Origin of the sequence: Clostridium sp. Ade.TY (assembly GCF_000498355.1) — a bacterium.
In the GTDB taxonomy this organism is placed as follows: domain Bacteria; phylum Bacillota; class Clostridia; order Clostridiales; family Clostridiaceae; genus Clostridium.
In genome coordinates this window covers 1-230,686 of record NZ_AVSV01000003.1, presented here as the reverse complement: position 1 = coordinate 230,686, position 230,686 = coordinate 1, and the positions used below count along the sequence as shown (strand labels likewise).

Below are 230,686 nucleotides of genomic sequence, written 5' to 3'. Positions count from 1 at the left end.
AATTTTTTATATATGTATAATATTTTTTATAACTATATTTATTTAGAATATTGAAAGGAGAAATTTAATTGAAGAATTTAAATAGTAAATTTAAGCAATCCATTTTAATTTCCACATATATAATATTTTTGGCTTATACACTTTTAAATTTATCTTCTATTGGTAAATTTTTTAGTTGGGGTTTAAATATTTCTGGTCCATTTTTAATAGCTATAGGAATTGCTTTTGTTTTAAATATCCCAATGAGAATAATTGAAAACAAGATTTTAACTCCTATTTCAAAATCTAAAAACTTTAAATTTAAAAGACCTTTAGCTATCATTATTACTTTATTGTTAGTTATAGGATTATTAAGCACTTTAGTTATATTTATAATTCCACAGCTTGTAGATAGCGTATCCAAATTAATTGATAATGTTCCCCAATATGTTCAATCATTTGAACAACTTGTTCTTAAAAATTTAGGTACAATTGATGGATTTGATTCTATTTGGAAAAATCTTATGAATGCGTGGAAAGATATTTTAGGAGTTGCAAGCCAAGTATTAGGATTTACCCTAAACCACCTTCTAAATTTAACTATTAGCATAACATCTGGAATAATTAGTTTCTTTTTAGCTTTAGTTTTTTCAATATATATGCTTGCAAACAAAGAAAAACTTATATTCCAATGCAAAAAATTTATGTATGCTCATTTAAAGGACAACCATGCTGATAAAATACTTGAAGTTGGAAGAGTTTCTAATGAAACTTTCCAAAGATTTATTGGAGGACAATGTACAGAAGCCGTTATAATTGGAACTTTATGCTTTATAGGTATGCTTATTTTAAGACTTCCTTATGCATTATTAATTGGTTTTGTAGTTGGTGTAACAAGTTTAATTCCAATATTCGGAGCATTCATTGGAACTATTCCTTCAGCTTTAATAATACTTATAATCAGTCCTATTAAAGCTGTAATTTTTATTATATTCATAATAGTATTACAACAATTTGAAGGACATCTTATATATCCAAAGGTTGTTGGCAATTCTATAGGACTTTCTGCTATATGGGTAATGTTTGCTATGTTAATTGGTGGAAGTTTATTTGGATTTTTAGGATTACTTCTTGGTATACCTCTATTTGGAGTAATTTATAAGATTACTAGAAAAAATACAAATAAAAAATTAGAGCAAAAAGGATTATCCTCATCTGACATAAATAATAAATAATAAAGCTAGGCTACATTTTAGCCTAGCTTTTTTTATAATTCAGCTTCTTCAAATTTTTCTTCCATAAATACTCTTACTTTATTTAAACTCTTTTTAAATACACCTAATACTAAGAATATAAGTCCAAATATACATAACATCTTTATATCTTTCATTGTACTACTCCATATAGGTCCAGCAATAGCTTCCCTAAATCCATCTATAGCGTAAGTAAATGGCCATAAAGGCTCTAACATTCTAAATATTTCTGGATTTGTTTGTATAGGATATATACCTCCTGCACCAGCTATTTGGAATACCATTATTACAACAGCAATTGCTTTACCTATATTTCCAAATAAAGATACTAGTGTAAATATAATTATAGTAAATACTATACATGAAAGTAACGCCATACCATATAACAATAAAGTATTTTCTGGATTTATTCCAAGTATATGTATGTCTCCTAAAATTACTATTAAAGTTTGAACTATTCCAATAAATAAGAATAATAACATCTTTCCAAAATGTTTTTGAATAAATGTTAACTTTTCACCATCTTCAAATTCATCACATTCTGTTGTAAGTAATGCTGACATAAGAAGTATTCCAACCCATATTCCTAAAACTGTATAAAATGGGGCAAGAGCAACTCCAAATATTCCTGTATTATATACTTCAACAGTCTTTACGTTTATTGGTGATGACATAAATGAAGCAATAGTTTCTGGATTTTTGCTTAATAGCTCTATAGCACTATCTATATTTTTACTTGTTATATTTTTTGTTTCTTCTTGAAGTTTATTGATTTTTTTACTAAAATCCTCTACTTTTACATTAACATCTTTTATTTGTGATGATGCAACATCTCCACTTACTATTCCAAGATTAGCTAATGCATTTAGTTGTGGTACAATTATTTTACTAGCCTCTAATACATTATTTGCACTATCTCCGCCTTGTGCAAATGTATCTGCAAATGAATTTAATGAAGGAATTACATTATTATATAAGTTATTTGATGCATCTGTTATTTTATTTGAAAAACTATTATTTAATTCAGTTAACTTATTTATTGCATCTTGTCCCTTTTCTGAAAATTTATTATTATCAACTAAATATTTTAAAGTAGATAATCCATCTTTTTCTTGTTTTATTACAGCTTGTACTCCATTTAACTTATCTATTTGACTTTGTATTGATTGACTATGTATTTTTTCATTAATCTTTATTAAAGCTGATTTTGTAGTATCTATATTACTATTTATAGAATCTAATATTGAATTCATATCTTTTATAGTATTACTAATTTTTTCTTTATCTAAATTATCCTTTGTTGTTGTAGCTATATTATTTAATAGTTCATTATACTTATTTTGTACCATTTGAACTTGAACTAAATCATTTTTAATTCCATTTCCTAAGTTTTGAATACTGTACTTAGTATTTAGGGCTAAATCTTTACTTCCTATAACCATACTTTGAAGATTATTTATTGAATTTGTAATAGAAGGTAAATCTTTCTTTACCCCTCCAAGGCTACCTTGTATATTACTTATTTGTTTAACAGAATTATTTAATTGATTACTTATTCTATCAATACTATTTTCTGCCTGATTTATTGTATTTTTAAGTTCTAATATTTGTGGTTTATTAGTTTTTATATTATCTCCAAATTGATTTAAATATTTAAAAGCTTCTTCATTTACAGTATTTATAAAATTACTTTTTATTTCTTCTGTTAATTTATTTTCTGCTACTTGAGTTATTTTTGTTGCTATAGCATTTGCTTTTTCATTTGCTTTATATATTATATCTGGTTTTATTGGACTTGAACTTAAAAGGCTTGTTAAATCACTTGAAAAATTTTGTGGAATTTCTATAAGTGCATAATAATTTCCTTCATTTAATCCATAATTACCTTCCCAATTACCAACAAACTTCCAGCCTATATCTTTATTTTTCTTTAATTCCTCTACTATTTCATTACCGACATTAATATTTTTACCATTAAATGTGGTTCCTGTATCTTCATTTACAACTGCTACTGGAAGAGATCCTGTATTTACATAAGGATTCCAGCAAGCTTTTATATTAACCCAGGCATAAAGTGAAGGAATAAAGAATAAGCCAGTTACAATTATTATTGCTGCTGGATTTTTAATAATATTTTTCAAATCCCTTTTGAAAATTTTAAATATTTTCTTCATAACATCCTCCTATAATAATCTCACGAAGCCAAAATTTTATTCAGCTATTCTTGATTCCTCAAACTTATCCTCAAATTTCTTTACATATTTCCATATCTTTTCTTTAAAGAACGTTCCTATTACAAAGAATACTCCTGCAAATAGAAGCAACATTACTATATCCAACACAACGCTACTTATAAGAGGTCCTGCTATTGCTTCTCTATATCCACCAAGTGCATATGTAAATGGAAAAAGTGGTTGTAATACTCTAAAGAATTTAGGGTCTACCTGAATTGGATAACTTCCTCCTGAACCTGCTATTTGTATTACCATATATATTATAGCTAATGCTTTACCAACATTTCTAAATAATGAAACTAAGGTATAAACTATTATACAGAAGCTAAATGATGATAATACTCCAAATAAAATAAATAACGGTGTATTAACTGTTTGAACTCCTAATATAAATTTATCTCCTAAAGCTATAATAAAACCTTGTATAACAGCAAGAAAAACAAATGTTACAAGCTTACCTAAATATTTATCTCTTATTGTAAGATTTTCACTTCCTTCAAATGGTTTTATTTCAGTAGAAAGTAATGATGTTAAAACAAGGCATCCAACCCAACTTGCAAGTACGGAATATATTGGTGCCATACCAGAGCCATAGTTTGCTATCTTATAAATTGACTCATCTTTAACATTAAATGGACTTGAAATATATGAGCCCATAATTTCTGGCTTACTTTGAAGGATTGTTACTATTTCACTTAAATTATTATCCTTTATAGCCTGAAGATTTTTGCTTAATTCACTTATATTGCCTTTAAAATAATTAAATTTTTTAATTAAATCATTTGATATATCAGATGTTAAATTTGTAGCATCTATTCCTGAATTAAGTATCCCTTCAATACTACCAGCTAATTTCTTTGAACCATCTAAAAGCTTATTTGCTTCATTTGTAGCATCTATATAGCTATTACATATTTTATTTATTGATTCTTTAGATGAAGAATTATATTCACTTAATGTATTTTTTAATTTATTACTCATACTTGAATTTATTGAAGTTATATCTTTAACAATTCCTGAGCTTAATTCACCTTGTGAATTAAAAGAGCTTTCTAGACTATTTAACTTATCTTTTTCATTATTTAATGATGTTTTTAAACTATCTAATGAAGTAATTATACTTTCTAAATTAGGGTTATTAGATTTTTTATTTAATTCCTTTAAAAATTTAATAACATTATCAATATTATTACTTGTATAGTCTATTTCTTGTTTTAATGCTGATATAGTTGTACCTACCCCATCTTTACTTCCAGATAATATTGAATCATTTAAGCTATTTATAAGAGAGTTTATTTTTTTATTTGATGCACTTATTTGATCAATATTTATATCTAAACTATCAAATGAATTGTTTATAACATTTTTTGTGTATGTAGTTAATTTTTTTGATTGAGTAGCACCATCTTGTATTGCATCTATACCTTTTGTTAATTCTGGTATAGTTGATTTTATACTATTTAAATATGTATTAAGATTTTTCGCATTACCATTTGTTGAATTTAATGTACTAATTATAAGATCCATATTTTTATCTATTTTTATTATTGCATCTTTTAATCCTATTATTTGATCCTTATTTGCTTCAAGACTTTTTCCAACATTATTTAGTGATGAAAAAATTGTTTGGTTTACTGTAGCAACAAAATTAGATTTTATTTGATCAACTAATTGTTCTTCAGCCACCTCTGTTATCTTTCCTGCAACTGGATTTGATTTTGTATCAACTTTATATATAATTTCAGGTTTAACTGGCTTATCTGTTGCAAGACTTGTTAAGTCCTTAGAAAAATCTTCTGGAATTTCAATTACTGCATAATAATCCCCATTTAAAATCCCAAGCTCTGCCTTCTTTGAATCTACAAAAGTCCATCCTATAGCTTTATTATTTTTAAGTTCTGAAACAACATCTTTTCCAATATCTATATTTTTATTATCAAATGTTGCTCCTTTATCATTATTTACTACAGCAATAGGTACTGTACTAGTGTTTTCATATGGATTCCAGCAAGCTTTTATATTTACCCATGCATAAAGTGAAGGAATAATACAAAGACCACCAATTATTAAAATAGCAACTGGATTCTTTATTATTGCCTTCATATCTCTCTTAAATATAGAAAGAATTTTTTTCATAACTGACCTCCAAAAATTATTGATAATACTTTTAATATTATCAGCATTAAATGTATTAATTTTTAAATTTTATTGAACATTCTATGTACTTATCTTTATTATTACATTTAAATTTATTTTTCTAATCATATATTATTAAATACTATTAACATAATATTAATATATGCTTCATTATTTCATAACTTTAATGTGTTAAAGTAAATTATTAACATTACTTCTTAGGAGGAACTTTATGAGTAAACATAATAATAAAAAACTTACATTAATAGCACTAATATTAATGACATTTACATCAGTTTTTGGATTTACAAATATAGCTAGAGCATTCCTACTTATGGGATATTCAGCTATACCTTGGTATATACTTTCAGCAATTACATTCTTCATTCCATATTCATTTATGCTTGCAGAATACGGTGCTGCTTTTAAAGATGAAAAAGGTGGAATTTATTCATGGATGAATAAATCTGTTGGACCTAAATATGCATTTATAGTTACTTTTATGTGGTATACTTCATATATAATTTGGATGGTTTCTACATCATCATCAATTTGGGTACCACTTTCTAATGTTATATTTGGAGAAGATAAAACTTCAACTTGGAGTCTTTTTGGAATGAGTGCTTCTCATACAATGGCATTACTTGGTATAGCTCTTTTTGTTATAATCACATTTGCTGCTTCAAAAGGATTAAAGAGTATAACAAAAGTTACTTCAATCGGTGGTACTTTTATAGCTTTAGCAAATATAGTTTTATTAGTTGGCGCAGTAGTAGTTCTTGTTGTAAACAAATTCGAACTTGCTCAACCAATTAGTACATACTCATTTATTTCATCACCAAATCCAACCTATCAATCACCAATTGGTGTATTAGGATTTATGGTATTTGCAATTTTTGCTTATGGTGGACTTGAAGCAATTGGTGGATTAGTTGACCAAACTGAAAACCCAGAAAAAACATTTCCAAGAGGAATTAAAATAGCAGCTGTAGTTATTGCTATTGGTTATTCTTTAGGAATATTATGTGTTGGTTTCTTTACTAACTGGTCAACAACATTAAATTCTTCAACAGTAAATATGGCAAACGCTGGTTATGTTGTTATGAGTAATTTAGGCTATACTTTAGGACTAGCATTTAATCTTGGAACTGCTGGAGCTCAAGTGCTTGGTGCTTGGTTTGCAAGATTTATAGGGCTTTCAATGTTCTTAGCTTTAATGGGTTCATTCTTCACTTTAACTTATTCACCTATTAAACAACTTATTGAAGGAACTCCAAAAGAAATATGGCCAAAATCATGGAGTAAACTTGATGAAAATAATATGCCAAAAAATGCAATGTGGGTTCAATGTATAATAGTTGTTGCTATAATATTAATTTCTTCACTTGGTGGTAAGACTGCATCAGCTTTCTTAAACTACTTAATACTTATGAGTAACGTTGCGATGACTATACCTTATGCATTTATAGCATTTGCATTTATCTCATTTAAGAAAAAGGAAGAAATACATAAACCATTCGTTATGTATAAGAGTCATACTGCAACAAAAATTTGGACTGCTATTGTAATAATTACTATTGCTTTTGCAAATATATTTACAATAATTAAACCTGCTTTAGACTCTGGAGATTATGTTGCAACATTATTCCAAATTGCAGGACCTATAATATTTGGTACAATTGCATTGATTCTTTATGATAGATACGAAAAGAAAATGAAATTAAAATAAATTTATAAAAAAATGACTATCAAATTGATAGTCATTTTTTTTATTATATTAATTCTACTTCATCGTTAACTTTAATAGTTCCACCTTTTAATACTTTACTAAATACACCATGTATAGGCATTATACATTTTCCAACTCTATGGAATATTTCACATTCGCTATGACATTTCTTACCTATTTGAGTTATTTCTAAAATAACGTCACCAATTTTAACTTTTTGTCCGATATCTAATTTATCAACTTCTATTCCATCTATTACAATATTTTCTCCAAAGTCTCCAAACTTGACATTTCCACCTTGCTTATTAAAATCATCTATCTTTTTAAGCTCTAAAAGACTTACTTGTCTGTGCCATTTTCCTGCATGAGCATCATCTTTTATTCCAAAATCTTCTATAAAAATAGCTTCTTCTACTTGTTTTTTTGCAGTTCCCTTTTTAGGACTTGTACAAATTGCTTCTACTTTTGCCATGAATTATCCTCCTATTTCATTCATAAATTTTATTTCTTTATTCTTATCCATACTTTTAAAAAGATATTTTTCTGGCTTATTATATATAGCTTTTTCAATTATATCTTTTATCTCATCATCAGTTGCACCTGATTTTATTATAGACTTTAAATTTATTTCACTTTTCCAATTTAAACATTGCTTTAAAAATCCATCAGTTGTAATTCTTATTCTATTACATTCTTTACAAAAACAATTACTCATTGCACTTATAAAACCAACTCTTCCTAAAGAATCTTTAAGCTTTATATATTCTGCTGGTCCATCATGAGAATTTCTATTAATATATTCAAATTCGATATTATTTTTCTTTATAAATTCAAATAAACTCTCATTAGATAAACCTTTAAATTTTTTACCTTCTCCAATTGGCATAAGCTCTATAAATCTAACATCAACAGGAATTTTTTTTGTTAAATCTATTAAATCTAATATTTCATCATCATTAATACCTTCAACTATAACTACATTAAGCTTAATTTTAATACCAAGTTTTATACCTTTATTTATTGCAGATAATACTTTATTTAAATCTCCACCTCTTGTAATTTTAAAATATTTATCTTCTTTTAATGTATCTAAACTTATATTTACTTTTTTAAGCCCACACCTTGCTAATGTCTCAATCTTATCATCTAATAATATAGCATTTGTAGTTATTGCTATTTCTTCTATTCCTTCAATTGAATTTATATTATTTATTAAATCTACTACCCCATCCATTACAAGAGGTTCCCCTCCTGTAAGTCTTACTTTTCTAATACCAAGCTTAGAAGATAAGTTAACTATTCTTTGTATTTCATTATTAGTAAGTTTTTTATCATTACTACAAAAAGTATTTTCCTTCTCCGGCATACAATATATACATCTTAAATTGCACTTATCAGTAATAGAAATTCTAAGGTAGTCTATATTTCTCCCAAATTTATCTAACATACTACCACCTCAAAGTTTTAAAAATTAAACTCTCCACTTTTTCCACCAGTTTTCTTAACTAAATGTATTCCGCCGATTTTCATTCTCTTATCTACAGCCTTACACATATCATATATAGTAAGTGCAGCAACTGAAACACCAGTTAATGCTTCCATTTCAACTCCTGTTTTATCAACAATTTTAACTTTGGAATTTATTATTATTTCTGAGTTTTCTTCATCTATTTCAAAATCTATACTACATCCATCTATCATTATTGGATGACACATTGGAATTAAGTCTGATGTTCTTTTTATTGCCATAATTCCAGCAACTCTAGCAACAGCTAAAACATCGCCTTTTCCTATTGTACCTTCTTTTATTCTACTTATTATTTCTTTATTTGTTTTAACTTTTCCTGTAGCTATAGCAACTCTTTCTGTCTTATTTTTTAGAGTTACATCAACCATAACTGCATTTCCTTTATTATCAAAATGTGTTAACTTGTCATCCATTTTATTCTCCTTTTCCAAATGAGCAATGAGGGAATGTACAAACTTCACAGCTTAAGCATAATCCTCCATGTCCATATAAAGCAATATCTCTAAGACTTAATTTTTCATTACTTAGTATTCTTGGAAGTACTAAATCAAAAATTGTTCTCTTACAGTACATAACGCATCCTGGAAGCCCTACAATTGGAACATTTCCACTATATGCTAATAAAAACATTGCACCTGGAAGTACTGGTGCACCATATGTAATAAGATTAGCACCACATTCTTTTATTGCAGTTGGAGTAACATCATCTGGATCTACTGACATTCCACCTGTACATACAATCATTTCTGCACCATTTTCTAATGCTTTCTTTATCTCTGAAACTATCATTTCTTTATTATCTGGTAATATAACCTGATTTTCTAAAGAACATCCATAATACTCTAATTTTTTTCTAACTGCTGGTCCAAATGCGTCTTTAATTCTTCCATGATAAACTTCACTTCCTGTAGTTATCATGTGCACTTTTTTAGGTTTTATATCAATAACTTTTATAATTTTTTTATTTATTAAATTTTCAGCTTCTATTATTTTCTTTTCATCTATAACTAGAGGAATTACTCTTGTAGCTCCAACTAACTCACCCTTCTTTACAGGGGTATTATTTTGTATAGTTGCAACTATTATTTCTCCTAACATATTAAGTTCTAGAAGTTTTTCTTTATCTATTTTTAAAAGTCCATCTTTTGAAGCCATAAAGCTTATTTTTCCTTCTTTTATTTCTCCAAATTCTAAACCTTCTCCACATACTAAATTTTTAAGTCTTAATGCTGCATCATTTTCATGAAGCATTCCATCTTGATTTTCCCAAACATATATATGTTCTTTACCTATTGATAATAATTCCTTTATATCTTCTTCCTTTATTATATGACCTTTTTTAAAAGCTCTTCCCTTAAATTCTCCTGGAACTATTTTTGTTATATCATGGCATAAAACCATTCCTACTGCCTCTTCTACTCTTACACTTTTCATTTCTACTTACCCCCTTATGCTATTCTCTTAAGTATTTTATTATATAAAAAAGTTAATGTTACTGAAATAATTACAATTGCAATAAGTATAATCTTTGAAGTTCTATCATCATTATTTTCAATAGCATAATACATGGCCATTGGAACTGTTTGAGTCTTACCTGGTATATTACCAGCTACCAATATTGTTGCGCCAAACTCACCAAAAACTCTAGCTATACTTAATATTATCCCTGTAAAAATTCCTTTTTTACATAACGGTAAACTTATTTTTCTAAATACTATTTTATCTTTTGCCCCCATCTCTTTTGCGGCATTTTTTATATCTTCATCTATTCCTATTAATTGAGCTTTTATGCTTTGATACATAATAGGCATTGATACAACAACACCTGCTATTACAGCAGCAACCCAAGTAAATATTATTGTTATATCAAAATTATTTGAGAGAAATTCTCCTATGAATCCTCTTTTACCTAATGATATAAGTATTAAATAACCTATAGCAGATGGTGGCAAAAACATAGGAAATAATATTATTGTTTCTATAATATGCTTAAGCTTTATTTTTTTTTCAATTAAAAAGTATGCTCCAACTATTGATAAAATTAAACTTATAATAACTGCAATTACAACTACTCTAAATGATATAATAAAAGCATTTAATAACATATTATTCTACTCCAAATCCATATCCTTTAAATATTTCCTTAGATTCATTTCCTTTTAAAAATTCAATAAATTCTTTGCTTGAATCAACATTTTTACTATCCTTTAGTAAACATAAAGAATATTGTATCTTTTTATGATCTTTGTTTGGTATTTCATAAGATATTTTAATGCCTTTAACATTTTTAGCATCTGTTTTATATACAAATCCATAATCTACATCACCATTTTCAACATAGCTTACAACATTTGATACACTCTTTGCATATACAAATCTATCTTGTAATGAATTCCATAGTTTTAAATTATCTAAAGTTTGCTTAGCATATTGTCCTGCTGGAACTGTTTTTATATCTCCAATAGCAATTTTACCTTTAGTATCTTTTAAATCATTTAATGATTTTATATCTTTTTTTACATCATTATTACTTATTAAAACTAATGAGTTTGTTAAAAAATTATATGTATTATCTTTATTTACTAATTTCTCATTTATTAATTCATCTACATATTTAGTGTTTGCTGAAAAGAATAAATCAACATTAGCTCCTTCTGATATTTGTTTCTTTAAAGTGCCTGAACCACCAGTATTATAGTTTATCTTAATTCCTTTTTCTTCTTGGAATTTTTTTGCTATATCCTCCATTGGTTTTTGAAGACTTGCAGCTATACTTACTGTTAATTCTTTTCCTTCTGCCTTTTTACTACTATTTTCTTTATTTCCGCATCCAACAAGTAATGTAGTAACAGCTAAACATGATATTAATATTCCACTAATTATTTTCTTGCGCATTCTGATGCACTTCCTTTCATTATATCTAATCCATGTTTTAAATCATCTAATATGTAATCCAATATTTCTTCACAGGCCTTTGGACTTCCTGGCATATTTACTATTAATGTTTTTTTCCTAATTCCTGCCGTTCCTCTTGAAAGCATTGCTCTTTTTGTTATTGTAAAACTATAATTTCTTATAGCTTCTGCTATACCTAATGCTTCTTTTTCTATTATATCTTTAGTAGCTTCTGGCGTTATATCTCTTTCACTAAAGCCTGTACCTCCAGTTGTAAGTATTAGATCTAAATTAAGCTCATCCGACATATATTTCATTTCTTCTGATAGCTTAATTCTTTCATCTGGAAGTATAATATATCTTTCTACTCTAAAGCCTTTAGATTCAGATATACTTTTTATTACTTCTCCACTTTTGTCTTCTCTTTCCCCCTTGAAACCTTTGTCGCTACTGGTTATTATTCCCAAAGTATACATATCTATCATCTCCCCTCTATTTGATTATATTTTAAATTTTCCAATAAGTCTATTAACATTTTGTAATCGTTATACCAAATTTCATTTATTCCATTTAACCCAAGTTTAATATCAGTAGCTACACATATTAATTTTTCCTTTGGCGTTATAATCTTTGTACTTACTCCATCTCTAAATACTTCAATTTTCTTTAAACTACTATTTTTATAACCTTCTACAATAATAAAATCTTTATCCTCTAATAATTTTATTAAATCTTCTAATCTTTCTTCTTCATCTAGTTCTTTTATCATTGCCATTCTATTTTTTGATGATATTATTACAGTTGAAGCTCCAGCTACTCTATGCTTATATGTATCTTTTCCTTTTTTATCTATATCAAATCCGTGTATATCATGTTTTATAGTTCCAACATTATATCCTCTTTTTACCATCTCTTTTATAAGACCTTCAATTAATGTAGTTTTTCCAACATTTGACCTTTCTCCTATAATATTTATAACAAAAGGACTATTATTTTTCTTTGCATAATTCATTGTATTCAACCTCTGTATTTACATTTATAAAATTATTTTTTTCATCACAATCTATATATTTTGTATTTATATTTTCTAATAAATTTTTAAGTTTATAATCTTTTTTATGAATCATTAATTCTATAGTTTTTAAAACACTTTTTTTATATATTCCACAAAGAGGATTTATTTTTCCATTTACTACTGGTATTAATGCATCTTCTGAAAACTCATAACTTGAAATATAATTTATAAAATCTTTACTTAAAAATGGCATATCACTTGCAACGACTAATGCCGATTCAAAATTACTCTTTTTAAGACATGAATATATTCCGCCAATAGGTCCAATGTTTTTATACTCATCTTTAACTAATAAAGCTTTCTCTTTAAATTCTTCGTAAAGTTTTATATCATTGCAAGATAAAATTTTTTCTTTTAAATCCGATACACTAAAAAAAATTTTATCTATAAATCTTACTCCATCTACTTCTAAAAAAGCTTTTATCCTATAATTCATTCTACTATTTTTACCACCTGATAGTATTATTACAGATTTATTTATCATAGCTATATTAAAACCTCAACCTCTTCTCCTTTTTTCAATTCCTTATTCTTTGGAATTTCAAGTATTGCATTACTATTTATCATAGTGTGAACTTGACCTGGTGTTTGATATACATTATTTATGAAAACTCTATTTTCATTATTTATATAAACTCTTAAAAACCTTCTTTTTTTTGATACTTTATTATAATCATCCATTAATACCCCTAGTCTTTTTTTAATACATAAACTTTTAGTATTATACATTTTTGATAGTGCATCTCTACATGTTAATTCAAAAGTTGTTGCAGCAGCTACTGGTGTTCCTGAAAGTCCTATATATAATTTATCCTCTTTAAATGCTGCAAACATTGGAGAACCTGGCTTTATATCAACTTTCCAAAATAATATATTATACCCAGCCTTCTTTGCACTTATAATAACTCTATCCTTTTCACCAACTGATACCCCACCAGTTGAAATTATAATATTACACTTATCTTCTAAATAATCTATAGCCTTTACTATTTCATCATCTTCATCACAAATTAAATTGTATAAAACACTTTCAAATCCAAGCTCTAAAAGTCGTGCTTTTAAGAAGTATCCATTACTATTATATATCTTTCCATTATTTAATTTTGTTCCAGGATTTTGTATCTCATCACCAGTATTTATTATCCCAACGATAGCCTTTTTATAAACTTTAACCTTATTAAAACCTATTGATGCAAGAGCTATTATTTCTGATGAAGTTATTAATGTACCTTTTTCTATTAATTTTGTTCCTTTTTTAAAATCTTCACCTTCAAAGCAATAATTATCATATGGATTAAGTTCAGAATACACTTTAACAGTTTTTATACCTTCATCAGTATCTTCTTGTCTTATTATTGAATTAGCACCTGTTGGAATTGGAGCTCCTGTCATTATTCTTATAGCTTCATTTTCTTTTACTATTTTTTTAGATATATATCCTGCATAAATTTTATCTATAACAGTTAAAGTAACAGGATTTTCTTTTGTTGCCCCTTTTGTATCTTCACCTCTAATTGCATAACCATCCAAAGGTGATCTTGGAAACGGCGGGTTATTTATAGGTGAATATATATCTTCATATAAAATTCTTCCTACAGAATCCTCAATATTAACTTCTTCTAAACCTAAACTTTTTATTTTATCTAAAATTAATTTTTTAGCTTCTTCTAAACTTACCAAAAATAACCCTCCTTAAAACATTAATGCCCACTCTTTAAAAGAATGAGCATTATTTAATTAATCTATTTTATTTAAATTACATGTTACATACTTATATGATGGCTCTCTTGAATATGAATCATATTTTCCTTTTGTTAATGTATTAATTTCTATATAATGCATAGGTCCATACATTTGATCTTTTATAAGTCCATCATTTACTTTAGCAAGTACTTTAACAGTTTCTCCATTTGATGATGTAACTTCTATTATATCTCCATCTTTTATATCATTATTTTTTGCTATTTCTTCACTAATTTCAATATATGCTTTTTCTGAAGTCATCTTTGTAACTATAGGAATTTCTCTAGTTCTAGTTTGAGTATGCCATTGTCCTACAGTTCCTCTTCCTGTATTTAATATATATGGAAATTCTTTTGTCTGTTTTTCACTATTTTCCATTACATCTTCATACATAAACTTCATTTTTCCATTTGGTCTATAATAAACTCCATCTTCAAAAAGCCTTCTTTGATCTTTTTCTAATTTATCTCCCTTTTTGAATGGCCATTGTACTCCATTACCTTCCCTAACCATATCATAATCTACTCCAGTAATATCACATGGCATTCCTTCTGTAGATTTCTTTAAAAGTTCAAACACATCTTTTGGAGTTTCCCAAAGTTTTAATTCTTCTTCCTTACCTAGAGCTTTTCCTATTCCTCTTATTATTTCAAAATCTGTAAGTTCATTTTCACCTCTTGAAAGGATAGGAACTAATGCTGACATTCTACGTTCAGTATTTATATATGTACCATTTTTCTTAATTCCAGGTATTGCTGGTAAGAAAAGATCACACATTTTAGCCGTATCTGTATCTGAATATAAATCTTGAACAACTAAAAAGTCAATTTTTTCTGCAGCTTCCTTAAACTTTTTATTATCTATCCATGAATCAGCTGGATTTGTTGAAATTATCCAAAGAGCTTTTATATTTCCATCTAATGCTCCTTGAATTATTTCTGGATATGCTATAGTAGGTTTTTTAGGAATATACTCATCTTTTATTCCCATAGTTTTTGTTATAAACTTTCTATCTTCTTCATTAGCATAATCTCTTCCACCATAAATACAAGTTGTATTACTAAATAATCTTGAACCCATAGCATTACATTGTCCTGTAATTGAATTTGGACCAGTTCCTTCTCTTCCTATATTACCTGTCATTACACAAATATTTATTATAGCTTGAGCAGTTCTTACAGCTTCATAACCTTGGTTTACACCCATAGTCCACCAAATTGAAACTTTTTTACCATTATTTATTGTTTCTGCAAGTTCTAATACTCTCTCCTTTGAAATTCCTGTAGTTTCATAAACGTTATCTAATGTATATTTTTTCACGTGTTCTTTAAAACCTTCAAAGTCTTCTGTATGTTTTTCTATATACTCATTATCTATATATCCTTTTTCTATTAAAACATTAGCTAAAGTATATAAAAATCTTAAATCAGCTTTTGGTTTTATTGCATACCAATCATCACAGCCTTTTGCTGTTTCTGATTTTCTAGGATCTATGACAATCTTTTTAGCATTCTTATTTTTTCTTATTCTTCCCCATAATACTGGATGAGCAACTGCTGGATTAGCCCCTACAAATATAAGTGTATCTGAAAGTTCTAAATCCTCTAATGTATATGGTGGTGCATCAAATCCAAAACTTTGTTTATATGCAACAACTGATGTCGCCATACAAAGTCTTGTATTTCCGTCTCCATACATTCCCATAATCCCTCTTCCTACATAGCCTAGTATAGCCATCTCTTCCATAGGAAGTTGTCCTGTACTTATAAAAGCTGCACTTTCTTTTCCATATTTGTTTTGGATCTCTGTCATTTTTTTAGCAAAAACTTCAAATGCTTCTTCCCATGATATTTCATGCATTTTCCCATCCTCACCTCTAAGAAGTGGAAGTCTTTGCTTTCCATATATAGTAAGTTGTTTATCTAAGTTAAGCCCTTTTATACAAGCCGTTCCATCATTAACTGGATATCCCTTTTTACCCATTATTTTAACTATTTTATCATCTTCTATATTAAAATTAAGATTGCATCCAGTGGAGCAATAATTACATACTGATTGTTTAACGTCCATAAAAAAACATCTCCTTTTAAAGTATTAAATACTATTAGTTGTTATAATTTTAACATTCTTCTTTCTTTCATAACGTGATAAATATCACATTTATTAAAATTTGAATAAATTCTAATTATTATTTTCCATGAAATTCAATAATTTCTTGTTAATTTATTAATATCACTATATCATATTAATATGTTATTTTTATCGACAAATATTAATATTAAAATTATTTTTTTGTTAATATTTATTATACAAAGTTGAGGTGGTTTTTTGAAAAATAACTGTATATGTAAAATAAAATTAAATGAATATCCTATAGCATTTGTTGCCACATGCTTAGGTGCTGTAACTTTAACTAATTTTTATGAAAAGCTTGAGTTTACAGCAATAAAAACAATTTTTACATTAATAGGTCTTATTGCTTTAATATTTACAGTTTATAAAGCTTTTAAACATCCAAAAGTAATGTTAAATGAAATGAATAACCCTATATTAATGGCACTATACCCTACAGCTACTATGCTTTTAATGTTTATTGGTGTTTTCATAGGTAGATTTAATTTTCTAATAGGAAAAGGTATTTGGTTATTTGCAATAATAATAAATATTTTATTTATTATATTTTTTATAATAAAACATATTATTATAAAATTTAATATGAAATATGTTCTTCCTTGTTGGTTTGCCTTATTAGTTGGTATTTCTTTAGCATGCACTACAAGTACAGAAATGAAAGCAGTTAATTTAACTATTCCTATATTCTATTTTGTAGTAATTGCATTTTTATTATTTTTACCAATTGTTATTTATAGACTTTGTACTGTTGAAGTCCCTGATTGCCATTACCCTTTAATTGCAATTATTTCAGCTCCATCAAGTTTATGTGTAATGAGTTATTTAACATTATTTAAACATCCAAATTTTTATGTTGTAATGTTTTTCTTTATACTTACAATTATTACAACACTATTTGTTTATATTAACTTTCCAAAATTCTTTTCAATAAAATTTAATCCAACATATGCCGCTTTAACCTTTCCACTTGCAGCTTCATTTGTAGCTACTTTTAAGGTAAAAGTATATTTGGCAAGTATAGGTTACATGACTGCATCAAGAATAGTTACTGAAATTTCAGGAATTGAATTTTTCATTGCAACTTCTGTAATTGGATTTGTATTTTATAAATTTGTTTTTGAATTTTTATTTGATATTCCTGCAAAAAAATTTACTAAATAACTTTAATAACAAAAAAGGTGAGTTGTAAATAACAACTCACCTTTTTTTATTTTATATATTAATCATTATTTGAAAAAATCTTTGCTAAAAGCTGTAATATTTCCATGTATAACCATATAAGTGTTACCATTAATCCAAAAGCTGCATACCATTCCATATATTTAGGTGCTCCAGATTGAGCTCCTCTTAATATAAAATCATAATCTTGCATTAAACTTATTGTAGCTACTACAACAACAGCTAAACTGAATACTATCCCAATTATACCATTATTATATATAGGTAATATTATTCCAAACCAACTTAATACAATACCTATTAGTGATGTTACAACTATTGTTGTAAGAGCAATCATTACACCTTTTCTTGTTCTATCTGCAATACTTGGTCTTTTACCATATATAAATACTGTTACAAGTACAGCAACAATTGTAAGTAAAATTGCTGGTAATACTATTCCTGGGTAAAAATTATTAAAAAACTTTGATATACTTCCCAAAAATAATCCTTCAAATGCTGCATAAATTACAGCTGAAAATTGAGCATTCTTTGGTGAAAAAGTTGTAAACATTGCTACTACAAATGTTAATAATGATACTACCATCATAATTCCAGCGCTATATGGTATATAAAACCAACTATACACAAATGCACATGCTACTATTGCAAGTAATATTAATATTTTTACTATTGTTCCGCTAATTGACATTGTAGTACTGTCATGAGTAGCTTCTTTAAAACCTTTTGCTAATGCTGGATTAGTTTCTCCTATATTCATAACAAAAACCCCTTTCCTATAAATTTATTAATTATATTATACATTGTAATTGTGTCAATTTGTTGTATATTCTATTCCTAATATAATTTTTTACAAAAATTTTTCCTTTATAAAAGATAAGTACCAAATCCCAGCACAGATTTGATACTTACATAATGGCAAAATATACTGTATTAATATACGAGGTTTTAAAGGCTTTATTTTAATTAATATTATTTAGAGTAAAACTCTACTATTAATTGTTCATTAATTTCTATTGGCAACTCATTTCTCTCTGGTTCTCTAACATAAGTACCAACAAAATTTTCAATATCCTTTCCTATATAAGGAAAAGTATTTAATTCATTTTCTTTGAATGTATTAACAAATAATTCTACTTTACGAGACTTCTCCCTAAGAGTTACATTATCTCCCGGTTTTAATTTGTATGATGGAATATTTACCTTTTCTCCATTGACTAAAAAATGACCATGATTAACCATTTGTCTGCTTGCTCTTATTGAGTTTGCAAAACCCATTCTGTAAACCATATTATCAAGTCTTGATTCAAGTGTTAATAATAAAGCATCACCAGGTTGAATTTTTGATTTAAAAGCATCTTTTACATATCTTTCAAACTGCTTTTCTAAAACTCCATAATAAGCTCTAAGTCTTTGTTTTTCTAATAATCTTACACCATAGTCAGATAATTTTTTATCTGCTCTACTAGTTCCTTTGCCTGCACGTTTCATTGCTTTAGGATGACCTATAACATTAAGGCCAAGTCTTCTGCACATTTTAAAACGTGGACCCATCATTTTCGCCATTTATTTACCTCCTATAAAAATACTTTATGGATATATAATATCATCTTATTTTAATTATTGAAAATGATTATCAATATTAAATTGTTTAATTATTTTAATTTATCTTTTTTATATTAATTTTTTCTCTATTTTTTATATAAAATACTTCTTTTTTCAAATTTATTTTTAATCAAATTGAATAAAGTTTTACTTTCTTTAAAATAATTATTTAATTTATACTTGCCCTTAATAATATTCACCTAAATTTAACCTATTTTATAAATTAAATACTATTTTTATAAATAAATAGTTGTATAATTATCATATAAATAACAAAAGATTACTAGGAGGTTTTTCATATGAAAAAGTATATATGTGATATTTGTGGATATATTTATGATCCAGCAGTAGGAGATCCAGATAACGGTGTAAACCCAGGAACTAGCTTTGAAGATATTCCTGAAGATTGGACTTGCCCTCTATGTGGAGTAGGTAAAGATCAATTTTCAGTAACAGAATAATTATATAAATAAAACTTTACTTAAATAAAAAGAAGGAAAATATACAATATTTCCTTTCTTTTTATTTTTTTAAATTTAATCTCTAAACACAAATTTTAATAATATAGGAGTAATTACTGTTGTTAATACAACTACTATAACTATTGGGCCGAGTATAGTTTGACTTACCAAATTTGCTCCAATACCTTTACTTGCAACTATAAGTGCAACCTCACCTCTTGAAATCATTCCTACTCCCACTTGAATTGACTCTCTATTACTATACTTAAATAATCTTGCACCAATCATACAACCTATAATTTTACTTATTACAGCTATAATAAATAGTATTACGGTAAATAATATTAGCTTATTAGACATATCTGCAAGCTCAACCTTTATTCCTATACTTGCAAAAAATATAGGTGATAATAATATATAAGATAATGTATCAAACCTTGAATTTATATATTTTGTTTTTTCAGTATTTGATATTATAAGCCCTGCAATAAAAGCTCCTGTAATATCTGCAACTCCAAAAAATTCTTCTGCTACATATGCCAAAAGTAAACAAAATACAAATGATATTATTACAAATCTTCTCATATCTTTATGATATCTTTTTATAAGCTTTTGAAATATTAAATAAAATATATATCCAATACAAGCAGAAAAAATAAAAAATAATATAATTTTCAAAAATACTTTCCACATAACAACTGATTGGTCTGCCATGCTCATAATTATTGTAAGGCCTATTATACCTAATACATCATCTATAAGAGCAGCTCCAAGTATTGTATTTCCTGCTTTAGTATTTATCTTACCAAGTTCTTTTAATGTTTCAACTGTTATACTTACCGATGTTGCCGTAAATATTACTGCTATAAATATATTTTGTAATAATTCATTGCCATTTTGATTAAAAAGTCCATTACCATAAAATATACTAGAAACTATAAAAACAAGTCCAAGAGGAACTAATACTCCAAGTAATGCAACTACAAACGCCACTTTACCTGTTTTCTTAAGCTCTGTAATATCCGTTTCAAGACCTGCCGTAAACATTAAAACTATTACTCCAAGTTCTGCCATCTGTTGAATAAATTCTGTTTCTCTAAGTACATTAAACATTGCAGGTCCAAGTATAATACCTGCAAGTAACGCTCCAACTACTTGTGGCATTTTAAACCTTTTAGTTACTATTCCTAAAAACTTTGTACTTAATAAAATAATTGCTATATCCAATAAAAAACCATAATGTAACATAAACTAATCCCCCATATTATCATTTAGGAAAACTTATATTTTAATTCTTATAAAAAGATTTCCATATATAATATGCAATTAGTTTCTTTCTTATTTGTTAATTATTTTTTAATATAGAAATTTATTAAGTAAACTAAAACCTAATATATTTTTATTATTGACTATTTCTTCTCCATATTTTAAATTTCAATTATTTTGTAAGTATATTATTAATACATAATATAAAGTCAACTAATCAAAGACATATATTTTTAAGTTTAATTTTTATTTACAAAAATAAATTCAGCTAAAATATAATTTATATTTAGCTGAATAAAGTAAACTTAATATATTACTTGTTCTGAATTAAGTAATGCACTATCTATTCCATAATCTGATATATCTATTTTACATTTATTACTCATAAGTTTATTGATAATATCATCAGCTTCATCAACAAATACACTACTTTTTCTTATTTGTTCTATTACACTTTCTAATTCATATATTTTTGCTTCACCTTCTTCAGCTCCTATAACTCTAGCAATATCTTCTCTAGATTTTTCTTCATACATATCATAATTTGCATATATATTTTCTATTCCATTTAATTTTATTTTCTCTTCATAATATCTGTTTATATATGCATGACATCCCTCAATATCTTTAAATGTTATAGCCATCCCATTTGGCAAAACAACTAAATAATTATCCTCTGGAGTTAAGTAGTCCATTTAAATCCCTCCTAATTTTACATTTAAAAAATGGGCAGGAAAAGATATTATCTTTCACCCACCCACCTTATATTTATTTTATGTCATTTAGGGGTTTATATACTTTTAATTAATAGGTTTAATTGTTAAATTATCGCCTTCACCGTCAATTTTTACAATTGAGCCATATCCAATTGTTCCTTTAATTATCATTCTAGCTAATTTATTTTCTAAAGTATTTTGAATATATCTCTTAAGTGGTCTTGCACCATATACAGGATCATATCCTTCTTTAGCTAATATATGCTTAGCTCCATCTGTAACTTCAAGTTTTATATTCTTTTCTGATAATCTCTTTTCAACATCTTTTAAGAATATATCAATAATTTTCTTAATACCATTTTCTGATAATGGTCTAAACATTATAATATCATCAACTCTATTTAAGAATTCTGGTTTAAATCTTGATTTCATTTCATTCATTACAAATTCTCTTGCTTGTTCTGAAATGTCACCATCTTTTGTTCCTTCTAATAGGAAGTGTGAACCTATATTTGATGTCATAATTATTATAGTATTTTTAAAATCTACAGTCTTACCTTTATTATCAGTAAGTCTACCGTCATCTAGTATTTGTAAAAATACATTAAATACATCTGGATGTGCTTTTTCTATTTCATCAAATAATACTACTGAATAAGGATGTCTTCTAACAGCTTCTGTTAATTGTCCTCCTTCTTCATATCCAACATATCCTGGAGGTGGTCCAACTAATCTTGAAACTGATTGTTTTTCCATGTATTCAGACATATCAATTCTTATCATACTTTCTTCACTATCAAATAGTGTTCTTGCTAAAGTTTTTGCAAGTTCTGTTTTACCAACACCAGTTGGTCCTAAGAATATAAATGATCCAATTGGTTTATTTTCATCTTTAAGTCCAGCTCTTGCTCTAAGTATAGCATTTGCTACTGAATCTACAGCTTCATCTTGATCTATTACTCTAGATTGTAACTCTTCATCTAATCTTAAAAGTTTTTCTCTTTCACCTTCCATAAGCTTTGTAACTGGAATTCCTGTCCATTTTGAAAGAACTTCTCCAACTTCTTCTTCTGTTACTTCTTCTTTTAATAAAGCACCTTCTGAGTTTTCTTTTACTTCCTCTTCTTTTGCTTTAATTTTTTCTTCTAATTCTGGAATTACACTATATCTAATTTCAGCTACTTTATTATAATCATAGTTTCTTTCATATCTTTCAAGATCGCCTTTAGATTCATCTAATTTTTCTTTTAATTCTCTAAGGTCTACGATATTTTCTTTTTCTTTTTCATATTTAGCACTCATTCCATCATTTTGCTCTCTAAGGTCTGCTAATTCTTTTTCTATTACTTCTAATCTCTTCTTAGAATTATCATCCTTTTCTCTTGATAGAGCTTCTTTTTCTGTTTCTAATTGGAATATCTTTCTTCTAACCGCATCAAGTTCTGTTGGAAGTGAATCAACTTCAGATCTTATCATAGCTCCAGCTTCATCAATTAAATCAATTGCTTTATCTGGTAAGTATCTATCTTGAATATATCTATCAGATAGTTTAACTGCTGCAACTATTGCTGAGTCATGTATTCTAACACCATGGTGTATTTCAAATCTTTCTTTTAAACCTCTTAAAATTGATATTGCATCATCTACTGATGGCTCATTTACAATTACAGGTTGGAATCTTCTCTCTAAAGCTTTATCTTTTTCAATATATTGTCTGTATTCATCAAAAGTTGTTGCACCAATACAGTGTAATTCTCCTCTTGCAAGTAATGGCTTAATAAGGTTACCTGCATCCATTGCACCATCTGTTTTACCTGCTCCAACAATTGTGTGTATTTCATCAATAAATAATATTAATCTACCTTCACTGCTTTGAACTTCTTTAAGTACTGCTTTTAATCTTTCTTCGAATTCACCTCTATATTTAGCTCCTGCTATAAGTGAACCCATATCTAATGAGAATATTACTTTATCCTTTAATCCTTCTGGTACATCACCATTAACTATTCTTTGTGCTAAACCTTCAACTATTGCTGTTTTACCAACACCAGGTTCACCAATTAATACTGGATTATTTTTAGTTCTTCTTGAAAGTATTCTAACAGTTCTTCTTATCTCTTCATCTCTACCTATAACTGGGTCTAATTTATGACTTTTAACTAATTCATTTAAATTTGTACCATATTTAGCTAAGGCATCATAAGTTCCTTCTGGGTCTTGAGTATCAACTCTTTGACTTCCACGAACTTCTTTTAATACTTCCATAAATTTATCTTCTGATATGTCATACATATCTAATAAATGTCCAACTTCTCCATTTTTATCAATTTCCATAATTGCAAGCATTAAATGCTCAACACTTATATATGAATCTTCAAATTTCTTTGATATTTCATCTGCTCTTATTAATACTTCTTGTATCTTCTTTGTTATATAAACATTTGATTCTGCACCAGATGATGCTGTTACTTTAGGAAGACGTGAAATAGCTTGATTAATTGCATTCTCTAAGCTCTTTACTTGAATTCCCATTTTATTTAATATATTTGGTATTAATCCATCTTGTTGTTCTACTAAACTAGCAAAAAGATGAATTACATCCATTTGTTGATTATTATTTTTAACGGCTATTAAATTAGCCTCGTTTAAAGCATTTTGAACTCTTAATGTCATTCTATCTACATTCATCTTTAATTCACCTCTTACGTTTTTATCTTGATATCATAATATTATATTAGTCAAAGAAAGTCAAAGTTTGATTTTCGAATGATTTTTTTGAATTTTTTTATATTTTATATATATTTCTCTATTTTTCTATATATTACTCTATTTTTCTTAGTTTTTTATTTTGTTAACAAGCAATACTAAAAATACTTAATTAAGTTAGTCTTAATCCCTTTAAAATAGCCATTTCTTAAAGTATATAAATTCCAATAAAATATTTCATTTACTATAAATTTATTTTTCTCTATATTTCTTTAAAAATTCTTCATTATCCCTTAACTTTATGTATAAAATTTACAATGACATAACTTTATTTAAATAAATATCATATTATTTTACTTAAACTAAATAAAAAATACCTATAGATTAAACTATTTCTTAACCTATAGGTAAATTTTAATAATTATATTTTTTTCTTTATATTCATAGCTAATGTAAAATATTTTATTGAATCTTGAATTTCTTGAGTTTTATGATACATATTAGCTATATCTATATATCTTTTATATAAATCATTTTTAGTTCCAAACTTAACTAATGAATCTAGAGATAAATTCATATAAAGTTCAGCTTCTCTAAATCTATTTTGTTTTTGAAGAAGTATTCCTTTTAAGTAATATGATTTTTCTATAAGTATTATATGATTTATTTCAATTGCAATATTTAAAGCTTTATCAGCTAACTCTTCTGCAAATTCTATCTTTCCATTATTTTTAAGTATATTAGCACATTGTATATATACTTCACCTATTTCATAGGTAAAATCTTGAGATAACATTTCAATTGCTTCATCAATTTCTCTAAGGGCCTCTTCTTCTTTATCAATTATAAAATAAGCTTCTGCATAATCCAATTTAAATGATGCAATTCTTGTTGTATCCTTTAAAAAATCACATGATTTTTTAATATCCAATGCATCTACATTATTATTAAGAATTCCAATAATATTATTTGCATAATGTATTTTGCTTACTATTTCATTATCTTTTATATTACTTAATAACTCTTTAGCTATTTTTAAATATTTTTCAGCCTCGTCATATTCATTGCATTTTAAAAGGCACATACCTTCTCTATATACTATATAACAATAAAGTTCGCTTTCTTTATTGTTATTATCTTTTTCTAATATTTCTATAACTCTACTATAATAAGTTCTAGCCTCACTATACTCTTTTATTTTATAAAAATAATTAGCCATATCCTTAAAATATATTATAGTATTTTCTTCCGAATTATTTCTTCTATATAAGTCATAATATTTTGGAATTATATCAAGTATTTCATCCTTTTTATTATTATCTAAATAACAGTTAAAAAGTTTATGAATTAATTTAAATGCCAACTCATAATATTCATAACCAACTGCATAATCTAAATTTAACTTTATATCTTTTTCTAAAGACGCATTTAATACTTCTTCTTTTTCAAAAACATCTATATTTTCTATTATCTGGTCATAAACATCTTTTGAGATATACTCATAATCTAATCCAATTATATTTGAAACATATCTTAATATTTCTTCATCAGCCTTGACCTTACCATTTTCTATACAACTCATTTTAGAAATTGATATTTTATCATTACACAACTCTTTAAGTGTAATCCCTCTATATATTCTAGCTCTTTTTATTTTTTCACCTGTTGAAAGTATCTCCATAATTCCCACCTTCTTTAGTTTGCTAGTATTCCAACTTCTTTGAAAATACTAACACCTTCATTTAAATATAATTTTGCTTCGTCTTCTTTTTTATTGTCTATATAAAATTTTCCAATCATTATTGCAAGTTCACCTAATATTTTTAACAAATGATTTTCCATTGCTATATTATAATTTTCTAATAAAACTTTTTCAGCTTCTATATTTTTTTCATTTATAATTAACATTCTGTATTTTATTAAATTACATTCTATTAACTCTTCTATATTATCCTCTGTTAATCTTTCATATATGCTATTTAAAACTTCTTCGCACTTTTTAAGATCTTTTACTTTTAAATAATTTTTACATATATTTATAAGAGTTTCAGTAATTTTTTTATCATTATTTTGTATTCTAATATTTTTTGAAACTTCATATCTTTTAAATGATTCATCTATGTTTTCAAAATTATAAAAAAGCTTTCCAAGTTCATTTTCTACATTTGATATATTGGCTACATCTTCTATTTCTTTATAAAGTTTTAAAGTTTCACTTGAATACTTTATAGCATTTTCCAAGTCACCGTTATTGTTGCACTCTTCTGATAACGCTAATAAAGTTTCTGCATGTTTTTCTTTGTTATTTATGATATCTAGTTTTTCTTTAGCTAAAAATGAATAATCCATAGCTCGTCCTATATTATCCATAGCAAAATATGTTTTTGCTAAATAAAAATATATTTCTCCTAAAAGATAATCTTCTGAAATATTATTATCTAAAAATACTTTTTCAGCTTGTTTTAAATAACTATTTGCTGAATAATATGCTTTAAGTTGTAATGTTATTTTTGCAAGGTTTAAAAATGTTTCTATTATTTCTCTGTAATTATTATTTTTCGTAAAAATAACATTAGCAGATAAAAAGCTCTTTTGAGCTAAAGAAAACTCTTCTTTTCTTAAATATATTTTAGCTTTAAGTCTTATAAGTGTGCCTTTTTTGTATTCTAAGTTATACTTTTCTGCATACTCTAAAGCCTTTAATATGTAATTTTCGCTAACATCATAATTTTTATTAAGCATGTAAGCTTCTGCTATTTGCTCATAATACGTACATACTTTATGAGCTTGGCTTTCTTCTGATTCCATAAGGTATTCTACTGTTGTTTTTAAATTAGCAGCTAAATATTCTAATAAATCCATTGATGGATTTGATCTACCTGATTCAACTAAACTTATTTGTCCTGGAGTTATTCTGTCTTTAGCTAAATCTTTTAATGTCATATTAAGTTCTTTTCTTTTTCTTTTTATTTTTTCTCCTAAAGATAAAATTTCCATATAGTATCTTCCTTTGCTTTATATTTATTCAATATTTATTAATCTTATTTACATTTTGTTTAAATTTTAATTCATTATATCACGTTTATCTGAGAATATACAATATTTTTGTTAAACTTTGTTAATTTTTTTAACACCAAAATTTAATTTTAATTAAAACTATGTGAATTTATTTACATTATCATTCACAAAATTGGAATATAAAAAAAATATCATCTACAAATATTTAAGTATTTGTAGATGATATTTTTAATTTCGGTTATGTTTTTATAGAAATATCTATATTATTATTTTGATGTTCCACTTTCAAGTATTGAAACTATTGAAAATAAAGTAAAACATACAGCTCCTAATCCAACCATAACATGGGCTGGTACAAAATAAGCTGGATTAAATAAACTAGCTTCAAACAAATATATTGATAAAAATAAACATATTAAAGCTGTTATAACTGGAATTATTGGTATCCTATTTGATAAATCACAACTTCTACGCCATACTGAAGCTAATAATATTACTTTACTTGATATGCTATAGCAAATAAGACCTAAACCAATTAGTACAAATCCAGGTGCTATCCATGCCTCATTATTGCATATTATTAGTACTATTATTCCCCATATTATATTTATAGTTCCCATAAGTAATACAAATAAACTCCATATCCATCTTTCCCTATTTGTGAAAGTATTTTGTATTTGTCTAACTATACTTGCAACTAATGATATTAAACTTGCACATACAAAAGCAACTCCAATAACTACATGAGCTGCAACAAAATAAGGTGTTGCACTTTCTTTAAATAATAAATAAAAGCCTCTTAATAACCCTATTATTGTACAAATAACCGGAATTGATATTAATACTCTAGCTTGTCTTTCTGAAAATGCTCCATTTGGTTTTTCGCCAGGTTTTAAATTTGATTCATTTTTTGTTATCATTATAAATTTTGTTGATGCTGTTGCAACTGTAGCAACACAACAAGCTATTAATCCTATTGCAAAAGCAATATTACCTGATACAAAATATGCTGAATTATTCTCTGCTGTTTCCCAAATATAAATTCCAACACATACGGTAAAAATCCCAGAAACATATCCTATTATTGGTAAAACCCACTTATAAAATTTATTATATTTGTTTGTTAATTGTCTAATAATTGTTGCTGCTGTTGCAAATAATGCTATACAAATTGCTGTTAATGCTATAAGTACATGACTTGCAACAATGTATCCTGTACCTGTTGTTTGTTCCAAAACTTTAACATAGAATCCATATGATATACATATAGCTCCCATTATTAAAGGAATTAAACGAAAAAATACACTCATTAATCCATTCATATTTATCACTCCATTCTGTCATAGAGATAAATAAAAATCAAAATTATTTAGGAACAAAAATCTCTTTGATTTTCATTTATTTCTCTTTAAGTCATGTAAATTATATGATTACCCAAAGTCCAAGTCAAAGAACAAATAGTTAAGTATTTTAACTAATTACTACCCCCAATTTGATAAGTTGTAAACTTAAATTTAAAACATATTAAATATTAAAATTTAACTATTTTTATTTTAAATAATAAAAAGACTTATTAAATAGATATAAAACTATCTATCTAATAAGCCTTTAAATTTATGAATGCAATTTATTTCATCATTGACATCATATTTTCTACAGTATCACCTGCTGCATTCATTAATTTTCTTCCTGCTCTTTTAACTGTTCTTTGTGTCTTTCTATCAAGTTGTGGTAATACTGCCATACTTATTGCTGTTCCTATAGCTGCACCTGCAACCATTCCTTTAATTAATTTACTCATAAATAACACCTCTTTATAATAATTATTTTTGATGCTATATTTATGATATGTAAATTATTACTTTTTAAACTAGGAATTATATTTATTTTTTATCATTAAATTCCAAGTGCAGATTTCGCTAAAATATCTGCTCTATCATTAAACTTATCTCCTGAATGACCTTTTACCTTTTTAAAATTTATTTTTATTTCTTTCATTTTCTTTTGCATAAAATCATGATAATTTGAAGTTATTTCATTATTTCTTTTCCAAGTTCCTAAAGCCCAACTTTCTATACCTTGATAATCATATACTATATAAACTTCTTTATATCCATTATTTATAGCATAGTCTACAGCTTTCATTGAACCTAAAACTTCGCCTGAAACATTTCTAAGAGGAACAGCCTTTTCATCATTTCCTGCACCATTTTCTTCATATATAACTTCACCATTTTTTGTTGCTACAAGTCCATACGAAAAATTACCTTTTTCTAATGAAAAACTTCCATCAACATATATAACTAAAGAATCATTTAAGTCTAAATCTTTTTCTTCTCTATTAACCCTTGATATTTCACTAATTACTTTTGGTTTTGAACTATTAAAATTTCTACCCTTTCCTTCTGCATTAAGGAGTATAAATTCCTTTGCTTCATCCATAGTTTTAAAGCTTTTATATATAGCACCCTTACATCCTATTACTTCTTTTTTACATTCATCCCATGAAGTGAATATTTTAGGTGCACCTGATTTTCCTTTATATACTGAATAAAACTTTGCCATTTATTTAATCTCCTTTATTAAAGTGTAGATAATTCCTCAACAACACTATAAATTTTTTCTATATTTCTAGCTCCTGTAAAGTTTGTTACATATTCAAGGCCACTTCTTAAAACTAAAATCAACTCTACCTTTCCTGACCAATTTTCTAATAATACTTTTAATGGTACATCTTTTGAAATTCTATTTAATGCAAAAAATAAAACTGCTAAATCATCAATTTTACCTATAAAAGGTATATTGCTTGGTATCATATCAGTTGGACATACTATATATGCAATAGAAGCAGAAACTGAAAGCTTAGTTTTTATAGGAACCCTGTTATCTTTAAGAAGTCTTAATATAAGTGCCAATAAATCTGGTATTAAAAATAAATATTCTGAATAATCCTTTGCCTTCTCAGGAAGTTTATTATCTAATTTTTCTTTAACTTCTTCTCTTCCTTTTGAATAATAATCTTCTGTTTTATTTTCTATAATTTCATCTTCTTCTATAAATTCATTTTCTATTTTTTCATTTAATCCTTTATTTTCTACTAATAAAAGTTCCTCTTCACTTATAGTATTGTCTATATTTTTTTCATCAATAACACTATCTTCAATTTCTTCTTCATTTTCTTTATTTAAATTAATCTTACTAACATTTATATCTACATTTTTTACATTTGCATTTATCATTTTATCTTTTAAATATATTTCTTCTACATTTATTTTTAGAAATGGAACTCCCTTTAATAAATCATCTACATTCACAACAAGCTCATCTCTATTTTCTTCTATTCCTATATCTCCAAAAATATTTAATAATGATTTAAGCAATAAACTTCTAATCATTCTAATCATTCCAAGTTTATATACTTTTAATTTAGAAAATCTTCCATTAACTTTTCCATCTACAACTTTTAAATTATCTAAAGTAACTTCAAATTTTATTTTTATTATTTTAGTAAAGCTTCCTCTTATTAAAATATTCTCATCTATTACAACTTCATCTAATAATAAGCCATCAACTTTTACAAAATCATTTATTATACTTAAAATATCACTTCCAGTAAGACTTACCAACACATTTGATATATTCATAAAGTTTTCCTCCCCCAAGCATCCTGTTAAATTTTCATATATGTTCTACTTATAATGAAATTATAACAAAAAATAAGCTAAATAAGGAATAAATATTTATCCTTATTTAGCTTCATTTAATATATATTGTATTAATTTTTTTATTTAAGTTACACTTAAGTTTAAAATATAACGTTAAATATTATATTAATATCAATTAATTTTAAAATAAGACTTTATCAAATACCTATATTAAATTAAATATTTACTTAAAACACAGGTATTACAGCTCCATCATATTTATTATTTATAAACTCTCTACATTCATCTGATGTTAAAGCTTTATTTAACGCTTTAATTTTTTCACTATCTTTATTATCTTCTCTTACAGCTATTACATTTGAATATGGCTCAGCTGCCTTTGAATTTTTATCTTCAGCTATTAAAGCATCATTTTTAACTGAGAATCCAGCATCAATTGCATAGTTACCATTTATAATAGCAGCATCTACATCTTCTAATAATCTTGGAATTGCAGCAGCTTCTAACTCCTTAAACTGTAAGTTCTTTTTATTTTCTGTTATATCTTTTTGTGTTACAAGTTCTCCAGCTTTAACTTTTATAAGCCCTTTACTTTCTAAAAGTTTCAATGCCCTCGCTTCGTTTGATGGGTCATTTGGTATTGCGATTGAAGCGCCATCTTTAAGCTCATTTATATTTTTAATTGTCTTTGAATATAATCCTAATGGCTCTAAATGTATTTTTTCTGTATAAGTAAGACCTAAATTTTCTGCTTTATTTTGTTCATTTAAGTATGGAATATGTTGAAAATAATTTGCATCTAGGCTTCCTTCTGCAAGTGCCTTATTTGGAGTTACATAATCAGTAAATTCTTTTATTACAACTTTATATCCTAAATTTTCAAGCTGTGGTTTTATATGCTCTACTATTTCTTTGTGAGGTACAGGTGTTACTCCTATAGTTATTGTTTTATAATCACTTGCTGATTTCTTTCCTACACATGCTACTAATGATAATGATAACGCCCCAATTAATATACTTGTTAATAATCCTTTTCTTTTCATAATTAAAATCCCCCTGTTTATTTATTGCTTATTTTTTTATTTTGAAAGTTTTCTATAAAAATAGCTTCCAAGACATTGTAATCCTTGTACTATTATTATTAAAATTACTATAGTTACTACCATATACTCAGTTTGATACCTGTGATATCCATATCTTATTGCAACATCTCCAAGTCCACCCCCAGCCACTGCCCCCGCCATAGCTGAATATCCAATTACGCTTATTATAGTTAAAGTAAGACCTGAAACTATACTTGGAAGCGCTTCCCTGAACATAACTTTAAATATTATTTGTTTATCTGTTGCCCCAAATGACTTTGCAGCTTCTATTACACCTTTATCAACTTCTCTTAAAGAATTTTCAATTATTCTTGCTATAAAAGGTGCTGTTGCAATAGCAAGTGGTACTATCATAGCTTCTTTTCCAATGGTTGTCCCAATTATAAGTTTACTTAATGGGAAAAGTGCTACCATAAGTATTACAAAAGGAAAACTTCTAAGTGTATTTACTATAAAATCTAAAGTTCTATAAATTCCTCTATTTGGTTTTAACCCATCGTCTGCAGTTAATGTAAGTATAATTGCTACTACAAAACCTACTGTAAGCGCAAATAATGTTGATAATATAACCATATAAAAAGTTTCTAATATAGCTACTAATATTTCATTAAACATTTAAAGCACCTCCCACTCAACATTTTTATTTATAAGATAATTTATTACATTTTCTTTATCATCATCTGAAATATTTATTACTAAACTACCTAAAATATCATCTCCAAACTTTTCAAGTTTTCCACAAACAATTGAAAAATCCAAATTCATCTCCCTTGCCATCTTTGTTATAATTGCATTTTCCGAAAAACTTTTTGGAAAAAATATTTTTATATTAACTCCATCATCAGGTAAAACATCATCATCCTCACCTAAAAATTTTCTAAGTGAAACTCCTGGTTTTAGAAATAATTCTGAAGATTTTCCCTGTGCCTTAATTGCTCCGCCCTCTAAAAGAGTTATATTCTCACAAATATCTTTAACAACTTCCATCTGATGAGTTACAACAACTATAGTTATTTTAAGTTCTTTATTTATTTTTGATAAAAGTGATAGTATATCTTTTGTCGTTTTTGGATCTAATGCAGATGTTGCTTCATCACAAAGTAATATTTCTGGTTTTAATGCTAAAGCTCTTGCTATTGCTACTCTTTGTTTTTGTCCTCCACTTAGTTCTTTTGGTTTACTATCTTTTTTATCTTCTAGTGAAACTAATTTTAAAAGTTCTAACACTCTTGAATTTACATAATCTTTTTTGTATCCCCAAACTTCAAGTGGTAATGCTATATTTTCATATACTGTTTTTCTATCTAAAAGATTAAAACTTTGAAAAATCATCCCTAAATTTTTTCTAAGATTTCTTATTTCATCTTTACTTAAACTTTTTATCTCTTTCCCTGTAACTTTTAGACTACCTTCATCATATTCTTCAAGCCCATTTAAGCATCTAAGTAATGTTGATTTACCTGCCCCACTATGCCCAATTATTCCATATATATCTCCTTTTTTGATATTAAGTGATATATTATTTAAAACTTTAAAAGTCCCAAAACTTTTACTTAATCCATTTATTTCTATCAAACTTATATGCCCCCTTTTTATTTAAAAGTTATCTTTCAATATATTAGTCTTATAATTAAATGTGTTTTAGCTAAAAAAAATGCGCTAGAGAATAATATCTCTAGCGCATAACCGTACAACTTGCCCTATAAAATTATCCTCTTATCTATCAAGTACATAAATACTTGCAGGATTTGGCACCACATATAAAGTAATGAATTTAAATCATTACTAAACTATATAGGTTGCCGGGCTTCATAGGGCCAGTCCCTCCACCACTCTTGATAAGAACCTAATATTTTGTTTTCAAACTTCTTGTATAATAATATAATATCTTATACATTTATTGTCAATAACTTTTTTCAAAATTATATATGACTAATCTATGTTTATTACTTAAACTATGTTCCTATTTTTTATTTTATATATATTCCAATCTTTTTATTAATATCAATAAATTTATTATATATATATAAATAATTTAAATTATTAAAATATTTCTGTTTCCTCATCAATATCTATAATTTCACCATCACAATTTTCCTCTATAAAATCTATAATCTTTTCCTTCATAGAATGTGCTATTTTCACATCTGAACAAACTGCTGATATACCAATTACTATCATTTTATGTTCGTCTTGTCTATCAACTTCACTAACAGATATATTAAATTTATTTTTTAATTTTTGAATTATACTTTTTACAATCATTCTCTTTTCTTTTAAAGAATTTACCCAAGAAGCTCTAATTGTTATTTTCATAAGTAAAATATCCATAAATACTCTTCCTTTCCATAAAGTATCTTTCCCGATATATGTAATTTATATTCTTATAATAATACATATTATAACTAATATAAATTACATTACTTATAATTTCACAAAAAATAATCAACTTATTCATTAATTAAATAATTTATGAATAAGTTGATTACTTTGTTTAAAAAAGTCTTAAATCATTAAATTTTAATACTTTTAAGCTAATGCAATTACTTCTATTTCAACTTTTGCATCTAATGGTAATTTAGCTACTTCAACACAACTTCTTGCTGGTGGTTCTCCTTCAAAAAATGTAGCATAAACTTCATTAACAGCTGAAAAATCATTTAAATCTTTTACAAAAACTGTAGTTTTTATAACTTTATCCATGCTTGTTCCAGCTTCTTCAAGTATTGCTTTTACATTATTTAAACTTTGCTTAGTTGCTGCTTTTATTTCTGTAACTAATTCTTTAGTTTCTGGGTTTATTGGAATTTGTCCTGATGTATAAACTAAATTTCCAATCTTAACTCCTTGAGAATATGGTCCAATTGCAGCTGGTGCTTTATCAGTTTTTATTATTTTCTTATCCATAAAAATCCCTCCAATTTATGTTATTTGACTTTATTATAGGTTAAATTTTTTAAAAAGTCTAAATATTTTAATTATTTTTAAAAAATACTTGACTCAGAAATTTACAAAAATGTTATAATGTTTGTGAGAATAATACATGAGAGAGGTGTTATGTATGCATTTAGATAATATTAAAGCTGCTAGAGAAAAAATTCAAGATGTTGTTGTAAAAACACCATTACTTTATAGTAAATTCTTCTCTGAGAAAAGCAATAATAATGTTTATATGAAATGTGAAAATTTACAATTAACTGGTGCTTATAAATTAAGAGGCGCCTTAAATAAAGTAATGAGCCTAACTGATGAGGAAAAATCAAAGGGTGTTGTATGTTCATCAGCTGGTAATCATGCTCAGGGAGTAGCTTATGCTGCGAATCTTATGGGAATAAAATCAACTATAGTTATGCCAACAACTACTCCATACTTAAAAATTCAATCAACTAAAGATTTAGGCGGAAACGTAATATTAAATGGTAAAGTATACGATGATGCTTATAATTTTGCAAAGCAAATAGAAGAACAAGAAGGAGCTGTATTTTTACATCCTTTTAACGACATTAATGTAATATATGGACAAGGTACCATAGGTCTTGAAATAATTGAAGAACTTAAAGATGTAGACGTTGTTATATGTCCAATTGGTGGCGGTGGATTACTAAGTGGCATATCATTAGCATTAAAAGAAATTAATCCTAATATAAAAATAGTTGGAGTTCAAGCATCTGGGGCTAATGCTATGGAACAAAGCTTCTTAAAGGGAGAATTAACACCACTTTCTTCTGTAAGTACAATTGCAGATGGTATTGCTGTCAAATCACCTGGTGATCTTACTTTCTCAATTATAAAAAAATATGTTGATGAAGTTATAACAGTTACGGATGATGAAATTGTTGATGCCTTTTTAGCATTAATTGAAAAACAAAAGTTAGTTGCTGAAGCATCTGGTGCAGTTTCACTTGCAGCCTTATCAAAACTTAATATAGAAAATAAAAATGTTGTTTGTATAATAAGTGGAGGTAATATAGACATGCTTACTATTACTTCACTTATTAATAGTGCATTAGTTTCTAGAAAGAGACTTTTCTGCTTTACAATAGAACTTCCAAACTCACCTGGAGAGCTTAATAACATTACCGATATACTTGGAAATCTTCGTGCAAATGTTGTTAAACTTGAACATAATCAATTTAAAGCTGTTAATAAATTAAAAAATACATTACTTGAAGTAACAGTTGAAACTAATGGAGAAGATCATATATCAATAATTAAAGATAGATTAAAAAACCAAGGTTATATAATAGAACAACTTTATTAAAAAATTATAAATAATACTATGTTTTAAGTAAATATTCTTTTTAAAACATAGATATAAATAAACAAAAAGACTTTTTCAAAATTTTGAAAAAGTCTTTTTGTTTATAAATCATTTAACTAATTATTTTAAGTTTCTATCCTTACACTTAAACCCACACGTTTCAAGTTTCTCTTCAATACTTCTAGTATCAAACGGATTATGAAGCATAGCCTTTAAAAATAATTGTGGATAATCTCCCTTTAAATGTTTCATATATCTAACCCATATTCTGCTTAATTGTGCATAGGCTATAGTTATATCTTTTTCTATATGTGACTCATCGCAACAATCACATATAAGATTATAGTACCTATCATCAAATTCTTCTAAAAGATGAAATAATGACATAAGTAATTCTGAAAATATTTCATGTTCCATTAAAGCTTCATTACCTATAAATGATATTAAAAGCTCTTTTTTAAGCTTTAAAATAGTTATAACTTTTTCCACATCTATTTTTTTAATATCTACTGAAAAGTTATGATTATCTATAATCTTTTCAAGCTCTTTAAAATCTTTTTTGCTCCAATCTTTATTAACTATAGCTACATTTGCAAGATTTTTAATATCTTTATCACCCTTTGCAAATTCTTCTAAAAGGTCTGCTCCAAACTCTGAGAAGAAAACCCCTTTTATCATACTTAACTTTTCTCTTCTATGTTCTTTTTCACGATTTTCTAATAATCTTTCAATTATAAAAGCAGTAAAAAATACATCCATTGGTATAAATGCTATATCAGCAAATAAAAATATTAAAGTATGATGTAAATCTCTAAAAGTTAAATAATGAAGATAGTGCAAAAATAATGATAACACTATAAGCCCTACTCCAATCATTATAGTTTCTCTTTTATGTTTATTCATATAATGTTTTATTCCTCCTCAGTTTATACAATATATACTTACCTTTAATCTTTTCCATATAATTATAAGTGTTTTTATATTTGTAATACAAACAATTATTTACAAATATTTATATTTTAAAAAATATTTTTAATTTTTCATAATATAAACTATTCTATTAAAAAAAGGATATTTTAAAAATACCCTAAATTTTATCTTTTTATTTTATTTCTAGTAACTATTAAATCTTCTTTTAACTTGGTTAATTCATCTTCTGTGAAATTTTTAAATATATTTTCAAAACTTTCATTGATAGTTTTTCTAAATTCTTTTGCAAATTCCAATCCTTTTTCTGAAAATTCAATATAAGTATTTCTTTTATCATTAGGTTCCTTAATCTTATTTATATACCCTAATGATTCCAATCTTGTAACTATTCCTGAAACCGTCCCTTTAGCAAGTGACATTTCATCACATACTGCTGAAATATTAACTCGTCCATTGTGCGCTATTAATTTTATAACCATAATTTGTTGATAAGTAAGTCCACTTTCCTTTAAATTATCACTTATTATATTAACTGTATTTGAATATACTTCTTTTATTAACATGGCAACTTCAAATGGATCACATTTCATTTTATAAACTCCTTAAACCTATAATTTAAATTTTAATTTAGTATTTGAAAATCTAAATGAACTTATAAGGAAAAGTACACCTGCCATAAATAATGCGAATCCTAATCCTATATAAAATGTTCCAACATAAACTGGATTAAATATTCCAAGGCTTCTTACAAGTATTCCAAAAAATATCATAAAGCCCATTATTAAATAACTTCTAACATCAAAAAATGAAAATGCACAATGTTTTTGTAATTCACTATTTACTATTCTTTTAGTATGTTTTTTAAACATTTTACTAAATATAAATTTAAAGAATACAAAAAATATTATTGCTGCAAATATTATGCTATATATAAAATTTCCATGATTGGCTTCTACATCACCTATACCAATAGTAAATACTCTAAATCCTGCGAATCCCCATACTAAACCTGCTATTAATAATAAAGTTCTTTTATTAACCTTTATAAAATTTTTCATATTATCATCTCCTAAACCTAAAATAGTTCTTATGCGAACTATCATATAAATAATATATTACTAACTTTGAATTTTGTCAATAATAATTATCTTTTAATATTAAATGTTTAATTAACTTTAACAAAAGAGAAAACACCACTTATTTAATAAGCAGTGTTCTATAATCAATTATCCAAAACCTCATATTTACAAGTATTTATTTTATCTGCATCTTTCTCCAAAAATATTTTTTAAATTAATATAACTTTCCTCTATTAAATCACTTATATCAATATGCTCTATAAAATTTAATCCTTTAGGTCCATAACCATTTTCATCATCTCTAAGTCTTGGTATTTCTCCCATTAAAAGATCAATAAATCTCTCTTCCCTCCAAATACCATCAATATTTTTATTTATAAGTTTTATATTCTCATTAACTTTTGGTATAAAAGGAGCATAATTTATAACCTTTATTTCTCCTTTATCTTTTAAATATTTTAAAAATGCTAAATAAGTTCTAAGTTGCATAGTTGGATCTTGCATTAATAATAATGAGTTATATTTTATCCCCATATTATCTAACATTTCTATAGCTTTTTTAGCATTATCTCCACAATTAGTAGATTTATTTTCTATAATTATTTTTTCTAAAGGAACTTTATAATATTTATTTATAATTTGAAATATTATATCTGCTTCTGAGTTATTGTTTAATTCTATGTTTTTATATACATTATGAGATCTTAAAACATCTCTTAAAATTTCTGTTGAGTGTCCAATTCCTCCACATATCATTATTTTATTACATATACCATTTTCATAAGCTTCAACTGCACACTTTATTGAATATGTTATAGAGCTTCCAAGTAATACTAATACATCAACCTTTTCTATATTAAATTTTTCCTTTAAACTTCTCTTATTTAAACTTTCTATATCTCTTATCGCTAAAAACTCACTAATTTTATTTATACTCTCTTTCATCCTCATACCCCTTTAATTTTTAAGATATTTTTTAACATACTTTACTTCATTATGTATTAAAAAATTTTTATTAAACATATTTTAACATAAAAAAATCTACTTATTTACCTATAAATTTTAATACTCTTAATAAATATATATTTCTCTTCGCATTATAATTTATTAAAAAGCAAAAAATAAGTAGCAAATACATTGCTACTTAAGTATAAATTAATTTTATTTATCTAAATCTTTATCTACTTTTTCTAAATAATTAGTTTGCTCTACTATATTTCCTTCAAAATTTTCTACTGCATTTTTTGTATAATTTCCTATTTTATATGCACTTACATTTCCTTTTAACTCTTGTTTTTTCATAATATTTATCACCTCATAAATATCTTTTCATTACTTGTCATTTTATATTCATTTGAAAACTAACTATAATTAAATTTTATTTATAAAATGAAAAGACACCACTTATCCAATAAGCAGTGTCCTGTAACCAATTGTCTAAACTTTCGTTCCTTGATTACATTATTATATTATCCATAAAACTAAAAAATTATTCATTATACTAAAAAATTTTTTAATTATAAACTCAAAATATATTTACAATATTTATTTTATTAAAATAATCTTATACTATCAGTAAATATTCCATTTTCCATCTCAACTTTATATAATGCTATACCTTCTAAACTAGCATCAAAAGGTTCATATATATCTATAATAAAATTCATTACTTCTTTTAACTTTTCTTTATTTAATCCAATTGCTAAACTACAATGCGGATTCCACTTTCCTGGTAAATAATACGTCCTTGCTGTATCATCAAACTCTTTAAAAAATTCATAATACTCTTTATGCATCTTAATTATTTCTTCTGTAACTACAGGCTTTGCAAAGCAAGTCCCTGTCGTAGGAAATGCCCCTATAGCATCAAATCTTGTATCTATACTTTTAAGCTTTCCCTTAAATTCCTTTAACTTAGCTATAAATTTATTTTCATCTACATCTTCATAAATTGCTAAAGTTATATGTGGAAATAAACCTTCCGTATTAATCAAACTTGAATCTATCCCTTTATCACTAAGTGACTGCCAAATAGATGTCACATATCTTGATGCTCTATTATCTAAAAATACATCTACTATATACATTAATTCTTCCTCCCTAGTCAGTCTACCCATATAGCATTATTAACCATAATCTTTTAATATTTATATTTTATCATATTTATTTATAATATGTTTAAATTCTATTATAGTTAAATATTTTTTTACTATATTACACTCAAAATTGCTCTAAATTTTTATTAAAACAGCATTTTTTTATAAACAATAAATGAATTTTTTCTTTTCTTACAAAAATGAAATATAAATGTAAGCAAAATACATATAAAAAAATTACTTTAATATGTTAAAATATTAATTGTAAAGTTTTGCTTTATTATCTTTATAAATCCAAATCTTTATATAATACTTTTTAAAAGTAGGTGTATATATGAAAATAAATAGAAGTATAGCATTAACTTTAATATGTATTTTATTTTCTTTTAATATAATTAGCTGTTCTAATAATTTAAATTATTCAAAGGGAAATAGTTTAAGTATACAAAATACTGTTTCTAATAAAAATATTAATGATTATTTTAAATTATCACTAAATAACCTTATTTATGATAGTAATTGTTTGATTTCTAATATTAGAAAAAAAGGAGATAGTAAAAAAGATTACTTAAATTATTTAAATATTTACAAAGAACAAATTTTAAATATAAAATTAAATTTTACTAATAATACAAAAGATATAAATACTGCTAAATCAAAGGAATTAATCTCTTTTGCTACAAATGTTTTTGATTCTTTAGAAAAGGCTGTTTCTTATATGTTAACAGGAATAGAAAATAATAGTCCTAAAACTATTGCAAAAGGATTTTTATCTTTTTTAAGTGCATTACATAATTTAAAATGTTATTACGTAACTCATTACGAGAGTAAAAAGTAATAAAGATTCAATTTTAAAACATAAATTTCGTTTCTTAAAATTTAATTTATAACTCAATTATTAAACAATTTATTTAAAAATTCTTCCCATCTTTAAAGAGAATTTTTATAATTTTAGTGATATAATAGCCTTAAAATAAAAAGTAAAATACATATGGAGGGATGATTTTTTGAATAAAGAACTTAAAGTTAAAAAGATAGATGAACTTATTAAAGAATTATCTGAATACAAATCTGCTCTTCTTGAAGATATTCCTTATGAAAATTCTAAAACTTTAGACAAGCTTATACTTGATAAAGACAAAAATATTTCAGAATTATTTAACTGGAATTCTGAAAAAATCAAAATAGAATATGCTGAGTTTTCAGAAGAAAAAAAAGAAGTTATTTTAATGTCTTTAAATAATAGTTTTTTAGCTAAAGAAATTATAAATGGTTATGTTATTTCAGACATAGATGGAAATGTAGTCGTTCCATCAACAAAAATATTCAGTAACTTTATTGCAGAAATAAGAAAAAAATTTTTTATTGAAGAAAAATATATAATAGAACTTTGTAAATTAAATGAAAATAGACAACTTATAGTTAATTTTATGAAAGACTATAATTATAATTCCATGTCAGAATATCCAGGAGATTTAAGATTTGACTTTGACTTTAATTATGTATCATTTAAATATGATAATGATGAAATAGAAGTAATTGATCCTACTTCAGAAATCTATACTAAATTTAGTAAACTTTATCCAAAAGCAATTTTAAGTAGCATAAGGCCACTTGGATTCTAATCTATATAATATTTTAATAAAATACTCCTTTTAAATTTCATGTTATATTATATTAATATTGAATTTTTTAGGAGGTTTTTTATAGGTGAATTTATTTATTATAGATAATAACATATTAACTATAAAACACACTCATTATACTGAATCTATTTTTGTACGCAACGAAATAATAAAAAAACTCTAAAGAATATAAAAAACTATTCTATCAAATCTTCAAAATTTTCAGATTTAATTATTTTAGATAAAAATTCTCTTGAAGTTAATCCTATAGAAATAAAAGCTATAAAAATACTTGAAACTCTAAAATAAGGTAAAGTATTATACAAAACTTTAAATTAATTTGATTAATATTATTATAAGGACTAAAATAAATAATAGAAACTAAAATAAGGAGATGATCTAATATGTTTAATAGAAAAGTCTTGCTAGACCTTGATACAGTATATTACAACATGAAAGACTTATTAGATGCCCTTTTAAAATATTATACAGATAGAGGTACTATATGTAGCGTAATAGGAAAAGATTCACAAGGAAATCCTATTCTTCTTATAAATTTTAAAACTTATGAATTAAGAGTTAAAAATGTTACTCCAGGAATGAATTTTTACTATTTATTACCTGATGAAAAATGGCCACCTTTAATGTCAATGCAACAAGTAATATTAAAAGAACTTTAAACTTTTAAAAAAGACTTATGTTTTTATAAAAAAACTAGGTCTTTTTTCATATAAAAAAATCTATATTTTTATTTAAGGACCTATAAAAATATTTTTTCATATATTAAAATATCTCATTATTTTAGCAGGTGATTATTTTATGAATAATAAATATTTTGAAGATTATTCTTCCACCGAAATTCCTGAAGAAATAGAAGAATTTATTAAAAGTTTAGAACTTAGTCTTGCTGAACGTGAAAAACTTGGTGCTACTTTATTGATTATTGGATATGCATATTTTATATATGCTTCAAACACAGATATAACAAAAATTTTAAGTGATGAAGATGAAGAAACAATAAGTCCTTACTTGATATTATTTATAGGAGAAACCATTGTAGTAATGGGACTTATAGTATTATGGACTGTTGCAATTGGTAGATTTAATGAAAAGAATTTTGAAAATAATTTTACTATATCAGATACTAAAACTTCTCCTTATAAACGTCTAGCTAATGCCTATGCTTTAAGTATAATTGCAAACATAGAAAGAGTCATAGTTTTAAATGAACTTTATTTAACAGACATAAACGCTCTTGGATTTGTCTAAACGTATATTTATTTTTATCTTTTCATATATTGTTATAAAAATACTTTTATTAAGGTAATTTAAATGTCAAAAAAAAAGTTTTCTAAAAAATTTAGTAAAAAAACTTCAAGTAAAACTACTAACAGTACTACTAATGGTCTAAACCAAAATAATAACAGTACTAATCAAAGTTCCAATACAAGCCCAGCAACAAGTCAAAATGACCCTTTTTTTCTTGAAACAGACTTGCATATACTTGATATAGAAATAGTAGCAACATTAATTTCAATCACCTCAGGTTTATATTTTTTTAATGCAAATATAATTGGTAGAAGTATAATTGTAGATCAATTAAATAATATTAACGTTGAAAATATACCCGATGTAGATTCTATTATTGAAGTAGGTCAAAATCTACTTATATTGAGTTTAATACTATTTGCAAAGGCAGCTTTTTTAAGATATGAAGAAAGACAATTAGATGAAAAATTATATCCAGATACAGCATTAAACTCAGATTTTTTTAGACAAATTGCTATTAGTTATATCCCAACTATTCTTTCTACTGAGATTAGAATTAAATTACGTGATGAAATATTAGAAAATGCAGCAAATATTGATGAAGTAATCGAAGCATTACTAGGTGGTGGAGGTGCTGAAGGATTTTAAAAAGGTTTGTACAGTTTAAACTATACAAACCTTTTTTATTTGACTATATAATTTTTTTTATCCAATTATAAAACTTATATAATTTAGGATACTTTTCACGTTCTTCTCTTTCTCTCTTTAAATTTGCCATAAAAATTATTGGCTCTAAAAGTTCAATTGTATCTTTATATCCTTCCTTTATTCGCATTCTCTTTGCTTCCATATCAAGATTCAAAGTTCCTTTTAATGTACTTTCACTTAAGTTCCTTGGCACAAGTTCTAATATTTTAGCATTTGGATAAATAGATTTATCAACTCTTGCTTCCTTTGATAATAAAACGACAATTATAATATCACAATTTTCTCCATAAACAGGTTGTATAGGAGTATTATCAGCTACTCCTCCATCAATAAATTTTCCACCTAAAACTTCTGTGCAATCATATATCATTGGAAGTGATGCTGATGCTATAATCATATCTTTTGCTGTCTCATTATCATAGTCATTTAGCTTAAAATATTTTGGAGTAAAATCTGGAAGCTCTGTACATGCAGCATAACATATTTTACCTCTTTCTTTTACTTTTCCAATATCCAAATATTCATTTATAATTTCACGTGCTCCATCTTTTGGAACACCGCCTTCTTCTATCTTTTGAAGCATGTATTTCTTTGCCAAATTTAAATGCTTACTACCTATTGTAAGCTCTATTCCTCTTTTTAACAAATCAAATTTACTTATAGGAACAAGCTTTTCCATAGTAACTTCTTCCCATAGTGCGTCTGCTGCATTCACATCATCTTGTGCAAATAAAACTGCATTAAAAGCGCCTATTGATGTGCCTGAAAAAACATCTATATATTTATCTAATTCTAAATCTTTTAATGCTTTCCACACACCAAGTTCATAGGCTCCTTTTCCTCCTCCACCTGAAAGAACTAATCCTATCTTCATGATAATCCCCTTTTTCATTGTATAATTTATTATAAATTATACATATATTTATTAAAACCTTCTATATATATGAACTATATTTAATAATATATAATAGAATTATAAAATTTGTACCATTTATATACTTGACAGTATTAATTATACTTTATTCAAATATTTTTACTATTTTATATAATTTAATATTTATTACTTTTATACTTTTAATTTTTGTCTCTTCTATTAACATAAATAATATTTCAATATTAGAATATAATATAAAATAAATTTAATTTCTCATATAATTTAATTCTACAAAATATATTTCCTATTAATCTGTTTTTAAATAATTTCTTTATTTAAATTTTATAAATCATATTTAATAATTTTATAACTTTTAATTAAATGTGTGATATTCATCACAGTTTTATTGTTAAATTTATGATAAACTCGTTAAAGAATTAACAAGTTTAATTAAACACGGAGGACTTATATATGAAAAAATATTCAGTTAAAGGAAATTCAAACCTTGGTTTAGCTGCTGCTACGCTTGGTTTCTTTATAGGGTTTGCTGCCGTTTCTCTATATGGACCAACAGCTGCTATATTTAAAAAGGTATTTACAGATTTAAATCCAGTGTTACTAGCACTACTTGTATCTGCACCATCCCTTTCAGGTTCATTACTTAGAATTCCATTTGCGGCTTGGGTTGATACAACAGGTGGAAGAAAACCATTTATTGTTTTACTTATTTTATCAATTGTTGGTATGACAGGACTTTACATAGTAATGGCATTTTTCCAAGAAAATTTAAGTAATTATTATTGGTTACTATTTGCACTTGGTACGCTTTCAGGTTGTGGTATTGCAACATTCTCTGTAGGAATAAGTCAAGCATCTTATTGGTTCCCACAAAATAAACAGGGTGTTGCTTTAGGACTTTATGGCGGTGTTGGTAACTTAGCACCTGGAATATTTGCTCTTTTATTACCAAACGTTGCTATGCCTCTTTTAGGATTATCAGGATCATACTTAGCATGGCTTATTTTCTTAGTTGTTGGTACATTAATTTACATAAAAATTGGTCAAAACGCTTGGTACTTCCAATTATTAGACCAAGGTGCAACTAAAGAAGAGGCAAAAGAAATTGCTTCAAAAGAACATGGACAAGAATTATTCCCTAAAGCTAAAGTAAGTGAAAGCTTAATTATATCAGCTAAATCATGGAAAACATGGGCTTTAGTTCTTATATACTTTACTACATTTGGTGGATTCCTAGCATTAACTAGCTGGCTTCCAAACTACTGGATGACTTATTTCTCATTAAATGTTAAAGTAGCTGGATTTTTAACTGCTTTCTATTCAATATTAACTTCATTAGTTAGAATATATGGTGGTAAAATAGCTGATAAAAAAGGTGGAGAAATTATTGCAATCATAGCTTTAATAATAGGCCTTTTAGGTTCAGTAGTTATGACATTTGCAGGATCTTTACCACTTGCAGTAATTGGTGTTGTACTTCTTGGAATAGGTATGGGAGTAACAAATGCTGCTGTATTTAAAATAGTTCCAAATGCTGTACCAGAAGCTATGGGTGGTGCATCAGGATGGATAGGTGGAATCGGAGCCTTCGGTGGATTCTTATTACCTCCTGTTATGGCAACATTTATAGATAAAACTGGTGTTGATTTAAGTGGATTCTCAAGAGGATACGTTGTATTTATAGGACTATTTATAATTTCAATTTTAATAATTGCTATGTTTAAAGCTTTTTCAAAAAAGAAAGTTACTGCATAGTTAAATATATAACCCCTAAACAAATTAACTTAAAAGATTAATAACCATTAAACAAAAAGTAGGAGCTAAATTAATTTAGCTCCTACTTTTTATATTATTTAAAATTATTTTTCCAAACGTTAAATGCTTTTCTTGCCTTTCCTATTGTGCTTTCTATATTATTAAAATTAAATCCGTCTTTTTCTTTTAATATTTCCATAAGATGTGCAACACGTGGAAGTCTTAAATGTATTTTTCTTATTTTTTCTTTTTCTCTAAATACTTCATCTGGAGTTCCTTCTAGTATTACTTTTCCTTTATCCATAACAAATACTTTATCACAATAAAGTGGTACTATATCTATATCATGAGTGGATATTATTATAGTTAAATCTAGCTTTTTTTTCATATCCATTAAAAGGCTCATTATATCACTTACTCCCATTGGGTCTAACCCTGCTGTTGGCTCATCTAATATTAAAACCTTTGGTTCCATAACAAGTATTCCAGCTATAGAAACACGCTTTTTTTGACCGAAACTTAATGCATGAGTTGGTTTATCCTTTAAATGCTCAATCTTTGTTTCCTTGATTGCAAAATCTACTCTTTTTCTTATTTCTTCTTCTTTTAGCTTCATGTTCATAGGTCCAAATGATATATCTTGATATACACTTGCTGAAAATAATTGACTATCTGGGTCTTGAAAAACTATTCCTACATCTTGTCTTAATTTTTTTAATCCCTTTCTTGAATAGTCAAATTCTTTTCCGTTAAAATATATTTTACCTGAAGAAGGTTTATTTATTCCGTTTAAATGGTGAAATAATGTTGATTTTCCTGCTCCATTTCCACCTAATATTGCAGTTACTTCACCTCTTTTTATATACATATTTATTCCGTTTAATGCACAGGTTCCATCTGGATATTTGTAGTGAAGTTCTTCTATTTTTAATATATTTTCACTCATTTAGTTTCTTCCCTTCTTCTCTGTATTTACATTAATACTTTAATAGTTAATAATAATAAATTTAATAAAATTGTTATTATGTAAATTGTTTTATCATTTGTATACTCATCTAAAATAACATTTAATTCTCCATCATATCCTCTTGATTCTAAAGAAGTATACATATCATTAGCCCTTTTAAATGACCTTATAAATAAACTTGATATAAGAGCTCCAAGAGATTTATATGATGATTTTATATTACTATATCCAAGCCTTGAATTTTGCGCTATAAACATAGTATCTACTGTTTCTAAAAGTATAAATATAAACCTATAAATAAGACTCATCATTTCAATCATTATACTTGGAACTTTTAATTTTTCAAGCACTGCTAATATATCAACCATTGGAGTGCTAAGCGATAAAAAGTATAAGCAACAAACTGATGCTAAAACTTTTAAAAATAAAACTAATGCTTTATAAATACCTAACTTTGATACTCCAATAAATCCTCCAAATATATTAATTGATATTATAAAATTATCTGGATTAATAGAATAATTTATTGTTATAGTTAAAATTCCGATAATTAAAAATGTAAGAGGAATAGTTAATAACTTTAAGAATAACCTTAAAGGAGTCTTTCCTACAAAAACCGTTATAATTCCCATAACACCAATTACTATAATTGAATCAACTATATTATTAACTGAAAGACATACAATTAAAGTTACAATGGAAAATATAAATTTTTCCATTGGATTTATCATTTTAAGTTTTGATGAATACGCATATTTATCTATATTTATCATTTGTTATCAGAACTTTCTTTTGTTTTACGTCCTTTAAAATATCCTAATCCAAACCCTATAACTCCTGCTCCAATTGCTGCTTGAAGTGCAAATAAAAGGCTTTCAACTTCTCCACTTTTAGGTTCAAATATTGGAGAAAACCATGGCTCATAATCCTTATCTATTTGAGTTATTGCTTGTTCTGCTGCATCATCTGATCCACCAAATTCTCCATCTTTAGCTATGAAAAATGGTATTATAGCCAAGGCTATAACAATTAATATAAGTATTATATTTATTCTTAATTTACTTTTTTGTTTGTTTGCCATTAGATTCCCTCCTTTGATAATATATTAAGGCTTATTAAATCTTCCTTATCATAAGCTGCAATTGCATTAAATATTACAACTGTTAATATACCTTCACTTATTGCTAAAGGAATTTGTGTTACTGCGAATATTCCCATAAATTTAGTTATTGAAGCCATTATTCCTCCAACATCTGATGGGAAGGCTAGTCCTAATTGAATTGATGTTGTCACATATGTTGCTAAATCACCAATAGCTGCTGCTAAAAATATTGCAAGCCATCTTGGTCCATTTAGTTTCTTTACTAATTTATAAATTCCATATGATACAAATGGTCCAACTACTGCCATTGAAAATGTATTAGCTCCAAGAGTTGTAAGTCCACCATGTGCTAAAAGTATAGCTTGAAATACTAATACGATAAGTCCTAAAACCGCCATTGCTGTTGGTCCAAAAAGTATAGCACCAAGACCTACTCCTGTTGGATGTGAACAACTACCTGTAACTGATGGAATTTTAAGTGCTGAAAGAACAAATGCGAAAGCTCCAGCCATTGCAAGTAATAACTTAAGACGTGGATTTTCTTTTATTGTATTTTTAATTGAAAATATTCCAAAAACAACAAATGGAATTGTAAAAGCCCCCCAAGCTATACACCATTTTGGTTCAAGAAATCCTTCCATAATGTGCATAGCCGATGCTTTTGTTGGTATGCATAACATCATTAATAAAACTCCTATAAAAAGTTGCATTCTTTTTGACATAATTATCTACTCCTCATAATAAATTATAATTTTTATAACACTCTACTATTTAGTTATAAATTTAACTATTTTAGACGTAAAAAAGCCTCTTAACTTGACATTAAGAGGCTAAATAAATCACTAATATATAATTTATTCATAATTAAAACACCCCCTCTATATCCACGTAGAGTTATATGTTATTAAAGTAGGCAGGTCTTCTGGCTCAAGTATCAACATTTTTATAAAACCTTCCCAGGAAACTTATTTCCAAGTGGTATAAACCTTATAAAAACTCCTCTATTACAGCGGCGGGACCGCGTGGGATTTTAACCCAACTTCCCTTTTAATCTAAAATACTACTATTTTAGAACCTTACTTTATTTTATCAATTTATTTTTATTATACATTATTAATATATATTAAACAATCATTATAAAAAATTTACAATTTTATTCTTTTATATGCCTTTTTATTTTATCTTTTAATTTTTTAAGTTCTTTAGATGATGGATAAGAACACTTCTGTTTTAAAGCTTTAGTAATTGTTTCAAATGCTTCTTTATAACTTAAACTTTTATATTGTGCTAAAGTTAAATAATACATATAAATTTCATAATCTTTATCTTTATTATCTTCTTTATTGAATAATTTTCTTAAATCTTCTTCTTTATTTTCCCTAACCTTATTTTCTTTATTTATTTCTTCGCCAAATATAAGTATACAAATTTTTATAATTTTAATGTTATTATTTTCAAAATCAACATAACTTTGAACTACTCCTAATGTATCAGCATTATATATACCAATAATTCTTTGATTTAGAATTAAACTATATGCATTTTTATAAATAGATTTAATTGGATAAGCAGAACTTATTGCATCAATTACAATATTATTTGTTCCATCTACTTTTCCAACTTTATTATATATTTTGTCTAAATAATTTTTTTCTTTTAATGATATATCAATTATAAATTCTTCATTTGTTCCTATTGATTTTACATACACTTTATAATTATCTAAATACTTTGCTTCAAACTTATACTTTTCTCCAAAAATATCTTGATTAAAAATATTTTTAAATTTTCCATCAAAATAACTATATATACTAATTATTTCAAATCCTCCAGAACCACCAAATCCACCTCGGATTACTATTTCATTTTTTCCATCACCATTAAAGTCAAATGCTGATAAATTTAAGTTATACCCACTAAATGGAATCTTTTCACTAAATATTTTATCTCCATCTTTTTTATAAACTTCTAACATTAAATTATAAACATAATTACTATCTTTAGTTTCACGTTTTCCTGTAAGAACTACTCTTTCTTTTGAATTTATATTTGTTATATTACTTTCTATTACATCTATAATATTATAATTTGTATCAACTCTCATATACTACTCCTAAAATTTATTAATAATATTATTAATATGATTTTAGTTTAATTTTGCTAAAAATAAAAAAGTAGCTTTACAAAGCTACTTGATTTTTTCTTTTTTAATTTTATACTTTTTATTTTATACAAAATATGGAATTTATCCACAATCTTTATTTTAATTTATTAACATACTAACACTTTTAAAATTAATTAACATTATTTTTTATAACATTTTGCTTATAAAAATTTTCAATAGTTTCTAAACCCATAGATATTTCTTCTCTTGAAAAGTTAGCTAATAAAAGTGTTTCATCATCTAACTTATTTATTTCATTTTTAAAATATAATACTATTTCATAACTTCTTTTTGATTTCCTTAAGTTTATTTGATCAAATATTATATTTTCAGCTTCATTAAAATTTTTATTACTTATATGCTTTTTCACCATAATTTCTAATAAATCATCTTTTGAAAGTTTTATGCTATAATTATCATCTTCTATATTACTTTATATTGAATCTATGCCAGCTGCTATTACAGCCATTATTTTACCAATTGATTCATAAACTCTTTTCATATAATCTTGTTCATAATTCAATTAATTCTCCCCCAATATCCATTGTATAATATATTTTCTCTATTCTATTAATTTATCTATAAATTCTTTTGCCTCTTTAAGTTCTTCACCTGTTAAAATCCTATATCTTTTTATAGCTTCAACTTTTTCCCCTTTTATTGCTAATTCTTTTATAATGCTCATCTCTTTTTTAAATTCTAAATCTTCTACTCCCAAATGTTCTGCTATAAGATTTAACTTTTTATTAGTTCTTCTAATTTCATTTTTCAACTCTCCAATACTAAAAATGATTAGATAAGTTGGTATAATAATAAATAAGAATAATATTAGCCACGTCATTTAACAATTCCCCCTTTTAAATAAAGCTTGTACAATTCATTTATGCCTCATACAGCTCTAATGGAAGCTTGTCTGGATCTTCAAAAAATGTATACTTTCGTCCAGTAAATTCATCAATTCTAATTTCTTCAACCTTTATTCCATTTCTTTTAAGTTCTTCTACAGTCTCTTCTATATTTGAAACTTCTAAAGCTAAATGTCTAAGTCCGCATGCTTCTGGATAACTTAATCTTTCTGGTGAATTTTTAAAAGAAAATAATTCTATTTGACTATTTCCAATTTTTAAATCAAGCTTATAAGAATTCCTTTCTTTTCTATAAACTTCTCTTATTACTTCAAGTCCTAATGTATTAACATAAAAATTTTTAGATTTTTCATAATCTGAGCATATTATAGCCACATGATGTATACTTTTAAAATTCATAAAATTCCTCCTACTCTTCTTCTTTCAATCCCATAGCTTTTAATCTATTATCTAATAATGATTCATATATTGGCTTACACTTAAATATTTCAGCTATTAAATAAGCTATTCCACATACTAAACTAACAGCTCCTAAACCTAATGATGGTCCACTCATTTCACAAACTAATATAAGTCCTGTAATTGGAGCTCTTACAATTGATGAAAACATTCCTGCCATACCAAGTAATATAAAGTTTGTTGCATAAATATTACTTTCTCCAGCAATCAATGTTATAATCCCACTAAATGTGATTCCAACTAAAGCTCCTAAAGTTAATAAAGGAAATAATATTCCTCCTGGCGTATCTGATGCAAAGCTAGCTATTGAAAGAATAAACTTACTTATAAGTAATATAATCGCAAATTTAAAAGCAACCCCATTTAATAAAATATCATTTATAAGTATATCTCCTCCACCCAAAACTTGTGGAAGCACAATTCCAAAAAATAAGGCAAACATAAATGGAATTATCATTCTATATCTTAATTTAATTTTTATACATTTATACAGCTTTATTGTTTTAAGTAATGTTTTATTATATATTACTCCACAAATTCCTACTACTATACCAAGAATAATTACAAAAATATAATATTTTGCAGGTAGTGCTTTTATAATATTAACTTCTAATATAGGCTTACTACCAAAGAATATCCAAGTCACTAAATCAGCTGTTACACACGCTGCTATTGAACATAAGAAAAGCATCTTTGAAAAACATTTATACATTTCTTCAAGTACAAAGAAAACTCCTGCAAGTGGTGCATTAAAGGCAGCTGCAAGTCCAGCCCCCGCTGCTGAAGCAATTAAAAATCTTTTATCATTAATGCATTTTTTAGTTACATTACTATAAACATGAGCCGCTTCTGCTCCTAACTGAATTGAAGGACCTTCAATACCAAGGGATAACCCAGCTCCTATTGCAATTGTTCCTCCAATAAACTTTTCCACCAAAATTTGTATCGGATTTTTTATATCAAATTCTCCTTTAAGCATCCCTTCTATTTGTGGTATACCACTCCCACTTATCATTGAATTTTTCTCAACCATAAATCCAACAATGTACGCTAATATAATTAAAACTACTATTCCTAAAATAATCCATAAATTATTTTCCTTCATAAATGAATATGCTTTATATTCATAAGGCGCTATATATTTTAAAGCTAATCTATATAAAGAAACAATAAGTCCTGCAATAGCACCAACTATAATACTTTCTAATACAATTCTAACTTTTAAATTATTTTTAGATAATATATCTTTTTCTGTTTTCTTCTGCATAATTTATAGTTTTCCTTTCTTAAAATCAGTATTTAATGTAAATTAATTTAAACAATTAAGTACTTCCTTATTTAATTATATATCCATGAAGTGGATATACTCAAAGACTAGACTATTAATATTTAATTAAACATATTTTAAATACTCTGATTTAGTATAATGTTCATTTTAATATAGAGCTATATTTTTACATTAAAATTTATTAAAATTTCATTGTATATTAAATATTTAATCTTATAAAAAATAATAGAGTTTTATCATTAATTTGATAAAACTCTATTATTTTAAGAAGTATAATTTTATTATGTTTATTCATTTATTTTTAGGTGTACTTAAATAAATGTATACAAAAATACTTAAAATCTTAAATCATTTAATTCCTTAAACACAAGTTTTGCATTTTTTTCACCATTGCAAATAATAAATACGCTATAATTATTTGCAACCGTTCCAATAATTCTTTTATCATTTAATCTATCAATAAATTCACCAACAACATCTGCCATGCCTTTCATAGTTTTTATTGATATAAAATATTCTTGTACACATATACTTTCAACTGAATTTTTAAATATGTTATTACATCTTTTTCCTACACTTTCTTCAGTTACCAGTACATACTTGTACTCTTTATTTTTCATAAGCTTTCTAATTATATGCATTTCTCTTAAATCGCGTGATAATGTTGCTTGAGTCGCATTTATACCTAAAAGTTTTAACTTTAAAACAAGCTGTTCTTGCTTTCCTATATCTTCATTTTTTATTATATTAATGATTGCTTCTCTTCTTCTCTTTTTTAAATCATTTTCCATAATAACCTACCTCTTCTGTAAAATACTATTTTATAAACAACTTAAAATTCGCCCTTTTATAAATGCTAATAATTAGCTTAGAGAGAAAGAACTATCTTCCTCTCTAAAAAATATTTTATTTTACAATTTTTGTTCCTGATTCTCCTGTCAAAGATTCTTTTGCTCTAGAAAGTGATGCTATTATAGCTTGTTTATTATTAGCTGATTGAACAAACTTCTTACAAGCTTCAACTTTTGGAAGCATACTTCCTGGTGCAAATTGACCTTCTTCTATATATTTATTTACTTCTTCTATACCTATTTCCTTTAATTCTTTTTGATTTGGTTTATTGTAATTTACACATACTCTATCAACTGCTGTAAGTATTAATAAAATATCAGCATCTAATATTTCAGCAAGCTTTTCTGCTGCAAAGTCTTTATCAATAACTGCAGGAACCCCAACTAAGTCATCTCCTTCTTTAACTACTGGAATTCCACCACCGCCGCAAGCGATTACAACAAATCCATCATCAACCATTGCCTTTATTGCATCCTTTTCAACTATATCAACAGGCTTTGGTGATGCTACAACTCTTCTATATCCTCTACCAGCATCTTCTTTCATAACATAACCTTTATCTTTTTCAAGTTTTTTAGCTTCTTCTTCTGAATAGAATGATCCTATTGGTTTTGTTGGATTTTCAAATGCCTTATCATTTTTATCTACTACAACTTGAGTAATTATTGTTTCAGCAGACTTATTTATATTTCTCTTATGAAGTTCTTCTGAAATTGCATTTTGTAAATGATATCCTATATAACCTTGTGAAAAAGAACCTACAACATCAAATGGGAAAAGTGTATTGTTATGATTTGCTTGGTAAGCTTCTTCAATGCTAGCTAATATTTGTCCAACTTGAGGTCCGTTTCCATGAACAACTGACACTCTGTGTCCAGCTTCTATTAAATCAACTACTGATTTTGCAGTTTCTTTACAAGTCTTTAATTGACCTTCTGCACTTTTATCTTTTGGATCTGCTTGTAATGCATTTCCACCTAATGCTAAAACTATTTTCATCTTTTGTTCCTCCTTATAATTAATATTTATTAATTTATAATTTTATCTTCTGTTTATTTAATTTATCTATAAATTTTTATCTTTTGTTTATTAAATCATCATAATTTTATCTTTAGTAAAAGTGTATTTTAAAAGGTATTCTAAATAATTAATATTTAGCTAAATTGATATTTTTCCAGTTGCTAATAATACTATAGCAATTACAGCTATAACTAAAATAATTATTGCAATTACAGCTTCTGATCCAACAAATACTTTTTTATCTTTGTTATTTTGTTTCTTAGCAATATAGTAGAAAATTATACCAACTGCATAAAGAATGAAACATAATAGTAAATATTTTAATCCAGCTGCGTAACATAACCATACAGCATATACTGTTGCTATAGTTGCAAAGATTTTATCCTTTGTTCTTCCTTCTGGATTTTTATCATAAGTCTCACCTGTTATAGTAAGCTTAAGTCCATACATTGCACTTAAAAGATAAGGAACAAGTATTGCTGTACTAGCTACTGAATATAATGCTTGATAAGTACTACTTGCAACAAGTGTTAAGATTAAGAATAATTCAACTAACACATTTGTTATGATTAATGATGCTGCTGGAGCTCCACTCTTATTTGTTTTTGCAAATATTTTTGGAAGAACACCATCTTTTGCAGCTACAAATGGAATTTCAGCAGCTAAAAGTGACCATCCAAGTAATGATCCAAATAATGATATTATTAATCCTAAATTTATAAGCACAGCACCCCATTTACCAACAGCGAATTCTAAAACATATGCCATTGATGGGTTTTCTAAGCCTGCTAAATGTACTCTATTCATAACTCCTAAAGACATTAAAGAAATTAAAAGATATATACATAAAGTTCCTACTAATCCCATTACTGTTGCTTTACCAACATCACTTTGCTTTTTAGCTCTACCAGATACAACTACTGCACCTTCAATACCTATAAAGCACCATAATGTTACTAGCATAGTATTTTTTGCTTGATCTAATATACTACCTAGATCTGTTGAACCCCAAAACTCAAAAGTAAAGTTGTGGAAGTTAAATGCAAATATTGCTACTACTATAAATACACATATAGGAACTAATTTTGCTATTGTTGTTATTAAGTTAACAAAAGCAGCTCCACTTACTCCTTTTAATATTAAGAAAGTAAATGCCCAAACAATAACTGAAGCTCCAATTATTGATGCTAAATTATTACCTTCTCCGAATATAGGAGCAAAATATCCTATAGCTCCGAATAAAAGAACTGAATAAGATACGTTTCCTATCCATGCACTAAGCCAATAACCCCATGCTGAGTTAAATCCTATGTATTCACCAAATCCCGCCTTAGCATAACTATATACACCACCGCTAAGTTCTGGCTTTCTGTTTGCTAATGCTTGATATACAAAAGCAAGTGCTATCATGCCGATACCGGTTATAATCCAACCAATAATAATTGCACCAGTTCCTGCACCTCTTGCCATATCTGACGGTAAGTTAAATGCTCCTCCACCAATCATAGATCCAACAATTAATGCTGCAAGTGATGCAAACCCAAGATTTTTTTGTTCACCAGTAGATTGTTGCTCTGACATATTTATCACCTCTATTTAGTTTTTTTATAGAAAAGTTTAATAGGTTTTTAATAGGTTATAGAAAAGTTTAGCCGGCTATTCAAAACCAAATAGCCGACTAATGACAAATTATTTTCCTGCTGTAGCTACCATTACGGCTTTTATAGTATGCATTCTATTTTCAGCTTCATCAAATACTACTGAATTTTTGCTTCTAAATACTTCGTCTTCAACTTCTCTAATGTCAAGACCTAATCTTTCCATCATGTCTTTGCAAACTTCTGTATCCTCATCATGGAATGATGGTAAGCAATGCATGAATAATGTATTTTTATTTCCTGTTTTAGCCATCATTTCTCTTGTTACTTTATATGGAGTTAATAATTTAACTCTTTCTGGATATAAGCTTTCATCTTCTCCCATTGATACCCATATATCTGTGTAAATAACGTCAGCTCCTTTAACTGCTTCGTCAACGTTATCTGAGAATTCTATTACTGCTCCAGTTTGTTTTGAGTATTCTTGCATTTCCTTAACTATTTCTTCATCTGGTTCTAAGCTCTTAGGTCCAAGTGCTACAAAGTGCATTCCCATTTTAGCTGCACCATACATTAATGCATAACTCATATTGTTTCTTGTATCTCCAGCAAATACTAATTTAATTTCACTAAGAGGTTTATGTGCATGTTCTTCTATTGTAAGAAAATCTGCTAATATTTGAGTTGGGTGGTCAGCGTCAGTTAATCCATTCCATACTGGAACTCCTGCATATTTTGCAAGTTCTTCAACTGTTGATTGTTTGAATCCTCTAAATTCTATACCATCATACATTCTTCCAAGAACTTTTGCTGTATCTTCGATTGATTCTTTTTTACCCATTTGTGAGTTTGTTAAGAATGTTACATGAGCTCCTTCTTCTGCTGCTCCACATTCGAATGCACATCTTGTTCTAGTTGATGTTTTTTCAAATAATAAAACAACATTTTTACCTTTTAAAGTATCGCCTAATATTCCAGCTCTTTTTTTAGCTTTTAAATCATGTGATAAATCTAAAAGATATCTTATTTCTTCTGGTGTAAAATCCTTTAATGTTAAAAAACTTCTTCCTTTTAAATTAACTGCCATTTTCATTTCCTCCTTAGTTTTACCTAAGTGTTTACTATCTTTACCATACTTAATTTAAAAATAGTAAACACTTAATTTTAGTTTTATATTAAATATTTTAGTTTGTCTTAAATTATAAATCTTCTCTGATTAGTGGCATTGACATACATCTTGGGCCACCTCTACCTCTTGAAAGTTCTGATGATGGAATTACGTGTAATTTTATTCCATAGTCTTCTAATATCTTATTAGTTACATAGTTTCTTGAGTAAACAACAACTTCTCCTGGTGCAATAGCTAATGTATTTGAACCATCATTCCATTGTTCTCTTGCAGCAATTATTTCATCGCCGCCACCACATTTAATTAATGTAACTTCTCTATTTAAATATTTGCTTAATATATGTTCTAAAGTATCTACTTCTTTAGTAGTCTTAAGCATATTTGGATTTTCTGGATCTTTTGTTATTGCATAAACATTTAAAGGTCCAACTATTTCTGGATGAACTGTGAATTTATCATAATCAACTTGAGTAAATACTGTATCTAAGTGCATAAATGCTCTGCTTACAGGTATTTGGAAAGCTAATACTGTTTTGAATGTTGAATCTTCATTAAATAAAATTCTCTTAGCAAGCTTTTCTACTGAAGCTGAATCAGTTCTTTGTGAAATACCAACTGCTAATGTATCTTTTGAAAGTATTAATTCATCTCCACCTTCAATTGAAGTATTTTCATCTCTATTGAACCAGAATGGTACATCTTTATCTTTAAATCTTGGATGATGTTTGAAGATATATTTTGCAAATAATGTTTCTCTATTTCTTGTTTCTGTTCTCATATGGTTTAATGTTATACCATGTCCAATTGTTGCAAATGGATCTCTAGTAAAATAAAGATTTGGCATTGGGTCACAAACAAATGGATATGTACTATTTACTAAATCATATAATGAATCTCTATGATATTCTTTTAATTCTTCTTTCCTAACACCAGCCATCATCTTATCAACCATATCCTTGTTATCAAAGTTTAAGAAGAACTTCATTAATGCTTCTCTTAGAGTATCACTTTCAACTCCTGCTTCAGTTATAAATTCATTTATGAATTCTTTCTTTACGTCTTCGCTAGTTGCGATAGCTTCTGCTGCAAGTTCTTCTAAATAAAGAACTTCTACACCTGCATCTCTTAATGTTTGTGCAAATACATCATGTTCTTCTCTTGCAATTTTTAAGTATGGGATATCATCGAATAATAATCTGTCTAATAGATTTGGAGTTAAATTTTCAATTTCTTCTCCTGGTCTATGTAATAAAACTGTTTTTAATTTTCCTATTTCTGAGGTAACATTTAAAGCTCTATTATTCTTCATATTATCACTCTCTTTCTTCTTTAGTTTGTTTGGCAAACAACGCTTTAGGGGTCAACCACTCTTTACTAACGCTGTTTACAGTTTTAATTATAGCTCTTTAAAAAACGATTACAAACCATTTTTTTACATAAAATGTATATGTTTTTTTGATTTTATTCATCCTAAAAAATATTATTTATTACATATTTTGTATCATCCTTGCCAAATGTACAGTCTCATCAATCTTTTTAAGAAAGATTTCCTGCAATTTTTTGAATATTATATGCATAAAGTAGGAATATTCTTTTTATATATTTTTTTAAAATATTCATTTTATTTACTATATTTATTATTTTTTCAATTAAAATTTCCATAAAAATTATATTTTAGCTTATTTAAAATAAATTATTTTCCATTTTTTATAGTATAAGTAAATTATTTTTGTAAATTATACATAATTTTATAATGTATATGCATAAAAAAGTCTAGCAACTTAGATTTTTCTAAATTACTAGACTTTTAAATTTATAATAGTTATTATCTTATATAAATATTTAAAATCCTTTTATACTTTGCTCAAAATTAAACATATTTTTAGGATCATATTTTTCTTTTATTTCTTTTAATTTATTTATATTTTGACCATAATACTCTTTTTCATAATCATTTATTACATCTATTGGGAAGTTTACAAAAGAACCTTCTGTAATTGATTTTATAAATTCAAAGTTTTCTTTAACCCAATTTACATTTTTTTCTGCATACTTTAAATCTTCCCACACAGATTGAAATCCCATAATAAATTTAGCACATCTATAATAAAATGCAGTATCACATTTTTCTATATCAGAAACGGCACCACCTAATCCATAAAATGAAACAGCTGTATATGTTGCACCTTCTGCTCTATTTGCTACTAATTCAATAATCTCTCTAATTTCTTCTCTATTATAATCTCTAAATACAAACCTTCCACCTGATTTATATTTTTCATAATCTGGATGACTATCTTGTATCCATCTATTAGCCTCTAAAACAGTCATATATTCTAAATTGTAATATAAATTGCTCCCTTTATTTTTAAGTCTTTCTAAAATTTTATTAGCCTCTTCCTTTGTTCCATAAAAAAGGCCTGTCATCTTTATTCCACTACCTTTTTCCGCTGAATTATATATAGCTGTTTTTAAATTCATTCTTCTATCTAAAGCTTTATATGTATTTTGAAGTTCTTCTATTATATCTATTTTCTCTTCAATATCTATATTGTTAAAATCAATATTTATTAATGTTGCCATATTAATTTTATTTGGAAGTTTAAATGTCATTGAAGTAACTATTCCAAAGTTACCTCCACCAGAACCTTTAAGTGCCCAAAATAAATCTCTATTTTCTTTATTATTTAAAACAAGTAAGTCTCCATCATAATCAACTAATTCTGCTTCTATTAAGCAATCACATCCAAGTCCAAATAATCTACTTGAATATCCCCATCCTCCGCCTAATGTAAAGCCTATAACACCAACTGTTGGACATCCTCCACCTGGGAATGGATAACCTAATGAATTTACCGCTTCATAAAGTTCTCTATTTCTTACTCCACCATCTATTTTTACTGTTTGATTAATTTCATCAACATAAATATTATTCATCTTACTTACATCTATAATAAATATATCATTACCTGTTGAATATCCTTCATAATGATGGCGTCCTGATCTGATTCTAAATTGAACACTATTATTCTTTACCCATTTTAAAGTCTCTATAACTTCTTCTGTTGTTTTTGGATAACATATTGCATCTGGATACTTTTGTATTGCTCTATTCCATGCTTCTCTATCATTTTCATATAAAAAACTATCCTTTGTTACAACTTCACTACTTAAACTTTTATAATCCAAATCCCTCATCTTTTTCACCTTCTATTTCTAAAAACATATAAACATATTATAATACTTTCTAATAATAAATCATATTAAAAATATAAAATTAGCAATGATACTTAATCACTGCTAATTTTTATAATTAATGATTATATTCCATTATATAAAAATCTCCAGCCCCAACAAATGTATCATGTTCAGAAATCCCAATAATTTTAAATCCTTGAGACTCATAACACTTTATTGCTCTTTTATTAAATGAACGAACTTCTAAAATTATTGGTTTTAATCCAAACTTATTTTTACTTTCTTCTATAGACATATTAACTACTTCTTTTCCTATACCTTTTCCACAAATATTAGGCTTTAATCCAATTCCAAAAAACACATATTTTCCTTCATCAACTAAATTAACGAATCCTATTAAGTTATCAGCTTCATCTGTATATGCTATAAAACTTTTTCTCTTTATAGAATCACATAAAGCAAACTTTTCCTTAATCATAATTTTCCAAGGGGGAAAATTATATATTGAATATTTTCCTTCATATACCCATGTAGATATTTCTTTTGCGTGAGCTTCTGTAAATATTCCTTTATTTAATCTCATAGAGTTCCTCCAATTAAATATCTATATAACTATTATATTTTTTATATCATTATATATTAAAATAAGTTTTTAATATTTATTATTCATTGTACTTCTTTGATTAAAAATTAAAATAATTATTACTTAAATTAAATTATCATTTAATAAATTGTTACATTTTTAAAATTTTTATAATATTTTTAGATATATATCTATTGTTTATCTTATTTTAGGATAAAATATCTTATAACAAAGAAAGGAGGAATCGCTTTTGTGGAATGAATTTAAGAAATTTGCTATGAGAGGTAATGTTGTCGATTTAGCAATTGGTGTTGTAATTGGAGGCGCATTTTCAAAAATAGTTACTTCTCTAGTAAATGATATTATAATGCCTGCAGTTGGTGCTCTTGTTGGTAAAGTAGATTTTTCTAACCTTTATATAAATTTAAGCGGTAAAGAATATAGTTCACTAAAAACAGCTCAAGCAGCTGGTGCAGCTACTATTAACTATGGAGTATTCTTAAATAACGTAATTAATTTTTTAATAATATCTTTCTCTATATTTTTAGTAATAAGACAATTAAATAGAATTAAAGACATAGCATTTAGAAAAGAACAAGTTTGTGAAGAAGCAACTACAAAAAATTGTCCTTACTGCTTCTCTGAAATACATATTGAAGCTACTAGATGTCCTAATTGTACATCAGAGCTATAAAAAGGAGTTGTTTTTATGAGCGTAAAAAACTTTAAAAATTTTAATAATTGGGTTGTCATTGGAGATGTTTCTAATGAATCAAAATATGCACATAAAATATTAAAAAAACTTAAAAGTAATGGACTTAATGTTAAAGGTGTTAATCCAAGGGGTGGAGATAATATTTTTAAATCTTTAAAGGAAATTCCTTATGAAATAGAAGCAATTGACTTATGTATAAACAGTATTCAAGGTTTAGACTATGTAAAAGAAGCCAAAGATTTAGGTATTAAAAACATATTAATCCAACCTGGTGCTGAAAGTACTGCTATACTAGATTATTGTAAACAAAATGGAATAAATGCTGTACAAGGATGTGCTTTAGTAGATTTATAAAAAAATTTTTTTATTTTGAATATTTTATTCATTATAAGTCAATTATTATAATACCCAATAAAATAATTTAAAATTTAAATTATTTACCCAAAATCCCCCCATTGTTAAGATTACACCTTAACAATTTAAATTAAACCCTTTCTAAATTAACCTTCGCTTTTGGCGGAGGTTTTTTTATTATGTCTGTATATTTTTTTATATATTAGGAAATCATTATAAATGAAAGTAAACCTTTTTTCTTTTTTAATTTTATAACACTCCATTTATTAATATTATTAATAAATGGCACCATCCTCTCTATTAATATCTCTTTTATATTAATAGTTAAACCCTCTAATTTATTTTAGAGGGTTTTTTATTTTAATTATATCCTTATTATACGTATAAAAATTTCCTTTTATCGCACAATATTATATAAAGATAGAAAATTTTGATTTAAATAGTATATATACATAATTTAAGGAGGTAAATATAATGAAATTAAACTTCAAAAAATCTTTTTCTCTTTTACTACTTGTAACTATATTTCTAGCTCCACTTAAAGTTAATGCAACTCCAATAAAATCTCAAGAAGATTTATTTAATACAAGTGACTTTTCACTTCAAGCAAATACAATTAACTTAATTGTTAATAATTTATATAAAGTATCTGATAATTTAGTTCTTGATGGTTATATTTACAATGGAACAAAATTAACATTAATAGAAATTAAAGATTTTGAACTAGAATTATATGATGAGAAAAATATACCATTTGCAAGAGTTATAATTGATAAAATAGATATACCAGAATTCTTTTATCCACTACATGCTAAAAGGGTTAAATTTGTTTTTAATAATAAATCATTTAATTTAAAAAATATAAATTTAGATAATATAAGTTGGAAATTTAATTATAAATACAAACAAGCACCTTAAAAATTAACTTTAAACATATAAAAGGATTTTTATTTGTAAAAAATCCTTTTATATAAATATTATAATTAAATTTTTAATCTATTAAATCTTTCTTTATAATATCTTCTATATGTATATACCCATTACGTCCAGATTTTTTTATTGTATATAAAGATTTATCTGCAAGTTTTATAATATTTTCAACATGACTTAATGAATATATAGTTGCGATTCCAATACTTAAAGTTACAACCTTTTCAACTTTCGAAAACTCATGCAATATATTTGCTTTAATCATATTATCTTTTATTCTTTTTGCAAGTTCTATTGATGCATATTTATCAGTATGCCTGAGTATTATACAAAATTCCTCTCCACCATATCTAGCAACTATATCATCTTTTCTACAACTTTTTTTCAAAACATTAGCTACATTCTTAAGTACCATGTCACCTTGCTGATGCCCATAATTATCATTGTATAATTTAAAGTAATCAACATCTATCATTACTACAGATATTGGCATATCTCTTTTTGATATATCTTCCATATATTTATCTAAAAATCTTCTGTTATAAATATCGCATAAAGGATCTTTCATAGATTCTTTTTTTGATTTTTTAATTTTTTTAATTAATAATATAATTAATATAGAAAGAATTATAAAAACCATAAACATAGTTACAATAAATTCCTTACTAATTGAATTATTAACTTCTTTAATAAACTCATTATTTAAATGATATCTATATTGTGAATCATTTAATTTTTCTATTTCTTCTTCTCTGTAATAATATCTTTTTAAAAGATTTACATATTCTGCTTCATTATAATTTTTGAAAAAATTTATTCTTCTACTTAATGCAAATAATTCAATATAAGTTGAACCTTCTTTATTAGCTTCTACTTCTAACTTTTCAAAACATTCTTCAGACTTTTTATATTCACCTTTCTTTTCATAAAAACATCCATATGCTCTAAGTTTTAAAATATCTAATTCAGTAAAATCAATCTCTTTATTTTTCTTTTCTAAATTTTCAATTTCATTTAAACAGTTTTGTGCATTTTTTAAATCATTATCATATATACTATCTAAAGCTCTATATGTATAATACATAATTTCAATATCTTCTTTATACTCTTCTGGAATATATTCTAATAACTTTTTTACTTTATTAAGTATAATTCTAAATTCAGAAATATTTCCAATTCTTATATACACCTCTGCTAAGTTAATTAATGCATAAGCTTTAATATAAGCATATTCTGAATTATAATGTATTTTTTCTTTCGAAACTTTAATTAACATCTCTGAACTTTTTATATACTCACCAATATCTCTATAAGCTATTGATATATTTATAAGAGATTTTAACTTATTATTTTTATTTGCATATTTATTTGACTTTTCATAGTCAATTATTGCATTTAAAAACTTACCTTGCTGTAAATTTACAACACCTAAATAATTATATATAGTAAACTTTTCATCTTTATTTAATGCAGACATTATATTTTTATTGTTTAATATATAATTTAATTTTCTTTCTGCTTGTATGTAATTTTTATTTTCAATAAATTTTTTAGCTTCATTTAAAGTTCTATCCTTTATCTCAATAAAAGGTTTATCTTTTTTGTTTTTATATATTGTTGCAATTGGTATATAAGCAAAACCTACTATTATAGAAAAAACTAAAAAAAAGCTTAAAATATTTTTTTTCTTTTTCATAAATACTCTAATTACCTTTTGCCTTTTATTTTTTTAATTAAATATACTATGATTATAAATATAATCGTACTTATAAATCTCCGTAAATTTTTCCAATATTTATATTATACATTATAAATTTATTGTTTTCTTTTTATTTACAGAATTATATAAAGGATTTTTGATTATACTATAGAATGTATAAAAGTATATTATAAGGTAAATTTAACCTTAGTAAAACTTAGGAGGAATTTCATATGTTTTCAATTATGTTAATTAAAATATCACCAAGAAATGAGATAGCACCAAAGGTTCAAGAACTTTTAACTAAACATGGATGTATAATTAAAACAAGACTTGGTCTTCATGAAGCCAGTGTAAATTCATGTTCTCAATCTGGGCTTATAATTTTAGATTTACTTAACGAAAATCAAGATGAAATCAATGATTTAAAAAATAATCTAAATAATCTTGATGGCGTAAATGCTAAAATAGTAATGATATAATTTAATTAAATAGTAAATCCCTAAAAGTTAAACAAGACTTTTAGGGATTTAAATCTATAATAATGACTTATCTACAAACTTTCCTACAACTTCAACAGTTGGCTGTACATTTACAAAAGCATCTGGATCTATATCTAAAACTATCTTTTTTATAAAAAATAATTCTTGTTTTGATATAACAGTAACAATTGAACTTAATTCTTCATTTGTATATCCACCACGTAAATTAGTATGTACTGTAACACCACGTAAGTTATTTTCAAGTAAGCCTTGTACAACTTCCTTTTCTTTTTTAGTAAATATATTAACAGTTAATTTATATTGCTGAATATAGAATAAATCAATAACTTTTGTTGTAGCAAATATTGAAATTAAACTATATAGTGCCATTTCCCAGCCATACATTATTCCTGCCATTGATAATATTATTCCATTTAATATAAGTCCAAGCTGTCCAACTGACTTACCAGTCATCTTTTGAATTACAAGTACTATAATATCCGTTCCTCCAGTTGAAAAACCCAATCTAAAGCAAACACCAACACCAGCTCCTGTAAGTATTCCACCAAAAATTGATGCTAAAAGTATATTATCTGTAATTTGATATGATGGTATTACTCTAATAAAGAATGATGATGAAAGAACTGCTAAAAGACTATAAAAAGTAAATTTCTTTCCAAGTTTTTTCCATGATAAAAATATAAGCGGTAAATTAATTAATAATACCCAAGTTGAAATTTTTATGTTAATCCCCAAAAAATCTGTTCCTGCTGATGATAATAACTGTGATAAACCTGTAACCCCTCCTGAATATACTTTGGCAGGTGTTAAAAATGAGTTTACACCAATACCAGCTAATAACCCATAACCAACAGTAGCTATTATTCTATAAAATATTTTCATTTTAAATTTATTACCTCCTCTATCATATTTTGATTATTTATTCCATATTATACACTATTTTTTACATTTGTAAGATAATTTTTCCCAAAAAAGTTTTGTGTAATAAAAATGAGCTAAATAATAGTACATATTTATTATTACTTAGCTCATTATATTTTATATATATTTTTATGAAATTTATATTTTAATTATTATTTTCTATAAGCTGTTTTTAATGCCATTTTTAAAACTTTTGGATTCTTTTTGTATTCAGTTACTGGACATATTTTTTTGTCTTTTACATTAAATAACTTATATATTGCAGTTCTTGCTGCACGTATTGAATATTCTTCTGTAAATACCATATCCTCTGGTATTTCAACAAATTGACTAATCATAGCAAAGTTAGTTGAACCTTCTGGTATAACTTGTGGTCTATCACTCATTTTACGTGGTTGAAATTGTGAATCAATATATGGCATCATACATGGTATTACATTTACCACACTATCCATTATTTCATCTAAATGATCTTCCATGTGTAATTGATAAATAAGTTCTGTTAATAATTCCTTACCTGTACAATCACGCATTGGTTTCTTTACATAATCACCAATCTTGTCTGTATACAATCCATATCCCCAGAATATTGTTTCATCTAATGGTTGATTTATAAAGTGTGGTTGTGCTGCAACAACTATACTCATAAGCCAGCTTGAATCTTTAAATGTCATTAAAGCTCCACTTCCTGGAATATTTCCTGAAAATTCTTCAATAAGTTTAAGCATTTTATTTCCTTTACATGTAACTGTGAAGCTTTCCCAATTAGTTTGATCTGGATGTCCAAAGAATGGTTCTGGATTACCAAGACCTCCTTTTTTAACTGCAATCTTTCTCCAAAGGTCTCCTGATATTGGATTTCTTGAATCAAATTCTGGTGCTGTATTTAAGTCACCTAAAGTTGCACTATCTGTCATACACCCATTTGTCATAATACAAATATCATTATCGCTTAAATCAATTTCTTTTTCATTTCCTTCTTCATTTATATATATTTTATTAACTGTTATTCCATCTCCATCTTTAAAATCTATATCAGTAACAACTGAGTTTTTATGGAAGTTTACTCCAAATCTATCCAAATAAGCTTTTAATGGACGAATAAGTGAATCATATTGGTTATAAGGAGTACGTGTAACTCCTTCTAATGTTTCAATACGTGAAAATTCTAAAATCATACGACCCATGTAACGTTTGAATTCAAAAAGGCTAGACCATTTTTGGAATGCAAATGTTGTTTGCCACATATGCCAGAAGTTTGTTTCAAAAAAGTGTGGCATATCTTTAAACCAATCTTCAATTGTAAGATCATCTAACTTCTTCTCATCTGTCATCATAAGTTTTAAAAGCGCTATACGTTCAGCATTTGTAAATCCCATAGATTTAACATCTAAAATAACACCATCTTTATCAACTAAACGAGCTTGAGCATGAGTTGGGTGTAAATGGTCAAAGTTTAATATTTCTTCTGTTACGCTCATTCCTGGCATATCTAATGAAGGTATACTAGAGAATAGTTCCCATAAGTTTTCATAAGTTTCTTCATTTAACATTCTACCTCCACGACATACAAATCCACCTTCTGGAGTTCCTATACCATCATTGCTTCCTCCTAAAATATTCATTCCTTCAAAAATATGAATATTTTCTCCATTAAAATTACAATCTCTTATAAGATAAACTGCACCTGCAAGAGACGCAATTCCTCCACCTACAAAATAAACTTTTTTATCTTCATAATTTACATATGTTGCTTTATATTCTTCTTTAATTCTTGATTTTTCTTTAAGCTTTTTAGCTCCTATAGCTGCCACAGTTGCAGCTCCTGCTATAGCACCTATTTTAATTAAAGTACTCTTATCTATATTCTTTTTATTTACTTTCTTATTTTTAAGTAAACTTAAATTTCTACAATTTCTTTTTCTTGAATTTTTCATATAACATCCCTTACCTTTCCAGAATATATTTTCCCTTTGAAACCTTTTGTATCTTTTGATTTAATTATAGTTCCCGATTTTGAAAAAACTATTAACTCCTGTAAATATTTTCATTTTATTAAGATTTGACATTATATTTACACAATTATATTAATATTAAAGACATATAATTAAAAATTACTATACAATAAAAAATAGGAACTCTTCTAAAACAAATGAAAAGTTCCTATTTTTTTAATTTTATGCATTTTGAATTTCTTTAATTACTTCTATATTTTTATTTTTTCTATTTTCTGTCTCATCAACTACAACTGCTGCAACGGCTGAACCTGTTACATTTGTTGTAGTTCTAATCATATCAATTACTGAATCTACTGCAATAACCATTGCCATCCCTTCAATTGGAAGTCCTAAGGTTGCAAGAACAACTGTTGTTGACATAGTTGCAGCTCCTGGTACTCCAGCAATTCCTATTGATGATACTATTGTTGTTATTATTATTAAAGCATATGAATAAGGAGTAAGTTCTATATTAAATACATTAGCTACAAAAACTGCAACTATTGCTGGATAAATACCTCCACACCCATTCATTCCTATTGTAGAACCAAGAGGTGCTACAAAGCTTGCAATTTCTTCTTTAACCTTTAAATTTTCTGTTAAAGACTTAATTGTAACAGGTAATGTTCCATAGCTGCTTTGACTTGTAAAAGCCATAACTTGTGCTGGAAAAATACCTTTAAAAAATTTAAGTGGATTTTTCTTTGCAATAAGTGCAATTAATCCTGTATGAACTACACCCATTTGAATTAACGCTGCTATATATACAGCTAATATTACTCCTATTAATGATTTAAGAGTATCTATTCCATTTTTTGCAGCTGCTACTGCAATAAGAGCAAATACACCATAAGGTATTAATCTTAAAACCATTTTAGTAATTCTAAGTACTATATCATAAGCAGATAAAACAAAATCTTTAAATGGTTTTGCTTTTTCTGGATTTAAATTATCTTCTATAACTAATGCTACTGCAATAAATAATGAAAATATTACAACTGGTATTATTCTATTATCTACAATAGCTGCAACCGGATTTGATGGAAGCATATCAAGTAAAACCTTTGAAAATCCTGGTATTTCTCTTGCTGTAAAATCAGTATTTCCTACAAATTTTAATCCTTCTCCAACATGTAATAAATTAGCTATTATAATTCCTATAAATGCTGCTATTCCTGTTGTTCCAAGTAATATAGCAAATGTTTTGGCACCAATTGACTTTAAAGTATCTAAGTTCTTAAGTCTTACTATACTTGTTATTAATGAAACCATAACTAATGGTACAACTATCATTTTAATTAATGACATATATCCTTTTCCCACTATATCTAAGAATAAAATATTCTCTTTAAATATAATCCCAAGTACAACCCCTAAAGTAAGTGCTGTTAATGTTGCAAATGAAAACTTATTTGTCTTTTTTCTAACTACATAAATAGTATAAATTGATAGTATTACTAATACTACTGATAAAATTAAATTGAAATTAATCATATTTTTTCTCCCCTTCAAATTTTATAAATTTAGTTTTCTCTTTGCTGGCCAGCAAAATTATTTATAATTAAAATCGGAAAGTACACGCTTTTAAAATTTAATTAACCAAAATTTTATACACAAAAAACCTTCTACCTCTGTAAAAATACAGAGGCAGAAGGTTAACTTCCGCGGTTCCACTCTGGTTAGATAATAAAATATCTATCTCAAATTCAAGTACTAATATACTCTAACTCTATAATGGGAGTTCCCATAAAGATCTACTTAAATAATTCGACCTTTAAGCTCCAAGGGGCACTTCAATAATACTCCTTACAGGCTATCTCAGCAAACTAGCCTCTCTCTGTAGTAACTTATATTACCTACTTTCCCTTTTCAACGCATTTAAATTCCGTTTTTAATTGTTTTTATAATATATTATTTTTTTTACCATGTCAATAATTAATTCAGACTAATTTGATAAAAATACTTTAGGATACTCTACAACTCCTGATACGCCTTTAAGTCCACCAGCTATTAATTCAATTGCCATAAAGCAATCTTCTGGCACATCAAAAGGTGCTTTTATATTAAAATCAATAGCATTTTTATATCCAAATTTTTTATAATAAGTTGGATGTCCAAGTACTATAACACTTTTAAACCCTAAAGATTTTGCTATTTCATGCCCTTTTAAAATAAGTTCTTTTCCAACACCTTTATTTTGATATTCTTCTAATACCGAAAGTGGTGCTAATGCAAGTGATTCATTATCACCAATTTTTATTTTAGTAAATAATATATGACCAACTATCTTTGAATCTTTTTCTGCAATAATAGATAATTCTTTTATAAAAGTATTACTTTCCCTTAGTTTATTTACTAAATTTTGTTCATTATGATCTGTAAATTCAGCATTTAAAAATGCATTTTTTACTACTTCATAAGTTTCTTTATAATCCTCTTTTATTTCTTGTCTTAAACTTAATCTCATATTTATTCCCTTTCTAAATTCATTTTTATAATTTAATTTATAGGTTCTTTAGTAACTTCATCTGCTGATGTTACTTTATTATATATATAAAGCGTAACCCATTGATTAGGCTTTATTTTACTTCCTGCACTAGGTGATGTCTTTGCAACCTTACCAGTTAAATTTTTAGGCCCTTTAACTACTTCAGTTATCATACCAAAACCCATTTTATTCAACTTATACATAGCCTTCCCCTCACTCATACCAACTACATCAGGTAATATATCATTATAATATGGATTTTTTTCATTCAACTTACATTCTCTACTACATACAAATGTAAGTTTTGTTCCATATTGTACCCTTGCTCCTGGTGCTGGATCTTGACTTATTACTGTATTAGGTGGTAATTTACTATCCACAAATTTCGGATTTTCATCTGGAATAATTCCTGGTGTATGCCAAAGCTTAACATAAACAGAATTACAACTTTGATTTAATATATTTGGAACAGTAACATATTTAACATTATTTTGAGAATTATTTGTTTTATTTTCAACTTTATTAGAATTACTTTTAGCATATTTATCAGATTTTTTCTCTAAGTCAGCATTATTTTTCTTTTCCTTTAATTCACCTTTTGATTTTTCTTTTGGCTCTGAAATGTTTTCTTTAGACTTTAAGTTATCTTTTGATTCTTCTTTATTAATTTTCTCCTCTTTATTAGAGTTGCTCTCTTCCTTTTTTTTATCCGAATTATTTTTGTTAGTAGCATTTTCACTTATAACTTCATTTTTATTAGCCATAATTTTCTTTTGATTAAAAACCTTAATACTAAAAGTCCCTAATAAAATAACCACAACAACGGAAACTATTATTATTTTCTTTTTCATTTTTATCCCCCTATAAATTTGTTTCATTAAAGCTATTTCTAATCCTTGTAATTATTTATATTTTACTATAATTTTCTATTTAATTTGTAATAAATTTTCCGCCTATTCATTATCAAAAATTCAATTAAATGATTATTTAATAAAAAATAAGATTCACTAAAAACCTTAATACTCTAATTTTTAATTGAAAAATTACTTAAACCTTCTTTTTTATTGATATTAGAGAAAAAGGTTAGCTTAAATTTTAAGCTAACCTTATATATATTAAATTCTTCCCATGAATCCATTTATAAAACCATTTGTGAAATCTACCAATGTTGGAACCAAAATACCTACTTCTACCAAAACAATACCTATCTTTTGGCTTTTTGATAAAGTTTTAAATTTATTTCTAAATCCAACTAACAACAAAACAGCACCAATAGTCGCAAAAAACGGTAAAAAATACATTATCATTTCCATTTATACGTCCCCCTTATTATATAATTAACCTTACACAAAAATTTATGTAAATAATTACTATATATTTATATAATAATTCCATTTTATATATTTTTCAACATTTTTGTATTTATCAACAAAACACTTGTAAAATATCCAAAATAAAAAGTTGTTTCATTTAAATATTTTATTAATAAATAAACAAAACAACTTTTTTATTTTATCTTTGTATATTATTTGATTTTCTTTTTAGCCAGTTATAATATTTTTCTTTGCATTCTGGTGAATAAAAATTATTATTATTTTCCCAATAATCCATATAATAAGTGTCTCTATTACACACACTACACTTATTATTTTCCATACCGTAGATTGAATTATATCTACCTAAATCCCCTGAACTAAATTTCATAAAAATCCCCTCCGTATAATATGATTATTTATTTTATATATATAATAAATTTGTATTATTATTCATATTATACCTTATTTTATTAATTTTTATACAATTATTTTTGTAGAAATCTTATGATTTCAAGTTCACTTTTTATTTCTCCTTTAGCTGGATATGTATTTTTAACTACATCTATTTCTTTTAATATTTCATCTGCTTTATTTAAATCCCTTTCTATCAAAAGACTATATGCATACATAAGTCTTTTTCTTGATATATAACAATCAGTTGCCTTTATATATCTTTTTAATTCTTTTGTATAAAGCTTATTTATTACATCATCTCTTTTTTCTCCTATTATCTCATAAAAAAGAAGCTCACATTGAATTTCATATTTATATATTTCTAATATGTTTTTTGCATCATTAAGTAAACTTTCATAGCATTCTTTTGCTTTTTCAAATTCTAATTTATCATGATAATAATTTGCCTCTAAAATTTTTATAGATGTTATTATAGAATTATTTAAATCTGCATTTTCTTCTATTTTAAACCATTCAAAAGGCATGTCCTTAACTCTAATTCCTTTGTATATTAATCCATTAACTTTAAGTTGAATATAAAAACATCTTTTTATAAAATCATCCCTACTAATTGATAATATGTTATATCCATCATTTGAAAGTCCACTTACCTTCATTGGAATTCCATTAGTAATAAATATAATTATTCCACTTGCAATAATAGAAATTAAAAATATTTTTAAAAATTTAGGTAAAGGAATAGACATCAAAATAATTATACCCAATGATGATATTATTAAATTCATAAGAACTCCGCCCAAATTATAAAGTACATAAGGGCATCTCTTTATATCATCTTCTTTAGGCATCATAAGACATTGTCCACCTGTTCCTTGAATATTAAATTTTTTTCTAACCAACCTTCCATTTTCTTTTACAATAGTAAAACTAAATATTCTAAAAGAAATAAACTCATAACCTGATAAAAGTCCAAATATTAAATGCCCACCCTCATGTATAATAATTTGAATAATAAAGGAGGCTATAAATATACCTATTATTATAACTACATCAATAAAAGTTGTTTTTCCAAATATATTACTTTTTCCAATTATAATTCCACCAATTACTCCAACTATAGCTCCAATTATTATAAATAATATACTACCTATAATCTTTATAATAGACTTTTTTGTTTTCATCTCACTATCCCCCATAATTTAATTACAATAAATAATATTTTTAGGAAGATAATACCATGCAGTTATATATCATACAAGCTATTTATATAAATATTTACTCTTTAATTCAATACCTAATTGAAAAGTCTCTTTCTAACCAAAACTTTTATATATTTTTTTAAATATATTTCTCTTTATTATCTTTAGACGGTTTATTATTTCTTATAGCTTTTGATTAATATTAACTGTTTTAAAATTGTATTAATTTAAAGAAAAAATTTTTAAAATAAAAAAGACTAAGAAAAAACTTAGTCCTACATTTATTAATTTAAATTAACAACTACTTGACCTGTAGAAATTAATGAACTATCAAATTCTAATTCAAGTCCCTTAGCACCCTTTGGAACTTCAACTACATATTCACCAGTCATCTTTCTACCTTTTCCTAACTCCCCATCAAGCTGCCCTTTTTGATTCTCTGTAAAAGCTTGATTGTATGATCTACCATCTTTATCTATAACTTTAAACATTAACATAGATGAAACTGCTTGAGGTTCATCTGATATATTTTCTAAAGTAATATCAATTTTTAAATATTCATTTCCATTTTCAGGTTTAATAAACTCTCCACCATTTGATTTAGAAACTTTATTAACTCTTACATTAAAATCATTTATTTTCACAGTATCTCCAACCTTAAATGATTCAATGCTATTTTCCTTATCATTATTGTTAACTTGATTTGATACTCCCTTACTTTCCTCTTTTTGAATATTATTTACTTTTTCAGGTTTACTTGAAGTATTTGAACTAATAAATCCAATACCTATTATAGCTATAAGTACGAAAAACCATCCTCTTTTGTAAAAAGCTTTTTTATGATTATACATTAATAAATCCTCCTTGTATAACTTTATCCTTTGAATTTTTACCACATTATAATATTTTTAAACCTTTATTTTAATAATAAAAAAAGATAACTAAAAAAATTTTAGTTATCTTTTTATTAAATATTATGAGCTTTTTATTTTACAAAATTTGATTAATAAATATTATTAATCTACTTTAAATTCAATTAAGTTTTCTCCAAGTTTTGAAATACGAGCTAATGAATACACATCATATCCTTTTTCATCTAATATTTTTCTTCCAGGTTGGAATGATTTTTCTATTACTATTCCTACGCCAGCTACTATAGCCCCTGCTTCCTCAACTAATCTTATTGCTCCAAGTGCAGCTTCTCCATTTGCTAAGAAATCATCTATTACTAATATTTTATCATTTTCATTTATGTACTTTTTAGATAATGTTAATTCATAATCTGATCCTTTAGTGAAAGAATGTACTGTTGTTTGGTATACTTCACCATTTAAAATTTTTGAAGTTTGCTTTTTTAATGTAACCATTGGTAAATCCATTTGCATTGCAGTCATTACTGTTGGTGCTATACCTGAACTTTCTATTGTGAATATTTTTGTTATTCCATGATTTTTAAAATATTCTTTGAAATATGTTCCTATTTCATACATTAACTTTGGATCTACCCCATGATTTAAAAATGAATCAACCTTTAATACAGTTTCGCTTAATGCTCTTCCATCTTGTAATATACGTTCTCTTAAAATTTCCATTATACTAACTCTCCTAACTCTAAATTAATATTTTTTTCTGTGCATTTATTATTTTTATCTATATCTTCTTGTCCATCTTTTAGAATTTCTTTCTTTTTACTGTTGTCTTTTAATACTATGTTAAGTATTAATGCAGTTATTGTTCCTGTAGAAATCCCTGATGAAAATATCATTTTTAGTGCTTCTGGTAATTGACTTATAACTTCTGGTCTAAAAGTAACTCCAAGTCCTAATCCCATTGATATTGCAATTATAAGTAAATTACGTTCTGTAAGTTTAACATTACTTAATGTTCTAATTCCTGCTGCTGCAACTGTTCCAAACATCATTATTCCAACTCCACCTAAAACAGGATTTGGTATTGCAGTAATTATTGCAGAAATCTTCGGTAAAAATCCTAATATAACTAATAATATACCTGCCATAACAGCAACGTGACGGCTAGCAACTTTAGTTAATGATATAATTCCTATATTTTGAGTAAATGATGTATTAGGACATGATCCAAAAATTCCACCAAGAGCACTCCCTACACCATCTGCTAACACTCCTCCAGCAACTCTTTTATCATCTCCAGATATATTAGAAGTTTCTTCTATAGCCTTTATACAACCAACTGTTCCAATTGTTGCTACAAAATATGCTGGAATAAATGCTATTACTGACTTTAAATCAAAAATAACTCCAAATTCAAATATTTTAGGAAAGGAAAAAAAACTTGCCTCTTTTATTGCTGTAAAATCAACTAATCCCATTGGAATACAAACAATATAACCTATTACTATACCAAGTAATATTGATGCGCTACTTATCATTCCTTTTCCATAATTATTTAAAATAAGAGTAATTACTAAAACAAACATTGCTATTAAAATATTTTTTAAATTGCCATAATCAGCTGAGCCTGCACCACCTGCTGCCCAATCTATTGAAACTGGTAATAATGTTAATCCAATTAAAGTTACAACTGTTCCTGTAACAAGAGGCGGAAAAAATTTCATTAATGGTTTTATGAAGAAACTTAATACAATTTCAAATAAAGATCCTAAAATTGTTGCTCCTATTATTCCTGGTATTCCAAGAACCGAACCTACTGAAATAGCTGGTGATACGAAAGTAAAATCTGTTCCCATAATACAAGCTACTCTGGAACCAACTTTACCTATTCCCCTAGCTTGTATTACTGTTGCAAGACCTGATGCTAATATTGATGCACTTATCAATGCAGTTGTTGTTTTTGTATCAAATCCAAGTGCTGTTGATATTACAAGTGGAACTACTATTATTCCACCAAATGCTGCAAATATATGTTGAAATCCAAATAATATTTTTTTAAATATTCCTAAATTATCATCAACACCATAAATTAAGTTAACTTCCGTAGAATTTGTACTTTCTTTTTTCATTTCTTCATCTCCTTGTTATTTATAATATTTCTGTATCCTTTGTATAAAAAACTTAATTAGACTCAGATAAAAAAGTAAATTACATTTAATTGTAATGGAAGTTATACTTATAAAAAAAAACAGCATCCTCAAAAAATTGAGGTGCTGCTAGTTAGATACAATACATACATATCTATCTTGTACAACTCCTCGTAGTCTGCTAATTTACGGCTAGCAGGTAGAAACTTCCGGTCCATATTACCGATTATATACGAGTCCGTTTTTTATTATATACGTAGTATTATATCACGAAAACTTATTTTATCAACAGTTTCCATTTATTTTATTTTCTCTTTTTTGCTAAGCATTTCTATTGTTTTTTCTAATCTTGAAATTTTAGTTTCTTCCTTTTTTGCTGAAGTTATAAACTTTATAAACTTATTTTTTTGACTTCCTGTAAGAGTGTCAAAAAATTCCTTCTCTAATTTATTTTTATTTAAAGCACTTTCAAATATTTCTGGAACTTCCTCTTGTCTGCTTTTATTATCTTCTTTTATTATAACTTCTATTTCATCTCCAGCTTCCTTTTATATTTTCTTTCTTATAGCTTTTGTTACTCCTATTATATGGCAATCCTAACCCATCTTAGCAAGTATTCCTCTATATTTTTCTCCATCAAAGCTTGCACAAACTTTTACCATTCCATTTGTTCCAAACTCATCTTTTACATTAAAAGGAAACTTAACATAAACTCAATCAACTTTGTCTGCTTTTATTAGTTCAGCTTTAAACTTATAAACTTTCTCCATACCCCTTATCCTTCCTAAATTTAAATTTCATATCTTTTAATTATACTTTCTGATATTTGTCTTTTAGTCATTCTCATATCCATCGCTTGCTTTTCAATATGTCTATGAGCTTCACATTCAGACATCTTTAGATATTCTATAAGTAAACACTTAGCTCTATCAATCATCTTTATATCTTCTATTTTCTTTATAAGGCTAGTATTTTCTCTTTTTAGCTTACTTACTCTATTATGAATTGCATTTGCAACTTTAAAAGAATTCCAAAATATTAGTCTATTCATTGGTTTTGCTAAAGTTATTACACCATGCTCTTCTACTTTAATAGAAACTTCATCAGCTATTTCACTCTTAACAACTAAAATTGCTTGACTTACTTTATCAGAAACTATATCACAAGCTAATATTTCTCCAGTTTCATCACTTAAAGGCGCATTAATAATACATAAATCAAAATCTCTATCTACAATTAATCTTCTTGCTTCTCCTCCAGTTGCTACTGTAGTTATTTCTCCATTAAAGTTTTGTGAAAGAACATCTTTAAAGAAATCCACCCCTTTTTTGCTACTGGATATTATTAAAACACTATCCAAATTAATCCGCCCCTTTTAAGTTCTAATATTATATCGTTTCAAAATATCTTTTATTTAATTCATCTTTAAATTTAATATCAATAGATTTTTTAACTTCATCTTCTTTTAAAGTTATATATTTATTTAAAAATTCACTACCTAAAATACTTTTTACAAACTCACTTTCTTTCGCAAATTCTATTGCTTCATTAATATCTTTAGGTAATGTATCAATTTTTTCTAATAAATTTTTGCTTAAAGTATATAAATTTTCATTTATAGGTTCATTAAGACATAACGCTTTTTCTATCCCTTCAAGTCCAGCACTAATTACTAAAGCAAATGCAATGTATGGATTTAATGCGCAATCTGCTGATCTAAGTTCCATTCTCACATTATCACCTGTAGCTGCTGGAATTCTTATAAGCTGTGATCTATTTTCACAAGACCATGATATATATTTTGGCGCTTTAAATGTGCCAAATCTTTCATAAGAATTTGATATTGAATTTAAAAATAATGTTATTTCTTTTATTCTATTTAATATACCTGCAATAAAACTTTTTACTTCATCAGAATAATTACCTTCTTCACCTTCAAATATGTTTTTCCCATTTTTTAAAATAGAAATATTAATATGAAGTCCATTACCACTTTTATCTTTAAGTGGTTTTGGCATAAATGAAGCAAAGAGTCCATTTCTTGATGCTATAGCTTTAACTACAGATTTAAATGTTAAAAAATTATCTGCTGCAGTTAATATATCACTATATTTAAAATCTATTTCATTTTGTCCTGGTCCCTGTTCATGATGAGAAGTTTCAGGCATAATCCCCATATCTTCCAAACAAATACAAATTTCTCTTCTTATATTTTCTCCTTTATCAACTGGAGCCATGTCAAAATAGGTTCCTCTATCTTGTGTTATAAAACTTGGATTGCCATTTTCATCTGTTTTAAATAAATAAAATTCACATTCTGTCCCTATCTGTAGTTCATACCCCATAGAAATACTTCTATTTAAAGTTTTCTTTAATATATTTCTACTATCAGAAATAAAATTTTCTTTATTTGGAGTTTTTATATCACAAAAGAATCTAACAACTCTTCCCTGCTGTGGTCTCCATGGAAGTATACTAATAGTTGATGGATCTGGAAATAACAATAAATCTGATTGTGCTGAATCTAAAAAACCAGTAATAGATGAACCATCAAATGAAATGCCTTCATAAAAAGCTTTTTCTAATTCATAAGCCATTATTGCAATATTTTTTTGAACTCCGAAAATATCACAAAAAGCAAGTCTTACAAATTTAACATCATTTTCTTTTACAAACTCTAAAACTTCCTTAACCTTGTATTTCATAGTTATCCCCCAATTTTTCAAATTATCATCTTATATATTTATAGTATTATTTATAAATTTTATTATTTATCTATAATTAAACATTATAAAGACTATATGAATATAAAACTTCATTTAAAATTTATTCCAAGTTAACTCTCTTTATTAATCAATACTTTAATATATAAAAATAAACTTATTTTTTAAGTAACATATACTTTACTGTATATATTAATAAATATTTTAACCATAATTTAAAATAAAAGACGCTCATTAAAATATTTATAGGGGCTACAAATAAAACATAACTTAAAGCTTTAAAATTCACTATAACTTATGCCCTTTTACGCCTAAAATACTTTAATGAACGCCTTTGTTCAATATTTTATAGTATACAATGTAAAATTTGCTTTATCAATATTTTTATATAAAAGTTTATAAAATAGAAAAATAATATTTTTTTGAAAAAAGTGTTTACAAAATTGTATAAGGTTAATATAATGTAGTACATAGATTAACAGCAAAGGCGCTGTGAACTTTACAGGTTCACTGCGCCTTTTTTTTTATTTAAGGAGAGGATAAAACATGAAAAATATACCAGAAATATTTGGTAGCTTAGTTTTTAATGATAAAGCTATGAAAGCAAGACTACCTAAAGAAACTTATAAAGCACTAAAAAATACAATTTCAAGAGGTGAACCAATTCAATTAGATATAGCTAATATTGTAGCAAATGCAATGAAAGACTGGGCAATTGAAAAAGGAGCTACACACTTTACTCACTGGTTCCAACCTATGACTGGAGTAACTGCTGAAAAACATGATAGCTTTATTTCTCCTGATAAAGACGGAAATATTATTATGGAATTCTCAGGAAAATGTCTTGTTCGTGGTGAACCCGATGCTTCAAGTTTTCCATCAGGTGGCCTTAGAGCTACTTTTGAAGCTAGAGGATATACTGCTTGGGATCCAACATCTTATGCTTTTATAAAAGATAATACTTTATGTATACCAACTGCTTTCTGTTCATATAGCGGAGAAGCTTTAGATAAAAAAACACCTGTTTTACGTTCTATGGAGGCTTTAAATAAACAAGCATTACGTATACTAAAACTATTTGGAAATTATGATGTTGATAGAGTTATAACAACAGTTGGCCCTGAACAAGAATATTTCCTTATTGATAAAGAAATGTATGAAAAACGTCCAGATTTAGTTTGCTGTGGTAGAACTTTATTTGGAGCAAGACCTCCTAAAGGACAAGAACTTGATGACCATTACTTTGGAGCAATTAAACCAAGAGTTTCTGCTTACATGAAAGAGCTTGATACTGAACTTTGGAAACTTGGAGTACTTGCTAAAACTAAGCATAATGAAGTCGCACCGGCACAACACGAGTTAGCTCCTGTTTTTACAACTACAAATATAGCAATAGACCATAATCAAATTACAATGGAGCTTATGAAATCCATAGCAAATAATCATGGATTAACTTGCCTACTTCATGAGAAACCTTTTGCTGGATTAAATGGTAGTGGTAAGCATAATAACTGGTCACTTTCAACAAATACAGGTATAAATCTTTTAGAGCCTGGTGATACACCATCAGAAAATGCACAATTTATATTATTCTTAACAGCTGTTATTAAAGCTGTTGATGATTATCAAGATTTACTTCGTATTTCGGTTGCAAATGCTGGAAATGATCATAGACTTGGTGCAAGTGAAGCTCCACCTGCTATAGTTTCAATATTTTTAGGAGACGAATTAACAGAAATACTTCAAGCAATTGAAAAAGGTGTTGCTTATAAAGATAAAGAACATTGTACTATGGAAATTGGTGTTAATGTTCTACCTAAATTTCCAAAAGATACAACAGATAGAAACAGAACTTCACCATTTGCATTTACAGGAAATAAATTTGAATTTAGAATGCTTGGTTCTACTTTCTCAACAGCAGGCCCAAATATTTTCTTAAACACTATGGTTGCAGAGGAATTAAAGCAATTTGCTGATATACTTGAAAAAAGTAATAATTTTAAAGAAGATTTAAATACTCTTATAAAAAATACTATTAAAGATCATAAAAGAATTATATTTAATGGTAACAACTATTCAGATGAATGGGTTAGAGAAGCTAAAAAGAGAGGTCTTTCAAATTTAGAAACAACTCCAGATGCTCTTCCTCATTTTATTGATGAAAAGAATATAAAATTATTTGAAAGTCATAATGTATTATCAGAAAGTGAAGTAAGATCTAGATATGAAATATTAATGGATAATTACTGCAAAACTATTCATATTGAAGCTCTTACTATGATAGACATTACAAAAAAATATATAATACCTGCAACATTAAAATATCAAGGTGAAATTGCAAGTATTGCAAATAATAAAAAACAATTACTTCCAAACATTAAATGTGAATTAGAAGAAAGCCTTTTAAGCTCACTTTCAGTACTTGGAAGCTGCCTATACTCAAATCTTGATAATTTAGAATCAGCTGTTATTAATGCAAGAAATCATACTGACTTACTTAAAGTATCAAAATATTATAGAGAATCTGTATTTATAAAAATGCAAGAATTACGTAGTGTTGTTGATGAACTTGAAACATTAATAGGTAAAGAATATTGGCCACTTCCAACTTATTCTGAATTATTATTTAGTGTAAACTAAATTTAATCAATAAAAAACTAAAGTAATTAAATTCTAAATTAGATTATTTATTAATTATAAAAAATACTATCTCAATATTTGAGATAGTATTTTTCTTTTATCATCTAAGAAACTTTTTTATCTTTTCTTCTAAGAACAACGATACCGCATCCTACAATCATTAATCCAAATAATATAAATCCATCTTCCTCCATACCCGTCTTTGGCATTTCGCTGATATCTTTACTTGAATTATTTTTATTATTTTTTGCAGAATTATAATCTTTTAAAGCTATAACTTTATTATCTTTGTTTAAAGTTTCTAACTTTTTAGATTGTTCTTTTGAATTACTGTTTTTATTTGAATTAATATTATTATCTTTATTATTTAAATCTTGTCCATTATTTTTATCTGAAGTATTATTTGAATTTGGATCTTTATTCTTATCTGTTTCAGAGTTTCCATTTGGATTTTGAACTAAAAATTCTGACATATTAGTAATTGGTTTAATTCCTTCTTTAGCCCATTTATCTTTCATAGAATCTCTTAATACTAAATTAGTATCTTTAATATTTTTAGCATTTTTAAAATCATATCCATCTCCACCAGCTGCCATAAAATCATTTGTTACAACTTTATAATATTGATTTGGATCTATGTCTTTTCCATTTGCTAATTGTACTTTAGTAATCTTCTCTCCTTCTTTTGCTCCTTTGTTATAAAATACTTTTACGCCAGCATATTGTCCCCATCCAAAATCTTTTGGTTCAATGCCATGATCTAAAGCTTTTATAACATCTGATCCTTTAAGGTCTAATGTAACTAAAGTATTATCAAAAGGTAATATTCTATATAAATCTCCAACTGTTATATTTCCTTTGTAAAGAGGCGCTCTAACTCCACCACCATTCATTAATGCAATATCTGCATTTGTTAATTCTTTCATTGTTTGTGAAACTGTCATTCCAAGTGGTGTAATACCTGTATCCCTATTATGAGGAAGATTTTCACTTAAATAAGTTACTTTTTCATCCATTATAGGTGCTAATTCCTTTTCATATTTTGAAATATCTTCTTTCATAATTTTATCTTCTTTTAAATTATTAATTCTTTTGTAAATATCATCTCTTGAATTGGACACAGTTAATTTTCCATTTGAATCAAAGTGTAAATTTACATGTCCTATAGATCTACCATTTTTATAAGCTTGTACTATTGGAACTCCATTTAATTTTCCACAAACCTTTTGATGACTATGGGCTGAAATAATTGCATCTATTCCTTTAACCTTTGTTAGTTCTTCTACTTCACCTGTAATATTTCCCTTTTCATCTTGATAACTTGCCATATGACATAAAATTATAACTGCATCTACATGTTTTTCATTTTTTAAATACTCTGTCCACTTTTCTGCATATTTTTTAGGATTTCTAAACTCTATATCTTTAACTGAATTTGGACTAGTTTTATAAGCTGTTTCTGGAGTTGAAAGTCCTATAAATCCAATTTTCTTTCCATCTTTTTCTACTATTCCATAAGGCTTAGAACCTTCTATTGGTTTATCAGTTCCTTTATAATATACGTTTGAAGCTAAAAATTCAAAGCCGCCATCTTTAGACCAAGTATTAAATAAATTTCTACCCCAATCAAATTCATGATTTCCTATTGCTGAGTATGTTACTCCAAGCTCCTTTACCATGTCACTAACTGGCTTCCCTTGTAATAAGTTAGATAAAGCACTTCCTTGATATAAATCCCCGCCACTAACTACTATAGTATTGGGATTTTCACTTTTAAAATTCTTTATTTCATTAACAAATTTTGCTGCACCAGGGTCACTAGTTGATCCTTGAAGTGAACCATGAAAATCATTAAAGCTTACAATTGGTATATTAACTTCTTTGTTAGCTTCTGTTTCTTTTTTATCAGCTGCATACGCCGTCACTGGTAATAACTGAAAAATCATACTAATGACTATTGCAAATGCAACTAAAAATCTTTTTGTCTTTAGTGTCTTTTGCATAAAAAAAATCCCCCTATATTTCATTGATGTTAAACCTTAACTTATTCATTTATCAATATTTTTTGTTATAAATTTAGTAAAGTAGTTAATTATGTTTACGTTTTAACATCAATTAATATTTTATAATAAACTTAATACTTTATTTGTAAACTTTATTTTAATTTGATATTTATAATATATTTTTAAATAATTAGAAAAATATATTTTTATTTCTTTTAAATTACATTTATATAGTTAAGTATTACTATAACAATAAAATTAAAAGGATAACTCCTATAAAACTTATAGAAATTATCCCTTTAAAATATTAACTTAATATACATTTATAATTTATTCATTCCAATAACTATTTTTTCTGATGTTATAGGAAGATTTCTTACATTAACCTTTGTTGCATTATAAACAGCATGAGCTATTGCAGGTGATGGTGTATTTATAACAATTTCCCCAATTGATTTTGCTCCAAAAGGACCACTTTCCTCAAAACTACTTTCAAATTCAACTCTTATATTGCCTACATCTAATCTACTTGGAATTTTATATTGCATAAATGAATTATTCATCATTTGACCCTTTTTATTGTATATAATATCTTCATATAAAGCCATTCCAATTCCTTGAACTATTCCTCCCTCTGTCTGTACCCTTGCAAGGTTTGGATTTATTATAGTTCCACAATCAACTACTGCAACATAATCAATTATATCCACACTTCCAGTTAATTTATCCACTTCTATTTCCACAATTCCAACCATAAAAGGTGGAGGTGAAACTTCTGAATAATGTGATTCACTTGCACTTATTGATTTACTTCCACCAACTAAGCTTCTATTAGCTAAATCTTTTAATGATATTTCTTTTTCATCTCTTAATGAAAAAATCTTTTCTCCATCAAATTCAAGATTTTCTATGTTACACTTTAATAAATTTGAAGCTTCAAAAAGCATATTTTTCTTTAACCTTTCACAGGTTTTAACAACTGCCATTCCAGTAAGATAAGTTGTACTTGATGCATAAGAACCCGTATCATAAGGCGATTGATCAGTGTCAACTCCATAAACAACAATATTATCAATATCACACTCTAAGCAATCTGCCGCCATTTGAGATAATATTGTATCACATCCAGTTCCCATATCAGATGCACCAATCATTAAAGTATAAAATCCATCATCATTTAATTTAATCTCAACTGATGCAGTATCAATTAGTGATATTCCAGAGCCTTGCATAGCCATTGCTACACCAACAGATCTTACCTTTCCATTCCCCATATCTTTACATGGATATTTATTATCCCAATCTATCATTTCTTTTGCTCTTTGTAAGCATTTATCCAAAGTACAGCTATTTACCTTCTCACCATAGTAAGCGGGCATAATATCTCCTTCTTTAACCATATTTATTTCTCTTAATTTAATTGGATCCATATTAAGTTTGGCTGCAAGTTCATTTATTGCAGATTCTAAAGCAAAAATACCTTGAGTTGCACCATAACCCCTGTATGCTCCTGCACCCATAGTATTTGAATACACTACATCATAACTAAATTTATATGCCTTTGGAGTGCTATAAAGAGGCATTGACTTATGAGCTGACAATCCAACTGTTGTAGGACCATGCTCACCATAAGCTCCTGCATTTGATAATGTATATATATCAATAGCTTTAATTATTCCATTTTCATCGGCACCTAAACGAACCTTTATTTCCATTTCATGTCTTGGACTACCATTAGTCATACTCTCTTCTCTTGTAAATATCATTTTGGCTGGTTTTCCAGTCTTTAATGTTACTATTGCAGGGAAAACTTCTGAAACTACACTTTGCTTTGCCCCAAATCCGCCACCTATTCTTGGCTTAACAACTCTTATTTTTGATTTTGGTATATTTAATGCATTTGCTAATATACGTCTTACATGAAACGGAACTTGAGTTGAACTTGTTATATTTAATCTTCCGTAAATATCGAGTTCTGTAAATGTTCTAAATGTCTCCATCATAGCTTGATTATTTGCTTTAGTATGATAAGTTTCTTCGATTATATGATTACATTTACTAAATTCTTCATCTACATTGCCGTGTTCAAATCCACCTGTTGAGCAAATATTTCTTTTATTATCTGTACCAACATCACATAATGTTTTAAAATTTTCCTCTGGATGAACTAAAATATTATTATCTTTAGCTTCCCTAAAATCTAATATTGCATCTAAAACTTCATATTTAACTTTAATAAGTTTTATAGCTTTATCAACACACCTTTCATCAACTCCTGCAATAATAGCAACAGGATCTCCACAACACCTAAGTCTTTTATCTAAAATTAATCTATCATATGGACTTGGTTCAGGGTAAGATTGTCCAGCCATTGTAAATCTTGAATTTGGAACATCTTTATATGTTAATATACATTCAATACCTGGAACTTTACTTGCTATATCTGTATTAATATCTTCAATTAAAGCATGAGCATGAGGACTTCTAAGTAACTTTACAACAAGTGCATTACTTGGAAGCAAGTCTTCAGTATATACTGGCTTACCAGTTAATAATGCCATGGCATCCTTTTTTCTTATTCCTTTATTTACATACTTCATTTATTAGTCCTCCTTTAATGAATTTAAATACTTTTTAACAGCTCTAAGTTGTCCCATATATCCAGTACAACGACAAAGATTACCTGCAAGATAATTTTTTATTTCTTCTTCCGTTGGATTATTAAGTTCTCTTTTCATAGCTATAACATTCATAACAAATCCAGGACTACAAAACCCACACTGTTCTGCCCCTTCATCTGCCATAAATGCACCAAACTCTTCTGATTCTTCTTTTAATCCTTCAATAGTTGTAACATGAAGACCATTTGCTCTAAGTGCAAGAGTTGAGCATGATAATATTGGTTTTCCTTCTAAATGAACTGTACATAATCCACAGTTTGAAGTTTCACATCCTCTTTTTACACTAAAAAATCCCTTGCTTCTTATAAAATCAATTAATAAAGTATCTTCTAATATATCATCTTCAAAAATCTTATTATTAATCCACATTTTAATCTTCATAGTTGCCTCCAGTAATTTCACATATTCCTCTCTTTACAAGAACACTCGCTAATATTTCTCTATATTCTTTGCTACCTCTCATATTGCTTTCAAACTTCATTTCTTTAAAATTTCTATCAAGTAATAATTTTATTTCTTCTTTAGTTGGTATTTCACTTAAGATTTCATCACTATTTTTAATAAAATCAGCTCTCTTAGGTCTAGCACCTAATACAATCTTCCATTTACCATTAAATCTTGATATGCTACAAGCAAGTATTGGAATATCTGTAGCACTTAATCTTTGTGTTAAATAAGACACTTTTCTATTATCTTTTTTTATTATAATTCTAACTAATATGTCATTATCATATGGCATATCTTTATATACACTTAAAGGAATAATTCCACCTTTAAATAATTCAGCATATGTATCTAAAGCTAAAAGTGATGTAAGTATATCTGAAAATCCAAATCTTGAATATATACTTCCTCCAATAGTTGCTACATTACGAAACTGAACCCCAACTATATGAACTAAACTTTTCTCTATAACTCCATCAAAGTATGAATTTAAAGATGTATGAACTTCTAAGTCTCTTAATGTACACATACATCCTATTTTAAATGAGTCTTCAAACTCTTCAATTTTATCAAGCCCAAGGTTTGATAAATCTATAGCTGTTTGTATATTACGACTTCCCATCTTAAGCCAAGCCGTTCCACCTAAAACAACATTGTTCTTTTTCTGATTTAACTCATAAGCTTCTTCTAAACTTTGTGCTACTACATAATTTTTAATAGTAAACATAAACAAATTCCCTCCACAAAAAATCAATAAAACTCTTAATCTATTAAATTTCAATTATTTAATTCTGTCTTAAAACAATATAGAATCTATATTGAAATAAATATAAACAAGTATTCTTACATTAACTTACACTATCAATTTGTAAATCTTTTTCTTCTATAATTTCTTCTTCACTATTTTTCTTTGGTAAAATTAAATTTACAATAGTTGCTATAACAAAAACCATAACTATACTATTGTGAGCAAAAACTTGTGTTACCCATTCTGGAAGTTTTGCTAAAACTTCTGGAACATATCCAATCCCAACACCTATTCCAAGTGCTAAAGCGGCAATTAAACTATTTCTTTCATCCAAACCTTCTCTCATTAATGATTGAATCCCACTAATTAAAATCATTGAAAACATAATAACAGCTGCGCCACCTAAAACTGATTGAGGCATAACAGAAAATAAAGCACTAAGCTTTGGAATAAATCCTGATAATATTAAAAATGCTGCACCTGTCATAATTACAAATTTATTTACAACTTTAGTTACTGCAACAAGTCCTGCATTTTGCCCAAAAGCTGTATTTGGAAGAACACCAAAAATCGAAGCTATTCCACTTGCCACTCCATCTGCTATAACTCCACCTGATAACTCATTATCTTTTGGATCTCTATTTAAACCACCAACTGTTATTGCAGAAATATTTCCAATAGTTTCAACAGCCGTTGCTACATACATAATACTCATTGAAATAATTGCATCTATTTTAAATTCAAATCCTGTTACAAAAGGTTTTGGCATACTAATCCAAGCTGCTTCTTTAACAGCAGTAAAATCCACCATACCTAAAAATATAGATAAAATATAACCAACTATAATACCAATTAATATAGATGAAACATTTAAGAATCCCTTTTTGCATTGTTTTAATGCAATAATTACTAAGACTACTACAGTTGCAACAATTAAATTTTTTGGTGAGCCAAACTGATCAGAACCTGAGCCTCCACCAAAATATCTAATTCCAACTGGAAGTAATGAAAGACCTATAGAAATAATAACAAGACTTGTTACTATTGGAGGAAACAACTTTTTAAGAGGCTTTATAAAAAATCCTAAAATAATTTCCAAAATTGCTCCAACTAATGATGCACCCATAACTGCATCATATCCGTAAGTTAAACCTATAACCTTCTCTGTTCCTATAAAACCAGAGCTTGTTCCCATGACTATCGGAAGTCCACTTCCAACTCTAAACTTTGGATATAATTGAATTAATGTTGCAATCCCTGATATAAACATTGCATTTTGTATCAATATAGATTTAGTCCCTATATCAATATTTAATAATCCACAAATAATAATAAGCGGTGAAACATTACCTAAAAACATTGCAAGAACATGTTGAACACCAAGTGGAACTGCTTCCTTTAAAGGAACTTTTCCTTCTAATTCATAAATACTTCCTTTTCTCATTCTGTATTCCCCCTCAATTCTCTAAAAGTTTATCTAATAAGCAAAAAAACAACACCTCGTTAATCCATGAGGTGCTGCTTTTTGGTATATACATTTCATTTTTATCGTGTATATACTATAAGGAGCCCTCGTAGTCTGCTATTTTACGGTTAGCAGGTAGAAACTTTCGGTCCATATTACCGATGATATACGAGTTTTTTTCTTTTACATACGTATTATAACACGAATTTTATATTTTTAAAACTTTTTATTATTCGTAATTTTTATTAATATAATTTAACTTTTAAAAATATTATTTATTTTTTAAACACTTATTCCTGTTGCAATTATCATTTGTTATGCAAGCTTTTTTACACAACAATAAATATATTATAGAAATTATAACTGAAACAATTAATACCCCAATAAATAACCATGATTTATTAAAGTTATAAATAAATGCTGATACTATTGGGCTTATTGCATATCCAGTTGCTTCTGAAGCTCCAACAAATCCAAATACTATTCCTTTTATATTTTCATTTTCTCCAAATTCTGAAAGCAAGCTTTGAAGTGCAGCATTTAAAAATGTAGCTCCCAAAAAATATATTATTATAATTAATGTAAACATAGGTATACTTCTAAAAATTGATAATCCTAAAAGAGATAAATTCATAACTATAAAAGAAATAAACAGTTGTCTTTTGTTTCCTATCTTATCACTTATATATCCACCTACTGGAGCTCCAAATCCAAATATAAATAAATATATTGATATTATCATAGAAGTATATCCAGCTGATGCTCCAAGTACATCTTGACCATAGAAAGGAAATATTGATACTACACATCCATATATAAAATCTCCTAAAAATGCTATAACTCCTAAAAGTAAAATTTTACACCCTAATTTACTTTCTTTTATATCATTTATTATAGTTTTTATTCTTTCTATTGGATTTATTGATTTATCCTTTTTCTTTTTTGCTACTTCTGACTTTTCAATTTTAAAAATAGTAAATATTACTGTTAATAAAACTCCTATTGAAGCCATATAAAATACTAAATTATAATTATTAAATTTCGCAACAACAAATCCTCCAATTGCAGCTCCAATACCTCCTCCAAGAGTAAAAACTGCAGATGCAAATCCTGTACATTCCCCTCTCTTTTCTTTATCTAATGATCTTGATAATATTGAAAAAGTTGCAGGTGCTGCCATTCCAAGAACAGCTCCTTGAATAACATAAATAGAGCAAGCTAAGAAATTATTAGAAGCTATAGTATAAGAAAATGGAACAAATATCATTAATGATAAGGCTATTATTAAAAGTAACTTATCTCCTATTGCATCTGATACTAATCCAAAAGGCATTTGCGCTAACGCCTTACTAACTCCATAAAGAGACATAAATGTTCCTATGACTACTGTACTAACTCCTATTGAATCAAAATATAAAGGTATTATTGGAATCATAAAACTATAACTAATGCCAAAAATAAATCTTAAAATACAAAACTGTCTTAACTCTTTTTTCTTAAATAAAACACTATCTTTTATACTCATATTTTAACTTCAGTCGTGATTTCAGCTATAATTATTTGATTATAGCGAATCTTCTCTAATTTTAATTCTCTATTTACGAAAAAATAAGTTTCAACAGAGTACCAAATAAAAACCCAACATGCAATAGATACAAGCTGAGATAAACCATTATTTATTCCTGACAACATATAAACTAATACTCCAAGTATAATTCCAATTATAAGTTCAACTAAAGATACAATATTATTTTTTCTTATATCATGTTCTACTGATTTCATCTTTTTGATAAAAGTGTTATAGATTGCTTTTTTAAATTTTTCAACATTACCTTCTTCTTTAAATTCAACATATATTTTTATTTTTTCATTTTTATATTTTCTGTTTACTTCTTTTATAATATATTCTTCTAACTCATTAGAAAGATTATAATCTTCTAGCGAATAAAATTTACTTAACATATCAGATTCACTCTCTAAATATACAGGAATTTTATCATTTAAATTACTATTCATATTTAATCCTCTCACTAAATTTATTTATTTCTAATATTTCTCATTTAATTTAGTATTTCTCATTTTATAATTTATAATTCATATAATACTATAATTTTTATTTTTAAATAAATTTGTATAAATACAATAATTATATAAAGAATAACGATAAATTTTTATTGACACAATTGAATTTTAGAAATAAAATATATTTATTAAAACTTAAATAAAAGAGAGGTAATCTTATGATAAAAACTATAAGTTCAAAATTATTAAATGGATTTGTTCTTGCAGGAATTGTCTTAACAATAATTGCTCTTGTTTGTGCACCATTAGTTATGACAGCATTTTTTAAAACTTTGCAAGTTGAATCACCTTCTGATTTAGCCTTTGTTATATCAGGTTGTATTTATACATGTGCTATACCTTACTTAATTTCACTATTTAAACTAAAATCAATTTGTAAATTACTTTCTAGTGAAAATCCATTTACAATAAAAATTTCAAATCACTTTAAAACTATTGGAATACTTGCATTTTTAGAAGTATTTATTTTTCTTTTAGTTAACTTATTTTTATATTTTACATATAATATTTTTCTTTATGCATTAACTATAATCCCACTATTTATAGTTCCTTTTATCTCAATTACACTTGGCTTCCTTGCATTTGTTATGTCTAATATATTTAAAAAGGCAGCTGAAATAAAAGAAGAAAATGATTTAACATTTTAAGTTAGGGGTGTAAAAATGATAGTTGTTAATTTAGATGTAATGATGGCAAAAAGAAAAATGTCTTTAACAGAGTTATCCCAAAGATTAGATATGACAATGGCTAATGTATCAAACTTTAAAAATCAAAAAGCAAAAGCTTTTAGATTTACAACACTTGATGCTTTATGTAAAATATTAGACTGTCAACCCGGGGATCTTTTAGAATATGTACCTGATACAGATACAGAAAAATAAGACTCAATTTAAAATTGAGTCTTATTTTTTATATTATTGATAATATTATTAATAATATTATCTTTAAGTTAACTTTGTAAAAAAACACCTTATCCAATTGAATTTTAAAATTCAAACTCCTAAAATTTAATAGGTAAACGTATACAAAAGATAAGGAGTGATTTTATGTCATTTAAAAAATTAATTAAGTACTCTTGTTTCACTTTAGTAGCTTACTTAGCTTTAGTTACTAATGCATTTGCCTGTACTACAGTAGTTGTTGGTAAATCCGCTACTACTGATGGTTCAACGATTATAGCACGTAATGAAGATGCTAAAACTGCTTGGGATAAGAGATTTGTAGTACATCACAAGAGAACTACACACAAAAATGAGGTATATAAATCTAAAGGAAATGGATTTACATATACTCTCCCAAAAACAAGCTATAAATATACTGCTACTCCTGAATGGACAAAAAAAGATGGAGAGTATGAAGAAGCAGGAATAAATCAATATGGTGTTGCAATGAGTGCAACTGAAAGTGCAACTGCAAATGACAAAGCACTTAAAGCAGATCCTTTAGTAAAAAACGGAATCGGTGAAGATTCAATGGTTACCGTTATATTACCATACATAAAAAATGCAAGAGATGGTGTTGAAAGGCTTGGAAAAATAGTTGAAAAGAAAGGCTCCGCTGAAGTTAATGGAGTAATATTTTCTGATAAAAATGAAATTTGGTATATGGAAATAGGTTCTGGACATCATTGGGTTGCAACTAAAGTACCTGATTCAGAATATGCAGTAATACCAAATAAATTATGCATTGATAAGGTTAATTTAAAAGATACAAAAAATTATATGGGTTCAAAAGATTTAATTAAATTTTCAGAAAAAAATGGATTATATAACCCTAAAACAGATAAATACTTTAGCTTTAAAAAAGCTTTTGGAACAGAAAATGCAGAAGATGCTCAGTATAATAATCCAAGAATATGGGATGGTCAAAGAATTTTAACACCTTCTTTAAAACAAAACATAACTGATAAAAATTTTAAAATGTTCTTAAAACCAGATAAAAAAATATCTGTATCTGATGTTAGTACAGTTTTAAGATCTCACTTTAATGGAACTCAATATGATCCTTATGGAGAATATAAAGGAAAATATAGACCTATAAATGTTGCTTTTACAATGGAATCTCATATATTACAATGTAGACCAAATCTTCCAAGTGATATAGGTTGTGTACATTGGATATCTCTTGGTGTTCCTGAAACTAGCGTATTTGTACCTTTCTATTCAGGAATAAATCAAACACCAAAACAATATAGAGAAGGAACAGATACACCTGATACTAATTCAGCTTATTGGACTTATAGAACAACTGGAGCTTTAACTACACCTTACTATGCTGAATACATGAAGAAATACACTAAACCTCAATTAGCTGCTATACAAGATAAATTAAATAACTCTTTAAAGCATAGTGATAAAGAAGCTCTTAAACTTTACAAGAGAAGCCACAAAAAAGCAGAAAATTATATGACTGACCACTGCAAAGATATGTCTGATTATTCATTAAAAGAAGTTAGAAAATTAAATGGTGATTTATTAAAAGCAACAACTGCTCAAACTCCAGTTCACCATAATTCTAATTTATAAAATGCATTTTTAACTTATTCAATATAACTACTCAAAATAAAACACCTAATAAGATTTATAAGTCTTATTAGGTGTTTTTTATTTTTAATAATTATAATTTTTATACTTAATTTTTAAAATACTCTCATTAAAACTAAACTTATTAAAGTAATTTTTAAATAAATTTAATAACTCTGATTGATTTAATTATAATCTATACACTTAACTCTTTTTACTTTCCTTTAATACTTTATTATTTAGTTCCTTAGGTAATATTAAATTAAGTATAGTTGCAGTTACAAATCCACCAACTATAGCTTGACTGAACATATTTTGGAACCATTGTGGTAAATGTTGCATAACTTCAGGACAACTGCTAAGACCAAGACCAATTGCGCAAGATGCAGCAACTATTAATCCAGTTCTCTCTGAAATTTTTCCATCTTCCATTAAAAGATTAAGACCACTAATACTAATCATTGCAAACATTAATATTACAGCTCCACCCAAAACACTATTTGGTATTGATGCAACTATAGCACCAAGCTTTGGTATAAACGCACACAACATTAAAAATACTGCACCAGTCATTAATACAAATCTGTTAACTATTTTTGTAATAGCTATTAACCCAACATTTTGACTAAAAGATGTATTAGGCATTACTCCAAAAAGAGTTGCAAACGCACTACCAAAACCATCAGCATGCACAGCACCTTGAAGTTCCTTATCTGTAATATCTCTGCCAAGACCTCCCATTGCAATTCCTGTATTATCTCCTATAGTTTCAACAGTAGTTGCTAAGTATACTAATATAAATGGAATAATAGCTTCAATGTGGAAACTATACTCTAAACCTTCAATCATAAAAATAGGTTTTGGTATAGAAAACCATGCTGCTTCCTTAATTGGAGTAAAATCTACCATTCCTAAACATATAGTTATAACATAACCTACAGCAATACCAATTAATATTGCTGAAATACTTAAAAATCCTTTTGAAAATTGTTTTAATATAATTATTACTAAAAATACAATAAGTGAAATTGTTATATTTCTAATTGAACCAAATGCTGGATCTCCTTGAGTTCCAACTCCTCCACCAACAAATTGTATTCCTACATTTATTAATGAAATTCCAAGAATTAATACAACAGTTCCAGTAACCGCATGAGGTAATATTTTTCTTAAAGGTTTTATTATAAATCCTAAGAAAAACTCCATTATAGCACCAATTAAAGATGCTCCCATAATTGCCCCATAACCAAACTGAGTTCCAACACCTAAACTTACTGGTATAAATCCAGAGCTTGTTCCCATAACAACAGGTAATCCTGAACCTATTTTCCAAATTGGATAAAGTTGAATTAATGTTATAAGTCCTGCAACAAACATTGCGTTTTGTAGTAAAGTTACTTTAACTCCTACATCCATATTAAGTGCACCTGAAACAACTAATAAAGGTGCTAAGTTTCCAGCATACATTGCAAGTACATGCTGCATACCAAGAGGAATAGCATCACACAGTGGTACTCTCCCCTCTAACTGATACATATTTTCCTTTTTAATATTCAAAATTAAAACTCCTTTATAAATTAATATCACCTTAATTTATTGGTATTAGAAAACGTTTTACATTATGCTAAAAATTTAACTATATTTTCTATTATTCAACTTATATATAAAGTATAAATTTTTTAATTAACTATAAAGCTTAATAAACCTATATTATAAAAATAGTCTTAAATTTAATTTATGAGGTGATTTATGTTTACAAAAGAATATATAGTTAAGTTTTTAAAAGATTCATGGAAGGCTTTTCGTCCATTTTCTTTAACTCTTGCTATTGGATCAACAACACTTGGTATTGTTGCTGCTTATAAATTAGGTGCTTTAAATATTAAAAATCCACATGATATTTTATTAATATTTTTAATAACAATTGCTGGACTTTTAGCTCAATCTGGAGCAAATCTTGTTAATGATTATTTTGAAGGAAGTTTTAGATATTATAGACCAAGTAATAGAAAAATTAAATTTTTAGGAGTATCAAGATCATACTTTGATATATATGTATTTTTATGGGCAATGTCTTGTTTTATTTTATCTTCACTTATAGGACTTTATTTAGTTTTAATTACTAATAATAAGCTTTTAATAATTGGATTTATTGGAATCTTTATTGCTTATGCATATACTGGTGAGCCTTTTGTTCTTAAAAGAAAAGGACTTGGAGTTATTGTATCATTTATTGCAATGGGACCTCTAATGGTTATTGGTGCTTCTCTTCCATTTACTAAGGATATTAGCTTTTATCCTGTTTTTCTTTCTCTTCCTGCTTCTTTTCTTATTCCAGCACTTATGTTAAGTAATGAAATGAGAGATTTTAAAAGAGATACTAATTTAAGCATTGGTACTTTAAGCGTTAGGATTGGAAGTAAATATAGCACTTATTTATATAGATTTTTAGTTTTTGGAATGTATATACTTACTACTCTATATGTTTTAATTGGATTTTATCCTCCACTTTGTTTGTTGGTTTTTGTTACTTTTCCTTTAGCTCTTAAAGCAAATAGAAGTGTTAGTACTCTTAGTAATTTAGGAATTCCTTATACTAATAGTTTACATTTGAAATTTACGCTAATATTGATTTTAACATTAATTTTAGGATAATATAATTTTTTTATTAATATAAAAAAGATAGGTCTATTAATTGCCTATCTTTTTGCTATTTCATAGTATTTATAAAATTTAAGCCAGTTAAGAAGATTAATACTAATTCCAAGAACATATACAATATAAACAATATATTGTATATGTATATTTATATTTTCAATATTCCCTACATAAATTATTCCTTTAATCATTATATACATTGAAAATAATAATATAATAACAATAAAAATAATTCTTTCAACTTTAGTGAGCTTTGATTTATTTGTTTTATAATCACTAAATAAATCTTTTTTCTTTTTAAAATTCTTTGTAAATGTCATCATTGTAATAAATGTAGTTATTATAAATATAATGCTTATTATTTTTAATATTATGTTTTCTTTGTACTGTAGAAATTCAATATTTATTATTATATTTAATACAAGTGCTATTATAATTGTTATTCCAAGTATTAATGTAATGATTTTATCTTTTATTTTTTTAATCATAATTTTAAATTACCTCCAAGTAATATTGTTTAATTTATTATAGATATTACTTAATACTTTAATAACAAATTTTTGTATTATAAAAATTATTTTTACTTTTCCTTGATTATAATTAACACAATTATGTAAAAATCTACATTAATATTATTTAATAACAAAAGCACACTAAAAATACTTTAGTGTGCTTAATATTTAATCTTCTAATTCAAATATCTTATTTAATTTCTTACCCATTCTTTCAATTAATCCAACAACTAATGCATTCCCCATACAGAAATATCTAAATTTTTGTGTCATTCCTGTATTAGTCCACTCATCATCAAAACCATTTAACCTTTCACACTCTACTGGTGTTAAAACTCTTAATCTATTAGTTTGTGGGTCATTTACAACATGTGTACTTCTATTTACGCTTGCTTCACTCGTAAGCATCGTTCTTGCAGGTAACTCTAGATTATCAGGAAATCCAACAGCACCTTCTCTATAAGTATACTCAAATCCTTCTTTTGTTGTTCTTGGTTCGGCCTTAGCACCTTTCATGTAAGTCCATCTACCTAATTCTTCTCCTAAATAAAACTCTTCGCTTACATCTTTTTGAAGTATTTCTCCAAGTTTAACGGATTCCTGATTTTTAGCAGTATATCTAGTTGTATAAATTCTATCATTTATTAATGTCCCTGCCTCTTGAAAACCAAATGAAAAATAATTTGATACTTCAAGTATATCTTGATTTAGTAATTTTTCATCTTCGCTATATATAGTTTCTATAGGAAATGGTTCTGCAAAGAATCCAGTTTCCCTTATATAAGCTTCCATAAACCCTTCATTATTTAATCCTTGAGTAACACTCTTGCAGTAATTAGTATTATGTTTGTACGCAAATATGAATACTCTTCTTCTTCTTTGAGCAAACCCATAATCTGCTGCATTTATAACTCTCCACTCAACATTGTATCCTAAATCCCTAAAACAAGTTAACATTACTCCAAAATCTCTTCCTCTTTGTCTTGCAGGTGATTTAAGTAATCTATCAACATTTTCTAAAAGTACAAATGGTGGCTTATCTCTTTCTAAAAATTTTCTTATCTCCCACCATAGGACTCCCTTTTTACCTTCTATTCCCTTTGATTTTGTAGATGCTACTGAATAATCCTGACATGGAAATCCACCTACAAGCAAATTATACTTTGGCACACCAAAGGATTCTGGTTTTTCATTTACTAACGCTATATCCTCATTAACTGCTTTTGTCTCTGGAAAATGATTTGTATAACATTCAAATGCATGTTGTACTTTTCTTGAAGGTTCCCATTGATTTGCCCAAAGAACCTCCCAGTCTGTTGCCGCTTTACTTAATCCAAGATGAAAACCACCAACACCGGCAAACAGTTCACATACAGTTTTTTTAATTGCCATTATATGCACCTCTATCTAAAATCGTCTTTTTGTCATTAATTAATTATACATAATATATAAATAAATTCAAAGATAAAGTTATTTATATATTACCTAATATAAATTATATAATATATACTTTTTTCAAGTAATAATTTATTTTTTGTTTCTCAAATTTCAATCTATATCAAACAGATTTAATATTAAAATATTTATGTAGTATAATATGGTTATAATTACAATTTAAATCAAAAATTTATTATATATTTTAAATAATATTATTAAGGAGATTATTATGACTTTAAATCTATATGATGAAACTAATCCTTTAAGTATAGAAAAATATGCACAAAAGCTTATAGGAAAAACATTCAATGAAGTTTTAATAGAAGATTCTAAACAATCAATTTTCATATCTGAAAATAAAGAAGATTATGGTACAAACCATGAAAATAAAAAACGTAAAGGTGGATTAGGAGAGTTAATTGAAGAATGCTTTTTCCATTATAAATGTAATAGTGATTCAAATCCAGACTTTGATAAGGCAGGTGTGGAACTTAAAGTTACGCCTTATAAAATTAATAAAAATAAATCTCTATCAGCTAAAGAACGTTTAATAATAACTATGATTGACTATTTTAAAGTAGTTGAAGAAAATTTTGAAAATAGTCATCTTTGGAATAAATCTAAACTTATTTTACTAGTTTATTATTTATATTCTAAAGATATAAAAAACAGATTAGATTATAGAATAAATTATGCAAAATTATTTACACCACAAGAAAAAGATTTAGAAGTAATAAAAAATGACTTTGAAATAATAGTAAATAAAATCAAATGTGGTAAAGCCCATGAGCTTTCAGAAGGTGATACTATGTACTTAGGTGCAGCTACAAAATCAGCTACATCTTCCAACAGACGTGGACAACCATTCTCTGATATTCCAGCTAAACCTAGAGCATTCTCATTTAAAACATCTTATATGACTTATGTTCTTAATAATTTTATAGTTCCAAATAAAACAACTTATGAACCAATCATAAAGGATGCTAATGAACTTAAAAATAACACTTTTGAAGAAATTATAATAAAAAAAATAAACTCTCATGTTGGAAAAACAGATGAATATCTTTGTAAATTATTTGATAGAAAATACAACAATAATAAAGCTCAATGGATTGATTTATCTTATAGAATGCTTGGAATAAAATCCAACAAAGCTGAAGAATTTGAAAAGGCTAATATAACGGTGAAAGCATTACGTGTTGAAATCAATAATAAAATAGTTGAAAGTAGTCCTCTTCCATCATTTAAATTTAAAGAACTTGTTGATGAAACTTGGGAAGAATCAAATCTTTTTAATTATCTTGATCAACAAAAATTCTTATTTGTAGTCTTTAAAAAGTTTGGAGATAAATATATCCTAAAAGGAGCTCAACTTTGGAATATACCTTACAATGATTTAAATACTACAGTTTATGAAGGTTGGAAAAATATAAAAAACATTATAAAATCCGGGGTAAAGTTTGTTCCTAAAATAGATAAGAATGGTAAATTAACTTATACTAATAACTTACCTAACAAATCATCAAATAAAATTATCCATATAAGACCTCATGCTCAAAAAAGTGCTTATAAATTTAATGATGGTACTGAAGTAGGAAATATTTCAAGAGATGCTAACGAATTACCTGATGGAACATATATGACAAATCAAAGCTTTTGGCTTAATAATACTTACATTTTGAATCAATTAGATGAAAATCTCTTAAAATAAGATTACTATTAAATTAATATAAATAAAAAAGCTCTTTATTTTAGAGCTTTTTTTAAATCATTTAATACTTTTTAATTATACCTTCAAAATTCTTTTTAAACTTTTTTACTATTTTCCTACTCTTTATTATAGTTATGTTTTCTAGACTATTTCTAGCATTATTAGTCCAGTTATATGATCCATTTATAACTTTTAAATCATCTATAATACAATATTTATGATGCATATGATTTTTATTACCTAAATTCACAAATTTTAATTGATTACTTACTTTTGTTAAATTATTCATTTTATTAAGATTATACTCATTATCATCAACTATAATTCTAATTTTTATTCCAGAATCCTTCAATTTCTCTAACTCTGCAATTATCTTATCTGAAGTAAACCATCCAACAGCTATACACAATTCATTTTTTGCCTTGCATATATTTTTTATTATTAAATTTTCTATTTCATCATCAAAAAAATCTATAGCTATATTTTCATTTAGTTTCTTTTCTTGATCCTTATTAATCTTTTCTAATGTCCTAAGTCTTTCTCCTATTTCTTTAGCTTCCTTTAATATTAATATTTTTTCTTTTTTTAGTTTAATATTCTCTTCTAATATTTTCTCATTTTTTTCTAATTTTCTTCTTTCTTCCTTATTTAATAATTTTGATTTTGTCCATTTTATTATTCCCAATACAAAACCTCGTTTTATTAATACATTACATTATATTGGACTTTAATATAATCGTTACTATAAAGTTCCGTATTATAAATTTATATCAATTGAATTCTTAAATAAACTTTTGGCAATAATAAATATTATATAAATAATAAAGAGGTGAAATTTTTAATGAGAAAACTTAGTAAAATACTTTTATTATCTATTATTTTATTATTATTTTGTAGTATATTTACAAATCCTACAAAAAAAGAATTTGTTGAGTGGAGCAGAAATAATATGAAACTTAATAGTAAAAACATTTTTGAATATTCTGCGGTATCTCTTTTAGGTGAAGCTGCTTTAACAACAAAAACTGAAGTAAATAATTATTTTATTTTTTCTATTTTTGAAACCAATTTAAATTCTAATTCAAAATCAGTAAAGACATTAGGATTATTTAATAAATTTATCCCTTTAACTTCAAATGAATATATTTAAAAATTTAGACTTAGAATTTATAATTATTCTAAGTCTAAATAAAAAATGTAGATTTTAATCTATCTTCTAAAATCTTATTAACTTATCTCTCATTAAATATATCCTTTAACTTAAGTAATTCCCCCTTAGGTTTATCCCATTGATGCCTTGAAGGATGTGGAACATATAATATTTCACTTTCACCTATATTTAATTCATCCCTTACCTTATCAAAATAACTTTCAGAAAATTTTCCACAAACTATTATTTTAGTTTCATTATTCATATTTATATTATTAAATCTAACCCTAAAATCCTCTAATAATTTTTCTTCTATGATATTTACATCTTTATCCCTATGTTTACCAAGAGTCTTATATCCACTTCTTATAAGTTTACATACTCCATTTAATAATGTCTTATATTTATCATCCAAATTATTTATTTCTTGAAGTGGTACTTTTGATATATTTATAATTACTATATCCTTATCAGGATTATCTTTTGCATACTTTCCAAAACTTTCATTAACTCCAATCCCCATAAATTTTCCCATATCAATACCACTTTTACCTGCAACAGGGTATCCATTCTTTACTTCATCATTATGAGGAGATTCTAAAACAAAAATATATTTACTAATATTATCTTTAAAAGATATATCAGAAACAATATACCTTTTATCCTTATAATAATCATTAAATAAACTTCTATAATCCACGTTACTTTTTTCTTTATCCATTAAATCATCTCCAATACAGAAATTCTTTTTTCACTTTACTTATTATTAATTATATATCAAAAAAACTAGCAATTAATCTTTAAAAGCTAATTGCTAGTTACATATTCTCTTATTAATTATTTTATTTTTTCAATTACATTCCTAGTTTCAGTAATATAGCTCTTAGTTTCCTCTATATTACTTTTTGCAATTCCAAGATATAAAATATCAATTAATGTTAGTGCAGAAATTCTTGATGTTATGGCACCAAGTCTTAATTCTCTTTCCTCGTTTGGGATATAAAGAACCATATCTGCATTCTTTGATAATGTACTACTATTGTATTTTGTTATAGCTATAGTTTTAGCCCCATTTTCTTTAGCCTGATTTATTCCGATATTAATTTCCTTTGTTTCACCACTGTAGCTTATTCCTATTGCTACATCATCTTTACCTATATGTGATGCGGTGGCAAGTTGTATATGAGAATCATGACTATATATTACATCTTTCTTTATTCTAAGTAATTTATACTGAAAATCTAATGCAATAAGTCCTGATGCTCCAACCCCATAAATATATATTCTCTTTGCCTTAGCTATAACATCTATAGCTTTTTCTACTACATTAACATTTATAAGTCTATATGTTTTTTCTAATGTATTTATATTAGATTGTATAGCTTTTTTTACCATAGTTTTTGTATCATCATCTTCACTAATGAATTCACTAAAATCTATTATTTCATCTTCATTTTCCTTTGCAAGTTCAACTTTTAAGGCAGTAAAACCCTTAAAACCTAGTTTTTTTGAAAATCTAATTACTCCAGCTGGTGATGCAGATACTTTGCTTGCAAGTTCTTGTGCAGAAAGATTAATTACCTCATCTTTATTTGAAAGTATATACTTACCTATTTTCTTTTCACCTTCTGTAAAATCTTTCATACCTTCTCTTATAATATACAAACAATTCATTTCTTATCTCCTAACTTTAATCAATATTTTTCATTGCAAGTATGGCAGCTCCTATGTCTGCAGTATATTTAGGTGGAATTAATTCACACCTTTTATCCAATAACTTTATTAATGGATCTAAAATAAATTTTTCTGATTTAAATACTCCACCAATATAAGATACTTTAACATTATTATATTTAAAGTCTTTAATTAATAAATTAATTAATTCTGAAAGCTCTTTTGCTGCTAAATTAAATATATTAATTGCATTTTCATCCCCAAGTTTTGCAGCTTCAAAACAAACCTCTGAAAATTTAGCAATTTCTAATCTATCAGCTTTTATATCTTCATTAATATACTTAATAAAATTATAGTCATTTGATAGATTTAACTTATTTTTAATTATCTCATATATATACGTTTTTTCCAATCTGCCGTCAACTTCTTTAGAAAATATTTCTACTACTTTTCTACCAATCCAATATGCTGAACCTTCATCACCTATAGTGTATCCAAATCCACCACATCTTTTATATTCATTATTTATTTTAGATAATGCTATAGAGCCTGTGCCTGAAACTATTACTATGCCATCTTCTCCATTTAAAGCTCCATTAAGTGCTATTTCAACATCATTTTTCAATATATACTTGTAGTTTTTAAAAACTTTTTCAATAACCTTCTCAATTGCTTCTCTATCTTTTTTTATATTACCATATCCTGCAATTCCGATTCCTATCCCATCTATTTGATCTAACTTTATATTGCTTTTACAAAGTATTTCATCTAATCCATCTCTTAAAACTTTTTCTACTCCATTTAATCCAATTTGTTTAAAATGAGATGTTCCTTTTTTGATAGATTCAATAACTTCTATATTTTCATTTATTATTGTAAATTGTGTTTTTGTTCCGCCACCATCTATCCCTAAATAGTACATATTTTTGCTCCTTTTTAACCAATCCATTTTATATGTTTTAAAAAATTATTTTTTACCATTTACAGTAAATGTATTAATATTAGACTCATTCCCAGCCTTATCTATAATAGTCACTCCATAAGTGTAAGTTTTCTTACTATCAATTGTATTATCTTTAAACTCTGTTCCATTTTCATTACCAAAACGTGCTATAACATTATCAAAATTATTTTGATCTATAGTCTTTACTTTACCTTCTACTCTATATACTTGATAAAATCTAGTATCACTATTTTTATCATTCCATCTTAAATTAATTTCTCCATTTTTATTCTTACCATTTAATCCATTTACAGCTGAAGTTTTTGCATGATCTAGCCAAGGTTTTGCTGGAGTTTTAGCTGAAATATTATAATATTCTTTTATTGTTTCTGTAGTTTTTTTATTAACATCTTCTCTATTTACTAAATCTACATTTTTAGTTTTATTATCCAAATTAAATCTTGGATCTATAAGGCTATATTGACTTAACATCTTTGTATTACTTTTTACATTTAACTTATTGTATGAGAAAAATACACTTCCTTTTACATTGTCATATTTCTGATTAAATCTTAATTGTGCCGGTATTTCATCAGGATTATCAAAATCCTTTGCTGAGTTTTCTATTATTTTATAATTTGGATGTCCAACATATAATTGAGTCTTTTCAACTCCTTCAAACTGTTCATTCCACCAATCAACTAACTCCCCATATGGTGCTGCTGGTTGATTAAATTGCCAGTATATTTGTGGTATTAAATAATCTAGCATTTCTTCTTTTACCCATTTTCTTGTATTTACATAATCATTTATACTTGCTGTAGATGTAGTAGGTGTATGTGAACCGCCTTCAATTTCTTCAGCATGTCCCCAAATACCAAATGGGCTTACACCAAATTGAACACTATTTTTAGTTTTATTATTATAATCAGAAACAGTCTCCTTTACTTCTTTTATAAGTAAATTTATATTATCTTCCCTCCATTTATGAATATTATCAAAACCTCTATTATAATTTTCAAATGTATCAGAATCAACATCACTATCTCTCATTGCCATTGTAGTATTGTTTGTATCTACTATTGGTTTCCCATTTTCATCATATCCCAATACTTTTTTAAATGTTGTTTTGTATGGATAAAAATAATCATCAAAATGTATTGCATCTACATCATAATTATTTAGAACTTCTTCTATTGTATTAACTATATGATCTAAAACTTCTGGTCTACCTGGATCTAAATATAATTTATTTGCAAATTCATATACTAAATCAGGATTTTTCTTGGCAAAATTCATATCATCTAATTCTTTTAATTTATCTTCTTTTTTTCTATAATCAGTAGCTTTATTTGTTACTCTATAAGGATTAAACCAAGCATGAAGTTCCAATCCTTCCTCATGTGCCAATTGTATAGCAATTTTTAATGGATCAAAACTTAATTTTCCCCCTTGTTTTCCATCAATAAATTCTGATGATGGATTTATTGATGATTGATACCAAGCATCTAACATAGGTCTAACTTGAAATATTAAAGCATTTAACCCTAATTCTTTTGCCTTTTTTACTACCTTTGTAAATTCAGCTCTAAACTCTGACTCATTAGCTACTTTAGGAAAATCTATATTACTTACAGTAGATAACCATGTCGCTCTAAAATCCTCTTTTTTATTTTGAAATTTAGTTGGAACTGTGATTTGCTCACCATGTAAAAGTATAGGTTCATTAGTTCCATACTTAAAAAGTGGATCTTCCTTAATATTACTTGCAGATGCTAATATAGTCTGTCCACCCATTAATGCTGCTAATACCGTTGATAATAAAATAAATTTCCTTTTTATCATTAATATTCCCCCTTAAAATTATATTTTTTAATATTAAATCAGCTTAATTTTTAAATGCTTGGAATGTTATATCTTTAATTAATTCTGCTATATTTAATGTAATATTAGTTTTATATAATTTTTATATTTAAATAATTAGCTATGTTTTAAAATAATGTTGATTTTAATATATAACTGCATACTTCTTAAAACATAGCCTAATAATTGATGTCTTTTATGAATTTTCCATAGGAGTAAAAGTAAATTTTTGCCATGGCTTAATGTAATCTAATAAGAATATTTCCTCATCTCTTATTCTTCCAACTACATTAGATTTTCCACTATTTTTCATATCACTTCTAGCTATTTGTAACTCTCCAGCATAATGACCATATTCACTACTTTCGATTATTATATCTCCTCTTTTAATGTCTTCTTTTGGATTAAATATCTTAAAATCATGACCTTTATATTTTACTCTACTTGCTGTTGATCTTATTAAATTATCTGAAAAATCCCCTCTATTAAAGTGTAGTTCTTCAAGTAAAATTTTCTTTTCTATTTCTGGTAAATTCTCTTCTAACTTAACCTCAAATGTTACCATATCTTTTCTCATATTTTTAAGCTTCAAAAGTTCATTATCTGTTGGATAACAATTTGAAATTATAATATCATCTATATTTCCCATAGCAATTAAATGTTTTGCTTGTACTTCTATTGGTATATTTCTATGAACTTCTAAAGTTGGTAACCCATCAGTTACAGGCCATGGACCAAAACTACCTTCATTTTGACTAGTTATAAATGCTGCTGTTTTTAATCCATATTTTTTAAATCTATCTGTACATTTTAAGAAATGGTCAAAGTTTAATCCACTATATCTATGAGGATAGAAATTATGGCAAGCTATTAAATTATCTTTATTTGGCATATAATCCATTATTGTATCTATATAGCTTGTATTATTGCTCATGTTTATTTCAATTTTTAAACCTTCTTTATTGAAGGTCATTAAAGATTCTTCAAGACCTGTAAATCCCATATCAAGTCTTAATCCATCAGCTTCAATATCTTTAAAGAAACTTAAATCTTTATAACTTATACCAAGTTCATCAAATACTCTAGGACTTACATCAACTATAACTTCAAATCCTTTACTTTTAGCATAAGTATTTATATCTTTAAATTTTTTGATTATATTTTCTTTACTATCTTTAACTGATAAAAGGCATGAAAAAATTCTACTAAACCCACATTCTTTTGCTTTATCTATGTATTCATATATTTCCTTTTCTGTGCTTTTTTCTTCATATATTGATATTCCAAGTCTTCCCATACTAACATCTCCTCAAATCTACTTTTTTTATTTCTTAGCTTCTATAAAGCAAATAATTTAATTTAATTAAATATTAATCATATACTACACATTAATTAATCTTATAAAATTCATTTATTTATTTATAATGCTCAATGAAGAGTTCATATTTCTTCATTGAGCATTTACATAGTCATTATTGTTTTTAATAATACATTATTATTCTTATATTATATTTCCTTCTCCAGTATCTTCTTCTGCTAATAATTTTTTATCATACATTTTTACAAATGGATAATAAATTACTAAAGAAATTATTATACAAACTATATTTAATACAGAAGCTCTCCAATCTCCTCCAGTTGCAAGAAATGCTCCTATTGGTCCTGGAAGTGTCCATGGTGCTGTAACTGTAACTTTATTTACTAAGTCAAAACTCATAGCAAGCCATGCAACTATTGCTGAAACCATTGGAGTTATTACAAATGGTATTATAAGTATTGGATTTAATACTATTGGTGCTCCAAATATTACTGGTTCGTTTATATTAAATATTCCTGGAACTAAAGCTGTTCTTCCAAGGCTCTTACCATACTTTGACTTACATATTGTTGCCATAAGTATTACAAGTCCTATTGTTGCACCAGAACCTCCAACCCATATAAACCATTGGTAAAATGGCTCAGCTGCTATTCCAGTTGCTACTTGTCCTGCTGCTACTGCTGAAGTATTTTGATCTAATATTTGTAACCATAATGGTCTAGCAAGTGATCCTATAATTGATACTCCATGAATACCAAATGACCAGAATAATGTAATTAAGAATACTAATAATAAAACACTTGGCAATGTATCTGATGCTGATACTAATGGGTCAACAACCTTTGCTATAAATCCATGCCAATCAAATTTTAAGAAATATGTTACAGTACCCATAAATAGTATAACTATTGCAGTAGGTGTAAGTGCTTCAAATGATCTTGCAACTGATGGCGGTACTTGTTCTGGCATCTTTATTCTAAAATTCTTTGTTGTCGTAAACCTTAAAACCTCTACTGCAAATATAGAAACGATTATTCCAACGAACATTCCGCCTCCACCCATGTTACCCATAGGCATCATGAATCCCATACCTTCAATAACTTGAGGAACAATTGTCATCATAAATGCTATTGCAGCTAATATTCCGCCTGTAACTCCATCAAGCTTGTATGATTTTGCAAGACTATATCCAATCCCCCATGTAGCATACATGGTCATAATGTACATTGTCATACGATAAGGTAATAAAATTGTACTTGCGTTTTCTTTTAAAAATTGTGTTACTCCCCATGACTCTGGTAATGGTGGAAATGCAATTATTAAGAAAAATGATCCTACAATAATAAGTGGTAGAGTTGCTATAATACCATCACGAATAGCACGTAAATGCCTTTGTTCAGCTAGTCTTGCCATTGGCATTGACAGCTTATTTTCTAAAAAATCAGTAATTTTTTCTAACATATAATTCCCTCCCCTTTCTTAAATAAAAGTTATAATTTAAGAGTTTCCTTAACCTGTTCTAAAAGTTTAGGTCCTCCAAGTGGGCTATAAGCTTGTGGTTTAATTAATACACATGGAACATTTGCACTATCTGCATATTCCTTTAAGTAATCAAATCTATGTCTAACTTGCGGTGCAACCATTGCAATATCATATCCATTTTTAACTTCTTCTTCAAATTCTTGAGTGCTAACAGCTAAAACTTCCATTTCTAATCCTGATTTTTCTGCTGTTTTTTTAAGTGCATTTACCGCTATTGCACTTGACATTCCTTGAGAACAAACAAATAATACTTTCATAATAAATCCTCCTAAAACCTTTTAATAATTTAATATTTTAATAATTTTATTTAATAAACTTAAATGTAAGCATTTAAATACATCCAGAAGAATGCAATTATACAAAATGCTAATGCAAATCCTCCATATGTAATCCAAAACCCTTTGCAATATTTCTTATTAGTTTCTATAAAATATCTTGAATAAGCTAATGCATAACTTGTAATTGTAGCATTTCCAATAATAACTCCTAGCTTAAAATCTATTCCAATAAAGCTTAGTATATATGGAACAATAAATGTTGAAATTACTGCACCTAGCATTATTACTAGACTACTTTTAAAGCTAAAAGTTGGTATTCCATAATCTGTTTTACCACTTGCAAAAACTTTTGCCTTAGTATACTTTTTACTATTTACACATCTTAAAGCCATATTTACCATCTCCTTTATTAAATATTCTTGGACTCATTGTTATTTGTCCTAGTATTACCTTCTCATTAGCTCCTGTTGCTGATGGAACATTTGAGAAATTATTATTTAATGTTTCATTTCCTAATACAGCAAATGCTATAGCTTCTTTAGCATCTGATGAAAATCCTAAATCTTCTTGTATTAATACCTCTATACCCTCTAATTCTTCTTTTATAAATTTAATTAAAGTTTTATTGTGTGCTCCACCACCTGCGATAATAACTTTTTCTAATTTATTATTTGGAATAATAAACTTTTTATAATTATAAGATATTGATTTTGCAGTAAACATAGTTAATGTAGCTATTATATCTTCACTTTTTAATTCACTGTATTTATCTATTACTTTTTCAACAAATCTCTGTCCAAAATCTTCTCTTCCAGTTGTCTTTGGTGGCTTTTCATGAATATACTTCATTTTCATGAGTTCATTTAACATTTCATCATTGACGACTCCACTTGATGCTATTTTTCCATCTTTATCATAAGGAATACCAAATAATATATTACAAGCTTCATCAATAGCCATATTTCCTGGTCCTGTATCAAAAGCAAATATATCATCAATTAAATTACTTTCAGGTAAAACAGTAACATTTCCTATTCCACCTATATTTTGAAGTGCTATTCCTTTTTCTTTTTCGCTGTATAAAATATATTCTGTATATGGTACAAGTGGAGCACCTTCTCCATTTGCTGCCATATCCATAACTCTAAAATTTGATATTACAAGTGTATTAGTTTTATATGCAATAACACTTGCTTCTCCTATTTGTAGAGTTGATTTAACTAACCCCTCTCTATCTTTAGGAATATGATATATAGTTTGTCCATGTGATGCTATATAATCTAATTGTTCTATATCAATATTAGCTCTATTTAAGATATCGATTACAGCATCAGCAAATAAATTTCCAAGTTTAAAATTTAAACTACAAATTAAATCCACTGAAGATTTATCTTCTAAACAAGCCTTCTTTATTTCATTTTTTATTTCACTTGGTATTTTAAAAGTTTCAAATTCCAAAAGATCAACCTTTGTATTTATACCTGAACCTTTAATTTCAACTAACGCAGCATCTATTCCATCTAATGATGTTCCAGACATCAATCCTACAGCTAACATTTTTATCTTAAATCAACCTTTTTATGAAGTTTTATCATACCCTCTATTAATGTCTTTGATTCAATAGCCGCCATTAGATGATCTTGTGCATGAACCATAAGTAATGATACTTCTACCTTTCTTCCTGCTGCTTCTTCTTGAATTAAACTTGTTTGAACTGAATGAACACTTAATAATGCTTTATCAGCTTCCTTTAAAAGTTCTTCCGCCTTATCATATTCTCCATTTTGTGCTTTATCTAAAGCTTCATAAGCTAAACCTTTTGCCTCTCCTGCACTTGCTATTATTTCAAAAATTATTTCTTCCATATTTAAATTACTCATTAATTTCCCCTCCTATTTTATCTTTTCTAATGCTTCTGATATCCTACCTTCACTTTCTTCAAGTACTTTTATTGCATCTTCAACTTCTAAACCTGAAAGAATCATAAAAATCGCTAGTTTAACGTTTTCAGATGACTTATAAAAAAATTTCTCTGCAGTTTCTCTTTCGCATCCTGTAGATTCCATTATTATTACTTTAGCTCTTTCAACTAATTTCTTATTTGTAGGTTTTAAATCTATCATTAAATTTTCATAAACCTTACCACATTTTATCATAACCCCAGTTGAAAGCATATTTAAAATCATTTTTTGAGCAGTTCCAGCTTTCATTCTAGTTGATCCAGTAACAACCTCTGCACCAGGTATAACTTCTATTGCTATATCTGAATACTTAGAAACTTCTCCATTATTAACGCAACATATTGAAACTGATTTTGCTCCAATTTCCCTTGCATATTCAAGTCCACCTATTACATATGGTGTTCTTCCTGATGCTGCAATTCCTACTAAAGCATCATTTTCATTAAATCCTATTGCTTTTAAATCTTCTACGCAAAGTTCCTTTGAATCTTCTGCACCTTCTTTTGCTTTAAACATAGCACTTTCTCCACCAGCAATTAATCCTCTTACTAAGTCAAAGCTAACTCCATATGTTGGTGGACATTCTGATGCATCTAACACTCCAAGTCTTCCAGAAGTTCCAGCTCCTATATAAATTAACCTTCCACCTTTTTTAACCTGAGTATATATTAAATCAATAGCATTTGCTATTTCTTGTAATACTTCTTGAACTGCAAGTGCCACTTTTTTATCTTCTTCATTTATTAACTTTACAATCTCTCTAGTTGATAGCTTGTCTATATTTTTACTATTGCAATTTCTTTTTTCAGTATCTAATTTATTTAAATTCACCTGCATATTTTTCATCAATCTCCCTCCCTTTTGAAATAAAATTTCAAAATATTTATCTATTATTTAGAATTTTTATTTCAATTTCATTATATCATGCTGGTTTTTATTTGCAATAGTTTTTTTAAATAAAATTTCTCCTTTTTTATTTATTGAGTGAAATTTTATGTCAAAAATTATTTTAATTTGTATCATTAAGTTATCCGTTATTGATTTCAAATATTTATTTTTATAATTAATATTCACTTAAAATACAGTATAAAAATAAAAAGCTAAGTAAATTTCTTTACTTAACTTTTTATATAAACATATAATATTAAATTAATAATATAGATTTTATTAATTTGAATTTTATTTTCTATAAACAATTCTTTAATTCAATAAAGAAATTCAACTATTTTAGATTAATCTAATCTTTTTAATATATACTTATCCTCCAATTTGCCCTTCAAGACCTTCTTCTAATACGACTTCTAACAGCAAATTCATATACTCATTACTTAAAATATCAATACCATCCATAATATATTTACGATTAAGCCCAGTATATTTATCCTGCCCCATACGATGATAAGGCAAAAGATGAAGTTTTGTTACACCATTTAATCCTTTTGCAAATCTTGCTATTTCTCTTATTTCCTCTTTAGTATGATTAAAAGATGGAATTACAGGTACCCTTATAATTAAATTAGAAGATGAATTTGCAATTATATTTGCATTTTCTAAAATAATTTTATTATCTCTTCCTGTAAACTGCTTATGCTTTTCTCCATTAATATGCTTTATATCCATTAAAACAGTATCCACTTCTTCAATAATATCTTTAACGATTTCTTTATTAACACCTGCTGTAGTCTCTATTGCTGTTGATATTCCAGCTTCTTTACAACAATGAAGTAATGCTTTTGAAAATAATCTTTGACACATACATTCTCCTCCAGATAAGGTTACACCTCCACCAGAACGTTTATAATATGGTCTATCTTGTTCTATTTTCTTTAAAACTTCTCTTACTGTTACATCTTGTCCAATAGTTTTAACATCTCCATTTACAATCATTTTTTCTATTTCAAAGTTTTGAGATTCTGGATTACAACACCACTGACATCTAAATATACACCCTTTTAAAAATACTATTGTTCTAATCCCTGGACCATCATGAATAGAGAACTTTTGTATATCAAATATTCTTCCTTTAACATCTAAATAATTCATATTAAAACATTCCATTTCTTAAAAACCATTTTGTTCTGTACGATTAATAATGTCATCTTGCAATGATTTAGATAAAGATGTAAAAAGAGCACTATATCCAGCAACGCGAACAACTAAACTTTTATACTTTTCAGGGTATTTTTGAGCTTCCAGTAATGTTTCCCTACTGACTACATTAAATTGTATATGACTACCTTTTTGATCAAAATATCCCCTAATAAAATTAATGAAAGCTTCAAGTCCAGTTCTACCTGCTAAGACTGATGGATGAAATTTTTGATTAAATAATGTTCCATTGGAAGCAATTCCATGATCTAACCTTGCTACGGAATTTGCTGCTGCTGTTGGTCCTAAAATATCTTTTCCAGCTGATGGTGACACCCCATCTGCAACTGGAGTATAAGCTAATCTACCATCTGGTGTTGCTCCTGTTTGTGCTCCTAGTGGAACATTTGCAGATACTGGATAAAGTCCTGCTTGATACTTACCCCCACGAGGATTTTTATATTCTTGTAATGGCTTAGTATATACATAAGCTACATCTCTTGCAAATGCATCAACTTCCTTAATATCATTTCCAAACTTAGGTACATCATTAATTAAATGGAGTAATTTTTCATAATTGCTATTTTGGACTTTAACAATTGAATTTGTTATTTCTTTAATAGTTTCACTATTTATATTTTTATTATCACAAGCTAACTTTTCTATAACTTTTCTTGTTATACTTTCAATATTTTCTTTTGACAACCCTTGTCCATAATTATTTATAAGAGCTTCTTTATATTCTTTTAAAGTTACTTTCTTTTCATCAAAAACTAACTTCTTAATTGCATACAATGAATCTGCCATATTCGCAACTCCAAAACCTTGTGGTCCTGTAAAATTGTATATAGCTCCACCTTCTTGAACTGATTTTCCTCTTTTTATACAATCATCAATCATACTAGATAAATAAGGAAGTGGACATCTCTCCATATGCGCTACGTCTATTGAATTATCTGCATTAACTAATAATTCAATGCAATATTTCATTTGCTTTTTATAAGCATTATAAAACTCTTCAAAAGTTTTCATATCATTAATATCGCCTGTTTCAATCCCAACTAACTCACCATCAAAATATCCATTACTAAAAACTAATTCCAATGGCTTACACATATTAAAAAAGGCTGCATCATGCCAACCATCTGTTTTTCCTGATTTTTGTGGTTCAACACATCCTATTATGTTATAATCTCTAGCATCTTCTAATGTAAGTCCTCTATTAAGTAATGATGGAATAATAACTTCATCATTATAATAAGCAGGAAGTCCTATACCTGTACGTGTTAACTTAGCTGCTTTAATTAAAAAATTATGTGGAGTCCCATTCCAAACTCTAACTGATAAAGATGGTTGAGGTAACATTACATGCATTGATGCCTCAATAGACATATATGATAAGTCATTTGTTACATCTAGTCCATTGGCATCTTGACCACCTGCTATTAAATTTTGAAATAATCCATAACCTGCAAAACCTTCTGCTGAAGCCTCATCTCTTACTTTATTTAAATCATTTAATTTAACCCATATGCAATCCATTAATTCTTGAGCAAATTCCTTAGTAATTTTTCCTGATTCAATATCTGATTTGTAATATGGATACATATATTGATCAAATCTTCCTGGTGATATAGAATGTCCACTTGATTCTATTTGCAATAACATTTGTATAAACCAAAAAGATTGGCAAGCCTCATAAAAACTTTTTGCTCCCTTTGCTGGGACTCTTTCACAATTTGATGCAATTTTTAAAAGTTCGTCTCTTCTAAAAGTATCATTACATTGTTTTGCCATACAACGAGCCATATTTGCATAACGATTTGCATATTCTATTACAGCTTTTAATGATTCAATAACTGCCTTTAAAAAATTACTCTTTTTAGCATAATCCATATCTGAAACATTACATTTTTCTAATTCTTCTTCTACTTCTCTTATAAGACCTTCATACCCTATTTCTAAAACTTTTTCATATTTTACAGTAACATGTCCAACTCCATTGTAATAATAATTTCCTGGAGTAAATATATTATTATTTATAGCATTAATTGTTTCTTTTGCCATATATGATGTTGCTAATTCACTTGTAGTTTTTCCATTCCAATACTTATATACATCTCTTAATATAGCTTTATTTTCTTCTGATATATAAAAAGGATCTGCACTTCTAAATTGAACTGTATCAAATTCTTTTTCAAGCCATTCATAAGAAAATTCAGGAAATACCTGACAACTTCTTGGTGATAATGTTGCACTTCCAACTATTAATTCATAATCCCTAATAATTATAGGAATATTTTTTAATATATGAGAAAATGCTTTAGCCCTTCTTACTATAATTGGTTCCCCTTCTGTCATTTTATAAGATTCTGTAAGAAGTCTAGCCCTGTCTGATTCTATTTCCGGCATTTTCTTAAACAAATTATCTACAAGTCTAGTAATTCTTGAACTTTTCTTTATATCATAAATCTCTTCTCCCATACTCACCCTCCAATATATTTAAATCTTTTATTTTCTGTTTTTTATTATTTTATAATTATATTTTATAACTATTTTTACATTTTTTCAATTTATTTACATTATTTTTTTTCTGTATTTGTTTTGTTTTATTATTTTTATAGAAAAATATAATAAAGAAATTGCTAAAAACACAGAAATATTGAAAAGTAATTTTAAATTATTAAATATAAAAATCTAACTAAATAAAATTTTTTATAAAAATTTAAAGAGACTTTATAAAATTAATTATAAAAAAGACTTCTTCACATCTGAAAAAGTCTCCTTTTTAATAAAATACTATCTATAATTTACTTGCATATTATTTACCATTACTACATACTTAGAAAATACTCCATGTACAACTTTAATTTTGCTATTCTTACTAAAATAAGGAGTATCATACATTTCAAATACTATTTCTCTCTTATTTTTAAAATCAGTTGCATAAATTCTATAATAAGGTCTTCCACTCTTTTCTGTAAAACTTTCTATTCCTGTACACACTCCTGTCAAAGATGTATAAAGTCCAAAGAAATATTCTAGTATTGAAAATATATTTTTAAATATTATTACTGCAAAAATTAAAACAAATATAGAATCAAAAAACTTATATACAAAAAATATAGCTACTGCTGTATAAATTATTGAATATACTTTAAAAACCCTTCTATTTTGAGGAACTTCTTCTATTGGATAAATCCAAATTTTATACCTCCAAAGTATACTACTATATAAGCTATCTTCATCAGCTCCAGCCATGGCCATTTGCCATTTAAGTCTATGGTCTGTAAATATAGTTGCGTATATTCTCTTTGTATAAATTATTAAGCATATATAAGATGCCTCCATAATTAATGAAGATGTTATTAACTGCTTGTCCTTAAATATAAGTACCGTAACTAAAATATAAGCAATAAAAACTATATTTAAAAATATGAATGGAGTTAATTTTGTTTTTACTCTAAAGCTATCTTCTTCAGATAATTTAGGTGTTTTATTAAATGCTACAGCTAAAAATAATGCCAATAAAGTAAATAATGTCATTCTATTTATAATTTGAATATTTATTCCCTCTAAGTAAGTAAATTCATATCCATTTTGCTCAAGAAAATATAATATATTACCTATTATATTTACTATTATTACTCCTATAGCCAACATCCTTAATGATTTTATACTTTGTATTCCCAAAATTAATCTTTCCTTCCTTTTTAAAACATACTTATATGTTATCAAAAATTATAAAAAATTTAAAATAAAAATCTGTTTCATAAACTGTATGTTTATGTTAACTAATACGATTATGAATAAATTCCAAAATATAATTTCATATAAAGCAAAAAAAAAAAATTACCATTAAATTAAAATTATAATGGCAAATTTCAAATTATAGTTTAAGCTTTTTGAATATTAACCTCTTTAAATTTGTTATAAAACATATTAATTAAAATCCCAACAATAACTCCCCCAATTATAGCTATAATAATCCACAAAAAAATTCCTTCAAAGCTATTTGAAAATAATGCTTTTACATTACTTAAATAATAATCTGCTTTATAATTACCTATATAAAATTCTTTAAGTGCTTCTTGTTCAATAAATATTGTTCTCATTGGAATAAAAAAATAATAAGAAATAAGAGCTGCTATCCAAGTTAAAATACCAGAGAAAATTGATAGAAACTTTGACATAGAAACTTTAATTTCGTTTATAACTATAACAGTAAATGGAATAACCCATATTCCCCAAGCTATTATAAGCCAACTAAAAGTTGATGTTAAATACTTTGTTGTGTAATCTTGATAAAACACATCAAACACTCCAAATAAGATTCCAATTGATACATAAAATATCCAACGATAGCTTTTTTTCATTGCTTAACTTCCTCCATCTCTATATTTTAAATATATTTTACCATATTTTTACTTTTTATATTTCTTAACATTACTTAATATTTTTTAATATAAAGAAAAGAGTTATAAGAACTTTAATTCTTATAACTCTTTAAATTTAATTCCAATAACTTCTCACATATTGAATATATACATTAACCATAACTTAAAATATTTAAATAAAAAATTATAAACTTACTTTGAAGTTTATTTCAATTTTTTTGTAAGTTTAACAATCACCTCACCGTGAGGTGTGTTTGGAAACATATCTTTAACTCTTGTTCTCTCAATTACATATCCTGCATTAACGAGACCTTTAAGATCATTAACTAAAGTCTTAGGATTACATGAAACATAAACAATTTCCTTAGCATCAAATCTTATAACATAATCAAGAGCTTTAGGGCTTACTCCACTTCTTGGTGGATCTAATATTATAATATCTGGCTTATCAGTAACTTGTTTAATAGTTTCTGCAACATCACCAGCCATAAATGTACAATTATCAAGACCATTAAGCTTAGCATTTTCTTTTGCAGCTTCAACAGCTTCCTCAATAAGCTCAAGTCCAACAACCTTTTTAGCTTTTGGTGCCACAATTTGACCTATTGTTCCTGTTCCACAATAAAGGTCAAATACAACTTTATTGTCTGAGTCACCCATAAATTCTCTAACTATACTATAAAGACTTGCTGCTCCTTTAGTATTAGTTTGGAAAAATGAAAATGGTGATATTTTAAACTTTAATCCTAAAAGTTCTTCCATTATATAATCTTTTCCGTAAATAAGATTAACTTTCTCTGGTATTACTGCATCAGAAAATGAATTATTTTCTGTATGAAGAAGAGATACAAGCTCTCCATCAAAATCTAATCCTTTAATGATTTCTGCCCATTCTGTTAAATCAAAATCAACTTGTGTTGTTGTAACTAAGTTAACTAAAAGCTCTCCTGTATTTTTAGCTTTTCTTATAACTAAATGTCTTAAATATCCTTCTTTCTTCATTACTCTATAGTATGGAAGATCTGTTCCTCTAAAATATTCAACAGTTGCCTTTATAACTTTTCTAAAATCTTCATCAACAAGCTTACACTCATCAACAGTTATTATTCCAAAGCTTGCATTTTTCATATGCATTCCAAGGCAAAGTTCTCCACCTTTAAACTCATCTCCAAAAGTGAATTCCATTTTATTTCTATACTCAAATTGATTTTCGCTACCTGTTACTCCCTCATACTCTCCAGTAGTAACATCAGCATTTACAAATAAGTCTTTAACTTCTTCTCCTAAAAGCTCTAATTGCTTTTCATAAGAAAGATTTTGTGATGAACATCCACCACATATTCCAAAATGAGGACACTTTGGCTCTACTTCATAAGGTGCTTTTTCTATAACTTCTAAAAGTTTAGCTTCAGTATAAGCTTCTCTATTTTTCTTAACTCTTGCCTTTACTGTTTCTCCTGGGAAAGCTCCTTTTACTAATACTTTAGTGTCATCTAAAATTCCAACACCAACTGATGGAAACTCAGTTTTATTTATTTTAACTGTAATTTCTCTTCCTCTACCTCTTCCTCTTCTGCTCACTAACTTATATCTCTCCTATCATTTAAGTTTTATTTTATCCTATAGCTAGTATTCTCTTTCCTATAGTTCTTCTATTCCCTCTTTCAAATATAGGTCTATATAATATATTAAATATTATAAATATAATTAATAGAATTCCTGATGGATCTTTAACCATAAATCCAATAAATCCAATTAAAATATCAAATATTAATAAACCTATAGCTGATACACCTAATATTATAGCTTGGTCTATGACACTTGCAAATAAAGTTTTTATAAATGATGGATTTTCATCAATTTCATCGTCAATTATTTTATTACTTTGTTTAGTTTTAACTTTAACTTCTATATTACGTTCTTCACTATTACTCAATTAAAAAATCCTCCTAGAATTAATTATTTAAGACCTTCAGACTTATTAGTAAATTTATATATTTTAGTTGATATTGTATAAACTATATAATCTTTACTTACTGCATACTCTTCAACTAATCCATTTATTGTATTATCTATTATTCCTTCTGTCTTATCACTTTTAATTATATCCATTATTTTCTTATTTATTTCATCATAATTTCTATCTGGCTCACCAGTCATTATAGCTGCATATTTAGCTAATGAAGTATCACCTAAATTAAATTTTCCATCTTTAATTGCACCTTCTCCATCAAACTTAAGAGAAAGTTTCATTTGGAATCTTCCTGAATCTTGTGCATCTCCAATAAGTTGCTCTTCAAATTGCATACTTTCTAACTTATTAGCCTCTGGCTTTTTATTATCTAAGTATATTGATTTTATATTAGCTGTTACTGCATTAACTTTATCTACTTTATCTTCTTTTTTATAGTCAAGGCCAAACTCCTTAGTTAAATCCTCAACTTTAGTCATTAAAGTATCTCCTTCTTTTACAAATTCATCATGTGTAAAATCTTTTATCCAGGCTCCTTGTAATCCATCAAATTTCTTTTGTTGATTCTCCGTAACTTGAGCTTGCTTTGTTGTGTTATTTGTTGATTCATTTATTTCATTTGTTTTATTTCCACATCCAGCTAACGAAAATAATAAAGTAGCTGATATTACTAATCCTATAATTTTCTTTGACATTATTATTACCTCCTATTTTAACCCCAAAATCCCCCAAAAAACTTCATTTTTCTTAATTATATCACTCAAATTTTTATATTTAAAGCATTACACGTTTATTTTCTACTCTTTTCGTGATTTTAAGTTTATCTAATTCTTCAAGGAAAGCTAGTGCAACTTTTCTGTTTGTATCTAAAATATCTCTACACATAGCAAGGGTTATTTCACCTTTTTCTTCTAAATGTTTCTTTATTATTCCCTTTCCAATATTAAATATTTTATAACTTAATATTACTCCATCATTTAAAATAACTATTTCTCTCTCATCCTCTAAAAATTTCAATATTTTAAAATACAATGAATCATTTATTTTATGTCTTTCTCTAATATATTTTATATCAACTGTAACAAATCCTTGATTTAGTTCATTAATCAAGTCTTCTTTAAATCTTTTTTCATTTAATCCTAATATTTTCTTGAAACCTTTAAGAGAAACTGTACCTTTATTTATATTCACTACATCTTCAGATTTTATAATATTTAAAAGTTCATTAAACTCATTTATAGTAAGCTCTTTTCTTATTATTTTTTTTCTTAACTCTTCTTTAGACATTCCATCATCTAATGGATTTTTCTTATGATAGTTTAAAAGTATATTTTTAAGTTCTTCTAATATTATACCTAATTGCTTGTTATAGATTATAATTTTTTCCTTACAATTTAATACTTTAGCGTAATTTTTTCTTACTAATTCATTTATCCCAAAATCTAATTCATCTATATTACAATCAATATTTTTAATTAAATCACTTATATTAATTAGTTTTTCCTTTTTTAATATATCTAATATTCTTTCTTCTACAGTACCCTTTTCTTTTAGTATTACCTTTTCTTTATAAATATCTATATTTTTTCTAACCTTTTGACCTTTTGTCTCTATTACTTTACCTCCGCCTAAATTATAAATAGGTGAGTAATTTCTTATGTAATAACAATCATTTTTTTTAACTAATATTTCATTTTCTAATCTTAATTGTATATATTTATTTTCTAAATCTAAAGGATATAATCTCCCTATAACTTCTTTTGTTCCACTATATACTCTAACTCTCTGACCTTTTTTAACTTCTTTTTCTCTTATTTTATAAAAAGAACAATCTATTATGGAAGTTGTTTCTAAATTTAAATTGCTACTTAAAACTTCTCCCCTTTTTATATCATCTTTTGAAACATTAGTAATATTTAATGCACATCTATTTCCCTTTATACATTTTTCAATCTTTTTCCCATAGCTTTGAACTTCACGAACTCTAACTTCTTTTAATGATGGATAAAGTTTAATGGTATCTCCTTCTTTAACTTCACCTTCTAAAGCTGTTCCTGTAACAACAGTACCAAATCCCTTAACTGTAAATACTCTGTCAACAGCCATTCTAAAATCATTTTCTATTTCATCTTCATAAGTATCTAAAAAAAGATTTTCAAGCTCTTTTATAAGCATATCAATTCCAAACTTTGATTTACTTGATACTTTAACTATCGGTACATTAAAAAGATTTGTGTCTTTAAAAGCTTCTCTTATATACTCAATTGATAAATCTTGTATTTCTTCATCACAAATATCACATTTAGTTAATGCTATTATTCCTTTTTTTATTCCAAGTCCTTCTATTATTTGAAGATGTTCTATTGTTTGTTCTCTAACACCTTCATCAGCTGCAATAACAAATAAAACTGCCGAAACTCCTGTAATTCCTGCAATCATATTTCTCACGAACTTTTCATGACCTGGTACATCAACAAATGCAATTTTATTTCCTGATGGTAATTCATAATCAGTAAAACCTAAATCAATTGTAATTCCTCTTCTCTTTTCTTCCTTAAGCCTATCTGTATCAATTCCAGTTAAAGCTTTTATAAGTGATGTTTTACCATGGTCTATATGTCCACAAGTTCCAACTATTAATGTTTTCATACACTTTCCTCAATTCTTTTAAAAGCTTCTGTTATAACTTCTATATCATCATTAATTAAGCATCTTCCATCAATAATTACTTTTCCACCATTTACTCTCGTAATTATAGGTATAATATTTTTTCTAAGTTTTTCTTCAATTTTATTTTCTTTTATTAAATTACTCTCTATATTAAGTACAAAAGTATCAACCTCTAATATAGGTAAAGCTCCTCCACCTACTAATGATTTTTCTTTTGACTTTGTTATATTAAATTTATGTTCTAAAAATTTAAGATTATTTTTTAATTTATTTATCTTTTCTTCAATTTCATCTAAATTTAAACTTAAAAGTTTAAGTGTTGGTATACTTGAATAATCTTCTAAAATATAATCTTTTAAAGTTCCTTCTAAAGCTGCTAAAGTAAACTTATCAACCCTTAATGCTCTATTTAATTGATTCTTCTTTATTTTTTCTATCCAAAAAGACTTACCAATAATTATACCACACTGAGGTCCCCCAAGAAGTTTATCCCCACTAAAAGTAATTATATCAACACCTTCATTAACATATTCACAAACAGTTTTTTCTTCTTCTATTCCTTTTAAGTCTATTTTTTTAAGTAATCCACTCCCTAAATCTAAAATAACTGGTATTTTGTTTTTTTCTTTAAGCATCATAAGTTCTTTTGGTTCAACATCCTTTGTAAAACCTAATATTTTATAATTTGATGTATGCACTTTTATTATTGCACCAGTTTCTTCACTTATTGCATCTTCATAATCTTTTAAATGTGTTCTATTAGTTGTACCAACTTCTTTAAGTATTCCACCACTTAATTTCATTATTTCAGGAACTCTAAAAGATCCTCCTATTTCAACTAATTCGCCTCTTGAAATTATTCCTTCTCTTCCATTACACACAGTATTTAAAGTTATAAGAACTGCTGCTGCATTATTATTTACTACTAAAGCATCTTCAGCTCCAGTTAAATATTTTATATAATCTAAAACATTATCGTATCTACTTCCACGCTTTCCTTTTGTAAGATTATATTCTAAATTTGAATAGCTATTAGAAACTTCATTTAAAGCTTCAATGCTTCTTTTTGATAAAATTGATCTACCAAGGTTTGTATGTATTACAGTTCCAGTACAATTTATAACTCTTCTTAAGTTTAAATTTTCTATATCTTTTATCATTTCTCTAAACTCCATTAAACATTGTTTTTTCAAAGAAAAAATGGGAGAATAATCCCCCATTTTTAAAATCTTTTTTCTTACAATATCTATGGAGCGTCTAAGATTTTCTACTACTAACTTCCTAGGTAACTTTTCTATGTATTTTTTAACTTCGTCCTCATTTAAAAGAACATCTACCTTAGGTAAATTTCTTAATAGATTCATAAAAGCCCTCCATTTTATTTATAAACTTTTATCTTACTATTATGCTGTATTCTTCTTTTTCTTTTACTTCTCCAATAATCCAAGACTTTATATCTTTCTCTCTAAATTCTTTTAATATTTTATTTCCTTCTTCTACACTGCATGATATAAGAAGTCCACCTGATGTTTGTGGATCAAATAAAATATCCTCAAGCCATCTTTCTACATTTTCTAGCTTATATTTGTCTTGTATATAATACTTATTTTGATATGTTCCTTGTGGTACAAGTCCAAAATCTGCATATTCTTTAGCTTCTTTTATGTACGGTATATTATCTTTATTAATACAGAATGTCATATCAGAACCTTCAGCCATTTCATAAGCATGACCTATAAGTCCAAAGCCTGTTATATCAGTACAAGCTGATATATCATACTTTCTAATAACTTCACCTGCATATTTATTAAGAAGTGACATCCATTTTATAGCTTCATCTAAACTTTCCTTTGATGCCATTTCTCCCTTTGCAGCTGTATTTATAAGACCTGTTCCTAAAGGTTTTGTAAGTATTAATATATCTCCTTCTTTTGAACCACAGTTTTTAAGTATTTTATCTGGGTGTACTACCCCTGAAACTGAAAGTCCATATTTTGGTTCATCATCTTGAACAGAATGACCACCAATTACTACAGCTCCTGCTTCTAATACTTTATCGGCTCCGCCTTTAAGTATTTCACCAAGTATTTCTCTATCTAAGCAATTTGGGAAACATACTATATTTAATGCAACTTTAGGTTCTCCTCCCATTGCATAAACATCACTTAAAGAATTTGCTGCAGCAATCTGACCAAATGTATAAGGGTCATCAACAACTGGAGTAAAGAAATCTAATGTTTGAATAAGTGCTATATCATCACTCAATTTATATACAGCTCCATCATCTGATGTATCAATTCCTACTAGTAAGTTTTCGTCTACCATCTTTGGTATACTTTTTAAAATATTTGAAAGAGCACCCGGCTCTATTTTAGCTGCTCAGCCTGCAGTTTTGGCGTAATTTGTTAATTTAATCATAACTTTACCACCCTTTCTTAAAGGTATATATAACTATTTTACATCATACTTTAAGAATTTCAAAATTTAATGGTATATTTAATTTATACAGTAATAGATTCCTTTATTTTTAAAAACGTTCCATCTCCAATACCACTTACATTTTTAATTTCATCAATTGATTTAAAACTTCCATTTTCCTCTCTATAATCAATTATGGCTTTTGCCTTTGATGGTCCAATTCCATTTATATTATCAAGTTCATCTATACTTGCCGTATTTATATTTATCTTACTATTTTTATTGTCACTATTAGTTTTATTTAATGAATTACTATTAGCTTCACTTATATTTTTATTATTATCTGTATTCCCTTTATTCTCCTCGGTTATCGTAGTATTACCTTCTTTCATTTTCTTTACTTCCTCTTTACTTGGAATTACTACACATTTATTATTTTCAAGCTTCTCTGCCCTATTTACAAATTCTAATGAAGCATTTTTAGTTACTCCACCAGCCTTTATTATTAAATCCTCAACAATACAGCCTTCCTCAAGATAATAAACTCCTTGGTTTATAACTTCACCTTTTATATCTACTGCTATAGTTTGATTTTTTAATAAAACTTCTTTATTATTTGTATTTACATTTTCTTTAGTATTGTTAGAACTTTTACTTTTCTCTTCATCCGTACTTGACGATTCATTTCCTTCATCTACAAACATTTCTTCATAACTTTCATCGCCTTTAAGATTGTCCTTCCCATTATTTATATATGAAAATAAGGAAATTCCACCTATTATAACTGCTAAACTTATTAACCCTAAAGTTCTTTTATCTATCTTCATATAGTCCACCTTAATATCATTTTTTCTAATTATTCACATTTACGAAACAAATTATTCCAAAATTGTAGATTAACCATATTTTTTTTGTTACAATATTCTCATAAATTTAAAATTGAGGAGAATTTATGAAAAAAACACTTAAAGTTATAACTAGATTTTTATTTTTAGCATTAGTTTTATTTAATATTTTTACTATTAATGCATCTGCTGAAGAAAATCCGCCAAAATTAAATGCGGAATCAGCACTTCTTATGGATGCTAAAACAGGTCAGGTGTTATATTCAAAAGATGCAAATAAAAAGCAATTTCCTGCATCAACAACAAAAGTTTTAACAGCATTAGTCGTTTTAGATAATGCCAAATTAAGTGACATAGTTACAGTTGGTAAAAATCCACCTTTTGCTGATGGAAGCTCCATAGGGTTAAAAGAAGGCGAAAAATTTACTGTAGAAACACTTCTAACAGGTCTTTTGTTAGAATCTGGAAATGACTGTGCTGAAACTTTAGCGGAGCATGTCGGTGGTACAGTTAGTAACTTTGCAAAGATGATGAATGATAAAGCTAAACAACTTGGTTGTACTGATTCAAATTTTGAAAATCCAAGTGGTTTACCAAATGATAAACATGTATCTACAGCTTATGATTTAGCTTTAATATTAAAGGAAGCTATTAAAAATCCTGATTATGTAAAGATATCAAGACAAATATCAGTAGAACTACCACCTAGTAACTTAGATAAAGCAAAAAGGTGGGCAAATAACCATAACTATTTAATAAACAAAAACTCAAAACATTTTTATAAATATGCTCTTGCTGGAAAAAGTGGATATACTGATGTAGCTAGACATACATTTGTAATATCAGCCAAAAAAGGTGATCGTTCTTTAGTTGCAACATTTTTGAAGGCTGAAGATAAAAATAAAAATTACGAGGACATGGCAAAGCTTTTAGATTATGGTTTTAATAACTTTACAGAGGTTAAGTTATACGGCAAAAATCAAACTATAGAAAACATAAAAATAAATAATGATATTACTTTACCTGTATATATTGACAGAGATGTTTTTGTTTCTGCACCAAACTCTCAGCTTAATAAAGTTAATACTACTTTAGAATACGAATTACCTAAGAACATAAAAAGAAAACCTTTAAAAATTGGTGAAACAATAACAACAGCTAATGTATTAGTTGATGGTCATTTATTAACTAAAGTAAATTTATTAAGTGGTATAAATAGAGATTATAATGCTAAAATAGCATTTACAGAACTTTTAAGTAGAAATAAAATTATATTGATTCCTTTTATCATTACTTTAACTATAGTAATTTTGTTAATTGCAAGAGTTATACATGTAAAAAAAATAAGGAAAAAAAGAGCTTTTGAAAAAAAATGGGGGCATATGAAAAATAGAAAAAAATAAATTTTTAAATAAATAACACCTAATAAGATTAATTAATATCTTATTAGGTGTTATTCTTTATTTAATATTTTAATAAATATAAATAATCTTAAAGTAATTATTTATTATAATGCTTTCAATACATAAAATACTAAAATATTATTATTTTATTTTCTCTATAAGCTCTTTAAAGTCATCTGGCATATTGGCTCTAAGACTTAAAGGTGTTTTATTTCTTGGAGATTTAAAATCTAATCCATAAGCATGAAGCGCTTGCCTATTTATAAGTTCTACTTCATTGTCTCCATCACCATAAAGAAAATCTCCATATATAGGATGACCTAAGCTTGATAAATGAACTCTAATTTGATGTGTTCTTCCTGTTTCTAAAAGACATTCAACTAAGTCTCCACCCTTAAACCTTTCTAAAACTTTATAATGAGTTATGCTACGTTGTCCTCTATCATCAACAACTCTCTTTATACTACTAAAGCCATCTTCCTTTTCTGGTCTATATATAGGAAGGTCTATAGTACCTTCCTTTTCCTTCATATTCCCATGAACTATTGCAAGATATCTCTTTTGCATTTTATTTTCTTTCATATCATTTGATAAAGCCATATGAGCATATTGATTCTTGCCTATTACAATAAGCCCTGATGTATTCATATCAAGTCTACTTACAAGTCTAACAATACATCCTTGGCCAGTTTCTTTAAAATAATTAATTACTCCATTTGCCAAAGTACCTGACTGATATGTTTTAGTTGGATGAACTACCATAAATGGTCTTTTGTTTATTACTAAAATATCTTGGTCTTCATAAACAATATCTAAATCCATCTTTTCTGGTATTATATCCTGACTTTCTTCTCTATCTAAATCTATTTTAACCTTATCACCTTCTGAAAGATTAAAACTCATCTTTACAGCTTTATCATTTACAAATATTCTTTTTTCTCTTGCTGATCTTCTTATAAGTCTTGAAGATAAACCAAGTTCATCTTTTAAAAAGTCTCTAATATTTACACCACTATCTTTTGATGTAACACATTTTTCTAAGGTATTCATCTATCCCTTAAGTCCTCCTAAGTTTAACCTTTAATAATTTTTAGCATCTTCCCCAAGTAAAACTATAACATCATACCCTGGTTCTTCATACCTTGAATCTATTGATTCAAATTTATTTATTGATGTAAACTTCTTTTGAAGTTCAGATTTTATATTATCATTATCAACCATAACTACACTTTGCTTTGCAAGATTAGTATTTCCAGTATCAACATTAGTGTAGCCTAATTGATTAAGTTGAACTTTATAAGTTGCTGCTAATCCACTTATTTTTGTTCCATTTAATACTTTTATTCTTACATCAGCAGGTGATATAGGTCCACTATCTCCATTTGAATTTAATCCATTTATAAGCTGTTGATTAGCTTGCTTATCAAATACAAAGTATGACTGTCCATCAATCATTTGTGAATTTCCCTTTATAGTAGTCATATTTATATTTCCAGACTTTAATGTTATCATTTTTAATGCATACTTAAATATTGTAGTTCCTGGCATATTTGTTTCGATATTTTGTTCCATTACTTTAAGTATTTTTGGCATTTTAAATATTATAGTTGGACTTGTGCATTTTTTAACAACCTGCTCTAAGAATTCATGCTGATTTTTAATTCTATCTATATCTCCATTTGGAAGTCCTGTTCCATCATTATTCTTTCTCCATCTAAAGAATTCTTCAGCTTTTTTACCATCCAAATGCTCCTCGGTTCCCTTTTTAAAATTTATACGTAAATTTTGAGATTTATCAGTGTAGTTCATGTCATATTTTATTTTCATATCAACTCCACCAATTGCATTAATAAAATCTCTAAAAGCTGCATAATTAACTTTAACCAAATAATTTACATTTACTGATAAAAGTTCTTCAACCTCTTTAATTACTCTATCATCTCCACCAATAGGATAAGCTGCATTAATCTTCCACCTACGTCCATTTATATAAATCATAGTATCTCTTGGTATTGATACTACATTTACTTTTTTAGTTTGTGGATTGAAATTTATAAGCATCATAGTATCTGTTCTTTTTATTGATTCATCATTTGGATTTTTAACATCTCCAACATCTAATCCAAGAACTAAAATATTTACAGTTTGATTCATAGGTACTGGATTAGGTGCCATTATATTTTCTGTACTTACTTTATTTAAAAGCATAGCAATTCTAACACCAGTAACTAATGTTAATAAAATTATTGCTGCAAGTATTATTCCTATCACCTTTTTGAAAACGCCTTTTTTCTTTTTCTTAGGCTGCTTAGAAGGTCTTACTTGTGATCTTTTTTTACCTTGAGGTCTTTTTCTTGAAACATTCTCATCTTCAACTCTTCTTCTTGCATCATTTGCAGGAATTGATCTACTTCTTCTTAATTCCTGCTCCCTATTAGAACGTCTTCTTCTAATAGCTTCATCTCTTTCTGTCATCCTTTTTCTTCTTCTCGGATCTACAGGTTTTCTATCATCTGCCACTTTAGTTCCCCCCAATATACTTAAAATTAAAGTTTTTCGATAACTAAATAATTTCTTGCCTTTATAGTATTTATATCAATAAGAGCTCCGTTATTTAGTAAATATTTTATAGTATGTTCCATGCCCATAAGAACACCTTCATCTAAATTTTCTAAAACTTTATTTCTAATTTCATCTACACCATCATAAACTCTTGATGGTTCAATCATATCTGCAATATAAATAATCTTTTCAAGTTTACTCATATTTTCTTTACCTGTAGTGTGCCATCTCATAGCCTCAAGTACTTCTTCATCATCTATATTAAACTTTTCTTTAGCAATTATTCTAGACACTATTGCATGCCAAAGCTCTGGTGTTTTTTTCTCTGTTAATGTTAACTCTATATTATTATCTTCTATAATCTTTAATAATTCTTCTTTTGATAAATTTTTTCCAACATCATGGAAAAGTGCAGCTTCTTCTGCTTTATTTTCATCTATACCGTTTAATTCAGCTAATTTTTTAGCTGTAGATACAACACCTAAAGTGTGCATATATCTTTTAGGTTTTAAATTTTCCTTTAAGTAATCATAAATATAACTAAAATCCATATTACTTCTCCTTACAATAAAGCTTTTCCCTTTCAATAACTTTCATGACCACTTGTGGTACAAAAAAGTCAACTCTATCCCCATTTTTTATTCTATTTCTTATATATGTTGATGAAATATCTAAATCAAGTATATTTAAAAATATAATTTTTCCATTATATTTTTTCTCTGCTAATTCTTTTTCCTTTTTTAAATCTGATTCTTTAAATCCTGGTCTTGTAAATACAACAAAATTACATAAAGAAAATATTTCAGTTACATTTTTCCACTTATCTAAGTTTACAAGACAATCAGCTCCTGTTATAAAATACAACTCAACATTATTCTCATTAAAATGCTCTAAGGTTTTATACGTGTAACTTAATCCTTCTTTTTCTATTTCATAATCTGAAACCTCAAAATCCTCAAAATCTTTTATAGCTTCCTTTACCATTTCATACCTTAAAGAAGCCCCCGTTACCTTCTTATTTAGCTTGTGTGGGGGACTTCCATTTGGTATAAATATTATTTTATCTAAGTCCAATCTCTTCTTAGCCTCATAAGCTATGTAAAGATGAGCATTGTGGATAGGATCAAAGGTTCCTCCAATAATCCCATATTTCTTCATTATTTTCTGTTTTTAGCTTTTCTTGGTATTTCTATTTTTGGATTTTTTGATGATCTTTTGTATAAAACTATCTTACTTCCAATTGCTTGAACACCTTCACATTTTAACTTTTCACATATATAATCTGAAGCTTCTCTTGCTTCAAGTCCACTATTTTCTAAAACTTTTATTTTAATAAGCTCTCTTTTTTCTAAAGCATCTCTTACTTGAATTAAGAAAGTTTCTTCTATTCCATTTTTTCCAATTTGGAATATAGGTTGCATATCATTAGCTAACCCTCTTAAGTAAGCTCTTTGTTTTCCTATTAACATCTAAAATCCTCCTATAGTATATATTCAAATTCAAAGTCGTTAAGATTTACCATGTCTCCGTCTTTGATTCCCATCTCTCTTAATTTATCTAATACTCCCTTATTCTTTAATACTTTATGGAAGTATCTTAATGAGTCAGCATCATTTACGTTAACTGCATTTAAAAGTCTATCTACGAAGCTTCCAAATACATAGTAAGTATCAAATTCATCGCCTTCTTCAACTCTAACCTCATAAGTAAATCTCTTCTCATCTGGTACATATCTTTCGTCTTCTGAAATTTCAAGTCCTGTTATAGGAATTTCCTTAAGCATTCTAGCACATTCTTTAATTACCTCATCAACACCTTCTCTAGTTGCTGCTGACATTTTATAAACTTTATCAAATCCTAGTGCTTTAACTTTGCTTTCAAACTCTTCAAATACACCTTCTTCAAATACAAGGTCAGTTTTGTTTGCAACTACTATTTGAGGTCTATCCCAAAGCTTAACTGAATACTTTTTAAGTTCTTCGTTTATCTTTAAGAAATCTTCAAAAGGATCTCTTCCTTCAAGTCCTGAAAGGTCTACAACGTGAACTAATAATCTTGTTCTTTCAATATGTCTTAAGAATTCAAGACCAAGACCTACACCTTCACTTGCTCCTTCAATAATTCCTGGTATATCTGCCATAACAAAAGGCTCTACTCCATCTGCTGCAACAACTCCAAGATTTGGTTTAAGTGTTGTAAAATGATAGTTTGCTATCTTTGGTTTTGCTTTTGTTGTCATTGATAAGAATGTTGACTTACCTACATTAGGGAAACCTAAAAGTCCAACATCTGCAAGTAACTTAAGTTCTAGAATTATGTTCATTTCTTCTCCAGGCATTCCAGGCTCAGCAAAAGTTGGTGCCTGTCTTGTAGGTGTACAGAACTTACAGTTTCCTTTACCACCTTTTCCACCTCTTAAAACAACATATTCATCATCTTTTTCTGAAAGGTCACATATTATTTTATTACTTTCAGCTTCTCTTATAATTGTACCTAATGGTACTCTTATATAAAGATCATTTCCATCTTTTCCGTAGCATTTTGATCCGCCACCATTTTCTCCTGGCTCTGCTACGAATTTTCTTTTATATTTAAAATCCATTAATGTAGTGATTCCTGTATCAACTCTAAAGATAATACTTCCGCCTCTACCACCATCTCCACCATCTGGTCCACCAAGTGGAACGTATTTCTCTCTTCTGAATGAAACATTACCATCTCCACCTTTACCAGATTTAATGAAAACCTTGGCCTTATCTATAAACATACTCATAATTTCACCTCTCCTTTTGTGAAAATTTATTCTTTCTAAAAATATATAGATAAAATTTCTAATATTCTTATTAATATTATTTCCATAGATTATAATTATTAAATCTATTCAAATAAAATATTTTCTTAATTATATCACAAACCTACTATATATAAAGAAAAAAAGATTACAAATGTATTTTTAAAATCTTTTTTTACATTTAAAAAGCACCCAAATTCATGGGTGCTTTATATTAATAACTATTATTCAGCTATTACTTCTACGTTCATTGGGTAAACAGAAGCTTTCTTCTTGTCTCTTCCCATTCTTTCGAATCTAACAACTCCATCGATCTTAGCGAATAGAGTATCATCCTTACCCTTTCCAACATTGTTTCCTGGGTGGATTTTAGTTCCTCTTTGTCTAACGATGATGTTTCCAGCTAAAACGAATTCTCCGTCTGCTGATTTAACACCAAGTCTTTTTGACTCAGAATCTCTACCGTTCTTTGAGCTACCTACCCCTTTTTTGTGGGCAAATAATTGAAGGTTCATTATCATCATGTCACTACACCTCCTCTTTTAATAAATTTATATATTCTCTACGTTTATTAATTCCAAACATTTGATCCAAGCTAAAAATTACACTTTCTAGACTCTTCTCGAAAGTTTTAAGTAAAACTTGAGACTGCATTAATTCTTCTTCCGAAAAATCAGTTAAGTCTAACTTAAGGTATCCATCAGCCATTTCATATGTACAGTTAAGTTTTAAAACTTCATCTATACCTATAAGAACACTTTGTGATAAGACTGAAACTGAGTTGCAAACCATATCAAAAGCTTCTCCAACCAATAAAACATCGTTATTAAAATCTCTGTCTTCTGGCATCGCATGACTATCTATAATGAAACCTATTATGTTATCTTTTTTTGTTAAAATCTTTGCACTAATCATTTGACTATGCTTCGATCTTTTCGATAACTAATTTAGTGTAAGGTTGTCTGTGACCATTCTTTCTTCTGTAGTCCTTCTTAGCCTTATACTTGAATACTGTGATTTTCTTAGCTTTTCCTTGTGCTACAACTTTAGCAACAACTTTAGCTCCTTCAACCATTGGCTTTCCAACTGTTAAAGTTTCTCCATTAGAAACAGCTAATACTTCTGTTAATTCAACTTGTGAGTCAACTTCAGCGTTTAATTTTTCAACGAATAATACGTCTCCCTCTTGAACTCTGTATTGTTTTCCTCCAGTTAATACTACTGCGTACATTAAAACACCTCCTCATAACGGTCTCGCCACTACGGGTACAAAGATATAATTCTTTGTTTGACAAAAAACCCTATCGTGAGCGGTTTACTAATTAAAGTTAACATACCTATTTGTCATTGTCAATATTAATTTGTAATTTATAAGAAATTACCATACTTAATTTAGTTTTTATAAAATCATTTAATTTTTTCTAACTTAAAAATTAATATCTTTCTATTCCTTTTATTTTATAATCCTCTAAATTATTTTTTTGACTTTTAAATATTATAGGCTCTATCTTATATCCTTCAATTCCCTCAGAAAACTTTAAGAATATTTCTTTATCAAGCCCATCTATATTTTTAAGGAAATTTACCATATCTCCACTTACTGCCTCTTTATAATTGCTATCAATTTCTATAAAGAAACTTTCTATAGTATTTTCTTCAACAGCTTTTAATATATCATTTCGTATTAAATCTTCTATATAAGATAATTTTAATATATTTCCGCTCCCCTTACATCTTGGACATGCCTCTTCTATTGAATCATAAATACTTTTTCCTCTACGTTTTCTTGTTATTTGAACTAAATCAAGTTCTGTAAAAGGATATATTTTACTATTCCCTTTATCAGCTTTTAAAGCATCCTTAATAGCTCTCATAACTTGAATTCTTTGCTTTGGATCTCTCATATCTATAAAATCAATAACTATTATTCCGCTTAAGTTTCTAAGAAGTATTTGCTTTCCTATTTCTTTTGCTGCTTCTAAGTTAGTTTGAAGTATTGTTTTATTTAAATTTCTCTCTTTTATATTCTTTCCGCTATTTACATCAATAACATACATAGCTTCTGTTTTTTCAATAACTATATTTCCACCACAATTTAATTTAACTTTATTATGTCTAAGCTTTAATATTTCTTTTTCTATATTATAATAATCAAATAATCCTCTAAAGCCTTTATACAGTATAACTTCTACATCTTTTTCTCCATCTATAAAGTTATTAGCTAAAGATTCATCTTCTTTATTATCAACATATATTTTTACATTACCTTTTGTTATATTATCTCTTAAAACCTTGTTAAGTAATGCATCTTCTCCATATACTTTTGAAATTTCTGTACTAAAGTTAAGCTTTCTAGTCATATCATTTAATATTAACTTAAGCTTATCTCTTTCTTTTTTAAGTATCTCTATAGGTACATTAGCCCCTTCTGTTCTAATAACTATATTGACACCTTTAACTTCTTCAATCTCTGCAAGTATAAGAGTTTTCTTAACTTCATCAGTAAATCTTTTTGAAAATGATATTCCACTTTCACCATAATTAAATACTAAATATTTCCCTGGTATACTAAATTTATTTGTGACCTTTGCTCCCTTTTCATTTAAAGGTTCTTTTAAAACTTCAACTAAAAGTTCATCACCTTTTTTTATACCTTGCTTTTTAAGCTCTTCGCTAAAGTACATATATCCTTCTTTTTCAAAGCCTAAATCAACAAATATTGAATTTATAGCAGGAACTATATTTTTAACTCTTCCTTTGTATATTTCACCAAAGGAAGGTTCAGAGCTTTTTTCTTCTATAAAACATTCTTCTAATTCTTTATTATCTTTTACAGCAACTCTTAAAGAATTTTCTCTTCTCTCAATAAAAATTTCTCTCATATTTACACTTCCTATACACATTTATAAAGAGGTACTAAAATATCATCTTTAAGTAAGTACATTTCTTCTCTCTTTATCTGAACGAAAGCTTCATCATTACAGTTACTTGTATTTTCTTTTATAAGTTTAACCAAAAGGTCTGGTGATAAATGAACTCTACTTCCTGAACTTATTAATATATTTAATACAACTTCATTATCTTTAATCCAATACTTAAGTTCATGAACTAATGGTTTTATATCAACTTCACTTTGACCTTTTTTAGTTCTTTTTGTCATTACCCACTCTTTTTTCTCTAAAAGATTTTTCATCTCTTCTTCGAACTTTGATGTATCATTATATTCAATCTTAACTGTATATCTTGCTCCATCAACAAGTGCCATTGATTGAGGAACTTTTTTTTCATTTGGTATTAGTGGAATTTTTATAGCTTTTAAAAATTTAATTCCACTTGCTGTTCTCTCATTTAATTTATTTAAAACTTCATCTGTATCAAGTTCTTCCTTTAAAACTATATCCATGTATTCTCCTTCTGAATACACTCCAACTGAAAGTGGTTGTGCTATTGAAAGAGTCATATGAGGATTAAATCCTTTTGAATATTCTATTGGAAGACCAGATCTTCTTATTATTCTTTGTATAGTTCTCATTAAATCTAAGTGAGCTACAAATTTTATATCTGCTTCTTTAGTAAACTTTATTAGATATCGCACCTTCAAAACACTTCCCTTCTTTAAAGTTAACGTTGATTCCACATCCCGTACATCCTTTTCTACAGTTTTGTGTAAGTTCAACTCTCTTAGCTTTTTCATTTTCATTAACTAAATATGATCTATTAACCCCTATATCAATGAAATCCCATGGTAATATTTCATCATAACTTCTTTCTCTATAAGCATAGAAGTCTCCATCAACATTACACTCTTTTAAGGCTTCAAGCCAAGCATCAAAGTTAAAGTATTCTGACCAACCATCAAATTTACAACCTTTTTCAAAAGCTTTAATTAAAACATCACAAAGTTTTCTATCTCCTCTTGCAAATACAGCTTCCATATATGAAGTTTTTTGAGCATGATAGTTATATGTTATAGCTCTTGATTTTATTGAACCTTTAACGGCTTTTATCTTTTCTGTTACTTCTTCCATTCTTTCCATTGGAGCCCATTGGAATGGAGTAAATGGTTTTGGTACAAGTATAGAAGTACTTACTGTAATTCTAAGACCTTTCTTTCTAACGTCTTTTGGTATTTCATAATATTTTTCTACCATTTTTTCTGCAAGTTCAGCAATGGCCTCACAATCTTCTATTTTTTCATATGGAAGTCCTATAATAAAGTAAAGTTTAATTGTACTCCAACCATTTTCAAAAGCACTTTTTGTGGCTTCAAGTATTCTCTCTTCTGTTAATCCTTTATTTATTACATCTCTCATTCTTTGAGAACCAGCTTCTGGTGCAAAAGTTAAACCTGTTTTTCTTACTTTTTGAATTTCCTTTATAAGGTCAACTGAAAAAGCATCAACTCTTATTGAAGGAAGTGATACTCCAACTTTATTCTCACTATGTTCTTCCATTAATCCATGTATAAGACCTTCAATATCTGAGTGATCACATATACTTAATGAAGAAAGTGATATTTCTTGATAACCAGTTGTTTTAACTAATTGTCTTGCTTGTTCTAATAAAGTTTCTCTAGTTTTTTCTCTAACTGGTCTATAAATCATACCTGCTTGACAGAATCTACATCCATTTGTACATCCTCTTGCAGTTTCTAATACTATTCTATCGTGAACAACTTCTGTATAAGGTACTATCATATCTTCTATTGGAAAATCAACCTTATCAAAGTCAGTTACTATTCTCTTTTTAACAACTTGTGGAACGTCATCATATTTTGGTTTAAATTCTTTTATCGTTCCATCTTCATTGTAAGTTACATCATATAATGAAGGCACGTATATACCTCTTATTTTTGATATTTCTCTTAAAAACTCTTTTTTCTTACCTTTGCCTTTGTACTTTTTGTATACATCAAGTACGTCATTCATCATTTCTTCACCTTCACCAAGTTCAAAGAAATCAACTATGTCATATAAAGGCTCTGGATTATAAGCACAAGGACCTCCAGCCATAATTATAGGCTCATTTTCTCCTCTTTCTGATGCTCTTAAAGTTATTCCTGACATATCTAGCATATTTAATATATTTGTGTAACTCATTTCATATTGTAATGTAAATCCTAATATATCAAATTTATCTAAAGAATCTTTAGTTTCTAAAGCATATAATGCTACATTATTTTTTCTCATTTCTTCTTCCATGTCTGGCCATGGAGCAAATACTCTTTCGCAATATGTATCTTTTCTTGCATTTATAGTATGATAAAGTATTCTTGTTCCTAAGTGTGACATTCCTACTTCATAGACATCTGGAAAACAAAAAGCAAATCTTATATCTACTTCTTCTGGATTTTTAATAACCTGATTAAGTTCTCCACCAACATATCTAGTTGGCTTTTCAACTCTGCATAAGATGTTATCTGAAATTCTATTCATTTAAATTACATCCTCCTAATAATTACTCTATATACAGATTATTAATTAAGTTATTCTTGCCTTATCTTTCTGTATACATCCCTATATTCTAGCATAAATTAAAATTTAGTTCTACTAATAAATTAATAGCTATATTTAATAAAAGTTATAAATTATTATTAAAAAAATTTTTTATAAATATATAAAACTCCAATTATTTATTTCGTTAAACAATCGGAGTTTTTATTTTTAATTTTTTATTTTCCTAAAACTTCTTCTATACATTCTAAACATACATTAACTATAAAATCCATATCATCCTTTTCTAATATAAGAGGTGGATTAAAATATATTACATCACCTAAAGGTCTAAGTAATACTCCTTTTTCTAATGCCTTTTTATATATTTGATAACCATATCTATTTTTACTATCTAAAGACTTTTTGCTTTTTTTATCTTCAACTAATTCAATTGCATTTATAAGCCCTATATTTCTAATATCTCCAACATTTTTATGACTATATATTTTTTCTTTAATTAAATTATTAAAATATATTGCATTTTCCTGTGCTTTATCTATAACTTTTTCATCATTTAATATATTTAAAACTTCTATTGCAGCAGAACAAGCTAAAGGATTTCCACTATAAGTATGACTATGCATAAATGCTTTTCCTTCATTATAATCTGCATAAAAAGCATTATAAATTTTATCAGTTGTAACAGCTAATGCCATAGGCATATAACCTCCTGTTAACCCCTTTGATAAACACATAATATCTGGTGAAATTTCAGCATGATTGCATGCAAACATTTTTCCTGTTCTCCCATATCCAGTTGCTATTTCATCTGCAATTAAATGTACATTATATTTATCACAATATTTTCTAAGTTTCTTTAAATATTCTTTAGAGTATATTTTCATTCCTGCAGCTGCTTGTACAAGAGGTTCTATTAAAAATGCACAAGTTTCATCCCCATATTCTTCGAATATTTTTTCTGCTGACTCAAAACATTCTGCACCACAATTTTCCCTGCACTTTCCATACTTACATCTATAACAGTCTGGACCTTCAACTCTTATTATATCTAATAGCATTGGTTTATATATTTTAGAGTATAAGTCTACTCCACTTACTGACAATGCACCTAATGTTTCTCCATGGTAAGCATCCGTTAATGCTATAAATCTTTTTTTCTGTTTATTCCCTGTTTGGTAATGATATTGAAAGCTCATTTTCATAGCAACTTCTATTGCTGCTGACCCATTATCTGTAAAGAAAAACTTATTTAATCCTTCTGATACAACCTTTGAAAGTTTATTACATAATTCTATTGCTGGTTTATGAGAAAAGTTTGCAAATATAACATGTTCTAAATTATCTATTTGTTTTTTTACAGCTTCATTTATTCTGTAGTTACAATGCCCTAAAAGATTACACCACCATGAACTTACTACATCAACATAAGACTTACCGTTAATGTCATAAAGATAAACTCCTTTTGCATGGTCTACTATTATAGGTTTAAGCTCTTCATAATCCTTCATCTGTGAACATGGATGCCATATATGTTCTAAATCTAATTTTACTAATTCATCACTAACTAAATTCATATTAAATCTCCTTATATAAATCTATAAGATTTTTTAGTTTCATATTTAAAAACCCTGCGTTGTTCTCTACCTCTGCAATAATAGGTATATTGGTTAATCTTTCAATTTGTTTTTTATTATCTAAATGTAAAAAATTATTTTTATCATATCCATTTAAAATTATCCCTTTTACATTTATCCCCTTTTCCTTTGCATATTCACATGTTAAAACAGTATTATTTATAGTTCCAAGTTCTGCTGATGCAACTATCAAAACATCTAAATTCAATTCTTTTATTACATCCTCTAACATAATAGTTCCTTCATCATCACTTCTTAATGGACAAATTATTCCTCCACTACCTTCAACAGTAATAAACTCAAACTTTTCTTTTATTTTATTAAAATCATCTTTTATTTTAATAATATCTATTTTATTATTTTCAATTTCAGCTGCTAAATGAGGTGACACAGCCATTTTATAAATATATGATACTAAATCATTTGGATTCATATTAATTTTTGAAATATCACAAACATATTTTGCATCCCCGGCTATAAGTTCATCATTTATAACTTCAGCACCACTAAGTGCCGCTTTATAATATCCAGCATTAATATTATTATCTCTAAGTTTTTTTAAAATTAAAGCTGTTATAAATGTTTTACCAATATCAGTTCCATTACCAGTTATAAATATCCCTTTACTCATTTTAAAATTCCACCTTAAAAAAAATTTATATTTTCTATATAAAATTCAATTTATTATTAATGTACAAATTATATTCCTTTTATTATAAAATTGTCAACTTTATAGCATTTATTTAAGATGACAATATGCAAAACAAAAGAGCATCGATTAATATCGATGCTCTAAAAATTATTTGTCACTCTTTCTTTGAGTTACTAATGTATTTTGAAAATCGCTAGTTCTCTTTTCTGAAATAAACGTATCATTGAAGAAATTACTTTTACCTTCAAAGCCCTTATTTACATTATCAAGTCCATCTCTCTCAATTAAAGTTTTTTGATTTGAGAATAAATTTGTTCCAAGTCCTAATTTATTACCTTCAATTTGAACTCCCATACTAGCTAAAATAGTTGGGTACATATCAACAGGTGAAAACTCTCTATTCTTAACATTTTTAGTAGTTGTTGCTGGATTAAGTATTAAGTTAAATACTGTTCTATGATATGATTTATCAAAATCTTTAAAGAACTTTTTATCCATACTTAAATGATCACCTGTTATTACTATTGTTGTATCTTTATAAAATGGTTGCTTTTGAATCCATTTTACAAAATTAACAGCTTCTTTTGTTGAATATGCAATAACATTTGCATATTGTGAATCATATTTTTTGCTAGCATTTTTTGATAAATATCCATCTGGGAAATGTGTATCTGCTGTTTCCATTGTAAAATTAAATGGTTTTCCAGTTTTTGATAAACGTGTTATCTCATCTTTTGCATACTTGTACAGTTTATCATCTTCATATCCCCACCAAACATCATAATCTTTTGGTATTAATTTCTTTTCAATTGCTGCCTTATGATCAAAAATATTAAAATTACCATGTGTAGTAAAGAAAGTAGTTAATCCACCAAAATCAGCATCTGCACCAAACATTATTGTTTGCTCATATCCTTGTGCTTCTAAAATATCACCTATACTAATAGCTCCAGGTAAGAAGCTTCCTGACTTACCATATGAATTTCCACCCATAGGTATTTTTAATGGAAGTCCCATACTCATATTAACCATAGATGCAACTGACCAACTTGATCCATATGTTTGATAAGGACCTCCAAATTTTTCTGATTCTGAAAAACTAACTCCTTCTTTTGATAATTTAGTTAATTCAGGCATTAAATTAACTTTCATATTTCCGCCTAATTCTTTAGATAAATATGAATTTTCAACAGATTCTAAATAAATATGAATTAAATTTCTTTTCTTTTCTGGAAAAGACATCTTTACATTACGCGGATCTACATAATTATCTTTAATATATGAAGTATCTGAAACATACGCTTTGTAAACCTTATCTAAACTTAGCTTTTTTGAGCCGTATGCAACTCCACAAACAACACAAATTATAGAAACTATAAAAGTTACTATTCTTAATCCTTTTGTGCTTAATATTTTTATATTGCTATTTTTAACTTTTAACCATATATCATAATGGAAATTTATTATAACTGAAAATATAACTATACATGATACAACAGAAAAAACTGGTGTCATGAATATTTCTCTGTACATATCAGTACTTGTACCTTTAAGTGGTGAATTTAAATTAAATAAAAATTGCTCTGGTGTAATATTTCCAAAATAGTCAATGAACCAATTAGAAAAGAATACAAAAAATCCACCTATTCCAAAAAATATAACTGATAATATTTTTATTGTTCTTATTTTCCAATTAATTTTTTCCTTTGATAATTCAAAGTCAACATTTGAATTCATTATTCCTTTAATGAATAAATATACTATTCCACATAATAATGTAAATATAATATATTTAAAGAAAAATGATCCATTATATAAAGAATATCTAAGTACATTTTGTTTATTTAAAAGAAACTTTATAATACTTAAAGAAATTATGTTAAATAATACAATGTAACATAATAATTTCTTTATAATAGAAATTATATTTTTGTCCTTTTCAAACAAAAAATAATCTGCTAGTGCTAATAGCACTCCTGTAATTAAATAGCTTATTATTTGCATATTTTCCCCCTAAAAAGTATAAAATTTATTTTATTGATACCAATTTAAATCTTACAAAAACGACTTAAATTGCCCAATAAAAACATATTATCATACTTTTTAACAACGTTAAACAAAATTTAACAAAGATTAACAAAATAAGAAATATAAATATATTAGCTAATTACAATTTGTACATAAGTATTTTCTTTAATTTTATATTCTGAAAAAAATGAAATTCCAACTTTATAATAAGTAGAATTTTTATCTAAATTTACTCCATAATTTTCTGATATCATAGTTGATTTCATTGGTATATTATGAATCTTAAATACCTTACCCTTTACCCTAATATTTGTCCCTCCTACTTTTATACTAACTATTTGATTATTCTTTAACTTATTTTTATACTTATCACTTACTATACAATCAACATACATTTCCCTTGACCTTATAGTAATAAAAGGCTTGCTTTTTTCTTTAGAACCATTAATTATTACTACACCATCTATTTCTGCTAAAACTTTATTTGTTTTATTATTCTTTCCTTTATATATAAAAAGAACATCTCCCCTATTAACTTTATCTCCATCTTTAACTAATAATTGATAATCTATAGCATCTTTTTCTAAGTATATATCTTTCTTGTTCTTAGGCTCTACTTTTCCATCTATAAATATCTCTTTTTGATTTTCAAACTCAAAATTTCTAATACTATTATAATAATATTTTGGAGAATATTTTTTAATTAAATATACACCAAAAAGTGCTAAAAATATAATCGCTATAGCAATTAATATTATTAAATATCTTTTCTTCAAAATTATCCTCCTCTTTTAATTACATATATACTATATATTAACATAATTTGGGCTTTTTGTTTAAAAATTACGTGTTTCTTTTTAAAATAAAAAGCAGTAAAAAACTGCTTTTAAAATTTATATTATTCAATTTCTGTCCAATAATTATTTTCTATAAAAAAGTTTGCACGCTCTTCAGCTCTTATAACTATTTTTTTGTTATATCCAATAAGAGATAGTATTTTAATAGCATTTCTAGTAGTTGATCGTCCACTGTATAACTTATAATCAAATATAATATTATTTTCTTTAATCTTTTCTTGGAAATGACAATTACAAAAATTATTTTCTAATATATAAGTAAGTTCAATATCATGAGTTGCTGCTATACATATACAATTTTCCTTGCTTAAATGATTTAATATTTCTGATGATGCTGAAATTCTTTCAATTGTGTTAGTTCCTCTTAATATTTCATCAACAAAACATAAAACAGGTATATCCTCATCAACATTATCCAATATTCTTTTTAACGACTTACTTTCAACCATATAATAACTTTCATTGCCTAACATATCATCCTTTAAAGCCATAGATGTATATAATTTTAAAAAACAACTACTATATTCTTTTGCAAAAACTGTATATATAGTTTGAGCAAATAAAGAATTAATTGCCACTGTCCTTAAAAATGTAGATTTACCAGATGCATTTGAACCAGTAATTAATATACATCTATTTATATGAAAACTATTTTTAACTGGTTCTTTAATTAATGGATGATATATATCTTTAAATTTTATTTCCCTTTTTTCATTTAATTTAAAACTTGGCCTACAATATTCATTAACAGCTGTTCTAAAAGATGCTACTGCTATTAAACTATCTATTTCTCCTACATATTCATATACTTTTTCTAGGTCTCCCATATTTTTATACAAAGTTTTATTTATTCTTTCAAAAGTTCTAACTTCACGTAAAAAGAACAGATTAAGCATTTCATTAAATGCTAATGCATCACTTGTAGCATTAGTTGAATCAACAAATACTGATTTAGCTACACCTTTTAATTTACTTAAATTATTATTTATATTAGGATAATTTTCATTTATTTCTTTAAAATCTAAATCATATATTTTCTTTGCACAATTAACAATAGAAATCATATAAATATAATCTGAAATTCTATTTTCATACTTGTCTTTAGTTATCTTATGTATATACATATTTAAAATTATATTTAATACTATAATTCCTAAAAAAATTCCATTAAATACTGAAAGTATAGCAAATATAATAGGACTTACTGAAAAAATATTATATAATATCAATTTATTTTTACTGTTATTATTAACTACCTCTTTTTTATCTTCATAAAAATAATCTGATAAACTCATATTTTTCTTTTTTCCTAATTTCCATAATTTACATTGAATTTCTTTAGCTAAATTTTCATTTTCTTCGAAAAAACTAATTAATTCTTCTCTCTTCTTCAAGCTTGTCTCATTGAATAAAGGACTTCTTAAAATATTATATAATACTTCCTCACCAACTGATGTCATAGTGTTATTCATAGATTTAAACATGTCATTCATATCTAAATCACTCCAAGTTATATCATCAATAAAGAAACCCTTTTTACTATTAGAAAAATAATTTTTTACATACTTAAAGTTAACTTTACTTTTTTCTATACTTTGTATCTTACCCCATCGATTATTTATTTCATATTTCATAAACTTAGTCATTTTATATTTTGAATACATAAAAAATAATCCAAATATTATAATTGTAATTATAAGTGCCACTATAAATTGCATATACTCCCCCATTTCAAAATTACTTTTTCCTTTATATTGTAACATAATTTGGTTTATTTAAATAAAACTGTAATATATTATAATGAACTAGTATTATTTTATTATAAAGAACAAAAAACCCTCTATTTTATAGAGAGTTTTTCACTTTATCATATTCTTCTAAAGTTATATTTCCGTATGTTTTAAGCGCCTCTAAAAGTTCATCTTCATGAAGTATTAAAATAAGTTTAAGCTCCTCATCCAATATATAAAATGTATTAAACTTATTCCTATCTACTAATCTCATTAAATCTAACAATCCATTTTTATAAAAAACAGATACAGATCTATTTTCAATAAAATCGTACTTCTTAAGTCTTCTTCTTTTTTTTATAATATCACCCATAACTATATACATTGTCCACTTTTTTTCTAAAAGAGTTGAGTAAATTATTAATCCCACTATTAAAAGAAAACTTATATTTAACTTATGTATATATAATGCAATAAAAAATAAACATACTAAAAGAAATGATACTATATAACTTATTATTGACGTAATCTTTTTACTTTTTAAATATGAACTTTTTTTTGATATTACAATTTCTAAAATTCTAGCACCATCTAAAGGGTAAGCTGGAATTAAATTAAATATAAAAAGCCACAAGTTAGCTCCAAATAAAACATCAAAAACTTGTATACTCGTAAACTTATAAATTATATAAGATACTACTCCAATAATTAAGTTTGATATTGGTCCACTTAAATAAAGTAATATTTTATCTTTATCTAACAAATCATCTAAATCAGACAATTCTGCATTAGCACCTGTTAAACTAAGTTTAATATTATAAAGCTTACATCCTAATTTATTTCCAACTAATATATGTGTAAATTCATGTATTAAAATAGAAACAACAGCAACTAAAGTTCTACTTTCAAAACTAATGGCTAGTAATAATACTATAATTTCTATAATCATTAAAGTATATGATCTTTTTATATTATCTTTAGCCATATTTTAACTATGCATTATCCCCTGTAAATTCAATATAATCCTGTGCATTTTGTAATTTGCCCATATAGCTTACTTTGAATTTAATTTCATAATTTTCATCTGAAACTCTAGTGTTGCTTCCTATACATTCCCCAACTTCTATTTTATCTTTTTCTTTGACTAAAGGACTTGTTATATTTTCATAATATGTTTCATATCCATTTTTATGATTTATAATTATATTTGCTTTTTCACCATTTACTTCAACCTTTTTTACTTCTCCACCTAAACTTGCAAACACATCTTTTTTAGTATTACTCTTTATAACTATTCCACCTTCAAAACTTTCCATATTTCCTATTAAAGGTGGAATAAAACTTACATTATCATCTTTTTTTTCATAGTCATTATAAAAGCTTACATTTTCTATCTTTTCTTTTACTGTGTTAAATACTTCAATAACTTCTAAGTCTTCAAAATTTTGATTATAAGAGATAACTTCTTTAGCCTGAGAATATATTTTATTAACTTCAGTATTTGGTAGATACTTTAATGAATAAACCAAACATGCTAAAGATATTGCTCCAATACTTTGAATTGCTATAACATTTAATATACTATTTTTCTTTTTTTTGTAATTATAATTTCTTCCCTTATAGTTATAACTTCCTTTACTTTTAACTTTTATATTATTATTTGCTACATCATAATCATTCTCCATATCTTCACATTCAATTTCACTATAATATCTTCTATATAACTCCCTATAATCTCCCATATTTTATATCTCCTACTATTGCTATATATTTAATTATATTTATAAGATATATATTTTATGAAAATTATATAATTCAATATGTGTTTATTATAATTACTTATTTATAAATTCATTTAGGTTTTCTATTGTAACTTTGCTATGACCTTCTCTTGTGTATTTTCTATTTAAAATTTTAGAATCTCCGTTTATTGCTAATTCATAAGCTATATCAACTATACTTTCTCCTTGCTTTTTTGAATCACTTAATACAGTACCTGTCATATTTCCTCTTTTTATTTCTTCCATTGCTTCATCAATTCCGTCTACCCCAATAACTATTGGCATATTTTTAACATTTAAATTTTTCATTGCATCAATTGCGCCAAGTGCCATTGCATCATTATTACTAAATACAACTTCTATATTATTTTTATATTTTTTTATCCAATTTTCCATTTTTTCCATACCAAGTTCTCTATTCCAATTAGCTACATCACTATCTAATTTTTCAACCTTTACTCCTTTATCTTTTAATCTCTTTATACAATATTCAGTCCTTATAGAAGTATCTTGATGTCCTGCTTCTCCTTCAAGCATCAAATATTGTATTTTCCCATCACCATTTTTATCTACTTTTCTATTATCCTCTTCATAAATATCTAGAACTATATCAGCCTGCATTATTCCTGACTGTTCAGCTTTTGCTCCAACATAATATACCTTGTCCCACATATTCATATCTTCTTCAACTGGTTCTCTATTAAAAAATATTACTGGAATATCAAAAGATTTAGCTTTATTTATTATATATGAAGCTGATCTTCTATCCACTAAATTTATACAAAGCACATCAACACCTTGTGATATAAATTCATCTACTTGCTCATTTTGATTATATTGGTTTCCTCCTGCATCTAATACAGTCAAATCAATCTCTAAATTACTTTCTTCCTCTATTGTATTTAAACCTTCTTCTAAGTTATCAACTATTTTTGATATAAATATATCTGATTTTTCATATACACTTACTCCAAATTTTATTTCATTTAAATTATCATTTATAACCTTAGATTTTTCATTACATCCAATTAAAGCACTAGAAAAAGCTATTGACGATAATAGTAACAATAATTTTTTTACCCCTCTTTTCATACCATCCTCCACAAAAACTTATTTAACCAATGAACGGAAAAATTAATTTCTGATTATTTTCTAAATACATATTTCTTTTATTTATTACTAAGAAATCTATTTTTGCCTCTTCCTTATTTTCACCTTTATTTTTCACCCTATCTTTTGCAATTTCAACTGCTAAATATCCAGCATTAAACTCATTCTTTACTATAGTTCCATCTATTATTTCATTTTCAACATACCCTAATATTTTATCAGTTCTTCCAACTCCATAAATTTCAGTTTTTATTTTTTCCCCTTCATTTTTATAAATATTTTCTTTAATTTCTGCAATTGTTTCTAAAACATCATCATTAAATGAAACTAAAACATTTACCTTTTTATCTTTTATATATTTCTCTATTTGCCTATAAAAGTTTTCTTTGTCATTTCCAACTCTTATATTTATACATTTATTTTTACTGTATTTCATTTCATCCATAAAGCCAGACCTAATTTCATCAAAACTACTACAATTAATATCTTTTTCAATTATCCCTATAGTACTTCTAGTATTTCCATTTTTAAGTATCTCTTCCCCTAAGCTTTTACCTATACTATAATTATCAGCTGATACAGTAATAATTTTTTTATCAAACTGAATTTTAGAATCAATTAATATAACTGGAATTATCTCATTTACAGCTTCGATATCAGATGAAAGTTCTTTATAATCTATCGGTGCTATTATTATAGAATCTGCACCATTTTTCATTTCTCTTTTTAGTAACTTTCTTTGATTTTCTATTTTATTATCATCAGTTAAAGTACATATATTAACTTTAACCTTCATATCTTTTTCAGCTTGTTCAATTCCTTGACTTACAAACTTTAAACTTTCACTTTTCTCTTCCATACTTATATAAGAAATTTTTAATGTATCATCCTTATTATTATCTAAATTTAAATAATTGAAAATAACTATAGAAAAGACAATAGCTAATACTGATAGAAATATAATTAGAACCTTCCTATTAATTCTCCTCATATTTATTACCCTCTCTTATTTCATAATCTTTATAATTAATTATCGGAAGATTTATTCTTATAGTTGTTCCTTCATCAGGTTCACTAAATATTTCTAATCCATATTCATTTCCAAAATACAATTTTATTCTTTCATTGACATTTCTTAAACCTATACCTGATCCCTTTGCTTTTCTTTTGTTATTTCCATTAAGTAAAGTTTCAACCACTTCTTCTGGCATACCAAGACCATTATCTATTACATCTATACTTATTTTATTATTATTTTTATATGCTTTTACTAATATTTCACCGTCTCCATCCATAAATTCCATACCATGATATATTGCATTTTCAACTAAAGGTTGTACTATAAGTTTTATACTTGCACACTCTAATATATCCTCTTCTCCTTCAACCTTATAGTTGAATCTATTTTTATAACGTATATTTTGTATTGTTAAGTAATTTTCAACATGTAAAAGTTCATCTCTTAAAGTTATAACGTTTCTTCCTTTACTTAAACTTATTCTAAAAAATCTTGCTAACGATATAACCATTGTAGTTGCACCATCATATCTTTCACTTTCTATCATCCATACTATAGAATCTAAAGTATTATATAAAAAGTGTGGATTTATCTGAGCTTGAAGAGCATCTAATTCGGTCTTCCTCTTTATTTCTTGATCTTTAACTATATTATCCATTAGTAAATCCATCTGTTTAACCATAGAATTTATAGCTTTTCCAAGGTGTTTTACTTCATAAGATCCAACTTCTGTCGAAAAATCAATATTTCTAATTCCTTCTTCAAACTTTTTAACTTTTCTTTCAAGCCTTATTATAGGATTAGTAATACGTGATGATACAACTATATTTATAATAGTTAAAACTAATATTCCAAAGAAAAGAATAAATATAGTAAATATTCTCATATGACTATAACTATTTATAACATCAGTCATAGGAGTAACAGCAACAATTTTCCATCCAGTATATCCTACAGTTTTTAAAGTGACTAATCTATTTTCTCCATTAAAGTTCTCTTTTATAGTTCCGTCTTCATAATCTTTTGCAATATTATTGTTTTCACTTATTAAATCAGAATATATAAGTTGCTGTCTAGGATGATATATTATTTCACCCTTCCCATCCATAAGATATACATATCCTGATTTACTAATATTAATATTTTTAAATATTTGTTCAATACCACTAAAATTCATATCAACAAGAAGAACACCTTGGCTTATTTCGCCACCAAAATTTAATTCAACCGCTCTACTTAATGATACAACCCATCTATAGTTATTGCTTGAATCAATAAAAATATTTTGTACATGTGGTGTTGAAAAGTGTAAATTTTCCTTTTTATTTATTGCATTTATAAACCATTCATTTTCTCTAGTGTTTATAGATTTCTTTAACTCTTTAAGTGGATAACTATTTATTACTTCTCCATATTTTGAAAAAAGAGTCATACTCACAAGATAATCTTTGTTCGTTTCATATATTAAGTTCATTTCTTTATCTATATTATCAACTTCCAAATCAGATTTTTTTATTACATTATAATAAATTCCATCTGATATTCTCATTATATTTCTTAAGTAACTATCTAGATTTAAATTAACTTGATTCACAATAGCCTTATTACTTTGAGATATAAGATTTTCATTTATTTTTACAAATTTAATATATAATACTTGACCTAAAGTCACTATAGCTAAAACAGTTATAATAGTAAAAGAAATAGATATTATATATTTTAAACTTTTATTTTTATAAAAATTCTTAAAGCTTAAATTTTTAAACTTCATATTTTGTACCTACCTACTTCTATATTTAGATGGAGGTACTCCATATTGTTTTTTAAATACATAGCTAAAATAGTTAGCCTCTGGATATCCAACCTTTTCTGCTATAATATAAGATTTATAATCAGTTGTGTTTAAGAGATTAACTGCTTGTTCTAAACGTACTGATGTTAAATAATTTATAAAACTATATTTAGTCTCTTTCTTAAAAATAGTTGAAAAATAAGTTGGACTCACATGCAAATGTTTACAAAGCTTTTCAACTGATATTTCACTATCACTATAGTTATCATGTATATACTGCTTAGCTTTTTCTATAAGAAGTTTAGATGAATCAACTCTTTCTCTCTTTATAAGTTTATTTATTGCAATAGACTTTTCTATAAACCAAGTCTTTACACTTTCTATTGATTCAAATTTATCTAAATGATTATAGCAATTAAAATTTTCACCAAATACTTCATCTATATTTAAGTTATATGCTTTAACAAGTTTTAATAATCCTGTAGTTATTTCTATTAAATAAATATTGTAATGATTAAATGGTAAAAGTAATTCTTCTAGCTTTTTAAATAATCCATTCACTATTTCTTCTATATCTTTAGCAGATTTTATTTTTATTGTATTTATTAAAATTCTTTCATCATTTTCATCAAATTGAATATTAGCTCCACTATCAGGCTCAACATCTTCTATATAAATACCTTTTCCAGTACCAAGTATTAATCTATAATGAAGTGCATTTTTTGCTTCTTTATAAGAAAATCTTATTTCATTAAAATCCTTTAATACACTCCCAATACCTGCTGATACTTTCATATCCATAATACGTTCCGCTCTATTACATACTTCATTTATACCTTTAATAAATTTATAAACATCATCTTTATTTTTAAGCTTACCAATTACAACTACTAATCCTGAATAAATAAAACTTTCATATTCACAATATTCTTCTATACTATCATCACATATATTTTTAATTGATATATATTTAAACTCCTCTTCCTCAAATATTTTCTCTGACTCTTCATTAATATAATTATCACAATGAATAACAGATACAACATAAAAATCTGAACAAAAGTTTAATCCTATATTTTTTGCTTCCTCTTTCCAAGTTTTAAATCTGACTCTTCCTTCTATAGAACCAACTAAAAACTTTTCTTTAAATAATGGCAAGCTTTCTTCATAGTATTTATTTAATTTTTCTATATTTTTCTTTTCATCATATTCTTCATCTATTTGTTTTTTTAAGTTTTTTAAAACCTCAATTAATTCTATTGAATTTATAGGTTTTAAAACATAACTTAAAGCATTAATTTTTATTGCTTTTTTAGCATATTCAAAATCATCTGATCCTGAAAATATTATTATTTTAGTAGATGGCATTATATCTTTTAACTTTTCTCCAAGTTCTAATCCATTCATAAATGGCATTTTTATATCTGTCATTACAATATCAGGCTGAAGTTTTTCAGCTTTTTCTAATGCATCTTCACCATTTTCAGCATCACCAACAATTTTAAATCCATAAGTTTCCCAATCAATCTTCTTTATAATACCTTGACGAATTTCTTCTTCATCATCAACTATTAGTACCTTATATAAATTCATACCCCACCCCATATTTCTTGTATAAATTGTTTAAAAATACAAATTATCCCTCGTTTAAGATTATCTCATTATAACATAAATACTTCAATATAAAATCTAAAAATAAAAAGCTATACTACAATTTACTGTAGTATAGCTTAATTTTAAAATTAAAGTGCTATTCCTAAAAATAATGCGAATCCAAGTAACACTAATAATATAGTTATAAATTTATCCATAGTTTTTAAAGGTATATCAATGTTTTTATATATTGAATCTCTAAGATTTTGTTTTGGTTTCTTTTCTACATCTTTTTCTAAATTTTCATCTATAACCTTTTCATTTTCCATACAATACACCTCAATTATTTTTTAGCTAAATATTTTCTTACATCAAGTGAAACTGCAACTATTATAATTAATCCTCTAATTATAAATTGCCAGTAAGCATTAACTCCTATAAAGTTTAATCCATAGTTTATAACTTGAAGTAATACTGTTCCTATTAAAACTCCAGGAATTGTTCCTACTCCACCTGTAAATGAAACTCCACCAACAACACATGCTGATATTGCATCAAGTTCATAGTTGAATCCAGTACTTGTAGTTGTTGAACCTGCTCTTGCAGCTTCTAAGAATCCTGCAATACCATAAAGCATACCTGATATTATAAATATAATCATTATATTTTTAGCTAAGTTAACTCCTGATACTGCAGCAGCTTCTGGATTTCCACCTATAGCAAACATATTTTTACCAAGTTTTGTTTTATTCCAAATAAACCACATTATTAAAGCAATTATTGCTAAATAAAATATTAAATAAGGTATTTCTATTGGTCCAAGTTTTAATGAACCAGTTACTAAATTTACATACCTTTGATCTAAGTTAGCTACAGGTTGAGCTCCTAGTGGTGGTCTATCTATATAAAGACATGACGCACCATATGCAATAAGCTGAGTACCAAGTGTTATAATAAATGCATGTACTTTAAGCTTGGCCACTCCAAAACCATTTATTGCTCCAAATATTCCTCCAATTACTATTGCGGCAAGTAATGGCACTACTAATGGTAAAATTGGTAAGTCTGGATACATCCTTGCTGCATATGTTGAAGATTGTAATAAAGAAGCTGAAATTATTGCTGTGAATCCTAAAATACGTCCAGCTGAAAGATCAGTTCCTTGCAATACTATAAGTCCTGCAACCCCAAGTGCTAAAATACCACGAGTTGATGCTTGGCTTAAAATATTAGTAAGATTTTTAAATGATAAGAATGATGGTTCCTTTATTACAAAGAATACAATCATCATTGCAAGTACTATATATAAGGCATAATTAACCATAAAGGTTTTAAATTTTTCTTTATTAAAATTACTGTTTTTAACGTTCTCCATAAACTCCACCCCACTCTAAATGTACTTAGCTGCAAGTTCCATAATTTTTTCTTGATTAAGTTTATCTGTATCTTCTATTCCAGCTACTCTTCCATTTGACATAACAAGTATTCTATCACAAATACCAATAAGCTCTGGCATCTCAGAAGAAACAACTATTATTCCCTTTCCTTTGTTAGCTAAGTCTATAATTAACTGATATATTTCATATTTTGCACCAACATCAATCCCCCTAGTAGGCTCATCTAATAAAAGTATTTCTGGATTAGTTAAAAGCCATCTTCCTATAATTACTTTTTGTTGGTTTCCACCTGATAATGTTCTAATTTGAGTTTTTTGATTAGGTGTCTTAACTCTCATACTGTCAATAACCCACTTAGTATCATCTGACATTTGTTTATTGTTAAGCATACCACTTTTACTATAATTATCTATGTTAGCAATAGTAGCATTAAACTTTATATCAAGTCCTCCAAAGATTCCAGTTGCTCTACGCTCTTCAGTTAATAATGCAAAGCCATTTTTTATAGCTGTTCTTGAATCTTTGTTATTAACTTTTTTTCCATGTAAAATAATTTCTCCTTCATTATGGTGAGCGATTCCAAATATTGTTTCAAGAAGCTCTGTCCTTTTAGAACCTACAAGTCCTGCTACCCCTAAAATTTCACCCTTCCTAAGCTTAAAAGAAGCATCAACTACGGAAGGTTGATAAGTACCAGTTAGATTTTTAACTTCTAATATAACTTCACTTGGTTCATTAGTTTTTGGTGGGAAACGATGTGTTAAATCACGACCAACCATAAGCTTTATTATTTTATCTGTAGTTAAATTTTTAGCTGGTATAGTATCTATCCATTTTCCATCTCTCATTATTGTTACATCATCAGATATTTTAAGTATTTCTTCCATCTTATGAGATATATAAATAATTCCGCATCCTTTTTTTCTTAATTTATTTATTATTTTAAAAAGGTGATCAACTTCTTCTTGAGTTAATGATGATGTTGGCTCATCAAGAACTAATATTTTTGCATTATAAGAAGCTGCCTTTGCAATTTCAACCATTTGTCTTTGTGATACTGAAAGTTTTGCCATCTTTACTCTTGGATCTACATCTATTCCTAAATCATCAAAGATTTTTTTAGTTTCTTCATACATTATTTTTTGACTTACAAAGCCACCTTTTCCCGGATATCTTCCAAGCCAAATATTATCCATTACATCTCTTTGAAGAACTTGATTTAATTCTTGGTGAACCATTGATACACCATTTTCCATTGCTTGTTTTGGGTTTGAGAATTTGCATTCTTTCCCTTCTATTAAAATTTTTCCTTCATCTTCTATATAAACACCGAATAAACATTTCATTAAAGTTGATTTACCTGCTCCATTTTCCCCCATTAGAGCATGTACAGTACCTGGTCTAACTTTAAGTTGTACATTGTCTAAAGCCTTTACTCCTGGAAAGCTTTTGCATATGTTCGTCATATCTAATATATACTTTGATTTTTCCATAACTCTTGCTTTCACCTACTTTTTTGCTTATTTTAAGTTGCACTACATTATTACTCTAATGCAGTGCAACCTTAATTTTACTTATATATTTTGAATTTTATAACAAACTATTTCTTGTTAGTATATTCTTGATATGGAATACGAACTGCTACACCTGAATCATCAAATTTGTAATCAGTTCCTTCAATTCCACTCTTACCTTCAGCTAAGTTTATTCCACACTCATAAAGTGCTTTTGCCATAGCTGGCGCATCTTGAAGAACTGAACCTGTCATGAAATTTTTTGAAATTAAATCTTGAGCTGCCGCTGTAGCATCAACTCCAACTACTGGAATTGTCTTCTTTTCATCTCCATTGTTATATCCTTGAGCTTGAAGAGCTGCTATAGCACCTTGAGCCATACCATCATTATTTGCAATTACAACTTCAATTTCATCATTATATCTTGAAAGCCATGCTTCCATAGCATTTTGAGCTAATGCTTGATCCCAGTTACAAACTTGGTGAGCTACTTGTTTAACTTTTATTCCAGCATCTTTTATTGTTGATACTGAGTACTCAGTTCTAGCTATAGCCTCTGGATTATCAGGTTCACCTTGTAACATTACATATTGCATTACTCCATCACCATTTTTATCTAAAGCTTTATTTGCTTTCCATTCTTTTTCTAGTATTTTTCCTTGTAAAACTCCAGCTTCTTTCGCATTTGTTCCAACAAACATTGCTTTATCATATGACTTTATAGCATCTGCTGCTGGTTCTCTGTTAAATAATACAACCGGAACTTCTTCACCCTTTATTTTATCTATAACTGCTTGTGCAGCTCCTGTATCAACTAAATTAACCATTAAAAGATCAACATCTTTTTGTAATAATGTATCAATACTATCATTTTGAGTTGCTTGGTCACCCTTACCATCAACAAACTCAAATTCAACTTTTCCTGAATTTTCTGATTGAATTTTTTCTAAGCTTTGACGAACTGTTGAAATATAAGTATCATCAAATTTATATAGACAAACTCCTACTTTTACTGGATCCCCTTCTCCTGATGCAGCTCCTCCAGTTGCTTTATCTCCACCACAACCTGTAAGTATTCCACCAATCATCATTGTAGCCATTGCCATAGCAACTAACTTCTTAACCTTTACCATATTAACCCCTCCATATAAAATTCAAATTGTTTAATTTTGATTACGTTTTCATTATATTTTCATTTCCCTTTTTTATCCATATAAAATTCTTAACAATTCTATCGAAATTCTACTGTATTTATATAAAAATTTTTCTCTATCTATAAATTATCCAACCTATAATTTAACCTTTCATTTATATATTTTTACAAAAAACTTTTACTACTTTAATTAGTTTCTAAAATTTTCAAAATATACAAACAAGTTTTCTTATATAAATTTTTATTATTTTAATTTTATATTTTTATGAATAAAAAAAGATAGTTTTTGAACTATATTCAAAAACCATCTTTCTATTTTAAAATTAAAATCTTATTTTCTTTCTTCTCATTCCTACATTTAAAACTAATCCAATCGACATAATTGTAGTTAAAAGTGAACTACCTCCATAACTTATAAGAGGTAATGTTATACCAGTTATAGGTAAAAGTCCAATTGTCATTCCTATATTTTGTAATATAGCAAATAAGAAATATGATATTATACCAACACATATTATAGAACCAAAAATATCTTTTGAGGTCCTTGCTATTGCTATCATTCTAAATATCAATATTCCATATAAAGTTAATAGGAAGATAACTCCTATAAAGCCCCAGTGTTCTGCTATTGCTGAAAATATAAAGTCTGTTTGAACTTCTGGAACATGCTGCGCCGCATATCCTGATGTTCCATCATTTGTCATCGATGGTCTGCTACCTAAAACACCACCTGAACCTATAGCTATAAGTGATTGACTTAAGTGATATCCAGAACCAGCCATATTAGCTTCTGGATTCATAAAAGATGTAATTCTTGTTTTTTGATAGTCTTGTATAAGACCTGAATTCCAAACTATAAGAATTCCAACAACTAAAGCTAAAAGTCCACCACCAATTACCTTTGTATCAAGACCTGCAACATAAAATATTCCTAAAACTATAAAGAATGAAACCATAGTCATTCCCATATCTGGTTGTATTACTATAAATAATACTGGTACAGCTGCATAAAAAACAAGAGTGAAGAAATTTTTCAAATTATTTATTTGCATATCCATTTCTTCTAATTTTCTTGCAAGCATAAGTATCATACCAAACTTAGCTATTTCAGATGCTTGTATCGAAACTGGACCTAATTTAATCCAACCTCTAGCTCCATTTACAACTGAACCTAAGAACATTGTTGCAATAAGTAATATTACCGAACCCCAGTAAAATATAGGCACATAGTTATATAATACTCTATAATCTACTGCCATAAATATGTAAAGTACTAATAGCGAAACAATAAACCATATTGTTTGTTTCATTGGATATAATGTTCCACCTGTTTTTCCTTTTGTTGCTAAATATATGTTCAATATACCAAATAAAACTAGTAAAACCATAGATAAAAGTAATAACTTATCTATATCTCTAATTTTCTTGAAATCAAGCTTATATCTACTATATGAACTTTCTCTCTTATCAAATAGCAAATCTCCTCTTAACAAGGTATTCACCTCCTAAAAACATGTATTTTAATTATATCTCATTATCAATTTATTCTCTATATTAATTCATTCTCTAAAGTAAAAAATAATAAAATCTTAATATATAAATTTATGTATTAACACTAAAAAACTGTACACATAATTAGTATACAGTTTTTTATATATTTATATTTATCTATTATTATATTCTAATATTTTTCCTTAAATACCATCAAGCTAAATAATCAGATAGATAAACTATTGTCCTCTTATATTTTTAATAGGTATATTAGCTATTAAAGCTGAACTAGCTTCTCCTTCTTCAATATCACTTTTGCTAACTGATATTTCAACATCTTCCGCAGCTATTTCTATATACTTTGAAAGAACTTCCAATATTTCTAATCTTATTTTTTCTAAAGTTTCTGTTGGAATATTTCCTCTATCGTGAATAAGTATAAGCTTTAGTCTATCTTTAGCTATATCTTTTGGTTTAGGTTTACTATTTGTTAAACTACTAAAGAACCCCATATCTAAATACCCCCTATTTACGTTTAAATAACTTCATTAAAGACCCAAAGAATCCTTGTGGTTCTTCATTTAAATTCATAAATGGAACAGTTTCACCAGTTATTCTTTTAGCAATATTTCTGAAAGCTTCACCAGCTCTTGCTGATTCTTCTAAAACAATAGGTTCACCTTTATTTGTTGAGACAGTTATATCTTTATCATCTGGAACAACTCCTAAAAGTTCAATTGAAAGTGTTTCAATTATATCGCTTACATCAAGCATGTCCCCTCTTTGAGTCATAGCAAAATTTAATCTATTAACTATAACAGAGTGGTCTTCTAATCCTTTAGCATCAAGTTTTCCAATTACTCTATCTGCATCTCTAACTGATGTTATTTCTGGATTTACCACAACTACTGCTTTATCAGCTCCTATTACTGAGTTTTCAAAACCTTGCTCAATACCAGCAGGTGAATCTATTAATACATACTCAAACTCATCTTTTAATTCTTTTATTATTTTAAGCATTTGTTGTGGGCTTATATCATCTTTATCTTTTGTTTGAGCTGTTGGAAGTAAACAAAGATTTGGAAATCTTTTATCTTTAATTAAAGCTTGCTTTAATCTACATCTTCCTTCAATAACATCTATTATAGTGTATACAATTCTATTCTCTAATCCCATTAATACGTCTAAATTTCTTAGTCCTGTATCTCCGTCAACAACAACAACTCTTTTTCCAAGTGCGGCTAATGCAGTACCAAGGTTAGCTGTTGTTGTAGTTTTACCTACTCCACCTTTTCCTGATGTAATTACAATAGATACTCCCATTAAACAATCCCTCCATGATTTTTATTTAATTATATATATTTGTTTGGTAAGTATGGCTCTACAATTATAGCCCCATCCTTTATTTTTGCAACTTCAGGATACTCAGGCTTTTGTGAATCTGGTGATAAAGCTATAGCATCTGCAATTTTCAATATTTCTGGTTGAAGACTAAAAGCTGCAATTATAGCTTTTCTATTACCACTAGATCCAGCACTAACATTTCCTTTTATATTGCCTAAAACAATTATGTTACCAGTAACTATAACTTCGGCTCCACTATTAACATCCCCAACAATAACAATATTACCATTATACTTTACACACTGACCACTTCTTACTGTTTTTCTTAAAAATTTTGTTTTCCCCTCATAAACTCCTGAAAAAGTTCTCTTATCTTTTTCTTTATCCTTAATAAGTTCTTCTTGTAGTATAATATCCTTTATCTCTATTTCATCAAATAGGACATTTTTTAAGTGTATTAACTCTTTTTCATTTATCAAGCTTAAATTAGTGCTTATTGTAAGAGTAGAATTTTTATAAAAACGCTTTCCTTTTGATAGCTTCTCTATAAGTAATTCTAGCATTTCTTCAAAACCGCTGAATTTATTCATATTTATAACGGCACTTAGACCATCTTTGTTGCCTTTTATAATTATTCTATCATCCATCATTGGTTTCCCTCCACCAATCTTTGTCACTATAAACATTATTCTACAAATTAGAATAAAAGTCCTTTTAATATTATATCATTAAAATGTAAGTATTTGTAGTTTTACTTTATTTCTTAAAGAAAAAATAACACTTATGTATAACATAAGTGTTATTTAAATTTATTTATTCAAAATATACTTTAATTACTATTAGAATCTACATCTTTTTTTGTTGCATCTTTGTTTTTAGTATCCTCTTTTTTCTTTTCATCAGCCTTTTTCTTATCGGCTTCTTTTTTCTCTGCCTCTTTCATAGCCTCAGCACTATTATCTTTTGGTGCATCAGTTACATATTTCTTAAAAGAACCTGAGCTCTTTGCATACTCTGGATACTTTTTAAGTATTTCATCTTTAAAGTAAGCTTCATAAGTAGCCTTTGCAACTGGAGCTGTAAAAGATCCGTGACCTCCATCATATATAACGCCTACAAAAGCAATTTGTGGATTATCAACTGGAGCAAAGCTGACATAAGTTGCATATGGAGATCTTCCATAATTTCTTTGGTCATTTGAATAATCCGCAGTACCTGTTTTACCTGCTGTTGGTATTGGGAATGAATTAAATACTGAAGCAGCTGTACCTTCATCAGCATCATTGGCTCTTCTCATACCTTCTTTAACTGCGGCTAATGTTGATTTACTTATATCGATATGATCTAATACTTTTGGTTCGAATTTTTCAACAACATTTCCATTAGGATCTGTAACACTATCTACTAAATGAAGTGCATATCTTGTTCCACCATTTGCAATCGTTGAAATATATGCTGCAAGTTGAAGTGGTGTATAGTGGTTAATACCTTGCCCTATAGCTGAATAAATAAGCTGACCTGGTGATGTCATTTCTGCTGATTTATCAACAACAACAAATCTTGCAATGGCATTTGATACTAATGATGCTTGTTCATCTAAATTAGCTTTTTTATTGTATTTATTTTCATAATTTTTAACATTTGCTTTATATTTATCTGAATTTTGCATTATTCCTTTTACATCAGGTAATATACTTAATGCAAATTGGTCTTGATTCATAGCATTTTTATTTACATATACTTCTTCGAATCTATTTTTAATTTTTGCTTTTAAGTCTGTCTTTAATTCTTTTACTTTATCACTATCATCATCACTAAATGTAAAGTCAAATGGAATAAATGATGACATTCCTCTATAACTTGCAAGTGCTGATCCCTTTGGTGTTTCATTTTCTAAATATCCAGCAAGTTCAAAGTTTGATAATCCGATTATACTTTCTTTAAAGCTTTGGAAATTATAAGTTTGACCACTTGTATTTTCTTCTATTTCTATTCCTGTTGATGGATTTGCTTTACTATTTGGATCAACTCCAAGTCCAAACTTCCATGCATATTTTGCAATAGCATTTAATGATTCTGGTCTATTAGCATCTCCTCCAGCTTTCATATATAATCTATAAGCTGTTTCATAGAAGTAGAAGTTACATGAAACCTCTAGTGCTTTTTCAACATTTGTAGGTCCATGTGATCCTGGATATATCCAACATACAGGTCCAAAACTTTTACCAAATGTTTCGGGATGTACATTAAATTTACCAGTAGCATTTACAACTGTATCTGGCTTTATTACTCCTTCTTGAAGCCCTGCGATTGCAGTTAATGGCTTAAATATTGATCCTGGAGGTAATGTACCAAGTGTTGCATAATTATAAAATGGCTTTGGATATAAATCATATGGATCAGTTCTATATCCATTCTTATCTTTCGGGAATAAATCATTAACTGATTTATGTACTCCTGTTTTCTTTATAAGTTCTTTACCAAACTTTTCAAGATCAGGTGAAAAATACTCTTCTGTTTGTTGCTTTGTAAGTTGACCTGGAATTGCAAAAATATTTGGATCAAAATCCGGATAGCTTGTAAGCGCAATTATTTTTCCAGTTTTTACATCTACTGCTAAAGCTGCTCCCCTAGTTGCATTTGGGAAGGAATTCCCACTTGAGTCAGAAGTGCTTGTTCTAACCTTATCTATAGTATCTTTTAATGCTTGTTGCATTGCATATTGTACATTTTTATCAATTGTTAAGTTTACATTATTACCTGGATAAGATGATAATTTAAATAACTCTTCTGTAATTCTACCTTCTGAGTTAACTTTAACCGTCTTACCACCCTTAACACCTTTTAATTCATCTTCAAATGCAGATTCAATACCAGCCTTACCTATAAGATCTGTTGAAGGATCATATCCTTTTAATTTATAGTCTTCTTCTAAAGAACTATCAATTTGTCCAACATATCCAAGTACAGCTGAACCTAACTTTCCATATGGATATTCTCTAACTGGTTGAAGTTCAACACCTATCCCTGGTAAATCATTAAGTTTTTGATAAATTATAAAGGCTGTATCCTTTTTTATATTACTTGCAATAGTTACAGATTTATATCCTTTAAAACTTTGCATTTTTATTGCATCTTTTACAACCATATAGTTTCTTATATCATTTAATGAATAAGATTTTAAAATTAAATCTGCTAATTCTTTCCCTGTCATATTTTGATATTGCTGTTTTTGTTCTTTTGTTGGGTTTGGATTAACAAGACTTATCATATCATAACTCTTTACTAAGTAATAAAAAGCTTGTTCTGGAGTTACATTAATTAACTCTTTATCAATTTGAGATATTTGATCATCAGTTAAATCATCACTCTTAATATTTAACTGTTTTTGTATTTCTTCATTCATTCCTCTATCTTTTAGGAATCTAAGTTTTTCATACTGTTGTGCATCTGGTGATGAACTTTTATAAGCAAAATAGAATTTGCCTTTATCATCTATTTTAAGTAATAAATCATCTTGAACAGATTCTCCATTTTCCTTAAGAATAGCAAAAATTGTATCCATTGTTTTATAGAAGTTCTTCTGTGCATTATCAGTTGTAGTATATGTTAATGTATAAGTTTGCTTATTTGTTGCAAGTACATTTCCATTCTTATCTAATATTTCACCTCTTGGTGCTTTCTCAGCAATAAATCTAACAGCATTTTGATTTGCCCTATCTTCATAATCATCATGCTTATAAACTTGTAAGTATGCTAACCTAACACATATAGCTGAAAATATTATAACCATTATTATGGCAAGAACTGTATATCTGGAAAGTTTTTTCTTTTTTTGTTTTGGCTTGTTAACTATCATCTAAACCTCCATTTATCATTCACATCTTCAGTGTTTGAAAGTTTTAAAACATACTTATATGCTATAAATGCTATTGCTGAATTGTATAATGCTACTATTATAATATTATTTATCTCAGCACTAATGCCAAGTAAATGCATTATTACAAATACAACTAAATGCTTTACTATAGTTGCGCCAAATACTGTTGCTACAGGAACAATCTTTTTACTTTTAAAAATTCCATTTCCTATGTAAGCAACTATTAAGCATATAACCATGTTAACTAAAGCATTTACCCCAATTCCATTTGAAAAAAATATATCTTGTAATATACCACTTACAGCACCTATAAATAGTGCTTCTCCATAACCATTTATAAGTGAATAAATAACCGCAAATATAAATAATAAACTAGGAAATGCCCCATATATACTAAAAAAAGGCATTAAAGAGTTATCTAGTATAAGTAAGAGTATAGATATTAAAACTAAAATTAATTTTTTCATATCATCACCTCTTAATATTTAATATCACGTTTATCTTTTGGAACTACAATAAATAATTCTTCAAGTTTATTAAAATTAACAGTTGGTTCTATAACAGCATTTTTCATTACATTTACCTTGTCTTCTTCTACTGATTTAACAGTACCAACCATTATATCTTTTGGATATATTTGCCCAAGTCCTGATGTAACAACTGTATCTCCTGGCTTTACATCTGAATTCATTGGTAAGTTTTCGACTTTAACTATTGACTTGTCTGCTGATTCTCTATAACTTCTAAGTATACCTGTATTTTCCTTAGTTCTAGTAACTTTAACACTAACAGCGACATCCTCATTTAAAATAGTCTTTATTATTGACCAGTTACTACCAACTGATGTTACTTGGCCTACTAATCCATCAGCTGCTATAACTATCATACCTTTTTCTATTCCATCATTTTTACCTTTATCTACAATATATCCATCTAATATGTTTCCACCACTATATCCAATTATATTTGTAGCAATATAATCATAATTATCTCTTGAGTCTTTAAATTTTAATACTTTTCTTAATTGATCATTTTCTGACTTTAATCCAGAATATGATAATATCTCTTTTTTAAGATTAGCATTTTCTTGTGTAAGACTCTTATTTTCTTCTTTTACTGTTGAAAAATTCAAACACAAGTCTACAAAATCTTTAACTTTTGTATTAACTGTATACGCAATTTTTTGTATTGGATTCAAAGCAGCTCCTGCACCACTTTCTACTACACCTTTGTCTGGTTCATTAAATGTAAAAATAATTAATCCTAAAAATGTAACTGACAGCACTATTATAGTAACTGTCAGTTTGTTATTAAGACGCTTCATGCTCTTATCTGTCTTCCTTGCTTATTTTGTCAAAATCTTCTAAGGCTTTTCCTGCTCCTAAAACAACACAGTCTAATGGAGTTTCAGCTATATGTACAGGCATATTAGTTTCTTTAGTTATTAGAATATCTAATCCTTTAAGCATAGCACCTCCACCAGCTAACATTATTCCTTTTTCCATTATATCTGCTGCAAGTTCTGGCGGTGTTTTTTCAAGAGTTGTCTTTATTGATTCTATTATTGCATATACAGGCTCTTTTAAAGCTTCTCTAACTTGAGATTCTGTTATTTCTATAACCTTTGGTAGTCCTGTAACTAAGTCTCTACCTTTAATTTCCATAACTTTTTCTTCTTCATCAACTTTATAAGCTGATCCTATTTCCATTTTAACTTGTTCAGCTGTTCTTTCACCAATCATTAAGTTAAATTCTTTTTTAACATAAGCAATTATTGATTGATCTAATTCATCACCAGCAACTCTTAATGATTTGCTTGTAACTATTCCACCAAGTGAAATAATAGCAACTTCAGTTGTACCGCCTCCGATATCAACAATCATGCTTCCTGTTGGTTCACTTACTGGAAGTCCTGCTCCAATTGCTGCTGCCATTGGTTCTTCCATAAGTATAACTTCTCTTGCTCCTGCAAGTTTAGTAGCTTCTTCAATAGCTCTCTTTTCAACTTCTGTTACTCCTGATGGATAACATACTATTATTCTTGGTGCTTTAAAAGCACTCTTACTTGCTGCTTTTTCTATTAATGATTTAATCATTGTATGAGCAACATCAAAATCTGCAATAACACCATCTCTAAGTGGTCTTATTGCAACTATGTTTCCTGGTGTTCTACCAATCATCATCTTTGCTTCTGTACCAACTGCAAGTGGCTTTCTTGTTGTGCTATTTATAGCTACAACTGAAGGCTCTCTAAGCACTACACCTTTACCCTTAACAAATACAAGAGTATTAGCAGTTCCTAAATCTATACCCATGTCTTTACTAGTTCCGAAAAATCCCATTTTTCATTCCCCTTTCGATTATAAAATTCCTTTTTCTTTTAAGCTTACATAAATATTTCTACCGATTATTATGTGATCTATAAGTTTTATTCCTATAATTTCACCACATTCTTTAAGTCGAGTAGTAACTTTAATGTCTTCATCACTTGGAGTTGGGTCTCCAGATGGATGATTATGACATATTATTATTGAAGCTGCACTATTTCTTATAGCTTCATTAAAAATTTCTCTTGGATGTACAAGCGAAGAATTTAAACTTCCCTTAAAAACATCTTTAATCTTTGTTATTTCATTCTTTGTGTTAAGTATTATAAGTTTTAACACTTCTTGATTAAATGTACCCATCTCTCCATACAACATACTTGCTACATCATTTGGAGAGCTAACTCTCTTAAATTCATTGAAAGATTTATAAGTATTAAATCTTTTAAAAAGTTCCGCAATTGCAATCATTTGGGAAGCTTTTGACTCTTTTACGCCTTTTATTTCTGTCATTTCCTTTACTGATGCATTTAAAATACCATTTAAGCCATTAAATTCTGAAATTATTCTTTGACTTAAAGCTAACACATTTTCACCTTTAGTTCCCGTTCTGAGTATTATTGCTAATAGTTCTGGGTTACTTAAAGATTCCGCACCATATCTTAATAGTTTTTCTTTAGGTCTTTCATTTTCAGGCATATCTAATATTTTAAGGTAATTATTCAAATCCTTACTCTCCTTACTTTATTAGAATACCCATCCCCATAAAAATTATTTTAATTTTTTAAGCATTTTATATGTCCCATTAAGGGGTAACCCAACTACGTTATAGTAACATCCATTTATTTTCTCTACAAAAAGCCCACCTTCATCTTGTATTCCATATGCTCCGGCTTTATCTAGAGGACTTCCACCATTTATGTACTCTATTATCATGTCACTTTCAACCTCAGAAAAAGTTACCTCTGTTTTAAAACTATCACAAAGTATTTCTCCTGTTTTATTGTTTATTACACAAACTCCAGAATATACTTCATGAGTATTACCACTAAGACTGCTTAGCATTTTAAAGGCATCTTCTTTATCTTTTGGTTTTCCTAAGATGCTACCATTAAAAGAAACAACTGTATCCGCAGATATTATTATATTATCATTTGAAGCTTTATCTGAAACTGTCTTGCCTTTTCCAAGTGCTAATTCCTTAACATACTCAGAAACATCTCCATTGAATTCAACAGATTCTTCATTAAAATCACTGATTTTAATTTCAAAATCTTTAACTATTCTTTTTAATAATTCTTGTCTTCTAAGAGACCCTGACGCTAAAATAACTTTCATAATATCCCTCTTTTAAAATGACCTCTTGGTATTTTATACAGTTATAAACCTAAATATGTAATTACTGTAATTTTTTCTTAACGTAATATTAGGTGTAGTAATACATCACTACACCTAATATAGTTTATCATTTTATAACAGCATAAACAAGTAAAAAACTCTTTTAAAAATAGAATTAATTTTTTTTTAAGATTTGCTTATACTCTATGTTTTATAAGGATTTTATATATAAACTCTAAAGACTTCTCAGCACCTTTTCTATCTAATTCATTTGGTAATTTTTCTATATGTTCCCTTAATGATTTTAGTTCATCATTTTCCTTGTCCAATTTTTTATTTTCAAGTAATTTTTTAGTCCAATTTTTAAACTCTGTTGTCTTTATACTTTTAACTTCTTTATTTTCTAAATTATTTATTATTTTCATAAATCCTGTAAGAATTTCATAACTAACTTCATTATTTTTATCTTCACTAGAATAATTGCATTTAATCTTTACATTTGCTATTTCTTTTTTTGTCAATTGATCACTAACTTTATTCGCTTCTTCTTCTAAATATATACCTGCTATCACTCTAAACTTTTTATTTTCTTCTATTATAAACTTATTATAACTTGAAGGTATTTCTTTTAAAGCACTTTCAGCATTTTCCTTTTTCCCATAATATCCACACTGAATCATAAATATTTCTTTTCCTTCTTTACTTGTATCTGTAGTATTAGTTACATTATTTTGTTCTTTATTTGAATTTCCTTGAGTATTTTCTCCTTGGCTTTTATCTTCTTCACTATCTTTCTTTTCATTACTTTTATTTTCATCTTCTACTTTTGCATTTGCTCCAGTATCTCCTTTACTTCCATCCCCTTTAAATATAATAGGCCCTAGGAATAATCCAACTACTACAGCTATTAATATTACTGCAAGTGACATTATTAAAAAATTGCCATTATTATTTCTTTTATTTCTTTTTTTAGGTCTATAATTATATCTTGTGTATCCCATTTTATCCCTCCTAAAATATTACTTTATTAAAATATATTAAGAGGTTTCTTATAATATTCATTATGTAAAAAAATCTTCACTTATTTAAAAGTGAAGATTTTTTTATTAATATTTCTTATGTTATTTTATTGCTTTTAAAATATTTAGTAAGTAATCCCAAACATTTTGAACTGATTTTATACTCATATGTTCATCTGGAGTGTGAACGTCATAAAGATTTGGACCAAAGCTTATCATGTCTATATCTCCTAATCTTTCTTTAAATAATCCACATTCAACACCTGCATGAATAGCAACTATCTTTGGTTCTTCTTTATACATTTTTTTGTATACATCAATACAAATTTCTCTTATTTTTGATTCACTATCATATTCCCAAGCTGGATATGGAGCTACTGTTTCAAATCCACCACCTAATATTTCTGTCATAGTTTTACTTCTTAAAACTATTTCATCTTTTAATGTAGAAACTGAACTTCTAACAGCACTCTTAAATATAACCTTATCTCCATCTGTCATAACTACACCAATGTTAGTTGAGCTTTCTGGTAATCCATGTATCTCTTTACTCATTGTATTTATTCCATTTGGATAAATGTATAAAAGATTTATAATATTTTCTGTGCATTTTTTATCAAAAGTTCTATTAACTCCTTCATGAGTTATTACTTCTAAAGTAACACCTGGGTCTTGAACTCTTAATTCATGTTTAAACATAGCTTCAAATTCTTTAATAGTATTTTTAACGTCTTCTAATTGAGTTTTATTTACTGTTAATATAGCATCAGCTTCTCTTGGAATAGCATTATCTTTTGATCCACCTTCTATATTTGCAAGTCTTATATCAAATTTTTCATTAAGATTTCTTAATAATCTTGCCATAAGTTTATTTGAGTTTCCACGGCCTTTGTTTATTTCTTGACCTGAGTGTCCACCTTTTAAGCCTCTAATTTTAACTTCTAATGTTTCATGATTTTCTAAAATTTCTTCCCAATTTATAGTCATTGATGCATTAGTTCTTACTCCACCTGCACAACTTACTAATATTTCACCTTCTTCTTCTGAATCAAGGTTTAATAATATTTTTCCATCAATATGTTCAGGTGATATATTCATTGCACCTGTCATTCCTGTTTCTTCATCTATTGTTAATAACAATTCTAAACTTGGATGCTCTATAGTATCATCTGCAAGTATTGCCATTCCATAAGCTACTGCGATACCGTTATCAGCACCTAATGTAGTTCCTGTTGCATATATGTTATCTCCATCAATTCTTAATTTTATTGGATCTTTTGTGAAGTCGTGTTCTGTATCTTTATTTTTTTCACAAACCATATCCATATGTCCTTGAATTATTACTCCAGGGGCATTTTCATATCCTTTTGATGCTGGTTTTTTAATTATTATATTTAAAACTTCATCTTGTATTACTTCTAATCCAAGGTTTTTAGCAAATGAAACTAAATAATCACTAATTTCCTTTTCATTTCCTGAACCTCTTGGAATTTGTGATATTTCCTCAAAATACTTAAACACTAATTTTGGTTCTAAGTTTTCTAAAACTGACATTTTTTATCATCCTTCCCATATTTTTTGTGTTAAAATTATACTATGAATATAATTTTAGTATATCACAGTATATTATTTAAATTTTAAACTAAATAATAATTTTTTCAAGTTAGTTTATTACAAATTTGCACATAATAAATTAGTATACCTAATATTTATTCATAAAAATATTCGCGAGGTGATTTTATGCAAAAGACTAAAATGATTTTTACTATTGGACCTGCAAGTGACTCAAGAGAAGTATTGAGTGAATTTATGAAAATAGGCATGAGCGCCGCAAGACTTAACTTTTCTCACGGTACTCATGAATCTCATAAAGAAAAGATTGATTTAATTAAAAGTTTAAGAGAAGAATTAAATACTCCAACTGCTATAGTCCTTGATATTAAAGGACCAAAAATTAGAACTCACAACTTTAAAAATGATGGAGTTAATTTAAAAGAAGGAGATACTTTTTCCTTTATATGTGGTGAAGAAATATTAGGCGATGAAAATAAATGTTCAATTACTTATGATGAACTTTATAAAGATGTAAAGCCTGGTGGTACTATACTTGTTGATGATGGATTACTTTCATTTAAAATTAAAGACGTAAAAGATAAATCTATAAACTGTATAGTTGAAGTTTCAGGAACTATAAAAAATCATAAAGGTGTAAATGTACCTAATATTAGTATAAACTTACCATCTATAACTGAAAAAGATAAAGACGATATAATATTCGGTTGCCAAACTGGTGTTGATTTTATAGCAGCATCATTTATTAGAAAAGCCTCAGATATATTAGATGTTAAAAAAATCCTAAAAGAACATGGTGGAGAACATATAAAAGTAATTGGTAAAATTGAAAGCCAAGAAGGAGTTAACAACATTGATTCAATTATTGAAGTAACTGATGGTATTATGGTAGCTCGTGGTGATATGGGTGTTGAAATACCAATAGAAAAAGTTCCAATAATTCAAAAGAAAATAATAAAAAAATGTAATAAGGCTGGAAAAATAGTTATTACAGCAACTCAAATGTTAGATTCAATGATTAGAAATTCTCTTCCAACTAGAGCTGAAGCTTGTGATATATGTAATGCTATATTCGATGGAACTGATGCAATTATGTTAAGTGGAGAAAGTGCTTCTGGTAATTTCCCACTAGAAGCTGCAAGAACAATGTCAAAAATAGCTAAAGAAACAGAAGAAAACTTAGAGTATGATTTTGTAAATTCAAAAATCGAACCATCTGACCTTTCATTTGCTGATGCTATAAGTTACTCAGCTTGTAGAACTTCAAATGCAGTTGGTGCAGAGGCTATAGTTGCTGCTACTCAAAGTGGTGCTACTGCAAGATTAATATCAAAATACAGACCTAAAGCTCCAATTATTGCAATAACTCCATTTGATTATGTAATGAGAGGATTAGCTTTAAACTTTGGAATATTCCCAGTTAAATGTAAAATGTTTAACACTACAGATGAAATATTAGTTGAAGCTAAGAAAACTGCTAAAACTTTTGACTTCGTAAAGGAAAACTCAGAAATAATAGTTGCAGCTGGTATGCCAACAACTCATACTGGTGGTACTAATATGTTAAAAATAGAAAAAATATAACTATACTTTATGAATAATAGCATATTATAGAAAAAGATAGCTGAATTATATTAAATCAGCTATCTTTTATTTATATTTTAATTAAAATAAATCTTTGAATAAATCTCCAAGTGTTACACCTTCATCACTATTATCAACATATTCAAGATATTCTTTACTCTTTTCAGTTGCATCTTTTATACTTAAAGATAATTTCTTTTGATCTTTATTAACATTTAAAACTTTAACTTTAACATTTTGACCAACCTTTAATACTTCTTCTGGTTTTGCTATATTTTCATCAGTTATTTCTGTTATATGAACTAAACCTTCCACACCTTTAAATACTTCAACAAAAGCACCAAACCCAGTAAGTCTTACTACCTTACCTTCTAAAGTATCTCCAATTTTTAATTCATCTCCATGTAAAGTCCATGGCTCTTTAGCTACATCTTTTAATATTAATGATACTTTTCTATTTTCTAAATCTACATTTCCAACGTATACTTCAACTTCATCATTTGCTTTTACTATATCTTCAACTCTCTTAACTCTTTCCCAAGCTAAATCATTTATATGAATTAATCCTTGTATGCCTCCGATATCAACAAAAGCTCCGTACTTAACAGTATTTTTAACAATACCTTTTCTCTTTTCGCCACTCTTTAATTCTTTCCATAAAGCATATTCTTTTTTCTTATGTTCAGCTTCCTCAATTACTCTTCTTGAGGCAACAACTTTATTGTTATTAAAATCTAATTCTATTATCTTAACTTCTAAGTCTTTTCCTACTAAAGATTTTAAATCTATTCTTTCTCTTGAAGCTTGTGATCCTGGTATAAATACTCTTATTGAACCAAAGTATGCAACTAAGCCACCCTTTACAACTTCTTTAACTTTTATAGTTAATACTTCTTCATTTTTGAAAGCATTTTTTATTTGTTCTCTTTCTTCTTTTAATAATGCTCTTTTTCTTGAAAGACTTACAAATCCATCTCCATCATTTGGTGAAAGAACTACTACATTTATTTCATCTCCAGGCTTTACAAAATCTGATGGATTTTCATCATTATTTGCAAATTCCTCTCTAGTTATTATCCCATCAAAGGCATATTTAATATCAACTGTAACTTGTTTATCATTGACATCGATTACTTTACCCTTTAATATATCACCTTTATTAATTCTTTTAACATCATAAGATTCTAATAATTGACTCATATTATTTTCATTTGTCATAAAAAAATCACTCCTTCTATTTCCCCACATATAATCTAATTTTAATCCAACGTCAATTCTAATACAAGAAAAATAGCTAAATTATAAAATATTATTTAAACATTCAATAATTTCAAACATATAATATATAGTATTACTTATTGTGGGGTACTCTATGAAATTATTAAGAAAATTTAATTTTTTAAAAAAATCCTCAATAAAAAAATATGAGGAAATAATTGATATGAAAAATACCTTGGATAATTACTCAAAGGACTTTGCCAAATTATTAGATAGACTTTATAATCTAGAACTAGACCTTGAGTTCCTTGAAGATATATATACAGAATATGAATCTAAAATTAATTTAGCTATAAAAAAAGATAATATAAGACTTGCAAAAAAAGCACTACAAAAAAAATTAATGGCTTATAGTGATTTTTTAGAATTAAAAAATTTAGTAAGTCATCTTTACAATTGTAAATACAAAATATATATGTTATTAAAATCATTTGAAATAGAATATTCTAATATAGTTTTTAATTATGAAAACAATAATGAAAAAGAACTTTCTTTATGTATAAAAAACTTTTCAAAAATTAAAAACAACTTATATAAAGAATTTTTAAAAATAAATGATGTTCCAGAATTTATACCTCCTGAGGTTAACTTAGATGATGAAATTAAAATTTATATTGAATAGAAAAATGCTGCTTTTTTAAAGCAGCATTTTTCTCATCTAATTAAACTTAAATTTCTTTAGCTTCTAATAAATCATATCCTGCATTATCAATTATTTCACTAATTGATGCTTTATTTAAATCACCATAGACGATAGCTTCTCCAACCTTTACTTCATATCCTTTTACTCTTGGATCTCCAGCAAAAGCTTCCTCAATATTTTTTACACATTTTTCGCATCCCATTCCATCAATTTTAATTTCAAATTTAGTCATATTTATCACTCCTCAAGTTTTTATTTTATAAATATTTTCTTGTATTTATTTAAATTTAATTATTAGCTATTTAAAATTTTGATTTAAATTTTTTAAGTCTTAGTGCATTTAGTAAAACTGACACTGAGCTTAAACTCATTGCAAATGATGCAACCATAGGATTTAAAAGTGGACCTCCAAATGCATATATAATTCCCATTGCAAATGGTATTCCTAATACGTTGTATCCAAATGCCCAAAACAAATTTTCTTTTATATTCTTGATTGTTGCTCTACTTAATTGTATTGCTGTGACTACATCTAAAATATCACTTCTCATAAGTACAATATCTGCTGATTCTATAGCAACATCAGTACCTGAGCCTATAGCAATACCAATTTCTGCTGTTACAAGTGCTGGTGCATCATTTATACCATCACCAACCATAGCAACTTTTTTCCCTTCAATTTGTAATTCTTTAACTACACTTGCCTTACCTTCTGGTAATACATCTGAAACTACTCTATCAATTCCAACTTGTTTTGCAATTGCTTTTGCAGTTTTTTCATTGTCACCTGTTAACATTACAACTTCAATTCCCATACTATGAAGTGCATTTACAGCCTTTGCACTATTTTCTTTAACAGTATCTGCTACTGCTATAACTCCAGCTAACTTTCCATTAACAGCTATAAACATTGGTGTCTTTCCACTTTCAGCCAAAGTATGTGCTTTTTCTTCTATAGAGTTAATATTTATATTATTTCTATCCATAATTTTTCTATTACCTATTACAACATCTTTTTCTTCAATAGTTGTATTTATACCTTCACCTGGTATTGAATTAAAGTTTTGTATAGAAGGTAATTCTATCTTCCTATCTTCTGCTTCTTTTACTATTGCCTCACCTAATGGGTGCTCTGAACCTTTTTCAGCAGCTGCTGCAAGTTTAAGAAGTTCATTTTCATCAAAAGAATTTGTAATTATATCTGTAACCTTTGGTTTACCTTCTGTAATAGTACCTGTTTTATCAAATACTATTGTATTTATTTTATGAGCTTCTTCTAGTGCTACACCACTTTTTATTAAAACTCCATTTTCAGCACCCTTACCTGTACTTACCATGATTGCTGTTGGTGTTGCTAATCCAAGAGCGCATGGACAAGCTATTACAAGAACAGAAATTAATATATTAAGTGAAAATTCCAAATCTCTATTACCAATAAAGTACCAAGCTAAAAATGATAATATTGATATTACTATTACTGTTGGAACAAAATATCCTGAAATTACATCTGCAAGTTTTGCTATTGGAGCCTTTGTACCTTGTGCTTCTTCAACTAAATTTATAATTTGTGAAAGTACTGTATCATCCCCAACCTTTGTTGCTTTATATTTAAACATTCCATGTTTATTTATACTAGCTCCAAATACTTCATCACCAATCTTTTTCTCTACAGGAATACTTTCACCTGTAAGCATAGCCTCGTCTATAGTTGTAGTTCCTTCTGTAACAACACCATCAACTGGTAACTTTTCACCTGGCTTAACTAAAATAATATCTCCAACTGAAACATCATCTATACTAACTACTTTTTCTTTTCCATCAACTATTATTGTTGCAGTTTTTGGTGCAAGACCCATAAGTTTATTTATAGCATCTGAAGTTTTCCCTTTTGTAAGTGCTTCTAAATATTTACCAAGACTTATAAAAGCAACAATCATACCTGCTGATTCAAAATATAAATGATGAGCAAAATGACTATCGCCACCAGCAATTTTAACTAAAGCATATATACCATATAAAACTGCTGCTGAACTACCTAAAGCTATAAGCGTATCCATGTTAGGACTTAAATGAAATAAATTTTTAAATCCATGTATAAAGAAATCTCTACCTACAATAATTACTGCTAATGCTAATATAAGTTGAATAAATGCATAATTAAAAGGATTAATATTGGGATCTATAATACTTGGAACAGGTAACCCCATCATAGGTCCCATTGATATTATTACTAATGGTATTGCAAATATAGCTGACCATATAAGTCTATTTTTTGCAGATTTTATTTTTTTCTCAGAATCACTTTTTAAATCTTGTTTTTCATTATCTTTTAATTCTATTGCTTCATATCCAGCCTTTTTAACAGCATCTTCAATTTCTTTTGCTGAAAGCTTTTTCTTATCATATTTAACATTCATATTTGATGATGCTAAATTTACTACCACATCATCTACTCCATCTAATTTTTTAACTGCTCTTTCAACATGTGCTACACATGATGCACATGTCATTCCGTTTACCTTAAACTTCCCTTCTTGTGCATTTTTATCATTTAATTTTTCTGCCCCATATCCTGCTTTTTCAATTTTATTTATAATATCTTCTGATGAAATTTTACTTTTATCATATTTTATATTTGCTTTTTCAGTTGCTAAATTAACTGTAGCACCTTCTATTCCATCCATCTTATTTAAAACTTTCTCTACTCTTGATGAACATGATGCACAAGTCATTCCACTTACTTTATAATTTTCATTTACAATATTTTTATTTTTTAATTCTTTAGCTTCATATCCAGCCTTTTTAACTTTTTCTTCTATATCATTAACATTAATTTTATCTTTATCAAAATTTACTGTCATCTTTTCTGTTGCTAAATTTACAACAGCATTATCTACACCATCCATCTTATTTACAACTTTCTCTACTCTTGTAGCACAAGATGCACATGTCATTCCACTTACTTTAAATTCTTTTTTCATACATTTTCTCCTTCCTTACAAATTTTAATAATTACTTATCAATTAACTTTGTAAGTAGTTTTATTATCTCTTCTATCTTAATGTCTTTTTCTTCCTCACTAACTAATGCTTCCTTAACGCAATGATGCATATGCTGAGTTAATATATGCTTGTTAGCTTTTTTAAGAAGTCCTTGTGCTGCTATTATTTGATTTGAAATATCAACACAATATCTTTCTTCTTCTATCATTTTTATAATTCCATCTATTTGCCCTCTACAAGTTTTTAATACTTGTAGTGCTTTTTTCTTATCATCGTTCAATATCCTCACTCCTTTACCCCCTCCCTATGGGGGTGTGTTATGTTTTTATAATAATACTTACATTTTTTAATGTCAACAGTATTTTTTATTTATTAATATTATTTATAAAAAATCTTCTTCTCAAATTATATATCTATCCAACACAATAAATACTTATACATAAGGTTTAAAAATAAAAATAGAGCTGTTTAACTAAACAGCTCTAAAAAATTTAATCTTCTTTAATTTTTAACTCATTATAGCAATAATTTATTATATCGCTTCTTTTTATTATCCCAATAAATATTCCTTCATCATCAACAACAGGAACAAAATTTTGATTAACTGCAAGAGATATTAAACTTTGAATATCAGAGTTTATTGAAACACTTTTATGTGCTCTTCTAGTCTTTATGTCCTTAACTTTTACACTTTCTGTGTTTTTAAAATTAAGATCAGGAGTATTTTTTAACTTCCATAATAAATCTCCTTCAGTTAATGTTGAAACATATCTTCCATGCTTGTCCAACAACGGAATTGCTGTATAACCATGGTGCTCCATCCTCTCCATAACTTGTCTCATCGTTGATTCTAAGTTTTCGTAAACTACTTCATTCTTAGGAGTAAGAAAAAATGCTATATTCATAGTTATCCCTTTCCTTTTTTTAAATTTTATTTATATCCCTCAATCTATTTTAACATATTTTATAAACTTTGTTATAAAGCTTTCTCTTTCTTAAGAAAATATTTATCTAATCTATAAGTATAATCTAAGTATTCCTTTTCATTTATCATACTGCTAATTTCAGAATATATATACTCTCCATGTAATGTTTTCTTAACTATTACTTCATTTACAATTGCATTATTACACTTTGAACATTTTCCAACAGATACAAATCTCCATCTATTTGGCATATAATCAAAATCCAATTCTATTTTTTTATTGCACTTTGGGCATAATGAATTTATCTTTTCATGCTCTAAGTTTAATTCTTCAACATTATCAATAGTAATAGCTGGCATATCATATATATCATCAATTATATAATTTTTAACTATTCTATAATTATATAAATTTTTAAATACAAGAACAGTAAAATTTGCATCATTTAACGCATCATGTAAGAGTCTACTATCTATTTTTATATTTAATCTTTTTAATGCATTTTTTAAACTTAAAGATTTTTTAACTCCCAATACTTTACTTGAATATTCTTGTATATCTAAATATTTTCCAATCCACTTTAAGTCCTTAAAATTATGATAATGTGCATTTATTATTATTTGAGCAATATCATCTTTTGCCCATGAACACACTATATCATTACCTATAAATTCTTTTAGCTTTTTCATAGCCTCATTAAAGCTTAATCCCTTTTCTAAATCTCTTTCTGTAATATTTGTTATATTTGTTATTTCTGGATTTAATACTGGTATTATGGAAGGTTTAACATACTCCTTAAACCTTCCAATTACCTTCATATACTTATCAACCTTAATTGCACCAATCTCTATTATCTCATTTTTTATATTAATTTTATTTAACTCAGAATAATCATCAAATACATTCGGATAATATTTTTTTATATTATTCAAATTATTAAATTCTAAGTCCATTATTACATACCCCATAAAAATACCCTCTCTTATAACTATTGATTAAATTCTATACCAGCAAGCTTCATTAAGTGTATTGCATTTTGAGTTTCACTTTTACCATTTCTAAGCTTATAATCGAATTTTATTTTATTATCCTCATAATATTCTCTAAAATTATAATTTTCTATTCTATTATCAACTTTTTCTAAATCACAAAGTTCTAAATCATGGGTTGAAACTAATCCAATAGCTCCACTATTTATAAGTTGCTTTATAAGTTCAGTAGCCCCTATATGCCTATCTACTGAATTTGTTCCTTTAAATATTTCATCTAATAAGAAAAATACATTTTCTCCCCTTTTACTTGCTTCTATAAGTATTTTAATTCTAAGAATTTCAGCATAAAATGATGAAATATTTTCTTCTAAGTTATCTTTAGTTCTCATACAAGTATATACATTAAATATTCCACATTCAAACTCTTCACTAAAAGTTGGAGCTCCTATATATGAAAGAATTAAGTTTAAACCTACAGTTCTTAAAAAAGTACTTTTACCAGACATATTAGATCCTGTTATTAATGTAACCTTTTTATTTCCTGAAAGAGAATAATTATTTCTAACGGCCTTTTCTCCAATTAATGGATGCCCTATCATCTTTCCTCTAACTTCTTTGGTATCTATTATTTTAGGAAAATTCCAATTACTAAAGTCAAAATATAAGTTTGATATACTACTTAAAGCATCTATCTCACTCATAACCTCAATCCAACCTTCTAAGTACTTTCTATTTTCTTCTCTCCAATCATTTACATTTTCTATTATAAACACATCTGAAAATATAAATAAATTTATTATTAAATAGTATGCATTACCAAAACTATCTCCAATCCAATCTAATAAATTAGATAACTTTTTCATTTCTTCTCCACAAGAGCTACCTTTTTCATTTTTAAGATTAGATTTAACATTAACTAAATGTGCTGACTTAAACTCTTTTTTCTCTATCATACTCAATATTTCAGCATAAGACTTTATTGTAGATTTAATTTCATTAAATACTAATAAATCACCTTTATTATCCTTTGTAAGTAATTTAATAACAACAAAATTAATCATTAATACTAATAAAATATAAGTAGGTCTTATGTATCCTATTACTGAAAAAACAATACTTATAAATGTTAAAATTATAAATAAATAAGCTATAATTTTTTTATTTGTTCTTTTATTTGATTTTTCTTTACTCCAGTTTAAAAATATTTCTAATTCATTTATTTCTTTTTTCTTTGATTTTAAGTTAACCTTTCCTTTTACTAAAAGGTCTTGCCTCCACTTAATTTCATTACCTAACTCTTTTATAGCTTCTTGCTTATTTTCTATATCAGCTTTACTTGGTAATTTATTAAGTTTTAAATACTTAACAAGTTTTTCTCTTCCACCTTTTGTTATAGTATTATTTATTAATTGAAATAAAGAACTCTTACCAAAAATATCTATATCTGATGAAAATGGATGATTATCATCAATATATTCTAATCCATCATCTTCTATATTTTTAAATTCACCAGTTACTCTCTTTATTCCTTTTTCATTAATTTCTAAAAATCTTTTTAAATTTTCACTCTTATTTATAAGTTTATTATGATATATAACAACTACTATACCTACTATAACTAAAATAATCTCCGAAATTATAAGTAAATTTATGTTATCTCCCTTATAAAAAAAATATCCACTACCTATTATTAATAAGACTATTAATAACCTACTCCATCCAAACAGTGCTATATTTTTATTCAATTCTTCTATTTTAATACGACTATTTTCAACGTTACTTTTATAATAATCTAAAGCTTTTATAAAGAACGCCTCCTTTTGCAAAATTTTACATATATAATTATATCACATTACTATAAAAAAAGGTTTGATTCACTATTTATTAGTAAAATCAAACCTTCTTAAAGCTACTTTTCTTCTAGTAAACTTTTATATATTACATCAAGGTCATATTTCATACCTTCTAAATAAGTTTTGTCATCTTCTTTTGATTCTAAAGTATATATTTTTTCTACTTTTGCTCCAGCTTCTCTTGCTAAAGTTTCTGATTCCTTTGGAGATGCTAAACTTTCTGAGAATACTGTTTTTATTTTATTTTCTTTACAATACTTAACAAGATTTTCTAATGTCTTTGGAGTTGCTTCTCCATCAGCATATAAATCACTTATTGATTTTTGTTGTAAACCAAATTCTCTACAAAGATAACCAAACGCTGCATGACCTGTTACAAAATCTTTATTTTTAAGTTTTTCAAACTTTGGTTTATACTCATCATACAATTTATTAAATTTTGTTTTTAAATCTTCGTAATTTTTCTCATAATATTCTTTATTACTTGGATCTTTTTCTATTAAAGCATTTTTTATATTATTAGCTTGAACCTCAGCTTCTTTTAAACTAAGCCAAACATGAGGATCTACTTTATCTCCATCTTTAATAACCTTAACACCTTTACTTGAATCTACCATAAGTGTTTTACTGTCTTTTAATTGTCCTTTAACTTGATCTAACCAGTGTTCTAATCCTAATCCATTATATACAAAAACATTACTATCCATAAGTGTTTTTAAATCTGCTGGTTTAAAATCAAAATCATGTGGTTCTTGGCCTGGTCCTACTAAAGTTAATACATCAACTTTATCGCCACCAATCATTTTAGTAAACTGTTCTAATGGATAAATTGAAACTACAACATTTAACTTTCCGTCCTTTTTAGTTTCATTAGCTTTATCTCCAGAGCATCCAACTAATCCTACTGTTAAAAGAAATATGGAAATTATACCTATAATTTTTTTCAAACTTTACACCTCATTTGCATATGATTTGCATTTGCATAAAATTATATTAATATAATTTCCCATTAATGTCAATTCTAAATATTTATAAAATTAGCTTCAATTTTTTTATTTTTAATAATTTTTTGGTCAATTGATTGACATGAAAATATTATAGTTTGAGCAAAATTACTATCATTTATAACTTCCATTGCCCTTTCTCTTCTTATATCATCATATTGAATAAACGAATCATCAAATATTATAGGAACTTTTTTATTTTTAAATATTAGTTCTATAAATGCAATTCTAAGAGCTAAATATAACTGATCATTTGCTCCATTACTTAAATATTCTCCGGGAAATATGTTTATTTTGTCTCTTACTGTCATATTATAGTCTTCTCCAAGTTTAACATCTAAATATTTTTCTGATGTTAACTTTTTGAATATATTTAATATTTTTTTATTAAGGGTTGGTCCAAAGCTTTCTCTAACTTCTCTTCCTGAAGCTTCTAAATTTTCTATAGCTATATTTATAGCCTTTAGTCTTTTTTCTAAAACATTAATTTGTTCAACTATATTTTCTAAATCTTCTTCTATAGCCACTATACTTCTTTTACCTAAAAAACTTGTTTTTATTATGTTTTCTAAATCTTTTATTTGCTTTTCCACTTCTATTAAAAGATTTGATTTTTCTTTTATTTCTTTTTCTATTTCTTCTTCTGAATTATATTTATAATCTATATTTCCATTTAATACATCTTTTATTTCTTCTTTTATTTCTTCTATATTTCTATCCTTAAGTAAAACTTTATAAGTTTCATCAACACTCTTTAATGAATTTTCAAGTTCTTTCTTTTTTGAAATTTTATCTCTAAATTCCTTTAAATACATTTCCAAATCTACTAATTGAATATGTTCTAAGTCCATAATAGTTAACTTTTCTTTTATTTCTTTTTCCTTATCTTCTAATTCAAATGATATTCTCTCTAAATTCTCCTTCTTGGAATTATATTCCATGTTTAATAATTTTATTTTATTTTTTATACTTGTATATTCATCAAGTTCTATATATATATCATCTAAATTATTACAATCACAAAGTTTCATAATCGATGAAAGTATTTTTTCGTTTTGTTTATATCTTTCTTCATCTTTTTCAAAAGATAAATTATCTAGCTGACTTTTTCTTTCCTCAATTCTTAGCTTTGATTGACTTTCTGAAACATAAAAATTCTCTAATGTATTTATTGCCATTAATAAATTTTTATAGTTATTACACTTAGATAATTTAACATATTCATCTAATTGGTCTTCAATATTTTTGATTTCACTATTTAAATTATCAACATTTTTTTTACTTTCTAAACTACTATTCACATTATTTAGTGAATTATTAGCTATTAATATCATATATATACCTAATACTATTAATATTATAAATATTAAATATAAAAATGGATTATTAATTGAAGCTATATTTATTCCAATTAATAATCCACTTATAGTAGATAATATAGCTCCTAATTTTCTCTTATTTTCTAATTTAGATTTTTCCATTAAAGTTTTCTCGTCATACTGATTTGAATTTTCAATTATCTCTTTTACTTTATGAAGTTTTTCTTCATATTCCTTAAATAGATTTTTTATTTTTTCTTTATGAGATGTTAATTTTAATGAATCTCCTAAAAATTTTTTCTTTTTATTAATTTTTTCTTCTTCTTCTTCTATCGATAACTTTAGTTTCTTATTTAATAAAGCCCTTTCTCTAAGCCCTTCTTGCTCCGCATTTAATTTTATTAATTTTTCTTTTAATCCATCTTCCATTGATGAAAATACATCATATCTTTTTATTTTCTCATTTTCATCATTTATTCTGTTTTCTACTTCCTTTAATTCATATTCATTTTCTTTTTTTATATCTAAAAAAGTTAAATACTTTTTATTTTCTTCACTAAGTTCATCTATATATTTTTCATCTATTACACCATTATTTCTTTTAAGTTCAGTTTCAATTTCTTTTTCTCTTCTTTTTAAATCTTCACTCTTTTTTAAATAATTTGTTATTTCTCCATACTCTTTTTGTAAATTGCTTTTCTTTAAATATTTTTTAAATAATTCTAATTTTTCTATTTCTTCTCTTAAATTTTTTCTTTCTTCTTTTTTATTAATTAATTCATTCTCATTAATTAAATTAGATTCTGAAAGTTTATATGCTTCATATCTTTCTTCTATAACCTTATTATACCTTTCCTTTAATATATCAAGTTCACCATTTTTTCTTGTTGTAGTTAATTCTTTTCTACTATTCTTAAGCTTTTCAATAGCGGTATATGCTGAAACTTCACCTTCTCCACAACCAAATATATCAATTATTTTTTGCATCATTTGTTCATCTTTATCTCTTGATACCATTACACCAAGCTGTGGTATAAATAAAGTCTTTAAAAATGTATTTGAATTTACTCCAAGAAAATATACTCCTGGTTCATCCTTATTTATATTTTTAACTTCTTCTCCAGTTAATCCATCATATATAGTACATATATCATCTTTTTTAGTTAAACCAAATGTTCTTTTAATAATATAATCCTTATTATCATAAAATACTACAAGCTCACCCTGCATTCTTTCACCTGAAAAGGGCATATACTTCTTTCTTAAATTATTTTTCCCGCCTCTAGTATTACCAAATCCATATAACCAAATTTTTATAAAATTTTGTATTGTACTTTTTCCTTTTTCATTTTCTCCATATACTAAGTTTAATCCACTATTGAAGTTTATTTCTCTATCTTTAATGCCAGCAAAAGATTTAATTCTAATCTTTTTAATAATCATCCAAATTCACCTCATCTTCCGTCAAACTTTGCAGTCCTATTTTCAAAGCAAGTTCTAGAATTTCTAATTCTTCTCCTTTTGCCTCATTTATTTTATTACTTATTTTCTTTACGAATAATCCTTTAGTAGAATGTTCATTTTCTATATCATCTATTTTGATTTTTACTCTTGTTTTATCTTTAATTTTCACAAAATAAAATTCATTTTCAAGCTTCTCTTTTAGTATTTTTTCATTTATCTTAAAGCTTGGGTCAATCTCCCCAATTAAATTTATTTTGAATATATTATTCTTTAAATCATAATCTTTAACATCTTCCAAAATTCTTCTTTTTATTTCTCTGTACCCAAATAATCCTTCTATATTTATATCCTTCTCTATATATTCTCTTTTACATGTCTTTTTAAAATTTAAATCAACATAACCCTTTCCCACATATCCAATTAAAATTCCTTTTTCACCTAACTCATCAAAACCTCTTCCCTGTGGGCAACCACTGTAAGCATAGCTTGTCATTCCAGCCTTTTGTATTCCACTAAATTTATGTCTATGACCAATTGCCACATAATCTAGCATTGAATCTTCTATATCTTTTATTGTTATAGGGTTATATTCATTTGTTGTTCCTTGATTAGAAATTTCCCCATGAATTACAGCTATATTTATAAAATTTCTATCTACTTTTATATTTTTTAACATAGATTCTACTACGTAGTTATCTTCAAATGCTGCCCCATAAATATTTGTTTTTAATTCCTTTATAAAAACCTTTTCTAAAGAGCTCTTAAATACATATACATTCTCTGGCCAATCAACTAATTTATAAAAGGACTTAACATTATAAGGATCATGATTTCCTGGACTTATGAAAACTTTAGTCCTTATTAATCTTTTCAATTCTTCTTGTATAAATATCAATGTACTTTTATTCAATGTATAATTATCAAATATATCTCCAGCCAATAGCATTATATCTACTTCTTCTTTATTACATATGTTAATTACATTACTAAAAACTTCCTTTATTTCCTCTTTACTTTTATCTGCTAACTTATTTCTAAACTCTTTAAAGGGTGTATCAAAATGTATATCTGCACAATGAAGTACTTTTATTTTTTCCATACTAAAATTACCTTTCTATTTAACGAACTTTTGTTCTCATTTTATCATATATTTTACGCAAAAAGAAAGAGGATGATTTACTAAAATCATCCTCTCGGCATTGAAATACGTATTCCTTAAAATGGTGTAATTGCAAAGAGCTATTTAAAACTCTTATCAGTAGGTGTTTACTTTAGAGAACTTTCGTATTCCTCTACCATTCTCTTAACCATTTCGCCACCCACGGATCCACATTGTCTTGAGCTTAAATCTCCGTTGTAATCACTAAATGGAACTCCTAATTCTCTAGCTACTTCATTTTTGAATGCTGCTAGACCCTTTTTAGCTTCTGGAACTATCACTCTTTTTGACATAATTGATCCCTCCTCAGGCTTACGGTAATTGTAAGATTAATTTTAATTTATCTTACAACCATAGTTTATCCTAAGTATACTTTTTAATTCCAAGTAATTTTTTCCAATTAAATTAAAGCTTTAAACGTATAACCTTGTTTGTTTAACTCATCTATTTTTTCTTTTAATTCATTATATTCTTTATCATTAAATTGATTTAATTGTATATAAAAAGCAACATCTTGCTTTTTTAAACTTTTTAAATTGTTATTATTATTAATAGTTTTTACATTGTTTCTATTTAATATATTCTCAATATCTAAGTATTTAGGCAGAATTGTATGTCCATATTTTTGTACCGTACTATAATATGGCTTATTTTTATCTTCCATTTCATCATTCCCTACAAATGTTAACTTAATATTTAATGAATCTGCTAAATCAACAACTTTAGGTAATTCTTTTTTTAAATTTGAATCTCTTGATCCAACTATTACATATGCAATAGAAGAATTTTCTTCTTTTAAAGTTGTTATTGATTGATAATCTGTATTTATAATAGTTCCTACAACATCATCAATTTTCTTTTGCTCATCATTACTTGTAGTTTCATGGTTCTCTAAAAGAACAACTCTAGTTTGAGTGTTTATTACTTTTGCTAAAAAAAATATACTTATTAAAGTAACTACAAGAATTAAAATGCCAATTACAAATTTCTTCTTATTTCTACTCATATACGCCTCCTATAATACCTCTTAAGTAAATTATAGCATATTTTTTAATTAAATATTAATTTTTTTTCAATTTTATTAATATTTTTTCTTTTTTGTTTTCTTTTTTGACAAATTTTTGATAAATCAATTATATTTTATTATATTTTTCTATTTTTTTTCAAAATTATAGGAGTTTTTTAATTTATTTTTAAATTATATTTAATTCATTATTTTCACATAAAAAAAGCACTTAGTTTAAAAACTAAGTGCTTTTGGCAGGGGCAGTAGGACTTGAACCCACAACCAATGGTTTTGGAGACCACTACTCTACCAATTGAGCCATACCCCTAAGACGTATTTTATTTTAACATAAAAATTTATATCCTGTCAATAATATTTTTTTATAATAATATATTGTTAATTTTCAACATTTAGATTATAATATATTCAAAATACTTTGATTATCAAAATATTTTAAAATCAAATTAAAATGAGGTGTTTAAATGAATATAAAACCTTTAAAAATAGGAGAATTAATATCTAGATTGCCTATAATTCAAGGAGGAATGGGTGTTGGTGTTTCTCTTTCAAATTTGGCATCAGCTGTAACAAATGCAGGTGGTATAGGAATTATTTCTTCAGCTCAAATAGGATTTAAAGAAAGTGATTTTGAAAAAAATCCTTTAGAAGCAAATCTTAGAGCATTAAAAAAACATATAAAATTAGCTAAAGAAAAATGTAATAATGGAATTATAGGCGTTAACGTTATGGTTGCAACTAATGAATACGCTGAATATATAAAAACTGCTATAGAATCTGGAATAGATCTTATTATATCAGGAGCTGGTATGCCTACAGCACTACCTAAGCTTACAAAAGGACACAATGTAAAGCTAGCACCAATTGTATCTTCATTAAAAGCAGCAAAAGTTATTTTAAAATTATGGGATAAACATGATAATGTAGCTCCAGATATGATTGTAGTTGAGGGTCCAAAAGCTGGTGGTCATTTAGGTTTTAAGAAAGATGATATTGAAAATGCATCTGAAACTTTTGATGATACTATAAAAGATATAGTATTACATGTTAAAGATTATGAATTTAAATATAATAAATCTATTCCTGTAATTGCAGCTGGTGGTATATTTAACGGTAATGATATTGTTAAATATTTAAAGCTTGGTGCCTCTGGAGTTCAAATGGCTACTAGATTTGTTGCTACAGAAGAATGTGATGCATCACAAGAATTTAAGGAAGCTTATGTAAATTCTACACCTGAAACTGTTGGAATTGTTAAGAGCCCAGTTGGGATGCCAGGTAGAGCTATACTTAATCCTTTTATAAATAAAACATTAGAAGGAAATATTAAAGTTACAAAATGTTATAATTGCTTAACTCCTTGTAACCCTGCTAATACCCCTTACTGTATAAGTAAAGCTCTTATAAATTCTGTTAATGGCGATTTAGATAATGGTCTTATATTCTGTGGTGAAAATGTAAGTAAAATTAAAAATATAACTACAGTAAAAAAAATAATGAAAGAATTAGAAAATGAAATTAAAGCAATTTAAAAAAGGAAGATTTAAATCTTCCTTTTTTATAATATATTTTATATTTTTCTATTTATTTCTTTACTATTTTTATCTTCTCTAGTATATTCTAAAATTTTAAAAGCATTTTCATTATTATCTCCTTCTAAGTCACCATTATTACTTAACTCTTTAGCTTCTAAAACTTTTAATCCAATCTTTAATAAATCTTTACTTTCCGTTGCCCCACCACTAGTTATATCCCTATGAACGTTATTTTTCACAATAAGCAAAGATTCTGAAATATTATTCACATGAATCTGTTTATAATTAAATCTACCAGTAATAATTATAGTAATACTTGATATTAAAATTAAAAGTAATTTCTTATATTTACTCATTAAATCACCTCTTATTATTTTGTGATTTATTCTTTCATTATATTTTAACTCTAAATGAAATTAATATAATTAATTTTTTATTATAATTTTAATAGTACTTATAATGAATCAAGTAACTAATTAATAAAACAGGACTAAGTTAAATAACTTAGCCCTATTTTTTACTTTGTTAAGTATAAATATATTAATTTTATAGTATTTTCTAAAGCGCTATAATGAGTTCTTTCCATTCCATGTGATGCATGTACTCCTGGTCCTATAAGTGCTCCTCTTATATTATTTCCACCTTTAAGTGCAGCTCCTACATCTGAACCATATCTTGGATATATATCAACTACATAATTTAAATTATTATCTTTTGAAAGATTAACTAATTCTGTTGTCATATTATAATCATAAGGTCCACCTGAATCTTTTGCACATATAGATACATCATACTCTGTACAATTTAAATCATCACCAATACATCCCATATCAACAGATATCATTTCTGTTATATCTTCTGGAATATATGAAGCTCCATGACCTACTTCTTCATATGTTGATATTAAAATTTTAGTATTAAAGCTTGGTACTATTTTTTCTCTATTTAATAACTCTAAAAGTGATATTAAACATGCTACACTTCCCTTATCATCTATAAATCTTGATTTTACAAATCCATTTTCTGTTATAGTTGTTTTTGGATCTATAAATATAAAATCTCCTGAATAAATTCCTAAGTTTAATACATCTTCTTTATTTTTTACAACTTCATCTATTCTAATTTCCATATTTTCCGGATCTCTTTTTTTAGATGATGCATCTTCATATACATGAACTGCTGCACTACTACTTAAAAATGTACCTGAATATTCTTTTCCATCTCTATTTCTTATAGTGCAATATTCACCATCTAATGTTGGTACAATAGGACCGCCTATTAAAGTAAATTTAAGTGTTCCCTTGCTTGTAATAGACCTTACCATAGCTCCCAATGTATCTACATGAGCTGAAAGTCCAATTACTTTTTCATTTGATTTACCTGGAATATCTATTACCAAACATCCCTTATTAGTTTCTTCACACTTATATCCTAATTGTTCAACCTTTTCCTTTACCATACTTATTATTTCAAAACAGAATCCACTTGGACTATTAAATTCTAATAGTTCTTTTGCTGTATTTAATAAGTATTCTTTGTTTAAATTTAACTCCATAATTTTCTCCTCCTATAAATTCTCTATATTAATACTTGAAATTGAAACTCTTCCTTTGGCATTGTTTTTAATATTATATTTAAAATTATACCTTTAGTTTTTATATTATTTTCTTTTATATATTTTTTTATTTTTTTAATAGCTTCATCTCTACCATTTTCTTTATATGTTAAACAAAGATATTTTCCTTTTGGTATTTTTAAGTTTTCTAATCCTGTTGTTTTACTAGTAACTAAGTATATATTTAGAAAATTACTTTTATTTTTATTATAATCTTTTAAATATAAACCTTTTTCTATAACATATTCTTTTTTTCTTGGAAATTTTTCTTTTCTAAATCCTTCAAATATTTCTTCTCTATTATCTATTATAAAATCTAAATTTAATTCTACATTTTTTGAAATAGCTTGTCTTTCATCGAATTCTTTTATATATATTTTTGTTATATTGCTTTTTTTAATACTACTTTCAATTCCTAGTTTCTTTTCTAATATATCATTTTTTAATTCATTTAAATATTCTATTTCTTTGTCAATTTCTATAATCTTTTTATCCAAAAACTCAACAAATTCTTCTGTACTTATATCATCACTAAATACATGTTTTATTTCTTTTAAAGGTACTCCAATTTTTCTTAAATAATTTATAAATCTTAATCTTCTAAATTGTTCACTAACATAATACCTATAGGATGTTTTAGGATCAACATAATAAGGCTTTATTAAATTTATTTTATCATAATTTCTAAGTCTATCTATTGATATATCAGTAATTTTAGATACTTCACCAATAGAATAATATTTTTTCATTTAATTTAACCTCCAATAAAAAATCACTCTTTACTCTAGTATTATACTATAGTTTATAATTTATTTTCAAAGACGATATAACATAATTTTCAGAAAGGATTTTTGTATGTTTATTGATAATAAAAGATTAAAGGAAGCTTTCTTTAAAGGGATTTTTGCTCTTTTAGTAATTTGGGGTTATAAATCTCTTTTTGGCAAAGAAAATACTTCAATGGGATTTATTATATCTATAGGTGCAATATCATTTTTAAGACTTAACTTATTACATGACATTAAGTTTAAAATAATGAATTTGATATCATTAAGTATATTTTTACTTTTTGCTTCATATATTGCATCTTTAAATATATTTTTAGGAGTTATAATTAATTTTTCTGTATTTTTTATAATTATATATATTTATACAAACAATAAAAAAAGTTCTGTTGCTTATATATTTTTATTTATCTATATCTATATGGTGTCTATTCCAATTAAACCTGAGCTTATCTTCAAAAGATTTTTAGCCCTTATGTTTGGAATTTTACTTATTTTTACTCTTCAATTTATTTTTAATAGAAATAAAAATAAAGAAACAATAAAAGACTTTTTAATAAAAGATATAGATAAACTAATTTATAAAATTGATTGTGCTTTAAAAAATGATATTTATAATTATAATAAATTAAATTTAGAAGATTCATTTAGAAAAACTTTATCATTTTTAAAAACTGATTATTCTAGCTTTTTTAAGCCAAGCTATTATATAGAACTTTTTAATATTATAGTTGGACTTGAAAATTTAAACTTTATTATAGATAGTATTTTTTATGGAAATAAAACTTCTTCTATAAATAAAGCTTACTTACTAAAATTAAAAGTAACTTTATCAATAATAAATGATCTTATTAATAGTAAATGTAATCTAATTTATTTAGATAATTATCTTAAAAGTATTTATTTAAATTTTAAAGATTATAATTATATAAAACCTTGTAATGATTTATTAAAATTTATATATGATAATATTTTAATATTACATAATAAGAAAAAATCTTTTGATTTATCCCTTTCATTAAGTTCATTTAAATATAATTTTATATTTAAACCATTTAGCTTTAAATATTCTTTAAAAGTTGCAACTGCTATGTCTTTAGCAATATTTTTAATAAATTTGTTTAATTTTGATTTTAGTAGATGGATTTTAACTACAGTATATGTTTTAATTCAACCATTTTCTGATCAAACTATCACAAAAACAAAGAAAAGAATTAAAGGTACTTTAATTGGTGCTTTAATATTTATTTTTATATGTCCAATTTTATTAAAATTTGTACCTATTTATTTAGTACTTTTTGTATCTTTAATATTTTATTTTTATGCTAAAGAATACTCAATTAATGTTATTTTTACATGTTTATTAACCCTTTCATTATCTGTTAATGGAAATATATCACCATTAAACCTTGATTTACTTTCATTAAGTAGGTTTTCATTTATTTTTATTGGTTCTTCTTTAGCTGTATTTTTTGAAATGTATCTATTTAATTATACTTTAGACAAACATTTAAATAGTCTGATTAATAATTATAAAAATTTAACTTATAAAATATTATCTGAATACAAGAACTTTGTTAAAAACAATAAAAATAGTAATAATATAATATTTCTTATATTAAAACATAATTATGAAGAAGATCATATATTATTTTCTATAAATGATAAAAATAGTAATAATAAAAAAGACTTAATGTTTATAAATAGAAATAAATCTATAGTTAAAAAAATGAAATTTTTATTTTTGCAAAATCACTTAAAACACAAAAAATGGTAAGGGGTATATGCCCCTTACCATTTTATTATTTTAAATCTGCTGGAAATTCAAGTCCTATTTCATTTCTTATGCTATCCATAAGTTCTATAGCTGTAAGTGAATTTAAATGAGAATTTTTATCTGAATTTATTTCCTTATTATTTATAACTCTTATAAATTCATCAAGTTCATAATACATATCATCTTTTCTCTGCTTTATAGATATGTCTTCTTCTCTTCCATCTCTATATATTATTTTTACATTATTAAAATGTATTCCATCAGATATTATAGTTCCTTCTTCACCTTGAATTTCAAGAGGTAACTTTGAATTACTTATCTTTGAATACATTATTATAGAACTAAAATCATTATAATTAAATATAGCTGTCCCTTGGCCATCTACTCCACTTTCTAAAAACATAGCTTGACTCATAACACTATTTGGCTTTCCAAAAAGTGAAACCATAGGATGTATACAATATACTCCTATATCCATCAGTGCTCCATTTGAAAGTTCCCTCTTAAATGCATTAAGAATTATTCCTTCTTTATACTTATCATACCTTGAAGAATATTGGCAATATGATGCAAAATACCTTCTTATCTTTCCAATTTTATGAATATTCTCTTTAACATTTAAAAAATTAGGTAAAACAGTAAGTCTCATAGCTTCCATTAATAAAACTTTATTTTTCTCAGCTACACTTACCATCTTCTTTACTTCATTTAAATTAGAAGCCATCGGTTTTTCACATAAAACATGCTTTTTGTTATTTAAACATAAAATAGCTTGCTCAGCATGGAAAGCATTTGGTGATGCTATATATACAGCATCAATATCTTCACATTTGGCAAATCTTTCTATATTATCAAAAAATAATTCAGCTCCATGTTTTTCACCAAAATCTTTTGCTGTTTCTAGTTTTCTTGAATAAACAGCCACAAGTTCAAACTTTTCATGTGTTTTCGCAGCTTTTAAAAACTGATCACATATTGAACTTGTTCCTATAACCCCAAATCTTACTTTATTCATTATAAATCCCCAATCCTTTTTTTATTAATATACCTCTGGTATCATTACTACAACACATTTTGCTTTCTTTACAACATGAGCTGTTACTGATCCAACTAATGCAGTAAATTTCTTTTTAGTGTTCTTCGCCATTAATATTGTATCAATATTATTTTCTTCTGCATATCTTAAAATTTCATCTCCTGCGTATCCAAAAGAAAACTCTTTCTTACATTCAAATTCATTATTTAAATTTTTTAATTGCTTTTCTGCCTCATCTAGTATTCTTTTTCCTATAATTTCAGCATCTTTAACTTCTTCTGATACCGCCATACCATTTATAAATACTATTTCTCTTACATTAAGAAGTACTATCTCAACATCTTCTGGTTTAAAATTATTATTTAAATATTGTAATGATATTAAACTTCTTTCACTGCCATCTATTGGTATTAATATTTTTTTCTTTTCCATTTTATACACCTCTCATTATAAATTTATTTTCTATATTATACCTCTTATATAATCTTTTATCTTTATTTAAGAATACAAATTAATACATTATTTAAATTTATAATGTGATTTTTTTAATAATTTAATTCAATTAATTTTTTATACAAAAAAAGACTAAAAACAAATCGTTTTTAGTCTTTATCACTATGGCAGGGGCAGTAGGACTTGAACCCACAACCAATGGTTTTGGAGACCACTACTCTACCAATTGAGCCATACCCCTTTAGGACAATAATGATTATAATATAAATTTATAAAAAAAGCAATAATATTATTTATTTTTTACTAAAGTTTGTATTTTTTCAATATTACTTTGAATAATATCTATAAACTCTTTATTGTCATCAAAAATATTTAATTTTATATTTTTAACCTCTTTTGGAAGCTTAATGTCCTTACCATATTCATTTTGAACAAAAACTACATCTGAAGCTTTTAATTTATTATCTTTAATATAATCTTCCAAAGATTTATCTTTTGGAAGTACTTCAACATTTAAGCCTACACCTCTAAAGAAATATTCTAAACTCTTATCTTCTAATATAAATTTAAATTTTTTATATTCAGAACTGTTTTTTTCAAAGTTTTTTTGAATTTCATCTAATTGTTTAACTAAATTATTATAATTTTCTTCATAAAAATTCCTATTTGCAGGATCTTTTTCTTGTAAAGCTGATTTAGCATTGTAAATCATTATTTTATATTCAGGAATTCCTAAATAATAATATGGATTTGTTACTGTCTTATTATCAACTTCCGTTTGAAGTTCTCTTATTCCTCTTGATAAATTTATAACTCCAAGGCTACTTTTATCAAGTTCTGACACCATATTATTTATTGGTGTATTATTATAATAAGATCCTGAATAAAAGAATAAATCCATATTAGAAATATTATTTATAATACCTTTATCATATTTATATTCTTTTACATCTTTAGCTTCATTAAACATGTATTGTACATTATGTTTATCACCACATAACTTTTTAATCATTTCATATTGTGGTTTATTTATTGTCATTATATTTAAGTATACATCTCTGTGATTTTTATCATTTTCTGAAGTATCAGCCATAAGCGGTTTAGATACTACTCCAAGACCCAAAAAAAACGCTGCTGTTATAATTAGCATTGCAGCTGTTAGCTTTTTCATGATTTCACCTCTTTAAAAACCATAATTTATAATTTTTATTTCTCTTTAACTAAATACCCATATTATAGTTATTTTTTGTAAATACTTATGTTATTATATTTTACACTTTTTATTTTCGTTATGCAATTACAATTATGTTACTTTTACTTTTCTTTTTTTTAAAATTTGGATAGAATATAAAGATAAGCTAATATTTAGAGAAAGGAGCTTTTAATATATGGATTTTGAAGTTAATAGCATTGCGGAAACTACGAATATAGGTAGACAATTAGGTAAAATTTTAAATCCTGGAGATATTGTTTGCTTAACAGGTGATTTAGGAACAGGCAAAACTCACATAACAAAAGGTATTGCTGAAGGTCTTGAAATAGATGAAAACATAACTAGCCCAACATTTACTATCGTTAATGAGTATGATTCTGGAAGATTAAAATTATATCACTTTGACGTTTATAGAGTAAGTGATCCTGATGAAATATATGCAATTGGATTTGATGATTATATATTTGGTGAGGGAGTTTCCATTATAGAATGGGCAAATTATATTGAAGAAATTTTACCTAAAGATTATCTTCATATATATATACAAAAAGATTTATCTAAAGGAGAAAATTATAGAAAAATTTCTATTACTCCATATGGTGAAAAATATAATTACGTAAAGGAGCTGACTTCATGTTAGTTTTAAGTGTTGATTCTTCTTCAAAATGTGCTACAGTAGCACTTATTAATGAAGATATGGTTATTGCAGAATATACATTAAATAATAAAAGAGAGCATTCTGTTCTTCTTATGGGAATGATAGACAAGGTATTAAGAGACTCAAATCTTTCTATAAGCGATATCGATGGTTTTGTTGTGTCAAAAGGACCTGGTTCTTTTACTGGTCTTCGTATCGGAATGGCTACAATAAAAGGACTTAGCTTTGGAAGTAATAAACCTTATATAAGTATATCAACTTTAGAAGGCTTAGCCTCATCTCTTACATATTTTGATGGAATAATCTGTCCCGTTATGGATGCAGTAAGAGAAAATGTTTTTACTGCAATATATAGATGTAAAAATGGTGAAATAGAAACATTATTAGACTGTACATCAATGGATCTTCCTGAACTTAAAGAAGAACTTAATAAATTAAATGAAAAAGTAATGTTTACAGGTGACGGTGCAATTAAACATAAAGAATACTTATTAAATAATATAAAAAACTCTTACTTTGCCCCTGTGCATATAAATACAGTGAGAGCATCTCAAATTGGTGAAATTGGTTTAAATCGTCTTAAAAACGGAATAAAAGATGATGAAAACTCATCACCACTTTATTTAAAGAAACCTCAAGCAGTTAGAGAATTAGAAAAAAGATTACAAATGACAAATGGCGAATCTAATTCTTAAAGAAATGGATTCTTATGACATAGAGGGGGTATATGAGGTTAGCTCTCTAAGTCTTAAAGAAACATGGACTTTAAATGCAATAGAAAAAGAACTTAATAATAATCTTGCTACATATATTGTTTGCATAGAGGATTCTAAAGTTATAGGATTTGTAGGTGCATGGCTTATTGCTTCTGAAGGACAAATTACTAATGTAGCCGTACATCCAAATTTTAGAGGAAAGAAAATTGGTAAAGCTTTAATGGAAAAACTAATATGTACTTTAAAAGATAAAGATTGTAATGCTATTACATTAGAAGTTAGAAAATCTAATATTGTTGCTCAAAACCTTTATAAATCATTAGGATTTAAAGAAGAAGGCATAAGAAAAGGCTTTTATGAAGATAATAAAGAAGATGCAATAATAATGTGGTTACATAATATATAAATTTACATTAATTTTATTATAAAAATTAAAACCATTCGTTTTACGAGTGGTTTTCTCTAATTATAAAAAATATATTAAAATACTATAAAAATAAAGGAGTTATTTAAAATAACTCCTTTATTTTTAGGTCACATTTAATCTTTTATTTAAAATTCACGCATTCACTTCATTAAAATTAATTTATATAACTATTTTTCTGCTAACTTTTTATAATTCTCTAATCTTTCCATTGCATCATTATAAGTTTTCTCAAAAAGACTTTCTGCTGTTTCAGGGAATGCTTTTGCAAGAGATGCATATCTAACTTCACCCATTAAGAACTCTTTAAAATCTAAAGTTGGTTCTTTTGAATCTAATGTAAATGGATTTTTTCCTGCTGCTTTTACTTCTGGATTGTATCTATACATACTCCAATATCCAGCTTCTACTGCTCTCTTAGCTTCTAATTGACTATTACCCATTCCTAATTTAATTCCGTGATTAATACATGGTGCATAGCCAATTATTAATGATGGTCCATCATAATTTTCTGCTTCTTTTATTGCTTTAAGAGTTTGATTTTTATCTGCTCCCATTGAAACTTGTGCAACATATACATATCCGTAGCTCATTGCCATCATACCAAGATCTTTCTTCTTAGTTTTCTTTCCTGATGCTGCAAATTTAGCAACTGCTGCTGTTGGAGTAGATTTAGATGATTGTCCACCTGTATTTGAATAAACTTCTGTATCAAATACAAATACATTAACATTTTCACCTGATGCTAGAACATGATCTAATCCACCATATCCTATATCATAAGCCCATCCGTCTCCTCCAAATATCCATTGAGATGGTTTTATTAAGAAGTCTTTTTCTTCTAATATTTCTTTTGCAAGAGTTTCATCTATATTTTCTAAAGCAGCTACTACTCTATCTGCTCTTTCTCTAGTTCCTTCTCCTACTTCAATATTTTGAACCCATTCTTTAAGAGCTTCTTTAGCTTCCCCTTCTTCTAATGAAATTATAAGATTTCTAGCTTTTCCTGCTAATCTTTCTCTTATAGTTTTTGCTCCAATAAACATTCCAAGTCCATATTCTGCATTATCTTCAAATAATGAGTTTGCCCATGCTGGACCATGTCCTTTATGATTAGTTGTATATGGAGTTGAAGGAGCTGAACCTCCCCATATTGATGAACATCCAGTAGCATTTGATATTATCATTCTATCTCCAAATAATTGAGTTATAAGCTTAACATATGGAGTTTCTCCACATCCACCACAAGCTCCTGAAAACTCAAGTAATGGTTTTTCAAATTGGCTTCCTTTTACTGTGTTTTTATTCATTGGATTTTCTTTAACAGATACTTCTTTAGTAGCATATTCAAAGTTTTTCATTTCCTTACTTTGAGTATGAGCTGGCTTCATAACTAAAGCCTTTCCAGGTGCTGGACAAACCTGAGCACAATTTCCACATCCAGTACAATCAATTGGATCTACTGAAATTGCAAAATACATTTCATTTTTTGATTTTATTCCTTTAGCTTTAACTGCCTTAAATCCTTCTGGTGCTTTATCTTTTTCTTCTTTTGTCAATAATACTGGTCTTATTGCTGCATGTGGACAAACAAATGAACATTGATTACATTGTATACATTTATCCATATCCCATTCAGGTACGTTTATAGCTATTCCTCTTTTTTCAAAAGCTGCTGTACCTTGTTCAAATGTACCATCTTCCATTCCATTAAAATCTGAAACTTTTAAATTAAATCCTTCTAATTTGTTCATAGGTTCTACTATTCTTTTTACAAATTCAGTTACACCTTCTAATTCTTTTTTAGGTTCATCTTTTGCATCTTTCCATGAATCTTTAACTTTAATTTCAACTAATGATTCAATTCCTTTATCAATAGCAGTATTATTCATATCAACAATTTTTTGTCCCTTTTTGCCATATGAAGTAACAACTGCTTCTTTTAAGTATTTAACTGCATCATCTATTGGAATTATATTAGCTAATTTAAAGAATGCTGATTGCATTATCATATTAATTCTTCCACCAAGACCAATTTCTTGAGCTATCTTAACAGCATTTAAAGTGTAAAATCTAATATTATTATTAGCTATATATCTTTTATAAGAAGCTGGTAATTTTTCATCTACTTCTTCTGGACTCCATATAGTGTTTAATAAGAATGTTCCATTTTTCTTTAATCCTTCTAAAACATTATATTTATTTACATATGCTTGATTATGACATGCTACAAAATCTGCTTTATCTATTAAATAAGGTGATTTAATTGGTTCTTTACCGAATCTTAAGTGTGATACTGTAACACCACCTGATTTTTTAGAATCATATGAAAAATATCCTTGAGCATACATTTCTGTATGATCACCAATTATTTTTATTGCACTTTTATTAGCACCAACTGTTCCATCTGATCCAAGTCCCCAGAATTTACATGCAACTGTTCCCTTTTTAGTTGCATCTATATCATTGTTTGGTTCTAATGATTTATTAGTAACATCATCTATTATTCCAATTGTAAATCCATTTTTAGGTTCTTCTAATTTTAAATTTTCATATACTGCAACTATATGACTTGGATTTGGATCTTTTGAACCTAATCCATATCTACCACCTATTATTATAGGTGCATTTTTTTCTCCTGAAAAAGCACCAACAACATCTAAGTATAAAGGTTCTCCAATACTTCCAGGTTCCTTTGTTTTATCTAAAACAGCTATCTTTTTAACTGTGCTTGGTATAGCATTTCTTAATCTCTTAACATCAAAAGGTCTATAAAGTCTTACTTTTACCACACCAACTTTTTCTCCATTTGAGTTTAAGTAATCTACTGTTTCTTCACATAAATCCGTTGATGAACCCATTGTTATAATTATTCTATCTGCATCTTTTGCTCCATAATAATCAAAGCAATGATATTCTCTACCTGTTAATTTTGTAATTTCAGCCATGTATCCTTCAACTATATCAGGTACCTTATCATAAAATTTATTAACAGCTTCTCTTTCTTGGAAATAAATATCTGGATTTTGAGCAGTTCCTCTAGTTACAGGATGATTTGGGCTTAAAGCTCTATCTCTAAATTCTTTTAAAGCTTTCATATCTATTAATGGCTTTAATTCTTCTTGATCTAACACTTCAATTTTTTGTATCTCATGAGAAGTTCTAAAACCATCAAAGAAATTTATAAAAGGAACTCTTGATTTAATTGCTGATAAATGTGCTACTGCTGATAAGTCCATAACTTCTTGAACTGATCCTTCTGCAAGCATTGCAAATCCTGTTTGTCTTGCTGCCATAACATCTTGATGATCTCCAAATATACTTAATGATGATGCAGCTAAAGCTCTTGCTGCAACATGAAATACTCCTGGTAATAATTCCCCAGCTATTTTATACATATTAGGAATCATTAAAAGTAGTCCTTGTGATGCTGTATATGTTGTTGTTAATGCTCCACCTTGAAGTGAACCATGTACAGCCCCTGAAGCTCCACCTTCTGATTGCATTTCTACAATTTTAACTGGCTGTCCAAATATATTTTTTTTGCCATTTGCAGACCATTCATCAACATGTTCTGCCATTGGTGAAGATGGTGTTATAGGATATATTGCGGCAACTTCTGTAAAAGCATATGATATATGAGCTGCTGCTGTATTACCATCCATAGTTTTCATCTTTCTCATAATAAACAACTCCTCAATAAAATTTAATTATAATAACTTAAAACTTATTAAATATTAATTAAAATAATTATTTACCTATATTATAACTCTTTGTTTAAATAACTAAAAATACTAATAAACTTATATCTCTAATAATAAATTGGCTATATAAAAATAAAACATCCAAATTATAATTGATTAATAAAATTAACACTTATAATTGGATGTTTTTAATTAAAATAATATTAAGTTATATTAAATATTAAGTTATATTAAATATTAAGTTATGCTACTTTTTCTTTGCGTTTTTCTCCAAAATTTGAATCGCATTTAAATATTGATACTGACACCTTTTTATATAATGCATAAGTTGCTACAGATACTATTATTCCTTTTATAGCATTAAAAGGTAATAATCCCACTGTTACATATTGCATTAATTGTCCTGAATCCATATGCATTCCGTAAGCTGGTAATAAGAAATATACATTTGCAATTATTCCAACTACCTCCATTACTAATACGCCAATTACCATACCTAATATTGCAGTCTTTTTTGATTTATTTCTTGAATAAAGAAGTGCTGCTGGTAAAACAAATGATGCACCTATAATAAAGTTTGCAACTTCTCCAACGCCACCTGTTCCACTTCCAGCTAATAAAAAGTGCATTAAAACTTTTATTAATTCTATAATTACTCCTGCAAGTGGTCCAAAAGCAAAAGCTCCCATAATTGCTGGAACATCACTTAAATCCATTTTAAGCCATGGAAATATTGGTATTAAAGGTATTTCAATATACATTAGTATAAAGGCCATACCTGCTAATAATGAAATTTTTACGGTTTTGTTTAAATTTGATGTCATATTATAATTCCTCCCCCAAATTATCTTCTTTTGGTGGGTAACTATTAATAACTAAATTTTTGAAATAAAAAAGCCCTGATATTCACTTATATCAGGGCATTAAGTTTCAAACTTAAAGTTATTAATATTTTACCTTCTTTCATCCAGACTATACTGTCGGCTTCGGAGTTTCACCGAATCATGCTAAAACTTTAGCTCGCGGGCTTTACCGCCGGTGGGGAATTACGCCCCGCCCTGAAGATACTTATTTAATTTACACTTTTATCCTATCATTTCAATTTATCATTGTCAATAAAATAACACTATATTTTTATATTATTTTACAGCAAAAATATAATCATCTATATATTCACCAATTCTATCTTTTAATAAATCCTTTGCTGAAAGATTTAACTTTCCTTCTCTAATTTTTTTAAATTGAGTATGCATAAATTGGCTTACTAAAGTTATTGGAATTTCAACATTTTCTAGATTGTCTATCATCTTTTCTAAAGCAAAATTGACATCTTCCCTTGGCATATAATATCTACATCTATCTGATAAACTATATCTTCTATCAAATTTTATTTTTTCACTTGTTCCAGAATAATGTTTAATCCAATCCTTTGGATCTTTGACCATATTAAACTCTAATACATCTATAAATTTTGATAATTCTAAATCTGGATTATATTTTAATAACTCATTTTCCATTGCATTTAATGCAAATGCTCCTTCTCTAAAACCGAATGTTAAAGCTGGACCAACTTTTAAAATTATATATCCATCCTCAACCATCTCTTTAAGAGCCTTTGGTGTTTGATAATCAGTTGAATGAGCTTCAAAGATTAAATTATCATATTCCTTTATAGCTTCATTTAATTCTTTTGCTGCCTCTCTATTATACTCCCAAACATTATCACTACTAAATTCAACACCTGGTTGAACAACTACCCCTACAACATAATTAAAAGCTTCTTGTAACCCTTTATTATAAAATTCTTCTTTGAAAGTATTCACAGTTGTTTCAAAATCTCTTTTTCCTGTAACTTTTATACCTTCTTCTTCCTCTTCCTCAACTTGTGCTCCACCTGGTATTGGAACTTCACTACCGATAACATATACTGGATGCACTGCATCTTTATTAATATTTAATAATTCTTTATATGCATTTTCACATACTTCACAAAGAATAGCAGCTCTTTTTGCTATTATCTCATCTCCAAATTCTCCTGATTCAATATCACCTTTAAGTGGCATACTTGTATCTAAATGAATTTTTGTAAATCCAGCAAGAACATATTCTCTAACTAATACCTTTGCATTTTCCATAGCTACTTCTGGATCTAAGTTTGTCCATGTTAGAGGTCCTAAATGGTCTCCTCCAAGTATTATTCTCTCTTTTGGAAAATTATTTTTATCTGCTAAATCATATATATAATCTATATACTCTTTTGGTTTCATTCCAGTATATCCACCAAATTGATCTACTTGATTAGCTGTTGATTCAATTAAAAGATTCATATCAGTATCTCTTAATCTTTCCATAGCTGCTTCAATTACATATTGATTCGAACAACAAACAGAAAATATCCCTACATTTTCTCCACTTTTATATCTATTAACTATTTCCTTAATAGGATGCATTTTAATTATCCACCTTTCTATTTTTAAGCTCTATTATTACTTCCACATACCATTATCTTATGTGCAACTATAGCCTTCATAGCTTCTTTACCAGGTGTCATATATTTCCTTGGATCATTAGCTTCTGGATTATCTATAAAATATTTTTTTACAGCATCTGAAAAAGGTATTTTTAAATCAGTTGCTACATTAACTTTACATATTCCACACTTTATAGCTTCTTTAACTAATTCATCTGGAACATCTGATGCGCCATGTAAAACTAATGGTACAGAAACTTTTTCTCTTATTTCTTTTAATCTTTCAAAATCAAGCTTTGCTTCACCTTTATATAATCCATGAGCAGTTCCAATTGCAACTGCTAATGAATCTATTCCTGTCTTTTCAACAAAATCTTTCGCTTGATCTGGATTTGTGTACATTGCATCTTTTTCATCTACAACTAAATCATCTTCTTGACCGCCAAGTCTTCCAAGTTCTGCTTCAACTGTTGCATCAAACTTATGAGCATAGGAAACAACATCTTTAACTATATTTATATTATTTTCATACTCTTCATGAGATGCATCAATCATTGCTGATTTAAATCCTTTATCTATATAACTTTTTATTGCTTTTACATCTTCAAAGTGATCTAAGTGTATAGCTATTGGAATTTTGTATGTTTTTGCTGCTACCTCTGCCATTGAAACAATATAATCAGCTCCAGCATACTCAATAGTTGATGGAGTTCCTGCTAATATAACTGGTGATTTAAGTTCTGCTGCTGTTTCTACAACAACTTGAAGAGTTTCTAAGTTGTGTATGTTAAATGCAGGTACTGCATATCCCTCTCTTTGAGCTTTTTTAAGCATTTCTCTAGTTGATAGTATTTTTTCCATTCTTTTTACCCTCTTTCTTCACTTTTATAACTTTTCATAAGCTTATATTAAATTCCATCTACGCAATCTAATTCTTCTTCATCCTCATTCTTTACTTCAAAAGCTTTTATTGAATTGTTTCCTGAATTAATAGCAAATTCTAATAATTCATCAGCTGTCATTCCATCTCTACATAATGAAACTTCTAGAAGCATTCCAAGATTTGTTCCAGATAATACTCTTATATTTTTATTTTGTAACTTTTGACTTAACAAAACTGAAACTTTAAAAGGTGAACCACCTGCTAAATCTGAAAGAACTAATATTTCATCACAATTTAAATTTGAAATTGCACAGTTTAAATTTTCTTCTAAAACTTCAGTGCTATCTCCCTCTCTAAAATCAACACCTATCAAATTTTCTTGATCTCCTGCAATAAGCTTTAATGAACTTAAAACTCCTGTTGCAAAATTCCCATGACCTGTTAATATTATTCCTACCATTTTAAACATTCCCCCACCTTAAAACTATTTGTTATACTGGTGTATTATTACACCTTTAACTACTCTATTTACTGTTCCGTCTGGTCTTGGATTATCTGGTGATATTCCTAATTTAAGTGAACTAAATAGTCCAAACATTTGACCAAATAACATATAGTTAAACACTGTATATATTTCTGGAACATCTTGTCCATCTATTTCTATATATTTATCACATAATGAATTAAGCTCATCATTTTTGTTATAGTTAATTACAGCCAATTTATGATTTCCATTATCTCCATGTATTTCTCTTATTAAATCCATATCATAAAGATTTGTATAATTGTTTGTTGAGTTCATAAAAATAACTAATGTATTATCATCTATTATTGATTTTGGGCCATGTCTAAATCCTAAAACTGATTCACAAACAGTAACTATTTTTCCACTAGTTAATTCTAAGTTTTTAAGAGCCATTTCTTGACATAAACCTTTTAATGCTCCTGAACCTAAATAAACAACTCTATTACATCCTAAATCTACAAGTTCTTTAATATCAGTAAAATTATTTTCTAATATTTTTTCACCTTGATTTACTACTATATCAACATACTTTTTATTTTCTCCTAAATTATCTATGTCAAATGTTAATAATGTTGCAAGTAACATACAGCTAAAAGAGCTTGTCATTGCAAAACTTTTGTCATTTGACTTTTCTGGCATTAATAAACATAATGCATTTTCATTTTCTGCTGACTTTTTAGCTAATTTTCCATTTTCATTACATGTAATTACAAGTTGAGCTATATCTTTAACATTGTTTTGGAATAAATCATAAGCTCCAACACTTTCTGGACTATTTCCTGATCTTGCAAATGATACTAATATTGTTTTTGTATCTTCTTCAATAAATTCATATGGATTTGAAACTAAATCAGTTGTTGCAATTGCTTCAACTCTTAAATTTAATTTTTTAGCTAAATATAGATAAATAGTGTCTCCTACATAATCTGACGTACCAGCACCAGTTAAAACTATTCTAGTTTTCTCAGTTAAATTTTTATTTAAAAATGCTTTTATATTTTCTTTATTATTTTTTATAATTTCATAAGTTTCTTCCCAAAGCTTAGGTTGTTGTCTTATTTCCTTAGCAGTAAATGTTCCTTTCACCTCTTCAAAAAATTCATCTGTTAATCCAAAAATCATTTTATACCTCCTAAACTGTTAATGTCATCATTACCAGTTGTTTTAAAAATTTTTTATTTTTATTTATTTTAATTGTTATTTAACTGCACTCTGTATTTAAATTTATCTCCTCTTGCTATACTTATAGTATATTCTATTAATCTTTTATTTTCATAAGTATATCTTTCTATCTTTAAACTAGGCGCTCCTTCATTTATTTCTAAATATACGCTTTCTAGCTTATTAGTTAAGATAGGTTCAAAGTATTCTTCTGCAAATGTTAAATTTGCACTATACTCCTCTCTAAGTACATCATACATAGCTTTGCCATCTAACTTTTCTTTAGATAATTCATTAAACCTTTCAAATGGTAAATACGTAACTTCATACATCATAGGAATATCATCTGCTTTTCTTATTCTTATTAATTTATAAAGTAATTCTTCATATCCAATATTAAATTTATTTGAAAGCTTTTCCCCAGCTTCTATTATTTCAAAATTAATTATTTGAGAAGATGGCTCTCTACCTATTTTTTTCATTTCATCTGTAAAAGAATAAAATGATACTAAATCTTGGTTAACTCTTTTTGGTGCAACAAATGTGCCTTTGCCATGTAGTTTATATATATACCCATCTCTTTCTAGCTCATCCAAAGCTTGTCTTACCGTAGTTCTACTTACATCATATGTATCACATATTTCTCTTTCTGATAACAATCTATCATTTTCATTTAAACTTTTATTTATTTTATCTATGAGAATATCCATAAGTTGTAAATATAACGGTATTTTAGAACTTTTATCTATTCTTTTCACTCTTAATTACCACCTTGTTTATAAAATACCTATCTATATTCTAATTATAATCACTTATTATACTATTTTTCAATATAAATTTAAAAAATTTATAAAATTGGTAATTACCTCTATGGATTTTCATTGCAAATAGGGGGTTGTAATTAAACAACCCCCTAAAATTTATATTTTTTATTTCTTATAAGAATCCAATCCATTTGCCAATTATTCCAAGTGCAACTGTAACACCAATTAACATAACTGGTGACATACCTTTCTTAAGAAGCTTATACATTAAGAAAGTATATAATAAAGGTAAAAGATTTGGCATAACAGCATCTAAAACCCCTTCTTGAAGTTGTACTTCTGCTTTACCAGCTGTTAATACTAAAGTAGTCTTTAAATTAACCATTGAAGCTATAAGACCACCAACAACTGTTAATCCAACAATTGAAGCTGCATGTGAAATCTTTTTAGTTTGCTCTTTTAAGTTAGCAACTGCTTTAACCCCTGTATTATATCCATACTTCATTAAGAAAAATCTTAAGAAGAAATGTAATGCATTAAATAATACTAAGAATACTATTGGACCTGCAACATTTCCTTGACTTGCAAGTGAAGCTCCAATACCAACGCATATTGGAAGAGCTGTAAGCCAGAATAATGCATCTCCAATTCCGCCTAGAGGTCCCATTGTAGCAACTTTAATAGCTCTTATTGTATTTCTATCTTCTTTATTTTCTTCCATTGCTATTACAAGACCCATAATAAATGTAACTAAAAATGGATGTGTATTAAAAAATTCCATATGATCTTTCATTGAATCTGAAAGGTCTTCTTTGTTTGTATGAATTTTTTTAAGACCTGGTAATAATCCATATAACCATCCACAAGCTTGCATTCTTTCATAGTTAAATGATGCTTGAAGGAATAAAGATTTCCACACCATTGTATTTAAATCTTTATTTGTTATAACTTTATCAGTTTTAGCATTTTTATATCCTAAACTTGATGATTCTGTTGCTTGTTTATATGCTACTTTAGATGCCATCTTCATATTCCTCCTTTACAACAACTTTTTCAGTTTGATTAGATTTTGCATAGTAATCATATAGAGCTATACATAATCCAATTAAAGCAAGTGCTAAGATTGGAATATTGAAGTAAGTTACTAGTAAAAATCCACCTATTAAGAAAGCCATATATTCTTTCTTAAGCATAATTTTAAGTAACATTGCAAATCCTATAGCTGGCATTATTCCCCCCGCTACTGATAATCCATCAATTATAACTGTTGGAATTTTATCAACTATTATAGCTGCTTTATCAGCACCAAAGTAAATTGGTAAAAATGCACATATAAAGTATGATACGAATAAAACTACCATTCCCATATAGTTAATTTTATTAATGCCTTTAGTATTTGCTTCTTCTGCATACTTATCAGCTTTATGCATTACTGGTGAGAAAATAGTAAATAATAATGTAATTCCAGCTTGTGCTGCAACTGCAAATGGAACTGCAACACCAATTGCTGCTTGAGGATCAAGTTTTCCTAAAATAGCAATACTTGTTCCTATAATACCTCCTATAACAACATTTGGTGGTTGTGCACCAGCTAGTGGCACCATACCCATCCATACAAGTTCTAAAGAAGCTCCTACAATAAGTCCAGTATTCATGTCTCCAAGTATAAGTCCTACAATTGGTCCTGTTACTATTGGTCTGTGTATATGTGTTAATCCATCGAACATATCGATACCAGCTATACCAGCCCAGATAGCAATTAACAATGCTTCTACTAACATTTAAAAGTTCCCCCTTTATTAAATTTTAAAATATATTAAATTAATTAAATGAAAGCAACTTAAGTTTAAACGTATTTTTCTATGTCAACTTCAACTCTTTCGTCAGGAACTCTTCTAATTTCCACTTTAATTCCTAAGTCTATAATTTTTCTTATTGTTTTTTTATCATCTTCATCTAATGATACTGTTGATGATATTTGCTCTTTTCCTTCACTAAAGTGCATATTTCCAATATTTAATTCTTTTATTGGTACTCCACCCTCGATAAGTCTTAAAGCATCCTGTGGTGTTTTACAAACCAAGAATATTCTTTGTCTATCGGCAGCTTTGTGAATTACATTTATTGTTTTATCTATTGTAAAAAATCTTGTTTGTATTGCATCTGGCAATACCATTTCCATTAAACTTTGTTGAACTGGATCACCTGCAACTTTATCATTTGCAACTAATATTAAGTTAGCTCCTAAGTGATTTACCCAAGTCACTCCAACTTGTCCATGTATTAGACGATTGTCTACCCTTGTTAATAAAATATTTGGCATTCTAAACCCCTCCCTAATTTCAAGTGGTAATTACCACTATATTTAAAGTATAATTACTCTCTAAAAAAACTATCAACATTTTTTATAAATTCTTATTAATTTTACTAATACTCTTTACAATAATAATTATTATTATTGTTGTTTTTTATTTATTCCATATTTATTATTATTTTATGCTTTTGCTGATGTTCTAAAGAATACCTTATAACTTATTAAATTTATAAATGATATTAAAATTAAGAATATTAAAGATGTATCTACTGATATAATTTTCATCACTATACCATAAAATATTAGACTTAAAAGATACATTATCACTAAAGTATATAGATTAAATTTTTTTCTTGAGTTATTTATTATTTCTAACATTTTTTCCTCATTTAAATTTTCATTTTTATATTTTTTTGCAAAAATAACTGGAACTATTTCTCCTATTATTTTTTTACTCATTAAATCACAAAGAAATATTATAAATACTCCAATCATAGAAATTAAAAATACATTAAATGTTTCTATATTTAAATTAAGTATTGTTTCTATTAATTTAAAAGCTAAAAATAGTGTTCCTCCCACTAAAGATATTATTGGTAATGTAACAACCATCATTATAGATGATAACTTTACATTCATCTTAAAGTTTTTATCTTTATTCATATTAATAGTAAACATAAATATTGATATGAAAGTAACTAAAATCATTATTACAATTGATAGTATATATTTCATATTTTCACCCTTTCCAAGCATCCCATTACCATATATTTATTATAACACCTATTTTTTTACATTTGCAAGAAAACGTTTTCTACAAATTTTGATTATTTTCATAAAAAAATGTCTACCTATTTTATTTAAGTAGACATTTTTTATTATTTTTTTCATATTTGTTTTTTTATATTAATACATAAATTCTATATTTTTCAAAAACTTTTACTCTTTTTTTAACACTATTCAACCTCTTTCATAGAAAGGGATATTCTTTTTCTTTTTTCATCAACATCTAATACTTTAACTTTTATTATATCTCCAACTTTAACTATATCAAGTGGATGCTTAACAAACTTATTAGCCATCTGACTTTTATGAACCAATCCATCTTGATGCACTCCAATATCAACAAAAGCTCCAAAATCTGAAACATTTCTAACTGTTCCCATAAGTGTCATTCCAGATTTTAAATCTTTTAAATCTATAACTCCTGTTTTAAGTATTGGCTTTGGCATATCTTCTCTTGGATCTCTGCCTGGCTTTTGTAATTCTTTAATTATATCTTTAAGAGTAAGTTCTCCAACTTCAATCTCTTTTGAAAGATTATTTAATCCTTTTTCTTTAACTCTTTCCTCTATATCAGTTAATTTTTTATTTTTTAAGTCATCAATATTATATCCTAAAATATCTATAAGCTTCTTTGCTGCATCATATGATTCTGGATGCACTGAAGTATTATCTAAAGGATTTTTGCTTTCCATAACCATTAAGAAACCTGCACATTGTTCAAAGGCCTTTTGTCCTAATCTTTTAACTTTAAGTAATTCCTTTCTTGATTTAAATAAACCAACTTCATCTCTATAAGCTACTATATTGTCTGCAATACTTGAATTTATTCCTGATATATGAGTTAGAAGGCTTGGTGTTGCAGTATTTAAGTCTACTCCAACTTTATTTACTGAATCTTCTACCACACCATTTAAAGATTCCTCTAATCTTTTTTGTGTTACATCATGTTGGTATTGTCCAACTCCTATTGCTTTAGGATCTATTTTTACAAGTTCTGCAAGTGGATCTTGAAGTCTTCTTCCTATTGATATAGCCCCTCTAACTGTAACATCCAAATCTGGATATTCTTTACTCGCAAGTTTTGATGCTGAGTAAACTGATGCTCCTGCTTCTGACACAATAACATAAGATACTTCTTTTCCTGTTTCATCCTTTATTTCTTTTATCATTTCACTTATTACTTCTTCTGACTCTCTTGATGCAGTTCCATTTCCAAGTGATATAACATCAACATCATATTTTTTAATAAGATTTTTTAATGTATTTTTTGTTCCTTCAACATCATTTTTTGGTGCAGTTGGATATACAGCAGTGTTTTCTAAAAATTTACCCGTACTATCTAAAACTGCTATCTTACATCCAGTTCTAAAACCTGGATCATATCCCATAACTACTTTACCTTTTATAGGAGCTTGAAGTAATAATGCTTTTAAGTTTTCTTTAAATATATTTATAGCACCTTCTTCTCCCTTATCTGTAAGTTCATTTCTTATTTCTCTTTCTATTGAAGGATATATAAGTCTCTTTAAGGAATCCTTTATTGATTCACTTAATAACTTATCGGTTTCTTTATTACCCTTTAATAAATTTGATTCTAAATAATTTATTATTTTATCTTCATTTGATACTATTTTTACAGAAAGAATTTTTTCTTTTTCTCCTCTATTTATAGCAAGTATTCTATGAGGTGGTATTTTTTTTACTTCTTCACTGTAATCATAATACATCTCATATGGAGTTTGCTCTTCGCTTCCTCCTTTAGTTTCAATTAAACCTTCATTAAATACAAATGTTCTAATCCACTTTCTATACTTCGCCTCATCTGATATTACTTCTGCAACTATATCAAGTGCACCTTTTATTGCATCTTCTTTACTACTTACACCTTTTTCTTCGTTTATAAACTTCTCTGCTTCATCTTCTATATTACCTTTAAATTCTCCACTTAAAATAAGCTCACCTAAAGGTTTTAATCCCTTCTCTAATGCAATTATAGCTCTAGTTCTCTTTTTAGGCTTAAATGGTCTATATATATCTTCTACTTCTGTTAAAGTTTCAGCTTTATTTAAATTATTATTTATTTCTTCAGTAAGATTTCCTTGCTCTTCAATTAATTTTCTTACTGTTTCTTTTCTATCTTGTAAATTTCTTAAGTAAACTAATCTTTCTTCTAAGTTTCTTAAAACTTCATCAGAAAGTCCTCCAGTCATTTCTTTTCTATATCTTGCTATGAATGGAACTGTGTTTCCCCCATCTAATAATTCAATAACATTATTAATAACATTTAATTTAAGCCCAAGCTCTTTGGCTAATCTATCATTAATATTCATTTTATACCTCCATAATAAATTTTCTCTATCTTCCTATTATACCCTTACTTATAATCATAATAAACTTTTGTTTTATAATATTTACTTAATATTACATATTGTAATTATGGTAAGTTCTAGTATAATTTAAATTGTAAATATTTTCCAGAATAGAGGTGTTTTTATGAATTCTCAAGTTCAAAAAGTTATTTCTTTGCTATTAATAATTTTTATAACATTATTAACCTTTGACTATTTTAAAATAATAGTATTTTCTAACATTTTGAAAGAAGCTCTTTCTTTTTTAACTTTATCATTAATATTGATATCATCAGTTTCTGTTATAACAGGAAAAAAGGCAGGCATGCATAAATTTATAAATTATGTTATTCTTTTTGCTGCTATATTAGGAGGATTGCTTTTAATTTATAAATCTAAGACTAATTTTTTAATATATATATGCTTATTATTTACAATTGTATATGCAATCGTTGATATGCTCTATAAAAAGGCTTAACTTAAACTTAATACTGTTTTTATCATAATAATTGCAGAAATTTAATACACTTTATTAAACCAATTTATTTAGGAGAATTTAATGAAGTCAAAAGCTTATAAAATATTAACTGCTATTTCTGCAATTATTTTTATTTCTTTCTTAATTTTAAGATGTTCTATTGATTCATTTAATTCAAAAGACGTCAAAGAAAATATTTCATTTCTTTCATCAGAAGAATTTGCAGGAAGACTTTGCGGAAGTAAAGAAAATGATAATGTATCAAGCTACATATCAGAAACTTTTAAGTCTCTAGGCCTTAAGCCATTAGATAATGACTATAAAGAAAGTTTCCAAGTAGTAACCCCAGTTAAAAATAACACAAATGCTAAATTAGAAATAACTGATTCAAAAAAGGTTTTTAAAGAATTTGAATACGGAAAAGACTTTAAAGAAGATATGCTTAATTTTAAAGTTCCAAATGTAACATTATCTTCAGAAGATAGTATAAATATTTCTCCATCTTCTATTTCTTTTAGAAAAGGTAGTGATATATTTTTATTTTATGTTAGCCGAGAAGATAATTTTAATTTTAGAAGTTCCTTTGTATATGAATCGCCAATTTCTTTTGCAATTGCAATATCAAACGAGACTTATGATTACCTTTTAAAAGGCTTAAAAGAAAATTTAAAAATATCAGTAACATTACCTTATAAATTAGTAAATACAGAAACATTTAATGTAGTTGGAAAAATAGAAGGTAAAAATAGCAAAAATCCGCCATTAATTTTAACAGCACATTTTGATCATATGGGTATAGATTGCTTAAACAATGTATATTGTGGTGCTTTAGATAATGCATCAGGAACTGCTTTTTTATTAGAGCTTGCTTCTTATTTATCATCACTTCCTAAACCAAATAGAGATATTATATTTGTAGCCCTAAATGGTGAGGAATTTGGTCTTTTAGGTTCTAAAGTTTTTTCTTCAAAATATAAAGATACCTTAAAAGATGCAAAGGTCATTAATTTTGATATGATAGGTGCTAAAAATTTTCCTATTACTTTTATTAGAGGAGGTAAATCCATGGATATGCCTTCACCTTTACTTAAAGACTTTGAAAATATATGCTTAACAGCAAATGAAGACTATAATATAAAATTTGAAGATTCAAGTGATCATTCAAGTTTTATTAATAATGACTTTGATGCTTTAACTATTTCTCATTCAGATGTTAGTAAAATCCACACACCACTTGATAAAGTGGATAATATTTCTACAGATTCTGTTGATAATGTTTTCAAAGTTGTTGATAATTATTTAGTTAATGAACTTTATCCTAAAAATAAAATATTAATCTTTAATTCTACTTTACATGCTATTTCATTTATCTTATTTTTGGTACTAGGAAGTTATCCAATATTGAAAAAACTTGAAAAACATAAAAATTCACGTTAAACAACTTAATATTTATAAATAAATTTTGGAATACTTGGCATATAACTCTATAATGTGTATACTATGATTAACTAATTATTTTAAAAGGTGCTATAAGATATGACTAGAGAAACACATTCATCAGGAGGATTCTTTATTGCTCTTATTACATTAAATACTTTTATTACAAAATATCTAATAAATTATAATTTAGGTTATGCATTATTATCTATAATAATATTTTTCTACACTTCTTATGTTGGTTCACTTTTCCCAGATATAGATATGAAAAGTTCTTTTATTAGTAAAAGACATCCTTTTATATCAAGGCTATTTGGAAGAAGATTTAGACATAGAGGTTTTACTCATAGCCTAATATGTGTTTTTATTATATTTTTTGCATTTCAAGTTTTTATAAAAACGAGCAATAATAACATTATAGTTTTAAGTATGTGCTACGGCTTTTTATTAGGATATATATCTCACCTTTTTCTTGATTTATTAACTAAAGAAGGAATAGAGCTTTTTTATCCTATTAAAGCTAATATAAGTATTTTCTTTATTAAAACTAATTCCAATGGAGAAAAATATTTTAATAGAGTTCTAAAATTTTTAACAGCATTAACTTTAATATATAGCTTTTATATTATAAGCAAAAATGTTTTTGATGTTAATCTTTTAGATTTATTAAAAATTAAATCTTTAACTTAAAATTTGATTAAATTAACTTTTAAATTATAAAGGTGAAATTAAAATACATAAAATATTATTTTAATTTCACCTTAAATTTTTATATTTCTTTTATATTTTCTATTTTACATATACAATCTTTTAAATCTTCAAGTCTAAGCTCTTCAACATAAAGTATAACTTTATATTTTTCACCCTTATATTCTAAATTTATAACTTTTTCATCACCAATTTCTTCTTTTTCATTTATCTTATTTTCTTTAATAAATTCCTTAAAAGATACTCCACTAAAAAAAGTTTCCCAAAATTCTTTTAAAGTTATTTCTTTGTTTAAATATTCTTTCTCTAACTGTTCCTTATACATCTTTATACCTTCTTCCATAGTTAATTATAAAATTTAATTTAATTCACTTGATAAATACGCATTTATGAATGAATCAATTTCCCCATCCATAACTGCCTGAACATTAGATGTTTCTTCTCCAGTTCTATGATCTTTAACCATATTATATGGATGAAATACATATGATCTTATTTGACTTCCCCATCCCATATCTTTAAGTTCACCTGTTAAGTCTTCTATTTTTTCTTTATGTGCCCTATCTTTTAATTCAATAAGCTTTGATTTTAACATGTTCATTGCTGTATCTTTATTGGCAAATTGGCTTCTTTCATTTTGACACTGAACTACTATTCCAGTTGGTATATGAGTTATTCTAATTGCTGATTCAGTCTTATTAACATGTTGTCCACCAGCTCCACTTGCTCTAAAAGTATCAATTTTTAAATCATCAGTTCTAATATCTATATCTTGATCTTTTGTAAGTTCTGGTAAAACTTCAACTGATGCAAATGATGTTTGTCTTTTACCATTTGCATTATAAGGTGATATTCTAACTAATCTATGAATTCCCTTTTCAGCTTTTAAATATCCATATGCAAAGTCACCTTTTACTTTTAATGTAACACTTTTTATACCAGCTTCATCACCTTGTATTAAATCTAGAGTTTCAATTATAAATCCTTTTTTTTCACACCATCTTGTATACATTCTTAAAAGCATTTCCGTCCAATCATTGGCATCAGTACCACCTACTCCAACATGAAGCGTAAGTATTACATCATTTTTATCATATTCGCCTGATAACATTATTTCTATTCTATATTCTTCAGCTAATTTATCTAATTCCTTTATTTCTGAAATTATTTCATTTATTGATTCATCATCATCTTCTTCCATAATTTCATTTAAAACTTCTATGTCTTCTATTTTTCGTTCTAATAAATTAAATCTTTCTAATCTTGATTTTAAAAATTTACTTTCTTTTGTTACTTCTTCAGCTTTTTTTATATCATCCCAAAATCCTGATTCTTGCATTTTAAGATCTAATTCTTGAATTTGCTTCTCTAAAACTTCCTTGTCAAAGTGAAGCCCTCATTTCATCTATTTTTGACTTCAAACTTGGCATTTTAGATAATGCTTTTTCAAGTTCTATTCTCATATAAAATCACCTCTATCTTTATAATCTTAAAGAGCATCGTTATTTGAAATAACGATGCCCATAATTTTAAACTTTATACTTCTCTACCACAACAATTTTTAAATTTCTTTCCACTTCCACATGGGCAAGGTTCATTTCTTCCAACTGTTACTTCTTTTCTTACTGGCTCTCTTTTTTTAGAGCTTTCTCCTTCTCCACCACCAGCATGAACTGCTTGTGTTTCCTTAGCAACTCTTTCTCTTTCTTCTGGTGCTTTTTCCATTTGGACATGGAATAAATACTTAACAGTATCTATTTTTATAGCTTCGATCATTTCATCAAACATAGCACTACCTTCAACTTGATATGCTTGAACTGGATCTTGTTGCTTAAATGCTCTAAGTCCAATACCTTGCTTTAAGTGATCCATGTTATCAATATGATCCATCCATTTTATATCAACATTTTTAAGAAGTACAACTCTTTCTATTTCTCTAAGTTTTTCTTCTCCAAATTCATCTTCTTTGCCTTTATATATTTCTAATGCAATATTAGTAAGTTTTTCTTTTATTTCATCATTTGAAAGGTCTAATAAATCATCAATCGTTATTCTATTTGCTGGAAGGCATATATCATCTAAATAAAGAATTAAATTTTTAAATTCTTTTTCATAATTATCTTCAGATCCTGTAATATGTGAATCAACTGCATCACTTATTACTTCTTTTATCATTTCTTCAACTTGTTCTTTTAAGTTTTCACCTTCAAGAACTTGACTTCTTTGTTTGTATATGACTTCTCTTTGCATATTCATAACATCGTCATAACCTAACAGATTTTTTCTTATGTCAAAGTTATGTCCTTCAACTTTCTTTTGAGCACTTTCTATTGATCTTGTTATTATTTTACTCTCAATTGCATCATCTTCTTCTAAACCAAGCTTATCAACCATAGCATGTGTTTTTTCTGACATAAATATTCTCATTAAATCATCTTCTAATGAAACGAAGAATGTTGATTCCCCAATATCTCCTTGTCTTCCTGAACGTCCTCTAAGCTGATTATCTATTCTTCTTGATTCATGTCTTTCAGTACCAATTATTTTAAGTCCACCAACTTCTAATGCACCTTCTCCTAGTTTAATATCAGTACCTCTACCAGCCATGTTTGTTGCTATAGTTACTGATCCAACTTCTCCTGCATCAGCAATAATCTCAGCTTCTTGCTCATGGTATTTAGCATTTAAGACTTTATGCTTAATTCCCTTTTTCTTTAAAAGAGCTGATATTATTTCTGATTTTTCTATACTTGATGTACCAACAAGTACTGGTTGACCTTTAGCATGAGCTTTTTCTATTTCATCAACTATAGCATTATATTTTCCACTAGCTGTTTTATATACTATATCATCATTATCAACTCTTTGAATTGGTCTATGTGTTGGAACTACAATAACATCTAATCCATAAATTTCTCTAAATTCATTTTCTTCTGTTAAAGCAGTACCTGTCATACCTGATAATTTATTGTACATTCTGAAATAATTTTGGAATGTTATTGTCGCTAAAGTTTTTGATTCTCTTGCTATTTTAACCCCTTCTTTAGCTTCAATAGCTTGGTGAAGACCATCTGAATATCTTCTACCTTCCATAAGTCTTCCTGTAAATTCATCAACTATTATAACTTCTCCATCTTTAACCATATAATCTTTATCACGTTTCATTACATAATTAGCTTTTAATGCTTGAGTTACATAGTGTTGTAATTGCATATTTTCAGCATCTGCATAGTTTTCAACTTTAAATGCTTTTTCTGCTTTTTCTATACCTTCTTCTGTAAGCATAGCAGCATTTGCTTTTTCATCTATAGTATAATCTTTTTCTTCAACTAAAGTTTTTACAAAATAATCTGCAACTTTATAAAACTCTGTTGATTTCTCTCCAGCACCTGAAATTATAAGAGGAGTTCTAGCCTCATCTATAAGAATTGAGTCAACCTCATCCACTATTACAAAGTTAAGTCCTCTTTGAACTCTTTCTTCTTTGTAAACAACCATGTTATCTCTTAAATAATCAAATCCAAATTCATTATTAGTTCCGTATGTTATATCAGCATTATATGCCTCTCTTCTTTGATTATTGTTTAAATCATGAACTATAACGCCTGTTGTTAATCCTAAGAATTCATAAACTTGACCCATCCACTCTCTATCTCTGGCAGCTAAGTAATCATTAACTGTAATTACATGAACTCCATCTCCTGATATTGCATTTAAATATGCAGGAAGTGTTGCAACTAATGTTTTACCTTCACCAGTTTTCATTTCTGCAATTCTACCTTGATGAAGTACTATTCCTCCTATTAATTGCTCTCTATAATGCTTCATATTTAATACTCTCCATGAAGCTTCTTTAACAACTGCAAATGCTTCAGGTAGTAAATCATCTAATGACTCTCCATTTTTATATCTCTCTTTAAATTCTTCTGTTTTTCCTCTAAGTTCTTCATCGCTTAATGCTCCCATCGCTGAATCTAAACTTTCTATTTTATCAACTAACGGTTTTATTCTTTTTACTTCTCTTTCACTATATGAGCCAAATAAGGCTTTAAATATTCCCATATATTCATCCTTTCAAACACTATAAGTAAGTACTAGTATTTTTCTATTTATATATTAGTATACATTTATAAATTATACCATTTTTAATTAATATATTTCAACTTTCTAAGCTTTTATTAATATTTTTTAAAATTAAAAAGCTCTATAAAGAAGTTTCACCTTCTTTATAGAGTCTATGATTTACTTATTAAATTTTATGTTTTACTTATATTCTGGTTCTAATAATCCATAATCTCCATCTTTTCTCTTGTATAATACGCTTATTTCATTAGTTTCAGCATCTTTATAAACGAAGAAATTATGTCCTATAAGTTCCATTTGCAAAATGGCTTCTTCAACATCCATTGGCTTAACAGCGAATTTTTTTGTTTTTACGACTTCACCTTGGTGTTCGTCTTCATGAATATCTGCTGCAAGTTCTGAGAATCTTAATGAATTATTTTGCTTTCTTGCAAGTTTAGTTCTTTGTTTTCTTATTTGTCTTTCTAACTTGTCTTCTACCTTATCTATTGATTTATACATATCTTCAGTTATTTCCTCAGCTCTAAGTAAAATCCCATTGAAAGGTATAGCTACTTCTATTCTATGTCTGTTCTTTTGAACTGATAGCGTAGCCTTAGCATTTACATCACCTTCAAAGTATTTATCAAGCTTTGAAACTTTCTTCTCTACCATATCTTTTAAAGCAGGAGTTAATTCAATGTTTTTTGTTACAACTGTTACTTTCATAAGTCCAGCTCCTCTCAATACATTTAAGTTCAATTAGAAGACTTAAAATTTTTATTTATTTTATATATTTATTTTACTACTTTTATTTTGTTAAGACAAGTTAATTTTCTGAATTTACTGAAAATTCTTTTTTGTTTATTTTACATTTCATTTTTTAGTTTTTACATAATTTTTTCATAAAAAAATAATCCATATTAAAATGATGTTTTTCATCACTTTAATATGGATTATTTTTAGCAAAGTTAGCTGACCTGGTTTTTGCCCCCACACTCGCCTACTGGAGATTTCGCTACCCGGATTTAACCTCTCACTACTAACCCTCTCAAGTAAATTTCTTGGTAGGACTTACTTCTATACCGCACCATGCTCACTAGAACTTTGTCTAGCTTATGTGGATCGTTTTGCCTGCGACTGGCATCGACTTTCAACCACAGACCTAACTTTACATTAATATTATATACGACTTTTGGCAATAGTCAATATTTTTATTTTAATAGCTCCATTTTCTTTTAAAACTTTTATTCCTTCTTCAATAGTTGCACCTGTTGTAACTACATCATCAATAAGTATAAATTTCTTTCCTTTTATATAATTTACATCTTTAACTTTAAAAGAATCTTTTATATTTTCTCTTCTTTCACTTCTACTTAATTCTTTTTGAATTTTTGTATCCTTGCATTGTATTATTGTTTCTTTATACCCTAAATCTAATTTTTTAGATAATTTTTTAGCTATATATTCACACTGGTTAAATCCTCTTTTTTTCATAGATTCTTTTCCTATAGGTATATAAGTTAATATATAATCTTTATCTATATTTTTTATTTTTGTCTCTAGCATATTTACTAATATATCACCCGCTAAAAAATCTTTCTTAAATTTAAATAAGTATATTAGCTTTTTAAGTGCGCCTTTATAATATCCATAATACTCATCTTCTGTGCATAGACGAATAGTTTTTATACACTCGTCACATATTCCATCTGCCTCTACTTCATTACATACTATGCATCTGTAGGGACTTTCAAATATTATATCTAGTATACTTTCTTTTAAATGCTCTAATAACTTAAATATTCTTCTTTCCATAATTTCTTATTAAACTCCCTAGTTATTTTTTTAGAAATTTCAATTTCTTCATTTTCTTCTCTACATGCTAATATAACTTCTGAGAATTCATCTTTATTTAAAGAAACTTTTCCACACATAAATAATATTTTTTTGTGATCTATATTTTTATCATCAGCACAAATAACTATTATTCCGTTTATATTTTTGGATTCTAATATTTCTTCAATATTGTTTGTTATTAGAAATGTTGACTTATCTTTTAAATTTAATGCAGTATTTTTTGATTTTTTATAAGAACCTTTTAATATTTTAGTTCCTTTTAATATTACTTTTTTTGTGTAATATTCATAAACCATATCTACTTCTTCTTTATACGGAACATATATAACTATATTTTTGTTATTATTTTTAAACCACAATATGTATTCATATAAAATGTATGGTATATCATATCTTAAATCTATTCTTGTTGATATTACTCTTGGCTCTCTTAATATTTCATCATCATTTACATATATAGGTTTTATATCACTATAATTTATACTAGAATATAATATTATTTTTTTACAATACTTCTTTAATTTTTTATATAAACACTTAAAATTTTCTCTTGTTATATTCAAATAGTTGCTTATATCGTCTATTAATATAAGATCATAATACTTATTTAAGTTATATAAATATTTTAAGTTCATAAACACTAAATTTTTATTTTCTAAGTCATCTTTTGTAAATGTATAGTATGACTCTTTTATATTTATATAGGATATTATATTTTTATCTACTTTATCTCCTCCAAATAAATATAAAACTTTACCTTTTTTATTTACTATAGATTCTTTTATTACATCATATAAAATTTCATTTCCATGAAGCGGTTTGTTTATTATAGTCAATAATTCATCATTACTGTTTAAAAAATTAATTATTTTCTTATTAATAAAACTAATTTCTTTTTCGGCAATTTTAGCCACATTGACCACCCTCTAATCTTCATTTTCTATGATATCGTTAGCTATTATGTCTTTTATTCTATAATTAAGAGCTGAATATCTATCCATACTCTTTGTATTACTTACCATAAATTTCAACCCTTTTGGCATGCCTACAACTACAACAAGTTCCTTTGCTCTTGTTATTCCAGTGTACAAAAGATTTCTATTCATAAGAACAGGAGATCCCATAAATGAAGGTAATATAACTACTTTAAATTCACTTCCTTGGCTTTTATGAATTGTTATAGCATAAGCTAACTCTAATTCATCTAAATACACATAGTCATATTTAACTCTTCTTTCATCATCAAAAATTACTGTTATTATTTTTTCTTCTTCATCTATAGATTCAATAAATCCCATATCACCATTAAAAACTCCAACACCTTCTGGTTCTCCCTCACCTGATATTCTCGTCCATTTTAGGGAATAATTATTCTTAATTTGCATAACTTTATCCCCTTCTCTAAATATCATTTCCTTAACTTTCTTTTCTTTTTTATAATCTGCCTTAGGATTTAATATTGATTGAATTTTTTCATTTACATTATTTACTCCAAGAGTTCCTTTTCTCATAGGTGTAAGTACTTGTATATCTTTTAATCTATCCCATTTACTATTGAATTTAGGTAATCTTCTATTTATTAAATCAATAATTGTATTTAATATACTTTGAGTACTTTCTTCCTTTATGAAATAAAAATCATTTCCTTTTTTATTAAGATATGGCATTTCTCCATTATTAATTCTATGTGCATTTACTGTAATTAGACTTTCAGCACCTTGTCTAAATATTTCTTTTAATCTAACAACTTTTATAAGCCCACTATTTATCAAATCTTTTAGTACATTACCTGGACCAACTGATGGCAATTGATCAACATCTCCAACAATTATTATTCTAGTTCCAAGCTTTATTGCTTTTAATAAATTATACATTAACATTACATCAATCATTGATGCCTCATCTACAATTATTACATCTGCCTGAAGCGGATCTGATTCACCTTTTGAAAATACTGACTTATCATCCTCATCATCTCCTTGCACTCCCATATCAAGTAGTCTATGTATAGTTTTTGCTTCTCTTCCTGTAGACTCACTCATTCTCTTTGCAGCTCTTCCTGTAGGTGCTCCAAGTAAAACCTTCATACCATTTTTCTCATATATATCTAATATACATTTTATTATTGTGGTTTTACCTGTACCTGGTCCACCAGTTATTATTTCTATTCCCTCTGAAAAAGCTGCAACTATTGCTTCTTTTTGAGATTTAGCAAGTTCTATATTATATTTCTTTTCAAATAACTCTATTTCATATTCAACATCAGTGTTTATAGTTCGAAAATTTTCTATACCAAGAGTAACTATTTTATTAGTTATTCCAAGTTCACAATAATAATACGGTAATGTAAATACTGCTTCTTCTTCATTTATTTTTTCTGCTATAATTCTATTTTCAAGAACTGAATTATATATATTTTCCTCTACTATACTTTCTTTAACAACTAATGTATCACAAGAATCTTTAATTAATTTATCCTTAGGCATATATGTATTTCCTGATGCACAAAACTTATTTATTACATACTCAATTCCACTTTTCACTCTAAATGGCGATTCAGCCTCTATACCTAAACTCATAGCAATTTTATCTGCTGTCTTAAAACCAATCCCTGATATTTCTTTGCATAATATGTACGGATTATCTGAAACTATTTTCCTGGCATCTGGACCAAATTTTTTATATATTTTTATACATTGATTGTTTGTTACTCCATGTGACTGAAAAAACATTATTATATCTTTTAAATCTTTTTGTTCTATATATGATTCATATATAATTCTAAATTTCTTTTGTCCTATACCCTCTATTTCCATAAGTCTTTCTATATTGTTTTCTAAAATTTCAAAAGTTTCTTCGCCAAAATGCTTAACTATCTTTTTAGCAGTTACAGGACCTATTCCATATATTATTCCTGCACTTAAATATTTTTCTATAGCTTCTACTGAAGTTGGAAGTATTTCTTCAAATTCTTCTATTTTAAATTGTTTACCAAACTGCTTATGAACTATCCAGTCACCTTCTATCTTTACATTTTGACCTTCTTTCATAAACGGTACTGTTCCAACAGCTGTTATGGTCTCATTATTCATATTTATTTTTGCAACTGTATAACCAGTATCTTCTCCTCTAAAAACAATCGCTTCAACAAAGCCAATAATTTTTTCCATACTTTTTCTCCAAATCTTCCATATAAGTTATTTTTATTTTTCCCTGTATAATATATAATTATATCATAGAAAATTTAACATATATTTTATGTAATTTAAGATGAGAAATATGGAGGTGCTTATATGTTAATAACAAATTGTAATATAATTTTCTTAGATAGAATAGAAAATGGATCAGTTTTAATAGAAAAGGGTAAAATCAAAGAAATAAATCCAAAAAATGTACAAGATGCTGAAATTATTGATGCTAAAGGAATGTATCTCGCTCCTGGCTTCATAGATGTTCATATTCACGGTGCTGGTGGATACGATACTATGGATGGAACATATGAAGCTATAAACGAAATTGCAAAAACTATTTGTAAATTTGGTACAACTTCTTTTACTCCAACAACTATGACTGTTGCTGTTGAAGCTATAAGAAAATCTATGTCAGCTATTAAAGAAGCTAAACTTAATGGTACAGATGGTGCAAACGTACTAGGTGCACACCTTGAAGGACCATTTATAAGTCCAAATGCTATTGGAGCTCAAAACCCAAACTTTTTACAAGTTCCATCTGTTGAAACATATAATAAAATGGTTGGAGATTGTGAAGATGCAGTAGTTTCTATAACAATTGCTCCTGAAGTTCCTGGAGCTAAAGAGCTTATCAAATATTTAAGTGATAAAGGAGTTCTTTGCTCAATAGGTCATACAAAGGCTACTTATGAAGAAGCTGTTGAAGGAATTAAATGTGGATGCTCTCACTCAACACATCTTTTTAATGCTATGACTCCATTTACTCACAGAGCTCCTGGAGTTGTTGGTGCGACTTTCGATACTGATATCACAACTGAAACTATATCTGATGGTATACATATATCATACCCTGCTCTTAGAGTTGCATATAAACAAAAAGGAACTGATAAAGTTCTTTTAATAACAGATGCTATGATGGCTTGTGGCATGCCAGATGGTACTTATTCATTAGGTGGTCAAGAAGTTAAAGTTTCAGATGGTGCTGCTAGAATATTATCCGGTTCACTTGCAGGATCTATATTAACTCTTGATAAAGCAGTAAAAAATGTATATGAAAACTCAGATTATCCATTATATGAAGTTGTTAAAATGGCCACTTATAATGGAGCAAAACATTGTAAAGTAGAAGATAGAAAAGGTATTATTAAAGAAGGCTATGATGCTGATTTAATAATTTTCGATGATAATATAAATATTAAAAAAGTTATAGTAAACGGAAAAGTTGTACATGAAGCTTAATAATATATTTTTAATTTAAATAACTAATAAATTTTATAATTTATTATAAAAAAAAGAGATACTAAATTAATAGTATCTCTTTTTATATTTAAAATCTAAGCATTTTCTTTAATAGGTTTCTTTAATATAGCTAATAAGATCATTCCTACTATTGATCCTACAACTAATGCTATTAAATATCCTAATGGATTTCCTATAACAGGTACTACAAATATTCCACCATGTGGTGCTCTAAGTGAACAACCAAACATCATTGAAAGTCCTCCTGCTACTGCTGATCCAACAACACAAGCTGGTATAACTCTTAATGGATCTGATGCTGCAAATGGTATTGCACCTTCTGTTATAAATGATAATCCCATTACATAGTTAGTAATACCTGATTGTCTTTCTCTTTTTGTGAATCTATTTTTGAAGAATGTAGTACATAATGCAATTGCAAGTGGTGGAACCATACCTCCAACCATTACTGCTGCCATTATATCAAATTGACCACTAGCAAGTCCTGCTGTTCCAAATACGTAAGCTGCTTTGTTTATAGGACCTCCCATATCAATTGCCATCATTCCTCCAAGTACTATACCAAGTACAACTTTACTACTTTCACCCATTGAGTTTAAAGTGTTAGTTAATCCTGCATTTATAGCTGATACAGGTGGATTTATTAAGAATATTATAATCGCACCAATTAAAAGTATTCCAAAGAATGGATATAATAAAACTGGTTTTAAACCTTCTAAATCTTCTGGTAATTTACTAAATATTTTCTTTAAGAAAACTACTAAATATCCTGCAATAAATCCAGCAAGTAAGGCTCCTAAGAAACCTGATCCACCTTCATTAGCAAGCATACCGCCAACAAAACCTACTGCTAAAGCTGGTCTATCTCCAATACTCATTGCGATGTATCCAGCAAGTACTGGTAACATAAATGCAAATGCTGTTCCACCAACAGTTTTCAAGAATGCTGCAAATGGTGTATTCATACCAAAGTTTGCTGGGTTTATGCTATAATCATCAAATAAGAATGCTAATGCTATAAGTATACCTCCACCTATAACAAATGGTAACATATGTGATACCCCATTCATTAAGTGTTTGTATATTATATGTCCAACACCTTCTTTTTCTATACTTTCATCTCCGCCTTCAGCTTTTTTATCAGCATGATATATTGGAGCTTTTCCACTTGTTGCTTCTTCAATAAGTTCTGTTGCTTTATGAATTCCGTTTGCAACTTTAGTTTTTATTAATCTCTTTCCATCAAATCTTGCCATATCAACATTTTTATCTGCTGCTACTATTATACATTCTGCTTTTTCAATTTCTTCTTTTGTTAAAACATTTTTAGCTCCACCTGAACCATTTGTTTCAACCTTTATTGAGACTCCCATTTGCTTAGCCTTTTCTTCTAAACTCTCTGCAGCCATATAAGTATGAGCAATACCAGTTGGACATGCAGTAACTGCTAATACTTTATATCCATCTTCGCTCTTTTCTTCTTTTTCCTCTGTTTCAAACTTTTCTTTTTCTTTATCATCTATAAGTTTTAAATATTCTTCTTTACTACTTGCATTTATAAGTTTATTTCTAAACTCTTCATCCATTAATATTGTTGATAATCTTGCAAGCACATCAAGATGTAAATTATTTGCTTCCTCTGGTGCTGCTATCATAAAAAATAATTTTGCTGGCTGTCCATCTAATGAGTCAAAATCTACTCCATTCTTTACAACTATTGAACTAAGTCCTGCATTTTTTACTCCCTTTGATTTACCATGAGGTATTGCTATTCCCTCACCAATACCAGTTGTACTTAATTCTTCTCTTTTAAGCACTGCTTCTTTATAAACTTCCTTATTTAGTAGGTTTCCCTCTTTGTCCATAAGGTGAACTAATTTATCTAATGCTTCTTGTTTTGAAGTTACTTTTGAATCTAATTCAATTCCTTCAACTTTTAAAAGGTCTATAATACGCATAACGTTTCCTCCTTCTTTTTAACTTATCATTTCAAGTATTTCTTTTACTTTTTCTTTAGTTGCTAAGTCTTCTGAAAATGCACTTGCACTTCCTGTAGCTATTCCATATTTTAATGCATCTTTATAATTTTCTTTCATAATATATCCAGCAGTAAATCCTGCAACCATTGAATCCCCAGCTCCAACTGAATTTTTAACTTCTCCTTTTGGGGCCTTATGCTTCAATACATCTCCATTTTCACTTATAAGTATTGCTCCATCACCTGCCATTGATATAAGTACATTAACCGCTCCCATATCTTGAAGTTTTTTAGCATACTTAATTATTTCATCCTCTGAATTTATTGAAACATTGAACATTTCCTCAAGTTCATGTTTATTTGGTTTTATTAAGAAAGGTTTATATTTAAGTACATTTAATAATAAATCTTTTGTTGCATCTACTATAACTTTTATATCTTTATCTTTTAAATATTTCATAACATTTTCATACATATCTGATGGAAGTGTATTTGGAATACTTCCAGCTAGTACTAAAATATCACCATTCTTTATTTCATCTAGTTTTTTATATAAACTTTCTATTGATTCTTCATCAATTTTAGGTCCTTGAGCATTTATTTCACTTTCTTCTTTGCTTTTAAGCTTAACATTTATTCTTGAAATTCCTTCTTTTAGTTTTATAAATTCTGCTATACATCCAGAATTTTTAACTCTTTTTTCTATTTCTTCTCCAGTGAAACCTGCTATAAAACCAAATGCTTTATTTTCTATCCCTAAATTTCCAAGTACTATTGAAACATTTATTCCCTTTCCTCCTGGAAATATTGCTTCTTCATATGTTCTATTTACCATTCCTAAGTCAAACTCTTTAACCTTCATTATATAATCTAATGATGGATTAAATGTCATAGTATATATCATCTTTAGTTATCCTCCAATATTTCTGCATATTTCTTAAACTCTTGATGTTTAAGATTTGTTGTAATTACTGTAGCTCTATCTATTTCTGCGAATGTAACTGCTGATATATGTTCAAACTTTGAATCATCTGCAAGTATATAAGCTTCATTGCTTCTATTTACAGCTTCTCTTTTAACTAATGCCTCTTGTATATCAGGAGTTGTAAATCCTGAATCTTTATCTATTCCATTTGTTCCAAAAAAACCTTTAGTAAAGTTGTACTTCTTTAAACTATCTATAGCTTCAACTCCTATTATTGCTTCTGTAGATAATTTTAATTCTCCACCAATTATATATACTTTACATTTTTTTTGAATTAATTTTTTAGCATGTGCTATTCCATTTGTTATATATATTGCTCTATTTTCTGTTATGTAATCTGTCATAAGTTCTGTTGTAGTACCAGCATCTATATAAACAAAATCATTTTCGTTTATAAGACTTGCTGCATATTTAGCTATTTTTATTTTTTCATCTACATTTAAACCTTGTCTTACAATCACTTCATCATCTTTAGTTTCATAAGTTCTAGTTATTGACTTTGCACCACCATGAACTTTTTTAAGCTTTTTCATTTTATCTAAATGATTTAAATCCCTTCTTATTGTAGATTCAGAAGTATCCAATTCTTTAACTAATTCTGTGACTGTAATTGTGTTTTTTTCTTCTAAAAGTTTCAAGATTCGTTCAAATCTTTCTTCGGATAACATTTACATCACCTCTTTGTCTATATAATACATCCATTTTCATTCAAAGTCAATCATTTTCAGTCAAAATAATTCATATGGATATTTAACTTTATATCCACAGTTATTTTATGGAAAATACAAACTTTTATCTTATACTTACTTTAATAATAATTAAAATAAATTATTCTATAAACTAATTAAAGAAGGTGTATTATTGTTATGATTTTATGTGTAAAATCTGATGAGAAAATTCCTAGATATTTTTGTGATAAATGTTATGATTGTCATAGTGCTATCGCAGAAAGTTTATGTAAATTTAAACATAGAGGATGTTGTTTCTATTATCCCTAAGTTCAATTTATTTGACTTACAAAGAATGAATAAATCTAAAGAAGGTCAATTAGTTATTAAAAAAATATTAGAAAATAAAAATATAAAAATTTTTAATTATTATATTCAAGCAGTTGGATATTTTGATAAAGTTAACTTTGAAAAGTTTAGAGAACATACTAAAAGTAATTTATTTAAAGGAACAGATTTATCTATCCATTTTAAAGCTTGCCCTTTTGTTGAAGATGGCAAAGGATGCTCTATTCCACCTCAATTTAGGACACCAGTTTGCAATTTCTTTTTATGTAAAGAAATTAAAAATGAACTGAAAGAGAAAAATCTTCTTAAAGAATATGAAGATTCAGCTAAAGAATACTACAGGTATTATGAATTTGAAAATAAGAATTTAATAGAATTATTAGAAGAAAGAGGCTTAACACTAAAACATAATATTGAAGAATGCTTAAATTTTCTAAAAAGTATCGATTGCTATACTTGTGAATTTCCAAACTTAAAAAGTTTTATTTCAAAATAATAAAATATAATTTTATACTTCCTGTATATAAAAAAAGATGCCAAATATTTGGCATCTTTTAAAAATTATAATATTTTTTTTATTTCTTCTACTTTATTTAATTCTTCCCATGGAAGTTTAACATCAGTTCTTCCGAAATGTCCATAAGCTGCTGTTTGCTTATATATTGGTCTTCTTAAGTCTAAGTCTCTTATTATAGCACCTGGTCTTAAGTCAAACACTTTTTCTACTATATCAACTATAGTAGCTTCATCTATCTTTCCAGTTCCAAATGTATCTACTTGAATTGATACTGGTTTTGCAACTCCAATAGCATAAGCTAATTGTATTTCTAATTTATCAGCTACTCCTGCTGCTACTAAGTTTTTAGCAACCCATCTTGCTGCATATGCTGCTGATCTATCAACTTTAGTTGCATCTTTTCCTGAGAATGCTCCACCACCGTGTCTTCCCATTCCACCGTATGTATCAACAATTATTTTTCTTCCTGTTAATCCGCTATCTCCTTGTGGTCCACCAACAACGAATCTTCCTGTTGGGTTTATGAAATATCTTGTATTTTCATCTAATAATTCTGCTGGAATTACAGCTTTTATAACATGTTCTCTTAAATCAGCTTGAATTTGCTCTAAAGTAGCGCACTCATCATGTTGAGTTGAGATTACTATAGTATCTATTCTTTTTGGTTTGTCATTTTCATATTCAACTGTAACTTGAGTTTTTCCGTCTGGTCTTAAATATGATAATGTTCCATCCTTTCTCACTTCTGTAAGTCTTCTTGAAAGTCTATGAGCCATAGCTATTGGAGTTGGCATAAATTCTTCTGTTTCATTTGTAGCGTATCCAAACATCATACCTTGGTCTCCAGCACCTACTGCTTCAACCTCATCTTTTTCCCCTTGTCTTGATTCAAGTGCTTCATCAACACCCATAGCGATATCTCCTGATTGTTCATCTATAGTTGTCATTACTGAACATGTATCACAGTCAAAGCCATATTTAGCTCTATCATATCCTATTTCTCTAATTGTTTCTCTAACAACCTTAGGAATATCAACATAACAATTAGTTGAGATTTCTCCCATAACCATTACCATACCAGTAGTTGTGCATGTTTCACAAGCAACTCTAGCATGTGGATCCTTTTCTAATATAGCATCTAATACTGAATCTGAAATTTGGTCACAAATTTTATCTGGATGTCCTTCTGTAACTGATTCTGATGTAAATAATCTTCTCATTCTTTTTTCCTCCGAATTTTCTACTATTTTTGACAATAAAAAAAACCCTTCGATAAGAAGAGATTGTATTCTAATCTTTCTTATCTTGTAGAATAAACTACTGGAATTAGCACCACACACAACACTTTAACTTAAAGCATTTGTAGGTTGCTGGGCTTCATAGGGCCGTCTCCCTCCACCTCTCTTGATAAGAGCTTCTTTATTTAATTATTTTACTAATAGCGATTTTAACATATAGATTTTTAATAGTCAATATTTATATATTATATTATTTTAATTAAATATATAAATATTTTAAAATTAACTTTAAATTTAATCGATTTCTATTGAACTTATTATATTATATATATTTATTTTTAATTAACTCTTGTATTTTCTCATAATAATAGTTAGAAATCATTACTCTTTTTATTTTCAAAAACATGTTATACCTTAATTATTATTTATAATTTCAATATAGTATATTACATATTCTTCAAATTAATAGCTTAAAATAAAAAAGCACTAAGAATAATCTTAGTGCTTTGGTGGTGGAAGAAGGATTCGAACCTTCGAAG

The 230,686-nt window shown here is 26.9% G+C and carries 213 protein-coding genes, 2 tRNA genes, 2 pseudogenes, 6 riboswitches and 1 other annotated feature; of the genes and pseudogenes, 35 read left to right on the top strand and 182 right to left on the bottom strand.

What is annotated here, in order from left to right; translation table 11 throughout:
- Positions 1 to 68 precede the first annotated feature (68 nt).
- Complete coding sequence (locus tag O212_RS0101760) at positions 69 to 1,214, top strand: AI-2E family transporter (RefSeq protein ID WP_024613456.1); 1,146 nt, start codon at positions 69 to 71, stop codon at positions 1,212 to 1,214.
- A gap of 32 nt (positions 1,215 to 1,246) precedes the next feature.
- Here the strand turns inward: O212_RS0101760 and O212_RS0101755 are convergent, their stop codons facing one another.
- Both O212_RS0101755 and O212_RS0101750 read right to left on the bottom strand, forming a co-directional pair.
- Positions 1,247 to 3,406: a YhgE/Pip domain-containing protein gene (locus O212_RS0101755; protein WP_024613455.1), complete on the bottom strand. Its 2,160-nt coding sequence runs from the start codon at positions 3,404 to 3,406 to the stop codon at positions 1,247 to 1,249.
- Positions 3,407 to 3,442: 36 nt separating this feature from the next.
- Positions 3,443 to 5,602 carry a YhgE/Pip domain-containing protein gene (locus O212_RS0101750; RefSeq protein ID WP_024613454.1) on the bottom strand — a complete coding sequence of 720 codons (2,160 nt, stop codon included), beginning with the start codon at positions 5,600 to 5,602 and terminating at the stop codon, positions 3,443 to 3,445.
- 232 nt (positions 5,603 to 5,834) lie between these two features.
- Between O212_RS0101750 and yjeM the strand changes: the two genes are divergently transcribed.
- Complete coding sequence (gene yjeM / locus O212_RS0101745; RefSeq protein ID WP_024613453.1) at positions 5,835 to 7,331, top strand: glutamate/gamma-aminobutyrate family transporter YjeM; 1,497 nt, start codon at positions 5,835 to 5,837, stop codon at positions 7,329 to 7,331.
- Positions 7,332 to 7,374: 43 nt separating this feature from the next.
- Here yjeM and O212_RS0101740 read toward each other — a convergent pair whose 3' ends face one another.
- Genes O212_RS0101740 through O212_RS0101690 form a run of 11 tightly spaced genes read right to left on the bottom strand, consistent with a single transcriptional unit; the run spans position 7,375 to position 16,642 of the window.
- Positions 7,375 to 7,803, bottom strand: a complete 429-nt coding sequence (locus O212_RS0101740) for an MOSC domain-containing protein (protein ID WP_024613452.1) — start codon at positions 7,801 to 7,803, stop codon at positions 7,375 to 7,377.
- A gap of 3 nt (positions 7,804 to 7,806) precedes the next feature.
- Positions 7,807 to 8,778, bottom strand: a complete 972-nt coding sequence (gene moaA / locus O212_RS0101735) for a GTP 3',8-cyclase MoaA (protein ID WP_024613451.1) — start codon at positions 8,776 to 8,778, stop codon at positions 7,807 to 7,809.
- Positions 8,779 to 8,795: 17 nt separating this feature from the next.
- The gene (moaC, locus tag O212_RS0101730; RefSeq protein ID WP_024613450.1) at positions 8,796 to 9,272 is read right to left on the bottom strand and encodes a cyclic pyranopterin monophosphate synthase MoaC; all 477 of its coding nucleotides are present in this window, start codon (positions 9,270 to 9,272) and stop codon (positions 8,796 to 8,798) included.
- 1 nt (position 9,273) lies between these two features.
- On the bottom strand, positions 9,274 to 10,293 hold the full coding sequence (locus O212_RS0101725; protein WP_024613449.1) for a molybdopterin-binding protein: 1,020 nt from the start codon (positions 10,291 to 10,293) through the stop codon (positions 9,274 to 9,276).
- Between the two features lie 14 nt (positions 10,294 to 10,307).
- Positions 10,308 to 10,964, bottom strand: a complete 657-nt coding sequence (gene modB, locus O212_RS0101720) for a molybdate ABC transporter permease subunit (protein ID WP_024613448.1) — start codon at positions 10,962 to 10,964, stop codon at positions 10,308 to 10,310.
- Position 10,965: 1 nt separating this feature from the next.
- Positions 10,966 to 11,754, bottom strand: coding sequence for a molybdate ABC transporter substrate-binding protein (gene modA, locus O212_RS0101715; RefSeq protein ID WP_024613447.1), 789 nt, complete (start codon positions 11,752 to 11,754; stop codon positions 10,966 to 10,968).
- Positions 11,739 to 12,230, bottom strand: coding sequence for a MogA/MoaB family molybdenum cofactor biosynthesis protein (locus tag O212_RS0101710; RefSeq protein WP_024613446.1), 492 nt, complete (start codon positions 12,228 to 12,230; stop codon positions 11,739 to 11,741). The genes modA and O212_RS0101710 overlap by 16 nt, the downstream gene beginning before the upstream one ends.
- Before the next feature lie 5 nt (positions 12,231 to 12,235).
- Positions 12,236 to 12,766 carry a molybdopterin-guanine dinucleotide biosynthesis protein B gene (gene mobB / locus O212_RS0101705; protein WP_024613445.1) on the bottom strand — a complete coding sequence of 177 codons (531 nt, stop codon included), beginning with the start codon at positions 12,764 to 12,766 and terminating at the stop codon, positions 12,236 to 12,238.
- Positions 12,744 to 13,313 (bottom strand): molybdenum cofactor guanylyltransferase, encoded by a 570-nt coding sequence (locus tag O212_RS0101700; RefSeq protein ID WP_024613444.1) that lies wholly within the window; start codon positions 13,311 to 13,313, stop codon positions 12,744 to 12,746. Before O212_RS0101700 ends, mobB begins: the two co-directional genes overlap by 23 nt.
- 2 nt (positions 13,314 to 13,315) lie before the next feature.
- Positions 13,316 to 14,509, bottom strand: a complete 1,194-nt coding sequence (locus O212_RS0101695; RefSeq protein ID WP_024613443.1) for a molybdopterin molybdotransferase MoeA — start codon at positions 14,507 to 14,509, stop codon at positions 13,316 to 13,318.
- A gap of 57 nt (positions 14,510 to 14,566) precedes the next feature.
- Positions 14,567 to 16,642 (bottom strand): molybdopterin oxidoreductase family protein, encoded by a 2,076-nt coding sequence (locus O212_RS0101690; RefSeq protein WP_024613442.1) that lies wholly within the window; start codon positions 16,640 to 16,642, stop codon positions 14,567 to 14,569.
- A 258-nt stretch (positions 16,643 to 16,900) separates the two neighbouring features.
- On the opposite strand from O212_RS0101690, the gene O212_RS0101685 reads away from it, so the two are divergent.
- Entirely contained in the window at positions 16,901 to 17,866 is a 966-nt protein-coding gene (locus O212_RS0101685; RefSeq protein ID WP_024613441.1) for a TDT family transporter, read from the top strand.
- Positions 17,867 to 17,924: 58 nt separating this feature from the next.
- Here O212_RS0101685 and O212_RS0101680 read toward each other — a convergent pair whose 3' ends face one another.
- Both O212_RS0101680 and rpsD read right to left on the bottom strand, forming a co-directional pair.
- Positions 17,925 to 18,644 (bottom strand): Bax inhibitor-1/YccA family protein, encoded by a 720-nt coding sequence (locus O212_RS0101680; protein WP_024613440.1) that lies wholly within the window; start codon positions 18,642 to 18,644, stop codon positions 17,925 to 17,927.
- Between the two features lie 212 nt (positions 18,645 to 18,856).
- Positions 18,857 to 19,450, bottom strand: a complete 594-nt coding sequence (gene rpsD, locus O212_RS0101675; protein WP_024613439.1) for a 30S ribosomal protein S4 — start codon at positions 19,448 to 19,450, stop codon at positions 18,857 to 18,859.
- A gap of 338 nt (positions 19,451 to 19,788) precedes the next feature.
- Here rpsD and rd point away from each other — a divergent pair, with 338 nt between their 5' ends.
- Positions 19,789 to 19,950 (top strand): rubredoxin, encoded by a 162-nt coding sequence (rd, locus tag O212_RS0101670; RefSeq protein ID WP_024613438.1) that lies wholly within the window; start codon positions 19,789 to 19,791, stop codon positions 19,948 to 19,950.
- 75 nt (positions 19,951 to 20,025) lie between these two features.
- Here the strand turns inward: rd and O212_RS0101665 are convergent, their stop codons facing one another.
- The 14 genes from O212_RS0101665 to O212_RS0101600 form a co-directional block, all read right to left on the bottom strand.
- Positions 20,026 to 21,198, bottom strand: coding sequence for a cation:proton antiporter (locus O212_RS0101665; RefSeq protein ID WP_024613437.1), 1,173 nt, complete (start codon positions 21,196 to 21,198; stop codon positions 20,026 to 20,028).
- A gap of 323 nt (positions 21,199 to 21,521) precedes the next feature.
- Positions 21,522 to 21,911 carry a hypothetical protein gene (locus tag O212_RS0101660; RefSeq protein ID WP_024613436.1) on the bottom strand — a complete coding sequence of 130 codons (390 nt, stop codon included), beginning with the start codon at positions 21,909 to 21,911 and terminating at the stop codon, positions 21,522 to 21,524.
- Positions 21,912 to 22,016: 105 nt separating this feature from the next.
- Positions 22,017 to 24,620 carry an ATP-dependent chaperone ClpB gene (gene clpB, locus O212_RS0101655; RefSeq protein ID WP_024613435.1) on the bottom strand — a complete coding sequence of 868 codons (2,604 nt, stop codon included), beginning with the start codon at positions 24,618 to 24,620 and terminating at the stop codon, positions 22,017 to 22,019.
- 439 nt (positions 24,621 to 25,059) lie between these two features.
- Positions 25,060 to 26,319 (bottom strand): helix-turn-helix transcriptional regulator, encoded by a 1,260-nt coding sequence (locus O212_RS0101650; RefSeq protein WP_024613434.1) that lies wholly within the window; start codon positions 26,317 to 26,319, stop codon positions 25,060 to 25,062.
- A gap of 14 nt (positions 26,320 to 26,333) precedes the next feature.
- Positions 26,334 to 27,635, bottom strand: a complete 1,302-nt coding sequence (locus tag O212_RS0101645; protein ID WP_024613433.1) for a helix-turn-helix transcriptional regulator — start codon at positions 27,633 to 27,635, stop codon at positions 26,334 to 26,336.
- 287 nt (positions 27,636 to 27,922) lie between these two features.
- Positions 27,923 to 28,978: a DUF2776 family protein gene (locus O212_RS0101640; protein WP_024613432.1), complete on the bottom strand. Its 1,056-nt coding sequence runs from the start codon at positions 28,976 to 28,978 to the stop codon at positions 27,923 to 27,925.
- A gap of 305 nt (positions 28,979 to 29,283) precedes the next feature.
- Positions 29,284 to 29,457: a hypothetical protein gene (locus O212_RS16790; protein ID WP_173391469.1), complete on the bottom strand. Its 174-nt coding sequence runs from the start codon at positions 29,455 to 29,457 to the stop codon at positions 29,284 to 29,286.
- 95 nt (positions 29,458 to 29,552) lie between these two features.
- A complete protein-coding gene (locus O212_RS0101630; RefSeq protein ID WP_024613431.1) occupies positions 29,553 to 30,221 on the bottom strand; it encodes a ribonuclease H family protein in 669 nt (222 codons plus the stop codon).
- Positions 30,222 to 30,238: 17 nt separating this feature from the next.
- Positions 30,239 to 31,300 (bottom strand): YkvA family protein, encoded by a 1,062-nt coding sequence (locus O212_RS0101625; RefSeq protein ID WP_024613430.1) that lies wholly within the window; start codon positions 31,298 to 31,300, stop codon positions 30,239 to 30,241.
- Positions 31,301 to 31,548: 248 nt separating this feature from the next.
- A complete protein-coding gene (locus O212_RS0101620) occupies positions 31,549 to 32,364 on the bottom strand; it encodes a MetQ/NlpA family ABC transporter substrate-binding protein (protein ID WP_024613429.1) in 816 nt (271 codons plus the stop codon).
- 36 nt (positions 32,365 to 32,400) lie between these two features.
- Positions 32,401 to 33,039 carry a methionine ABC transporter permease gene (locus tag O212_RS0101615; protein WP_024613428.1) on the bottom strand — a complete coding sequence of 213 codons (639 nt, stop codon included), beginning with the start codon at positions 33,037 to 33,039 and terminating at the stop codon, positions 32,401 to 32,403.
- Positions 33,040 to 33,999 carry a methionine ABC transporter ATP-binding protein gene (locus O212_RS0101610; protein ID WP_024613427.1) on the bottom strand — a complete coding sequence of 320 codons (960 nt, stop codon included), beginning with the start codon at positions 33,997 to 33,999 and terminating at the stop codon, positions 33,040 to 33,042.
- Between the two features lie 138 nt (positions 34,000 to 34,137).
- A riboswitch (SAM riboswitch) is annotated at positions 34,138 to 34,269 on the bottom strand.
- A 198-nt stretch (positions 34,270 to 34,467) separates the two neighbouring features.
- Positions 34,468 to 34,755, bottom strand: coding sequence for a DUF503 domain-containing protein (locus tag O212_RS0101605; protein ID WP_024613426.1), 288 nt, complete (start codon positions 34,753 to 34,755; stop codon positions 34,468 to 34,470).
- A gap of 198 nt (positions 34,756 to 34,953) precedes the next feature.
- A complete protein-coding gene (locus O212_RS0101600; RefSeq protein WP_024613425.1) occupies positions 34,954 to 35,331 on the bottom strand; it encodes a RidA family protein in 378 nt (125 codons plus the stop codon).
- A gap of 154 nt (positions 35,332 to 35,485) precedes the next feature.
- Here O212_RS0101600 and ilvA point away from each other — a divergent pair, with 154 nt between their 5' ends.
- Entirely contained in the window at positions 35,486 to 36,685 is a 1,200-nt protein-coding gene (gene ilvA / locus O212_RS0101595; RefSeq protein WP_024613424.1) for a threonine ammonia-lyase, read from the top strand.
- A 120-nt stretch (positions 36,686 to 36,805) separates the two neighbouring features.
- On the opposite strand, the gene O212_RS0101590 is transcribed toward ilvA, so the two are convergent.
- The 6 genes from O212_RS0101590 to O212_RS0101565 form a co-directional block, all read right to left on the bottom strand.
- Positions 36,806 to 37,588: a hypothetical protein gene (locus O212_RS0101590; protein ID WP_024613423.1), complete on the bottom strand. Its 783-nt coding sequence runs from the start codon at positions 37,586 to 37,588 to the stop codon at positions 36,806 to 36,808.
- A gap of 191 nt (positions 37,589 to 37,779) precedes the next feature.
- Positions 37,780 to 38,205, bottom strand: coding sequence for a MarR family transcriptional regulator (locus tag O212_RS0101585; protein WP_024613422.1), 426 nt, complete (start codon positions 38,203 to 38,205; stop codon positions 37,780 to 37,782).
- 18 nt (positions 38,206 to 38,223) lie between these two features.
- Positions 38,224 to 38,673, bottom strand: coding sequence for a hypothetical protein (locus O212_RS0101580; protein ID WP_024613421.1), 450 nt, complete (start codon positions 38,671 to 38,673; stop codon positions 38,224 to 38,226).
- 201 nt (positions 38,674 to 38,874) lie between these two features.
- Positions 38,875 to 39,639 (bottom strand): YdcF family protein, encoded by a 765-nt coding sequence (locus O212_RS0101575; RefSeq protein WP_242829545.1) that lies wholly within the window; start codon positions 39,637 to 39,639, stop codon positions 38,875 to 38,877.
- Between the two features lie 216 nt (positions 39,640 to 39,855).
- Positions 39,856 to 39,996 carry a hypothetical protein gene (locus O212_RS16785; RefSeq protein WP_173391468.1) on the bottom strand — a complete coding sequence of 47 codons (141 nt, stop codon included), beginning with the start codon at positions 39,994 to 39,996 and terminating at the stop codon, positions 39,856 to 39,858.
- A gap of 251 nt (positions 39,997 to 40,247) precedes the next feature.
- Entirely contained in the window at positions 40,248 to 40,781 is a 534-nt protein-coding gene (locus O212_RS0101565) for a 2'-5' RNA ligase family protein (RefSeq protein ID WP_024613419.1), read from the bottom strand.
- Positions 40,782 to 41,124: 343 nt separating this feature from the next.
- Between O212_RS0101565 and O212_RS0101560 the strand changes: the two genes are divergently transcribed.
- The 5 genes from O212_RS0101560 to O212_RS0101540 all read left to right on the top strand — a co-directional run bounded on the left by O212_RS0101560 (position 41,125) and on the right by O212_RS0101540 (position 44,332).
- Positions 41,125 to 41,628: a hypothetical protein gene (locus tag O212_RS0101560; RefSeq protein ID WP_024613418.1), complete on the top strand. Its 504-nt coding sequence runs from the start codon at positions 41,125 to 41,127 to the stop codon at positions 41,626 to 41,628.
- Positions 41,629 to 41,797: 169 nt separating this feature from the next.
- Positions 41,798 to 42,415 (top strand): hypothetical protein, encoded by a 618-nt coding sequence (locus O212_RS0101555; protein WP_024613417.1) that lies wholly within the window; start codon positions 41,798 to 41,800, stop codon positions 42,413 to 42,415.
- Positions 42,416 to 42,819: 404 nt separating this feature from the next.
- The gene (locus O212_RS0101550) at positions 42,820 to 43,095 is read left to right on the top strand and encodes a hypothetical protein (RefSeq protein ID WP_024613416.1); all 276 of its coding nucleotides are present in this window, start codon (positions 42,820 to 42,822) and stop codon (positions 43,093 to 43,095) included.
- A gap of 139 nt (positions 43,096 to 43,234) precedes the next feature.
- On the top strand, positions 43,235 to 43,684 hold the full coding sequence (locus tag O212_RS0101545) for a hypothetical protein (protein ID WP_024613415.1): 450 nt from the start codon (positions 43,235 to 43,237) through the stop codon (positions 43,682 to 43,684).
- 225 nt (positions 43,685 to 43,909) lie between these two features.
- Complete coding sequence (locus O212_RS0101540) at positions 43,910 to 44,332, top strand: hypothetical protein (RefSeq protein ID WP_152524842.1); 423 nt, start codon at positions 43,910 to 43,912, stop codon at positions 44,330 to 44,332.
- Between the two features lie 43 nt (positions 44,333 to 44,375).
- Here O212_RS0101540 and O212_RS0101535 read toward each other — a convergent pair whose 3' ends face one another.
- Entirely contained in the window at positions 44,376 to 45,266 is an 891-nt protein-coding gene (locus O212_RS0101535; RefSeq protein WP_024613413.1) for a patatin-like phospholipase family protein, read from the bottom strand.
- A 471-nt stretch (positions 45,267 to 45,737) separates the two neighbouring features.
- On the opposite strand from O212_RS0101535, the gene O212_RS0101530 reads away from it, so the two are divergent.
- Complete coding sequence (locus tag O212_RS0101530; protein WP_024613412.1) at positions 45,738 to 47,039, top strand: MFS transporter; 1,302 nt, start codon at positions 45,738 to 45,740, stop codon at positions 47,037 to 47,039.
- Positions 47,040 to 47,133: 94 nt separating this feature from the next.
- On the opposite strand, the gene O212_RS0101525 is transcribed toward O212_RS0101530, so the two are convergent.
- The 16 genes from O212_RS0101525 to O212_RS0101445 form a co-directional block, all read right to left on the bottom strand.
- Complete coding sequence (locus O212_RS0101525; protein ID WP_024613411.1) at positions 47,134 to 47,985, bottom strand: ATP-binding cassette domain-containing protein; 852 nt, start codon at positions 47,983 to 47,985, stop codon at positions 47,134 to 47,136.
- A 26-nt stretch (positions 47,986 to 48,011) separates the two neighbouring features.
- On the bottom strand, positions 48,012 to 48,779 hold the full coding sequence (cbiQ, locus tag O212_RS0101520) for a cobalt ECF transporter T component CbiQ (protein WP_024613410.1): 768 nt from the start codon (positions 48,777 to 48,779) through the stop codon (positions 48,012 to 48,014).
- The gene (locus O212_RS0101515) at positions 48,776 to 49,087 is read right to left on the bottom strand and encodes an energy-coupling factor ABC transporter substrate-binding protein (protein ID WP_024613409.1); all 312 of its coding nucleotides are present in this window, start codon (positions 49,085 to 49,087) and stop codon (positions 48,776 to 48,778) included. Before O212_RS0101515 ends, cbiQ begins: the two co-directional genes overlap by 4 nt.
- A complete protein-coding gene (locus O212_RS0101510; RefSeq protein ID WP_024613408.1) occupies positions 49,087 to 49,830 on the bottom strand; it encodes an energy-coupling factor ABC transporter permease in 744 nt (247 codons plus the stop codon). Before O212_RS0101510 ends, O212_RS0101515 begins: the two co-directional genes overlap by 1 nt.
- A 172-nt stretch (positions 49,831 to 50,002) precedes the next feature.
- A riboswitch (cobalamin riboswitch) is annotated at positions 50,003 to 50,202 on the bottom strand.
- A gap of 59 nt (positions 50,203 to 50,261) precedes the next feature.
- The gene (locus O212_RS0101505; protein WP_024613407.1) at positions 50,262 to 51,212 is read right to left on the bottom strand and encodes a hypothetical protein; all 951 of its coding nucleotides are present in this window, start codon (positions 51,210 to 51,212) and stop codon (positions 50,262 to 50,264) included.
- A 190-nt stretch (positions 51,213 to 51,402) separates the two neighbouring features.
- Complete coding sequence (locus tag O212_RS16900) at positions 51,403 to 51,699, bottom strand: DUF6483 family protein (RefSeq protein ID WP_347452286.1); 297 nt, start codon at positions 51,697 to 51,699, stop codon at positions 51,403 to 51,405.
- A 135-nt stretch (positions 51,700 to 51,834) separates the two neighbouring features.
- Positions 51,835 to 52,113 (bottom strand): hypothetical protein, encoded by a 279-nt coding sequence (locus O212_RS0101495; protein ID WP_024613406.1) that lies wholly within the window; start codon positions 52,111 to 52,113, stop codon positions 51,835 to 51,837.
- 40 nt (positions 52,114 to 52,153) lie between these two features.
- Positions 52,154 to 52,537 carry a VOC family protein gene (locus O212_RS0101490; RefSeq protein WP_024613405.1) on the bottom strand — a complete coding sequence of 128 codons (384 nt, stop codon included), beginning with the start codon at positions 52,535 to 52,537 and terminating at the stop codon, positions 52,154 to 52,156.
- A gap of 10 nt (positions 52,538 to 52,547) precedes the next feature.
- A complete protein-coding gene (locus tag O212_RS0101485) occupies positions 52,548 to 53,864 on the bottom strand; it encodes a ClC family H(+)/Cl(-) exchange transporter (RefSeq protein WP_024613404.1) in 1,317 nt (438 codons plus the stop codon).
- Between the two features lie 356 nt (positions 53,865 to 54,220).
- Positions 54,221 to 54,676, bottom strand: coding sequence for an ArgR family transcriptional regulator (locus O212_RS0101480; RefSeq protein ID WP_024613403.1), 456 nt, complete (start codon positions 54,674 to 54,676; stop codon positions 54,221 to 54,223).
- 115 nt (positions 54,677 to 54,791) lie between these two features.
- Positions 54,792 to 55,736: a carbamate kinase gene (arcC, locus tag O212_RS0101475; protein WP_024613402.1), complete on the bottom strand. Its 945-nt coding sequence runs from the start codon at positions 55,734 to 55,736 to the stop codon at positions 54,792 to 54,794.
- A 159-nt stretch (positions 55,737 to 55,895) separates the two neighbouring features.
- Complete coding sequence (gene arcD / locus O212_RS0101470) at positions 55,896 to 57,338, bottom strand: arginine-ornithine antiporter (protein ID WP_024613401.1); 1,443 nt, start codon at positions 57,336 to 57,338, stop codon at positions 55,896 to 55,898.
- A 108-nt stretch (positions 57,339 to 57,446) separates the two neighbouring features.
- Positions 57,447 to 58,442, bottom strand: a complete 996-nt coding sequence (gene argF, locus O212_RS0101465; RefSeq protein ID WP_024613400.1) for an ornithine carbamoyltransferase — start codon at positions 58,440 to 58,442, stop codon at positions 57,447 to 57,449.
- 112 nt (positions 58,443 to 58,554) lie between these two features.
- Positions 58,555 to 59,793 (bottom strand): arginine deiminase, encoded by a 1,239-nt coding sequence (arcA, locus tag O212_RS0101460; protein ID WP_024613399.1) that lies wholly within the window; start codon positions 59,791 to 59,793, stop codon positions 58,555 to 58,557.
- A 533-nt stretch (positions 59,794 to 60,326) separates the two neighbouring features.
- Positions 60,327 to 61,682, bottom strand: coding sequence for an FAD-binding oxidoreductase (locus tag O212_RS0101450; protein ID WP_024613398.1), 1,356 nt, complete (start codon positions 61,680 to 61,682; stop codon positions 60,327 to 60,329).
- Between the two features lie 115 nt (positions 61,683 to 61,797).
- Positions 61,798 to 62,265, bottom strand: a complete 468-nt coding sequence (locus O212_RS0101445) for a GNAT family N-acetyltransferase (protein ID WP_024613397.1) — start codon at positions 62,263 to 62,265, stop codon at positions 61,798 to 61,800.
- A gap of 250 nt (positions 62,266 to 62,515) precedes the next feature.
- Between O212_RS0101445 and mscL the strand changes: the two genes are divergently transcribed.
- The 3 genes from mscL to O212_RS0101430 all read left to right on the top strand — a co-directional run bounded on the left by mscL (position 62,516) and on the right by O212_RS0101430 (position 64,252).
- Entirely contained in the window at positions 62,516 to 62,959 is a 444-nt protein-coding gene (gene mscL / locus O212_RS0101440; protein ID WP_029699095.1) for a large conductance mechanosensitive channel protein MscL, read from the top strand.
- Positions 62,960 to 62,974: 15 nt separating this feature from the next.
- Complete coding sequence (locus tag O212_RS0101435) at positions 62,975 to 63,334, top strand: CoA-binding protein (protein WP_029699094.1); 360 nt, start codon at positions 62,975 to 62,977, stop codon at positions 63,332 to 63,334.
- Between the two features lie 474 nt (positions 63,335 to 63,808).
- Entirely contained in the window at positions 63,809 to 64,252 is a 444-nt protein-coding gene (locus O212_RS0101430) for a hypothetical protein (protein ID WP_024613396.1), read from the top strand.
- Positions 64,253 to 64,325: 73 nt separating this feature from the next.
- Here O212_RS0101430 and O212_RS0101425 read toward each other — a convergent pair whose 3' ends face one another.
- On the bottom strand, positions 64,326 to 65,960 hold the full coding sequence (locus O212_RS0101425) for a GGDEF domain-containing protein (RefSeq protein WP_024613395.1): 1,635 nt from the start codon (positions 65,958 to 65,960) through the stop codon (positions 64,326 to 64,328).
- 236 nt (positions 65,961 to 66,196) lie between these two features.
- Here O212_RS0101425 and O212_RS0101420 point away from each other — a divergent pair, with 236 nt between their 5' ends.
- Positions 66,197 to 66,445 (top strand): hypothetical protein, encoded by a 249-nt coding sequence (locus O212_RS0101420; protein ID WP_024613394.1) that lies wholly within the window; start codon positions 66,197 to 66,199, stop codon positions 66,443 to 66,445.
- Positions 66,446 to 66,499: 54 nt separating this feature from the next.
- On the opposite strand, the gene O212_RS0101415 is transcribed toward O212_RS0101420, so the two are convergent.
- The 14 genes and pseudogenes from O212_RS0101415 to O212_RS0101355 all read right to left on the bottom strand — a co-directional run bounded on the left by O212_RS0101415 (position 66,500) and on the right by O212_RS0101355 (position 80,522).
- Positions 66,500 to 67,348: a YitT family protein gene (locus tag O212_RS0101415; protein WP_024613393.1), complete on the bottom strand. Its 849-nt coding sequence runs from the start codon at positions 67,346 to 67,348 to the stop codon at positions 66,500 to 66,502.
- Between the two features lie 191 nt (positions 67,349 to 67,539).
- Positions 67,540 to 69,324 (bottom strand): oleate hydratase, encoded by a 1,785-nt coding sequence (locus O212_RS0101410; RefSeq protein WP_024613392.1) that lies wholly within the window; start codon positions 69,322 to 69,324, stop codon positions 67,540 to 67,542.
- 240 nt (positions 69,325 to 69,564) lie between these two features.
- Positions 69,565 to 70,878, bottom strand: coding sequence for a dicarboxylate/amino acid:cation symporter (locus O212_RS0101405; RefSeq protein ID WP_024613391.1), 1,314 nt, complete (start codon positions 70,876 to 70,878; stop codon positions 69,565 to 69,567).
- A 146-nt stretch (positions 70,879 to 71,024) separates the two neighbouring features.
- Positions 71,025 to 71,266, bottom strand: a binding site (T-box leader).
- A gap of 63 nt (positions 71,267 to 71,329) precedes the next feature.
- Entirely contained in the window at positions 71,330 to 71,851 is a 522-nt protein-coding gene (locus tag O212_RS0101400) for an N-acetyltransferase (RefSeq protein ID WP_024613390.1), read from the bottom strand.
- Positions 71,852 to 71,883: 32 nt separating this feature from the next.
- Entirely contained in the window at positions 71,884 to 72,723 is an 840-nt protein-coding gene (locus O212_RS0101395; protein WP_024613389.1) for a PASTA domain-containing protein, read from the bottom strand.
- 264 nt (positions 72,724 to 72,987) lie between these two features.
- Positions 72,988 to 73,185 (bottom strand): hypothetical protein, encoded by a 198-nt coding sequence (locus O212_RS0101390; RefSeq protein WP_024613388.1) that lies wholly within the window; start codon positions 73,183 to 73,185, stop codon positions 72,988 to 72,990.
- Between the two features lie 199 nt (positions 73,186 to 73,384).
- Complete coding sequence (locus O212_RS0101385) at positions 73,385 to 73,576, bottom strand: hypothetical protein (RefSeq protein ID WP_024613387.1); 192 nt, start codon at positions 73,574 to 73,576, stop codon at positions 73,385 to 73,387.
- A 97-nt stretch (positions 73,577 to 73,673) separates the two neighbouring features.
- A complete protein-coding gene (locus O212_RS0101380; RefSeq protein ID WP_051372974.1) occupies positions 73,674 to 74,783 on the bottom strand; it encodes a site-2 protease family protein in 1,110 nt (369 codons plus the stop codon).
- Positions 74,784 to 75,085: 302 nt separating this feature from the next.
- A complete protein-coding gene (locus O212_RS0101375; protein ID WP_024613385.1) occupies positions 75,086 to 75,652 on the bottom strand; it encodes a DUF4352 domain-containing protein in 567 nt (188 codons plus the stop codon).
- Between the two features lie 165 nt (positions 75,653 to 75,817).
- A complete protein-coding gene (locus tag O212_RS0101370; RefSeq protein ID WP_024613384.1) occupies positions 75,818 to 76,393 on the bottom strand; it encodes a xanthine phosphoribosyltransferase in 576 nt (191 codons plus the stop codon).
- Entirely contained in the window at positions 76,393 to 77,799 is a 1,407-nt protein-coding gene (locus O212_RS0101365) for a nucleobase:cation symporter-2 family protein (protein WP_024613383.1), read from the bottom strand. The genes O212_RS0101370 and O212_RS0101365 overlap by 1 nt, the downstream gene beginning before the upstream one ends.
- Before the next feature lie 172 nt (positions 77,800 to 77,971).
- Positions 77,972 to 78,073, bottom strand: a riboswitch (purine riboswitch).
- Positions 78,074 to 78,413: 340 nt separating this feature from the next.
- Positions 78,414 to 78,518 (bottom strand): annotated as a pseudogene (locus O212_RS17000) (DUF1905 domain-containing protein); the annotation flags it as partial.
- Between the two features lie 89 nt (positions 78,519 to 78,607).
- Positions 78,608 to 79,177, bottom strand: a complete 570-nt coding sequence (locus O212_RS0101360) for an ANTAR domain-containing protein (protein ID WP_024613382.1) — start codon at positions 79,175 to 79,177, stop codon at positions 78,608 to 78,610.
- Positions 79,178 to 79,205: 28 nt separating this feature from the next.
- Positions 79,206 to 80,522 (bottom strand): glutamine synthetase family protein, encoded by a 1,317-nt coding sequence (locus O212_RS0101355; RefSeq protein ID WP_024613381.1) that lies wholly within the window; start codon positions 80,520 to 80,522, stop codon positions 79,206 to 79,208.
- A gap of 564 nt (positions 80,523 to 81,086) precedes the next feature.
- Here O212_RS0101355 and O212_RS0101350 point away from each other — a divergent pair.
- Positions 81,087 to 83,180 (top strand): glutamine synthetase III, encoded by a 2,094-nt coding sequence (locus tag O212_RS0101350; protein ID WP_024613380.1) that lies wholly within the window; start codon positions 81,087 to 81,089, stop codon positions 83,178 to 83,180.
- Positions 83,181 to 83,284: 104 nt separating this feature from the next.
- Here O212_RS0101350 and O212_RS15830 read toward each other — a convergent pair.
- The 7 genes and pseudogenes from O212_RS15830 to O212_RS0101315 all read right to left on the bottom strand — a co-directional run.
- Positions 83,285 to 85,063 (bottom strand): annotated as a pseudogene (locus O212_RS15830) (5'-nucleotidase C-terminal domain-containing protein); the annotation flags it as partial.
- 443 nt (positions 85,064 to 85,506) lie between these two features.
- Complete coding sequence (locus O212_RS0101340) at positions 85,507 to 87,783, bottom strand: molybdopterin cofactor-binding domain-containing protein (RefSeq protein WP_024613378.1); 2,277 nt, start codon at positions 87,781 to 87,783, stop codon at positions 85,507 to 85,509.
- A 3-nt stretch (positions 87,784 to 87,786) separates the two neighbouring features.
- Positions 87,787 to 88,245 carry a 2Fe-2S iron-sulfur cluster-binding protein gene (locus tag O212_RS0101335; RefSeq protein WP_024613377.1) on the bottom strand — a complete coding sequence of 153 codons (459 nt, stop codon included), beginning with the start codon at positions 88,243 to 88,245 and terminating at the stop codon, positions 87,787 to 87,789.
- Positions 88,235 to 89,035 carry an FAD binding domain-containing protein gene (locus O212_RS0101330; RefSeq protein ID WP_024613376.1) on the bottom strand — a complete coding sequence of 267 codons (801 nt, stop codon included), beginning with the start codon at positions 89,033 to 89,035 and terminating at the stop codon, positions 88,235 to 88,237. The genes O212_RS0101335 and O212_RS0101330 overlap by 11 nt, the downstream gene beginning before the upstream one ends.
- A 121-nt stretch (positions 89,036 to 89,156) precedes the next feature.
- Complete coding sequence (locus O212_RS0101325) at positions 89,157 to 90,500, bottom strand: nucleobase:cation symporter-2 family protein (protein ID WP_024613375.1); 1,344 nt, start codon at positions 90,498 to 90,500, stop codon at positions 89,157 to 89,159.
- Between the two features lie 111 nt (positions 90,501 to 90,611).
- Positions 90,612 to 90,713, bottom strand: a riboswitch (purine riboswitch).
- A 79-nt stretch (positions 90,714 to 90,792) separates the two neighbouring features.
- Complete coding sequence (locus O212_RS0101320; protein ID WP_024613374.1) at positions 90,793 to 92,046, bottom strand: MFS transporter; 1,254 nt, start codon at positions 92,044 to 92,046, stop codon at positions 90,793 to 90,795.
- On the bottom strand, positions 92,043 to 92,537 hold the full coding sequence (locus O212_RS0101315; protein WP_024613373.1) for a hypothetical protein: 495 nt from the start codon (positions 92,535 to 92,537) through the stop codon (positions 92,043 to 92,045). The genes O212_RS0101320 and O212_RS0101315 overlap by 4 nt, the downstream gene beginning before the upstream one ends.
- A 224-nt stretch (positions 92,538 to 92,761) precedes the next feature.
- Between O212_RS0101315 and O212_RS0101310 the strand changes: the two genes are divergently transcribed.
- The 3 genes from O212_RS0101310 to O212_RS0101300 all read left to right on the top strand — a co-directional run bounded on the left by O212_RS0101310 (position 92,762) and on the right by O212_RS0101300 (position 95,128).
- Positions 92,762 to 93,250 carry a DUF2975 domain-containing protein gene (locus O212_RS0101310; RefSeq protein ID WP_024613372.1) on the top strand — a complete coding sequence of 163 codons (489 nt, stop codon included), beginning with the start codon at positions 92,762 to 92,764 and terminating at the stop codon, positions 93,248 to 93,250.
- 15 nt (positions 93,251 to 93,265) lie between these two features.
- Positions 93,266 to 93,484, top strand: a complete 219-nt coding sequence (locus O212_RS0101305; protein WP_024613371.1) for a helix-turn-helix transcriptional regulator — start codon at positions 93,266 to 93,268, stop codon at positions 93,482 to 93,484.
- A 165-nt stretch (positions 93,485 to 93,649) separates the two neighbouring features.
- A complete protein-coding gene (locus tag O212_RS0101300) occupies positions 93,650 to 95,128 on the top strand; it encodes a C69 family dipeptidase (RefSeq protein WP_024613370.1) in 1,479 nt (492 codons plus the stop codon).
- A gap of 201 nt (positions 95,129 to 95,329) precedes the next feature.
- Here the strand turns inward: O212_RS0101300 and O212_RS0101295 are convergent, their stop codons facing one another.
- On the bottom strand, positions 95,330 to 96,682 hold the full coding sequence (locus O212_RS0101295; RefSeq protein ID WP_024613369.1) for a nucleobase:cation symporter-2 family protein: 1,353 nt from the start codon (positions 96,680 to 96,682) through the stop codon (positions 95,330 to 95,332).
- Positions 96,683 to 96,874: 192 nt separating this feature from the next.
- Here O212_RS0101295 and O212_RS0101290 point away from each other — a divergent pair, with 192 nt between their 5' ends.
- Positions 96,875 to 97,780, top strand: a complete 906-nt coding sequence (locus tag O212_RS0101290; protein ID WP_024613368.1) for a prenyltransferase — start codon at positions 96,875 to 96,877, stop codon at positions 97,778 to 97,780.
- Between the two features lie 44 nt (positions 97,781 to 97,824).
- Here O212_RS0101290 and O212_RS0101285 read toward each other — a convergent pair whose 3' ends face one another.
- Positions 97,825 to 98,271 (bottom strand): hypothetical protein, encoded by a 447-nt coding sequence (locus O212_RS0101285; RefSeq protein WP_024613367.1) that lies wholly within the window; start codon positions 98,269 to 98,271, stop codon positions 97,825 to 97,827.
- 192 nt (positions 98,272 to 98,463) lie between these two features.
- Positions 98,464 to 99,687 (bottom strand): DNA (cytosine-5-)-methyltransferase, encoded by a 1,224-nt coding sequence (dcm, locus tag O212_RS0101280; RefSeq protein ID WP_029699085.1) that lies wholly within the window; start codon positions 99,685 to 99,687, stop codon positions 98,464 to 98,466.
- A 274-nt stretch (positions 99,688 to 99,961) separates the two neighbouring features.
- Here dcm and O212_RS0101275 point away from each other — a divergent pair, with 274 nt between their 5' ends.
- Entirely contained in the window at positions 99,962 to 101,443 is a 1,482-nt protein-coding gene (locus O212_RS0101275) for a Sau3AI family type II restriction endonuclease (RefSeq protein ID WP_024613365.1), read from the top strand.
- A gap of 61 nt (positions 101,444 to 101,504) precedes the next feature.
- On the opposite strand, the gene O212_RS0101270 is transcribed toward O212_RS0101275, so the two are convergent.
- The gene (locus O212_RS0101270) at positions 101,505 to 102,128 is read right to left on the bottom strand and encodes a phospholipase D-like domain-containing protein (protein WP_024613364.1); all 624 of its coding nucleotides are present in this window, start codon (positions 102,126 to 102,128) and stop codon (positions 101,505 to 101,507) included.
- Positions 102,129 to 102,284: 156 nt separating this feature from the next.
- Here O212_RS0101270 and O212_RS0101265 point away from each other — a divergent pair, with 156 nt between their 5' ends.
- On the top strand, positions 102,285 to 102,593 hold the full coding sequence (locus tag O212_RS0101265) for a DUF4359 domain-containing protein (RefSeq protein WP_024613363.1): 309 nt from the start codon (positions 102,285 to 102,287) through the stop codon (positions 102,591 to 102,593).
- A gap of 82 nt (positions 102,594 to 102,675) precedes the next feature.
- On the opposite strand, the gene O212_RS0101260 is transcribed toward O212_RS0101265, so the two are convergent.
- The 22 genes from O212_RS0101260 to O212_RS0101155 all read right to left on the bottom strand — a co-directional run bounded on the left by O212_RS0101260 (position 102,676) and on the right by O212_RS0101155 (position 126,544).
- Positions 102,676 to 103,314 carry a hypothetical protein gene (locus O212_RS0101260; RefSeq protein WP_024613362.1) on the bottom strand — a complete coding sequence of 213 codons (639 nt, stop codon included), beginning with the start codon at positions 103,312 to 103,314 and terminating at the stop codon, positions 102,676 to 102,678.
- Between the two features lie 116 nt (positions 103,315 to 103,430).
- Entirely contained in the window at positions 103,431 to 104,267 is an 837-nt protein-coding gene (locus O212_RS0101255) for a MurR/RpiR family transcriptional regulator (protein WP_024613361.1), read from the bottom strand.
- Positions 104,268 to 104,283: 16 nt separating this feature from the next.
- Positions 104,284 to 105,189, bottom strand: a complete 906-nt coding sequence (locus O212_RS0101250; RefSeq protein WP_024613360.1) for a BadF/BadG/BcrA/BcrD ATPase family protein — start codon at positions 105,187 to 105,189, stop codon at positions 104,284 to 104,286.
- 45 nt (positions 105,190 to 105,234) lie between these two features.
- Positions 105,235 to 107,055, bottom strand: a complete 1,821-nt coding sequence (locus O212_RS0101245; protein WP_024613359.1) for a family 10 glycosylhydrolase — start codon at positions 107,053 to 107,055, stop codon at positions 105,235 to 105,237.
- A gap of 214 nt (positions 107,056 to 107,269) precedes the next feature.
- On the bottom strand, positions 107,270 to 108,370 hold the full coding sequence (locus tag O212_RS0101240; protein ID WP_024613358.1) for a MupG family TIM beta-alpha barrel fold protein: 1,101 nt from the start codon (positions 108,368 to 108,370) through the stop codon (positions 107,270 to 107,272).
- A gap of 204 nt (positions 108,371 to 108,574) precedes the next feature.
- Positions 108,575 to 109,852: a PTS sugar transporter subunit IIC gene (locus tag O212_RS0101235; protein WP_024613357.1), complete on the bottom strand. Its 1,278-nt coding sequence runs from the start codon at positions 109,850 to 109,852 to the stop codon at positions 108,575 to 108,577.
- A 29-nt stretch (positions 109,853 to 109,881) separates the two neighbouring features.
- A complete protein-coding gene (locus O212_RS0101230) occupies positions 109,882 to 110,190 on the bottom strand; it encodes a PTS sugar transporter subunit IIB (protein WP_024613356.1) in 309 nt (102 codons plus the stop codon).
- Positions 110,191 to 110,249: 59 nt separating this feature from the next.
- On the bottom strand, positions 110,250 to 110,603 hold the full coding sequence (locus O212_RS0101225; protein WP_024613355.1) for a hypothetical protein: 354 nt from the start codon (positions 110,601 to 110,603) through the stop codon (positions 110,250 to 110,252).
- Complete coding sequence (gene anmK, locus O212_RS0101220; RefSeq protein WP_024613354.1) at positions 110,581 to 111,768, bottom strand: anhydro-N-acetylmuramic acid kinase AnmK; 1,188 nt, start codon at positions 111,766 to 111,768, stop codon at positions 110,581 to 110,583. Before anmK ends, O212_RS0101225 begins: the two co-directional genes overlap by 23 nt.
- 2 nt (positions 111,769 to 111,770) lie before the next feature.
- Entirely contained in the window at positions 111,771 to 112,091 is a 321-nt protein-coding gene (locus O212_RS0101215; RefSeq protein WP_024613353.1) for a PTS lactose/cellobiose transporter subunit IIA, read from the bottom strand.
- A 12-nt stretch (positions 112,092 to 112,103) separates the two neighbouring features.
- A complete protein-coding gene (gene murQ / locus O212_RS0101210; protein ID WP_024613352.1) occupies positions 112,104 to 113,018 on the bottom strand; it encodes an N-acetylmuramic acid 6-phosphate etherase in 915 nt (304 codons plus the stop codon).
- A gap of 411 nt (positions 113,019 to 113,429) precedes the next feature.
- On the bottom strand, positions 113,430 to 114,215 hold the full coding sequence (locus tag O212_RS0101205; protein ID WP_024613351.1) for a glycyl-radical enzyme activating protein: 786 nt from the start codon (positions 114,213 to 114,215) through the stop codon (positions 113,430 to 113,432).
- Positions 114,216 to 114,233: 18 nt separating this feature from the next.
- A complete protein-coding gene (locus tag O212_RS0101200) occupies positions 114,234 to 116,744 on the bottom strand; it encodes a glycyl radical protein (protein ID WP_024613350.1) in 2,511 nt (836 codons plus the stop codon).
- A gap of 315 nt (positions 116,745 to 117,059) precedes the next feature.
- Positions 117,060 to 117,953, bottom strand: a complete 894-nt coding sequence (locus tag O212_RS0101195; RefSeq protein WP_024613349.1) for a hypothetical protein — start codon at positions 117,951 to 117,953, stop codon at positions 117,060 to 117,062.
- A 203-nt stretch (positions 117,954 to 118,156) separates the two neighbouring features.
- Entirely contained in the window at positions 118,157 to 118,636 is a 480-nt protein-coding gene (locus tag O212_RS0101190; RefSeq protein ID WP_024613348.1) for a hypothetical protein, read from the bottom strand.
- A 225-nt stretch (positions 118,637 to 118,861) separates the two neighbouring features.
- Positions 118,862 to 120,238, bottom strand: a complete 1,377-nt coding sequence (gene rlmD / locus O212_RS0101185; protein WP_024613347.1) for a 23S rRNA (uracil(1939)-C(5))-methyltransferase RlmD — start codon at positions 120,236 to 120,238, stop codon at positions 118,862 to 118,864.
- A 34-nt stretch (positions 120,239 to 120,272) separates the two neighbouring features.
- The gene (locus O212_RS0101180) at positions 120,273 to 120,593 is read right to left on the bottom strand and encodes an RDD family protein (RefSeq protein WP_024613346.1); all 321 of its coding nucleotides are present in this window, start codon (positions 120,591 to 120,593) and stop codon (positions 120,273 to 120,275) included.
- Between the two features lie 23 nt (positions 120,594 to 120,616).
- Positions 120,617 to 121,324, bottom strand: coding sequence for a hypothetical protein (locus O212_RS0101175; protein WP_024613345.1), 708 nt, complete (start codon positions 121,322 to 121,324; stop codon positions 120,617 to 120,619).
- 79 nt (positions 121,325 to 121,403) lie between these two features.
- Positions 121,404 to 123,278: a selenocysteine-specific translation elongation factor gene (gene selB, locus O212_RS0101170; RefSeq protein ID WP_024613344.1), complete on the bottom strand. Its 1,875-nt coding sequence runs from the start codon at positions 123,276 to 123,278 to the stop codon at positions 121,404 to 121,406.
- Positions 123,275 to 124,663, bottom strand: coding sequence for an L-seryl-tRNA(Sec) selenium transferase (selA, locus tag O212_RS0101165; RefSeq protein ID WP_024613343.1), 1,389 nt, complete (start codon positions 124,661 to 124,663; stop codon positions 123,275 to 123,277). The genes selB and selA overlap by 4 nt, the downstream gene beginning before the upstream one ends.
- Before the next feature lie 28 nt (positions 124,664 to 124,691).
- The gene (gene selD, locus O212_RS0101160; protein ID WP_081705789.1) at positions 124,692 to 125,717 is read right to left on the bottom strand and encodes a selenide, water dikinase SelD; all 1,026 of its coding nucleotides are present in this window, start codon (positions 125,715 to 125,717) and stop codon (positions 124,692 to 124,694) included.
- Between the two features lie 83 nt (positions 125,718 to 125,800).
- Complete coding sequence (locus tag O212_RS0101155; protein WP_024613341.1) at positions 125,801 to 126,544, bottom strand: helix-hairpin-helix domain-containing protein; 744 nt, start codon at positions 126,542 to 126,544, stop codon at positions 125,801 to 125,803.
- Positions 126,545 to 126,669: 125 nt separating this feature from the next.
- Between O212_RS0101155 and O212_RS0101150 the strand changes: the two genes are divergently transcribed.
- Entirely contained in the window at positions 126,670 to 127,965 is a 1,296-nt protein-coding gene (locus O212_RS0101150; RefSeq protein ID WP_024613340.1) for a D-alanyl-D-alanine carboxypeptidase family protein, read from the top strand.
- A 141-nt stretch (positions 127,966 to 128,106) separates the two neighbouring features.
- Here O212_RS0101150 and O212_RS0101145 read toward each other — a convergent pair whose 3' ends face one another.
- From O212_RS0101145 to O212_RS0100955, 39 genes are all read right to left on the bottom strand, one after another.
- A complete protein-coding gene (locus O212_RS0101145) occupies positions 128,107 to 129,015 on the bottom strand; it encodes an RluA family pseudouridine synthase (protein WP_024613339.1) in 909 nt (302 codons plus the stop codon).
- 30 nt (positions 129,016 to 129,045) lie between these two features.
- Positions 129,046 to 130,485: an LCP family protein gene (locus O212_RS0101140; protein WP_024613338.1), complete on the bottom strand. Its 1,440-nt coding sequence runs from the start codon at positions 130,483 to 130,485 to the stop codon at positions 129,046 to 129,048.
- Positions 130,486 to 130,511: 26 nt separating this feature from the next.
- Positions 130,512 to 131,078, bottom strand: a complete 567-nt coding sequence (yqeK, locus tag O212_RS0101135) for a bis(5'-nucleosyl)-tetraphosphatase (symmetrical) YqeK (RefSeq protein WP_029699080.1) — start codon at positions 131,076 to 131,078, stop codon at positions 130,512 to 130,514.
- Position 131,079: 1 nt separating this feature from the next.
- Positions 131,080 to 131,685 carry a nicotinate-nucleotide adenylyltransferase gene (nadD, locus tag O212_RS0101130; RefSeq protein ID WP_024613337.1) on the bottom strand — a complete coding sequence of 202 codons (606 nt, stop codon included), beginning with the start codon at positions 131,683 to 131,685 and terminating at the stop codon, positions 131,080 to 131,082.
- On the bottom strand, positions 131,685 to 131,996 hold the full coding sequence (locus O212_RS0101125; RefSeq protein WP_024613336.1) for a YhbY family RNA-binding protein: 312 nt from the start codon (positions 131,994 to 131,996) through the stop codon (positions 131,685 to 131,687). The genes nadD and O212_RS0101125 overlap by 1 nt, the downstream gene beginning before the upstream one ends.
- An 11-nt stretch (positions 131,997 to 132,007) precedes the next feature.
- Complete coding sequence (gene obgE, locus O212_RS0101120) at positions 132,008 to 133,294, bottom strand: GTPase ObgE (RefSeq protein ID WP_024613335.1); 1,287 nt, start codon at positions 133,292 to 133,294, stop codon at positions 132,008 to 132,010.
- 248 nt (positions 133,295 to 133,542) lie between these two features.
- Complete coding sequence (gene rpmA / locus O212_RS0101115) at positions 133,543 to 133,842, bottom strand: 50S ribosomal protein L27 (RefSeq protein ID WP_024613334.1); 300 nt, start codon at positions 133,840 to 133,842, stop codon at positions 133,543 to 133,545.
- 4 nt (positions 133,843 to 133,846) lie between these two features.
- Positions 133,847 to 134,233, bottom strand: coding sequence for a ribosomal-processing cysteine protease Prp (locus O212_RS0101110; protein ID WP_024613333.1), 387 nt, complete (start codon positions 134,231 to 134,233; stop codon positions 133,847 to 133,849).
- Positions 134,234 to 134,237: 4 nt separating this feature from the next.
- Complete coding sequence (gene rplU, locus O212_RS0101105; RefSeq protein ID WP_024613332.1) at positions 134,238 to 134,549, bottom strand: 50S ribosomal protein L21; 312 nt, start codon at positions 134,547 to 134,549, stop codon at positions 134,238 to 134,240.
- Positions 134,550 to 134,751: 202 nt separating this feature from the next.
- Positions 134,752 to 136,200: an Rne/Rng family ribonuclease gene (locus tag O212_RS0101100; RefSeq protein ID WP_024613331.1), complete on the bottom strand. Its 1,449-nt coding sequence runs from the start codon at positions 136,198 to 136,200 to the stop codon at positions 134,752 to 134,754.
- Between the two features lie 11 nt (positions 136,201 to 136,211).
- On the bottom strand, positions 136,212 to 136,913 hold the full coding sequence (locus O212_RS0101095) for a TIGR03936 family radical SAM-associated protein (RefSeq protein WP_024613330.1): 702 nt from the start codon (positions 136,911 to 136,913) through the stop codon (positions 136,212 to 136,214).
- On the bottom strand, positions 136,888 to 138,753 hold the full coding sequence (locus O212_RS0101090; protein ID WP_024613329.1) for a TIGR03960 family B12-binding radical SAM protein: 1,866 nt from the start codon (positions 138,751 to 138,753) through the stop codon (positions 136,888 to 136,890). Before O212_RS0101090 ends, O212_RS0101095 begins: the two co-directional genes overlap by 26 nt.
- Positions 138,754 to 138,989: 236 nt before the next feature.
- Positions 138,990 to 140,348, bottom strand: a complete 1,359-nt coding sequence (bioA, locus tag O212_RS0101085; RefSeq protein ID WP_024613328.1) for an adenosylmethionine--8-amino-7-oxononanoate transaminase — start codon at positions 140,346 to 140,348, stop codon at positions 138,990 to 138,992.
- Position 140,349: 1 nt separating this feature from the next.
- Positions 140,350 to 141,039, bottom strand: a complete 690-nt coding sequence (gene bioD / locus O212_RS0101080; protein WP_024613327.1) for a dethiobiotin synthase — start codon at positions 141,037 to 141,039, stop codon at positions 140,350 to 140,352.
- A 168-nt stretch (positions 141,040 to 141,207) separates the two neighbouring features.
- Positions 141,208 to 143,064 (bottom strand): LTA synthase family protein, encoded by a 1,857-nt coding sequence (locus tag O212_RS0101075; protein WP_024613326.1) that lies wholly within the window; start codon positions 143,062 to 143,064, stop codon positions 141,208 to 141,210.
- A gap of 155 nt (positions 143,065 to 143,219) precedes the next feature.
- Complete coding sequence (locus tag O212_RS0101070) at positions 143,220 to 143,864, bottom strand: efflux RND transporter periplasmic adaptor subunit (protein ID WP_024613325.1); 645 nt, start codon at positions 143,862 to 143,864, stop codon at positions 143,220 to 143,222.
- A 122-nt stretch (positions 143,865 to 143,986) separates the two neighbouring features.
- Positions 143,987 to 145,663: a MutS family DNA mismatch repair protein gene (locus tag O212_RS0101065; protein ID WP_024613324.1), complete on the bottom strand. Its 1,677-nt coding sequence runs from the start codon at positions 145,661 to 145,663 to the stop codon at positions 143,987 to 143,989.
- 127 nt (positions 145,664 to 145,790) lie between these two features.
- Entirely contained in the window at positions 145,791 to 146,660 is an 870-nt protein-coding gene (locus tag O212_RS0101060; protein WP_242829543.1) for a site-2 protease family protein, read from the bottom strand.
- 7 nt (positions 146,661 to 146,667) lie between these two features.
- Positions 146,668 to 147,417 (bottom strand): M23 family metallopeptidase, encoded by a 750-nt coding sequence (locus O212_RS0101055; protein WP_024613322.1) that lies wholly within the window; start codon positions 147,415 to 147,417, stop codon positions 146,668 to 146,670.
- Between the two features lie 93 nt (positions 147,418 to 147,510).
- Positions 147,511 to 148,548 carry a galactose ABC transporter substrate-binding protein gene (locus O212_RS0101050; RefSeq protein WP_024613321.1) on the bottom strand — a complete coding sequence of 346 codons (1,038 nt, stop codon included), beginning with the start codon at positions 148,546 to 148,548 and terminating at the stop codon, positions 147,511 to 147,513.
- A 22-nt stretch (positions 148,549 to 148,570) separates the two neighbouring features.
- Positions 148,571 to 149,557 carry a substrate-binding domain-containing protein gene (locus O212_RS0101045; RefSeq protein WP_024613320.1) on the bottom strand — a complete coding sequence of 329 codons (987 nt, stop codon included), beginning with the start codon at positions 149,555 to 149,557 and terminating at the stop codon, positions 148,571 to 148,573.
- Positions 149,544 to 151,355: a sensor histidine kinase gene (locus O212_RS0101040; protein ID WP_024613319.1), complete on the bottom strand. Its 1,812-nt coding sequence runs from the start codon at positions 151,353 to 151,355 to the stop codon at positions 149,544 to 149,546. Before O212_RS0101040 ends, O212_RS0101045 begins: the two co-directional genes overlap by 14 nt.
- 9 nt (positions 151,356 to 151,364) lie before the next feature.
- The gene (locus O212_RS0101035) at positions 151,365 to 152,969 is read right to left on the bottom strand and encodes a response regulator (protein ID WP_024613318.1); all 1,605 of its coding nucleotides are present in this window, start codon (positions 152,967 to 152,969) and stop codon (positions 151,365 to 151,367) included.
- Between the two features lie 149 nt (positions 152,970 to 153,118).
- On the bottom strand, positions 153,119 to 153,298 hold the full coding sequence (locus O212_RS0101030; RefSeq protein ID WP_024613317.1) for a hypothetical protein: 180 nt from the start codon (positions 153,296 to 153,298) through the stop codon (positions 153,119 to 153,121).
- Between the two features lie 14 nt (positions 153,299 to 153,312).
- The gene (gene mglC, locus O212_RS0101025; RefSeq protein WP_024613316.1) at positions 153,313 to 154,344 is read right to left on the bottom strand and encodes a galactose/methyl galactoside ABC transporter permease MglC; all 1,032 of its coding nucleotides are present in this window, start codon (positions 154,342 to 154,344) and stop codon (positions 153,313 to 153,315) included.
- A gap of 15 nt (positions 154,345 to 154,359) precedes the next feature.
- Positions 154,360 to 155,859 (bottom strand): galactose/methyl galactoside ABC transporter ATP-binding protein MglA, encoded by a 1,500-nt coding sequence (gene mglA, locus O212_RS0101020; protein WP_024613315.1) that lies wholly within the window; start codon positions 155,857 to 155,859, stop codon positions 154,360 to 154,362.
- Between the two features lie 107 nt (positions 155,860 to 155,966).
- A complete protein-coding gene (locus O212_RS0101015; protein ID WP_024613314.1) occupies positions 155,967 to 157,013 on the bottom strand; it encodes a galactose ABC transporter substrate-binding protein in 1,047 nt (348 codons plus the stop codon).
- Between the two features lie 343 nt (positions 157,014 to 157,356).
- Positions 157,357 to 158,526, bottom strand: a complete 1,170-nt coding sequence (gene rodA, locus O212_RS0101010) for a rod shape-determining protein RodA (protein WP_024613313.1) — start codon at positions 158,524 to 158,526, stop codon at positions 157,357 to 157,359.
- A gap of 237 nt (positions 158,527 to 158,763) precedes the next feature.
- Positions 158,764 to 159,036 carry a cell division topological specificity factor MinE gene (gene minE, locus O212_RS0101005; protein WP_024613312.1) on the bottom strand — a complete coding sequence of 91 codons (273 nt, stop codon included), beginning with the start codon at positions 159,034 to 159,036 and terminating at the stop codon, positions 158,764 to 158,766.
- Positions 159,037 to 159,049: 13 nt separating this feature from the next.
- Positions 159,050 to 159,847: a septum site-determining protein MinD gene (minD, locus tag O212_RS0101000; RefSeq protein ID WP_024613311.1), complete on the bottom strand. Its 798-nt coding sequence runs from the start codon at positions 159,845 to 159,847 to the stop codon at positions 159,050 to 159,052.
- A 29-nt stretch (positions 159,848 to 159,876) separates the two neighbouring features.
- Positions 159,877 to 160,518, bottom strand: coding sequence for a septum site-determining protein MinC (gene minC / locus O212_RS0100995; RefSeq protein WP_024613310.1), 642 nt, complete (start codon positions 160,516 to 160,518; stop codon positions 159,877 to 159,879).
- Between the two features lie 179 nt (positions 160,519 to 160,697).
- Positions 160,698 to 163,727 (bottom strand): penicillin-binding transpeptidase domain-containing protein, encoded by a 3,030-nt coding sequence (locus O212_RS0100990; protein WP_024613309.1) that lies wholly within the window; start codon positions 163,725 to 163,727, stop codon positions 160,698 to 160,700.
- On the bottom strand, positions 163,724 to 164,215 hold the full coding sequence (gene mreD / locus O212_RS0100985; RefSeq protein ID WP_024613308.1) for a rod shape-determining protein MreD: 492 nt from the start codon (positions 164,213 to 164,215) through the stop codon (positions 163,724 to 163,726). The genes O212_RS0100990 and mreD overlap by 4 nt, the downstream gene beginning before the upstream one ends.
- Positions 164,216 to 164,226: 11 nt before the next feature.
- Positions 164,227 to 165,072, bottom strand: a complete 846-nt coding sequence (gene mreC, locus O212_RS0100980; protein ID WP_024613307.1) for a rod shape-determining protein MreC — start codon at positions 165,070 to 165,072, stop codon at positions 164,227 to 164,229.
- A 4-nt stretch (positions 165,073 to 165,076) separates the two neighbouring features.
- Complete coding sequence (locus O212_RS0100975; RefSeq protein WP_024613306.1) at positions 165,077 to 166,090, bottom strand: rod shape-determining protein; 1,014 nt, start codon at positions 166,088 to 166,090, stop codon at positions 165,077 to 165,079.
- 18 nt (positions 166,091 to 166,108) lie between these two features.
- Positions 166,109 to 166,798: a DNA repair protein RadC gene (gene radC / locus O212_RS0100970; protein WP_024613305.1), complete on the bottom strand. Its 690-nt coding sequence runs from the start codon at positions 166,796 to 166,798 to the stop codon at positions 166,109 to 166,111.
- A 45-nt stretch (positions 166,799 to 166,843) separates the two neighbouring features.
- Positions 166,844 to 167,410 carry a Maf-like protein gene (locus O212_RS0100965; protein ID WP_024613304.1) on the bottom strand — a complete coding sequence of 189 codons (567 nt, stop codon included), beginning with the start codon at positions 167,408 to 167,410 and terminating at the stop codon, positions 166,844 to 166,846.
- Positions 167,411 to 167,607: 197 nt separating this feature from the next.
- Positions 167,608 to 168,411: an SPOR domain-containing protein gene (locus O212_RS0100960; protein WP_024613303.1), complete on the bottom strand. Its 804-nt coding sequence runs from the start codon at positions 168,409 to 168,411 to the stop codon at positions 167,608 to 167,610.
- A gap of 120 nt (positions 168,412 to 168,531) precedes the next feature.
- Positions 168,532 to 169,983, bottom strand: coding sequence for an aminoacyl-histidine dipeptidase (locus O212_RS0100955; RefSeq protein WP_024613302.1), 1,452 nt, complete (start codon positions 169,981 to 169,983; stop codon positions 168,532 to 168,534).
- A 186-nt stretch (positions 169,984 to 170,169) separates the two neighbouring features.
- Here O212_RS0100955 and pyk point away from each other — a divergent pair, with 186 nt between their 5' ends.
- Complete coding sequence (gene pyk, locus O212_RS0100950) at positions 170,170 to 171,585, top strand: pyruvate kinase (protein ID WP_024613301.1); 1,416 nt, start codon at positions 170,170 to 170,172, stop codon at positions 171,583 to 171,585.
- A gap of 81 nt (positions 171,586 to 171,666) precedes the next feature.
- Here pyk and rpsA read toward each other — a convergent pair whose 3' ends face one another.
- A complete protein-coding gene (gene rpsA / locus O212_RS0100945) occupies positions 171,667 to 172,803 on the bottom strand; it encodes a 30S ribosomal protein S1 (protein WP_024613300.1) in 1,137 nt (378 codons plus the stop codon).
- Positions 172,804 to 173,026: 223 nt separating this feature from the next.
- Between rpsA and O212_RS0100940 the strand changes: the two genes are divergently transcribed.
- On the top strand, positions 173,027 to 173,485 hold the full coding sequence (locus tag O212_RS0100940) for a hypothetical protein (RefSeq protein ID WP_160166400.1): 459 nt from the start codon (positions 173,027 to 173,029) through the stop codon (positions 173,483 to 173,485).
- 46 nt (positions 173,486 to 173,531) lie between these two features.
- On the opposite strand, the gene O212_RS0100935 is transcribed toward O212_RS0100940, so the two are convergent.
- The 12 genes from O212_RS0100935 to O212_RS0100880 all read right to left on the bottom strand — a co-directional run bounded on the left by O212_RS0100935 (position 173,532) and on the right by O212_RS0100880 (position 186,559).
- Positions 173,532 to 173,738, bottom strand: a complete 207-nt coding sequence (locus O212_RS0100935; RefSeq protein ID WP_024613298.1) for a heavy-metal-associated domain-containing protein — start codon at positions 173,736 to 173,738, stop codon at positions 173,532 to 173,534.
- Positions 173,739 to 173,808: 70 nt separating this feature from the next.
- Complete coding sequence (locus tag O212_RS0100930) at positions 173,809 to 176,487, bottom strand: heavy metal translocating P-type ATPase (protein WP_024613297.1); 2,679 nt, start codon at positions 176,485 to 176,487, stop codon at positions 173,809 to 173,811.
- Between the two features lie 31 nt (positions 176,488 to 176,518).
- Positions 176,519 to 176,788, bottom strand: a complete 270-nt coding sequence (locus O212_RS0100925) for a metal-sensing transcriptional repressor (protein WP_024613296.1) — start codon at positions 176,786 to 176,788, stop codon at positions 176,519 to 176,521.
- 211 nt (positions 176,789 to 176,999) lie between these two features.
- Positions 177,000 to 177,413 (bottom strand): CBS domain-containing protein, encoded by a 414-nt coding sequence (locus tag O212_RS0100920; RefSeq protein WP_024613295.1) that lies wholly within the window; start codon positions 177,411 to 177,413, stop codon positions 177,000 to 177,002.
- A gap of 71 nt (positions 177,414 to 177,484) precedes the next feature.
- Positions 177,485 to 178,402 (bottom strand): 3'-5' exonuclease, encoded by a 918-nt coding sequence (locus O212_RS0100915; protein WP_024613294.1) that lies wholly within the window; start codon positions 178,400 to 178,402, stop codon positions 177,485 to 177,487.
- Between the two features lie 20 nt (positions 178,403 to 178,422).
- Complete coding sequence (locus O212_RS0100910; RefSeq protein ID WP_242829542.1) at positions 178,423 to 180,252, bottom strand: MutS family DNA mismatch repair protein; 1,830 nt, start codon at positions 180,250 to 180,252, stop codon at positions 178,423 to 178,425.
- Between the two features lie 83 nt (positions 180,253 to 180,335).
- Positions 180,336 to 181,226 (bottom strand): zinc ABC transporter substrate-binding protein, encoded by an 891-nt coding sequence (locus O212_RS0100905; protein WP_024613292.1) that lies wholly within the window; start codon positions 181,224 to 181,226, stop codon positions 180,336 to 180,338.
- Between the two features lie 74 nt (positions 181,227 to 181,300).
- Positions 181,301 to 184,045 carry an AAA family ATPase gene (locus O212_RS0100900; protein ID WP_024613291.1) on the bottom strand — a complete coding sequence of 915 codons (2,745 nt, stop codon included), beginning with the start codon at positions 184,043 to 184,045 and terminating at the stop codon, positions 181,301 to 181,303.
- On the bottom strand, positions 184,035 to 185,165 hold the full coding sequence (locus O212_RS0100895; protein ID WP_024613290.1) for a DNA repair exonuclease: 1,131 nt from the start codon (positions 185,163 to 185,165) through the stop codon (positions 184,035 to 184,037). The genes O212_RS0100900 and O212_RS0100895 overlap by 11 nt, the downstream gene beginning before the upstream one ends.
- Before the next feature lie 167 nt (positions 185,166 to 185,332).
- The gene (locus O212_RS0100890; RefSeq protein ID WP_024613289.1) at positions 185,333 to 185,518 is read right to left on the bottom strand and encodes an alpha/beta-type small acid-soluble spore protein; all 186 of its coding nucleotides are present in this window, start codon (positions 185,516 to 185,518) and stop codon (positions 185,333 to 185,335) included.
- A 107-nt stretch (positions 185,519 to 185,625) separates the two neighbouring features.
- The gene (locus O212_RS0100885; RefSeq protein ID WP_024613288.1) at positions 185,626 to 186,231 is read right to left on the bottom strand and encodes a hypothetical protein; all 606 of its coding nucleotides are present in this window, start codon (positions 186,229 to 186,231) and stop codon (positions 185,626 to 185,628) included.
- A 252-nt stretch (positions 186,232 to 186,483) separates the two neighbouring features.
- A tRNA-Trp gene (locus O212_RS0100880) sits at positions 186,484 to 186,559 on the bottom strand.
- 154 nt (positions 186,560 to 186,713) lie between these two features.
- Between O212_RS0100880 and O212_RS0100875 the strand changes: the two genes are divergently transcribed.
- The gene (locus tag O212_RS0100875) at positions 186,714 to 187,781 is read left to right on the top strand and encodes a nitronate monooxygenase (RefSeq protein ID WP_024613287.1); all 1,068 of its coding nucleotides are present in this window, start codon (positions 186,714 to 186,716) and stop codon (positions 187,779 to 187,781) included.
- Between the two features lie 38 nt (positions 187,782 to 187,819).
- Here O212_RS0100875 and O212_RS0100870 read toward each other — a convergent pair whose 3' ends face one another.
- The 3 genes from O212_RS0100870 to O212_RS0100860 form a co-directional block, all read right to left on the bottom strand.
- Positions 187,820 to 188,140, bottom strand: a complete 321-nt coding sequence (locus tag O212_RS0100870) for a hypothetical protein (RefSeq protein ID WP_024613286.1) — start codon at positions 188,138 to 188,140, stop codon at positions 187,820 to 187,822.
- Positions 188,141 to 188,301: 161 nt separating this feature from the next.
- Positions 188,302 to 189,339, bottom strand: a complete 1,038-nt coding sequence (locus O212_RS0100865) for a M42 family metallopeptidase (protein ID WP_024613285.1) — start codon at positions 189,337 to 189,339, stop codon at positions 188,302 to 188,304.
- A 23-nt stretch (positions 189,340 to 189,362) separates the two neighbouring features.
- Positions 189,363 to 190,148: a helix-turn-helix domain-containing protein gene (locus O212_RS0100860; RefSeq protein ID WP_024613284.1), complete on the bottom strand. Its 786-nt coding sequence runs from the start codon at positions 190,146 to 190,148 to the stop codon at positions 189,363 to 189,365.
- Between the two features lie 106 nt (positions 190,149 to 190,254).
- Between O212_RS0100860 and O212_RS0100855 the strand changes: the two genes are divergently transcribed.
- Positions 190,255 to 191,961, top strand: coding sequence for an FUSC family protein (locus tag O212_RS0100855; RefSeq protein ID WP_024613283.1), 1,707 nt, complete (start codon positions 190,255 to 190,257; stop codon positions 191,959 to 191,961).
- Positions 191,962 to 191,986: 25 nt separating this feature from the next.
- Here O212_RS0100855 and O212_RS0100850 read toward each other — a convergent pair whose 3' ends face one another.
- The 4 genes from O212_RS0100850 to O212_RS0100835 all read right to left on the bottom strand — a co-directional run bounded on the left by O212_RS0100850 (position 191,987) and on the right by O212_RS0100835 (position 194,621).
- A complete protein-coding gene (locus O212_RS0100850; RefSeq protein ID WP_024613282.1) occupies positions 191,987 to 192,976 on the bottom strand; it encodes a Gfo/Idh/MocA family oxidoreductase in 990 nt (329 codons plus the stop codon).
- Between the two features lie 24 nt (positions 192,977 to 193,000).
- Entirely contained in the window at positions 193,001 to 193,429 is a 429-nt protein-coding gene (locus tag O212_RS0100845) for a universal stress protein (RefSeq protein WP_024613281.1), read from the bottom strand.
- Between the two features lie 186 nt (positions 193,430 to 193,615).
- Positions 193,616 to 193,691: transfer RNA gene (locus O212_RS0100840), tRNA-Trp, on the bottom strand.
- Between the two features lie 48 nt (positions 193,692 to 193,739).
- On the bottom strand, positions 193,740 to 194,621 hold the full coding sequence (locus O212_RS0100835; protein WP_024613280.1) for a zinc ABC transporter substrate-binding protein: 882 nt from the start codon (positions 194,619 to 194,621) through the stop codon (positions 193,740 to 193,742).
- 217 nt (positions 194,622 to 194,838) lie between these two features.
- On the opposite strand from O212_RS0100835, the gene tsaE reads away from it, so the two are divergent.
- From tsaE to rimI, 3 genes are read left to right on the top strand one after another with little or no spacing between them, the layout of a single operon-like run.
- Entirely contained in the window at positions 194,839 to 195,303 is a 465-nt protein-coding gene (tsaE, locus tag O212_RS0100830) for a tRNA (adenosine(37)-N6)-threonylcarbamoyltransferase complex ATPase subunit type 1 TsaE (protein WP_024613279.1), read from the top strand.
- Positions 195,297 to 196,016: a tRNA (adenosine(37)-N6)-threonylcarbamoyltransferase complex dimerization subunit type 1 TsaB gene (tsaB, locus tag O212_RS0100825; RefSeq protein ID WP_024613278.1), complete on the top strand. Its 720-nt coding sequence runs from the start codon at positions 195,297 to 195,299 to the stop codon at positions 196,014 to 196,016. Before tsaE ends, tsaB begins: the two co-directional genes overlap by 7 nt.
- Entirely contained in the window at positions 195,997 to 196,443 is a 447-nt protein-coding gene (rimI, locus tag O212_RS0100820) for a ribosomal protein S18-alanine N-acetyltransferase (RefSeq protein ID WP_024613277.1), read from the top strand. Before tsaB ends, rimI begins: the two co-directional genes overlap by 20 nt.
- Before the next feature lie 188 nt (positions 196,444 to 196,631).
- Here rimI and nifJ read toward each other — a convergent pair whose 3' ends face one another.
- The 12 genes from nifJ to O212_RS0100760 form a co-directional block, all read right to left on the bottom strand.
- On the bottom strand, positions 196,632 to 200,144 hold the full coding sequence (gene nifJ, locus O212_RS0100815; protein ID WP_024613276.1) for a pyruvate:ferredoxin (flavodoxin) oxidoreductase: 3,513 nt from the start codon (positions 200,142 to 200,144) through the stop codon (positions 196,632 to 196,634).
- 263 nt (positions 200,145 to 200,407) lie between these two features.
- Entirely contained in the window at positions 200,408 to 200,989 is a 582-nt protein-coding gene (locus O212_RS0100810) for an ECF transporter S component (RefSeq protein WP_024613275.1), read from the bottom strand.
- 127 nt (positions 200,990 to 201,116) lie between these two features.
- A riboswitch (FMN riboswitch) is annotated at positions 201,117 to 201,235 on the bottom strand.
- Between the two features lie 69 nt (positions 201,236 to 201,304).
- Positions 201,305 to 202,615 (bottom strand): class II D-tagatose-bisphosphate aldolase, non-catalytic subunit, encoded by a 1,311-nt coding sequence (locus O212_RS0100805; protein ID WP_029699073.1) that lies wholly within the window; start codon positions 202,613 to 202,615, stop codon positions 201,305 to 201,307.
- Positions 202,616 to 202,638: 23 nt separating this feature from the next.
- The gene (locus tag O212_RS0100800) at positions 202,639 to 203,496 is read right to left on the bottom strand and encodes a tagatose bisphosphate family class II aldolase (RefSeq protein ID WP_024613273.1); all 858 of its coding nucleotides are present in this window, start codon (positions 203,494 to 203,496) and stop codon (positions 202,639 to 202,641) included.
- A gap of 47 nt (positions 203,497 to 203,543) precedes the next feature.
- A complete protein-coding gene (gene agaF / locus O212_RS0100795) occupies positions 203,544 to 203,978 on the bottom strand; it encodes a PTS galactosamine/N-acetylgalactosamine transporter subunit IIA (protein WP_024613272.1) in 435 nt (144 codons plus the stop codon).
- 24 nt (positions 203,979 to 204,002) lie between these two features.
- A complete protein-coding gene (locus O212_RS0100790) occupies positions 204,003 to 205,166 on the bottom strand; it encodes an SIS domain-containing protein (protein ID WP_024613271.1) in 1,164 nt (387 codons plus the stop codon).
- 68 nt (positions 205,167 to 205,234) lie between these two features.
- On the bottom strand, positions 205,235 to 205,963 hold the full coding sequence (locus O212_RS0100785) for a GntR family transcriptional regulator (RefSeq protein ID WP_024613270.1): 729 nt from the start codon (positions 205,961 to 205,963) through the stop codon (positions 205,235 to 205,237).
- Between the two features lie 178 nt (positions 205,964 to 206,141).
- Positions 206,142 to 206,993 (bottom strand): PTS system mannose/fructose/sorbose family transporter subunit IID, encoded by an 852-nt coding sequence (locus O212_RS0100780; RefSeq protein WP_024613269.1) that lies wholly within the window; start codon positions 206,991 to 206,993, stop codon positions 206,142 to 206,144.
- Positions 206,983 to 207,750 carry a PTS N-acetylgalactosamine transporter subunit IIC gene (gene agaW, locus O212_RS0100775; protein ID WP_024613268.1) on the bottom strand — a complete coding sequence of 256 codons (768 nt, stop codon included), beginning with the start codon at positions 207,748 to 207,750 and terminating at the stop codon, positions 206,983 to 206,985. The genes O212_RS0100780 and agaW overlap by 11 nt, the downstream gene beginning before the upstream one ends.
- A gap of 65 nt (positions 207,751 to 207,815) precedes the next feature.
- Entirely contained in the window at positions 207,816 to 208,292 is a 477-nt protein-coding gene (gene agaV / locus O212_RS0100770; RefSeq protein ID WP_024613267.1) for a PTS N-acetylgalactosamine transporter subunit IIB, read from the bottom strand.
- Positions 208,293 to 208,463: 171 nt separating this feature from the next.
- Positions 208,464 to 209,018: a hypothetical protein gene (locus O212_RS0100765; RefSeq protein WP_152524841.1), complete on the bottom strand. Its 555-nt coding sequence runs from the start codon at positions 209,016 to 209,018 to the stop codon at positions 208,464 to 208,466.
- Positions 209,019 to 209,239: 221 nt separating this feature from the next.
- Positions 209,240 to 211,399: a Tex family protein gene (locus tag O212_RS0100760; RefSeq protein WP_024613265.1), complete on the bottom strand. Its 2,160-nt coding sequence runs from the start codon at positions 211,397 to 211,399 to the stop codon at positions 209,240 to 209,242.
- Positions 211,400 to 211,562: 163 nt separating this feature from the next.
- On the opposite strand from O212_RS0100760, the gene O212_RS0100755 reads away from it, so the two are divergent.
- The 3 genes from O212_RS0100755 to O212_RS0100745 all read left to right on the top strand — a co-directional run bounded on the left by O212_RS0100755 (position 211,563) and on the right by O212_RS0100745 (position 214,022).
- The gene (locus O212_RS0100755; protein WP_024613264.1) at positions 211,563 to 211,895 is read left to right on the top strand and encodes a hypothetical protein; all 333 of its coding nucleotides are present in this window, start codon (positions 211,563 to 211,565) and stop codon (positions 211,893 to 211,895) included.
- Positions 211,896 to 211,976: 81 nt separating this feature from the next.
- Positions 211,977 to 213,332, top strand: a complete 1,356-nt coding sequence (locus tag O212_RS0100750) for a M28 family metallopeptidase (RefSeq protein ID WP_024613263.1) — start codon at positions 211,977 to 211,979, stop codon at positions 213,330 to 213,332.
- Positions 213,333 to 213,431: 99 nt separating this feature from the next.
- Positions 213,432 to 214,022: a metal-dependent hydrolase gene (locus O212_RS0100745; RefSeq protein ID WP_024613262.1), complete on the top strand. Its 591-nt coding sequence runs from the start codon at positions 213,432 to 213,434 to the stop codon at positions 214,020 to 214,022.
- A gap of 79 nt (positions 214,023 to 214,101) precedes the next feature.
- On the opposite strand, the gene O212_RS0100740 is transcribed toward O212_RS0100745, so the two are convergent.
- From O212_RS0100740 to O212_RS0100705, 7 genes are all read right to left on the bottom strand, one after another.
- Positions 214,102 to 214,365: a hypothetical protein gene (locus O212_RS0100740; RefSeq protein ID WP_024613261.1), complete on the bottom strand. Its 264-nt coding sequence runs from the start codon at positions 214,363 to 214,365 to the stop codon at positions 214,102 to 214,104.
- A 33-nt stretch (positions 214,366 to 214,398) separates the two neighbouring features.
- Positions 214,399 to 215,503, bottom strand: a protein-coding gene (prfB, locus tag O212_RS0100735; protein WP_201767151.1) for a peptide chain release factor 2 whose coding sequence is annotated in 2 segments (ribosomal slippage) — positions 214,399 to 215,436 and positions 215,438 to 215,503 — 1,104 coding nt in all. Because the reading frame shifts where the segments join, the coding sequence is not laid out codon by codon here.
- A 73-nt stretch (positions 215,504 to 215,576) separates the two neighbouring features.
- A complete protein-coding gene (secA, locus tag O212_RS0100725) occupies positions 215,577 to 218,102 on the bottom strand; it encodes a preprotein translocase subunit SecA (protein WP_024613259.1) in 2,526 nt (841 codons plus the stop codon).
- Between the two features lie 201 nt (positions 218,103 to 218,303).
- The gene (gene raiA, locus O212_RS0100720) at positions 218,304 to 218,831 is read right to left on the bottom strand and encodes a ribosome-associated translation inhibitor RaiA (RefSeq protein ID WP_024613258.1); all 528 of its coding nucleotides are present in this window, start codon (positions 218,829 to 218,831) and stop codon (positions 218,304 to 218,306) included.
- Positions 218,832 to 219,284: 453 nt separating this feature from the next.
- Positions 219,285 to 219,920: a phosphoribosyltransferase family protein gene (locus tag O212_RS0100715; protein WP_024613257.1), complete on the bottom strand. Its 636-nt coding sequence runs from the start codon at positions 219,918 to 219,920 to the stop codon at positions 219,285 to 219,287.
- Entirely contained in the window at positions 219,893 to 220,876 is a 984-nt protein-coding gene (locus O212_RS0100710) for a hypothetical protein (RefSeq protein WP_024613256.1), read from the bottom strand. The genes O212_RS0100715 and O212_RS0100710 overlap by 28 nt, the downstream gene beginning before the upstream one ends.
- Before the next feature lie 12 nt (positions 220,877 to 220,888).
- Positions 220,889 to 223,132: an ATP-dependent RecD-like DNA helicase gene (locus O212_RS0100705; protein ID WP_024613255.1), complete on the bottom strand. Its 2,244-nt coding sequence runs from the start codon at positions 223,130 to 223,132 to the stop codon at positions 220,889 to 220,891.
- A 123-nt stretch (positions 223,133 to 223,255) separates the two neighbouring features.
- Between O212_RS0100705 and nagA the strand changes: the two genes are divergently transcribed.
- Entirely contained in the window at positions 223,256 to 224,392 is a 1,137-nt protein-coding gene (nagA, locus tag O212_RS0100700) for an N-acetylglucosamine-6-phosphate deacetylase (protein WP_024613254.1), read from the top strand.
- A gap of 95 nt (positions 224,393 to 224,487) precedes the next feature.
- Here the strand turns inward: nagA and O212_RS0100695 are convergent, their stop codons facing one another.
- The 3 genes from O212_RS0100695 to O212_RS0100685 are packed head-to-tail and all read right to left on the bottom strand — an operon-like array spanning position 224,488 to position 228,044.
- A complete protein-coding gene (locus O212_RS0100695; RefSeq protein ID WP_024613253.1) occupies positions 224,488 to 226,371 on the bottom strand; it encodes a fructose-specific PTS transporter subunit EIIC in 1,884 nt (627 codons plus the stop codon).
- Between the two features lie 18 nt (positions 226,372 to 226,389).
- Positions 226,390 to 227,295, bottom strand: coding sequence for a 1-phosphofructokinase (gene pfkB / locus O212_RS0100690; protein ID WP_024613252.1), 906 nt, complete (start codon positions 227,293 to 227,295; stop codon positions 226,390 to 226,392).
- Positions 227,296 to 227,297: 2 nt separating this feature from the next.
- On the bottom strand, positions 227,298 to 228,044 hold the full coding sequence (locus tag O212_RS0100685; RefSeq protein WP_024613251.1) for a DeoR/GlpR family DNA-binding transcription regulator: 747 nt from the start codon (positions 228,042 to 228,044) through the stop codon (positions 227,298 to 227,300).
- A 256-nt stretch (positions 228,045 to 228,300) separates the two neighbouring features.
- Here O212_RS0100685 and O212_RS15825 point away from each other — a divergent pair, with 256 nt between their 5' ends.
- The gene (locus O212_RS15825) at positions 228,301 to 228,888 is read left to right on the top strand and encodes a hypothetical protein (RefSeq protein WP_152524840.1); all 588 of its coding nucleotides are present in this window, start codon (positions 228,301 to 228,303) and stop codon (positions 228,886 to 228,888) included.
- Positions 228,889 to 228,953: 65 nt separating this feature from the next.
- Here the strand turns inward: O212_RS15825 and metK are convergent, their stop codons facing one another.
- A complete protein-coding gene (gene metK, locus O212_RS0100675; protein ID WP_024613250.1) occupies positions 228,954 to 230,129 on the bottom strand; it encodes a methionine adenosyltransferase in 1,176 nt (391 codons plus the stop codon).
- 77 nt (positions 230,130 to 230,206) lie between these two features.
- Positions 230,207 to 230,323, bottom strand: a riboswitch (SAM riboswitch).
- Between the last annotated feature and the right edge of the window lie 363 nt (positions 230,324 to 230,686).

Coding starts and splice junctions, on each gene's coding strand:
- agaF (WP_024613272.1), bottom strand. CDS start 203,978: ATGGTAGGAATAATATTAACAGGTCATGGGAATTTTGCAACAGGAGTT.
- O212_RS0101260 (WP_024613362.1), bottom strand. CDS start 103,314: ATGGATAAAGAAAAAAGTAACGTGGATTATAGAAGTTTATTTAATGAT.
- O212_RS16785 (WP_173391468.1), bottom strand. CDS start 39,996: ATGAAAAAACAAGAGTTAAAAGGAAATGTAAGTGCATATAAAATAGGA.
- O212_RS0101630 (WP_024613431.1), bottom strand. CDS start 30,221: ATGGCAAAGTTTTATTCAGTATATAAAGGAAAATCAGGTGCACCTAAA.
- O212_RS0101045 (WP_024613320.1), bottom strand. CDS start 149,557: ATGAGGAGAATTAATAGGAAGGTTCTAATTATATTTCTATCAGTATTA.
- argF (WP_024613400.1), bottom strand. CDS start 58,442: ATGGCAGTTAATTTAAAAGGAAGAAGTTTTTTAACATTAAAGGATTTT.
- O212_RS0101125 (WP_024613336.1), bottom strand. CDS start 131,996: ATGTTAATAGGAAAACAAAGAGCTTACTTAAGAGGGTTAGCTAATGAT.
- O212_RS0100915 (WP_024613294.1), bottom strand. CDS start 178,402: ATGGGGTATGTAATAATGGACTTAGAATTTAATAATTTGAATAATATA.
- yjeM (WP_024613453.1), top strand. CDS start 5,835: ATGAGTAAACATAATAATAAAAAACTTACATTAATAGCACTAATATTA.
- O212_RS0101275 (WP_024613365.1), top strand. CDS start 99,962: ATGACTTTAAATCTATATGATGAAACTAATCCTTTAAGTATAGAAAAA.
- O212_RS0100705 (WP_024613255.1), bottom strand. CDS start 223,132: ATGGAAAAAATTATTGGCTTTGTTGAAGCGATTGTTTTTAGAGGAGAA.
- O212_RS0101740 (WP_024613452.1), bottom strand. CDS start 7,803: ATGGCAAAAGTAGAAGCAATTTGTACAAGTCCTAAAAAGGGAACTGCA.
- O212_RS0100755 (WP_024613264.1), top strand. CDS start 211,563: ATGAATTCTCAAGTTCAAAAAGTTATTTCTTTGCTATTAATAATTTTT.
- O212_RS0101090 (WP_024613329.1), bottom strand. CDS start 138,753: ATGAATAGAATTTCAGATAACATCTTATGCAGAGTTGAAAAGCCAACT.
- O212_RS0101385 (WP_024613387.1), bottom strand. CDS start 73,576: ATGAAATTTAGTTCAGGGGATTTAGGTAGATATAATTCAATCTACGGT.
- mobB (WP_024613445.1), bottom strand. CDS start 12,766: ATGAATTATGCAAAGAAAAATAATAGTCCTTTTGTTATAAATATTATA.
- O212_RS0100715 (WP_024613257.1), bottom strand. CDS start 219,920: ATGGAAAGAAGAATATTTAAGTTATTAGAGCATTTAAAAGAAAGTATA.
- O212_RS0101015 (WP_024613314.1), bottom strand. CDS start 157,013: ATGGTAAAGGTTAAGAAGTTAGTTGCTATGGCAATGGCTACAATGATG.
- O212_RS0101660 (WP_024613436.1), bottom strand. CDS start 21,911: ATGGACTACTTAACTCCAGAGGATAATTATTTAGTTGTTTTGCCAAAT.
- agaV (WP_024613267.1), bottom strand. CDS start 208,292: ATGCCAAATATTTTATTAACAAGGGTAGACAATCGTCTAATACATGGA.
- O212_RS0101590 (WP_024613423.1), bottom strand. CDS start 37,588: ATGAATAAACATAAAAGAGAAACTATAATGATTGGAGTAGGGCTTATA.
- O212_RS0100750 (WP_024613263.1), top strand. CDS start 211,977: ATGAAGTCAAAAGCTTATAAAATATTAACTGCTATTTCTGCAATTATT.
- O212_RS0101410 (WP_024613392.1), bottom strand. CDS start 69,324: ATGAAAAATTCAAGAAAAAGAAATTGTAGAAATTTAAGTTTACTTAAA.
- arcC (WP_024613402.1), bottom strand. CDS start 55,736: ATGAAAATAGTTTTAGCATTAGGTGGAAATGCATTACAAGCAGATCCA.
- O212_RS0101700 (WP_024613444.1), bottom strand. CDS start 13,313: ATGATAAATAAATCTGTAATAATACTATCAGGTGGTAAAAATAGTAGA.
- O212_RS0101400 (WP_024613390.1), bottom strand. CDS start 71,851: ATGAGATTAAGTTTAAGACAAGAAATAAAAGAGGATTATAAAGAAACT.
- O212_RS0101690 (WP_024613442.1), bottom strand. CDS start 16,642: ATGGACGTTAAACAATCAGTATGTAATTATTGCTCCACTGGATGCAAT.
- O212_RS0101050 (WP_024613321.1), bottom strand. CDS start 148,548: ATGAAAAGAGGGGTAAAAAAATTATTGTTACTATTATCGTCAATAGCT.
- minD (WP_024613311.1), bottom strand. CDS start 159,847: ATGGGAGTATCTATTGTAATTACATCAGGAAAAGGTGGAGTAGGTAAA.
- mreC (WP_024613307.1), bottom strand. CDS start 165,072: ATGAAGCGTCTTAATAACAAACTGACAGTTACTATAATAGTGCTGTCA.
- O212_RS0100870 (WP_024613286.1), bottom strand. CDS start 188,140: ATGAGTAAATATAAGAAATTACTTTTAATTTTAATATCAAGTATTACT.
- secA (WP_024613259.1), bottom strand. CDS start 218,102: ATGGGAATATTTAAAGCCTTATTTGGCTCATATAGTGAAAGAGAAGTA.
- O212_RS0101505 (WP_024613407.1), bottom strand. CDS start 51,212: ATGAGAGTTGATACAAATTATAATATTATAGATGTAATAGAAAGTAAT.
- O212_RS0100835 (WP_024613280.1), bottom strand. CDS start 194,621: ATGAAAAAGCTAACAGCTGCAATGCTAATTATAACAGCAGCGTTTTTT.
- O212_RS0101725 (WP_024613449.1), bottom strand. CDS start 10,293: ATGAAAAGTGTAAGAGTAGAAGAGGCAGTAGGAATGGTTTTATGCCAT.
- O212_RS0101255 (WP_024613361.1), bottom strand. CDS start 104,267: ATGAATTGTTTGTATATTATAAGAGAAGGTATGAAAGATTTTACAGAA.
- O212_RS0101380 (WP_051372974.1), bottom strand. CDS start 74,783: ATGAAAACAAAAAAGTCTATTATAAAGATTATAGGTAGTATATTATTT.
- rplU (WP_024613332.1), bottom strand. CDS start 134,549: ATGTACGCAGTAGTATTAACTGGAGGAAAACAATACAGAGTTCAAGAG.
- O212_RS0101640 (WP_024613432.1), bottom strand. CDS start 28,978: ATGAATGGATTAATGAGTGTATTTTTTCGTTTAATTCCTTTAATAATG.
- O212_RS0101290 (WP_024613368.1), top strand. CDS start 96,875: ATGTTTACAAAAGAATATATAGTTAAGTTTTTAAAAGATTCATGGAAG.
- O212_RS0100745 (WP_024613262.1), top strand. CDS start 213,432: ATGACTAGAGAAACACATTCATCAGGAGGATTCTTTATTGCTCTTATT.
- O212_RS0101495 (WP_024613406.1), bottom strand. CDS start 52,113: ATGACGTGGCTAATATTATTCTTATTTATTATTATACCAACTTATCTA.
- O212_RS0100865 (WP_024613285.1), bottom strand. CDS start 189,339: ATGGAGTTAAATTTAAACAAAGAATACTTATTAAATACAGCAAAAGAA.
- O212_RS0101510 (WP_024613408.1), bottom strand. CDS start 49,830: ATGTCAAAAAGAATGCAACTTTTTATAGGAGTTTTATTAATGATGTTA.
- O212_RS0101550 (WP_024613416.1), top strand. CDS start 42,820: ATGTTTAATAGAAAAGTCTTGCTAGACCTTGATACAGTATATTACAAC.
- O212_RS0101315 (WP_024613373.1), bottom strand. CDS start 92,537: ATGAATAGTAATTTAAATGATAAAATTCCTGTATATTTAGAGAGTGAA.
- O212_RS0101750 (WP_024613454.1), bottom strand. CDS start 5,602: ATGAAAAAAATTCTTTCTATATTTAAGAGAGATATGAAGGCAATAATA.
- O212_RS0100920 (WP_024613295.1), bottom strand. CDS start 177,413: ATGAATATAGCATTTTTTCTTACTCCTAAGAATGAAGTAGTTTACGAA.
- O212_RS0101110 (WP_024613333.1), bottom strand. CDS start 134,233: ATGATTAGTGCAAAGATTTTAACAAAAAAAGATAACATAATAGGTTTC.
- O212_RS0101665 (WP_024613437.1), bottom strand. CDS start 21,198: ATGTTACATTATGGTTTTTTATTGGATATAGCAATTATTTTATTAAGT.
- O212_RS0101145 (WP_024613339.1), bottom strand. CDS start 129,015: ATGAATACCTTAGAAAAATGTGTTACATCAAAAGATAGTGGTGTAAAT.
- O212_RS0101530 (WP_024613412.1), top strand. CDS start 45,738: ATGAAAAAATATTCAGTTAAAGGAAATTCAAACCTTGGTTTAGCTGCT.
- O212_RS0100900 (WP_024613291.1), bottom strand. CDS start 184,045: ATGATTATTAAAAAGATTAGAATTAAATCTTTTGCTGGCATTAAAGAT.
- O212_RS0101310 (WP_024613372.1), top strand. CDS start 92,762: ATGATAAAAACTATAAGTTCAAAATTATTAAATGGATTTGTTCTTGCA.
- O212_RS0100780 (WP_024613269.1), bottom strand. CDS start 206,993: ATGGCATCTAAAGTAGCATATAAACAAGCAACAGAATCATCAAGTTTA.
- O212_RS0101515 (WP_024613409.1), bottom strand. CDS start 49,087: ATGGCAAACAAACAAAAAAGTAAATTAAGAATAAATATAATACTTATA.
- O212_RS0101250 (WP_024613360.1), bottom strand. CDS start 105,189: ATGTACTATTTAGGGATAGATGGTGGCGGAACAAAAACACAATTTACA.
- O212_RS0101205 (WP_024613351.1), bottom strand. CDS start 114,215: ATGAATTATTTAGATGTTAAAGGAAGAATATTTGATATACAAAAGTTC.
- bioA (WP_024613328.1), bottom strand. CDS start 140,348: ATGAATTTAGTTAGTGATGAATTAGTAAAATTAGATTTAGAACATATA.
- nagA (WP_024613254.1), top strand. CDS start 223,256: ATGTTAATAACAAATTGTAATATAATTTTCTTAGATAGAATAGAAAAT.
- O212_RS0101320 (WP_024613374.1), bottom strand. CDS start 92,046: ATGAGTATAAAAGATAGTGTTTTATTTAAGAAAAAAGAGTTAAGACAG.
- O212_RS0101370 (WP_024613384.1), bottom strand. CDS start 76,393: ATGGAAATTTTAAGAGAACGTATATTACAAGATGGAAGAGCATTAAGC.
- nadD (WP_024613337.1), bottom strand. CDS start 131,685: ATGAAGAAATATGGGATTATTGGAGGAACCTTTGATCCTATCCACAAT.
- O212_RS0101450 (WP_024613398.1), bottom strand. CDS start 61,682: ATGAGGGATTTGGATTATAAAAGTTTAAGTAGTGAAGTTGTAACAAAG.
- O212_RS0101405 (WP_024613391.1), bottom strand. CDS start 70,878: ATGATTAATTTCAATTTAATTTTATCAGTAGTATTAGTAATACTATCA.
- O212_RS0100940 (WP_160166400.1), top strand. CDS start 173,027: ATGAAAAATACCTTGGATAATTACTCAAAGGACTTTGCCAAATTATTA.
- O212_RS0101390 (WP_024613388.1), bottom strand. CDS start 73,185: ATGGAAATGATAATGTATTTTTTACCGTTTTTTGCGACTATTGGTGCT.
- O212_RS0101535 (WP_024613413.1), bottom strand. CDS start 45,266: ATGAAGATAGGATTAGTTCTTTCAGGTGGAGGAGGAAAAGGAGCCTAT.
- O212_RS0101580 (WP_024613421.1), bottom strand. CDS start 38,673: ATGAAAAATTTTATAAAGGTTAATAAAAGAACTTTATTATTAATAGCA.
- O212_RS0101490 (WP_024613405.1), bottom strand. CDS start 52,537: ATGAATTTTAAAAGTATACATCATGTGGCTATAATATGCTCAGATTAT.
- O212_RS0100765 (WP_152524841.1), bottom strand. CDS start 209,018: ATGAAATATATACTATCAATTGTAATAATGATTTTAGTTACTTTCATA.
- mreD (WP_024613308.1), bottom strand. CDS start 164,215: ATGAAAAAATTAATTTTAGTTTTAATATCTATACTCTTACTTATACTA.
- O212_RS0101375 (WP_024613385.1), bottom strand. CDS start 75,652: ATGTATAATCATAAAAAAGCTTTTTACAAAAGAGGATGGTTTTTCGTA.
- O212_RS0100895 (WP_024613290.1), bottom strand. CDS start 185,165: ATGGAAAAAATAAAAGTACTTCATTGTGCAGATATACATTTTGATACA.
- minE (WP_024613312.1), bottom strand. CDS start 159,036: ATGGGGTTCTTTAGTAGTTTAACAAATAGTAAACCTAAACCAAAAGAT.
- O212_RS0101285 (WP_024613367.1), bottom strand. CDS start 98,271: ATGATTAAAAAAATAAAAGATAAAATCATTACATTAATACTTGGAATA.
- O212_RS0101605 (WP_024613426.1), bottom strand. CDS start 34,755: ATGGATATTTTACTTATGAAAATAACAATTAGAGCTTCTTGGGTAAAT.
- O212_RS0101245 (WP_024613359.1), bottom strand. CDS start 107,055: ATGATAAAAAGGAAATTTATTTTATTATCAACGGTATTAGCAGCATTA.
- O212_RS0101335 (WP_024613377.1), bottom strand. CDS start 88,245: ATGAAGATTAAAATGTGGATTAATAATAAGATTTTTGAAGATGATATA.
- mglA (WP_024613315.1), bottom strand. CDS start 155,859: ATGGAAAAATCAAAGTATATATTAGATATGACGAACATATGCAAAAGC.
- O212_RS0101615 (WP_024613428.1), bottom strand. CDS start 33,039: ATGTTTAATGAAATATTAGTAGCTATATTAGAAACTTTTTATATGGTT.
- O212_RS0101175 (WP_024613345.1), bottom strand. CDS start 121,324: ATGTCAAAGAAAATTATAGGATTAGTAATATCAGCTACTTTATTATTT.
- O212_RS0101265 (WP_024613363.1), top strand. CDS start 102,285: ATGAGAAAACTTAGTAAAATACTTTTATTATCTATTATTTTATTATTA.
- O212_RS0100850 (WP_024613282.1), bottom strand. CDS start 192,976: ATGAATAAAGTAAGATTTGGGGTTATAGGAACAAGTTCAATATGTGAT.
- O212_RS0101060 (WP_242829543.1), bottom strand. CDS start 146,660: ATGGCTAAAGATAATATAAAAAGATCATATACTTTAATGATTATAGAA.
- O212_RS0100960 (WP_024613303.1), bottom strand. CDS start 168,411: ATGGGATACACAAGATATAATTATAGACCTAAAAAAAGAAATAAAAGA.
- cbiQ (WP_024613410.1), bottom strand. CDS start 48,779: ATGATAAATATAGATAAATATGCGTATTCATCAAAACTTAAAATGATA.
- O212_RS16790 (WP_173391469.1), bottom strand. CDS start 29,457: ATGAGTAAATTAATTAAAGGAATGGTTGCAGGTGCAGCTATAGGAACA.
- O212_RS0101545 (WP_024613415.1), top strand. CDS start 43,235: ATGAATAATAAATATTTTGAAGATTATTCTTCCACCGAAATTCCTGAA.
- O212_RS0100695 (WP_024613253.1), bottom strand. CDS start 226,371: ATGCGTATTATAGACCTTTTAAAAGTTGAAGGAATTGAATTAGATTCA.
- O212_RS0100810 (WP_024613275.1), bottom strand. CDS start 200,989: ATGACATCAAATTTAAACAAAACCGTAAAAATTTCATTATTAGCAGGT.
- O212_RS0101430 (WP_024613396.1), top strand. CDS start 63,809: ATGAAATTAAACTTCAAAAAATCTTTTTCTCTTTTACTACTTGTAACT.
- O212_RS0100935 (WP_024613298.1), bottom strand. CDS start 173,738: ATGACTAAATTTGAAATTAAAATTGATGGAATGGGATGCGAAAAATGT.
- O212_RS0100965 (WP_024613304.1), bottom strand. CDS start 167,410: ATGAAAGTTATTTTAGCGTCAGGGTCTCTTAGAAGACAAGAATTATTA.
- murQ (WP_024613352.1), bottom strand. CDS start 113,018: ATGAAAAATATGCAGGTGAATTTAAATAAATTAGATACTGAAAAAAGA.
- nifJ (WP_024613276.1), bottom strand. CDS start 200,144: ATGAGAAAGATGAAAACTATGGATGGTAATACAGCAGCAGCTCATATA.
- O212_RS0101065 (WP_024613324.1), bottom strand. CDS start 145,663: ATGCAATTTATAGTGGCACTTATAATTACAATTATAATATTTGGATTA.
- O212_RS0101155 (WP_024613341.1), bottom strand. CDS start 126,544: ATGAAGATAGATAAAAGAACTTTAGGGTTAATAAGTTTAGCAGTTATA.
- O212_RS0100975 (WP_024613306.1), bottom strand. CDS start 166,090: ATGGGATTTTTCGGAACTAGTAAAGACATGGGTATAGATTTAGGAACT.
- selB (WP_024613344.1), bottom strand. CDS start 123,278: ATGAAAACATTAATAGTTGGAACTTGTGGACATATAGACCATGGTAAA.
- O212_RS0100855 (WP_024613283.1), top strand. CDS start 190,255: ATGTTTATTGATAATAAAAGATTAAAGGAAGCTTTCTTTAAAGGGATT.
- O212_RS0101035 (WP_024613318.1), bottom strand. CDS start 152,969: ATGAATTTATATAAGGTACTAATAGTTGATGATGAAGAAGAAATTCGT.
- agaW (WP_024613268.1), bottom strand. CDS start 207,750: ATGTTAGTAGAAGCATTGTTAATTGCTATCTGGGCTGGTATAGCTGGT.
- clpB (WP_024613435.1), bottom strand. CDS start 24,620: ATGAATGTAGATAGAATGACATTAAGAGTTCAAAATGCTTTAAACGAG.
- O212_RS0101230 (WP_024613356.1), bottom strand. CDS start 110,190: ATGAAAGTATTATTTGTTTGTTCTCAAGGAATGTCAAGTGCAATAGCG.
- O212_RS0100845 (WP_024613281.1), bottom strand. CDS start 193,429: ATGGAAAAGAAAAAAATATTAATACCAATAGATGGCAGTGAAAGAAGT.
- obgE (WP_024613335.1), bottom strand. CDS start 133,294: ATGTTTATAGATAAGGCCAAGGTTTTCATTAAATCTGGTAAAGGTGGA.
- O212_RS0101225 (WP_024613355.1), bottom strand. CDS start 110,603: ATGGCTTTAAGATGTGTAAATAGTAAAAAGTATACTAAGGCAAAAGTT.
- O212_RS0101350 (WP_024613380.1), top strand. CDS start 81,087: ATGAAAAATATACCAGAAATATTTGGTAGCTTAGTTTTTAATGATAAA.
- O212_RS0100930 (WP_024613297.1), bottom strand. CDS start 176,487: ATGAAAAAAGAATTTAAAGTAAGTGGAATGACATGTGCATCTTGTGCT.
- minC (WP_024613310.1), bottom strand. CDS start 160,518: ATGATGGATGATAGAATAATTATAAAAGGCAACAAAGATGGTCTAAGT.
- O212_RS0101340 (WP_024613378.1), bottom strand. CDS start 87,783: ATGAAGTATGTAAATAAAGGAATAAGAAAAAAGGATGCCATGGCATTA.
- O212_RS0101150 (WP_024613340.1), top strand. CDS start 126,670: ATGAAAAAAACACTTAAAGTTATAACTAGATTTTTATTTTTAGCATTA.
- moaA (WP_024613451.1), bottom strand. CDS start 8,778: ATGTTAGATAAATTTGGGAGAAATATAGACTACCTTAGAATTTCTATT.
- O212_RS0100805 (WP_029699073.1), bottom strand. CDS start 202,615: ATGCATCCTATTAAGGAAATAGTTAATAGATATAAAAGTGGAGAAAAT.
- O212_RS0101190 (WP_024613348.1), bottom strand. CDS start 118,636: ATGAAAAAAAGCTATCGTTGGATATTTTATGTATCAATTGGAATCTTA.
- O212_RS0101305 (WP_024613371.1), top strand. CDS start 93,266: ATGATAGTTGTTAATTTAGATGTAATGATGGCAAAAAGAAAAATGTCT.
- dcm (WP_029699085.1), bottom strand. CDS start 99,687: ATGGCAATTAAAAAAACTGTATGTGAACTGTTTGCCGGTGTTGGTGGT.
- modB (WP_024613448.1), bottom strand. CDS start 10,964: ATGTTATTAAATGCTTTTATTATATCATTTAGAGTAGTTGTAATTGCA.
- mglC (WP_024613316.1), bottom strand. CDS start 154,344: ATGGAGAACGTTAAAAACAGTAATTTTAATAAAGAAAAATTTAAAACC.
- rpsA (WP_024613300.1), bottom strand. CDS start 172,803: ATGACAAATGAAAATAATATGAGTCAATTATTAGAATCTTATGATGTT.
- O212_RS0101480 (WP_024613403.1), bottom strand. CDS start 54,676: ATGGAAAATGATTTAAAAAAGAGAAGAAGAGAAGCAATCATTAATATA.
- arcD (WP_024613401.1), bottom strand. CDS start 57,338: ATGTCAGAGCAACAATCTACTGGTGAACAAAAAAATCTTGGGTTTGCA.
- O212_RS0100890 (WP_024613289.1), bottom strand. CDS start 185,518: ATGTCAAAAAGAGTGATAGTTCCAGAAGCTAAAAAGGGTCTAGCAGCA.
- O212_RS0101395 (WP_024613389.1), bottom strand. CDS start 72,723: ATGAAAAAGAAAATAATAATAGTTTCCGTTGTTGTGGTTATTTTATTA.
- O212_RS0101565 (WP_024613419.1), bottom strand. CDS start 40,781: ATGTATATAGTAGATGTATTTTTAGATAATAGAGCATCAAGATATGTG.
- O212_RS0100955 (WP_024613302.1), bottom strand. CDS start 169,983: ATGTCAGTTTTAGAAAACTTAGAACCAAAATTAGTGTTTAAGTATTTT.
- O212_RS15825 (WP_152524840.1), top strand. CDS start 228,301: ATGATTGTCATAGTGCTATCGCAGAAAGTTTATGTAAATTTAAACATA.
- O212_RS0100800 (WP_024613273.1), bottom strand. CDS start 203,496: ATGGAAAAAATACTATCAACTAGAGAAATGCTTAAAAAAGCTCAAAGA.
- pfkB (WP_024613252.1), bottom strand. CDS start 227,295: ATGATATATACTATGACATTTAATCCATCATTAGATTATATAATGAAG.
- O212_RS0101445 (WP_024613397.1), bottom strand. CDS start 62,265: ATGAGATTAAATAAAGGAATATTTACAGAAGCTCACGCAAAAGAAATA.
- O212_RS0101040 (WP_024613319.1), bottom strand. CDS start 151,355: ATGAAGTTTAAAAATTTAAGCTTTAAGAATTTTTATAAAAATAAAAGT.
- moaC (WP_024613450.1), bottom strand. CDS start 9,272: ATGGATGACAAGTTAACACATTTTGATAATAAAGGAAATGCAGTTATG.
- O212_RS0101055 (WP_024613322.1), bottom strand. CDS start 147,417: ATGGGAGATTATAGGGAGTTATATAGAAGATATTATAGTGAAATTGAA.
- O212_RS0101235 (WP_024613357.1), bottom strand. CDS start 109,852: ATGTTAGAAAAAATTACTGATTTTTTAGAAAATAAGCTGTCAATGCCA.
- O212_RS0100860 (WP_024613284.1), bottom strand. CDS start 190,148: ATGAAAAAATATTATTCTATTGGTGAAGTATCTAAAATTACTGATATA.
- O212_RS0100990 (WP_024613309.1), bottom strand. CDS start 163,727: ATGATAGTTAACAAGCCAAAACAAAAAAAGAAAAAACTTTCCAGATAT.
- O212_RS0101330 (WP_024613376.1), bottom strand. CDS start 89,035: ATGTTTACTATTAAAAATTATGTAGTAGCACAAAGTTTAGAAGAAGCT.
- metK (WP_024613250.1), bottom strand. CDS start 230,129: ATGAGAAGATTATTTACATCAGAATCAGTTACAGAAGGACATCCAGAT.
- arcA (WP_024613399.1), bottom strand. CDS start 59,793: ATGAAGAATAATAGAGCTTTAAATGTTACCTCAGAAATAGGAAAATTA.
- O212_RS0101625 (WP_024613430.1), bottom strand. CDS start 31,300: ATGAATATATCAAATGTGTTGGTAAGTCTTACTGGAAGTGATATTTTA.
- modA (WP_024613447.1), bottom strand. CDS start 11,754: ATGCGCAAGAAAATAATTAGTGGAATATTAATATCATGTTTAGCTGTT.
- tsaE (WP_024613279.1), top strand. CDS start 194,839: ATGGATTTTGAAGTTAATAGCATTGCGGAAACTACGAATATAGGTAGA.
- O212_RS0101620 (WP_024613429.1), bottom strand. CDS start 32,364: ATGAAAAGAAAAGGATTATTAACAAGTATATTAATTGGGGCGTTATCA.
- O212_RS0101325 (WP_024613375.1), bottom strand. CDS start 90,500: ATGAGAAAAGGAAGTATTTATGAATTAGAAGGAAAAGTTCCTTTAAAG.
- tsaB (WP_024613278.1), top strand. CDS start 195,297: ATGTTAGTTTTAAGTGTTGATTCTTCTTCAAAATGTGCTACAGTAGCA.
- O212_RS0101240 (WP_024613358.1), bottom strand. CDS start 108,370: ATGGGAAGACTTGGAATATCAATATATGAAGAAAAAAGCACAGAAAAG.
- O212_RS0101645 (WP_024613433.1), bottom strand. CDS start 27,635: ATGGAAATTTTATCTTTAGGAGAAAAAATAAAAAGAAAAAGAAAAGAA.
- anmK (WP_024613354.1), bottom strand. CDS start 111,768: ATGTTAGCTGTAGGATTGATGTCTGGAACATCATTAGATGGAATAGAT.
- O212_RS0101300 (WP_024613370.1), top strand. CDS start 93,650: ATGTCATTTAAAAAATTAATTAAGTACTCTTGTTTCACTTTAGTAGCT.
- O212_RS0100875 (WP_024613287.1), top strand. CDS start 186,714: ATGAATATAAAACCTTTAAAAATAGGAGAATTAATATCTAGATTGCCT.
- yqeK (WP_029699080.1), bottom strand. CDS start 131,078: ATGGATTTTAGTTATATTTATGATTACTTAAAGGAAAATTTAAAACCT.
- O212_RS0101420 (WP_024613394.1), top strand. CDS start 66,197: ATGTTTTCAATTATGTTAATTAAAATATCACCAAGAAATGAGATAGCA.
- rpsD (WP_024613439.1), bottom strand. CDS start 19,450: ATGGCGAAAATGATGGGTCCACGTTTTAAAATGTGCAGAAGACTTGGC.
- O212_RS0101415 (WP_024613393.1), bottom strand. CDS start 67,348: ATGAAAATATTTTATAGAATAATAGCTACTGTTGGTTATGGGTTATTA.
- selA (WP_024613343.1), bottom strand. CDS start 124,663: ATGAATCTATTAAGAAATTTACCTAAGGTAGATGTTCTTTTAAATGAG.
- O212_RS0100885 (WP_024613288.1), bottom strand. CDS start 186,231: ATGAGTAGAAATAAGAAGAAATTTGTAATTGGCATTTTAATTCTTGTA.
- O212_RS0101650 (WP_024613434.1), bottom strand. CDS start 26,319: ATGGAGATACTTTCAACAGGTGAAAAAATAAAAAGAGCTAGAATATAT.
- O212_RS0101425 (WP_024613395.1), bottom strand. CDS start 65,960: ATGAAAAAGAAAAAAAATATTTTAAGCTTTTTTTTAGTTTTTTCTATA.
- O212_RS0101200 (WP_024613350.1), bottom strand. CDS start 116,744: ATGGGAGAAGAGATTTATGATATAAAGAAAAGTTCAAGAATTACTAGA.
- bioD (WP_024613327.1), bottom strand. CDS start 141,039: ATGAGTAAAGGGATATTTATAACTGGTAATGGAACTGATATTGGTAAA.
- raiA (WP_024613258.1), bottom strand. CDS start 218,831: ATGAAAGTAACAGTTGTAACAAAAAACATTGAATTAACTCCTGCTTTA.
- O212_RS0101585 (WP_024613422.1), bottom strand. CDS start 38,205: ATGAAATGTGATCCATTTGAAGTTGCCATGTTAATAAAAGAAGTATAT.
- O212_RS0101215 (WP_024613353.1), bottom strand. CDS start 112,091: ATGAGTAATTTAAATATGGAAGAAATAATTTTTGAAATAATAGCAAGT.
- O212_RS0101525 (WP_024613411.1), bottom strand. CDS start 47,985: ATGAGTGAAAATATATTAAAAATAGAAGAACTTCACTACAAATATCCA.
- O212_RS0101680 (WP_024613440.1), bottom strand. CDS start 18,644: ATGAATATAGGAGAAACTAATCCAGCATTAGCAAAAGGTTTTAAAGAA.
- O212_RS0100740 (WP_024613261.1), bottom strand. CDS start 214,365: ATGTATAAGGAACAGTTAGAGAAAGAATATTTAAACAAAGAAATAACT.
- rimI (WP_024613277.1), top strand. CDS start 195,997: ATGGCGAATCTAATTCTTAAAGAAATGGATTCTTATGACATAGAGGGG.
- O212_RS0101355 (WP_024613381.1), bottom strand. CDS start 80,522: ATGAAATACAAGGTTAAGGAAGTTTTAGAGTTTGTAAAAGAAAATGAT.
- O212_RS0100790 (WP_024613271.1), bottom strand. CDS start 205,166: ATGATTTTTGGATTAACAGATGAATTTTTTGAAGAGGTGAAAGGAACA.
- O212_RS0101600 (WP_024613425.1), bottom strand. CDS start 35,331: ATGGATAAGAAAATAATAAAAACTGATAAAGCACCAGCTGCAATTGGA.
- O212_RS0101100 (WP_024613331.1), bottom strand. CDS start 136,200: ATGAGAGAAATTTTTATTGAGAGAAGAGAAAATTCTTTAAGAGTTGCT.
- O212_RS0101560 (WP_024613418.1), top strand. CDS start 41,125: ATGAAAATAAATAGAAGTATAGCATTAACTTTAATATGTATTTTATTT.
- O212_RS0101365 (WP_024613383.1), bottom strand. CDS start 77,799: ATGAAAAAAGAAAGTACAAATTCTACGGAAGTTAACTTAATTTATGGT.
- rpmA (WP_024613334.1), bottom strand. CDS start 133,842: ATGATGATAATGAACCTTCAATTATTTGCCCACAAAAAAGGGGTAGGT.
- O212_RS0100760 (WP_024613265.1), bottom strand. CDS start 211,399: ATGAATATTAATGATAGATTAGCCAAAGAGCTTGGGCTTAAATTAAAT.
- ilvA (WP_024613424.1), top strand. CDS start 35,486: ATGCATTTAGATAATATTAAAGCTGCTAGAGAAAAAATTCAAGATGTT.
- O212_RS0101075 (WP_024613326.1), bottom strand. CDS start 143,064: ATGCAAATAATAAGCTATTTAATTACAGGAGTGCTATTAGCACTAGCA.
- O212_RS0100685 (WP_024613251.1), bottom strand. CDS start 228,044: ATGTTATCCGAAGAAAGATTTGAACGAATCTTGAAACTTTTAGAAGAA.
- O212_RS0101575 (WP_242829545.1), bottom strand. CDS start 39,639: ATGAAAGAGAGTATAAATAAAATTAGTGAGTTTTTAGCGATAAGAGAT.
- O212_RS0101755 (WP_024613455.1), bottom strand. CDS start 3,406: ATGAAGAAAATATTTAAAATTTTCAAAAGGGATTTGAAAAATATTATT.
- pyk (WP_024613301.1), top strand. CDS start 170,170: ATGCAAAAGACTAAAATGATTTTTACTATTGGACCTGCAAGTGACTCA.
- O212_RS0101435 (WP_029699094.1), top strand. CDS start 62,975: ATGAGCGTAAAAAACTTTAAAAATTTTAATAATTGGGTTGTCATTGGA.
- O212_RS0101710 (WP_024613446.1), bottom strand. CDS start 12,230: ATGTATACTTTGGGAATAATAACCAGTAGCGACAAAGGTTTCAAGGGG.
- O212_RS0101030 (WP_024613317.1), bottom strand. CDS start 153,298: ATGGAAAATGAAAAGGTTATAGATGAAAATTTAGAAAAAGATGTAGAA.
- O212_RS0101485 (WP_024613404.1), bottom strand. CDS start 53,864: ATGCAGAAGAAAACAGAAAAAGATATATTATCTAAAAATAATTTAAAA.
- rd (WP_024613438.1), top strand. CDS start 19,789: ATGAAAAAGTATATATGTGATATTTGTGGATATATTTATGATCCAGCA.